General features: G+C 43.9%; 194 protein-coding genes, 1 pseudogene and 1 other annotated feature (1 of these 196 cut by a window edge). Of the genes and pseudogenes, 46 read left to right on the forward strand and 149 right to left on the reverse strand.

The genetic code is table 11. From position 1 onward, the window contains the following. The 9 genes and pseudogenes from C161_RS21780 to C161_RS21820 form a co-directional block, all read right to left on the reverse strand. Positions 1–366, reverse strand: a pseudogene (locus C161_RS21780) (DNA replication protein); the annotation flags it as partial. A gap of 4 nt (positions 367–370) precedes the next feature. After that, complete coding sequence (locus tag C161_RS21785; protein WP_036672748.1) at positions 371–1,393, reverse strand: replication protein; 1,023 nt, start codon at positions 1,391–1,393, stop codon at positions 371–373. Between the two features lie 27 nt (positions 1,394–1,420). Beyond that, positions 1,421–1,828: a hypothetical protein gene (locus C161_RS21790; protein WP_241230735.1), complete on the reverse strand. Its 408-nt coding sequence runs from the start codon at positions 1,826–1,828 to the stop codon at positions 1,421–1,423. A gap of 7 nt (positions 1,829–1,835) precedes the next feature. Beyond that, positions 1,836–2,996: a hypothetical protein gene (locus C161_RS21795; RefSeq protein WP_156946149.1), complete on the reverse strand. Its 1,161-nt coding sequence runs from the start codon at positions 2,994–2,996 to the stop codon at positions 1,836–1,838. 98 nt (positions 2,997–3,094) lie between these two features. Further along, on the reverse strand, positions 3,095–3,457 hold the full coding sequence (locus C161_RS21800) for a hypothetical protein (protein ID WP_051449869.1): 363 nt from the start codon (positions 3,455–3,457) through the stop codon (positions 3,095–3,097). A 118-nt stretch (positions 3,458–3,575) separates the two neighbouring features. Continuing rightward, positions 3,576–4,001, reverse strand: a complete 426-nt coding sequence (locus C161_RS21805; protein WP_036672751.1) for an ORF6C domain-containing protein — start codon at positions 3,999–4,001, stop codon at positions 3,576–3,578. Then, on the reverse strand, positions 3,985–5,121 hold the full coding sequence (locus C161_RS21810) for a ParB N-terminal domain-containing protein (protein WP_017687930.1): 1,137 nt from the start codon (positions 5,119–5,121) through the stop codon (positions 3,985–3,987). Before C161_RS21810 ends, C161_RS21805 begins: the two co-directional genes overlap by 17 nt. A gap of 22 nt (positions 5,122–5,143) precedes the next feature. Continuing rightward, positions 5,144–5,455, reverse strand: coding sequence for a hypothetical protein (locus C161_RS21815; RefSeq protein WP_051449870.1), 312 nt, complete (start codon positions 5,453–5,455; stop codon positions 5,144–5,146). Between the two features lie 11 nt (positions 5,456–5,466). Next, positions 5,467–5,700 carry a helix-turn-helix domain-containing protein gene (locus C161_RS21820; protein ID WP_017687928.1) on the reverse strand — a complete coding sequence of 78 codons (234 nt, stop codon included), beginning with the start codon at positions 5,698–5,700 and terminating at the stop codon, positions 5,467–5,469. Positions 5,701–5,902: 202 nt separating this feature from the next. On the opposite strand from C161_RS21820, the gene C161_RS32060 reads away from it, so the two are divergent. Beyond that, the gene (locus C161_RS32060) at positions 5,903–6,637 is read left to right on the forward strand and encodes a helix-turn-helix domain-containing protein (RefSeq protein ID WP_017687927.1); all 735 of its coding nucleotides are present in this window, start codon (positions 5,903–5,905) and stop codon (positions 6,635–6,637) included. 137 nt (positions 6,638–6,774) lie between these two features. Continuing rightward, positions 6,775–7,950, forward strand: a complete 1,176-nt coding sequence (locus tag C161_RS21830; RefSeq protein ID WP_036672752.1) for a site-specific integrase — start codon at positions 6,775–6,777, stop codon at positions 7,948–7,950. Positions 7,951–8,068: 118 nt separating this feature from the next. Here the strand turns inward: C161_RS21830 and glnA are convergent, their stop codons facing one another. From glnA to C161_RS21925, 19 genes are all read right to left on the reverse strand, one after another. Then, positions 8,069–9,397 (reverse strand): type I glutamate--ammonia ligase, encoded by a 1,329-nt coding sequence (glnA, locus tag C161_RS21835; protein WP_036613569.1) that lies wholly within the window; start codon positions 9,395–9,397, stop codon positions 8,069–8,071. A gap of 129 nt (positions 9,398–9,526) precedes the next feature. Beyond that, on the reverse strand, positions 9,527–9,940 hold the full coding sequence (locus C161_RS21840) for a MerR family transcriptional regulator (protein ID WP_017687924.1): 414 nt from the start codon (positions 9,938–9,940) through the stop codon (positions 9,527–9,529). A gap of 82 nt (positions 9,941–10,022) precedes the next feature. Then, positions 10,023–11,276, reverse strand: coding sequence for a methionine gamma-lyase family protein (locus C161_RS21845; protein WP_036672753.1), 1,254 nt, complete (start codon positions 11,274–11,276; stop codon positions 10,023–10,025). A gap of 83 nt (positions 11,277–11,359) precedes the next feature. Beyond that, positions 11,360–12,646, reverse strand: a complete 1,287-nt coding sequence (gene hflX, locus C161_RS21850; protein ID WP_036672754.1) for a GTPase HflX — start codon at positions 12,644–12,646, stop codon at positions 11,360–11,362. Positions 12,647–12,770: 124 nt separating this feature from the next. Then, entirely contained in the window at positions 12,771–13,742 is a 972-nt protein-coding gene (locus C161_RS21855; RefSeq protein WP_036672756.1) for an AAA family ATPase, read from the reverse strand. Positions 13,743–13,852: 110 nt separating this feature from the next. Continuing rightward, the gene (locus C161_RS21860; RefSeq protein WP_036672757.1) at positions 13,853–14,416 is read right to left on the reverse strand and encodes a DUF402 domain-containing protein; all 564 of its coding nucleotides are present in this window, start codon (positions 14,414–14,416) and stop codon (positions 13,853–13,855) included. 288 nt (positions 14,417–14,704) lie between these two features. Further along, entirely contained in the window at positions 14,705–17,371 is a 2,667-nt protein-coding gene (locus tag C161_RS21865; protein WP_036672758.1) for a PBP1A family penicillin-binding protein, read from the reverse strand. Positions 17,372–17,541: 170 nt separating this feature from the next. After that, the gene (hfq, locus tag C161_RS21870; protein ID WP_017687918.1) at positions 17,542–17,784 is read right to left on the reverse strand and encodes an RNA chaperone Hfq; all 243 of its coding nucleotides are present in this window, start codon (positions 17,782–17,784) and stop codon (positions 17,542–17,544) included. Positions 17,785–18,157: 373 nt separating this feature from the next. Then, on the reverse strand, positions 18,158–19,114 hold the full coding sequence (gene miaA, locus C161_RS21875) for a tRNA (adenosine(37)-N6)-dimethylallyltransferase MiaA (RefSeq protein ID WP_036672759.1): 957 nt from the start codon (positions 19,112–19,114) through the stop codon (positions 18,158–18,160). Next, a complete protein-coding gene (locus tag C161_RS21880) occupies positions 19,095–19,880 on the reverse strand; it encodes a class I SAM-dependent methyltransferase (protein ID WP_036672760.1) in 786 nt (261 codons plus the stop codon). Before C161_RS21880 ends, miaA begins: the two co-directional genes overlap by 20 nt. A gap of 17 nt (positions 19,881–19,897) precedes the next feature. Continuing rightward, entirely contained in the window at positions 19,898–22,126 is a 2,229-nt protein-coding gene (gene mutL, locus C161_RS21885; protein ID WP_036672761.1) for a DNA mismatch repair endonuclease MutL, read from the reverse strand. A gap of 21 nt (positions 22,127–22,147) precedes the next feature. Then, positions 22,148–24,949, reverse strand: coding sequence for a DNA mismatch repair protein MutS (gene mutS, locus C161_RS21890; protein ID WP_036672762.1), 2,802 nt, complete (start codon positions 24,947–24,949; stop codon positions 22,148–22,150). Between the two features lie 207 nt (positions 24,950–25,156). Next, complete coding sequence (locus tag C161_RS21895; RefSeq protein ID WP_235193888.1) at positions 25,157–26,407, reverse strand: putative amidoligase domain-containing protein; 1,251 nt, start codon at positions 26,405–26,407, stop codon at positions 25,157–25,159. A gap of 201 nt (positions 26,408–26,608) precedes the next feature. Next, positions 26,609–27,169 carry an outer spore coat protein CotE gene (locus tag C161_RS21900; protein WP_017687912.1) on the reverse strand — a complete coding sequence of 187 codons (561 nt, stop codon included), beginning with the start codon at positions 27,167–27,169 and terminating at the stop codon, positions 26,609–26,611. 75 nt (positions 27,170–27,244) lie between these two features. Next, a complete protein-coding gene (locus C161_RS21905) occupies positions 27,245–28,222 on the reverse strand; it encodes an aromatic acid exporter family protein (RefSeq protein ID WP_036613548.1) in 978 nt (325 codons plus the stop codon). Between the two features lie 349 nt (positions 28,223–28,571). Continuing rightward, positions 28,572–29,363, reverse strand: coding sequence for an ABC transporter permease (locus tag C161_RS21910; RefSeq protein WP_442789436.1), 792 nt, complete (start codon positions 29,361–29,363; stop codon positions 28,572–28,574). Between the two features lie 38 nt (positions 29,364–29,401). Next, positions 29,402–30,196, reverse strand: a complete 795-nt coding sequence (locus tag C161_RS21915) for an ABC transporter ATP-binding protein (RefSeq protein ID WP_036672763.1) — start codon at positions 30,194–30,196, stop codon at positions 29,402–29,404. A 29-nt stretch (positions 30,197–30,225) separates the two neighbouring features. Beyond that, positions 30,226–31,230: an ABC transporter substrate-binding protein gene (locus C161_RS21920; RefSeq protein ID WP_036672765.1), complete on the reverse strand. Its 1,005-nt coding sequence runs from the start codon at positions 31,228–31,230 to the stop codon at positions 30,226–30,228. 159 nt (positions 31,231–31,389) lie between these two features. Then, a complete protein-coding gene (locus C161_RS21925) occupies positions 31,390–32,904 on the reverse strand; it encodes a carboxypeptidase M32 (RefSeq protein WP_036672766.1) in 1,515 nt (504 codons plus the stop codon). Between the two features lie 349 nt (positions 32,905–33,253). On the opposite strand from C161_RS21925, the gene C161_RS21930 reads away from it, so the two are divergent. The 4 genes from C161_RS21930 (at position 33,254) to C161_RS21945 (ending at position 35,449) form a co-directional block, all read left to right on the forward strand. Continuing rightward, positions 33,254–33,829, forward strand: coding sequence for a beta-class carbonic anhydrase (locus C161_RS21930; protein WP_036672768.1), 576 nt, complete (start codon positions 33,254–33,256; stop codon positions 33,827–33,829). Between the two features lie 173 nt (positions 33,830–34,002). Continuing rightward, a complete protein-coding gene (locus C161_RS21935; RefSeq protein WP_036613540.1) occupies positions 34,003–34,569 on the forward strand; it encodes a PadR family transcriptional regulator in 567 nt (188 codons plus the stop codon). 98 nt (positions 34,570–34,667) lie between these two features. Beyond that, positions 34,668–35,165: a hypothetical protein gene (locus C161_RS21940; RefSeq protein WP_036613538.1), complete on the forward strand. Its 498-nt coding sequence runs from the start codon at positions 34,668–34,670 to the stop codon at positions 35,163–35,165. Positions 35,166–35,170: 5 nt separating this feature from the next. Then, positions 35,171–35,449 (forward strand): YxcD family protein, encoded by a 279-nt coding sequence (locus tag C161_RS21945; RefSeq protein WP_017687903.1) that lies wholly within the window; start codon positions 35,171–35,173, stop codon positions 35,447–35,449. Positions 35,450–35,603: 154 nt separating this feature from the next. Here C161_RS21945 and tyrS read toward each other — a convergent pair whose 3' ends face one another. The 8 genes from tyrS to C161_RS21985 form a co-directional block, all read right to left on the reverse strand. Continuing rightward, positions 35,604–36,866: a tyrosine--tRNA ligase gene (gene tyrS, locus C161_RS21950; protein ID WP_036672932.1), complete on the reverse strand. Its 1,263-nt coding sequence runs from the start codon at positions 36,864–36,866 to the stop codon at positions 35,604–35,606. Positions 36,867–36,986: 120 nt separating this feature from the next. Further along, positions 36,987–37,214: a binding site (T-box leader), on the reverse strand. A gap of 98 nt (positions 37,215–37,312) precedes the next feature. Next, entirely contained in the window at positions 37,313–37,762 is a 450-nt protein-coding gene (locus tag C161_RS21955; protein WP_036672769.1) for a DMP19 family protein, read from the reverse strand. A gap of 20 nt (positions 37,763–37,782) precedes the next feature. Next, entirely contained in the window at positions 37,783–38,226 is a 444-nt protein-coding gene (locus C161_RS21960; RefSeq protein WP_036672770.1) for an Imm63 family immunity protein, read from the reverse strand. 95 nt (positions 38,227–38,321) lie between these two features. Beyond that, positions 38,322–39,791, reverse strand: a complete 1,470-nt coding sequence (locus tag C161_RS21965) for a protein adenylyltransferase SelO (RefSeq protein WP_036672772.1) — start codon at positions 39,789–39,791, stop codon at positions 38,322–38,324. A 315-nt stretch (positions 39,792–40,106) separates the two neighbouring features. Then, positions 40,107–41,423 (reverse strand): nucleobase:cation symporter-2 family protein, encoded by a 1,317-nt coding sequence (locus C161_RS21970; protein ID WP_036613533.1) that lies wholly within the window; start codon positions 41,421–41,423, stop codon positions 40,107–40,109. A gap of 313 nt (positions 41,424–41,736) precedes the next feature. Continuing rightward, positions 41,737–42,516, reverse strand: coding sequence for an NRDE family protein (locus tag C161_RS21975; protein ID WP_036672773.1), 780 nt, complete (start codon positions 42,514–42,516; stop codon positions 41,737–41,739). 46 nt (positions 42,517–42,562) lie between these two features. Further along, on the reverse strand, positions 42,563–42,862 hold the full coding sequence (locus C161_RS21980; RefSeq protein ID WP_036672774.1) for a Dabb family protein: 300 nt from the start codon (positions 42,860–42,862) through the stop codon (positions 42,563–42,565). A 54-nt stretch (positions 42,863–42,916) separates the two neighbouring features. Next, positions 42,917–43,498 carry a TetR/AcrR family transcriptional regulator gene (locus C161_RS21985; RefSeq protein ID WP_036672775.1) on the reverse strand — a complete coding sequence of 194 codons (582 nt, stop codon included), beginning with the start codon at positions 43,496–43,498 and terminating at the stop codon, positions 42,917–42,919. A 223-nt stretch (positions 43,499–43,721) separates the two neighbouring features. Between C161_RS21985 and C161_RS21990 the strand changes: the two genes are divergently transcribed. The 3 genes from C161_RS21990 (at position 43,722) to C161_RS22000 (ending at position 46,849) form a co-directional block, all read left to right on the forward strand. Continuing rightward, complete coding sequence (locus tag C161_RS21990; RefSeq protein ID WP_036672776.1) at positions 43,722–44,837, forward strand: NADH:flavin oxidoreductase; 1,116 nt, start codon at positions 43,722–43,724, stop codon at positions 44,835–44,837. Positions 44,838–45,062: 225 nt separating this feature from the next. Beyond that, on the forward strand, positions 45,063–45,914 hold the full coding sequence (locus C161_RS21995) for an AraC family ligand binding domain-containing protein (protein WP_036672777.1): 852 nt from the start codon (positions 45,063–45,065) through the stop codon (positions 45,912–45,914). Continuing rightward, the gene (locus C161_RS22000; protein WP_036672779.1) at positions 45,911–46,849 is read left to right on the forward strand and encodes a DMT family transporter; all 939 of its coding nucleotides are present in this window, start codon (positions 45,911–45,913) and stop codon (positions 46,847–46,849) included. Before C161_RS21995 ends, C161_RS22000 begins: the two co-directional genes overlap by 4 nt. 70 nt (positions 46,850–46,919) lie before the next feature. On the opposite strand, the gene C161_RS22005 is transcribed toward C161_RS22000, so the two are convergent. Further along, positions 46,920–47,621 carry a pseudouridine synthase gene (locus C161_RS22005; protein WP_036672780.1) on the reverse strand — a complete coding sequence of 234 codons (702 nt, stop codon included), beginning with the start codon at positions 47,619–47,621 and terminating at the stop codon, positions 46,920–46,922. A gap of 204 nt (positions 47,622–47,825) precedes the next feature. Here C161_RS22005 and C161_RS22010 point away from each other — a divergent pair, with 204 nt between their 5' ends. The 5 genes from C161_RS22010 (at position 47,826) to C161_RS22030 (ending at position 53,468) form a co-directional block, all read left to right on the forward strand. Next, positions 47,826–48,458, forward strand: coding sequence for a DUF1963 domain-containing protein (locus tag C161_RS22010; RefSeq protein ID WP_036672782.1), 633 nt, complete (start codon positions 47,826–47,828; stop codon positions 48,456–48,458). Between the two features lie 343 nt (positions 48,459–48,801). Next, positions 48,802–50,010 (forward strand): MFS transporter, encoded by a 1,209-nt coding sequence (locus C161_RS22015; protein WP_036672784.1) that lies wholly within the window; start codon positions 48,802–48,804, stop codon positions 50,008–50,010. A gap of 89 nt (positions 50,011–50,099) precedes the next feature. Continuing rightward, entirely contained in the window at positions 50,100–51,338 is a 1,239-nt protein-coding gene (locus C161_RS22020) for an aspartate aminotransferase family protein (RefSeq protein ID WP_036672786.1), read from the forward strand. A 271-nt stretch (positions 51,339–51,609) separates the two neighbouring features. Continuing rightward, positions 51,610–52,659, forward strand: coding sequence for a zinc-dependent alcohol dehydrogenase (locus C161_RS22025; protein ID WP_036613515.1), 1,050 nt, complete (start codon positions 51,610–51,612; stop codon positions 52,657–52,659). A gap of 71 nt (positions 52,660–52,730) precedes the next feature. After that, entirely contained in the window at positions 52,731–53,468 is a 738-nt protein-coding gene (locus C161_RS22030; RefSeq protein WP_051449872.1) for an HAD family hydrolase, read from the forward strand. Positions 53,469–53,595: 127 nt separating this feature from the next. Here C161_RS22030 and C161_RS22035 read toward each other — a convergent pair whose 3' ends face one another. Continuing rightward, a complete protein-coding gene (locus tag C161_RS22035) occupies positions 53,596–53,778 on the reverse strand; it encodes a YjfB family protein (protein WP_017687885.1) in 183 nt (60 codons plus the stop codon). A 164-nt stretch (positions 53,779–53,942) separates the two neighbouring features. Between C161_RS22035 and C161_RS22040 the strand changes: the two genes are divergently transcribed. Continuing rightward, positions 53,943–55,049 carry a hypothetical protein gene (locus C161_RS22040; protein WP_036672787.1) on the forward strand — a complete coding sequence of 369 codons (1,107 nt, stop codon included), beginning with the start codon at positions 53,943–53,945 and terminating at the stop codon, positions 55,047–55,049. A 98-nt stretch (positions 55,050–55,147) separates the two neighbouring features. Here the strand turns inward: C161_RS22040 and C161_RS22045 are convergent, their stop codons facing one another. Next, on the reverse strand, positions 55,148–55,714 hold the full coding sequence (locus C161_RS22045; protein ID WP_235193900.1) for an HAD hydrolase family protein: 567 nt from the start codon (positions 55,712–55,714) through the stop codon (positions 55,148–55,150). Between C161_RS22045 and C161_RS22050 the strand changes: the two genes are divergently transcribed. Then, positions 55,681–56,304 carry an HAD family hydrolase gene (locus C161_RS22050; protein WP_268745232.1) on the forward strand — a complete coding sequence of 208 codons (624 nt, stop codon included), beginning with the start codon at positions 55,681–55,683 and terminating at the stop codon, positions 56,302–56,304. The two genes, C161_RS22045 and C161_RS22050, sit on opposite strands and share 34 nt — an antisense overlap. 128 nt (positions 56,305–56,432) lie before the next feature. Here the strand turns inward: C161_RS22050 and C161_RS22055 are convergent, their stop codons facing one another. The 9 genes from C161_RS22055 to C161_RS22095 all read right to left on the reverse strand — a co-directional run bounded on the left by C161_RS22055 (position 56,433) and on the right by C161_RS22095 (position 84,295). After that, the gene (locus C161_RS22055; RefSeq protein WP_017687882.1) at positions 56,433–56,615 is read right to left on the reverse strand and encodes a YjfB family protein; all 183 of its coding nucleotides are present in this window, start codon (positions 56,613–56,615) and stop codon (positions 56,433–56,435) included. Between the two features lie 110 nt (positions 56,616–56,725). Continuing rightward, complete coding sequence (locus C161_RS22060; RefSeq protein ID WP_235193890.1) at positions 56,726–57,157, reverse strand: hypothetical protein; 432 nt, start codon at positions 57,155–57,157, stop codon at positions 56,726–56,728. A gap of 412 nt (positions 57,158–57,569) precedes the next feature. Next, on the reverse strand, positions 57,570–67,391 hold the full coding sequence (locus C161_RS22065) for a non-ribosomal peptide synthetase (protein ID WP_051449873.1): 9,822 nt from the start codon (positions 67,389–67,391) through the stop codon (positions 57,570–57,572). 34 nt (positions 67,392–67,425) lie between these two features. After that, a complete protein-coding gene (locus C161_RS22070; RefSeq protein ID WP_036672789.1) occupies positions 67,426–79,314 on the reverse strand; it encodes a non-ribosomal peptide synthetase in 11,889 nt (3,962 codons plus the stop codon). Between the two features lie 272 nt (positions 79,315–79,586). Then, positions 79,587–80,792 (reverse strand): ACP S-malonyltransferase, encoded by a 1,206-nt coding sequence (fabD, locus tag C161_RS22075; protein WP_036672790.1) that lies wholly within the window; start codon positions 80,790–80,792, stop codon positions 79,587–79,589. A gap of 323 nt (positions 80,793–81,115) precedes the next feature. Next, positions 81,116–81,337 (reverse strand): hypothetical protein, encoded by a 222-nt coding sequence (locus tag C161_RS22080; protein WP_036672792.1) that lies wholly within the window; start codon positions 81,335–81,337, stop codon positions 81,116–81,118. Between the two features lie 18 nt (positions 81,338–81,355). Next, a complete protein-coding gene (locus C161_RS22085) occupies positions 81,356–82,621 on the reverse strand; it encodes a YncE family protein (RefSeq protein ID WP_036672794.1) in 1,266 nt (421 codons plus the stop codon). 179 nt (positions 82,622–82,800) lie between these two features. Then, the gene (locus C161_RS22090) at positions 82,801–83,658 is read right to left on the reverse strand and encodes a Cof-type HAD-IIB family hydrolase (RefSeq protein ID WP_036613500.1); all 858 of its coding nucleotides are present in this window, start codon (positions 83,656–83,658) and stop codon (positions 82,801–82,803) included. A 115-nt stretch (positions 83,659–83,773) separates the two neighbouring features. Beyond that, positions 83,774–84,295, reverse strand: coding sequence for a GNAT family N-acetyltransferase (locus tag C161_RS22095; protein WP_036672937.1), 522 nt, complete (start codon positions 84,293–84,295; stop codon positions 83,774–83,776). Positions 84,296–84,515: 220 nt separating this feature from the next. Between C161_RS22095 and C161_RS22100 the strand changes: the two genes are divergently transcribed. Further along, entirely contained in the window at positions 84,516–85,673 is a 1,158-nt protein-coding gene (locus C161_RS22100; protein WP_036672796.1) for a S8 family peptidase, read from the forward strand. Positions 85,674–85,794: 121 nt separating this feature from the next. On the opposite strand, the gene C161_RS22105 is transcribed toward C161_RS22100, so the two are convergent. From C161_RS22105 to C161_RS22140, 8 genes are all read right to left on the reverse strand, one after another. Further along, entirely contained in the window at positions 85,795–86,193 is a 399-nt protein-coding gene (locus C161_RS22105; RefSeq protein ID WP_036672797.1) for a RidA family protein, read from the reverse strand. 314 nt (positions 86,194–86,507) lie between these two features. Next, entirely contained in the window at positions 86,508–87,950 is a 1,443-nt protein-coding gene (locus tag C161_RS22110; RefSeq protein ID WP_036672799.1) for a 6-phospho-beta-glucosidase, read from the reverse strand. 34 nt (positions 87,951–87,984) lie between these two features. After that, entirely contained in the window at positions 87,985–89,898 is a 1,914-nt protein-coding gene (locus C161_RS22115) for a beta-glucoside-specific PTS transporter subunit IIABC (protein WP_036672802.1), read from the reverse strand. A 445-nt stretch (positions 89,899–90,343) separates the two neighbouring features. Then, positions 90,344–92,281, reverse strand: a complete 1,938-nt coding sequence (locus tag C161_RS22120; RefSeq protein WP_036672803.1) for a beta-glucoside-specific PTS transporter subunit IIABC — start codon at positions 92,279–92,281, stop codon at positions 90,344–90,346. Positions 92,282–92,448: 167 nt separating this feature from the next. Further along, positions 92,449–93,288 carry a BglG family transcription antiterminator LicT gene (licT, locus tag C161_RS22125; RefSeq protein WP_036613486.1) on the reverse strand — a complete coding sequence of 280 codons (840 nt, stop codon included), beginning with the start codon at positions 93,286–93,288 and terminating at the stop codon, positions 92,449–92,451. Between the two features lie 224 nt (positions 93,289–93,512). Beyond that, positions 93,513–93,818, reverse strand: a complete 306-nt coding sequence (locus tag C161_RS22130; protein ID WP_036613484.1) for a hypothetical protein — start codon at positions 93,816–93,818, stop codon at positions 93,513–93,515. 185 nt (positions 93,819–94,003) lie between these two features. Further along, entirely contained in the window at positions 94,004–94,780 is a 777-nt protein-coding gene (locus tag C161_RS22135; RefSeq protein ID WP_036672804.1) for a hypothetical protein, read from the reverse strand. 365 nt (positions 94,781–95,145) lie between these two features. Next, positions 95,146–95,484, reverse strand: a complete 339-nt coding sequence (locus C161_RS22140) for a hypothetical protein (RefSeq protein ID WP_036672806.1) — start codon at positions 95,482–95,484, stop codon at positions 95,146–95,148. 232 nt (positions 95,485–95,716) lie between these two features. On the opposite strand from C161_RS22140, the gene C161_RS22145 reads away from it, so the two are divergent. Beyond that, the gene (locus tag C161_RS22145; protein ID WP_036672807.1) at positions 95,717–96,778 is read left to right on the forward strand and encodes a hypothetical protein; all 1,062 of its coding nucleotides are present in this window, start codon (positions 95,717–95,719) and stop codon (positions 96,776–96,778) included. On the opposite strand, the gene C161_RS22150 is transcribed toward C161_RS22145, so the two are convergent. From C161_RS22150 to C161_RS22275, 26 genes are all read right to left on the reverse strand, one after another. Continuing rightward, positions 96,764–98,548 (reverse strand): ABC transporter ATP-binding protein, encoded by a 1,785-nt coding sequence (locus C161_RS22150; protein WP_235193901.1) that lies wholly within the window; start codon positions 98,546–98,548, stop codon positions 96,764–96,766. The genes C161_RS22145 and C161_RS22150 overlap by 15 nt on opposite strands. Positions 98,549–98,556: 8 nt before the next feature. After that, positions 98,557–100,245 carry an ABC transporter ATP-binding protein gene (locus C161_RS22155; protein WP_162163207.1) on the reverse strand — a complete coding sequence of 563 codons (1,689 nt, stop codon included), beginning with the start codon at positions 100,243–100,245 and terminating at the stop codon, positions 98,557–98,559. 119 nt (positions 100,246–100,364) lie between these two features. Beyond that, positions 100,365–101,558, reverse strand: a complete 1,194-nt coding sequence (locus C161_RS22160; protein WP_036672811.1) for an acyl-CoA dehydrogenase family protein — start codon at positions 101,556–101,558, stop codon at positions 100,365–100,367. Positions 101,559–101,603: 45 nt separating this feature from the next. Continuing rightward, positions 101,604–102,656: a nucleotidyltransferase domain-containing protein gene (locus C161_RS22165; RefSeq protein WP_235193891.1), complete on the reverse strand. Its 1,053-nt coding sequence runs from the start codon at positions 102,654–102,656 to the stop codon at positions 101,604–101,606. A gap of 130 nt (positions 102,657–102,786) precedes the next feature. Further along, positions 102,787–103,620 (reverse strand): class I SAM-dependent methyltransferase, encoded by an 834-nt coding sequence (locus tag C161_RS22170; protein WP_036672816.1) that lies wholly within the window; start codon positions 103,618–103,620, stop codon positions 102,787–102,789. Further along, positions 103,617–104,129 carry an NUDIX hydrolase gene (locus C161_RS22175; RefSeq protein WP_051449875.1) on the reverse strand — a complete coding sequence of 171 codons (513 nt, stop codon included), beginning with the start codon at positions 104,127–104,129 and terminating at the stop codon, positions 103,617–103,619. The genes C161_RS22170 and C161_RS22175 overlap by 4 nt, the downstream gene beginning before the upstream one ends. Next, on the reverse strand, positions 104,119–104,982 hold the full coding sequence (locus tag C161_RS22180; protein ID WP_235193892.1) for a hypothetical protein: 864 nt from the start codon (positions 104,980–104,982) through the stop codon (positions 104,119–104,121). The genes C161_RS22175 and C161_RS22180 overlap by 11 nt, the downstream gene beginning before the upstream one ends. Positions 104,983–105,034: 52 nt before the next feature. Continuing rightward, complete coding sequence (locus C161_RS22185) at positions 105,035–106,501, reverse strand: class I adenylate-forming enzyme family protein (protein ID WP_036672819.1); 1,467 nt, start codon at positions 106,499–106,501, stop codon at positions 105,035–105,037. Positions 106,502–106,529: 28 nt separating this feature from the next. Next, the gene (locus C161_RS22190; RefSeq protein WP_051449876.1) at positions 106,530–107,261 is read right to left on the reverse strand and encodes an SDR family oxidoreductase; all 732 of its coding nucleotides are present in this window, start codon (positions 107,259–107,261) and stop codon (positions 106,530–106,532) included. 13 nt (positions 107,262–107,274) lie between these two features. After that, positions 107,275–107,523: a phosphopantetheine-binding protein gene (locus C161_RS22195; protein WP_036672821.1), complete on the reverse strand. Its 249-nt coding sequence runs from the start codon at positions 107,521–107,523 to the stop codon at positions 107,275–107,277. A gap of 44 nt (positions 107,524–107,567) precedes the next feature. After that, positions 107,568–108,785, reverse strand: a complete 1,218-nt coding sequence (locus tag C161_RS22200) for a phenylacetate--CoA ligase family protein (RefSeq protein WP_036672822.1) — start codon at positions 108,783–108,785, stop codon at positions 107,568–107,570. 15 nt (positions 108,786–108,800) lie between these two features. Next, positions 108,801–109,934: an amino acid--tRNA ligase-related protein gene (locus C161_RS22205; protein WP_051449877.1), complete on the reverse strand. Its 1,134-nt coding sequence runs from the start codon at positions 109,932–109,934 to the stop codon at positions 108,801–108,803. 43 nt (positions 109,935–109,977) lie between these two features. Continuing rightward, a complete protein-coding gene (locus C161_RS22210; RefSeq protein ID WP_036672823.1) occupies positions 109,978–110,823 on the reverse strand; it encodes a phytanoyl-CoA dioxygenase family protein in 846 nt (281 codons plus the stop codon). Positions 110,824–110,853: 30 nt separating this feature from the next. Beyond that, positions 110,854–111,810 carry an aldo/keto reductase gene (locus C161_RS22215; protein WP_036672825.1) on the reverse strand — a complete coding sequence of 319 codons (957 nt, stop codon included), beginning with the start codon at positions 111,808–111,810 and terminating at the stop codon, positions 110,854–110,856. Positions 111,811–111,835: 25 nt separating this feature from the next. Beyond that, on the reverse strand, positions 111,836–112,915 hold the full coding sequence (locus tag C161_RS22220) for a phosphotransferase (RefSeq protein ID WP_036672826.1): 1,080 nt from the start codon (positions 112,913–112,915) through the stop codon (positions 111,836–111,838). A 32-nt stretch (positions 112,916–112,947) separates the two neighbouring features. Next, a complete protein-coding gene (locus C161_RS22225) occupies positions 112,948–113,709 on the reverse strand; it encodes a P-loop NTPase (protein WP_051449878.1) in 762 nt (253 codons plus the stop codon). A 29-nt stretch (positions 113,710–113,738) separates the two neighbouring features. Further along, complete coding sequence (locus C161_RS22230; protein ID WP_036672827.1) at positions 113,739–113,981, reverse strand: phosphopantetheine-binding protein; 243 nt, start codon at positions 113,979–113,981, stop codon at positions 113,739–113,741. Continuing rightward, entirely contained in the window at positions 113,971–115,230 is a 1,260-nt protein-coding gene (locus C161_RS22235) for a hypothetical protein (RefSeq protein WP_051449879.1), read from the reverse strand. The genes C161_RS22230 and C161_RS22235 overlap by 11 nt, the downstream gene beginning before the upstream one ends. A 5-nt stretch (positions 115,231–115,235) precedes the next feature. Continuing rightward, positions 115,236–116,726 (reverse strand): class I adenylate-forming enzyme family protein, encoded by a 1,491-nt coding sequence (locus C161_RS22240; protein ID WP_036672829.1) that lies wholly within the window; start codon positions 116,724–116,726, stop codon positions 115,236–115,238. A gap of 156 nt (positions 116,727–116,882) precedes the next feature. After that, positions 116,883–117,140: an acyl carrier protein gene (locus C161_RS22245; RefSeq protein ID WP_036672830.1), complete on the reverse strand. Its 258-nt coding sequence runs from the start codon at positions 117,138–117,140 to the stop codon at positions 116,883–116,885. Beyond that, on the reverse strand, positions 117,124–117,921 hold the full coding sequence (locus C161_RS31685; RefSeq protein WP_051449880.1) for a helix-turn-helix domain-containing protein: 798 nt from the start codon (positions 117,919–117,921) through the stop codon (positions 117,124–117,126). The genes C161_RS22245 and C161_RS31685 overlap by 17 nt, the downstream gene beginning before the upstream one ends. A gap of 251 nt (positions 117,922–118,172) precedes the next feature. Next, positions 118,173–119,120, reverse strand: a complete 948-nt coding sequence (locus tag C161_RS22255; RefSeq protein WP_036672831.1) for a C39 family peptidase — start codon at positions 119,118–119,120, stop codon at positions 118,173–118,175. 1,307 nt (positions 119,121–120,427) lie between these two features. Further along, on the reverse strand, positions 120,428–121,585 hold the full coding sequence (locus C161_RS22260; protein ID WP_156946150.1) for an acyltransferase: 1,158 nt from the start codon (positions 121,583–121,585) through the stop codon (positions 120,428–120,430). Positions 121,586–121,656: 71 nt separating this feature from the next. Next, positions 121,657–122,196, reverse strand: coding sequence for a GNAT family N-acetyltransferase (locus tag C161_RS22265; RefSeq protein ID WP_036672834.1), 540 nt, complete (start codon positions 122,194–122,196; stop codon positions 121,657–121,659). Beyond that, entirely contained in the window at positions 122,162–122,644 is a 483-nt protein-coding gene (locus tag C161_RS22270; protein WP_051449881.1) for a putative immunity protein, read from the reverse strand. Before C161_RS22270 ends, C161_RS22265 begins: the two co-directional genes overlap by 35 nt. 115 nt (positions 122,645–122,759) lie before the next feature. Beyond that, entirely contained in the window at positions 122,760–125,480 is a 2,721-nt protein-coding gene (locus C161_RS22275; RefSeq protein WP_036672836.1) for an alpha-L-rhamnosidase, read from the reverse strand. 134 nt (positions 125,481–125,614) lie between these two features. Between C161_RS22275 and C161_RS22280 the strand changes: the two genes are divergently transcribed. Further along, positions 125,615–126,484: an AraC family transcriptional regulator gene (locus tag C161_RS22280; RefSeq protein ID WP_051449882.1), complete on the forward strand. Its 870-nt coding sequence runs from the start codon at positions 125,615–125,617 to the stop codon at positions 126,482–126,484. Between the two features lie 24 nt (positions 126,485–126,508). Here C161_RS22280 and C161_RS22285 read toward each other — a convergent pair whose 3' ends face one another. From C161_RS22285 to licT (C161_RS22300), 4 genes are all read right to left on the reverse strand, one after another. Continuing rightward, positions 126,509–127,075 (reverse strand): 5' nucleotidase, NT5C type, encoded by a 567-nt coding sequence (locus tag C161_RS22285; protein WP_036613472.1) that lies wholly within the window; start codon positions 127,073–127,075, stop codon positions 126,509–126,511. A gap of 168 nt (positions 127,076–127,243) precedes the next feature. Continuing rightward, positions 127,244–128,707, reverse strand: coding sequence for a glycoside hydrolase family 1 protein (locus C161_RS22290; RefSeq protein ID WP_036672837.1), 1,464 nt, complete (start codon positions 128,705–128,707; stop codon positions 127,244–127,246). A 49-nt stretch (positions 128,708–128,756) separates the two neighbouring features. After that, complete coding sequence (locus tag C161_RS22295; protein WP_036672838.1) at positions 128,757–130,676, reverse strand: beta-glucoside-specific PTS transporter subunit IIABC; 1,920 nt, start codon at positions 130,674–130,676, stop codon at positions 128,757–128,759. 132 nt (positions 130,677–130,808) lie between these two features. Continuing rightward, positions 130,809–131,663: a BglG family transcription antiterminator LicT gene (gene licT / locus C161_RS22300; protein ID WP_036613466.1), complete on the reverse strand. Its 855-nt coding sequence runs from the start codon at positions 131,661–131,663 to the stop codon at positions 130,809–130,811. A gap of 277 nt (positions 131,664–131,940) precedes the next feature. Here licT (C161_RS22300) and C161_RS22305 point away from each other — a divergent pair, with 277 nt between their 5' ends. Beyond that, positions 131,941–132,963 (forward strand): hypothetical protein, encoded by a 1,023-nt coding sequence (locus C161_RS22305; RefSeq protein ID WP_036672839.1) that lies wholly within the window; start codon positions 131,941–131,943, stop codon positions 132,961–132,963. 170 nt (positions 132,964–133,133) lie between these two features. Here the strand turns inward: C161_RS22305 and C161_RS22310 are convergent, their stop codons facing one another. The 4 genes from C161_RS22310 to zwf form a co-directional block, all read right to left on the reverse strand. Beyond that, the gene (locus C161_RS22310) at positions 133,134–134,237 is read right to left on the reverse strand and encodes a metallophosphoesterase (protein ID WP_036672840.1); all 1,104 of its coding nucleotides are present in this window, start codon (positions 134,235–134,237) and stop codon (positions 133,134–133,136) included. A 246-nt stretch (positions 134,238–134,483) separates the two neighbouring features. Further along, a complete protein-coding gene (gndA, locus tag C161_RS22315; RefSeq protein WP_036672842.1) occupies positions 134,484–135,902 on the reverse strand; it encodes an NADP-dependent phosphogluconate dehydrogenase in 1,419 nt (472 codons plus the stop codon). Between the two features lie 68 nt (positions 135,903–135,970). Beyond that, a complete protein-coding gene (gene fsa / locus C161_RS22320) occupies positions 135,971–136,636 on the reverse strand; it encodes a fructose-6-phosphate aldolase (RefSeq protein WP_036613461.1) in 666 nt (221 codons plus the stop codon). A gap of 36 nt (positions 136,637–136,672) precedes the next feature. Next, positions 136,673–138,196 carry a glucose-6-phosphate dehydrogenase gene (gene zwf / locus C161_RS22325; protein WP_036613459.1) on the reverse strand — a complete coding sequence of 508 codons (1,524 nt, stop codon included), beginning with the start codon at positions 138,194–138,196 and terminating at the stop codon, positions 136,673–136,675. Between the two features lie 112 nt (positions 138,197–138,308). Here zwf and C161_RS22330 point away from each other — a divergent pair, with 112 nt between their 5' ends. Next, positions 138,309–139,193: a LysR family transcriptional regulator gene (locus C161_RS22330; RefSeq protein ID WP_036672843.1), complete on the forward strand. Its 885-nt coding sequence runs from the start codon at positions 138,309–138,311 to the stop codon at positions 139,191–139,193. A 95-nt stretch (positions 139,194–139,288) separates the two neighbouring features. On the opposite strand, the gene C161_RS22335 is transcribed toward C161_RS22330, so the two are convergent. From C161_RS22335 to C161_RS22365, 7 genes are all read right to left on the reverse strand, one after another. Continuing rightward, complete coding sequence (locus C161_RS22335) at positions 139,289–141,304, reverse strand: chemotaxis protein CheA (protein WP_036672845.1); 2,016 nt, start codon at positions 141,302–141,304, stop codon at positions 139,289–139,291. 14 nt (positions 141,305–141,318) lie between these two features. Continuing rightward, positions 141,319–141,744 carry a chemotaxis protein CheW gene (locus tag C161_RS22340; protein ID WP_017687852.1) on the reverse strand — a complete coding sequence of 142 codons (426 nt, stop codon included), beginning with the start codon at positions 141,742–141,744 and terminating at the stop codon, positions 141,319–141,321. 24 nt (positions 141,745–141,768) lie between these two features. After that, complete coding sequence (locus C161_RS22345) at positions 141,769–143,358, reverse strand: methyl-accepting chemotaxis protein (protein ID WP_036672846.1); 1,590 nt, start codon at positions 143,356–143,358, stop codon at positions 141,769–141,771. A gap of 548 nt (positions 143,359–143,906) precedes the next feature. After that, positions 143,907–144,587 (reverse strand): hypothetical protein, encoded by a 681-nt coding sequence (locus C161_RS22350; protein ID WP_036672848.1) that lies wholly within the window; start codon positions 144,585–144,587, stop codon positions 143,907–143,909. A 207-nt stretch (positions 144,588–144,794) separates the two neighbouring features. After that, on the reverse strand, positions 144,795–145,391 hold the full coding sequence (locus C161_RS22355; RefSeq protein WP_036672849.1) for a cupin domain-containing protein: 597 nt from the start codon (positions 145,389–145,391) through the stop codon (positions 144,795–144,797). A gap of 138 nt (positions 145,392–145,529) precedes the next feature. Further along, positions 145,530–146,486 (reverse strand): aldo/keto reductase, encoded by a 957-nt coding sequence (locus C161_RS22360; RefSeq protein WP_036672851.1) that lies wholly within the window; start codon positions 146,484–146,486, stop codon positions 145,530–145,532. A 135-nt stretch (positions 146,487–146,621) separates the two neighbouring features. Continuing rightward, a complete protein-coding gene (locus tag C161_RS22365) occupies positions 146,622–147,416 on the reverse strand; it encodes a helix-turn-helix transcriptional regulator (RefSeq protein WP_235193893.1) in 795 nt (264 codons plus the stop codon). A gap of 174 nt (positions 147,417–147,590) precedes the next feature. On the opposite strand from C161_RS22365, the gene C161_RS22370 reads away from it, so the two are divergent. Next, entirely contained in the window at positions 147,591–149,129 is a 1,539-nt protein-coding gene (locus tag C161_RS22370; protein WP_036672852.1) for a hypothetical protein, read from the forward strand. A 120-nt stretch (positions 149,130–149,249) separates the two neighbouring features. Here C161_RS22370 and C161_RS22375 read toward each other — a convergent pair whose 3' ends face one another. After that, positions 149,250–150,812: an FAD-dependent monooxygenase gene (locus C161_RS22375; protein WP_036672854.1), complete on the reverse strand. Its 1,563-nt coding sequence runs from the start codon at positions 150,810–150,812 to the stop codon at positions 149,250–149,252. A gap of 126 nt (positions 150,813–150,938) precedes the next feature. Here C161_RS22375 and C161_RS22380 point away from each other — a divergent pair, with 126 nt between their 5' ends. Then, positions 150,939–151,577, forward strand: coding sequence for a TetR/AcrR family transcriptional regulator (locus tag C161_RS22380; RefSeq protein ID WP_036672856.1), 639 nt, complete (start codon positions 150,939–150,941; stop codon positions 151,575–151,577). Between the two features lie 184 nt (positions 151,578–151,761). Here C161_RS22380 and C161_RS22385 read toward each other — a convergent pair whose 3' ends face one another. Both C161_RS22385 and C161_RS22390 read right to left on the reverse strand, forming a co-directional pair. Next, entirely contained in the window at positions 151,762–153,123 is a 1,362-nt protein-coding gene (locus C161_RS22385; RefSeq protein ID WP_235193894.1) for a glucoamylase family protein, read from the reverse strand. Between the two features lie 290 nt (positions 153,124–153,413). Next, on the reverse strand, positions 153,414–153,776 hold the full coding sequence (locus tag C161_RS22390; RefSeq protein ID WP_036672859.1) for a hypothetical protein: 363 nt from the start codon (positions 153,774–153,776) through the stop codon (positions 153,414–153,416). A 17-nt stretch (positions 153,777–153,793) separates the two neighbouring features. On the opposite strand from C161_RS22390, the gene C161_RS33105 reads away from it, so the two are divergent. After that, entirely contained in the window at positions 153,794–154,177 is a 384-nt protein-coding gene (locus C161_RS33105; RefSeq protein ID WP_235193895.1) for a hypothetical protein, read from the forward strand. A gap of 287 nt (positions 154,178–154,464) precedes the next feature. Here the strand turns inward: C161_RS33105 and C161_RS22395 are convergent, their stop codons facing one another. From C161_RS22395 to C161_RS33115, 3 genes are all read right to left on the reverse strand, one after another. Next, positions 154,465–155,610, reverse strand: a complete 1,146-nt coding sequence (locus C161_RS22395) for an ATP-binding protein (protein WP_162163208.1) — start codon at positions 155,608–155,610, stop codon at positions 154,465–154,467. A 742-nt stretch (positions 155,611–156,352) separates the two neighbouring features. Then, complete coding sequence (locus tag C161_RS33110) at positions 156,353–156,757, reverse strand: ankyrin repeat domain-containing protein (RefSeq protein WP_235193896.1); 405 nt, start codon at positions 156,755–156,757, stop codon at positions 156,353–156,355. 2 nt (positions 156,758–156,759) lie between these two features. Next, positions 156,760–157,140, reverse strand: coding sequence for an ankyrin repeat domain-containing protein (locus C161_RS33115; protein ID WP_051449886.1), 381 nt, complete (start codon positions 157,138–157,140; stop codon positions 156,760–156,762). A gap of 181 nt (positions 157,141–157,321) precedes the next feature. Here C161_RS33115 and C161_RS22405 point away from each other — a divergent pair, with 181 nt between their 5' ends. Continuing rightward, positions 157,322–160,813: an SIR2 family NAD-dependent protein deacylase gene (locus C161_RS22405; protein ID WP_036672863.1), complete on the forward strand. Its 3,492-nt coding sequence runs from the start codon at positions 157,322–157,324 to the stop codon at positions 160,811–160,813. Between the two features lie 64 nt (positions 160,814–160,877). Here C161_RS22405 and C161_RS22410 read toward each other — a convergent pair whose 3' ends face one another. Beyond that, entirely contained in the window at positions 160,878–161,147 is a 270-nt protein-coding gene (locus C161_RS22410; protein ID WP_036672865.1) for a DUF6809 family protein, read from the reverse strand. 128 nt (positions 161,148–161,275) lie between these two features. Here C161_RS22410 and C161_RS22415 point away from each other — a divergent pair, with 128 nt between their 5' ends. After that, positions 161,276–161,485, forward strand: coding sequence for a helix-turn-helix domain-containing protein (locus C161_RS22415; protein ID WP_036672867.1), 210 nt, complete (start codon positions 161,276–161,278; stop codon positions 161,483–161,485). Positions 161,486–161,566: 81 nt separating this feature from the next. After that, the gene (locus tag C161_RS22420; RefSeq protein ID WP_036672868.1) at positions 161,567–162,547 is read left to right on the forward strand and encodes a serine hydrolase domain-containing protein; all 981 of its coding nucleotides are present in this window, start codon (positions 161,567–161,569) and stop codon (positions 162,545–162,547) included. Between the two features lie 84 nt (positions 162,548–162,631). On the opposite strand, the gene C161_RS22425 is transcribed toward C161_RS22420, so the two are convergent. From C161_RS22425 to C161_RS22435, 3 genes are all read right to left on the reverse strand, one after another. Further along, positions 162,632–163,654, reverse strand: coding sequence for a serine hydrolase domain-containing protein (locus C161_RS22425; RefSeq protein WP_036672870.1), 1,023 nt, complete (start codon positions 163,652–163,654; stop codon positions 162,632–162,634). 230 nt (positions 163,655–163,884) lie between these two features. Continuing rightward, on the reverse strand, positions 163,885–164,613 hold the full coding sequence (locus tag C161_RS22430; RefSeq protein ID WP_036672872.1) for a DUF1361 domain-containing protein: 729 nt from the start codon (positions 164,611–164,613) through the stop codon (positions 163,885–163,887). Positions 164,614–164,642: 29 nt separating this feature from the next. Then, positions 164,643–165,113, reverse strand: coding sequence for a hypothetical protein (locus C161_RS22435; protein WP_156946151.1), 471 nt, complete (start codon positions 165,111–165,113; stop codon positions 164,643–164,645). Between the two features lie 427 nt (positions 165,114–165,540). Here C161_RS22435 and C161_RS22440 point away from each other — a divergent pair, with 427 nt between their 5' ends. Continuing rightward, positions 165,541–166,182: a spore coat protein gene (locus tag C161_RS22440; RefSeq protein ID WP_051447307.1), complete on the forward strand. Its 642-nt coding sequence runs from the start codon at positions 165,541–165,543 to the stop codon at positions 166,180–166,182. A gap of 241 nt (positions 166,183–166,423) precedes the next feature. Then, positions 166,424–167,377 carry a hypothetical protein gene (locus tag C161_RS22445; protein ID WP_036672875.1) on the forward strand — a complete coding sequence of 318 codons (954 nt, stop codon included), beginning with the start codon at positions 166,424–166,426 and terminating at the stop codon, positions 167,375–167,377. A 99-nt stretch (positions 167,378–167,476) separates the two neighbouring features. Here the strand turns inward: C161_RS22445 and C161_RS22450 are convergent, their stop codons facing one another. After that, positions 167,477–168,412: a sigma-70 family RNA polymerase sigma factor gene (locus tag C161_RS22450; RefSeq protein ID WP_036672877.1), complete on the reverse strand. Its 936-nt coding sequence runs from the start codon at positions 168,410–168,412 to the stop codon at positions 167,477–167,479. Between the two features lie 32 nt (positions 168,413–168,444). Further along, positions 168,445–168,891, reverse strand: a complete 447-nt coding sequence (locus C161_RS22455; protein ID WP_036672879.1) for a carboxymuconolactone decarboxylase family protein — start codon at positions 168,889–168,891, stop codon at positions 168,445–168,447. A gap of 408 nt (positions 168,892–169,299) precedes the next feature. Here C161_RS22455 and C161_RS22460 point away from each other — a divergent pair, with 408 nt between their 5' ends. Next, positions 169,300–170,346 carry an aromatic ring-hydroxylating oxygenase subunit alpha gene (locus tag C161_RS22460; protein ID WP_051449887.1) on the forward strand — a complete coding sequence of 349 codons (1,047 nt, stop codon included), beginning with the start codon at positions 169,300–169,302 and terminating at the stop codon, positions 170,344–170,346. Positions 170,347–170,851: 505 nt separating this feature from the next. On the opposite strand, the gene C161_RS22465 is transcribed toward C161_RS22460, so the two are convergent. Both C161_RS22465 and C161_RS22470 read right to left on the reverse strand, forming a co-directional pair. Continuing rightward, a complete protein-coding gene (locus tag C161_RS22465) occupies positions 170,852–171,661 on the reverse strand; it encodes a cupin domain-containing protein (protein WP_036672881.1) in 810 nt (269 codons plus the stop codon). Between the two features lie 153 nt (positions 171,662–171,814). Next, entirely contained in the window at positions 171,815–172,885 is a 1,071-nt protein-coding gene (locus C161_RS22470; RefSeq protein WP_235193897.1) for a leucine-rich repeat domain-containing protein, read from the reverse strand. 87 nt (positions 172,886–172,972) lie between these two features. On the opposite strand from C161_RS22470, the gene C161_RS32065 reads away from it, so the two are divergent. Beyond that, positions 172,973–173,290 carry a hypothetical protein gene (locus C161_RS32065; protein ID WP_076328451.1) on the forward strand — a complete coding sequence of 106 codons (318 nt, stop codon included), beginning with the start codon at positions 172,973–172,975 and terminating at the stop codon, positions 173,288–173,290. Between the two features lie 91 nt (positions 173,291–173,381). On the opposite strand, the gene C161_RS22480 is transcribed toward C161_RS32065, so the two are convergent. From C161_RS22480 to C161_RS22510, 7 genes are read right to left on the reverse strand one after another with little or no spacing between them, the layout of a single operon-like run. After that, on the reverse strand, positions 173,382–173,987 hold the full coding sequence (locus tag C161_RS22480) for an SMI1/KNR4 family protein (RefSeq protein ID WP_235193898.1): 606 nt from the start codon (positions 173,985–173,987) through the stop codon (positions 173,382–173,384). Positions 173,988–174,008: 21 nt separating this feature from the next. Continuing rightward, positions 174,009–174,431 (reverse strand): hypothetical protein, encoded by a 423-nt coding sequence (locus C161_RS22485; protein WP_036672886.1) that lies wholly within the window; start codon positions 174,429–174,431, stop codon positions 174,009–174,011. 32 nt (positions 174,432–174,463) lie between these two features. Next, complete coding sequence (locus C161_RS22490) at positions 174,464–175,765, reverse strand: hypothetical protein (protein ID WP_036672887.1); 1,302 nt, start codon at positions 175,763–175,765, stop codon at positions 174,464–174,466. Between the two features lie 21 nt (positions 175,766–175,786). Beyond that, a complete protein-coding gene (locus C161_RS22495) occupies positions 175,787–176,521 on the reverse strand; it encodes an SMI1/KNR4 family protein (protein ID WP_036672888.1) in 735 nt (244 codons plus the stop codon). Positions 176,522–176,566: 45 nt separating this feature from the next. Beyond that, the gene (locus tag C161_RS22500) at positions 176,567–177,127 is read right to left on the reverse strand and encodes a hypothetical protein (protein WP_036672889.1); all 561 of its coding nucleotides are present in this window, start codon (positions 177,125–177,127) and stop codon (positions 176,567–176,569) included. Continuing rightward, positions 177,124–177,774, reverse strand: coding sequence for a hypothetical protein (locus C161_RS22505; protein ID WP_036672890.1), 651 nt, complete (start codon positions 177,772–177,774; stop codon positions 177,124–177,126). Before C161_RS22505 ends, C161_RS22500 begins: the two co-directional genes overlap by 4 nt. Positions 177,775–177,813: 39 nt before the next feature. Next, positions 177,814–178,422 (reverse strand): hypothetical protein, encoded by a 609-nt coding sequence (locus C161_RS22510; RefSeq protein WP_036672892.1) that lies wholly within the window; start codon positions 178,420–178,422, stop codon positions 177,814–177,816. A gap of 279 nt (positions 178,423–178,701) precedes the next feature. Between C161_RS22510 and C161_RS22515 the strand changes: the two genes are divergently transcribed. Then, entirely contained in the window at positions 178,702–179,697 is a 996-nt protein-coding gene (locus tag C161_RS22515; RefSeq protein ID WP_036672893.1) for a multicopper oxidase domain-containing protein, read from the forward strand. A gap of 56 nt (positions 179,698–179,753) precedes the next feature. Then, positions 179,754–180,455 carry a Crp/Fnr family transcriptional regulator gene (locus C161_RS22520; RefSeq protein ID WP_036672895.1) on the forward strand — a complete coding sequence of 234 codons (702 nt, stop codon included), beginning with the start codon at positions 179,754–179,756 and terminating at the stop codon, positions 180,453–180,455. Positions 180,456–180,584: 129 nt separating this feature from the next. Here the strand turns inward: C161_RS22520 and C161_RS22525 are convergent, their stop codons facing one another. Continuing rightward, entirely contained in the window at positions 180,585–181,307 is a 723-nt protein-coding gene (locus tag C161_RS22525) for a ZIP family metal transporter (protein ID WP_036672896.1), read from the reverse strand. 177 nt (positions 181,308–181,484) lie between these two features. Here C161_RS22525 and C161_RS22530 point away from each other — a divergent pair, with 177 nt between their 5' ends. The 6 genes from C161_RS22530 (at position 181,485) to C161_RS22555 (ending at position 185,282) form a co-directional block, all read left to right on the forward strand. Further along, entirely contained in the window at positions 181,485–182,186 is a 702-nt protein-coding gene (locus tag C161_RS22530; protein WP_036613360.1) for a Crp/Fnr family transcriptional regulator, read from the forward strand. Between the two features lie 301 nt (positions 182,187–182,487). Next, positions 182,488–182,721 (forward strand): DUF2249 domain-containing protein, encoded by a 234-nt coding sequence (locus C161_RS22535; protein ID WP_036613358.1) that lies wholly within the window; start codon positions 182,488–182,490, stop codon positions 182,719–182,721. Positions 182,722–182,738: 17 nt separating this feature from the next. Next, positions 182,739–183,113: a hypothetical protein gene (locus C161_RS22540; protein ID WP_051449889.1), complete on the forward strand. Its 375-nt coding sequence runs from the start codon at positions 182,739–182,741 to the stop codon at positions 183,111–183,113. Continuing rightward, a complete protein-coding gene (locus C161_RS22545) occupies positions 183,100–183,705 on the forward strand; it encodes a DUF2249 domain-containing protein (protein WP_036672898.1) in 606 nt (201 codons plus the stop codon). Before C161_RS22540 ends, C161_RS22545 begins: the two co-directional genes overlap by 14 nt. Before the next feature lie 13 nt (positions 183,706–183,718). Beyond that, positions 183,719–184,951 carry a hypothetical protein gene (locus tag C161_RS22550; protein WP_036672899.1) on the forward strand — a complete coding sequence of 411 codons (1,233 nt, stop codon included), beginning with the start codon at positions 183,719–183,721 and terminating at the stop codon, positions 184,949–184,951. A gap of 31 nt (positions 184,952–184,982) precedes the next feature. Continuing rightward, positions 184,983–185,282 (forward strand): metal-sulfur cluster assembly factor, encoded by a 300-nt coding sequence (locus tag C161_RS22555; protein ID WP_036613395.1) that lies wholly within the window; start codon positions 184,983–184,985, stop codon positions 185,280–185,282. Between the two features lie 220 nt (positions 185,283–185,502). Here C161_RS22555 and C161_RS22560 read toward each other — a convergent pair whose 3' ends face one another. The 9 genes from C161_RS22560 to C161_RS22600 form a co-directional block, all read right to left on the reverse strand. Next, a complete protein-coding gene (locus C161_RS22560; RefSeq protein ID WP_036672900.1) occupies positions 185,503–185,844 on the reverse strand; it encodes a cupin domain-containing protein in 342 nt (113 codons plus the stop codon). 143 nt (positions 185,845–185,987) lie between these two features. After that, positions 185,988–187,946, reverse strand: coding sequence for an ABC transporter permease (locus C161_RS22565; protein ID WP_036672902.1), 1,959 nt, complete (start codon positions 187,944–187,946; stop codon positions 185,988–185,990). After that, complete coding sequence (locus tag C161_RS22570; RefSeq protein WP_036613332.1) at positions 187,921–188,691, reverse strand: ABC transporter ATP-binding protein; 771 nt, start codon at positions 188,689–188,691, stop codon at positions 187,921–187,923. The genes C161_RS22565 and C161_RS22570 overlap by 26 nt, the downstream gene beginning before the upstream one ends. A gap of 189 nt (positions 188,692–188,880) precedes the next feature. After that, positions 188,881–189,879, reverse strand: coding sequence for a sensor histidine kinase (locus tag C161_RS22575; protein WP_036672904.1), 999 nt, complete (start codon positions 189,877–189,879; stop codon positions 188,881–188,883). Then, positions 189,876–190,589: a response regulator transcription factor gene (locus C161_RS22580; RefSeq protein WP_036672906.1), complete on the reverse strand. Its 714-nt coding sequence runs from the start codon at positions 190,587–190,589 to the stop codon at positions 189,876–189,878. Before C161_RS22580 ends, C161_RS22575 begins: the two co-directional genes overlap by 4 nt. An 83-nt stretch (positions 190,590–190,672) precedes the next feature. Beyond that, positions 190,673–191,647: a sugar kinase gene (locus C161_RS22585; protein WP_036672973.1), complete on the reverse strand. Its 975-nt coding sequence runs from the start codon at positions 191,645–191,647 to the stop codon at positions 190,673–190,675. A gap of 62 nt (positions 191,648–191,709) precedes the next feature. Beyond that, on the reverse strand, positions 191,710–192,753 hold the full coding sequence (locus tag C161_RS22590; protein WP_036672907.1) for an SPFH domain-containing protein: 1,044 nt from the start codon (positions 192,751–192,753) through the stop codon (positions 191,710–191,712). Between the two features lie 454 nt (positions 192,754–193,207). Then, positions 193,208–197,572, reverse strand: a complete 4,365-nt coding sequence (locus C161_RS31700; protein WP_156946152.1) for a glycosyl hydrolase 53 family protein — start codon at positions 197,570–197,572, stop codon at positions 193,208–193,210. Positions 197,573–197,829: 257 nt separating this feature from the next. Continuing rightward, positions 197,830–198,546 (reverse strand): YceI family protein, encoded by a 717-nt coding sequence (locus tag C161_RS22600; protein WP_036672908.1) that lies wholly within the window; start codon positions 198,544–198,546, stop codon positions 197,830–197,832. Between the two features lie 192 nt (positions 198,547–198,738). Between C161_RS22600 and C161_RS22605 the strand changes: the two genes are divergently transcribed. Both C161_RS22605 and C161_RS22610 read left to right on the forward strand, forming a co-directional pair. Beyond that, the gene (locus C161_RS22605; RefSeq protein ID WP_036672909.1) at positions 198,739–199,425 is read left to right on the forward strand and encodes a response regulator transcription factor; all 687 of its coding nucleotides are present in this window, start codon (positions 198,739–198,741) and stop codon (positions 199,423–199,425) included. Continuing rightward, positions 199,410–200,876, forward strand: coding sequence for a sensor histidine kinase (locus tag C161_RS22610; RefSeq protein WP_036672910.1), 1,467 nt, complete (start codon positions 199,410–199,412; stop codon positions 200,874–200,876). The genes C161_RS22605 and C161_RS22610 overlap by 16 nt, the downstream gene beginning before the upstream one ends. Positions 200,877–200,971: 95 nt before the next feature. Here C161_RS22610 and C161_RS22615 read toward each other — a convergent pair whose 3' ends face one another. Then, positions 200,972–201,784, reverse strand: coding sequence for an AAA family ATPase (locus C161_RS22615; RefSeq protein WP_036672911.1), 813 nt, complete (start codon positions 201,782–201,784; stop codon positions 200,972–200,974). A 345-nt stretch (positions 201,785–202,129) separates the two neighbouring features. On the opposite strand from C161_RS22615, the gene C161_RS32070 reads away from it, so the two are divergent. Then, positions 202,130–202,282, forward strand: a complete 153-nt coding sequence (locus C161_RS32070; RefSeq protein ID WP_076209985.1) for a DUF1540 domain-containing protein — start codon at positions 202,130–202,132, stop codon at positions 202,280–202,282. 202 nt (positions 202,283–202,484) lie between these two features. Then, positions 202,485–203,942 (forward strand): 4-hydroxyphenylacetate 3-hydroxylase family protein, encoded by a 1,458-nt coding sequence (locus C161_RS22620; RefSeq protein ID WP_036672912.1) that lies wholly within the window; start codon positions 202,485–202,487, stop codon positions 203,940–203,942. A 21-nt stretch (positions 203,943–203,963) separates the two neighbouring features. Here the strand turns inward: C161_RS22620 and C161_RS22625 are convergent, their stop codons facing one another. The 3 genes from C161_RS22625 to C161_RS22635 are packed head-to-tail and all read right to left on the reverse strand — an operon-like array spanning position 203,964 to position 205,847. After that, on the reverse strand, positions 203,964–204,530 hold the full coding sequence (locus C161_RS22625) for a nitroreductase family protein (protein WP_036672913.1): 567 nt from the start codon (positions 204,528–204,530) through the stop codon (positions 203,964–203,966). 52 nt (positions 204,531–204,582) lie between these two features. After that, a complete protein-coding gene (locus C161_RS22630; protein ID WP_051449891.1) occupies positions 204,583–205,389 on the reverse strand; it encodes a hypothetical protein in 807 nt (268 codons plus the stop codon). 5 nt (positions 205,390–205,394) lie between these two features. After that, on the reverse strand, positions 205,395–205,847 hold the full coding sequence (locus C161_RS22635) for a flavodoxin (RefSeq protein ID WP_017687802.1): 453 nt from the start codon (positions 205,845–205,847) through the stop codon (positions 205,395–205,397). A 226-nt stretch (positions 205,848–206,073) separates the two neighbouring features. On the opposite strand from C161_RS22635, the gene C161_RS22640 reads away from it, so the two are divergent. From C161_RS22640 to C161_RS22650, 3 genes are all read left to right on the forward strand, one after another. Further along, positions 206,074–206,937, forward strand: a complete 864-nt coding sequence (locus C161_RS22640) for a class I SAM-dependent methyltransferase (protein WP_036613317.1) — start codon at positions 206,074–206,076, stop codon at positions 206,935–206,937. Between the two features lie 2 nt (positions 206,938–206,939). Continuing rightward, complete coding sequence (locus C161_RS22645) at positions 206,940–207,671, forward strand: RluA family pseudouridine synthase (protein ID WP_036672914.1); 732 nt, start codon at positions 206,940–206,942, stop codon at positions 207,669–207,671. A gap of 192 nt (positions 207,672–207,863) precedes the next feature. Next, positions 207,864–208,208 (forward strand): MGMT family protein, encoded by a 345-nt coding sequence (locus tag C161_RS22650; protein WP_036613313.1) that lies wholly within the window; start codon positions 207,864–207,866, stop codon positions 208,206–208,208. 105 nt (positions 208,209–208,313) lie between these two features. On the opposite strand, the gene C161_RS22655 is transcribed toward C161_RS22650, so the two are convergent. The 17 genes from C161_RS22655 to C161_RS22735 form a co-directional block, all read right to left on the reverse strand. Continuing rightward, complete coding sequence (locus C161_RS22655; RefSeq protein ID WP_036672916.1) at positions 208,314–209,825, reverse strand: DHA2 family efflux MFS transporter permease subunit; 1,512 nt, start codon at positions 209,823–209,825, stop codon at positions 208,314–208,316. Then, on the reverse strand, positions 209,822–210,268 hold the full coding sequence (locus C161_RS22660; protein WP_036613308.1) for a MarR family winged helix-turn-helix transcriptional regulator: 447 nt from the start codon (positions 210,266–210,268) through the stop codon (positions 209,822–209,824). Before C161_RS22660 ends, C161_RS22655 begins: the two co-directional genes overlap by 4 nt. 275 nt (positions 210,269–210,543) lie before the next feature. Continuing rightward, the gene (locus C161_RS22665; RefSeq protein ID WP_036613306.1) at positions 210,544–210,984 is read right to left on the reverse strand and encodes a MarR family winged helix-turn-helix transcriptional regulator; all 441 of its coding nucleotides are present in this window, start codon (positions 210,982–210,984) and stop codon (positions 210,544–210,546) included. Positions 210,985–211,212: 228 nt separating this feature from the next. Next, a complete protein-coding gene (gene gyrA / locus C161_RS22670) occupies positions 211,213–213,675 on the reverse strand; it encodes a DNA gyrase subunit A (protein WP_036672917.1) in 2,463 nt (820 codons plus the stop codon). A 12-nt stretch (positions 213,676–213,687) separates the two neighbouring features. Continuing rightward, the gene (gene parE / locus C161_RS22675; protein ID WP_036613300.1) at positions 213,688–215,667 is read right to left on the reverse strand and encodes a DNA topoisomerase IV subunit B; all 1,980 of its coding nucleotides are present in this window, start codon (positions 215,665–215,667) and stop codon (positions 213,688–213,690) included. Between the two features lie 76 nt (positions 215,668–215,743). Next, a complete protein-coding gene (locus C161_RS22680) occupies positions 215,744–216,733 on the reverse strand; it encodes an ABC transporter permease (RefSeq protein ID WP_036613298.1) in 990 nt (329 codons plus the stop codon). After that, positions 216,726–217,691: an ABC transporter ATP-binding protein gene (locus C161_RS22685; protein ID WP_036672918.1), complete on the reverse strand. Its 966-nt coding sequence runs from the start codon at positions 217,689–217,691 to the stop codon at positions 216,726–216,728. Before C161_RS22685 ends, C161_RS22680 begins: the two co-directional genes overlap by 8 nt. After that, positions 217,692–218,564, reverse strand: coding sequence for a GDSL-type esterase/lipase family protein (locus C161_RS22690; protein WP_305955651.1), 873 nt, complete (start codon positions 218,562–218,564; stop codon positions 217,692–217,694). A gap of 292 nt (positions 218,565–218,856) precedes the next feature. After that, complete coding sequence (locus tag C161_RS22695) at positions 218,857–219,672, reverse strand: CAP domain-containing protein (RefSeq protein WP_051449892.1); 816 nt, start codon at positions 219,670–219,672, stop codon at positions 218,857–218,859. Positions 219,673–219,988: 316 nt separating this feature from the next. Continuing rightward, positions 219,989–220,447: a GNAT family N-acetyltransferase gene (locus C161_RS22700; RefSeq protein WP_036613284.1), complete on the reverse strand. Its 459-nt coding sequence runs from the start codon at positions 220,445–220,447 to the stop codon at positions 219,989–219,991. Then, positions 220,437–221,624: a formate-dependent phosphoribosylglycinamide formyltransferase gene (gene purT / locus C161_RS22705; RefSeq protein WP_036672920.1), complete on the reverse strand. Its 1,188-nt coding sequence runs from the start codon at positions 221,622–221,624 to the stop codon at positions 220,437–220,439. Before purT ends, C161_RS22700 begins: the two co-directional genes overlap by 11 nt. Before the next feature lie 252 nt (positions 221,625–221,876). Further along, positions 221,877–222,899 carry an NAD(P)/FAD-dependent oxidoreductase gene (locus C161_RS22710; protein ID WP_036672921.1) on the reverse strand — a complete coding sequence of 341 codons (1,023 nt, stop codon included), beginning with the start codon at positions 222,897–222,899 and terminating at the stop codon, positions 221,877–221,879. Between the two features lie 62 nt (positions 222,900–222,961). Then, positions 222,962–223,951, reverse strand: a complete 990-nt coding sequence (locus tag C161_RS22715) for an ABC transporter substrate-binding protein (protein WP_036672922.1) — start codon at positions 223,949–223,951, stop codon at positions 222,962–222,964. Positions 223,952–224,082: 131 nt separating this feature from the next. Next, a complete protein-coding gene (locus C161_RS22720; RefSeq protein WP_235193899.1) occupies positions 224,083–225,669 on the reverse strand; it encodes an AraC family transcriptional regulator in 1,587 nt (528 codons plus the stop codon). A 264-nt stretch (positions 225,670–225,933) separates the two neighbouring features. Beyond that, positions 225,934–227,784, reverse strand: a complete 1,851-nt coding sequence (locus C161_RS22725) for an ABC transporter ATP-binding protein (protein WP_036672925.1) — start codon at positions 227,782–227,784, stop codon at positions 225,934–225,936. Next, positions 227,781–229,553 (reverse strand): ABC transporter ATP-binding protein, encoded by a 1,773-nt coding sequence (locus C161_RS22730; RefSeq protein WP_036613268.1) that lies wholly within the window; start codon positions 229,551–229,553, stop codon positions 227,781–227,783. The genes C161_RS22725 and C161_RS22730 overlap by 4 nt, the downstream gene beginning before the upstream one ends. Before the next feature lie 324 nt (positions 229,554–229,877). Then, positions 229,878–230,686, reverse strand: part of the annotated coding region (locus C161_RS22735) for a dynamin family protein (protein ID WP_036672926.1) (this coding region is incomplete at its 5' end). The annotated region continues 1,146 nt past the right edge of the window; 809 of its 1,955 annotated nt are in view.

Raw genomic sequence — 230,686 nt, forward strand, 5'->3', positions numbered from 1 at the left:
ATGGCTTTTGATTCTCTGACCAATCCCCTGCTGTCTCTCGTAGGCCTTTAATAAATTACATTTCCTGAGCCTAAACACTAACTCGTCCTGTTTATTAGGGTTAGGTTCTTCAACGCTCCTGTGACCCTTCTGGACGTTCTGACATCCTACTAGACCTGGGCACGTCTCGCATGCATCACATTGAGCCAAATGTTCGGATACATCCCTATACCGTCTTGGGCTTGTCAGGTCTCCGGAGCGATCAGGATAGACCTGTCTGAGTCGTTTGATTTCAGGATGGCTATCAATCTGCTGAATAGCTGCCTGCTGTCTTTCTGCAAACCTTGGGGGAATTAGTGCCTTGAGTTCCTCCTGAAAGCTGCCCATTTACTCACACTCCTTGCTTTGACCGTAAAGCAGCCAACATTTCTTTTAAATCATCCTCTGTCACAGTAGCTTCTGACGATTCTTCATCAGGCCGAGTATCCGACACAGGTACTACAACCTCATTTGAGTTTTGCCGTTTGGCATGTAGCGAATATACAACCGTGGCACAATAACTCAGGTTTCGTATCTGATCCCATTTGTTCTTTGGTTTAAAATTGTCAAACGATTGGTCAATACCATCGATAGCTGTTTGGAGCGGAATCCTCTCAGCTATGAACTGTTTAACCGCATCTTCATCGTTTAAGGTTATCTCCAGTCCCTTGCCTCTTCTCTGGAGATAACGAGCTGCCACTTGATTACGATATTCCGTTTGGGAAACCTCCCGATCAGAGTCAGCATCTGCTTCGGTATTAGGAACAGAATCCTTGTTTCCCATGTACGGTTCAAATATCGAATCGGGATCAGTTAAACAACAACCGACTTTAATACTGTCTTTAAACATGTCTTTAGAGGTGCCTTCATCCTTACTCCCGCAAGGGATTGGACTCTCTTCGACTTCCACTTTTCGTAACTCATTAGTTACACTTTTCGTAACTTCGGAGTTACACTTTTCGTAACTTTCGTCATGATCTTCACTTTCTGGAGTTACACTTTTCGTAACTTTTTTATTGCCTATATTTAAAGAGATAAGTTCTGAAAATTTCTCGCGATCCCACTCTTTCACAAGACTGACACGCCATTCATCATAGTTTTTGTTGAGAGAATAGACCTGTTTGCCATCCCAATAAATCACCTTACACTGTCCCAAGTAAGTGATCTCTTTTTTAGCGTCCTGTATGCGTACCCCACATAGTTCGAAATGCTTCAAGAGGGGAATAACAGCCTCTTTCTTCTGGCAGCCATAAGACAGCCTTAGAATCAGCTTGAGAATCTTTTGTTGCCTTTCTGTGAACTTCCGGCTGATTATCTCATCCCATATTTCATTAGCAATCCCGATGAATCCATTCTTTAACTGGGGACTTGCCACTCTCCTCACCCCGGAAAATTCTGATTACTATCTCTTTCCACTGGCTGGATTGTTGAATTCCGCCAGAAGAACCTTCAAGCTATATTTCAACGAATTGATAACCTGATCATTACTTTCCACTGCGTTATGCCAGCGAACCTTGTCTGCCTCAGCATCAGCTTCCTTAAGACGAATCTCAATGATTGCCAGCTCCGCACGCTGAGCTTTGTCTTTGCCAGCAGCAAGGTATGCTTCTGCATACTCACGCTTTCTCTGGGCGTAGATACGTTTATAGTCTCTCACTGCTTCAGCAGCTCTACGGCCCAAAATAACCTGTACCTCGGTCAAAAACTCGATCTTCCGAGCCAGTGTAGCCGGATAATCGTGACTGCACTGTTCTGCTAGGCTGTATAACTCACCTAATGTATATTGTTTTTGTAGAGACAATGCAGTCACTCCTTACTTATACATGCGCTCCAATATGGAGTAATCGTTCCCTAACCTCCGGCCAAAGGTAAGCCTGTCCACCTTCTCCGTTTCCATCCTTACAGAACCATTTTGAAATAGTGGGCTTCCCACCTGTAACATAGTCACGCAGTCCTGTAATCCATGATGCTTCAGTACTCGACATTGGTAAGTTGCGCGAGTATAACTTTACTGCTTGGGGAGGATCATACTTCCTTTCTCCAATACGCTGTCCCATAAAGTATGGATTCCCTTCTGTCTCTACTAATCCAAGACGTCCATTTTCTTTCTTGATAAACTCGAATTTACGAGACATCCAATTTATTTCATACAGATAGGCTAATACTCTATTGGCTAAATCTGCCCTGCCGAATCTTCCTGCCTGCTTAGCTGAAGATTTCCAATTTTTTAAATTTTCTTCACTTGGAACGAACCTGGATTTAGGATTGTGATGACCCGATTTTTTCGAAAGCTTCCTCATACAATTTTCAGGTTTTGTTAATAGATCAAACAGTTCGAATGCAGCCATGTTGGTGTAATGATCTTTGTTCATAATCACCCACCACATATTGTTGATGTTGTGATAGACAGTCCCTCTCATCAGCACCCCTTTACGGTCTCGGAAGTACTTAACTTCTCCATTGCTGATCCGCACACCATCTTTATCAAGCGCGTTATAGTCAGGAAGGTTGTCAGAATTCCAGTGTCTGCTAGATGAGTTTAGTTTGTGAAACACCTTGTCATGTGATGTTTTCAATTCAGGATCAGAGTCACACACATAACCTTCTTTTAACAAGAAGTTCTCGATATGATTTCGTTCAACCAAAAAACGCTTCTGGATCAAGTAAGGCATTTTTTTAAATTTGCCGAAGTCGTACCTTCCACCGCTAGAGTTTTCCACATTTATTTCTTGGTAGAACTCAATTCGTGCTCCGATGTTATACTTTTCAGCTACGAAGAGAAGGTCCCCCTTACCTCCTGCAAAGTGGTCCTTTGAAAGAATGGCATAGTCACGATCGATTCGTGGATCGGAACCAATAGCAAACCCTCTGCCTTTCATCATTTCCAGCATGCGCATAAAGAGGGGATGTGATATATCTTTATCTCCCCTAACAGCGATACTCGTTTCTCCTAAGGCATAATCCTTTTTATCTTCCACGGGAAACCCTCCTATTTTCATTATTAAATTTTCATGGTATACTTCCGTTAACTGTTTTCTTAAACGATCGTGTTGGTAGCACGATTAACTTCAAGGACTCATTTGATGCTGTTATTGCGGTAGACTCTTCTGCAATAGTAGTTACAAAAGAGTCCTTCTTCTTTTGGATCAGGAAATTTTTGTCCCGAGAACACTTCTCTATCGCAGTGTTTACACAAACCAATCACTGTCCCTTCAACCTTATAGCCTGATGGTTCTTTCCAGACTAGTCCTTCATATTCTGCGTTCTTATCGATTGAGCGTTCTAATTCCTCAAGATCGTTACGGAGCATCTTAATTTGTTGTTTGATGGGTTTGATGCTGCGTTCCATTGCTAATGCATCAATCGCAGTATCACATAAATCCCTAATCTGTCTTCGCAACACTCTGGTTTGCATTAAATTCTGAGCACGAATCATCATTTCTTTTTGGCAATGTTTCTCTGAATAATTTCATGTTGTAAAGGTTTGTGTGACCAGATACGTGCCAAGTCATCCAGAGTCATAAATTTGTATCCCATCGGTTTCAACTCCTGTCAGATCAGATGTAGTCTTCCGGACGAAATTCCTTAATGAAATCAACTGCGTCATCAAAGTCGATACGCCGTACATGGCTGTATTTCGCTACCTCAAACCGATCTTTCAATTTACTCCAGACCATCCTACGATAACGACCGACCAGGACCTTGAATTTCTCGTCAGACTCTTTATACCTGTCCTTTGTTAACGAGTTCGACTTCTTGCGGACAAGAGACTGGAGTTGGTAGCACTCTGCATCCGTCAGCGTTACACTATCTCGAACCTCCTGCACCATCATCTGAACCTCTCCGACCTTTTCAGCAACGTCATCTTGCATTTGTTTCATGCCATCCCATAATCCTCGGATAGCAACTCCCTGCGCCTCTGTAAGTTGCAACTGTCTTTCAACGATTGTCAGATAGTCAGGCTGATTAGGAATCAATGTCATGTCTGTCTACCACCTTTCTTGAATTAATTGCCGGACGAAGTTGGTCTATGAAGGATTGGAGCATATCAAGACCTTCTGATAGTCGTTTCTTCTCACTCGTACTTGCGCCGGATACTGCACCTAGCATGAACGATGTAATCCCAACCTTCTGGAGAAACTGCTTCACATGGATGCTGACCTGTATGGTGTTGCTATCAGCTTCGAAGCGAAGTTTCTTCATTTGAGCGGTCGCCTGTTGTTCATCGAAGTCATCTGACTGCTGGAGCTTTATAGTCTCCAATTCTTCTTTCGTCCGCTGATAACCGGCTTTCAGTTCTTCTACCTTCAGACGCTCAGCCTCAACATCGTCCTGAAGCTTGTCCTTCCAGTATTGATCACGCTCTTTGATCTTCTTAGCAGCTTCTTGAGATTTCTGTTCGAGTAGAACTTCTGTCTCTTCATCTCGGCGTTCTACTGCCGCCGCTACTGCTTCATCCACCTGATTGGCTGGGATCGCATCCTTGTATCGCCGTTGAAGTTCTTCTTTCTCTTGTTCAGCTTGAGCTGCCCGCGTTTCTGCTTCTCGGACTGCGGCTTCAAGACGTTCTTTTGTTTCCGTAAAAGCCTTATGTGTTGAAATGATTCCTGCGTCGAGTTGCTGAATGATTTCCGGAGTGGCGTTCTCCATGATAAATTTGGCTTTATCATACGTTTTACCAGAACCAAATCCTGCTTGTTCTGCAACGATATCTCGAACTTGTCCGGTCGGCTGCTCAGGAACATTTTCCTTGCCTCCTGCCATCCGTTCTTTGGCCTTAATTCGTTCGACTTCCTCAAGGCGTTTAGCCCATTCCACACGCTCCGAGAAGGTAAATTCTTTCCGGTGCTCGTTCTCTGAAATTTCTAACCGGAGTTGGTGCTCGTAATCTTCAATTTCCATAACCCTAACCATCACTTCTTTTCGACCAAGGTGTTGGTGAGCGCGTAATCGGCGTTCTCCAGCTACTAATTGAAAATCAGGAGTTATTAATATAGGATTGATAAGTCCGTTCCGTTCAATGTCTTGCGCCAGTTCTTCAATGCCACTAAAGTCCTTTCGAATGCGGTCATTAACCTTTATTTTTTCAATAGTAATTTGCAATTTTTTAATTCTCCTTTACAGATTAATTGTTATTCTTCCTTCTGGAGAATCCAACTGTTTGATTAGAGGAGTTTTCACTTATCCAATTGAAAACTAGATCTCTCGGGTACCTCGCTCGAATTAATTTGAATTTAGGAAAAGAAGGATTTTCCACAAGTTTATTTACTGCTGACGCTTCTACTTGAAATATATCCTTCAGATCGTTTTTAGTGAGTACAAGAGGATAGTCGTACTTGACTCTCCCCTCTTCGACTCCGATTTCATATGCTTTTTTCACAAGTTCTTGGACATACTTATCTACGTCAGGAATATGAATTGTCATGTTAGTTTCCATCTCGTTCCTCCTTAGCAGTTGGTCACCTTTTCCAGATACCCAGCTCTCATCATTAAATCCTCATAATTTAGATTTAAGGCAACCGAGAATTTTTTTAATGTATCGGGTTTGGGCATCCCCCGTTTACCTGTTTCGATTCTTGAAATCTGTGCGCAACTTACTCCCGATAATTCAGATAATTCGATCAAATTCAACCCTTTCTTTTTACGTTGTTTTTTTAGATATATCCCAAACATATTAGCCATTTTTTCACCACCTTTTTCCCTCTGGGTAAAACAATATCAGTATTTTTCATTTTGGTAAAATGCTATATTTCGCCAAATTCTGCATCTGGCTCATTGATTACGCTGTTTTTCATCAGATACCTTCTGTATTCTAGATTTCCTGTTTACCCCTAGGTAAAAAGATGGTATTATAATTACCAATAAGAAAAAAGGTGGAATCGTCGTGTCTAATGAACTTGGTACATTGATTAAGAATGCCCGCGATTTAAAAGGATTCACTTTGATAGACGTCTCAAAAAAATCAGGAATAAGTATTGCTCAACTCTCAAGAATCGAGACTGGAAAACGCGGCGCTCCAAAACCAGATACTTTGAAAAAGATATCACTAGCTCTAGATATATCTTTTAATGAATTGATGATTATGGCAGGTCACATAAATGAAGATGATAATGAACCCTTGAAAAGAATCGATCATTTTAACTTGAATTCTGATCTTGACGAGAAAATAAAGCATGTAGCAGCCATGCTTACTGACGAGAAAGGATTATTTTTCTCATATCTACAAGAAGATGCAATTGAGATTTTTAAAAATATTCAAATTAATGAGGAGTCCACAGCCTTTTTTGAAATATACGAAAGAGGAGTAAATGAATTTAAGGATGATCCTTTAACTCTAAATGAAATTACTGAAGGTTCTTTTAACTTAGTTTGTAATTTCGAGGTTTTGTCAGAAATCATACTTGAAAAGTTAAGTTATGAGGAAAAAGAAATTTTGTTAAAAGAGTTAACTTCAATAGCTAAAAAACATGAACTTTACAAAGAAGATGAAAATGACATTAAAGATTTAGAAGAATTTCTTAATCAACCTGAAATTAGTTTTAACGGAAAACCAATTTCTCAAGAACTCAAACAGCGTATTTTGGGATATGCCGAAGCATTGACTGACCAAGACAAATAACTTCATAACACTAAGATTAAAATCTTCTCACTTTTAGGTTTCATAGCCGTAAGGCTATTTCCTATATGTAAAAATAGAACGTATATTCTTATAAGGAGGGTTGGCAAAAAACAATCATTTCGAGGGGAGATTGTAAAATGGCATCTTACATCAAATATAAAACAAAGAAAAAAGGAACACTCTGGATGTTCAAGATTGATACAGGAGTTGACCCTAAAACAGGGAAGAGGATAAATACAACACGCAGAGGATTCAACTCTAAAACAGAAGCTAAATTGGCTGCAGAAGAATTAGAAATCCAAATTGAAAGCGGAAATCTCGCAAATCAAAGCAAGGACATATTGATTAAGGATTTTCTTATGGATTGGCTAGAGATTTACAAAAGGAATACTGTTAGAGAGAACACTTTCAAGCAACACAAATATGGAGTGGAAAAATACTTGGTACCAAACCTAGGCTTTATTAAGGTTTCGAAGCTCACAAACGCTCAATATCAAACTTTCGTTAACGGGCTAATCACACATCTCAGCAAACGTACAGTTGAAATTATCCATACTACAATGCAGAGTGCTATGTACAAAGCATTAGATCTTGAAATCATTAAGAAAAATCCTTGTTCTAAAATAATTATCCCGGATCCGAATTTAAATAAACTGAATACTTCAGACCCAGCTAACTTTCTTACTAAACAGGAAGTGTTTGTTTTTTTGTCAGCGGCATTAAAAGATAATCCTAAGTATTACTATTTTTTCAAAACTCTTATTGAAACTGGATTAAGAAAAGGCGAAGCACTTTCGCTTCAAAGAGATGATATAGACACGGTGGAAAGGCGAATTTCAATCAATAAAACAATTGTGTACAATCAGTTTGATATAGAAAAATTATTTGCGCCTCCCAAAACCGCGGCTTCAAAAAGATCCATTATGATAACTGAAAGTTTAGCTAAAGAATTAAACGAGCAAATCCTCATACAAAAGGAGTTCGAGAAACAAATTGGAATTACCGAGGAAACAAGCTTGAAATTGGTTTTTAATCGAGGTGATGGTCGCCCTTTTGCAAAATCAACGTTACAACGAGCGCTCAAAAGGATCTGTAAAAATGCTGGAATAGATAAAGATATCACTGTTCACGGACTCAGACACACACATGCTGTTATGATGTTAGAATCCGGGGCAAGTATGAAAGAAGTCCAGGAAAGATTAGGACACGCTTCTATTGAAGTCACGTCTGATATTTACGCACATATTACAGAAGTGATAGAAGTTAGAAGCATAGATAAATACTCTTCTTACATGGACTATCCAGAAGAATAGATTGATTTAATAGTCGCGGTCAAAACCGCGGTCATAACAAATATCCCACCGATATTTCTCTAAAAAGAGAAAAACCTTGGAACGCTGAAAATCCAGCACTACCAAGGTTTAGATATCCCTAGTACAACGTGATATATTGATCGCGTTCCCATTGGTGGACTTGTGTTCTATACATATCCCACTCAATTTCTTTCAGCTCATAGAAGTGAGCCAAGGCGTGGTCGCCGAGAGCGTCACAGATGACTTCGCTGCGGATCAATTCATTCAATGCTTCTTTCAGGTCAGCTGGCAAGCTTGGAATGCCTTCTTCCACACGCTCTTCTTCTGACATGATGTAGATGTTACGGTCAATTGGAGTTGGTAAGGAAAGCTCACGTTTGATTCCGTCCAGACCTGCTTTCAACAGAACAGACAAAGCCAGGTAAGGGTTAGCAGCCGGATCCGGGTTACGAACCTCAACACGTGTACTCAGACCACGGGAAGCTGGAATACGAATCATTGGGCTACGGTTACTAGCAGACCATGCTACATAACAAGGTGCTTCATAACCTGGTACAAGACGTTTGTATGAGTTCACAGTTGGGTTAGTAATTGCTGCAAACGCACGTGCGTGCTTCAGAGTTCCAGCCATGAAGTGACGAGCAGTTTTGCTCAGACCCAACTCGTCCGACTCATCAACAAATGCGTTCTCATTGCCTTTGAACAAGGATTGGTTACAGTGCATACCGGATCCGTTCATACCAAACAGTGGTTTCGGCATGAATGTAGCATGTAAACCATGCTGACGTGCAATCGTTTTAACAACGAGTTTGAACGTTTGGATCTGGTCAGCAGCTTTCAGAGCATCAGCATATTTGAAGTCGATCTCATGCTGACCTGGAGCTACCTCATGGTGGGAAGCTTCGATCTCAAAGCCCATTTCTTCAAGTGTGATAACGATGTCACGACGACAGTTTTCACCAAGATCTGTAGGCGCAAGGTCGAAATAACCACCTTGGTCATTCAGTTCGTTAGTCGGGTTTCCTTTTTCGTCCGTTTTGAACAAGAAGAACTCGGGTTCAGGACCAACGTTAAAGGAAGTGAATCCCATATCTTGGGCTTCCTTCAGGTTACGTTTCAAGATACCACGTGGATCTCCTGGGAACGGATTACCATCCGGAAGATATACGTCGCAAATCAGACGTGCAACACGGTTCTCTGCAACCCATGGGAAAATAAGCCAAGAATCTAGATCTGGATAGAGGTACATGTCGGACTCTTCAATACGTACATAACCTTCAATGGAAGATCCATCGAACATCATCTTGTTATCCAGAGCCTTAGTCAACTGACTCACAGGAATCTCAACGTTTTTGATAGCTCCAAGCAAATCAGTAAATTGCAATCGAATGAATCGTACGTTTTCTTCTTTCGAAATGCGGAGAATGTCTTCTTTTGTATAACTCACTATAACCTCTCCCTTTCTTATCTGCGTATTTGGCTTGCCTGTTATATTTGTACATTAGAAAGTTCCACGGGTCAAGGAGTCTCACACCAAAAGTACGTGTTTTCCCCTCACTCGCCAAGTTATGCGAATTTAATTTTTATTAAAGAATCGGGAAAGCTCTCCCTGAATGAGAGATACTTGTCCTGGTCTCTTACCTGATACAAGCTGCTGCTTCAGCAAGCGGTGCAACTGCGTATCGGACAGCTCTCTGCGTTTAACTTCAGTATCTGGCGTGATAACTGTAGCTTCCTCGGATTCTTTCGAAACAGGATTCATCACTTGTTTGATGCCCGCGATGTTAACTCCTTTTTCAATCAAAGCCTTGATCTCTAGCAATCTCTCTACGTCATTAAAAGAGAATAACCGTTGATTACCTGACGTTCTCGCAGGAACGATCAAGCTGTGCTGCTCATAGTAACGAATCTGACGTGCAGACAGATCCGTAAGTTTCATTACAATACCAATTGGGAATAAGGCCATATTTCTGCGGATTTCATCACCCATGTTCATCAACCTTCCAGTCATCTATTCTTCACCCTATTGTACATTTAGTTATTACCAAGTGTCAATGACGTGTTAGATAAACTCACAATAATTTACGATCTTTCATAGTCTGTAACGCCATCAAAACGCCATATTTGACATGAGAGTACGTTAATCCGCCTTGCATATACCCGATATACGGCTCCCGAATAGGCGCGTCGGCTGATAATTCCAGACTTCCACCCTGAATGAACGTACCTGCCGCCATAATGACAGGGTGCTCATAACCAGGCATATCCCACGGTTCAGGAACCACATGGCTATCCACAGCTGCTGCACGCTGAATCCCCTGCACGAAGGCGATCAGATGCTCGGCAGAGCTAAACTTAACAGCCTGGATCAGATCTGTGCGAGCTTCATTCCAGGCGGGTTTGGTTACAAATCCGGATTCAGCAAACATCGCAGCAGCAAACGTACTTCCTTTAATAGCTTGTCCTACAATTGTCGGTGCCATGTAAAGTCCTTGGTAGATGCCACGTGTTGTCCCCAGCATTGCTCCCACCTCTCCCCCAATTCCAGGGGCTGTTAGACGATAAGCTGCCAGCTGTACGTATTGTTCCTTCCCACATATGTATCCACCGGTTTCCGCAATGCCTCCACCAGGATTCTTGATCAGTGATCCGGCCATCAGATCAACTCCAACTTCTGTCGGTTCACGTTCCTCCGTGAATTCACCGTAACAATTATCTACGAATACGATGACATCCTCCTTAAGCGCTTTAACACGCGTAACCATGTCAGCAATCTCAGCAACACAGAAGGATGAGCGCCAGTCATAACCACGTGAACGTTGAATCCCAATGACTTTTGTAGCCGGTGTAATGCTTTTTTCAACTGCTGCCCAATCCACTCCACCTTCATTAGTTAAGGCCGTCTCACGGTAACCGATGCCAAAATCGCGTAATGAACCTGTACCATCACCGGGTTCGCCAATAACTTTATGCAATGTGTCGTAAGGCTTACCCGTGATGTACAATAATTCGTCACCTGGACGCAAAACTCCAAAGAGAGCTGTGCTAATCGTATGAGTACCTGAAGCAAAATGAGGACGTACCAACGCAGATTCCGCGCCGAAAACATCAGCATACACTTCATCAAGCACTTCACGCCCACGATCGTTATAGGCATAACCTGTTGAACCTGCAAAGTGAAAATCACTTACTTTTCGCTGTTGGAAAGCATTAATCACCTTCCATTGATTGTGATCTGTGATCCGATCAATCTGTTGCAGTTGTCCTTCAATCTGACGCTCCACTTGACGTTGAAGTTCAGATATTTCTAAATCAAAGCTTACCATCTTACTTCATTCCCCTTCATAGCACGAATCTGACGTCGAATATCCATTATCGTGTAACTTATCACATCAATATGTCATGAATATTACAATTCAATGAATTCTTCAAGCATATAACCAAATTTCTCATATTCACCTTTTTGCAATTCAACTTCATAAATTACATCATTCTCTTCAAAGCTGGTATCCACTACATCACCAATTTTATAGAGTACCGACGTAAGATCACCACGTTCTGCCGGAATACGGAAGCGCTTCGTATCACCTGTCAGCTCTGTCTGAATGAATTCACGGATTTTAAGCAGATCCTCCGAGTCTAATGCGCTTACTTTAATATGGCCTTTATCCAATGGAAGCATCTCAAGCTGCTCTGGTGTGCACGCATCTTTTTTGTTATACAGCACTAACTGCGGCTTGTCCCCTGAACCAAGTTCTTGCAAAATCGTATTAACCGTCCGCATCTGATCTTCACGCATAGCTGATGAGGCGTCCACAACATGCAGGATCAGGTCTGCTTCATTCACTTCCTCCAGCGTTGCACGGAATGCTGCAATCAGATCATGCGGTAGATTTTGAATAAATCCAACCGTGTCGGTAAGGACGATTTCTTTTCCACTTGGAAGTTCCATCGTACGTGATGTAGGATCCAATGTTGCGAATAGCTGATCTTGAATATACACATCTGCAGCCGTCAACTGCTTGAGCAAAGTTGATTTGCCAGCATTCGTATAACCAACAAGGGCCACCTGAACAATACCTGTCTTTTTACGGCGTTCACGATGCAACTTACGATGACGTGTCAATTCTTCCAGATGACGTTTCAGATCATCGATACGACCACGAATGTGACGGCGGTCTGTCTCCAGTTTGCTTTCACCTGGGCCTCTTGTTCCGATTCCGCCCCCGAGTCTGGACAGGTTCTTGCCATGACCCGACAACCGTGGCAGCAAATAGCTATGTTGAGCCAATTCCACTTGAATGATACCTTCTCTAGTGTTGGCCCGTTGTGCAAAGATGTCCAAAATCAATTGGGTACGGTCAATAATTTTGAGATCGAGGGTTTCTTCCAGATTACGAACCTGTGCGCCTGACAGTTCCTGATCAAATATAGCTGTAGTTGCTCCCAGTTCCTCTGCAATCGCACGGAGTTCTTCCACCTTACCTTTACCAATGAACCATTTGGTATCACGTTTTTCCCTGTTCTGAGAAAGTACACTTAGCACTTCCACTCCAGCTGTCTCGGCAAGTTTCACCAGTTCCTCTAAAGAGTACTCAGGGTTGATACCTGTACGTTTTACATCATCCGTAACAAGACTCACCAAGACGGCGCGATCTTTTTTGACCATATCTGTATCATGTGTACCATTTGTCATGTATATGTTCACTCCCTCTAATTACTAAATTAATCCGTTGATATACATTGCCACGAATATGCCATGGCATGCCTTAAGCCGAACCGGTTGACCCGGCCGGCTGATGTAAAAACTATATTATCGCTTACTTTCGCTCAAAGTTCAAATCCTCTGTACGGATTGTCATCAACTCCAGTTTTCCTGGACTGCCTTCCGAGTATTGTTCCAACAAACGAACCGCCTGATGCCTGATCGAACGCTCAATGGCATTACGAACGTATCTGGCGTTACTGAACGCATGCAGCGAATCATTTTTCTCCTGAAGCAAATGCTGCTTTAGCTTGAGTATGGTCTGTGGCATTAGAATATAATCACGCTCTTTGGCCATAATCTCAGAGATTTGAATCAACTGATCAATGCTATAGTCTGGAAACTCCACTTGAATGGGGAAGCGGGAAGGTAATCCGGGATTGGTCTGAAGAAAAAAATCAATCTCATCTGAATAACCAGCCAATATGAGAATAAACTGATTTTTGTTATCTTCCATTGATTTTACAAGCGTATCAATAGCTTCCTTTCCAAAATCCTTCTCTCCCCCACGGGCCAAACTGTAGGCTTCGTCAATGAACAATATCCCACCGATTGCCTTCTTAACCAGATCTCTTGTTTTCTGCGCCGTGTGACCGATATATTCTCCAACCAGATCTGCACGCTCTACTTCAATAAGATGACCTTTACTTAACACACCCATCTTCTGAAAGAGTTTGGCAACGATCCTCGCCACGGTGGTCTTACCGGTTCCCGGATTACCTTTGAAGATCATATGATACACGTGCGCACCACTAAGTAAGCCTGCTTCGGTACGCATCTGAGCAATCTGTAGGAAAGCATAGATCTCAAACACCAAGTCTTTGATATTTTCAAGTCCAACCAGTTGCTCCAATTCACCCTGTATCTCCTGGAAGTGCGCATGTTTGGTTATACTCTTGGCTGCCTGTACTGCCGCTGCTTCATCTTTGACCAACATCTGAGGTTCCTGGTTACGCAACACAATATTAATTTGTCTGGATGGTCTGCCTCCTGGTTGCTCTCCTGCAGCCATGACCCGTCCGTTCATTCGCCATCACCTCTATTTTATCGGGCTGAACTCTCCTGATTATTAATGTATTCTATCAGGTGCTCCAATATTAGAAGGATCATGAAGAATTCTACGGATAATTAGATGACTCAAATCTGAATGTTTTTTCGAAACTCTCCGTTCTCAAACAAACTCGGCCTATGCTTCAGTGATAACTGAAAGTATGGGAATACATGTGCATCAATGGCATGCAACAGTTCCTTTGCCGTCTTGTTAGCCAAGTCATAATCACCCGTTGTAATATGTTTTCGTGACAGTGCATCTTCAAGCTCATCTTCATCCAGCAAAAATACTTCCCCATCTTTCAATACAACGACATCCAGATACAGGTCATCAAACCAAGGAACACCCTGATCGGTTATCCCCTGACTACGGCATGTATCAATGTACCACTCTACAATCCGTTCCTGATCGTCAAACATCGCCGTAACAACAAAGTGCTCTCCCTTCGGATAGTATTGCAACCAGGAATAACCTTTATCTGCGATACAGAAGGTACTGCCTCCATAAGTTTTCCACAGAGGTTCTTTCAAATCCTGTATGGTGTACAACGTAATATAACCTGTGAAAATTTTGGATTGAACGAACCGGCATGTGAATTGTCGGTTCGTAATCCGGCGCCAGTTCGCGCGATCCCCGAATTTCCGTTTCATACGAACCCCTCTTTGCCGACTACAGGTCCGTGACCTGCTCTGATGTTATTGGTGAACAATGTAATAACGTCCGCCTGATGGATTCCAGCGCTCTGGGTCCGCCCTTGCACAACGTATTACGAATAGTTACAGCTTACCATATTTAAGGTTTACACTCAAAATCAAGCTTTGTCCCACCTATTCATCAAATCAGCTTCCATTACAGTTGGTTCTGTATAACACAAAAAACTGCTTCACCGGTTTCCCGGGAAGCAGTTTTTCAATGTAGCTATTTAGTGATTCATTCGCTTAGCCGCCGGTTCCAGCTTGGGAATCTGCAGGTGCATCTGTCCCTCCAGTATCCCCACTTGTTCCGCTGTCCGGAGTTACAACCTCGCCTGGCGTAGTTACGCCCCCATCATCGGAACCTTCACCATTTCCGCCAGGATCTGTTGTGCCCTGACCAGGTGGGGTGGTATTTCCTTCCCCAGGTTGACCGTTTCCGCCGTTATTACCACCGTTGCCATTGTTTCCGTTATTACCATTACCATTTCCGTTATTGCCATTTTCATTTCCATTACCGTTACCGTTATTACCGTTCGAGTTGCCATTATTCGGTGTACCATTGTCCGGATTCTCCGTACCCGGCTGCTCAGGATCTATCTCTGTTCCAGGGTCTAAACCAGGATCAGGTTCTTCCGGCGGCACTTCCTGCGCTTCAATCATCAAGGAGATGGTGTTGGAAGGATCCGTCTCAAGTCCTGATGCCAAGTCGTAAGCTGTCACATAGTACTCATAGGTTAGACCAGGCAACGCACTTAAATCTTGTGCATTGGTCGCTCCTATTGCATCAATGAGATGAGTGAACTGGGCTTCAGATGTTTCTTTCCGATAAATTCGATATTGAGTACTCGCGTCACCCGTTCCAGTCCAACTCAGGGAGACGGTTTGTGCATTTGGATCGTATGATCCACTCAGCCCACTAACGGACAGAGCCGGCTTTTCTGGTTCTTCTACTGGCGGAGGTGCCTGCCCTCCAGCTGGTGCTTTGAATTGCTTCACTGGAACGCCTTTTAAAGCATCTCCCATAACTTTGGCAAAGAAAGCTGCTGACAGCTTACTGCTGTTCTTAAGCATATGATTGGCATCCGGATTGTCATACCCCATCCAGACTGCGGCAGTCCATTCCGGTGTGTATCCAACAAACCATACATCACGGTTGGCACTGTTGCCAGAGATACCACTTTGAACAGTTCCTGTTTTACCCGCTACCGGACGATCCAGACGCGCTGAACGTCCCGTACCGTCATTAACAACGTTCTGCAGCATCTGTGTAAGCTGATACGCATTTTGCTCACTCATGACACGCGTTGTGTCCGAGTTATCATGTTTATAAGTGGTTTTGCCTGCGCTATCCTTGATTTCTTTAATCGCATAGGCTTGTCGGTATTCTCCGAGGTTGGCAAATGCACTATAGGCTTGCGCCATTTCCAGTGTATTTGTACCTTTACTTAGACCACCGAGGGCAATCGCCAGGTTTTTGTCTTCATCTGTCAGCTGTATACCTACACTCTTGGCAAAATTAATGCCTGTGTTAACGCCTATTTTATCAAGCAGCCAAACCGCAGGAATATTTTCCGATTTCGTAATGGCTTCCGTCATACTGATCGTTGAAGAATATCCATGCAAGTTACCAGGACAGTAGTTACCAAAACATTGCTTCGCATTACTCAGCGATGAGTTGGCACTGTAATTTCCTGATTCAAGCGCAGGTGCATAAGACACAATCGGTTTAAAAGCTGAACCTGGTTGTCTTCGACTCTGCGTTACACGGCTATAACCTTTAGTCTGATAATCCCGTCCTCCCAGGAGGGCAACGAGGCTACCATTCTCATGGTTCATGATAACCATGGAGCCTTGAACCTGTTGATCGTCTTTACTTGCCTCGAACAGATTATCATCTGTGAAGGCAGTTTCCATGGCTGTTTGAGCCTGAGCATCCATAGTTGTATAGATTTTGTACCCGCCGATATTCAGATCATCTTCCGTTTTACCTGTTACTCGTTCAGCTTCACGGAGCACATAATCTATAAAACCTTGATACTTCCTGTCTTTCTCTGGTCGCTTGTAGTTATAGTTAATCTCTTTTGCTTCGTCCATCTCCGCCTTGGTAATGTAGCCTTGTTCATACATCAGCTGCAATACCACACCTCGGCGTGCTTTTGAGTCGTTTGGATTGCTCACCGGATTATAGGCAGAAGGCCCTTTCGGCATAGCTGCCAATGTAGCAATTTGCCACAACTTCAACCTCTTGAGATCAGTAACTCCAAAGTAAAATTCAGATGCCGCTTTAATCCCGTAACGCTGATGACCGAAGAAAATCCGGTTCAGATACATCGTCAGGATTTCGTCTTTTGTGTACTTGCGCTCTAATGCCATGGCAATCGATACTTCCGTTGCTTTACGGAAGAACGTTTTGTCACGGGACAAGAACATGTTCTTGGCAAGCTGTTGGGTTAGTGTACTACCACCTTCCACCATGGAACGAGCCATGACATCTTTTACCGCTGCACGCCCAATGGACCAGATATCTACGCCTTGGTGATCGTAGAATCGCTTATCCTCCGTTGCAACAAAGGCTTGCTTTACCAGCTCAGGAATATCATCTTCTTTGACGGGTTCCAGCTTCTGAATGGATAGTTCCCCCATTAATTGGCCATTGCGATCATATACTTTTGAAGTTTCATTAATTGTGGTTTTGTCCTTATTGGCTTTGAGCAGATTTTCACCACTCACCATAATAAATAAATATCCGCCAAGTGCACAGAATATGGCGATTGCCATTGTGAAAAACAGTGTCCATCCAACGCGTTTACCCGTAATTTTTTTCTTTTTAGAGGTCTTTGGCTTCGCTTTTTTGGGTGACTTGTTATTGTTGTTGCGATTGTTAGACCTCGACAACGGATCGTTTGGCATGTTACCTCCTGACTCCCTTTCGGTTGCATAATTTCTAATCGTCTGTAGGCTCAGGCATATATTAAACAAATTTTGCCCGGAATGAAAAGAACAACCCTTTATTCAGGTTGCTCTGTTTCAATACCTATACTTGTAGACGAAATGGTTGGTGAAAAGGTTTCGTAATTTTTTTAAGCTTCGCCGCTGTTATCTTGCTGCATCAGCGATACGCTGCGTTGCGGCGTGAACGTGGAGATGGCATGCTTGTAGACCATTTGCTGGCGTCCGTCGCTGTCAATGACGATCGTAAAATTGTCAAATGCCTTGATCGTCCCGCGGATTTGGAAGCCGTTGGTCAGATAGACCGTAGCAGGAATATTTTCTTTCCGCAGTTGGTTCAAGAACGTATCTTGGATGTTGATGGACTTGTTCATTAGCCGTACCCCCATTGGTTCATTTGAATTCGTGTTCAAGTAATATTCAATATCGCTGAGTAGCTTTCGTGCTATTATATCATGAACAGTTTCATATAATCCACAAAAACCCCTTGTCTGCTATTTTACCCCCATTCTTAGTGAGGTGAACAAATAGAAGACTTATCCATTATACACCGCTTGTCTGTTTTGCAAAAGAGGGACAAAATCTTCATTTTAAAGCACATTTATTCGTTGTTTAGCGAATGCTTAATCTCTACCATCTGTTCTAGTGATAAATAAAAACCTCTACCCTTTTGATGACTAAAAGGTAGAGGTTTACATATCTTGATCTAATCGATGCCTGTCAGAAGAATACTAATAATCGCTCAAATCAATCAAATTTCCGTGTAATCAATTCACTTATCTGCTTGTATTTCCCTTCAAAATCCTGGGTATCCGTCATGTCCACCCATTCAATATCCTTCATATGGCGGAACCAGGAAAGCTGCCGTTTGGCAAACCGACGTGTATCCCTCTTCAACCACTCAACCGCAGCTTCCCAACTCACTTCCCCTTGCAGGAACGCTGCAATCTCCTTATATCCCAACCCTTGCATGGAAATATGACCTCTGGCCACTCCGCGTTCCAACAAGGATTTCACCTCATCTACCAGACCTTGTTCGATCATCAGATCAATCCGCTCTTCTACCCGGGCGTACAACTTCTGCCGATCCATTGTCAAACCAACAATAAGAAGGTCATAAGGCGATTCTTTCTTCTGTACTGCCAGCTGATCAGACCACTTCTCGCCTGTGAGGTGATGGATCTCAAGCGCACGTACAATTCGCCGCTGGTCATTCGGATGCAAACGATCCGCACTAACGGGGTCAACTTCCCTCAATCGATCATGAAGGGCCTGTGCTCCATTTAGCTCAGCATAGCTGAATTGTTCCTCTCTGAATGCTTCATCTGAACCGCTATCCGAGAATTGGAAGCCGTAACATACTGATTCCACATATAGACCGGTGCCACCTACGATAAAAGGCATTTTACCGCGTTCGTGAATTTCACTAATCAATCGTGTACAACTCTCCTGAAACTCGGCCACAGAATACGGATACTCCGGTTCATGGATATCAATGAGATGATGAGGTACACCCTTCATTTCTTCAGAGGTAATCTTGGCAGTTCCGATATCCATTTCACGATATACCTGCATCGAATCGCCTGAGATAATCTCACAATTGAAAGCTTGGGCAAGCTCGATGCTCATTCTTGTTTTGCCTACTGCTGTTGGTCCAACCAACACAAGCAGTTTAGGTTTTGGTTTAACTTCCACTTTCAACATTAATCACTCCGTACAGGGTTTTTGCATTCGCCCGATCAAGTATTTCAAATCCGAGCCTGTCAAACTCCGCGCTGCCGCGCTTTTCTTTCATGACTACCCGTTTACGGGCAACCCGTTTTGCTTCCATAATGCTCTGTTCATCCAGCGCATGAGCATTTGCATAATCTCGCAAGGGCTGTATAGCACTTGAATCCATCATCGGTTCACGGAACATGGGGTCAAAATATACGGTATCACAGCTTCGATCCGGCATGGAACGCAGCAACTCAAGATGATTTGCATGATGCAGCTCAATGCGCCGGAAAGCTTCATTTACCGCTGGCTTGATCGTCTCATATTGAGACATCCCCTCCACTAATAGTGTATATAGCGGAAGAGAGCTCTCACATGCAATCACCCGTCCACTTTTACCCACTGCAACTGAGAACACCAGTGCATCCGTGCCCAGTCCGGCTGTACAATCGATGATGGTATCCCCTTCATTCACCGCCCCCGCCTCCAGCAGTGGATCAGGTTCTCCTCGCAATATACGTTTGGCACGAACAAATCCCATGCTGGGGTGGAACTCCAGCAACGGTGAATCCTTCCGAAATAGACGCACTTTACCCTGGAGTACAACCAGAACCTCCTCCGCCTCATAGTGTTCAATCATCATGGGCAGAGACATTTTATTACGGCGCACGTAAGTACCCCCTGTTGTTTCAGCAAGGTTTCGGGCCCGCTCCACAAGTAAAGCCGCTTCCTTTTCACCGGTTGTAATATACATAGATTCCTCCTAAATAGCTACATAACACGTTTGAACAATTTTTCCAGATCATATGTTGAAAATGAAATCACAATTGGCCGCCCATGTGGACACGTATAGGGCTGACGACATGAACCCAGACGCTGAATCAGCACCTCTGCTTCCTGATCCGTCAGCTTTTGGTTCGCTTTGATGGATGCCTTACAGGAACACATAATGGATGCAGCTTCTCGCATCTTGGCTAAATCTATGCTGCGTTCACTAAGAACCCACTCGGACATTTCTTCGATAATGTCTTTCTCGTCCCCTTTGGGGAACCAGAACGGATGGGAGCGTACACGGAACGTCTGTCCACCGAAATGCTCCAAATATACACCCGCCTGTTCGAACCAGGCCAGCCTTGTTTTCAGCTTTTCCGTCTCCGAAGGTGTAAATTCGAGCGTAATAGGCAGCAGTAACTCTTGTGAGGCCTGGGCAGGGTTACCAAATTTCTCGTAATAGTACTCATAATTCACGCGTTCATGAGCAGCATGCTGATCAATCAAATATAAACCTTGGTCATTTTGCGCGATCAAATACGTACCATGATGCTGTCCGATCAGACTCAGCTCCGGAAATACAGGCATGGAAGCATCCGATTTAATGGCAGCAGCAAGTTTAGTGGCATCAGGCAGACCTGAAGTTTTCCACGTCCGTTCACCTCTGGCAATCGAAGACGGATTATACGATGAACGTGCTTCCCTAACCGGTGAATATACGGAATCGGAGCGATACGTAGCTGGTTTGCCTTCAGCCAGCGGTTTCTCTGTTGCTCCACGATCCCCACCATCTTGAGAAGAGAGGTCAGATTTGGGAACAGTTTCGGTAGAACTTGTACTTGAACTTGTACTTACATCCTTAGTGCCTTCTTGCACGTTAACGGATGTCTGCCCCCCGTCATGACTATCAATCTTCTGCAAAATATCCCCGTTCCAACTTTCTAACTGCACAGGGGGGTGTGTAATCTCAGGTGGAGCTTCTGGCAACGGCACTGAGTGACCCTGTTCAAATACTGGCTGTCCTGTGGTCACATCCGCCGGAGCATCCAAATCCAGATCATCATCTTCCGTAGTTAACTTCAGCGATGTACTAGCAGGTTTCCCGAGTGGACCTTGTTGTCCATATCCTTCTGCATCAGATGCATCTTTCAGCGGACCACGTGGAAAGAGGAATTGTTCCTGGATAAAGGAGCTATCGTCCCCACGTCGAATCTGCTGTTTTTTGACCTGTGGAATCAGTACCTCCTGCCGGAGTATACCCCGCAACGTCGTCTCTATGAATTCATACAGTTCTGGTTCCTTGCTGAAGCGAACCTCCAACTTGGCCGGATGCACGTTCACATCCACAAGAGAGGGGTGCATCTCCAACTGCACCACGACAAGTGGGAAGCGATTGATGGGCAGCAAGGTATGGTAGGCTTTGAGAATCGCCTGATTGAGACCGTAATTGCGAACAAATCTCCCATTAACAATCGTTGACATACCATTACGATTCGCTCGTGTCCATTCTGGCAGGCTGATCAGCCCGCTCACCCGGTAATCCAGACTTTCACCCTGGATGGGAAGCATCGCTTTCGCTGCACTTGTCCCATATATCGCTGCAACCACTTGCAGCAGATCGCCGTTGCCCAACGTCTGAAGCAACACATTCTCATTATGGCGCAGTCGGAACGAAATGTTTGGGTGAGACATCGCCATGCGGTATAGGACATCTGAAATATGTCCCAGTTCCGTCTGGATCGTTTTCATATATTTAAGTCTGGCTGGTGTATTGTAAAATAGTTCTCTCACTGCAAAATCTGTACCTTGGGGTGAGGTTGCATCTTCATGAGAGACAAGGTTCCCGCCTTCAATCACGATGCGGCGCCCCCGCCCGTCATTACCACTTGCCGATAATACCTCTACCTTGGACACGGCGGCAATACTCGCCAAGGCTTCGCCACGGAATCCAAGACTTGTGATCTGAAACAGATCTCGGCCATGGGCTATTTTGCTGGTCGCATGACGATAAAAGGCGGTTTCCATGTCCTCTGGCTCAATACCTGTACCATTGTCTTTGACACGAATACTGAGGAGTCCCCCCTCTTCCACCGTCACTTCTATCTTGGTGGCGCCTGCATCCACCGAGTTTTCGAGCAACTCTTTGACAACTGAAGCAGGCCGTTCGACCACTTCACCCGCCGCGATCTGGTTGGCAATATGTTCATCAAGCACATGTATCTTCGCCACAGGTTTTCCCCTCCCTTATACTCAGGATAATTGCTGTGCCTTCAATTTGAGATCATTCAATATCTGCATCGCCTGAAGAGGCGTCATATTCATGACATCGATATCTTTCATCGCACGGATGAATTCTCGCGCTGGTTTATCCACCGCAACTACATCCGGTTTCGTTGCCACATTCGGCTCATCATCTCCAAAGATGGACAGTTGAACCACATCCGAATGGTTTGCGCTGGACTGTCCTTTGCTGTTTGATTTCTTGGCATGTTGCTTCCCTGCCGAATCTTCAATAGAAGGTGTGTACTCTGCACTCTCCACAATCTCGTGTTCCCTGATCAATGGTGCTGAATCCGTGTGCTGGAATTCTCCCCCTTTTAATTTCAAGCCTGCTCCCTGCTTCTCGTTTCCAATATATTCACTGCCTACAGCTACTTGCGCGGCCGCATTTTCGAACCCATGCAATAGTCCATTCGCCCGCTCAATAATGCTATCAGGCAGACCTGCAAGGCGTGCACAATAGATACCATAACTGCTGCTGGCTGCCCCGGCAATCAATTTGCGCAGGAAATTAACTTTGTCACCACTCTCCTGTACCGCCATCGAGTAGTTGGCCAGCTTGTCCAGACTCTCCTCCAGATGAGCAAGCTCATGGAAATGAGTTGATACAAGGGCTTTACAGCCGATAATATCATGTACATATTCAATAACAGACTGAGCAATGGCCATACCTTCACTAGTTGACGTTCCCCGTCCCAATTCATCGATAATAATCAGACTGCGTGGTGTGGCTTTGTCCGTCATGACCTGAATGTCGGCCATCTCCACCATGAATGTGCTTTGTCCGCCAATGAGATCATCCGCGGCACCGATCCGTGTGAAAATGCGATCCATGATCGGCACTTCCGCCTGACCCGCAGGTACAAAACAACCCACTTGCGCCAAAATGGAGATTAAAGCGACCTGTCGCATATACGTACTCTTACCAGCCATATTTGGTCCAGTAATCAGCAGAATACGTGCCTCTTCCTTGGTCATTGCCGTGTGATTGGCAATAAATGCGCCATCTCGCATGACCGCCTCAACGACCGGATGGCGTCCTTCTTCCACAACCAGATCATAACCGTCGGTCAACGTAGGACGTACAAAGTTTCGCTCAGCACTGATCACCGCAAAAGATTGATACACATCAATTTCCGCTACCTGTTCAGCCAGCTTCTGCAGCCTTGCAATCTCTTTGTTCAGCCGCTCGCGCAGCTCTGCGAACAGTCCATACTCAATATCAACCATTTTGTCCTGAGCTTCGAGAATCAGCGTCTCTTTTTCCTTCAACTCCGGCGTAATGTAACGTTCTGCATTGGCAAGTGTCTGTTTACGTTCATAACGTCCTTCTGGCAACGCGGACAGATTGGACTTGGTGATCTCGATATAATAACCAAATACTTTGTTATATCCAATCTTCAGCGATCGAATGCCTGTCGCCTCACGCTCTCGCGCTTCCAGCTCCGCAATCCACTGTTTCCCGTTAACTGAAGCCTCACGCAATTCATCCAGACGTTCATGGTACCCTTCACGAATCAGACCTCCGTCCCTTACCGATACCGGTGGCTCGTCCACAATGGCTTGCCCGATAGCTTCACGCAGATCATTGCAATCATCCATCGTTTCGGCAATATGCTGCAATGTTGCGGAAGATGATCCTGCGCAATGCTGACGAAGTCCTGGAATTTTCTCCAGCGATGACTTGAGCGCATTCAGGTCACGACCATTCGCATTACCAAACGCAATCCGGCCTACCAAACGCTCCAGATCATAGATGTCTTTAAGTTCTGTCCGCAGGTCCTCACGCAATATAAACTGGTTGTACAACGTATCCACTGCTTCAAGACGCTCATTAATCTTCCCTTTTTGTAACAATGGCTTATCGACCCAGCGACGCAGCATTCTTGCACCCATGGACGTCTCGGTCCGATCAAGCAACCAGAGTAATGAACCTTTTTTGGAGCGTTCACGCACAGTTTCCACCAATTCCAGGTTCCGGCGGGTAAACGGGTCCAAGATCATGTAATGATCGGGCTCATACGTTGAGATTTGAGTTAACTGCCCCAGAGAACGTTTCTGTGTCTCACTCAGATAGGAGAAAAGACGTGCAATGCACGCTTGACGTTCAGGCTCTAATCTTGCCCATACAGCCTCGCCAAACTGCTGACGGACCAGATCTTCCTTATTCTTTGTCCACGACGTGTAAACCACAGGACGACCGATTGGAGACGCCTCGGCTTCTACCGTTTCAAGCAGCGCTGCATCCCCCACCAGCTCCGATGGTTCGTAGATGCCGATTTCATCCTTGAGCCATTCCTTGGAATAAGGTACGGATGTCACATACAACTCACCCGTTGACAGATCACAGGCCGCGAGCGCCAGCGTATTTTGATTACCTGTAAGACAGACCATGTAGTTGTTGGACTTGTCACCCAGCGTCTTTCCTTCCATCACCGTTCCGGGTGTAACCACACGTACAATTTCGCGTCGTACCATGCCTTTGGTTACACTTGCATCTTCCATCTGCTCGCAAATTGCAACTTTATATCCTTTTTCAATCAGACGCTGTATGTAATTGTCAGCCGAATGATAAGGTACACCGCACATCGGAATTTTGTCATCCGTGCCTCCGTTGCGTGCGGTCAGCGTGATCTCAAGTTCACGGGAAGCATTAATCGCATCCTCGAAGAACAATTCATAGAAGTCACCCAGTCTAAAAAATAAAAAAGCATCTTGTGCTTCGGCTTTCACTTGCAAATATTGTTGAATCATTGGCGTATACTGAGCCATGATGAATATCCTCCATCCTGTTCCTATAATGTCAGGAAGAAACGCATCCTGGAAGGACAATAAGACGGTCAGGCACTGTGTTTGCGCCTCCGCCTTATGTGTTGGCTAATCGCCACTTCCTTCAAGGGTTGCTGCTCCATATCTTCCGTAGTAGCTTATTACTCATAAAAGACTTGTTTCTTATTATATCAAAAAAACGCCCGTACTTCATGAACCTGCCCGAATATTCCAGAGTTTGCGAATATCACGGCTCTCATCCCAAGTTCTTCCCAGTTTTAATTGAAGGATTAACGGAGACGCATACCGTTCATAACGTGCATATCCATCCAACCTCTTCAGATCATCTACGAGTGCTGGGATGTGTTCCTTAATCACTTCGCGCTTTCCTTCATAAAATGCGGTATGAACCTCAGCTTTCGCCAACGGACGCTGCCGTAATTGAGTATACCCGCTCGCGATCAGACCTGCCAAGGCCACAACACCTTTTGCAACAAGGGGCGACACAAGAAAGCTGGGTAACGTACGATACTCAAACCCACCATAGGATTTCAGACGAAAATCACCAAGTGCTCCATAACGGGGTCGTCTTCCCGATCCACGGGGGTCTTGCAGAAATGCCAGTGGAAATGCCAGATAATTGTCCAGTGCACGAAGCAGTTCCCCGGTAAGATTCACCCCGCTAAAATGAATATGACCACCCAAAGGTAACCCCCGTTGTGGCATCCCTCCTGCCTGCCAGATGAGCGAGTGATCACTGATGCTGCGGGAAGCGGCTGCGAATGCCCTCATCAGATGAGCCAGCAGTTCTCGTGGTTCGGAGCTGGGAGCCGGTCGCAGTTCGGCAACCGGATATATGCGCCGTCCACCAATCGTCACGGAATCACAGCCTGCCATTCCTGTACGTTCAAGAAATCTGGAGGCGGGTACGATTTTGGATTCCGGCATCTGCACCAGAAGAAACTCCGGGTCCATGCCGAGTATTGGAATGGGTCTGTGACTCAGTTCCTCATCCAGCAGTTCCTGATGCTGCTTCCAGCTTTCCCTATAGGTAGCAGCAAGGTTGGTCACCCCTTTCCAGGGACACGGGTCGATCGAAATCACTGCACAGCCGCCATTCCCTGAGGATTCCATTCGAACAGCTCCATGATCCAGCCCTAGCGTATACAGCGTTTTGATCGCAAGTCGTTCTATGCGCTTGAACAAGGTTGAACTCGCTTCACGCTCCAACAGAGTTTCCTGTGCCCCTCCCATGCCACTAGTATCCTTGCGTTTGATCCGGATCGCCTGCAGACAGCTTATCTCTACGTCATAGCGTACACGCAAGCCTGGTTCACGTTTGCGCCGATCGTCCAGTGACAATACTTCAATGCCTGCCTGTTTCAACCGTTCTGCACGTTCTCCAGAAGTCATCCTTTCATATCGGCGCAGCGCTTCCTCCGCTTGTTCCATCACATTCATTACGTCCCCCCTCCCGGATCATGCAACTAAAATAAAAATAACCCCGCAATGCGGAGCCTTCCCGTGAAAGGTATTCCAGGCACATTGCGAGGCTCGTTACCACCCATTTTTTAATATTTAAGAAGAAAGAGGGCTTACGCCCTCTTCACCGCGCCTTCTGGCGCATATGATACCTTAGGTTATCAAATACAGGCGTCAAACTCACAGCTCATCGTCGAGCAGATCGGGATCGAGATCGTCATAATCTCCATCGGCACTGCCAAAGTCATAGTCCTTGTCTTCGTAGTCACCGCAACCATCTGTGCAGACCTTCACACAAACTTTGGTTTCGGCAACGAGTTCCACAGCGAATTCCCGTTCTACCCGGATAATTACACTGCTTCCACCTGCTGATACTGTGGCTTCCACACAGCTAGGTTCCTGCGTTGCATCCGCAGATACCTCCACTGTGGAAGTCCGGTGTTTCGGGTCCAGATAGGACAAAGGCACATGTTCTACATACGAGACCGTTTCTTTGGCTACATCCGTCTGAGAGTTCTTGTCGTAGGAATACCAAATGTTGATATCGTAAGTACCAATAACTTCAATTCCGTCACCCGCTGATACGGCTTCATATTGGTGGTTGATAATCCAAGCCCCCAAAATACTTGTCGGACCATTTGGCGGAGTCACGGTATGTGTTACGGTAGAGAACTTACGACCTTTGCCGCAGATCGCCTTCGTGATAATCTCTCTACATTGATGTTTATGACTCAATGACATCTTTAAACCTCCTCCATACAATCATTCACTACAAGTGTATGCAGGGCATTCGTCTAGGGTGACAACTATTTTCTATTATTCGTTTGTAGATTGGGACCGGTCCGAGATTGGGGACGGTGCTTTGTCCTTCTTCGCGACTTTCAGATACAGCGCGAGTTCGCGGCACAGCTGGAGAATTGCAGAACGAATCTCGAATTCTTCCCTTGTATCCGGCAGCTCCATACGTTTGAATTCTTCTTGCACATCTGCAAGAAGTTTTTCAGTTCGTCCCGTGTAGGATTCAGTGAGTACGTCCTGACTAAGCTGATCGAACAGCTCCGATACCATCTCCGCATGTGGCATCTTCTGATAGATCTGGGACACGAGATGCATCATGTGCTGGATGGAGTCCAACTGCGTTTTGCGCATATAGAAGTAGACGCTCCATTCCTCATTCGGATGAATCACCTGATTCTCCAGAGAACGTTTGGCAGCATCAATACCGCCAAGGATCGCTTTATCTGCTTCAATCAGCTCTCTCCCTGCCCATGCTTCATTGGGATTACGCAGCGTGGCCGCAAATTCCTTGAAAATCTTCGAGAAGAGTTCATCGATTCGTTTGCGAATGCGCAGCATCTGTGGATCTGCTGCCGGCATATAGGCCAGGTTAACCGCCATTGCGGAACCAAGACCAATTAACAACAAAGCAATTTGTACGAGGACGACATGCACGTCCATCTCCCCGCCGCCGAACACCCGAAACACCACAACAGAACCTGTAACAATGCCTTCTTTAAATCCTACCCGGACAATAGCCGGGAATGCGATCAATATGTATACCGCCAGCACCCAATAATGGAAGCCTAGAAAGTGAAAAAGTACACTTGCAAATAAAAGTCCAACTACGGAAGCAAAGAACCGCGCCGATATGGTGCGAATACTTCGTTTTCTCGTTACATCCACACCAAGAATGGCAAGCAATCCCGCTGATGTTGGTCCCGGCAAGCGACACCAGTCTGCAATCAATACAGCCATTAATGCGGCGATTGCAGTTTTAATTACCCTAAAACCCATTTAACATTCCATCTCCTCTAAGCAGCAAAAAAAATTCTTAGCCAGCTCGTCGCCTCATTCATTTATCATGACTAGTATGTCTCATCCAAAAGTAAACTAGACGACATCAACCGACATGCGCATGCATGCCGGTCACAGCAACACGCCCCGAATGAGGGACGCTGGCAAGTTAGATCGTTGCGACAGAACCTCAAGGCCCTCTTCTCCAATCATCGCATTCATTCCGGATCTGCGCGGAATAATCATACTAAATATGGTACTTGATTTTACGGTATCGGGCAACGTGACACCCCTTGTGAAATTGTATACATATCATACCCGGTCACATTACGAGTAAAACACTTCCGAATCACCTGCGGCCAGCCAGCATTTTGCGTTCTGCATAGACAACAAGTTGGTACATGGCTGTTGCAACTGCGGCAATAATTAACAGACTCGATAATACGAGTGTGAAGTTGAATACCTGAAATCCGTAGATAATGAGATAACCTAGCCCTTGTTTGGCGACCAGAAACTCACCCACAATTACACCCACCCAAGCCATGCCCACATTCACTTTCAAAGTGGATACAATCGCCGGAAAAGAAGCAGGTAATACAACTTTTGTAAAAATCTCGGAACGGTCTCCACCAAACGTACGAATGACTTTAATATAATTGGGATCCACTTCATTGAAGCTGTTATACACCACCAGTGTCGTGATAATGACCGTGATGGACAATGTGGTCATGACAATCGCTGTAAAACCCGCGCCGAACATCACAATAAAGATCGGGCCAAGTGCTACCTTTGGCATACTGTTGAACACAACCATATAGGGGTCCAACACTTTGGACAAAAAAGGAGACCACCAAATTAAAACCGCAAGCAAGGTTCCCACCAGTGTTCCCAGTAAAAAACCAACTGCCGTTTCCCCCACGGTTACCCCAACATGTGCCCACAACTCGCCACTAGCGATGTCCTTGCCAATCTGGGCAAAAACCTTACTCGGATAACTGAACAACAACACATCAATCCAGCGAAGTCTGCCTGCGACTTCCCATAGCAAAAACATACATACTAGCATAGATAACTGTACGGCAAGCACTTGATGTCGCCATCTGGCAACCTGCTGAATATGATTCCGATGCAGATGCCCCATCCATTCGTCACGCTTTTCCTGCTTCGGATTCATTGGATTCACGCGTCTTCCTCACCTCCCCCGGACTGATCCAGTTCACTCCACAACGCCTGAAACAACGCATTGAATCCTTCTTGCTCCCTGGCATGGAAGGGCTGAGCCTTCCGAATTTCATCGGGGATGATAAACTCACGACGGATGCGGCCGGGATTACGATCAAGCACAATGACGCGGTCACTGACCGCAATGGCTTCAGACAAATCATGGGTGACGAGAACAGAGGTTTTTCCAAACTGTTTTAACGTGTCCGAGACCAGATCCTCCAGTTGCAGCTTGGTTTGATAATCAAGTGCTGAGAATGGTTCATCCAACAATAAAATTCCCGGGTCGGTTGCCAACGTGCGCACCAGAGCCACTCGCTGTCTCATGCCCCCTGAAAGTTCTGATGGGTACTGATTCTCCGTTCCGGCCAACCCCATACTTACCAGCAGTTCCCGTACACGCTCACGGCTCCGTTCATCCAGTCTGCCTGTCAGTTCAAGACCGATCAAAGCATTATCCAGAATGGTCCGCCATGGAAACAGATAGTCCTGTTGAAGCATATAACCAATCTGTGCTGAGGGGCCTCCAACGAGTTTGCCTTTAACCTTAACCTCTCCTCGGGTGGGTGTGAGCAGCCCGGCGATGATCGACAACAATGTCGTTTTACCGCATCCACTCGGTCCAACCAGACTGACGAACTCTCCTTTTTGGATCTCCAGACTCAAGTCCTCAATCACCAAGGAAGCTTCCCGCTCGCTGACGTATACTTGAGAGATCCCCTCCAGTCGGATCACACTTTCGGATTCAGGCATTCTGCTCACTTCCTTTCCTGAATACCCCATTACTTTGATTTCGTAACTTCTTCCGCATAGGCATTATCCACAATGGCATTCAAATCCACGCGTTCTTTCAACTCTCCGGCGGCACTCATGACATCAAGCAGATTGTTCCACTCTTCCTCATCAATGATCGGATCCTTTGCATAGCTGCCCTGTTCCTTATAACGGTTCACACTACTTACCAAAATGGCTGGATCGATGTCTTTGAAAAAAGGAGAAATGACTTCAGCAATCTCTTCAGCCGTATGGGAATCCACCCATGCCTGCGCTTTGTGTAGACCATTCGTAAACTTCTGTACGATATCCTTATTGTCGTTAAGATAACTCTGTTTCGTCATGAAGACGGTGTAAGGCAGAAGACCACCTTCTGTGCCAAACGATGCAACAACCTTCCCCCGACCTTCTTGTTCAAAGATGGATGCCTGGGGTTCAAACAGTTGAACATAATCCCCCGTGCCTGAGGCGAAAGCAGACGCAATGTTGGCAAAGTCCACATTTTGAATCAGCTCCAGATCACTTTGAGGATCAATGCCATGTTTGTTCAGTGCGAACTCCCCTGCCATTTGCGGCATGCCGCCTTTGCGTTGACCGAGAAATGTGGAATCCCTCAGTTGTTCCCAATCGAAGCTACCTTCTGTGTTACGAGTGAACAGAAATGTACCATCCGTCTGGGTGAGCTGGGCAAAGTTAATGACCGGATCTTCCGCTCCCTGCTGATAGACGTATATGGACGTCTCCGCTCCTACCAGTGCGATATCCACCGAACCTGCGAGTAATGCCGCCATCGTTTTGTCACCACCAGCAGTCGTTTGAATATCCACCTCAAGTCCCTGCTCTTCAAAAAAACCTTGAGCCACAGCCACATACTCCGGTGCGTAAAATACCGAACGAGTCACTTCGCCAATCGTAATCTTGGCTTCATTCTCTTCCTTATTACAGCTGGTGAGCGCCACAATGATAATCAGCAGAATAACGATTCCCCGGACGAACCATGGCGTGTATTTCATGTTGTTTCCCTCCTTCACTGGTTTCAGCAGTTTCTCTCTATTATGGATATGCCGATGCCCAACAAAAGGTTAAGAACTTAAATGCAAAAAAGAGCCGGGCAATGATGCCCGACTCTTCAGCTCTTCGAAATGTTATTCAATATGTTATATATGGGATATCTACAGCTTGTAAATCTCGGCATATTTGGCTTCCAGATAATCAGCCAGATAATCCGGGTTCAATTCTTCACCCGTTACGGCAACAATCAATTCGGAAGGTGTGCGACTTCTACCATACTGGTAGATCTTGTCTGTAAGCCATTCCTTAATTGGAATCAGATTACCTTCGGCAATGAGGGTATCAAATTCCGGCATTTCCTTGCGCAATGTATGTAGAATTTGAGCTGCATACATATTACCCAGAGAATACGAAGCAAAGTAACCAAAGTCACCACCGGACCAGTGAACATCCTGAAGAACACCGTCTCCATCATTCGTTGGCATAATACCGAGATATTCCTTGTATTTTGCATTCCAGGTCTCCGGCAGATCTTTCACTTCCAGACCATCATTGAATAACATTTTCTCGATCTCATATCGGATAATAATATGCAGGTTATAGGTCAGTTCATCCGCTTCGATCCGAATGAGTGAACTCTCCACCCGGTTGATTGCACGATAGAAATCTTCCAGTTCAACCTCGCTCAGTTGCGGGAAATGCTGCTGCAAATCTTTGTAATAACGTGTCCAGAATGGCAGGCTGCGACCAATCATGTTTTCCCAAAGACGGGACTGGGACTCATGAATCCCCATGGACGTTCCTTCGGCAAGAAGGGTACCCGCCAGACTGTCATCAATATTTTGCTCGTACAGGGCATGTCCGCCCTCATGCAGTGAACTGAAGACTGCGCTTGCTACATCATCTTGCAGATAATGTGTTGTGATCCGCACATCACCCGGGTTAAGACCCGTTGCAAAAGGATGAACACTCTCGTCCAATCGTCCAGCTTCAAAGTCATAGCCCATTTGTTCCAGGATGAACAGACTGAATTTTTCCTGCTGTTTGGTGTCAAACAACTGATTCAGGAACTCTGTATTTGGCTTGTTTTCTGAAGCATTAATCTTCTCTTGCAAAGGCACCAAACGTGCTTTGAGGCGGGCGAACACAGCGTCCACTTTCTCAACCGTCAGATCCGGTTCATACATATCAAGCAGCGTATCATAACGTGTATCCTTCACACCCCAATAATCAATAAACTCCTGTTTGAGCTTAACGATATCTGTGAGATAAGGTGAGAATCCTGCAAAATCACTATTATGCTTGGCATCTTCCCATGCCGTTTCCGACTTGGCTGTTAGCACGGTATAAGCTTGTACTTTCTCAGGTGGTACGGATTGACTGCGATCATATTCTTTCTTGCAATCTTCAACCAGACGACGATCTATATCTTCGAGCTGTTCCAATACTGCTGGAGTCGTTAATGCATCCAGGTAAGTCTTCATGTCAGCCGAGGTTTGCAGCTTGAATGCTTCGGTGGACAACATACCCAGCGTCTCCGAACGAGTCGGAACGCCTTTTTTCGGCGCACCTGTGCGCAGATCCCAGTGAAGCAAACCAATGGCTTCATGATAGCTCTTAATTTTACGAGCCAGATTACGGAAGGATTGCAAATGTTCCTGTGTTTGTTTATCCATTGTTATCGTTCACCTCTTCAAAAAAAATGTTATACCCTATTGATGATACTTTTTGCATTGCGTATAATCAACTTTTAACAGATGAAAATTGCATTGTTCTCCTAAAGATACGTGTTCAAAAAGTCTGGTTTTCATTACCGAGAAGATAGAAATGGCGTTCAACTTCGATGCTGATGATGCCCTCAGGCATGATTCGTAATCAAAAGTGGACTTTTTGAACAACCTCTAAAGGGTTGGAGTAATGCCATCTGCTGACCGTGAAATACTATTAAAGCAAAGGCGTGTAGGACAAGCTGCATCATATGCAAGTGGCCGTGCTCGTCGTATTGGATAACAGGAGGCAATGGACATGAACAACATTCAAGAGATTTTGACTTACAACAAATCATTTGTCGAGACTAAAGAATACGAAAAGTATACGGCTGGCAAGTTTCCAACCAGAAAGATGGTTATCATCACTTGTATGGATACACGTCTGGTGGAATTGCTGCCCAAGGCCATGAACCTGAAAAACGGTGATGTGAAAATCATCAAAAACGCAGGCGCAATTATCTCTCAGCCTTTCGGAAGCGTAATGCGTAGTGTACTTGTCGCCATCTATGAACTGGGTGCAGATGAAGTCCTGGTAGTGGGGCATACCGAATGTGGTATGGCTTCCCTTCACGCTGAGACCATGATTGGACATATGGTTGAGCGTGGCGTATCGGAAGAAGTCATGACTACTCTGGAGAACTCTGGCATCCGTTTGCAAAAATGGTTGCGCGGGTTTGACAGCGTCGAAGAAGGGGTAAAACATACTGTGGAAGTGATCAAGAAGCATCCTTTACTTCCTCCCAATGTACCCGTCCACGGCATGGTTATCGATTCTGCCACAGGTGAGCTTGATCTTGTCGCTGAGGGGTATGGACAACAGGCATCTCTCTAAATGGTTTGGAGTGCGGACCTTATGGTTCGCACTTTTTTTGTCTAAATTAAGGCAGTTGTTCTGTCAGGTTGTCAAACCATACAGTTTCAGTGTACACTTTTTATGAAAGCGGTCAAAGAAAGTAAAAACGATTGTTCTCTCTGACCTAGCCCTAATATTAAGGAGACATGTGCATGAACATACTTTCCTACGGATTACTCGGGCTGCTTACCCGCGAGGAGTCATCGGGCTATGATCTGATGCTGAAAATCCAGCCTCATTGGCAGGCGAAACACAGCCAGATCTATCCACTCCTGTCCAAGATGGAAAACGATGAGTTATTGGCCTCCCGCTGGGTACAACAGTCTGACAAACCGGACAAGAAAATGTACGCAGTTACGGAAAAAGGCATTGAAAAGCTCTTGGAATGGATGATTACTCCTGTTACCGCACCGGTTACACGCGATGAATTTAATTTGCGTATTTTGTGTGTTGGCATAGCGGAAGACGGAAGCATGAGACGCATTCTTAACGAGCGTAAAAGCTGGTTTATGGAACGCATACGTTATTTCGAGGATCTGAAGTCACGTATACCTCAGGATAATCTTCGTGTAGGCAACCGAGATTTTGGAAGCTACATCCTGGTACAAAAAGGGTTAATGCACGCACAAACAGGCCTGGAATGGTGTCATTGGGTTACCCAATTGCTTGATGGCCAAGCTGCAATTCAAGACCCAAGTCCTAGCGTTTCAGAAATTTAATAAAATTTGAAACGTTCCTGCAAGTTGACCGTATTACATGAGTAAGGCCCATTTTTGGGCGATTCAAACAAATTAATCGGGGGGTTACGATCTTTACAATGAAGAAAAAATTCGGAGTTAAACATCTAATGATGGTATTTATGGCCTTTACATTATTGTTCGCAACAGTGGGAGTAACGAATCCGGATTCTGCGGATGCAAGACGTGGTGGCGGATTCAAATCCGGTACGAAAAGTTATAGCAATACACCTAAGAAATCCGACAGCAATGTAAGCAAATCGAATACGAATAACAACTCCAGCAATGGAGCAGCTACAACGAACCGTGGCGGATTCTTCGGCGGTGGCGGCGGATTCATGAAAGGCATGATGCTTGGTGGTCTTGCTGGTATGATGTTTGGCGGATTGTTCGGTGGCATGGGCGCTCTGGGTAACATCCTTGGATTGCTCGTGAACGTTGCAGCAATTATGTTGATTGTTATGCTGGCTATGGCACTCTTCAGAGCCATCTCCAATCGTCGCAAACCTGCAGCGGATGGTCGTTATGACCGTCGCAATGATCGTGATGATGACCGTAACAGAAACGGACGGTACTAGTCTCTATGGTTCTGAGCATGGATGAAATTGTGAATGCAATCTGTATTCATATGGCAGAACGTAAGGGTGTACGTCCAACCGATGTGAATGTAGAACTGAGTTGGGAAGAAGATACAGGTTATTCCGCTGAAGTTTGGATTCAAGGCCGTAGTCAATATCTGGTGGAGTCCAATATGATTGAAGCGATTCTTCGTTACCTGCACAGTGAATACAACATCCGGGCGTACCGTGAGAATGTACGACTTGATCTGGATGAAGAAATCACAGCGATCGTTAATCAATAAGATAGGTCACTCACTGGCCTGATATACGAAAGACCGCCTCCCCTCTGTCCTGACAGAGATGGAAGGCGGTCTTTTTATTTCTGTATTTGTAGCTCTATTTGTGTGTCTATTGTAGTCTCTATACGTCTCTGTGTTACGTTCTAATTCTTGGAAACTACGATTGAAGTTTAACCAGGCTGTAGTTCTTCTTACCTTTACGGATAATGATGAATTTACCGCCAATGGCATGCTCTGCCGACACTGTGAATTCAAGCTCTGTGATTTTCTCACCGTTCATGGAGATCGCGCCTTTAGTGACATCCTCACGCGCCTGGCGTTTGGATGGCTCCAACCCCAGATCTACGAGCCAGTCGACGATATTTTTCGCTTCGCCGTCCGTTTCGAATGTTGGCATTTCCTTGAAACCCTGCTCGATTTCATCTGCTGTCAGGGAACGGATATCACCACTGAACAGCGCCGCTGTAATACGTTTAGCCTGTTCGAGCATTTCTTCGCCGTGAACGAATTTTGTCATTTCTTCCGCGAGTGCTTTCTGTGCTTCACGTCTGTGCGGTTCTGTCTCTACCTTTTCAGCCAAAGCTTCGATTTGTTCTTTGCTGAGGAAAGTAAAGTATTTCAAGTATTTAATGACATCACGGTCATCTGTATTCGCCCAGAACTGGTAGAACTCAAATGGTGTTGTTTTGTTCGGGTCAAGCCAGATTGCGCCGCCAGCTGTTTTACCGAATTTCGTACCGTCTGATTTGAGCATGAGTGGAATGGTCAGACCGTAAGCCTTCGCTTCAGATCCTTCTTTTTTACGAATCAGATCGAGACCACTTGTGATGTTACCCCATTGATCCGAACCACCGATTTGAAGCTGTACATCTTCGTTCTGGAACAGGTGCAGGTAGTCGAGTGATTGAAGGATCTGGTAGGAAAACTCGGTGAACGAGATTCCGCCTTCCAGTCTGCTCGCAACCACATCCTTAGCCAACATTGTGTTAAGGTTAAAGTTTTTGCCGTAGTCACGCAAGAATTCAATCACATTGATTTTGTGTGTCCAATCGTAGTTGTTCACCATGCGAACCTGATTATCACCGTCTGTTACAAACAACTTCTTCATCTGCGCTGTCAGTGCATCCACATTCTCCTGCACTTGCTCCATCGTTTGCAAAGAACGCTCTGCCTGCCGACCACTTGGATCACCAATCGTTCCTGTAGCTCCACCTATCAAAATAACCGGACGGTGTCCTGCCAGTTGAAAACGTTTCAGCATCATGAATGGAATGAGATGTCCGATATGCATGCTGTCCCCCGTAGGGTCAACGCCGCAGTACAATGAGATTGATTTGGTTTCAGTCAACTCACGCAGTCCCTCTGCATCTGTCTGCTGGTTAATGGCGTCACGCCACTGTAGTTCATCAATAATATTCATCATGTGTATAACCCCTTTTCTATCCTCAAGATTCAGTCATGATCAACGTTAAATTACGAAATTACACGCTGGAACGGCTTTTTTGGACACAAAAAAATCGCCTCCTTGTCTTCATTAAGACACAGGGACGATTATTATAACCGTGGTACCACCCAAATTGCATGGACAACACGTGACCTCAACACGTTATCCATACCACTTTTGGCAATATATCGTTTGCCCATCCGCTTGGCATTACCCAAGTACTCCAGAGTGTAATTCGCAGCCCTTGTATGTATCAGGTTCCATCAACCCCTGACTTTCTGTAACAGGGACAAAGCCGCTACTGCGCTCTATCAACGTGATTCATGTATTCAATTTATAGCAAGTATAGCCGAACGTTTCAGTCATTGCAAGACCAAGTATTAATCTTCGAACAGAACAACGGATGCATAGTTGAAACCAGATTATATGATCATCATGTTCAATTTTCCGTGATAATAACCATAAGCTTTCTCCGCGATCTGATCCTCATTGTTCCAAAACTGCTGATCCAGCGCATCTAACTGCTGCTCTTGTTCCTTTGTCAGGAATTTAGGAATATCCCACAGTTCGGTAAGCCTTTCATCCTCTTTCAAGTGCTCAATGCAGCCGTATGCTGACGTTATAATCTCCACGACTTGAGTCGCATCAATGATATGTAATGCCCGCAACGCGTAACGGTATACCTCTTCCCCCCAATTGCAGAAAAACTGTATAAAACCGCCATTAAAGACATCCGCCTCTAACAGCCATAAAGCAGCAATGTCCTGCTCGTTCGAAGTCAGCGATGCCCAGCCCTGTTCAGATTCATTCTTTTTTTCGACAAATAACACAGCATAGTCATACCATACATCATTAATATCTTGATCGCTCATGTAACACACCTCACTTTTCTTTATGCCATGCCCTCTAACTCCTGACGTTTACCCGTCTGATGCCAATGTAAATAAGGATTACCGATCTGCTGGAAGGCTTCCAGGACACCCCTGTTCAGGTCCTTCATCACTTCATTTGTATAGTTCAAATGCGTCTCTTTATTATCCACGCCATGTCTTTCCAACAACCCTACATGCGTCGCGGTGAAAATAATATCTTCCAGCAACCAATAGATGACTTCATCCGGCTGTTTCACCCGTTTTTCTAATGAGACGAGACCACGTTCGTATATTCGAACGATATACGCATCTTCTCCACTCTCTACATAGGGCACCCCATCCCATTTAAAGCTCTCAAACAAGCGGTTAACATAGTTCTGCATCTGTTCCCTAGGGAAAGATGTACGCTCTAAAAGCTGTAAAAGGAAGTCTGCCAATTGTTGTTTGCTTAACATGTTGGACATGAATGCACCTGCCTCTATAAAGTAACGTCGATGACAGAATGAAAAATGAAAAAGCTGCCCAAGGCAGCCTCTTTATATTTATTCCTACTGTTCAATCAGGTCCCACAAAAAGTCTGATACGAAGTATTACATTGTGCAGGTAGTTCGGCATATTCAGCCTGTTCAGGTGAGTGTGCAAACGGATCTGAAAGAACTGCCAAAAGCTTCTCCATCACGCTAAGATCTCCATGATTCTCTGCTCGCTCAAGCGCTTCTTCAACCCGATGATTGCGAGGAATGACAGCTGGATTGTTTGTTCGCATCAACTGCCCAGAGACTTCCTTCTCCCCTTGCTGTCTGTCCAATCTTGCTTGCCACCGCTCATGCCATTCAGCAAATTCTGGCGTGCCAAACAAAGCTGTCCCTTCCAATGTATCAAAGGTCAATGCCAGGAACGTATTGGTGTAATCTGCACTATGCTTCTCCATAAGTTCAAGAAGCTCCTTGATCAACGCTTCATCTTCGGCCTCTTCATCCAACAAGCCCAGTTTGGCACGCATTCCCTTGAGCCAATGATGATGGTACAATTCAGAAAATTGTGCGATAGCATCCTGAGCGAGTTGCACGGCCTGTTCTTCATCTTCATGCAACAACGGCAGAAGCGTCTCGGCAAAACGAGCCAAATTCCACCCGGCAATATACGGTTGATTACCATAAGCATAGCGACCTTGTCTGTCAATGGAGCTAAATACGGTCGACGGATTGTAAGCATCCATAAAGGCGCATGGACCATAATCGATGGTCTCACCACTGATCGCCATGTTATCCGTGTTCATCACGCCATGAATGAAACCAACACGCTGCCATTGGGCTATGAGAGCCGCCTGCCGTTTAATCCCTTCCTGAAGGAACAAAAGATAGCGATTTTCGGCTTGGGCAACCTCAGGGAAATGTCGATTCAACGTGTAATCAGCCAACGCCCGAAGATCTTCAATAGACCCCCATCTTGCTGCGTACTGAAAGGTTGCTACTCGGATATGACTGGAAGCCACCCGGGTCAATACGGCACCTGGCCGCTCTGTTTCGCGGATAATGTTTTCTCCTGTTGATACCACAGCCAGACTGCGTGTCGTTGGGATACCCAGTGCATACATCGCTTCACTAATAATATACTCTCGCAACATGGGCCCTACAGCAGCACGTCCATCTCCTCCACGAGAGTACGGTGTTCTCCCTGAACCTTTCAGCTGGATATCCACTCGCTCGCCCTGTGGCGTAATCTGTTCACCTAGCAGCAAAGCACGCCCATCTCCAAGCATGTTAAAATTGCCAAATTGATGTCCTGCATAGGCCTGAGCCAAAGGCTCGGCTCCTTCCGGGATCGAATTACCTGCAAAAATTTGCGCTCCTTCATCACTGTCAAGAGACTCCACATCCAGTCCCAGGCTGGATGCAAGCAATCTATTGAAAATGATTAGCTTTGGTGATTCAACAGGCACTGCGCCCTGACTTGTAAAAAAGGGTTGCGGTAACTGCGCATAACTATTCTCCAAGTTCCACCCTTTGTTCAACGTTTCTTGTTGCATGGTGATCACAACTCCTTTTCTGCACCAGGGATATCCCTTGGTTATATTGTAGCCTTGTGAACCAATGCTCATTTATGTAGTCGCATGGAAATTCAATTCAAGAGGTTGTTGACTTAAACGAACATATTAAATGTTCTTGATGAAACTTTAGCATATTTGCATGCCTTTTGCATTCCTCATGAATCGTAAGCACCAAAAAATCCAAGAGGTTTCTTTGCCAAGTGGAATCATTGTCTTGCATTCCACTTCCCAGAAAACCATCTTGGATCCATTCCGCTTACTTACTCCTAGATGACACGTCTGTTATTACAAGGATTACGTATGTGCTTCCTGAGCCTGTACAGGCTGTACTGGCAAGCTCCCTTTTTTCAAAGCGAGGTTAAAGAAGACATTAAGCAGGATCGCTGACAGGCTTCCTGTGATAATACCATCGCTAACAATAATCCGAACACTTTGAGGAAGCTGGGCAAACAGATCGGGTACAGCAGTAACACCGAGCCCAAGTGAAACGGAGCAAGCCACGATCAATAGATTGGATTGTTTGCCAAAGTCGACGTTTTGCAGCATTTTGATCCCGGATGAGACAACCATTCCAAACAGGACAACAGTCGCTCCTCCGAGGACAGCACTTGGAATAATGGTTGCAAAAGCAGCTACCTTCGGAATGAGTCCCAGAAAGACCAGAATACCTCCGGCTGCAACAACAACATTGGTCGTTTTCACTTTGGAGAGCTGAACCAAACCGACATTCTGAGCAAATGTATTATATGGAAAAGCATTAAAGATGCCGCCCAGAACAAACGCGAGACCTTCTGCGCGATATCCCCGTGCCAGATCTTTTTCGTTGATCGGTTGATCACAGATTTTGCTCAAAGCCATAAATACACCTGTTGATTCGATGATAACCACCGTACCTACAATAATCATTGTAATAATGGGGCCGATTTCAAAGGTAGGCCATCCAAAGTAAAAGGGTTGAGGTAAATGGAACCAGGAGGCTTCCTGTACAGAGGCAAAATTCACTTTTCCCATAATGGCTGCGATGAGGGTCCCCACGATAATACCAAGGAGAACAGCCAGGGATTTAACAAACCCGCGAGCATATCGATTCAGGATTAGAATGAACAGTAATACACCAAATGAAAGCGCCAAATTGTCCAAACTTCCGAAATTCTCACTGTTTGCTCCACCCGCCATGTTTTTAATTCCCGTTGGAATCAGCGCAAGACCGATGATGGTTACCACTGTACCGATCACAACTGGTGGAAACAATTTGACAATTTTGCTAAAAAATACGGCAAAGATGACGATAAATAACCCTGCTGCGATGATCGACCCATAAATGGCGGGAATTCCGTACTGCGATCCAATTGCAATCATCGGTGTCACCGCTACAAAAGAACTTCCGAGCACCGCTGGCAACCCAATACCCAAGTACTTCCCTTTCCGAGCCTGAAGCCATGTTGCAATCCCACACGTTAACAGGTCAATGGATACCAGATACGCCAACTGCTCTGCAGTCAGATTTAGTGCTCTGCCCACAAGCAAAGGCACCAGAATTGCTCCCGCATACATCGCGAGTACGTGCTGAATTCCCAGTGAAAAAACTCTCATCTTTTTGGTTTCTTTCATCCCATGTTGCCCCCCTGAAATTAGAATCAACAGAACCGCTGCAAAATCATGTTATGTTGATTCACATTATATAAACTATTCAGGGAAGTTCCATGATTCATAACATAGAATTGTGATCAGAGATAAAGAACCCAACTAAAATTGGGCGTGTTACACAAAAGGTACTCTCAAACGGTTTATGTCGCGTTATATTAGTTAACGCGGAAAATTCAAACAATTCTTTACACTCAGAAGCAATGAAACATGAACTTTGGATTTAACTTCAGTGATTCATGTAAATGCATAATGTTTGAACATCATTTCTTTCATATTCTCAGCTTGTCGTGTTAAGAGGTTTGATGTTAAAACGTTGCTCCATTACCTCTCCGTTCTGGTGAACCCTCTCCGTAAAAAACACTTCTTCTCTGTTCATCAGAACAACGGATGAAGCTCTGGTCCCATAGTCGAATTTCTCACTTCTAACAAAGATGGGAGAAAGTAAACGTTCCCACTCCAATGGAACACCTGTATGAGGTAGATGCTCATCCACTGAAGGGTCTGCCATTTGCAGCAAACCTAATATTTGCTCTGTCAGGGTAGCTTCGTCCTCCCCTTGGATGATTTTCTCCAGCCCTTCTTTCCCACGTTTCACCTTGGGCCAATCTGTATTAATCAAGTGATTACTAATCCCGTATATTCCCGGTTTCAACTTCATCACAACATTACCCACATTAGAATAATAATAGAGGTCGTCAGGATCACCCACTAACAAATTGTAGCCAGGATAATCATTTTGACTTTGCTCCGCATGTTGCATATATTGCTCAGGTGTGGACGTCCCCTTTAAAAAATCAGCAACCAGATCTCCTCTTGAGCCCTTGGCATGTACCTCTTCATTTGGATCCCGATAATTCGTGATAGCAGCCAGACGCCCCTCTGTGGTTACGCCCATCCAGGTTCCCATTTTCGACAAATCCCGCCCAGCCAATATATGAGGATGATCTTCCCAATAGTGTGCTTGAGCCGTAGGTCTGTGATAGAATTCATCCCTATTTGATCCCAATATAAGCGGATACTTTGGATGCATGTTGTAAGCAAATAAAATTAAACACATGGGAATCTTCAACTCCTATATTGGTTAAACCTCTGATTTCGCGCCTTTAAATAGCATAGTCAACTACAATTACATCTTCCACCCAACCATCGAGGGAAGCTACAAATGCCTGATGAGCAGGATGTGGACCATAGGCGCGCAATGCCTCCTGATCTTCAAACGTCACTCTCAATCCAATCGTGTAACCTTGGATACGATCCGTTTCTTCCGTTGCATTGATCCCTGCGGTCAGCCCGACAATCCCCGGTATTTGTTCCTGTAACGCGAGCAATTGATCCACCCATTCCTGCTGTTTAGCTAGTGTGGTTTTATCGTTAAATTTAAAAACAACCAAATGTTCAAACATCTTGTTATTCCTCCCATATCCATCCGAATATTAATGCAATTTCGTTAAATAAAGTTAATTCAACAATTCCAATCCACCCATCATATAAGGGACCACTCTGTTGGCTAATTCAGCCGGAGATTCCTGCCCGCCTTCAATATTCCATCGATACGTCATTCCATAGATCGACCAACTTAGTGTGGTTGCCGTAATTTTCAGCGTTTTGGGATCTACTTCACCCGCTACTTTGCTCAATAATTCAAGAAGGAATTGCTCCAGTTGAGTCTTGATGTTCTCTTCAATAATTGGTGCAACTGTCTCATATTTTTTGATGCAACCATTACTTGAGACGTGATAATCACATAATGAAAATATAAGTTGCTGTATGGTTTCGGCTGATAACCGGGCATCCGGGTCCACTCTTTTCGTCACATATTCCATAAAAGCATCCGCTAAAAAGGCTTCAAGCAGTGCATATTTATCCTGAAAATGGGCGTAGAATGTAGCCCTGTTAATTGTGGCTTGTTCTGTAATGTTTTGAATCGTAATGCTGTTGAAATTTTTAATATTCAATTGGTTTAAAAACGCATCAAGAATTAATTGACGCGTGCGGATTACACGCGGATCATTCGAGTTTGGAGACAATACACCAGACATGTCCCAATCCTCCTTTGTACACAAAATATTTGGTTAGACTCCTTCATTATAGATAAGTGTTAATTGTTCAACAAGTGAAAGTAAGTGCAAAGACACCATACAATAATCCGTGTCTTTCGCTTAAGCAACAAAATGCTTCGATTGTTGGTTGAGCATGCCTATACACCTTGTTAAGATTGCACTTGTACCCGCTTGAAGGTGCATAATAATGGAGGTGCTTAGTTTGAGTAATCAACAACATAACGTTATTTCTACGGAGCTTCTGTTCCAACCATACACTGTTCAAAAGTTAACCCTATCCTCGCGCATCGTCATGTCCCCCATGGCTCGTGCCTTCTCCCCGGATGGTGTGCCAGGTCCCGATGTAGCTGCATATTATCGCCGACGTGCCGAGCATGGTGTTGGACTCATTATTACAGAGGGTGCAACTATTGAGCATCCGTCTGCATCAAGTGAGCCTAGGCTCCCTCATATGTATGGAGAAGCAGCTCTTCACGGCTGGGCTGAAGTAGTCAAACAAGTCCATGAAGCTGGCGGCAAGATTTTCCCGCAAATTCTGCACTTGGGTATTACCCGCCCTTCTGGATCTCAACCTCACCCAGAAGCTGAATCTCTTAGTCCATCGGGAGTTGATATGGAAGGTACTCAAGTAGGTGCGCCCATGACGGAGGCAGAGATCGCAACTGTGATTCAAGCTTATGCAGATGCAGCAGCCAATGCACAAAGAATTGGTTTTGACGGAATTGAGCTTCACGGTGCACACGGTTTTCTGATCGATCAATTTTTCTGGAAAACAACGAATAGGAGAACAGACCGCTATGGCGGTGACCTACAGAAACGAACTCAATTCGCGGTTGAAGTTGTAATGGCAGTTCGTGCTGCGGTAGGTCCTGATTTCCCTATCGCGATGCGGATTTCCCAATGGAAGATGAATGATTATCAAGCCAGACTGTTCGACACCCCCGAACAACTGGAACAATTCCTTCATTTGCTGGTTGACGCAGGTGTAGATATCTTCCACTGCTCGACACGACGCTTCTGGGAGCCCGAGTTTGAAGGATCTGAGCTTGGATTTGCAGGCTGGGTGCGAAAACTAAGTGGTCAAACCACCATTACCGTCGGTTCTGTGGGTATGCCAGATGAGCCTGAAGCAGGAGCAGATAAAGCAACACATCCAGGTATGAGCGAGCTTATGAAGCGATATGAACAACAGGAATTTGATCTGGTAGCTGTGGGACGTGCACTCCTTGGTGATCCAGCATGGGCTGCCAAAGTACGCGAAGGACGCCTATCCGAGATACAGGCTTTTACACCTGAAGCACTGGCTACGTTACACTAAGAACAATACCTTATTGTTCCAGAGATTTTTTCTCCCCTATATATAGGTTTGAACTCATGAATCAACTATACTTAGCAAAGGGCTCGCTTTCCCTCCGGGATTGCGGGTATTTTGTTTTTAGAGATATTTGTCCGACCAAACACTTCGAGCAATAGCAATATCGTTCAAGAAAATTCCTTCTTTGCAACCTATAATGACGTTAACATACCAGAAAGAAGGTGCATCATGACTCGGGAAGTCCGGACTGTCGTATTTGATACCGATCTGCAGCTAGAAGCTTATCAATTTGAAGGCATTATGCAGAAGTTTCCCAATCATTTTCATGACTATTACGTCATAGGATTCATTGAGCAAGGCAAGCGACACCTCGTCTGCAACAACGAAGAATACATTCTGAATAGTGGTGACATGATTGTTTTTAATCCACATGATCCGCACGCCTGCGAACAGGTCGATGGCAGAACCCTCGATTATCGCTGTATCAACGTCCAGCCTGAGGTTATGCGAGAGTATGTGAGAGAGATTACTGGACAAGCTTACTTGCCACGGTTCACATCCCCCGTTCTCTGTCAAAGTGAACTTGTGGGTTCCCTGCACGAGCTGCATCAGATGATTCTGGAAGAGCAATCGGATTTCTGCAAAGAAGAATTGTTACTCTTACTACTGGATCAATTGCTGCGAGATTATTCGGATGCTGAACCACCTGTTTCCACACAGGATGTGACCACAGAGATCAGACGCATATGTGATTACATAGAAGCTCATTACATGGAGAGCATCTCACTGAACGAGTTAGCCGATTTGACGGAGATGAGTAAATACCACCTGCTGCGTTTATTCACGCGCCAGAAAGGGATATCACCTTACCGTTATCTGGAGACGATTCGCATTAATCAAGCCAAACGTCTGCTGGAACAAGGTCTGCTGCCGATTGAAGTAGCTGCACAGACAGGATTCAGTGACCAGAGCCATTTCACGAATTTTTTCAAAAAACTGATTGGCCTGACACCCAAGCAATATAGACGTATCTTCAATCATGATTCCGAGTTGAAACGAACCACCACTAACATCATATGACAAGTCATCTTGGTCATCAAAACACTAAAGCCTCTACCGGACATCTACTCGCTTTGTTTACTATACTGATCTGGGGAACTACATTTGTCTCGACCAAAGTTCTGCTGATTGACTTTACTCCAGTGGAGATTCTATTTTTCCGTTTCCTGATCGGATATTTGGTACTATTATTGATTTATCCACGTTCACTGCGGATCGCCTCATTCAGAGAAGAATGGTTATTTATTGGAGCAGGACTATGTGGGGTGACGTTATATTTTCTTATTGAAAATATTGCTCTGGTGTACACAACAGCTTCCAACGTGGGTGTTATTGTCTCCATTGCCCCGTTCTTCACTGCCGTGCTCGCACACTTCTTCTTAGATGGCGAGAAGTTAACTCGCCGCTTCATTATCGGATTCGGGATTGCCTTGAGCGGCATAACACTCATCGCACTGAACGGCAGCTTCATTCTGCAACTGAATCCGATTGGTGATCTGCTTGCTTTCATAGCACCTGCGGTATGGGCGATCTACTCTGTGTTAATGCGGAAAATTGGCCAGCTTCGTTATCACACCATTGGCGCGACCCGCAAGGTATTCTTCTATGGCCTGATCTTCATGCTACCAGCTCTATTCCTGTTCGAATTCCATTGGGAACTCGGACGCTTCACGAACATGACCAATCTCTCCAATATTCTCTACCTCGGTCTGGGTGCCTCCGCGTTGTGTTTCGTGACCTGGAACCGGGCCGTAAATCTTCTCGGAGCTATCAAAACGAGTGTATATATCTATCTGGTGCCTGTCATTACTGTTGTGTCATCTGCATTGATTCTTCGGGAACAGATAACCTGGGTGATTGTACTCGGTGCGTTCTTAACCCTATTTGGCTCTTACATTTCAGAACGAACAGGACACAAGCTTAACAACAAAAACACTAATCCGCATAGGGGTTAGTGTTTGCTTCATTTTTCACTGATATAACTGGACATCGTGTGTGACCACCGTTGACATGAGCAGAAGTCATTCATTTTATCTCATTTAATTGAGACAGCAGAATCTCCAGTTCCTCTTGCTCCAGATGACGCCATTGTCCCCGCTCCAGTTGATCCAGCGTAATATTCATAATTCGCACGCGCTCCAGCTTGAGGACCCGATACCCCAAGGCTTTGCACATTCTGCGGATCTGCAGGTTGAGACCCTGTGTCAGAATAATACGAAATACATTGTCACTTTGCCTATACACTTCGCAGGGCTTGGTCACCACGTCCAGAATTTCAACGCCATCAGACATGGACTTTACGAATTCGTCAGTTATGGGTTTGTCTACAGTCACTACATATTCTTTATCATGATTATGCTCCGAACGCATCATCTTGTTCACAATGCCTCCGTCATTCGTGAGCAAAATCAACCCCTCAGATGCCTTATCCAGCCTGCCTATCGCAAATATGCGAGAAGGATAATTCATATATTGAATGATGTTCCCCTCCACATGTTCTGCTGCTGTGCAGACAATACCGATGGGTTTGTTCAAAGCAATGTAGACAGGTTCGCTGTCATTACGAGGAATCTGCTTGCCATCAATGAGTACCACATCGTGAGGTTCAACTTCCGCCCCTTTTTCACATACCCTGCCATTGATCGTTATGCGTCCGGCCGCAATTAAACGGTTCGTTTCCCTGCGGGAGCAGAATCCCGTTTCACTTATGTATTTGTTAATTAACATGTGTCACCACTTCTCATCTATAGTATTGCCACTGGTTCCTTGAATGCTGGTATGTTCATTCGCTTCATGCAATGAGTTAGTACCTTGTACTGATTTTCATTCCACATCATCTCATTTATACTGAAACGAAGCAATGAATTGTTATATAAAAACACATACAACGTTACATAGGAATGCCAAAATACACTCTGGAAGGAGTTTCTCATGTACAAAGTTACTCGATTTACAGTTGACCCCGATGATCCAAACCAAGACTCTGGCATGTGGATTGGTGGAGAAACTGCATACATTTCCGACTGGCCTCTCAACCCTGAGGGGCAACCTTTATTACATCTGTTCTCCATCAATTGCAATACACTTTCTCAGCAGGTCCATATCCCTTCTTTACCACAAGATAATTATATCTCGGTCTTCTCGACCTACTCCGCCTCCGAATATTTTCTGGATCAGGTAACCTATACGGGAGATGAACTGGAATGGAACGAGAATATTGTTGCCGGATGCACTTATGTCTCGGTATCTTCGCGTCCACTCACTTCCGTATGTCCCGTTCCACCCATTCCGTTAAGCGGCGTACGTTTAATTGAGATGGAGTTAGACGATCAGGAGTTCCCTGCATTTTCATTTTTCTCTCCCACTTTACCAAACGGTGTGAAAGGAATTGGCCATTTGCTAGAAGAACATCAACTGGTGTGTCAAATATATTCCGGAGATTTTCCTGAGCCTTATCGGGATATATTGGGTCTTCCCGATGCAAATGGTTATTTATTTTTGCGAAAGGGGCCCGCGTCTGCTCACGCACCATTCGATGGAATTTTCTTTGTACAGACTGCTTAAGAGCGATACGTGGAAGTCAGGTATCACCATATAAAACGGTTAATCAGAACGTTTCCCGTCTACCTAGACAGGGAACGTTTTTTTATATATGCACGTTTAACTATTCTCGATCAATACAGATGCCAAACCCTGTTAAAAGGTCATATGGATTGAATCATATCTACCCTTTCGACACGAAATCGTTTTAGAAAAAATTTAGTACGAGAAATATTTCTTTTCATCAAAATTTAACATTATTTTACAACAATAAGCATGTACATTTGGACAATTATGGTATAAGTTATATATTAAATAAACATTAATTACATAATATAAAATTTATATCCATCTAGGAGGCGGGCTTTTGAAAAGAATATTCGCTCTAAGCTGCGGTTTTTATCTGTTAATCGGCATAACCAGCGTTGTGCTCGGTGCACTTCTTCCTGTTTTATTGTCACATTATGAGCGCGGTTACAGTGATGGCGGATTTTTGTTATTTCTGCAGTTTCTTGGATTTCTTGTCGGTGTCATCGCAGCTCCTGCCCTGACAGCCCGTATCGGAAGAAAAGCGATGCTGACCCTAGCTCTGATCTGTATTGTAGCCGCCTATATAGTACTCGGTTTTCTGCCATCCTGGTCTGTAGTTCTTCTTCTCACAATTATCGTAGGTTTCGGTTCAGGTATCATCGAACCCTCTGTAGGTGCATTCACGATCGAATTCACTGAGAATCAAAAGGCGGTCGCCATGTCCAAGCTGGATGTCTTCTTTGCTCTTGGAGCACTTCTCATCCCGGCTGTCGCTGCTTTATTCATCTGGATAGATCTGTGGCATCTTACTTTTTATACGGTGGCCGTGTTGTCACTAGTTCTCATGCTGCTGTGGATTACTATGCCCCAGCCAGCCGCACTGTATCTGGAACAGGCTGGTGAGAATACAGTGGCACATGCAGCAGGTAAAGCCCGATATTCGAGAAAACATCTGGGTCTGCTGACAATCTTCGTCATCTTCTTTTTTATCTACATGGGATTGGAACTGGGATTGATGAACTTCCTGCCCTCCATTCTCGTAGAACGATTGCACCTTCAGGAATCTGTCGCATCGCTGAGTGTCTCCATCCTGTGGATTGCGATGATCATCGGTCGTCTTTTCTCCGGGAAAATAGCGGAAGCCGTCAACTATATGCCATTCCTGATCTGGAGCACGGTTGGCACGCTTTTGTTTACTGTCGCTATGGTATTTGTAACTGGACAGTGGGCAACGTATGTGCTGATCTTCGGAACCGGTCTGTTCATGTCAGGGCTGTTCTGTATCGCACTAGTCTACGCAAATGTTCTGATTCCCGGTATGACCGAGCGGACAACCAGTATCCTGATCGCATCGGGTGGTATTGGAGGTGCCATCTTGCAGTATGTGACTGGATGGAGTATGAGTACAGGGCCTGTCGTGAATACAATCTGGATTTTGGCCGGATTCTGTCTGATCTTGCTGCTCACATTGATGGTCTCTCATCTATGGACTGTAAAAAATAATGCAGTACGTACTGCTCTCGCACAACATAGCAAGGAAATGTAAACATCGTTTCTTAAGGGAGGTGATGCCCGCATCATCCGGATTGTTGAGCTTCGTTCGAGCTAGTACACCATTATATTGGAGGAAATCGTATGCAAACTTTAACCAACAACCGCTTCATAGCCGGAAAAGGGATTAAGTTGATTGACGATTCAGGTGTTGAATACCTGGATGGCGTGTCGGGCACGTTCAATCTGTCACTGGGCTATAATCACCCACATGTTGTCAGCAAAATTCAGGAACAAGTCGGCAATCTGACGCATATGTCTTCCTCCTTCACCGAACCGTACGTAAATGAAGTACTTGATCACTTAATCGAATATGCTCCAAACGACATTAATGCCGGATGGATGCGGGATATTACTGGTTCAACTGCCAACGAATGTGCAACCAAAATTGCACAGAAGTATACCGAATCAACAGACATCATCAGCCTGTATCTGTCCCATCATGGGCAGACCCAATTTGCCACCGGGATTTCGGGAAATGCCTTCCGGCGGAAACGGTTCCCCAATTCGGCTGTGGCTAACGCGGTGCATGTACCTGCCCCATACTGTTATCGCTGCCCATTCAAATCCTCAAATGGAGACTGTGGCTATCAATGTGTTGAAGCTATATCTGATGCGATAGAATATGCAAGTTCCGGCTCAGTCGCCTGCATGATTATCGAACCCATTCTCGGAAATGGCGGCAATATCATTCCTCCTCCCGGATATTTCAAACGTCTGCGTAAACTGTGTGATGAGTACAATATTATTCTTATTGCCGACGAAGTGCAGACAGGCATCGGTCGTACCGGAACCATGTTTGCCAGCGAACTGTTTGATATCCAGCCTGACATGATCACCCTTGCAAAAGGTCTTGGCGGGATCGGCGTACCTGTTGCTGCGGTATTAATGCAATCCCGGTTGAATGTGCTCGAAAAGCACGAACATTCCTTCACCTCAGGAAGTAATCTGATCTCCGTAACTGCTGCCAAATCCACCTTGGAAGTGGTATCCGAACCCGGGTTTCTGGATGCGGTGAAACGCAAAGGTGAAATTTTGGGTGAGTTGCTGCATGAATTGGCTATGAAATACCCAAGTATCGGTGAAGCTCGTGGTGTCGGGTTAATGTGGGGGTTGGAGATTGTAGGTGACGGTAATGAACCGGATACGCTCAAAACCAATGCCATTGTTGACCGTGCTTTTACAGATGAGCATCTGATCTTGAGAAGTTCAAGATATGGCTTCGGTAACGTTGTTAAGGTCCGGCCTTCCCTTACCACAACCGAAGACGAACTGGTTGAGATTGTAGAGCGGCTGGATTCGGTGCTTGCCAGCGTTAATTAAAACATTTCAATGCAACTGTTCGAAGTGGTCGTTTCGGTTACGAATCGTTCTTATGATCGCTGTTATCCACGGATTTTCTTGATTTCCCTTTCCCAAGGGAAAAATCCATTGATAGCGTATGCTTTCGAAGCAGCTTTCTGAAAACTTTGAGGCGAATGCTCCGCTTCTCCAGGATCAATTTCGTCCCTTCACTACTTTCGTATCTTGTCTGAAACTGTTTTCAAATGAATCGCTATATTTATATTTTTTATTATTATAAGGAGGTTATATCATGCTTGCATTGGTATACAAATCGGCTTGGGATGTGGCGCTTGAGGAACGGCCTGTCCCGGAAATTACAAGAGATAATCAGGTGTTGGTTCGTATTCGGGCGACAGGTGTATGTGGTACCGATCTCGGTATTGTCAGCGGCAAATATCATGCAGTTCCTTCTGTCATTCTCGGTCATGAGTCTGCCGGGGAAGTCATTGATGTTGGCTCTGCGGTAACGACATTACAAGCGGGCGACCGTGTTGTGATCGACCCTACCTACTATTGCGGACAGTGTGACATGTGCAGAACAGGCAGACAAAATCATTGCACACATAAGTCTGTTACCGAGACAGGTGTGAGTGCTGACGGAACATTTACAGATTATTATGTGACCGAGGATCGTTTTTTGTACAAATTGAAGGAGCATGTGAGCTATGAAGAAGCAACTTTGACGGAACCACTCAGCTGTATGCTGACGGGGATTAATCAGATTCATCTACTGCCGAATTTCAGAACAATCATCCTCGGTGCAGGCCCGATCGGCATTCTGTACAGCTACGCGCTCGCTTCCAAAGGGGTTACCGGCTGTCTGGTTGACATCTCCGAAGAACGCTTAGCCATTGCTGGTTCCATTGCACCTGATCGTTGGGAAGTTCATTCATCCTTCGAAAATGCCATAGAATTACTGTCACCCGCAACCCAGCAGGTCGATATGATTGTGGATACAACGGGCGTTGTGGGCACACAAGTACTTTCCCAGCTCGCCAGCGGCGGTTACCTGATGCTGGTTGGTCTGAGAGATGGAAACACATCCTTCAATCCCAAAGAAGTTGTGGACCGCAGTCTGAAAATTATTGGTTCCATCGATTCTCTGGGAACATTTGCAACCGCACATTATATGATTGAACAAGGGATTATTCCGGCAAAAAAAATCATCACCCACTCCTTCCCGTTGGAGGATTACGAAGAAGCATTCCGCACACTTGGCTGTGATATCCAGGGACGCACACTTCAAGCCTCTTCACATGCCATTAAAGTTGTGCTGCAATCCAGCGGTTCCAGTTTCTGAAGTGGAACGTTAACCATGAATGGATTACATTAGAGATATATGTATACACAATCCTGGAGGAGGAATACAACATGGCAGCGAACAAAGAATCTAACGGACTGGGAGCCCCCAATGATGACATCATTCAAGCGGTCATTTTTGACATGGATGGTGTACTGATTGACAGCGAACCGATTTATTTCGAGATTGAGCGCAGCTCTTTTACCCATTTTGGAGCAAGGGTGACTGATGAAGAACATCATAACTATGTAGGAGTTACGCTGGAATCCATGTGGCAACAAGTATTGGACAAGCATCAACTGACAGCTACGCTGGAAGAAATATTTGCTTATCATCAGCATAATGTGATGCAAACGATGCTCGCCCATTCGAATCTGACGGCAATGCCTTCCGTGGAACGCTGGTTAAGCTGGCTGCATGAGCAACATATACCCATAGCCGTTGCTTCTTCCTCTCCACGTGCACTGATTGATTTGATCATGGACAAAACCGGACTTGGACAATACTTTGAGGTGCGAATGACAGGTGAGGAAGTTACAAACGGCAAGCCGGCACCAGATATTTTCCTGACCACCGCTGAGATGATTGGTGCATCTCCTTCGAATTGTCTAGTGATCGAGGACTCGCGCAATGGTGTTCAGGCCGCCAAAAGTGCAGGCATGCGCTGCATAGGATATCGTAATCCGGGATCAGGCAACCAGGACTTGTCCAAAGCCGATCTTCAGATTTCCAGTTACGATGAGTTATGGACATTGAAGGATACACTGCCCTTTGAAGGCAGATTGCCAAGCTTGTCAAAGTTTCGCTGAGAAGATCGTAATTTCGGATTGTATTAGAAAAAAACAACCCATACGGCTTCAATTCATTCGAATTGGAGCTGTATGGGTTTTGCTTGCTGCAATGGGTGTTACATGTGGACACATGCTATAATTTCAACTAAACCGAAAGATCGAGACTTCCACCCAGATTGGGATGAGGAGCAGGCATTGACTTCAACATTTCCGCCATCTGCTGGCCTTGCTGCTGTGCCATGTCTTTTGTAATCGACATCACTTGCAAGCTTGCCGACTGCACTACTGAAGCTTGGCTCATCGCCATTGATAATGCTGCAATATCCATGTTCTGCACTTCTTTCGCTGTCTGATCACATAGATGTACTTATTATAAATCGGACAGTGATGAGAAAATGTTGAACAAAGCAGATCAAGCAAATAATTACCTGTTATGGCTGTTAGCTTAATGCTATAGTCTTAAGGTAAAAAAAATTAAAGGAGAGACTTGTAATGAAGGGTTTTAAGGAATTGATCTGTATTTTTATTAGTTTTAGTTTACTGTTCTTATTACTTCCGCCTTACACGTTAGCGGCTGGTAATCCCCTAACTGAGTCCTACCGTGATATTGAATACACTATATTTATTGATGGAAAGCTTGCGAGTTTCAACGATCAAGCATACCTAGCGGATAACGGTACCGTCTACATTCCTATCAAAATGTTCAAACAAATCGGTTCACTTATTGCTGTAGGAAATGGATTTGAAGTCAAAACCAAATTAAATAAAGAACAAGTAAGTAAGAAAGACACCATTTTGTACAAAGGAATAACCTACATATCATTCGAGAAGTTTCTAAAGGTTTCCGGTTACTCAGGCAGGAATGAAGATAATTTAATGGTAGCATTTATATGGGGAGACGAGGACGGAGCAACACGGACTAAGAAATTAATGAACGGAGTCCTTAGTGTTCCCAAAGCATATCGTTCCGTTTTTGGATCAAAAGTATACTCATATGCACTAGATCAACCTGGCTGGATCGTCAGCATGACCCAACTTTATCAACTCACGGAAGTAACTATACAATCAGCAAATGGAAAGACCGTCACAGAATACATATATAAGGACATTGGATTTTCGAATTTTTGTTATTATTTTGATTACGAATATTTCATACATATCGCTTTTAAGGGGGGCGAATATTGGGCTAACAAAAATAATTTACCTTCTTCAAATCCGCTTTATCATTTAGAAAAAATAAAAATTCTTTCCGTTGATATTAAAAAAAATAATGTAATTGTGAAAGCCAAAAGAGCTAGTGGGAAGTCGATTACGTTCAAGTTGCCTGTTACAGACGATCCAAATGAATTTATTAATGGGTTGTTCTATGACAGTGACCCTAAAAAAGATTACCCAGGCTGGTCTTCAAACATCTGGAAACTTATTAGTCAGCAAAAGATCAAATTAGGGATGACGTTTAATCAAGTGTTACTTTCTTGGGGGAGTCCAAATAGCACCAGTAACTCTACTAGTTCATTAGGTTCTATTGATATTTGGGTCTATGGAAATACCTACGTATCCTTCTACAATGGACAGATATATTCATGGTCCGATTACTAAAATTCGAGAGCAACTAGGTTGCTCTCTTTTTATTAGCTGTTCATTAGTGAATTAACTTACCCTTCAATCAATCCATACTTCACAAAACTATGATACAATCAATCTTCCTCTACTGTTCCAGTAATAACATCTGCAATGGCTTTCAGTCCAGGCTTTGCATTCCCCATGGCAATTCTGATATTACAAAATTCCAACATCTCGGCATCATTCATGCCATCACCGATGGCGCATGTATCTTCTTGGGACATGCCTAAATGCTTCAGCAGATCGGCGATCGCAATCGCTTTGTGAATGCCAGGGATCATTAGTTCACCACTTCCTTCACCAAAGATCGGCACAGTGCACTGAATGACTTCGAATTTTCCTTCAAACTCTTGCTTGATCCGCTCAAACGGGATGGCTGAGCTCTCCAAGAAACATACTTTGTTCACATCATCCTTATACAGGTCGGCCTCTCCATACGTTAATCCGGCAATAAACGGGTGCGATTTCAGCTCCTTCTTCTCTCTGGCTACAGGGTCATTCTCCACATCACCATAGATGCGGCGTTCCAAGTGAGGTTGAAGATTGCTACTCGCATACAGAGCCGAATTGGATTCAAGGTAGAAGTCAATGCCGTTTTTATTTCGAGATTGAGCGCAGCTCTTTTGCCCATTTTGGCGCAGTGGTGACTGATGAAGAACATCATGCCTATGTTGGAGTTACGCTGGAATCCATGTGGCAGCAAGTATTGGAAAAACATCAGCTGACAGCTACGCTGGAAGAAATATTTGCTTATCACCAGCATAATGTGATGCAAACGATGCTCGCCCATCCCAATTTGACGGCAATGCCTTCCGTGGAACGCTGGTTAAGCTGGCTGCATGAGCAACACATACCCATAGCTGTAGCTTCTTCCTCTCCACGTGCACTGATCGATTTGATCATGGACAAAACCGGACTTGGGCAATACTTTGAGGTGCGAATGACAGGTGAGGAAGTTACGAACGGCAAGCCAGCACCAGATATTTTCCTGACCACCGCTGAGATGATTGGTGCATCCCCTTCAAATTGTCTGGTGATCGAGGACTCGCGCAATGGTGTTCACGCCGCCAAAAGTGCAGGCATGCGCTGCATCGGATATCGTAATCCGGGATCAGGCAATCAGGACTTGTCCAAAGCCGATCTTCAGATTTCCAGTTACGATGAGTTATGGACATTGAAGGATACGCTGCCCTTTGAAGGCAGATTGCCAAGTTTGTCGAAGTTGTGCTGAGAAGATCATAATTTCGGAATGTATTTAGAAAAAAAACAACCCAAACGGCTTCAATTCATTCGAATTGGAGCTGTTTGGGTTTTGCTTGCTGCAATGGGTGTTACATGAGGACACATGCTGTATTTCAACTAAACCGAAAGATCGAGACTTCCACCCAGATTGGGATGAGGAGCAGGCACTGACTTCAACATTTCTGCCATCTGCTGGCCTTGCTGCTGTGCCATGTCTTTCGTAATCGACATCACTTGCAAGCTTGCCGACTGCACTACTGAAGCTTGGCTCATCGCCATTGATAATGCTGCAATATCCATGTTCTGCACTCCTTTCACTTTCTGATTACATAGATGTACTTATTATATATCGGTCAGAAGGGAGGAATTGTTAAAAGGTCGATCAAAATGTATACGGGAATCCATTCCATTCATTCATACCCTCCCTCAGCTTCAGGCAATTCCTTATAGGCTTCTTTCGTTTCAACGATCTGTTGAATGAACTTCCGCAGTTTCAACAGCTGATCTGCCTCGCTTGTGACATCACAATGTTGATCCGACCACGTAAGAGACTTCATTTCTCCATCTACAGTAATTTTCCAGTTATCTTCATTATAAGGTATTTTCGAACAGTTTGAACCGGTAAAGGCGACATCCTCCATCCCCATCACGTTCATCTCATACATCTTTTTATAGATGCTGCGCATCTCTTCTGTGGTTAAGGTAATATCTGCCGTGGCCGTTTCTTTATTAATGAGGTCCTTAACAACCTGATCCTCATAGCTGTTTATTTCATTTTTGGTCACTTCACCATACCCAAAACGAACCAGGAAATTAAAATCCCCAGGCATTTCTTGGGGCATAGAATTGGCGATAGGAGGCTGATTTGTTTTCCAACTGCAACCGCTGTTGATACACAATATTATGATGAAGATTGTACATAATCGTTTCATCTCCACACCCCTTAAGTATGTTCTCCATACCTCCCAGACGGGAATAACCTCATTTTGTTGCTCAGCCGGGGGCTTATCCAAACAAACAGAGCAATAAAAAGGGGCGTCCCATAAGTCATGAGAGCATGACTTATGGCACCCCTTATTAACGTTATTTTATTCTAATGAACCTGGCACACGCTATTCGCTCTGATTTGCACAGGTCTATGGTGTAACGAATCACAGAGACGTTATTTCGTCGATTGGGTCGATTTTTTTGGATCTGACACCCTGATATGATGAAATAACGTTACTGAGGTTCGTTAAAGTTTGCCGTTCACGTCTAATAACTGTTCGACGTACTCAACGCAAGTTCGTTTATTTTAACTTCCGGGTTACTTACTACCTGTTGAATCATGAAAATAAAGTGTTTTTGAATCTGTTCAACGGTAGATGGGTCATACACATTGGCATTGTACATCAATATGATCTTCATATTTTCATGAGGCTTGACGATCAAAGTAAAATCAAAACTATTATGTTCTGTACCCCCAACATTCATAATCTCAAGCGGTGTTTCACCTTTCTGACCCAGACTCTCCATTCGGTTCTCTACCGGGAAGTTCTGATACACAACAACATGATTAATCAGAGATTGTTTTTGCTTGGTCAGATTTTGAATATCATATAACGAATACGTATCATATGCATGTGACTCCACAGCTTGTGCCTGATTCCTTTTCATTAGAGATATAAATGACTCATCGACCTGAGCCTGGATCCGAACAGGAATCGCATTAATAAATAACCCAATCATACTTTCGATCCCAGGAATGACAGGCGGTCTGCCCGATACAACACTTCCGAAAACAACATCGATACTTTCATTGTATTGCTGCAACAATACACCCCAGGCCGTCTGTACTAACGTATGGAGAGTTACATGCTGCTGTTCTGCAATCTGTTTCATTTGCTCGATTAGTACATCATCCAAATAACAGCTTAGCGTTCTAGAATCCTGTCTTTCATGTTTCGGTTTGATTTTTTCTCCAGGCAGTTTCGTTTGCTCCTCATAACCATCCAGGTAATGACTCCAATAGGTTATTGCACCTTGATGATCTTGCTGTTCCAGCCATTCAATGAATTGACTATAAGGTGTTAATAGAGTCACTTGAGGCTTTCTATTCTCCCGAATCGCAAAGTAATTCTCGAATATTTCCTTGCTTACCAGAGACATACACCAACCGTCCATCAAAATATGGTGAAAACTCCATATGACGCGGTATTCCTCATGCTTTGTTCGTAAAACAGACATACGTATTAGCGAATCTCGTTGTAAGTCAAATCCTCTTGCCTTGTCCTGCTCGATATACTTGTCAACATACGTTTTACGTTGCAGCTCACTTGTGCCAGCTACAACTTCATAATTAAATTCAAATTTCTTCTCTTGATACACGATTTGAAGAGGGATATCCACGAAATCACTGTAAAAATTAGTTCTTAATATCGCATGCCTTTGCATTAATTGATCCAAACTTTGCGCAAAAGAGGTAACATCCAAATCTCCACGCATATCAAACATGATTTGTACAAAGTAAGCGCCCGAAATTGGATTCCGTTCACTTTCGTACAACATTTCCTTCTGTAATGGTGTAAGTGGGTACACATTTTCGATTCGACCGATGTGCCCAGTGTGTTCCACGATTTGATCCAATTGATCAATGGTTAATGACTTGCATGAAATATCACTTGGCGTCAGCTCGGTTTGTTCCTTCGTTACACAATGTTCAACGACTCTATTAAGACCTTCCTTATAGAGAAAAGCCAATTGCTCCATCGTTTCCCGGCGATATTGTTTTGAACTATAGTTGATGGACAGCGACAACCGACCCTCTGTAACAATGCCATTGATATTCAGCACAAATGGTCTCTTGTTGTTTTCACTTACAGATGGCCCGCTGGAATAATGCGAGAATTTAATACCATCTTGGCCCGAATCCTGATTCACCTGTCCCATATAGTTGAAACTAATTTCGGGATTTTTCTCTAACTTGAATTCTTCATCTCCATGTGACAAATACCTCGAAATCCCGTAACCAATGCCCTTGGTTGGGATCTGGCGCAGTCCTTCCTTGACGGTCTTAATCTTCCTTGATAAGTCAGCCCCGGACTCCATCGTAATCATAACGGGGTACATACTCGTAAACCATCCCACTGTACGCGTAATGTCCAGCTCTGGCAGGATGTCTTCTCTACCATGCCCTTCCAGATTTACGAGGATTTCTCCCATGCCTGTCCAATCATGAACAGCCATTCCCAATGCCGTTATCAATATATCATTAATTTCCGTATGGTACGCATGATGTGTCTGCTTTAATAATTGCTCGGTTTCCGCTGCTGTCCAATGAACGGTGATCGTTTCACTATCTTTGCCAATCGTCTCATCACAATCCATATCTTTAGGCAGCGGGCTTAGCTGGACCTGCTCCACACGACTCCAGTATGGATTCTCTTGCTTCATCGCCGGGCTGTCTGCAAACGTAGACAATTGTTCTGCCCATTGTTTAAACGAGGTCGTTTTTTGAGGAAGCCGAATTTCTTCACCTCTTAAGAACTGGTCTTGCCCTGTCTGAATATCTTCATATAAAATACGCCATGAAACCCCGTCTACCAACAAGTGATGGATGGCAATAAGCAGGTGATCCCCTTCAGCACATTGGAACAACCCAAGTTTGATCAAAGGTCCGTGAGACAGATCCATACCACTCTGAATTTCTTTTGCTTTATTTTCAATGAACGATGCAGGATCTGCTTCTGTTTTGAGGTCAACGATTTCAAGACTGTATAATCCATCTTCGTCTGCCCCTCGATTCCACGCTTCATATCCGCCCTCAGGCGCTTGTCTATAAAGGATGCGGAGAGCATCATGCTGTTTAACGATCTTATCCATGATGCTGTGAATAAAGCGGATATCAAACCCTTTTTCACGAAAGAACATCATTTCCTGATTGTAATGATGTACGTCCACCATATTTTGATCAAAGAACCAGCGCTGAACAGGTGTCAGCATCACTTGTCCCGTAACTTCCCCTTGGTCAGAAATAGTGCTCACGGATGTAACGTGTTCACTCAACTCCGCTACTGTCGGATAGGTGAAGAAATGCTTCATTTCCACTTTATACCCCGCTTGAAGCAGTCGTGAGGAAACTTGAATACATTTAATCGAATCGCCCCCGAGTTCAAAGAAATGATCTGATGTGCTAACCTTTTGAACACCAAGCACAGCTTCCCAGGCAGCGACGATCGCTTGTTCTACAGCGTTCTGCGGTGCCATATACTCGGTCCCTTTTTGCATATGTTCTTGTGGAGATGGCAATGCCTTACGGTCAACCTTCCCATTGGAAGTTAACGGTATAAGCTCTAATTGAACAAAATAAGACGGGATCATATAATCCGGAATTTCATGAGATAATGCCATTCTGATTTTCTTTGCTGTCAGTGAGCTGTCGCCTTTCCAGTACGCACACAACTGCTTCGAACCATCCTCATGCTCACGGGCAATAACGACCGCTTCCTGAATGGAGTCTATTTGCAAAAGCGCAGTTTCCACTTCGCCAAGCTCAATTCGGTAACCGCGAATTTTCACTTGATGATCGATTCGTCCCAGATATTCAATATTTCCATCCGCCAGCCATCTCGCGGCATCTCCTGTTCGATACATTTTCCCTTCAGTAATCCATGGATGATCAACAAATTTCTCTGCGGTTAAATCAGGCCGGTTCAGATAACCTCTGGCAAGGCCCTCACCTGCTACAACTAATTCTCCCTGGACACCGATCGGTTGAATGCGTTGATGTTTATCCAAAATATAGGTCTGCAACGTCGGGATTGGTTTTCCAATATTGCTCTTTCCAGCATGTATTTCAATGTCGGTTATTTCCTTATACGTTACATGAACCGTTGTTTCGGTTATCCCATACATATTAATTAACTGGATAAATGGATATTTCAGCTTCCATTTCTTCAATAACACGGGATTGAGGGCTTCTCCTCCAAAAATCACTTTTCTTAATTTCAGATCTGCTGCATGACCTGCCAGTTCTTCCTGAAGAAGATGATAGAAATACGTTGGCGTTTGATTCAATATCGTCACTTGCTCATCTTTTAGCAATTGTAGAAATTGTTCCGGACTTTTTGCCGTCATTTGAGGTACGATAACCAGTTTTCCGCCATAGAGCAATGCCCCGTACATTTCCCATACCGAAAAATCAAAACAAAAGGAATGGAATAATGTCCATGTATCTGATGCATTAAAATCAAACAAATTTTTACTGTTGAACAACAATCGCACCACATTTTTATGTTCAATACATGTCCCTTTTGGTTTACCTGTCGTTCCTGAGGTATAAATTACATATGCCAGGCCTGTTGGTGCAGCAGTCATTCCCAAATTGGAATGATCTTCATGATAGGACTCAAGTAGATCCAGGCAAACGACCTCTCCTGCAAAAGAGATGCGTTCTTGCAAATGACTTTGCATTAATAATACATGTACACCCGAATCCTCAAGCATGTAGTTTATACGATCCTCCGGATATTCAGGATCAATCGGCACGTATGCGCCACCCGCTTTCAAAATCGCTAGGATTCCTACAACCATGTCTAGCGAACGATCAGCGATGATCCCGATTAACTGATCATTTTGAATGCCTTTAGCCTTCAACGTTCTTGCCAATTGGTTGGCTTTCTCGTTCAGCGTTTGATAGGTTAAATGTCGATCATCATATACAACCGCAACGTTTCCGGGAGTTCTTACTGCTTGTTCCTCAAACAGTCCATGAATTGTCTTGTCCATTGGATATTCAGCCATAGAATCATTAAACTGTTCCAAAATTTGTGTTTTCTCCTGTGTTGTGGTCAAGTCAATGTCATGGATCGGAATATTCGGATTGTTGACCACTTGCTCCAACATCTGAATCAAGTGACCTTGAATGCGTTCTACGCTTGCCCGGTCATAGACATTAGCATTGTAATAGAACATACATTTCATGGATTGGCCTGGTTTGATAATCAGGTTAAAGTCATAATTTGTTTGTTCATCTGCTTCTACATTCGTAATCCGAAGAGCTGTCTCTTCCTCATCCCCAAACTGTTCCATAATGCCCTGTACAGGATAATTTTCGAATATCAGGATATGATCAATCAAATTTTGCTTTTGCGATGTTTCCGCTTGAATCTCGTATAACGGATACGTGTCATGTGGATGCGAAGCGACAGCTTGTTCCTGATTCCGCTTCATAACCGCTGCAAATGTCTCGTTACCTTGAGTCTGAACGCGTACAGGAATGGTATTGATGAATAAACCAATGATTCGCTCAACTCCAACAATCGCCGCAGGTCTGCCCGACACCACGCTTCCGAATACAACATCCTCACTGCCGTTATATATCTGTAGCAACATTCCCCAGGCTGTTTGCATAAACGTATTCAGCGTCACCTGATTCTGACTGGCCACTTGTGCGATTTGTCCGGTTAATTCCTGACTTAATGTACAAATCATATGCTCTGAATGATATTCATCACTCTTCGTAATCGAATGTTCTTTTGGCAAAGTGGTCTGCTCATCATAACCTTGCAGATAGTCACGCCAGTATTTCAGGGATTCTTCATGATCTTGGTTGTCCAGCCATTCAATATAGTGTTTGTATGGAATCGTACTCTTTGCCTCCAGTTTTCGTTGTTCCTGAATAGCAAAGTATCCATCAAACAACTCCTGGATTACAAGAGACAGGCACCAGCCATCCATCAAAATATGATGATAATTCCAAATGAAACGATAGGTTTGGTCATGCGTTTGCAAGATCGAAATACGCATTAACACATCCTGAGACAGGTCGAAACCTTTTATTTTATCTGCTCTTGTATATTCTGCCACGTATGCTTCACGATCTTTTTCATTCATCTCACGCAAATCTTCGTATGTTAGCCCATTCCGTTTATGACGGTATACCACTTGCAGAGGTCCATTATTCCATTTGCTATGAAAATTTGTTCTGAGAATCGAATTACGCTGCATCAACTGATCCAGACTCTTCGTAAATGCTTCCACGTCTAACGGACCATGAAGATCCAGCGTAGTTTGAAGGAAATACGCTTCAGACTTTGAATGAAGCAAATGATGAAAGAACATTCCATTTTGCATCGGTGACAAAGCATATATATCTTCGATTTCACCAATGTGTTCCGATTCTTGAACAAATCCTTCTAATTCTTCAATGGTAATTCCTTTTAACGTTAGATCACTTGGTGTACATTCCGGCTTCTCTTTTGTCACACAATGCATCACGATTTCTTGCAGATGATCTCTAAAATATGTTACCACTCGCTCCATCGTTTCTTTTTGATATTGGGTGCGACTATACCGAAGGGACAACGTCAATTTGCCTTCCACAATTAAGGCATTCATATCGATAAGAACATTTCTTCTGTGATTGTCGCTTGCTGTTGTTCCGCCTGGATAGGGAGAGATCTGCATCCCGCTATTCTGAAGATCCTGATCAAATTGACCCAAATAGTTAAAACTAATTTCAGGATTCAAGGTAAAGGGCGTTTCTTGCTGATGTGCACTTAAATATCGTAAAATACCATAACCAATCCCTTTTTTAGGGATTTGACGAATCATTTCTTTGTTTGTTTTGATGAAAAGAGACATATTTGAACTTGCTTCCATATCAAGTACAACCGGATACTGGCTCGTAAACCATCCGATCGTTCGTGTAATATCGAGATCCGGTAAAATTTGTTCTCTTCCATGTCCCTCCAGATTGACCAGCACTTTATCCATGCCCGTCCATTGGTGAATAGACATGCCTAATGCATGGAGCAGCAAATCGCTAATCTCCGTTTTATACGCACGATTCGCTTGTTTTAATAATTGTTCCGTTTCTGCCGCTGACCATTCCATCGTGATTTCTTCGCTGTCTTTTTCCAGTGCATGATCCGCTTTAAAATCTGTAGGTAACGGCTTATAGGTTGCTTGTTCAATTTCATTCCAATATGCAATCTCTTTCGTTATCGCATCACTGTTCACATACAACTGAAGCTGTTCTGCCCATAATTGGAATGAAGCCGTTTTTTGCGGTAGTTGAATCGATTCTCCATCACTTAATTGTTCATATCCTCTGGATAGGTCTTCAATCAAAATTCGCCATGAAACCCCGTCGATGACGAGGTGATGAATAACGATGAGTAAATGATCTCCGTCTGCACATTGAAATACGCCCAGCTTCATCAAAGGTCCACGTTCCAAAGTGAACGTGCTTTGCATTTCATTTGCCTTCTTCTCGATCTGTTGAGACGGATCTGCTAATGACTTGAAGTCCATCACTTCAAGTGTATATAAGGATTCCCTTGCCAACCCTTCATTCCACGCTTCATAACCCTGTTCTGTAAGGCGATATACTGTACGAAGTGCATCATGATGCTCACTCAATTTATCGAATACACGGCGAAGTGTGACTTCGTGAAAACCTTCTTTCCGATACAACATCACGGACTGATTATAATGATGGGCATCTACCTTGTATTGCTCAAAAAACCAATGCTGGATTGGAGTCAGCATCACTTTTCCAGTGATGATTCCCTGTTCTGACAGGGTACTTATGGGTTGAACATAGGGAATCAAGCTTGCTATGGTTGGATTTTTAAACAGATGATCCATCTGTACCTGGTAACCTGCTTGATATAATCTTGAAGAGACTTGAATGGATTTAATCGAATCTCCTCCAAGCTCGAAGAAATTATCCAAAATCCCAATGTTCTCTACCCCAAGTACCTCTTCCCAGATCGATACAAGTTGTTGTTCCACCATCGTTCGGGGTGCTTCGTACTCCATGCCCTTCAACATATATTCTTTGGGAGCAGGCAAAGCTTTGCGATCGACTTTCCCGTTAGACGTGAGCGGCATCTGATCCAGCTGTACAAAATAGGACGGAATCATGTAGTTTGGCAGTTGCTGGGACAGCGCCTCCCGCAGTTCCCCGATGGTGATTACGTCCTCCCCTACCAGGTACGCACATAATTGTTTGGTTCCTGTTTCATCTTCTCTGGCTATGACGATGGCCTCTTTTATCTGGGTACTATTTAGAAGAGCCGTCTCCACTTCACCAAGTTCAATCCGGTGTCCTCGAATTTTCTCTTGATGATCTACCCTTCCTATATACTCTATGTTCCCATCGGGCAGCCATCTTGCGAAGTCACCTGTCTTGTACATTTTCGCTCCCGAAAGAAATGGATCATCTACGAATTTCTCCGCCGTCAGATCTGGACGGTTCAAGTAACCTCTGGATAGCCCTGCTCCGGCTACACATAATTCTCCCTGAACTCCAATAGGCTGCAATTCATTCCGTTCTCCTAAAATGTAGACTCTATTGTTCGCAATAGGCTTCCCGATTGAGATATTTTGATCTGCCGACTTGATCACCAGAACTGTGGATACAACACTATTTTCGGTTGGACCGTATTCATTACACACTTCGATGCGTGGATTGATGCGCTGCAATTTGTGTATTAAGGCAGGAACAATCTTCTCTCCCGCAGCCACCACATTTTTCATGGATGCCCAATCTTCCGCGCTTACTCGTTCCAATAGGGTCATCAAGAAACTAGGTGGACTTTGGATGTGCGTGATTTGCTGTTTTTTGATCATCGTATTGATGTCTATAGCATCTTTACACTGTTGCTGGTTTAACAAATACACCGTCGAGCCAGATATCATCGGACCAAAGAAATGAGTAATAAATGAATCAAAAACGAAAGGATTCAGCATTAATATTCGATCATCTCCGGTCAATTGATAAAAATCCGATTTCCATTGCAGGGAATTCACAATGCTGGCATGTTCAATCATTACGCCTTTGGGATGACCTGTTGTTCCAGACGTGTAGATCATATATGCCAAATCACTGGAGATCGCTCCATCGTCCAAATTTAAATGATGATCATGGTGATTTATTTCAGAATCCAGAATGACACATGTCCCCGCATAATGTTCCGGCTTCTGTATATGACTTTGATGCAGCAACCAAGCCACTTTTGAATCCTCAAGGATATAGTGAATACGGTCTGCCGGATATTCCGGATCGATTGGGACATATGCCCCGCCAGCTTTTAGAATACCGAATAAACCTATGATCATCTCAAGTGAGCGCTCTGCCATAATGCCAACGAACTGACCCGCCTGCACCCCCTTAGCTTGAAGCAATCGGGCCAATTGGTTGGATTTTTGATTTAACTCTCTGTACGTTAACTGTCTATTCTCAAATACGACTGCCGGATGGTCCGGTGTTCGTTCCACCTGTTCTTCAAATAATTGATGCATCGTTTTGTTCTGTGGATACCCCACCCTTGTATCGTTAAAGTCATATAACAGCTTGTTTCGATAAAACTCTGATAACATATCAACTTGACTTAACTCCAGATCAGGTTGGTTTAGAACTACGGAAAACAATTGGTCAAGATGCTCTACAATTTGTACCATATAATCGCGATCATAACGATCATCATCATAAACTAATCTTAACTGAATGAAGTCGTTCTCGAGATCAAAGCGGAACATTGTCGCCGCTTTTACGTTATTTTCATCAAGGGCAGGATGAATTTCATTTAACGAAACCAAGGTATGAATTAGAGGTACATGGTTCGAATCATACTGAACATTTAAACGTTCAACCATTTTTCTGAAAGGGATTCGTTGATGCTGAACGGCTTCAGTTAAACTAGTCTTCACTTGATTAAATAAGGATTTGAATGACATCACATGATTGATATTATTTTTTAAGATAAGAACCTTATTCGAGAGCGATAGATCAGTGTTCTTTTCTTCCATCGTTGGTATACCAATAATCATCTTGGTTTCATTCGTGTATTTATATAACAGACACTGAACTCCCGTTAATAAGATCGTATAGATCGCCATAGGAGCATTTCGCGACATGGACTTGATTTTATATGAAACATCGGCTGACAAAGACTTATATATATCATTCTGGTGCTGCGTATCGTCTGGGTGTTTGGAGGTTGTCTTGCAATAAGGCAAATGAACAAGGTGATCATCATCTTCAAATCGGCTTGCCCAATACGATTCCTGTTTCTTAAAAATAGACATACGGCACCCCGATCACTTTTATTTTTAGGATAGCTTAGAAGAAATCTACTTCAATTAGATCAGCCAGCGTATCCCCATCTATTAATTCTTCAACCAATTGAATCTTGTTGATTTCAATATGAGGGTCGTTGGCAATGGTTGTTAATATGACCAACAGATTTTGTGACATCGCTTCAATCGTTGTTTTCTCAAATAAAATCGTACTGTATTCAAAGGCCACTTCTAACTTGTGTTGCAATTCGGTAACATACAACGTTAAATCGAATTTGGATACTCTCGTATTTGGAGCATAAGGCTTACAGGTTACTCCATCCATCTGAATCTCTGAAGCATCTGTATTCTGCAATACAAACATGGTGTCAAACAACGGATTCCGCCGAGCATCTTTGGTTATATTCACTTTCTCAATCAATTCTTCAAACGGATAATCCTGATTCTCATAAGCGTTCAACATATTTTCTTTCACTTCCAGCAGATACTCCGTGAATGTTTTATCCGCAGCAGGATTATTTCGAATAGCCAGTGTATTCACAAACATCCCCATGACCGGCTCCAGCTCAGCATGTGTCCTGCCTGCAATCGGTGCGCCTACAATGATATCTTCTTGTCCGCTGTATTTGGACAACAGAATGGTATAGGCGGCTAATAGAATCATATATAACGTTGTTCCTGTCCGTACTTCCATGTTCCTTAAGCCTGGAAGGATGTCTTCCTCCAAAACAATGTCCAATACATCTCCCGCATAGCTTAGGGTTTCAGGTCTTTCGTAGTCTGTTGGCAGATCCAATAGCGGGATACTTTCACCAAACACAGTAAGCCAATACTTCTCCTGCTTTTTCATCCGCTCACTATGAAGTTGCATTTGCTGCCATTCAGCATAGTCCTTATATTGAATTCGAAGAGGAGACAGCTCCTCTCCCTTATAGAACTGGCTAAGTTCAGTCATCAGAAGATGCACGGATAGTCCGTCTGCAATGATATGGTGGAGATCTACCAGCAATACATGACGCTCCTGCTGAAGTTCAATAAGTCCCACCCTCATAAGAGGTGCTTGCCCGAGATCAAATGTGCGAACAAACTGTTCAATTCGATCTTCTATCTCTTCTTCCGTTGACTCGATCAATTCAATTCCAAAGTTAACTTTAGGGTATACGATCTGTTTCGGTTCCCCGTGTATGACTTTGAATCCAGTCCGAAGCGATTCATGACGATGAATCAATTGTTGGAATGCTTCTTCCAATCTGATCCGATCAAGCGATCCTTCCAACATAAACATACCTGACATGTTGTACATGAGTTCCTTGCCAGCTTTGATGCTCATAATGTACATTCTCATTTGCGCTGAAGAAATAGGATAATATTCTTTTTCCTCCACTTGAGGAATGGACACTGATACTTCCTGTTCCATTTGTTCAATAGATTGAGCCATCTGTTCAATGGTCTGCCATTCAAAGACGTTTCTTACCGATATGTGGATATTCAGCTTTTGATTGATTTTGGCGGCCAGCTTGGTCGCACGTAAAGAGTTGCCTCCTACATCAAAAAAACTGTCTTTTACACTGATTTTTTTCACGGCAAGCACATCCTGCCAAATAGGCAGCAACTGTTTTTCCACCCCAGTTTGGGGTTCTATATATTCACTTCCCGTTTGTATGTTTTCTTCTGGACTCGGAAGCGATTTGCGATCGATTTTCCCGTTCGCTGTGAGAGGCATGTGATCCAATTGTATAAAGTAGGCTGGAACCATGTAATTCGGCAACACCTTAGAGAGGCTTTGTTTTAACTCTCCCACCGTCAGCGTGGAATCCGCTGTAAAGTATGCACATAATGATTTGTCCCCGTGATCATCCTCATGTGCAACGACGATAACTTCTTTCACACACTCTAGATCTAACAGTGCTGCTTCGACTTCTCCTACTTCGATCCGATATCCGCGAATTTTAATTTGGTGATCCATTCTTCCCAGATACTCGATATGGCCATCGGGAAGCCATCTCACCAAATCTCCCGTTTTGTACATTGTCGCTCCCTGGACAAACGGATCACGTACAAATTTTTCTGCTGTCAGCTCAGGTAAATTCAAGTATCCTCTACCTACCCCATCGCCAGAGATACATAATTCCCCTACGACGCCTACAGGCTGAACTTTTTCATGTTTGTTTAATACATATAGCCGGTTATTTCCTAATGTTCGTCCAATCGGTAGATGAGCTCGTTGATTCGCTGTATCCAAGTGTTCTGGAAGTACACGGTATGTCGCAACATCCACACAACATTCTGTTGGACCGTACACATTAATTATGGCTGGCGGCGTTATATGATTGAGAGCAAATAATGATGTGATTTCATTTACACTTTGCTGAGAAAGTGCTTCACCGCCAATGAGCATATATTTTAGCGATATGCCTTGAACGTTTTTTGCCTTCGAAAGCAATTTCAGGTGCGCAGGTGTTCCGTCCGTCAAATCAATTTGGTGGTGCTGATAACAATTCATTAAATCTTGTCCATCCAGTACCGTGTCCTTGTCTACAATAAACAAGGCATGTCCTGACAGTAGTGCGCCAAAAATCTGCTTCACAGATGCGTCGAAATAGTAAGGCGCAAGTAAAGCGACATGCAAACCGCTAAGCTGATCATCTATAACTTGACTGTACAACGCTTGAACCAAGTGATGAACCTGACGATGTTCGATCATTACACCTTTTGGCATGCCTGTTGTGCCTGAAGTGTAGATCATATAAGCCAACTGCTCGGAATTCCCTTCCGTTTCCAGATTCGACAGATTAGCTGCATAGGTTTCTTCATCGTCCAAATCAATCATTTTTCCATTAAACGATACCAACTGCTTCAAATGCTTTTGCGTGACTAACAACGTTGCCCCCGAATCATGTAGGATGTACCGGATACGCTCTTCAGGAGAATCCGGATCAATCGGTACATACGCCCCGCCTGCTTTTAGAATGCCAAAGATGCCAACGATCATCTCAATCGAACGATCTGTCAGAATACCTACAAATTGATCCTGCTGCACTCCCTCAGCTCTAAGCGTATATGCCAACTGATTCGCCCGTTCATTCAATTGACGATACGTCCATCGCTCATTTCCAAAACTAACAGCCAATTGATCAGGTGTCCGTTCCACCTGTGCTTCGAATAACTCCTGAATGGTCCGATCCCGGGAATATTCTATGTTGGTATCATTAAAGTCATATAAAAGAACGTCCTGCTCATGTTCAGACAGCATTTGAATATCGGACAAGGCAATATCAGGTTCGATCACAATGTCTCTGAGGATGTTGAACAGATGTGTTTTCATTCTGTCGATGGTATCCCGTTCAAACAGCTCCGTCTTGTAATTAAAGTGCATTTCCAGACACTCGTTATCATCCTCAACGATGAACATCAGATCATACAACGATACACCGACATTTAATTCTCTAACTTTAAAGCTGCAATCCTGTTCTTGCCGTTGATTCAACGCGGTATTTAAAAAGATATACATTGTATTAAAAAGTGCTGTCCCAGTGGTATCCCGATGTGTGTTTAATTTCTCTACAAGATTGTCAAAAAGATAGTCCTGGTTATCCAATGCATCCAGGGATTGTTTTTTAATTTCCTCGAGATAGGATCGAAACGACTTATTCCCCACCGGCTGTGATCGAATTGCTACCGTCTGGATAAAGACACCTATCATATTCTCAACATCCGGATGGTTTCTTCCTGATGTTGGTGTACCTACAATCATGTCTTCTTGATCCGTATATTGATGAAGCAGCACATTATACGCTGCCAATAACACCATAAACATCGTAGTTCCCGTTTGTTTCGCAAGCTTCTCCAGCGACTGCTTCAAGTGTGCGTCCAACACAAATGACAATCTAGAACCTGCCGAAGTCAAATGAGGTGTCCGAACAAAATCAGTAGGCAGATTAAGGTTCGGGAGTTCTCCTTTGAATTGATCTAGCCAATATTTTTCTTGCTGCTTATAAGACTCCCCCGCCAGAAATTCTTTCTGCCAAGCTGCAAAGTCTTTGTATTCAACCTCAATGTCCGACATGCTTCTTCCGTCATACGCATCAATCAATTCATTCGCAAGAATACCAACGGAATATCCGTCCGATATAATATGATGCATCTCAATGAGGATCTCTGCATGATCATCGTCTATACGAATGAATTCGGCACGTATTAACGGCGCTCTGGAGCAATCAAATGGTTTGGCAAACGTCTTAACATGTTGTTCGAATGAAGCAGAGCTTTCCTGAGATCGTTTCACTTCAAAATCAATCGTTGGCGCGATACGCTGGTAAAGCTCTCCATCCATCAGATGGAAACTGGTGCGAAAAGCTTCGTGACGGTGCACGATTTGTTCCAATGACGAAATCAATTTAGCTTCATCGATATTTCCTGTGACCGTAATATGGCCGCACATGTTCTGAAACACACTATTCGGCTCAAATTGATCCAGAAAGTAGATTCGCTGTTGTGCAGCTGACGTCTCATAGAACTCCTTCACGTCCAATGCCTTGATTGGAATGAATGTTTCCTCGTTCTCGCCTGTAATCAGACTGGCAAGCTCTTTCAGAAGTTGGTTTTGGAAGAATTGAACGATTGAAATTTTGTGTTGAAACTGCTCATGTACCTTGGATAGCATTACAGTCGCCTTGAGCGAGTTACCTCCGAGATCAAAAAAGTGATCATGTCTCCCCACTTGATCAAGGGATAATACGTCCTCCCAGATCAAAGCCAGCTTTTTCTCCACGTCATTGACTGGAGACTCGAATATGGCTGCATAATTAACGTGAGGAAGACGCTCCGTAACAAACCGATTATATATTTCCTGTAATTGGTCCTGTTGCTCGGATGAGAACAACGTCAAAGACGAGATTTCAGCCTCTGGATGACTCACCATTTTTTGCAGCAAACCCTTAAATCCTTCAGACCACAATTTCATCATCTCAGGTCCAATAAGCTTGGTATTATAATCAAAATCCAGGTACAATTCATGGCTAACATCCGTAATATTAAGAAATAAATCGTAAGAAATATGTTTGATCGGATACGACATGAATTCAGTCTTGATATTTTCAAATTGAAGATGATGAATCGTTCTGTCCATATTGAATAAAATCCGGGTATCCGGTGCAGTCATATGAGCAAGCTGTTCGGATACGAGGGTCAATGGAACATGCTGATGCTTCATGACTAGAGCCAGCGTTTCCTTGAGCTGAAGAACATGGTCTACAACGGATTGCTTCGTTAACAAGGCATGATGAACAGGTACAATGTTGACACAGTTGCCAATCAGCGCATTTTTTCGCATATGAGACTGACCCGCTGTAGGCACGCCGATGACAAGGTGAGACTGCCCTGTTAGTTGATGCAAATATAAATGAAACGCTGCAAACATCGTTACAAACAAACTGCTCTTATTATTTATACTTAACGTTCGCAAAGACTCTGTTAATTGATGATCCAACTTGATGGAATATCTTTCACCGTCATATCCCTTGGGCACATCATCGGAAGGTGCCGTTGGAAGTGTAATGTTGGGATAGGATAAGGAAAATTGTTCTTTCCAGAACTGGACTCCTTCGGTAAATGAGCCTTTTTCATGTTCAAGTCGTTGCCAGCTTAAATACTCACGGAATGGAGTGGCTTCAGGTAGTTGAACCGGAACTCCTCGGACCAGAGCAGAATAGGTATGTTCCAACTCTTGAATGAATACAGCAATCGACCAGCCATCTGCAACAATATGATGAAATGTCAGCACTATAAGGTATTGATCAGTTGCCTTTTTAAGCAAGGTGATTCTAAATAGAGGTTCCCCAGACTGTAAATCGAAGGCTTCATTTGCATCGGCAGATAACCAATTGGAAATTTCCCGTTCTTGATCCTCACCCGCATATGCCGAGAAATCTAACCATGTACATTGAAATTCCATTACGGATCTGATTTGTTGTGTTTCACGATCGGCATGAATGACTGTTCTCAGGGCCTCATGACGCTGTGCGATCTGATTCACGGCCTGATCCAGTGTGGAAGGCTTTATTCCACCTGACATTTTTAAAATAACACTCTGATTTAATGCAGCATTCGCATCTTCCCCATGTAATGAAGTTAACAATAATTGTTTTTGCTCTAAAGAGAGCGGATATTCCGAAACAGGCGATTCACCAGGGATAAACCCCCACTCGCGTAGTTCATGGATCGTCTCTTTCACGATTCTGATTATCGTATCCATGTCACCCATGGAATGCACAGTTGATATAAAACAGTTACGGCCTTCCCAAATATATAAACCTTTATAAATTAAATGGTAGAAGAATAATTCCATATCTCCAAATGATATAAATCGAAATAAAGATCCATAGTTCACCATTTGCATCGGTACATTCGCTGTTTTGAAAAACGCATTTAATTCTTTTACAAGATAATCTGTTTTTTCATTTAATTCCTTATATAAAGTTCCTGCTTCGGATTGAAGATACTGCAGTACCGTTAACATCACTCTCATCGTAAGAGGGTGTGTACAGAAGGTTCCACCGACAAACGTTTTTTTATCTGCATCGTAAGGGTAAGAATCATCACCAAAGTTCCAGGTTCCACCATCTACCGGATTCATAAATTCAGCTTTACCCGCGACTATACCAATAGGCAGCCCGCCACCGACCACTTTCCCATACGTAACCAAATCTGCTTGAACCCCAAACCAATCCTGTGCTCCACCCAGACCAATTCTAAATCCAGTGATGACTTCATCGAAAATAAGTGCAATGCCAAACTGTTTCGTGACCTCTCTAAGTTCCCGTAAGAATTGTGTTGGCTGCATATCAGGTCTTCGACTTTGCACCGGCTCTACAAGTACAGCAGCCAATTCATCACCCAGGTTCTGAATCATATCCAGGGATTGCGGATGGTTATAATTAAGAATAATCAAATCATCTATAGCGCTATTTACAATACCAGGAGCCATAGGCAGCGCAGACGATAAAGCATCCCCAGGATTCGCTACACCCAACACGCCATCATGTGTACCGTGGTAAGATCCTGAAAATAATACAACTTTGGAACGCCCCGTTGCTGCCCTCGCTAAACGAAGTGCAACCATAACAGCTTCTGTTCCTGAATTATAAAATGCGACACGCTCTACACCTGTCAACTCGGAAATTTTTGTTGCAACATCTCCTGCCAAATCTGACATAGGGCCCAATGGAGGCAATTGTTCCTGGAGGCTGTCTGCTATTACATTTTGAATAAAAGCTGGATTATGACCAAATAGATTTACACCAAATCCCATCGTCAGATCCAAATACTCATTCCCATCCAGATCCCATAACTTAGCTCCCTCTGCACGCGTTGAAATGATGGGATACACCATTTCCTTCCAATACGAGCGAAATCCAGATACATTGCGATTATTCGCATGAACCAAACGTGTTTGGCCTGTTTTTAATTTGGAGCCTTTGGTTCTTGCGGTATACTTTGTTACAAACTGTTCAACATACTGGTTCTGAAGCGGTGATAATCCGCTCTCTTCATGAATCTTCAACGATTGATACGGTATAAAAGGTTTAGCTTCCTTTGATTCCGAATTGGGTTGGATCTCTTTGGTTGGTTTGGTTTCATGATGTTTCATTTCCGGAAGCGGGGATTGAATTGTATTCACTTGCTCGCCTAAAAGCACATTCAAACTTTTTAATTGGGACTCCATGAGCTGAATGGCAGACATCACAATTTGTTCCGACACATTCCCTGATGATTTTGCCGTGTTTATATTGTTCACAGATGCCAGATTTCGTTGTTCAGTACGCTCCTGAACTGTTTGATTGTTTATATTTTCAGATACATCATGATGCTTTATATTCTCTGACACATATTTAACTAAGGAATCAATATTTGTAAGGGTTTCAAAAAACATTTCCATCGGGATATCCAAACGGAACAGCTCTGAGATCTCCTTCTGAATTTGCACAAGAATGATGGAATCCAATCCCATCTGGAGAAAATGAGCTTGATGATCCAACTCTTCCAACTTCAAACCAGATGCACGACTGATACTTGTTTTAATCTTTAATTCAATATCGTTTGTATTCATCTCCATTTGAACCTCATTCCTCTCTGATCTATGTCCCGCTGGTATCGTATGTTTGACTTCAATCCAACACCGCTTCTGCTCAAATGGATATAGAGGTAATGGAATTTTCCGAATGACTTCATGATTATAAAACCTTTCCCAATCAATCACTGCCCCCAGTGTAAATAACTGACCGAGTTCATTTAAAGCTTCTGCCTTTTCCTGAACATAGAGATGATCGCTAACAAGCGTTTTGTCTTTTTTGGCATAACCAAAATAAACATTTGGCAGTTTACCCTCTCCGCTTGCAATTCGTTTCAATTTTTCATGTAAATCTTGTGTACTCGTGACTACGATGGCAAGCCGATAATCCAGATTAGCCCTTCCCGTACTGGTTGTATAACAGATTTGTTGAATGGAAACATCCGTGTGATCGGTTAGATATTCATGATACGTTCTGACCAATTCATCCAGCGCCCGTTCCGTGGCAGCAGACAGAACAAATAGATTAGGCTCTTGGGACATTCTTTTATCTACGGTTGGGGAAGGAACATATTCTTCGAGAACCACATGTGCATTGGTACCACTGAAACCAAAAGAACTAACCCCGCATCGTAATGGACCCTCTTTTTCACCAAAAGCCATTAATTCCTGATTCACATAAAAAGGTGAAGCTTCAAACTTAAGCAGGGGATTAGGCTTGTCAAAGTGAACCAATGGCGGAATCTTTCTATGTTGAAACATAAGAATAGATTTAATTAATCCAGCGATCCCCGCCGCTTCAAAACCATGTCCAATGTTAGCTTTGGCAGATCCGATTGCACAAAATTGTTTCCGATCCGTATATTTCTCAAAAGCTTTACGCAATGCATTGAACTCAACCGGATCACCTAATTTTGTCCCTGTTCCATGTGCTTCAATAAAGTTAAGCGTATCAGGAGAAATGCCGGCTTCTTTCCATGCCTGTTCGATCACATTGGTCTGAGACTCCGGGTTAGGTGCTGTGATTCCTACCGTCTTGCCATCCTGATTAATCGCACTTCCCTTAATCACACCATGGATATGATCCCCGTCCTTAATCGCTTGCTGCATTGGCTTCAACATGACCGACCCAACACCTTCGCCAAATCCCGTGCCGTTGGCATCTTCGCTAAACGTTCTCGTCAATGCATCTGGAGATTCCATATCCAGTCCGATACTTATCGGTAATAATGCCGTTCGAATGCCTCCTGCGATTGCCATTTCACAGTCTCCAGCGAGCAATCCTTTACATGCCATGTGAACAGCAACAAGTGAGGAGGAACAAGCGGTATCAATCGTTAAGGCCGGGCCTTTTAAATTCATGAAATATGCAATTCTGCTCGCCAGTACAGATGGTAAATTTCCAATGATATAATTTTTGAGTTCTGCGGGGTAACTCGCCGTCACGAGCCGTTCGTAATCATACCCAACTTTGGAATACCCCACGTACACGCCCACATTTCTTCCATTGATTCCTTCCCCTGCATACCCAGCATCTTCAATCGTATGCCATGCCGTTTGCAAGAACATCCTTTGATTCGGGTCCATAAATTGTGCAGTTTTTGGGGTTATGCCAAAGAAAGAATAGTCGAATTGATCAATCTGATCCAAGTAACCACCCTTGATCCATTGAACTTCGCTCATTGCACTTCGCATGGATTGTATATAATCCGCTGCGTCTTTTATCCGACTTTCCGGGTAGTCCCGAATGTTATGCGTTCCATTTTCCAAAACACGCCAAAAATCGCTTGCATTTGATGCACCAGGGAGATTCAAAGACATACCGATAATAGCAATATCTTTGGATGGCGTATGATCCTCTTGAGTTTTGTTGACTTGAATGGTCTCGCTGTAGCCTCTAGCCAGATATGCTGCCAATTCAGTTATCGAGGGATAGGTAAAGAGGTCCGTAACAGCAAGCTCTTCTCCGTATTTTTGTTCTATACGTTCAGCGATTTGGGCCAGCTGTAATGAAGTTGCACCCATATCAAAATAGCTATCCTCAAGTTCAACCTTTTTCCCAACCAGCACTTCAGAAAATAGTGAAGTTAATTCACGTTCTATGACTCGAACCGAAACAGCAGCCTTTCCCTTTGCCTTGTCATTGTCATTCTTGATCCAGTCATGGATGAATGCAGATTCTGTTGAGAATTTGCCTGCTTCATACTGCTTGGCTAACTGATACCGCTGGATTTTCCCACTTGTTGTTTTGGGTAATTTCTTGATGGGCAGTACCTCTTTGACACTCCATCCCCCATGTTTATATAGATGTCTTTTGATTTCTTTAACAAGCGGCAGGAAGTGTTCGATCTTTTTTTTGTACACGACAAACACAATTATTTCTTCACTTTGACTATTCGAATCATACACACCACAAGCAGCAACTCTTCCGAGTTCAATATCATCTAATTGTATGGCGACACGTTCAATGTCATGGGGATATACATTTTTACCATTGATAAAGATAATGTCTTTTTCCCGCCCTGTTACAACCAGTTTTCCGTTCATGATAAAACCCAGATCTCCTGTATTCACCCATCCGTCGTGCGTTAATAACTTCTCCGTTGCTAGTGAATTATTATAATAACCTTGGGTGACGTTATCCCCCTTGATTTGAATTTTTCCAATAACCAAATCGGGAACACTGTTCATTTCCTCATCGCAAATTCTAACATGGCAATAATCAATTGCTTCGCCAACGGCAACAAATGATGCTACATGTTCAGCATGTTTCTCGACTTCGATGACACGCTCCCCCAAGTTCAGATGATCCCGGTGAACGTACACCGCAGTAAATTCTTCTTCTACCTTGGGAAAGGAGACGGCAACAGAGGCCTCTGCTAATCCATATACGGTAAACATGGCTGTTTTCTTTAAGTGATATGCTGACAATACATTTAGGAATTCATCACACACTTCGGGTAATATAGGTTCCGCCCCATTATAAATGACTCTGACAGATGACAGATCCCATCCCTCCGCTTTGTCTTCGCGAAAGAAATTCAGGAAGTATTTATAACCAAAGTTAGGAGAAGACAGTATGGTTGCTTTGTGTTCATTTACTTTTTTCATCCATAGAATCGGTTTGCGAATAAATAATTCCGTTGGGAGCAAGTACTGATGAATTCCTGCCACGAGGGGTACGAGATGAAATCCAATCAAACCCATATCATGGGTAAGGGGCATCCAGGAGAGAAAACTATCGTTTGAACTAATTTGTGTGCCATTAATAGCAGCACAAGTATTATAAATCAGGTTTCGATGGGTGAGCATCACGCCTTTGGGATCACCGGTTGATCCAGAAGAAAATTGAATAAATGCCAAGTCATCAGACTGAGGTTCAACTATATTATTAATAGATTCATAATGATATATGGTGTCTTGGATCAGATCCGTTCTGACTTCTAATTGATGATGGAAATCAAGCATGTCATGTTCCAAAACAAATCTCTTCATTTTATCCAGCACCTTCTCAGATGCAATCATGAAAGGGTTATTTAGCAAATTCCAAATACGGCATACTTTCAAGTTTTGTTCTTCATCTTCACCAATACTTACAGGGATAGGGATCATTCCACCGAGTATACAAGCCCAGAATGCGACTAAAAACCGTTTGTTTTCTTGAATCTGAAAAATAATCTCTTGTTTAGGTTTAATTCCGATGGCTTGTAGATAACCTAAATACCCTTGTGCCTCAGTAAATAATTGATGATAAGATATAAAAGTTTCACGTTTGTCCGCATCGATAAAACGAATACCGCGGTCCGTTATTTTACCTCTGTCGCGGATAATATCCACTAGTGTTTGAAACTGATTAGTATACATATCTCTCCTCCAAATGAATCATCTCTAACATGCTTATCTAATTATTTACACATATTTCAAGCAAAATTTTACCATAGAAATATATGTAAAATCAATCAGTTTATTGTTACTATATGGTAAAAAATAGAGATTGATTTGTGAGTTATTGACATATTTATTACCAAATATCTGAAACTTCAACAAGTTCAGATGCATTAAAAGACAAAAAGACTACCTTATAAAAAGGCAGTCTGTCGCTGTAATATAGATCTTGCAAAAGAACAGATCGGGTACTAGATTGCATCAATCAACGCGGTTCCATCCAATGGAATTTTTTTTGCAATAATAATGGAATGACATACCTGTAGAGCATCATTTATCTCTTCTTCACTAAGTTCACATTCATTGTTGTTTACTTGTTCCTTTGCCCGTTGTAATTGGTGAAATAATGGCTCAACCGTTTTGGCATATGATATCGAATCTGGGTTATAATTCCGTGAAATGAGTGCCGTTACTATTAGTTCTGATAACAACTTTTTAAGAATCGTTAACCGTTTATTTTTCCTTTCTTGTGTATTTGTAAGCATTAGTAAATCGGAAGGCTGACTTAGCGAGTACGGTACAATACGCTTCGTTATTTTACTCATAAGACTAACTAACACATGTTTAGAGCCCAACTCTACAACTTCAGTGACTCCCTGTTTAATCAAATAGTTCATCGACTCTAACCATCTTACAGGCATCGTCATCTGCATGGTTAAATAATCCACGACAGATCGATCAGACTCATAGGGTGCTGCTGTAACGTTGGAAATAACCGGGTATTTTGCATGGGCATATTGATATTGATCCAATTCAACTTTGAATTGTTCTGCTGCGGTTTGCATCATGGGAGAATGATAGGGACCACTTACATTGATATACGAATGTTTCGTTCTCAGGGCTTCTGTCCTTTTAATAATTTCTTGTATAGAGTGCCGATGTCCCGAAATGACAAACTGCTGGTCAGCGTTCACACAAGCCACACAGGCAGGACGTTCTTTTGTTGAAACTTCTTCGCATATGTTTTGAAGTGTATCTAAATGAATACCTGAAATGGCGGCCATGGTACCTTTCTGATCCGGGTCTGCATTGTGCATAATGATCCCTCGTTGTCTTACCAGTTTAATGGCATCATGAAATGATAGAACACCTGCGCAGACCAGAGCCGAATATTCTCCCAAACTATGCCCAGCCAAATAAGCGGGTTCCATCCCTATTTCTTGCATATACACCTGATTTGCTATGACACTAACAGTCAAAAGTGCAGGCTGAGCATTCATCGTCATTGTCAAATCAGCCATGCTACCTTCAAAACATAGCTTTCTCAAATCGAAAGAAATGGCATCACTAGCTTCTTCAAATAACTTCTTAGCCACATCAAAGTTATTCCAAAAGTCTCTCCCCATCCCAACCATCTGAGAACCTTGTCCAGGAAACAACAGAGCTACATTACTCATCCAGCATCCTCCATGTATCTACTTTATATTTCATGCACTTCGACAACCATAAACCAATAAATTCCTTGTTTGCAAATTTATAATAAACTTTCATTAGAAGTTATGCAATAACAAAGTCAAAAGGAGGGGCATCTATTTCTATGAACGGAAAAAAATTCGTCATTCTTTTTTGGCTCCCTGTTGGCCGCTATATTGGAACATTTAGTGCTGTTCTTTACTGGATCTTGTCTGTAGTCTGAGTACTATGCAAATAGACACCTCCATTGAGGAGATGCCTGTTTTGTTCTAATCTGATCATTCAAGACTCGCGATTCCCCTTATCCTCAGAGAAAAGGATTCCTCTTTATTTCAGATCCGATTTTTTCGCTCGCTTCGTTCTCTGTATCACTCAACATCTGATCTGAAGATCGCACAGTTGAATAATCGTCCTGTAATACAATTACATACATCCCCTTACCTGGAATCCTAACTTGGCATACAGAATTTTCTTTGTTCATGGTGATCAGCTGCTCCATTAAGTCTGATGCCGTTATAACTTCTTTCATCCAAATCCCCTCACCTTTCTACGGATTTACACCTACTGCGAACGGACGTGCCCCCACCGGAATAGTAGCAATCACCGTATTTGTTTCGCCATCGATCACAGAAATGGTATTGTCATCTTGATTGCTTATATAAACTCGATTAGTTAACGGATTGGCGCCCGCTCCGTTTGGATTATTCCCGACCGGAACAGTAGTAATCACGGTATTTGTTAATCCACTAATTACTGAAACATTATCCGTGTCTCGATTGGGTACGTAAATGGCGTTTGTGGAGGTATTAACCGCTACTTCAGCTGGCGTAACGCCGACCGGAATGGTATCAATGACGGTATTCGTCAATCCATCAATAACGGAAACCGTATTACTGGTTAAATTCGATACATAAATACGGTTGGTGGCTAGATTGACACCTACACGGAATGGATTGACCTGAACGGGGATTGTAGCAATCACCGTATTCGTTTCTCCATCGACCACAGACACCGTATCAGAATTAAAATTAGCTGCATAGATGCGATTGGTTAAGGAATTGACACCTACTCCAGTTAAAAAATTGAGCCCCGGAATAGTGATCGCATCAATCACCGTGTTAGTTAATCCATCAATGACGGTTATATCTTCAGTTGTGTCCAATGAATTAAAATTTGCCGTATAAATAGCATTGGTCGCTATATCGACCCCTACGTCACTTGGCTCGCTCCCAACCGGAACAGAAGCAATCACTGCGTTGGTTATACTATTAATGACGGAAATGGTATTACTGCTTCTGTTTGCAACATAAATACGACTCGTTAATGGATTGACATCAATCCCTGCAGGATTCGTCCCCACAGGAATGGTAGCAATCACCGTATTCGTAGCGCCATTAATGACGGAAACATCGTTACTATTAAAATTGGCTACATATATGCGGTTGACTGACGTATTATCCCCCTCTATTTCAAGTTCGGAAGAAACTAATCGATGTGCAGCAACAAGCTGGCCGGTTTCATTTTTGCCCCACACGGAAATCTCTGTCTGCTCTATAGCTACACCTTCAACTGTAAAGACAAATTCAAATGCATCAAGATTGGCAAAATAAGTTCTTGTCACTACCTGATCCGGATCAATTGAAATCTGCTCGCTGACATATAAAGTCCTCGTAGAGGTCAGATTATACCCTTGTATCAAAACAACGGATCCATCCAGAGAATTCCTGTTATCAATTTTAACGGTAACTTGTTGTGTTGGCCGTACATCACTGACGGCATTATTCTCGATAGGTCCGGTTGATAGAATGGCCATTTCGATTCTCTCCTTCACTTAGATGTTATGGTTTGATTAGAATCCTTTTGTAAAAATATAAATTGATCTGTTTAAACCAAAAAAAGACCCTGCAATAATATATGCAGGGTCTAAAATAAGGTTTGGGACAAAGGGTGTACATATTAACCGTTTTGATCTCTCTCACCTTGTCTTCTTTATCAAGTGATCAATCCATACTTCACAAAACTATGATACAATCCATCTTCCTCGACTGTTCCAGTAATATCATCTGCAATGGCTTTCAGACCTGGCTTTGCATTACCCATGGCAATTCCGATGTTACAAAATTCCAACATCTCAGCATCATTCATGCCATCACCGATGGCAAATGTATCTTCTTGGGACATGCCCAGATGCTTCAGCAGATCGGCGATCGCAATGGCTTTATGAATGCCAGGGATCATCAGTTCACCACTCCCTTCACCAAAGATCGGCACAGTGCACTGAATGACTTCGAATTTCCCTTCAAACTCTTGCTTGATCCGCTCAAACGGGATGGCTGAGCTCTCCAAGAAACATACTTTGTTCACATCATCCTTGTACAGGTCGGCCTCACCATACGTTAATCCGGCAATAAACGGGTGCGGCTTTAGCTCCTTCTTCTCTCTGGCTACAGGGTCATTCTCCACATCACCATAGATACGGCGTTCCAGGTGAGGTTGAAGATTGCTACTCGCATACAATGCCGAATTGGATTCAAGGTAGAAGTCAATGCCATTTTCATTAAAGAAATCGACCATATGTCGAACATCTTCCGCTGTTACCCTTTTGTGATATAACACGTCCTTGCCAAACTCCACATAACCCCCACCTGCACCAATCAGACCATCGAATCCGACATCCCAGATGGAATCATAAATTTCTGCTTTGGATCGGCCAGTACATAAATAGAGCAGATGTCCGTTCTCTCTGGCCTGTTTACAAGCCTTCTGTGCTGACAACGGAATGTTTCCATCATCGTCGACCAATGTGCCATCAATATCAATAAAAACAATTTTTCGCTTCGTTTCGTTCATCTGCCTAGCCCCCATCATGTATCTCGTATATGTCTATGTTGTTGTATACAAGAGTTATAGTATCATCAATCAATTTTTCCAAAATGTGGTCAGAATTTCGGTTCTGTTACAATGGTCACTTACATGCCAACTTGTCCATATGTACGGTTTGCCAGTCATCATCCTGCTCAGCAATAACCGTAAACCCTTGGCGTTTCCAAAAATCTACGGCTCCTGCCAAGAAGCGATGTGTATGCAAATACAGCGTCGTATAGTGCATATCCTTTACCACGTTCTCCAGTTCGTTCATCAACATCGAACCAATGCCAAACCTACGATACGCGGGATCTACATAACATTTTACTATTTCTGCAGCCGATCGAGCTGCATATCGACCTTCCACAGCTTCGATACGTCCATCATATGGTAATATCCCAATAGAACCGACGATCCCCGCATCCTCCATCATTGCAACAAGAAAGATCGAACCATCGGAGTCCAGATAATGTTCTCTGAACTGCTCGAAGTCTACAGGCAATTTCGTATGATCCATCATCGGAAACACTTCTCTGCGTACACGCATGGCAAAATCAATGGCATCATGAATCTGGTGTGACTGAACTGGTGTGACTGTCGGTATACTCTGAAGTTGTGTCAATAAAACCACATTCCTTATCCTCTGTATTAGGAGCTACCTCTCGGCCCTGCCTTAAATCTTGTTCATGCCAAAGCGGCTCTCTTCCTACCATCTTACCGAATTTATCCCTTCCTATCAATCTATCTACACTACTATCCAAATTGCAAGAGTGCCCGCGCAGTCTGATAGAGTTCGCATACGATAAGGCGTGTCACAAATCATATTGGAGGGATAAACGCTCATGTGGTTATGGTTAGGTGTTTTTGCTTTCATTTTGCTAGTAATCGGGTTCGTGTATCGTTATCTGGACCAACTTGCCGAGAGCAAGTTTCATCCTCACGCTCCCAAGCAGCTCTTCGTCAAATTTAAGGAAGGTACAACCGAGGATGAGATGCACACCCTTCACAAAAAAGGGAGATGTAAGGTCGCTGAGACCTATGAAGATTTAGGATGGTACCGTGTGGAATCCCGCAAAAAAATGCACAGAATTCTGAAACATTACAAAGATCATGAGCTTATTGAACATGCAGAGCCGAATTACCTCGTTGAGGCATCCTTCACTCCCAATGACCCTTTCTTTCCTTATCAGTATAACCTGTCCAAAATCAATGCACCCGCTGCATGGGATATTTCGCAGAGTAACAGCTCTGTCAAAATCGCCATTATCGATACCGGCGTACAGCTGAATCATCCAGAATTGGCCTCCAAGCTCCTCCCCGGTTATGATTATGTTGATTATGATAACATCCCTGAGGACGGGAACGGCCACGGCACCCATGTAGCCGGGATCGCTGCCTCCGTTACAAACAATGGAGTGGGTATCGCAGGCGCTGCACCACTCGCATCCATCGTTCCGCTCCGGGTGCTGGATAACAACGGGCAAGGAACGATAGGTAATGTCGGTAACGGGCTTGTCTTTGCTGCCAATAACGGTGTACAGGTTGTTAACCTGAGCCTTGGTGGGCCGATGGGAAATGCTTTCCTTCAAGCTGCCGTACAGTATGCTTGGAATCGAGGAGCTGTGATTATTGCTGCAGCCGGTAACGACAACACTTCATTCCCAATCGTACCCGCCTCGTATCCCAACGTGATTGCTGTCGCTTCAACCAATCCCTCCGATCTCAAATCCAATTTCTCCAACTATGGCTCTTGGGTGGATATGGCCGCACCGGGTGATACCATTCTATCCACATACCTGGGTGGTTCCTATGCCTACCTTAGCGGTACGTCCATGGCTGCCCCTCATGTGGCTGGAGTAGCTGCACTTCTTGCTGCACAAGGAAAAACAAATGCTCAGATTCGGGATGCGCTGTGTTTCGCTTCTGATCCGGTATCAGGCTCCGGGATCTACTGGACATATGGTCGACTGAATGCTTATCAGAGCTTGCAGGTGCCATAATACACCTACTATCGCTCATGATTGCACACATGGCATATCCTTTCCATTTTTACACAAATAAAAAAACGAAGGGGCATCTGTAAGTAAGATGCTCCTTCGTTTGGTTAAAAAGTATTCGATGTTACACTTTTGCTGCCCAAAGCTCTATTTCAATTTTAATCTCTGGGAGACCTAACGCCGTAATATATCCAATCGTCATTGCAGGATAATCCGTACTAAATAATTGTCCCCACTCGGCATATAAGAAATCCCAATCGATTTCCTCGGTTGCCCATACGTTCACTTTGATAATATGTGCAGCATCTAAGCGCTCAGATTCGAGCACTGTTTTAATATTATTAAATGTATTAGTGACTTGCTCATTCAGACTCTCTGGAAAGAGTCCATTATGATCTGCTCCAATTTGACCCGAAGTCACAAATAACTCTGCATTCCTCGGGATTCTTGTAATATGCGTGTACTGACCTACAGGAGCTGGCATATTTTCTGGATTTGTTCTAGTAATTTTGTCAATATTCATCTGGATTACCTCATCATTCTTAAGATTTTTCTGCGTTATTCCCTAGTTTTCCTCCGATTTTGGGCAGACTTCACCCTTGGAATAGATTCTAGAAAAAGACAGCAGTGGAGTATCCATATCCCGAAGATATAAACGCAAGTGATTTTTTCTTCATGAGTGGATGCTCCTCCCTTCTTAAGTGACAAGATTCTCTTAATTTTTCTATTATATCTGAAAGCCACATCATGGGTCAAATTCATCACCTCATAAACAAAGAGCAATCCCGTAATAACGAGACTGCTCTTTGTTTATTCTATAGCGTTGGACACCTTGTATCAGAAATATTGTGCGCCATTACTCGCAATGACATCTTGGTACCAGTGAAAACTCTTCTTTTTCACTCTGCGAAGTGTACCCGTACCATCATTATTTCGGTCTACATAGATATAGCCATAACGTTTCTTCATCTCTCCGGTACCCGCACTGACCAGGTCAATCGGTCCCCAGCTTGTGTAACCTATGAGCTCTACACCGTCTTGAATCGCTTCAGCCATCTCGGCAAAATGACTATTCAAATATTCGATGCGATAGTCATCTTCTACGGAGTCATTGTCTAACAACACATCGGTTGCTCCAAGTCCATTTTCTACGATAAACAAAGGTTTGCCATAGCGGTCATGCAGTTGATTAAGCGTAATTCGAAGCCCCTTAGGATCAATGGTCCACCCCCACTCGGAAGCTTGCAGATAAGGGTTCTTCACCGAACCAAATACATTGCCTTCTGTCGAATCTTTCAAAATCTCAGGGTCTGTACTGGTGCACCGGCTTGCATAATAGCTAAAACCGATATAATCGACCGTGTTCTGCATCAAGATATCTGCGTCTTCCGGTTGCATGTCAATCCGAATGTCATTTTCCCTGAAAAATCTTTTCGTATAACCTGGATATGCTCCCTTCGACTGCACGTCGATGAAGAAGAATGACTCGCGATCTTTCTCCATGGCTTTCCATACATCATCCGGATTAGAGCTGTATGGATACACCATTCCAGCGGCTAACATACATCCAATCTGTGCATCCGGAATGATCTCATGACAAGCCTTAACAGCAAGTGCACTCGCTACCAATTCATGATGTGCTGCCTGATACAGAACCTGATCTTTGTTTTCACCATCCTGAAGGACAATTCCCGCTCCAATATACGGAAGATGCAGCAACATGTTGATCTCGTTAAACGTCATCCAGTATTTCACTTTATTCTTATATCGATTGAATAGCGTCGTCGCATATTTCTCAAAGAAACCGATCATCTTGCGGTTCTTCCACCCGCCGTAAGTTTCGACCAGATGTACAGGTACATCGAAATGGCAGATCGTCACGACAGGTTCAATGTTGTATTTTAATAACTCATCAAAGACATCATCATAAAATTGCAAGCCTGCTTCGTTTGGCTCCGCTTCATCGCCATTAGGGAAAATCCGTGCCCAGGCTATGGAAAGCCTGAGGCACTTAAATCCCATTTCTGCAAATAACGCAATATCTTCCTTATATCGATGATAGAAGTCAATGGCTTCATGTGAAGGATAGAATTCCCCTGTTTTTGGTTCATATGAATCCAGATTACCCAGAGCAATATTCCATCGATTAGCACCAATCGGAATCAGATCTACCGTTGTTAAACCTTTGCCACCTTCCAGATAAGCACCTTCCAATTGATTCGCTGCGGTTGCTCCTCCCCAGAGAAAATTCTCCGGGAAGGCTGTAAACTTTTCATTCATTGAGGAGTTCCTCCTTAACTATCCTTAGTTTGAATTAGCTTAATACCGTGATCAATTTATCTTTCTCATGAACGGATGCATCTTTTGTTCCTACAACGTCCAGATAATTTGAAGTATTAGTGACAATGATCGGTGTAACCGTCTCATATCCTGCATCCTTAATCGCTTGCAGATCAAACTCAACAATCAGGTCACCTGCGTTAACACGGTCTCCATCTTTCACATGGGTTGTAAAATGTTGACCTTTCAGTTTGACCGTATCCTGTCCAATATGGATCAGCATCTCTACACCATCATCGCTTACAAGACCAATGGCGTGTTTGGTACGATATACGGTTTGAACAACACCTGTGATTGGAGATACCACTCTACCACTGGTTGGACGAATTGCAATCCCTTTACCCATGTGCTCTCCTGCAAACGTTACGTCATTAATTTCGTTCAGTGCAACAACTTCACCAGCCATTGGGCTGACGATTTCGTATCTGCTGTTCGGATTTGGATCAAGTACTGGTGCAGGTGCAGCTACTTTTTCCACCGGATCTTTGAATCCAACCACATACGTCAATACGAAACCAAGAACGAATGCAATCAATGAAGCAACTATAGCCATGTAGAACGCGAAGTCTAATCCTGTTTCTTTATTAATAAAAGTTGGATAACCGAATACGCCAAGTCCGCCAATCATGTATATCTTCGAACCTGCATAACCGAGAATACCGCCTCCGATCCCCCCAGCAATACAACTCATAATAAACGGTTTTTTCAATGGAAGCGTAACACCATAGATCGCAGGCTCTGTTACTCCAAATATACCGGAGATAAATGCTGGTACACTGAGTGTTTTTATTTTCGTATTTTTTGTTTTGAGTAATACGGCAAGTACAGCACCGATTTGAGCAAAAGAAGCAGCAAATGACATTGCGATAACCGGATCAGCGCCTGACGTACTAAGATTTAATAATGCAACCGGAACCAGTCCCCAGTGAAGTCCGAATAATACAAACACTTGCCATAGTCCACCGATAATCAATCCTGTAACAATAGGACTTAATTCATAAATATTAGTAGCTCCCGCGCCAATCAATTGTCCTGCCCATGTGGAGATTGGACCAATGACCAAAAAAGTCGCTGGAACAATTACAAGCAAGGTGAAAAAGGGAACAAGGAATGTGCTTACCACTTTCGGAATAACGTTCTTGAAGAATCTTTCTAATTTTACAGCTACAAATGTCGCTATAATGATTGGGATAACCGATGAAGCGTAGTCCATCAAGATAACCGGCATACCCAGGAACGTAATGTGGATAGGTGATTCAAACAATGTACCTGTAAACAAGGTGTACAGTGGATCTCCTGCCTTAAGACCGCCCAATGTCGGATAAACAAGAGATGCACCTATCGCCATACCCAGGAACGGTGAACCGCCAAACTTCTTGATCGCAGTGTAACCCAGGAAGATCGGGAAGAAGTAGAACAGACAGTCCCCCGTTGCTTTCAATAATTGATACGTTCCGGAATCCTGAGTTATCCAGCCAAAGGCTACAAACATCTCGTTAAAACCTTTGATCATACCTGTGGCAGCCAGCAAACCGAGTAGTGGTGTGAACACACCCGAGATCATGTCGATAAATCGGCTGAACAACCCTACTTTTTTGCCTGAGTTGTCCGTTTCCTCTTCCACTTGTCCTTCACTTGGGAAATTCCCTACTTTAACGACTGCTTTATATACATCCGGCACTTCGTTGCCGATAACAACTTGATATTGTCCACCACTTTGCATAACGGTAATAACACCTGGCAGATTTTTAAGTTCTTCTGTTTTGGCTACGCTTTCATTTTTCAGTTTAAACCGCAGTCTTGTTACGCAATGGAATACACTATTTACGTTCTCGCGACCACCTACACGTGCCAGAATGTCCTTAGCCAATTGATCGTAGTTGCTCATTGTAATTCTCCCTCTCTAAGTAGACTCCCCATGACTTTTGAAACAAATAAAACCTGAACCACTGAACATACACAACATACCGGATCGTCCGGAAATCAGTCGTGTTATTCAGCAATTCAGGTTTTGCCCTTAACGGTTGCAACCCTGTAAGGCTGTACACATTGGTATTTAATTATTTGGATAACGAAAGTAAGTTACATTCCATACCCTCTGAACTGAGGATGGTCGGCATTGCCTGATTGAACAGTTACAATCCGATTGATGTATGCGCTTACTTCTTGAACTCATCATAGTACATCTGAACTACGTTTGCAACACTTATTTTTATTAATTTCACAAATACATTTGAGTGACCGAAAATGAAAAAAAGAGACCACTTCGAAAACATCAAAGTGGTCTCTATAGAGCTAATGCTCAGATTAATAAAATACGCACTAAAGCAGAATTAACCAATAACCGTAACCAATTTATCCTTTTCTTGCACTTCACGACTTGTTGTAGCAACCACGTCCAAATAATCAGCCGTATTCGTTACAATAATCGGTGTTACGGTCTCATATCCCGCCTCAATAATGGCCTGCAGATCGAATTCAACGATCAGATCGCCAACACTCACACGATCCCCATCTTTCACATGTGCAGTGAAATGTTGACCTTTGAGCTGTACCGTATCCTGACCGATATGGATCAAAATCTCTACACCTTGATCATCTACAAGTCCAATTGCATGTTTGGTACGATAAATCGTCTGTACCACACCATTAATCGGGGATACAACTCTCCCACTGGTTGGGCGAATAGCAATCCCTTTACCCATATGTTCACCAGCAAATGTAGCATCATTAATTTCTTGCAAAGGAACTACCTCACCCGTCATCGGGCTAGCAATTTCGTAGCGATTGTTTGGATTAGGCTCAAGTGCAGCCTTCTCTTCTTTTACTGGCTCTGGAGCCTGTTTGGCAGCCTCTGGATTAGCAGGATCTTTGAATCCTACAAAATAAACGAGAACAAAGCCTAGTACAAAAGCAATAATAGTGGCAATCATGGCCATCCAGAATTCATAGTTGATTCCCTCTGTGGGACTAATCAGCGCTGGAACACCAAAGATTCCTGAAGCAAATACAAACATTTTGGAGCCAGCGAAGCCAATAATACCACCAGCGGTTGCAGAAGCAATACAACTCATAATAAATGGTTTTTTCAATGGCAAAGTAAGTCCATAAATAGCAGGCTCAGTTACACCAAAAATCCCGGACACAAAGGCAGGAACACCCAGTGATTTGAGTTTGGTATTTTTCGTTTTAAGCATAACGCCAAGAACAGCACCAATCTGAGCAAAGGAAGCAGCAAACATCATAGCCAGAATCGGATCTGCTTTCAGTGTGGACAGATTCAGCAGCATGATTGGTACGATACCCCAGTGTAACCCGAAGATAACCAATACTTGCCACAATCCACCAACAACAATACCAGTCACCAACGGACTCAAGTCATAGATACCCGATACCCCGGCACCAATCAGCTGACTTGCCCATGTCGCAATTGGACCAATCAAGAGGAATGTTACAGGGACAACAATCAGAATTGTAAAGAATGGCGTGAGGAACGTTCTCACAACAGATGGAATGATCTTTTTGAAGAATGCTTCTACCTTTGCTCCAAAATAAGCAGCAATAATAATCGGAATGACGGATGAGGAATAACTCATCAAGATAACGGGAATACCCAGGAACGTGATATGAATCGGTGATTCAAACAATGTGCCTGCAAACAGCGTATAGAGCGGTTCCCCACCACTAAGACCGGATAAGGTCGGATATACAAGTGATGCTCCGATGGCCATCCCGAGGAATGGAGATCCACCGAATTTTTTCATAGCTGTGTAACCCAGGAAGATCGGGAAGAAGTAGAATAGACAGTCACCTGCAGCATTCAACAATTGATATGTTCCTGAAGACGGGTCCAACCATTCGAGAGAAGTAAACATGGACAGGAAACCTTTGATCATCCCTGTTGCAGCTAGCAATCCGAGAATTGGTGTAAAGACACCTGAGATCAAGTCGATAAACTGACCCAAGAGACTCTCTTTTTTACCGGAAGATTCTGAATCATCACTTGAGACCGGTTCATCCGCATTCATATTACCCACCTGTAACAAGGCTTTATAAACATCAGACACTTCGTTACCCACAACTACCTGGTATTGCCCCCCGCTTTGCATTACCGTTATGATTCCAGGCAGATTTTTGAGTTCGTCTGTTTTGGCATTATTGTCATTTTTTAATTTGAAACGAAGTCTGGTCGCACAGTGCACCACGCTGTTAATGTTCTGTTTTCCACCAACGCCAGACAGAATGTCTTTGGCTAATTGCTCGTGTTTCATGAAGTCTTTTCTTCCTTTCTGGCTAGACACGGATTCAAAGCATATTGGAGAGAATAAAAAAACCTGAACATCTGAATGTATGGAACACCCGGTTAACGGTATGTTCAGTCATTCAAGCGTTCAGGTTTTGCCCTAGTGGTTGCAACCCTGCAAGCTGATCTATGGGATTATTCAGAAGTTGCATTCACAACTCTCTCAATATGAATCGTTAAGTACATCAATTCTTCGTCAGTTAGTTGATACGTGTAGTTGCTTTCAATGAATTTCTTGATTTTCTCCGAGCACTTGTGCGCTGCTGGATACTTTTTCTGAATCATCAGGAACAATTCATCATCGTTGTTGCTCTTGTAATGTTTTCCCTTCACCAAACGTTGGGCGAAAAACTTCAAATGCGTCACAAAGCGATAAAATGTCAGTGAGTTCTCATCAAAATCAATCTTGAAATGATACTTGATGATTGTCAAGATTTCCTGCATGACCTGCGTCATACTCTTGATGTTGGGCATTTCCTCGTTCAAAGCTGCATTGACAAAGTGAAGTGCCATAAAACCGGCTTCGTCCTCGGGCAAGATCACACCAAACTGATCACAGATCATATTGAGCGCTTCCATTCCGACTTCATATTCCTCTTTGTATAACTGCTTTGTCTCCCAGATTAAACCGTTGCGTATGGGCAGATTCTTGCGATACCGCTCAATGGCAAAGTGAATATGGTCTGTGAGATGTAAGTAAATGCTCTCATTTAATTTCTTGCCAAGTTTTAATTTGGCGTAAGCGATGATTTCCTCGGATACTTTCATGTATTCCAGAGGAATGCTTGAGATTAATGCCTTGAAGTTTTCCTGAATATCTTCATTCTGTAAAGTAAATATCTTGTCGATATGCTGCTCGGAAACCATATCACCCGCCCGCTTCTGATAAGCAATCCCCCGGCCAATGATAATAACTTCCTGCTCGTCATTCATTGCAACTACAGCATTATTGTTCAGCACCTTCTCGATTTTCACTTTATCACTCCAATATACAGAAAAAGACAAACCAATCCCTTTTCTCAAGGTATACGGCTTTGCCTGATTCAACAGTTACAACCCGATATGTTGTACGCGCTTCCCTCATATTATTACAAATTTCTACACAGTGCAACAAAAAGTTAATATCGAATTAGCATGACTCCTGATCTAGGTAAATATACTCACAGGAGTGAGCAAATCAAGAATTATTTTACAGGAATTCACGGTTTATTGTTTTTGTTGTCTTTCTCCAGGTCTGCTTCAATTTTTCGATTAATCATGTCCATTTCTTCTGAATCCAAACGATCGACTTGAGTGTATTCTTTATCCATTTCGTACTCCTGCGCCTCGCCTTTGTTCATTAGGCCCAGGTGATTCTTAATATCCCGGATATCTTCACGCATATGCATCGTCTGACGGTAATGATCTATCACAAGTGCGAAAACAATGCCCCCAGCCAAAATCGGACCGAATGGGATCAGATAACATAGAACAAGTCCTATGAGCAAAAATATAACAAAGTACATGATGTAGTGCCCCTCTCATATAAAGTAACTTATCTGCTAAGTTAGACGTTTCTCAGATTACAAATTAAAGCGTTCCTGGATTAACTGTGCCACTTCATCCGGGCTCTTGTTTCGCTCCAATCTTTCCGATGGGTCAATCTCAAGAAATGTGTGGCTCTAATTTAACCTAATAAAGTCGGAATTTTTCACTTGGATATTAGCTTCATCATTTCATCCAAAATAAACTTTTCTTCATACAAGCCATCTAATATCTGATCTCTGATTCTAAACAATAATTTCTGGTTTTTTGTTACGTTATATTTTAGAGTCCTATTTTTTATTATTTCAAATCTTCTTACTATGTTCTCATAGCTTTCTAAAACATGTTTACACTTCAGTCCATTTTCATGGATTAAGTAATTAATACGGCTCAACATTAGTTTCTTGTGCTCCAAGAATAAAAGAAAAGCTCTTTTGTCTATTAGTTTGTTTTCATCCTTTATAATTTTATCTACTGAAAATAATATTGCATTTTGACCAAATAGAGTTTTTTCTTTGAAAGAAACATCCAGTGCAATAACTGAATTGAGATAATTTTCAATCGACATTATAATTTGGGGAAGATTTAAAGTATATTCCTCCTCCTCTTTCTTACTTAGTAAGTGAATGTTCAGAAAAAAATGATTATTTACTTTGATTGCGTTATATCCTTGTACAATTTCTTCCAATGTACATTCAGTCTGTACATATTTCCCATCAGATAAATTGTCGCCGATCAAGAACTTCTTACTTCCAGAATTGAACCCGTAAATAAAAATCTCATTAAATGAGACCATTTTATTACCTAATTTTAATGAATCCACTATGAAATCTACTATCGAATCCCACTTACTTTCTATGACGAAACATTGATGAAATCCTACCATATACATTAAATGTGTTGATAATAGTATCTTGAATGGGTAATTCAATTTCCCCATCATTACGTCTCTCCCTGGACATTGTTGTTAAACCTTCAGCATTATTTTAACCGAGATTATCTACCCTAAAGTAAATACCTCGATTTCTTTCAGTCTGAAAGTAAGGAATTCCATAAATTATGAAACTCTATTTTTAATGAGAGATCCTATTCTACACCATATTTAACAAAAGGGGCCATGGCAGGACTCGTGTAAAATGAACGTTCTCACATAACAGTTCACACAAGGGGAATTCACCACCTCCACCACTAAAGCAAATTACATGTTATTGTAAGAGAACGGGTAAGCACTCCCGACCATTTGCATTGAATTGAGCGTGCCTTTCCACCGCAACCCTCTCTGGCAGAAATAGTCCAGATTACTAATTTTCATTTCCAATATATTCTACGAAATATTCTACGAAGCTTTTCAAATGTCCTTTTGGGCTTAGATAACTGTGTGATAGTCGCCTTACCGTTAATAATTTCTAATACTGCCTCTGCACCATTCATGAAAATCATTTGCGGGGGAATATTCATATTCTCATTAAGATCTCTGTACACATCCACAGCTGTTAATTGGTCATGCTCAACTCGTTCTATGATCTCTAACACACTCTCTCTGCCACAAAGCGTTAAGAGCAGTCCTATTTTTTCATCTTTGAGTAAGGCGTTTAACTCGTCGCATCTTTTTTCAGCAGGATCTGATTTGCTTTCTTCTGAGTCCATACAGTCTCACAGCATTGGACTTCGTATCCTTTGTCTACTAAACGGCTGATCGCTTAACATAACTATTTCTTGAAGATTGAGCTTGGAGAACATTAACAACCTTGAATCACCTCTAGTCATTTAAATATTTGAATTTTTAACAAATATATACTAAAATACAAATAACCAAGCAATAATCTCCCATAATTAAGGTATATGAGTAAAAATTTTTCTAGTGAAGGGAGCACCACTAATGAAAACATTGCCTCTTTGTGATCCTCTCATTTCAAACTATCCTCAACATGCTTTTTATCTATCCATTATTTCTGACCATAAGGAGTGCCAGCCTTGGATTTACTCGAATTATACGAATCTATTCCTATCGGATTGGAAAAATGACGAGATTTTTCTTGACTTCTATGTACAAACACCGGAACATCACTTTAATCCCTGGTTCAAAGACTCACAACGACTACACCGCGATCTTATCCTGGGGTCTATTCCCGATTTCATCTCGTTTATTAAGGATCAGATCGACTCCGGGCATTACGTGTGGACACACGTGGATGAATATTATATTCCTGATACGCCTTCGTTTCGCAATTATCGATTTGCACATGCGGTTATGATCTATGGATATGATGACACCGTACGGGAGTTTCAGCTTGCTGGATTCTTCAAGTACCGGAGTTATTCTCGAACAACCGTCTCTTATGATGATCTGAAGACGGCGTTCGAGCATTGTGATATCTATGATGATTATCTTAACTTCACACATCTGTTAAAGATTAACCCGGAGTACCACAACGGCAAAATTTATGAGTTTTCTCTCTCCTACTTTGCCGAATGTATGGAAAACTACTATACCTCTCATAATGAAACAGAAAACTTCAAGAGTTTTTATACGCCAACGCTTTATTCGGATCGCACCTTCGGTCTGGATATCTATAATAAACTAATCATGTTTTTTGAGATGATGCTTTCCAAGCAACGAACCATTGATAGACGTTTGTTGTATACACTGAAAGAACACAAAAAATTTATGAATCTCAAAATTAAATATATAGAACAGGAAGGCCACTATGTTTTTCCCGTAAAGTTTAAAGATAACTATATTCAAGTTGAACAAGAAACAACGATTATCCTCAACCAGTTTTTGAAATACGGCATGACCCAACGTGAGGAAAATATCATCAGCTTGATAGGCAGATTAGGTGCTCTGTACCATCTGGAGAAAGAATCCCTTGAGCTGTTATTAAATAATTTCAACAGTCGGGGTGTTCGTAGTGGCAAACCGATATTAAGCCAAAGCTGACGGCCCGCTTTGGTTCAAACTCTGGAGAAGGTCCGTTTGCTGTCCTTCTCCATTCAAGTCCTGAAGACTGATCATTTCCCGGTATAATCCCTCTCGATTCAACAGTTGATCATGTGTTCCTGATTCAACCATCTCCCCTTTATGCATGACAAAAATCAGATCCGCATTTTGAATGGTTGATAGACGATGAGCAATAACGATGGTTGTTTTTCCTTCACGGTAACGGTCAATGGCTTGCTGCAGGCGTCTTTCTGTTGTCAAGTCCAGCGCAGAGGTCGCTTCATCCAATATCAGGATGTCTCTGTTTTGAATCAAGGCTCTTGCGATGGCAAGACGCTGGCGCTGACCTCCAGACAAGGTGATCCCCCGATCACCAATAAAAGTATCATATCCCTCCGGCAGACTCACGATATATTCATCGATTTGTGCTGCCTCGCAAGCTAATCTCATCAAATTCGCAGACTGCTCATCTTCTGTTCCCATTAAAAGATTGTTTTGAATGGTATCCGGAAAAAGATAAGGTTCCTGAAATACAATGCCTATACGCTCTGTCCAGTCTGAACGGTACAATTGGTTGAGCGGCTTACCATTCACCAGTATACGACCTGCATCCGGATCGAAATAACGGATGAGGAGTTGGGCAATGGTTGACTTTCCGGAACCGCTGGTACCAACAATGGCAATTTTAATTCCCATAGGAATGTCGAAGGTCAGATTATTCAATATAACATTCCGCCCTGGCTCGTAGCTGAAGTCAACATGGTTAAAAGATAAACTTTGCAAAGGCAAAGGTACAGGAGTGTTGCCTTCATCCATTTGCTCCCCTTCCATCACATTAAGCAGTCTTTCCACGCTGGCACCGCCTGCGGACCAGTCCATGAATGAATTGAACAAATCCTGTAAGTATTGGATAAACTGGAACCCAAGCTGGAACAGGACAACGAACATGCCAATGGATAGTTCGCCTTGTAGGACCAGCAAACCTCCATATCCAAGAATGAGCACTCTTACCCCCCAATTCAGAGGTTCGCTGGTGATCATTTTGAGATTTACTTGTTTACCTTCATGCATCACTTTCTCGTAATACGTATTGTACAGCTTGTCATATCTCTCTTTCTCCCAGGCCAGTCTGTGATAAGCCAGCACTTCTCGGGTGGACGAGATCCCTTGCTCAATATGAACGAGCACACCGGATTTCGCCTTCTGAACATGGCTGGCTGCCTTCTTCAGTTTAACTGCGAAGACTCTGCCGAGAATCACGTATGCCGTACCCAGTATAAAGCAGGCAATCAGCATGACTGGACTGACCATCCCAATCATAACGGCGACAAACAGAACAACAAATAGCTGCTGAATACCGCGAGGAATCTGATTTCCGATCATATCGGCAACCTTGTCCAGATCCTGGGTAATGTAATGTACATATGTAGCTATGCGTTCTTTTTGCAATTGACGTATCGAGATTCTGTATACATAGGACATAAAGTCATCGGCCATACGGGATTGAATAACGGACTGATTTCGATGCATCATGTGCGGAGCATAAGTGAACAGCACGGCATAAAGAAGGAAAGCCAGCACAAAAAGACAGACTATCTCTGGCACAAGTTCATATTGGCCTTGTAATAAAATATTGTCAATGAGACGCTGCTGGAGGCCAATGATGCTCAGGAAGGACAAAGACTCCAGGGTCATCAGAATGACGGAGATGAGCAGCAATGAGGGACGCGACATGATATATTTTTTCAGAAAATGAATATGCTTTTTCATCGACAAGCTCACCCCTCCTCTCCCGAATTCAGCTGATAATAAGCTCCCTGTCTTCTCATCAATTCCTCATGGCTTCCCATTTCCCGGATTTGTCCATGTTCAAGCACAACAATCACATCATAATCCTTAATGGTAGATAACCGATGAGCAACGGCAATGGTTGTCCTGCCTAGCAGGAGACGTTCCAGTGCTTGCTGCACTTCTTGTTCACTCGCTGTATCAAGTGCGGACGTTGCCTCATCAAGCAATAGAATGGAAGGTTTCTTGATAAACATACGTGCAATGGATATACGCTGCTTCTGACCTCCGGACAAGTTAACGCCTCTTTCCCCGAGCAGCGTGTCATATCCATCCGGCTGAGCTGAGATGAAATCATGTGCATATGCGGCCTTGGCCGCCTGGATCATGTCTTCCTCTGTCGCGTCCGGATGACCAAAAAGAATGTTATTGCGAATGGTATCGCCAAAAAGATACGTTTCCTGGGACACATATCCTATACTTTCCCGCAATTGTGCAAATGAAAGTTTTCGTATAGGTACACTGTCCAATTGAATTTCGCCCTGCTGAGGATCATAAAAACGAACCAAAAGCTGAAGCAGGGTAGATTTTCCGTGTCCACTTGGACCTACGATGGCCACTCGTTGACCAGCCTTAATTATCAAATTAAAATCCGAGAGCACTTCCGGACCATTGTTGTAACGATATGTGACGTTTTCGAACCGAATCTCTCCGCTGATTTCCTTTAAGTAGACAGGTGTGGCCACTTCGACAACTTGGGGTTCTATTTGCATGAAGCGATGGATTTTGGCGGCTTGATGCATCAGAACTTTTTGTTCTGTAATGACCGTAATAACCAGGGTTACCGTTTGCATGACCTGAAAATAGTAAAGCAAATACGCAGACATCTCTCCTACACTCAACGCCTGTTCCTTGACCAAGTGAATGCCGTACAGAATGACTGCCACTCCACCGACGTAATAGGATAATCGGCGTATCGTGCCCCTCCAAAACGCCATCCATAACATGCGAACCCGTCCATCCAGAAAAGGCTGCAAGTGTCCCTTGAACCGTTTCCAATCCCAGTCCTCGGCTCCGTGGGCACGCATTTCGGTCAGAGCTGACACGCTCTCGTATACCTTTTGATTATAGGCTATGCGCTGTTCAGTATTCTGCTTGGCCAAGATGGTAGCCTTTCTTTCGATGGATGGTCCAACCAGATAATAGAGAAGCAGGCACGGCACCATGATCATTGTTAAAGGAATGCTAATAGCACACATCACTGTGACGGATACAATAGAGACTACAATGTTTTGGATCGTATGCGGAAGAAGAAACCGATAGAAGTCCTGCAGAATACTCACTTCCGTATTCATGAACGACAAGCTTTCACCAACAGGGCGTTGTTGGAAATAAGAATACCCCAGCTTCCTCATATGACTAAAAATATCGTATTGTAAATCTCGTGCCGCCTTCTCCTGAATGGACCTCTGCAATAGATTTTGCCATGCCATCAGACCAAACATCAGAAACATGCCGGCAACCAACAGAATAATGAGCCACCGGAATCGGATCACATCAGCGGATGGAACGATGATATCGATAAAATACTGAACGCCCTTGGGAATGGAAACCTGAATGAACGTGACTCCAATACCGCAACACACCAGCAGCCAAAACATGCCATAGTATTTTTGCACATAAGACAGGACCCATCGATAAGTTTGAAATAGTGAGTCTTGGGGAGGTACCGATCGTTTAGATTGTATTGCTGCTGAGACATTATCCTTCATATGTCACCCTCAAACTTTGCGCCCTTTCAAGGCAGCAACCTGTAATCTATTAAATTCAGCTTTCCATTTGCCAGTAACAGCCGATCATTGTGATACATCAGACTTGCAGAACGCAAATCCCGAAAAGCCCTTTCTAGGGGAAGCCGATCATTAGCGGTATAACCGTAGGATAGTCCTGCAATGTCTATCATTTGATCCGTTGCCTGAAAAAGAGTCTCTGATGCCAAAATTTTAAGATTATTGATGTGAATATTGAACCGTGGTGCTTCAAGAAGCTTCAAATTCCCCTGGTTGGAATGATCTTCGTACTGTTTGATCATCTCGCTCAGATATATGTTGACTGTGTCCAACTGCAGTCGAACCCTGGCAAGCCTTGCATAGAGCAACTCGGACTGCAAATTGAAGCGGGCACGATTTTGCGGATTACGGATGAGTTGTATTAACCCCTCGTATACTCCCTTAGCGGCTCCAAGCCAACAGGCAGACCATAAAATATGTCCCATGGGAATCATCGTCCGTACAGCTAACGGTTTGAAGTCTATTGCTGCACCGATCATCTGTTCTTTTCCAATTGAGCCACGAATGTGTATCCCCACACTGCCGGTCCCTCTCATCCCCATGACATGCCAATCGGAGATACTTTCGAGTTCCAGTTGATGTCGTTCGGCAAAAACCAGTTGGACATCACTGTCGGGACTTTCATCAGAAGGTTTCATTGTGATTAGAAACCAGTCGGCGTGCTCACCGCCGGTTACGACTGGAGCATCTCGGTCAATATAGAGCGAGCTTCCATTGGTAACCATCGGACTTTGGGACGAGAGCAAGTGCCCCCCTTTTCCCTTTTCAGTTGTGACTGAGGCGATTAAGGGCTGTTCCTTCTGCAGCCTGGACAGAAGATGATCCGAAAAATCATTCTGTTCTTGACGGATCAATACCTCCACCTGCTGTATGTGCATGGCCCATATCATTCCCGTAGATAAGCACCCGCTTGCCAAAAGTTCTGCCATATAGGATAAGGAACGGAGTGAAGGCCGTTCACCGCCTGACATGCTAGGGATTGATGCTGACATCAAGCTTGCAGACTTCAAGTCAGCTATATTTTCTTTTGGGAAGGACCCATCCCGGTCATGTTCACCGGCTCTTTCAGCAAAGCGCTTTGCCGCCATTCTTACCTCGGACAATGTGTCCGTGACTTCGGATACTTCATACGAATATCGCATATCAAAATCCCTTTCACTTAAATGGATTTGGTCAGAAATGCTTCATCATTTCCCTGGAACGATTGGATTGCTCTTCTGAAGTTTGAACGGTCGATTCGTATCAAATAATCGTTCCTCAAAGGAATTCTGCCAACGGATAGCAATATCTTCACTGTTGTACCGATACACCTGATGGAGGAATTCCCGTTCTTCCATATTCAGCTTGTCCAGGAATCTTTCCGGTCCGGCCTCGCCATACAGGGTCTGCGTATAATGCAGGGCATAGAATACTTCCTTTTGGAAATTCAAATCCTGAGCCCGGTGCAGAACCTTATCCCAATCCACATTCACTTGAGGGCTGTCCAGGAATCGGTGAATGTCCATGAATTTATAGAGCAGGATATCCTTGTACGCCATAACATCCAATTCACTTGTTGCTTCACGGGTAAGATGGATAAGCATAAATAACAGCAGATCTTCCCATTCCAAGGTGCGAACAGGATGTCCTGCAACATCAATAAGCTGGCTTCTCTCCAACATCTGCTGCACTGCCGTATCCGTTCGGCGGCTAGTCATGAGATCAAGTGAAAATTGCAAATCCAAAGCATGATATTCAAGAAACGGACTATTTTCTATATATTTGATCAAAGGAATGACTTCATGGGATACCATCGATCGGATCATAATTTCCCTGCGAGGCAACGGGGTAACCGAATTCGTTTTATAGTTGATCATCCCCTGCACGTATCCCATTTCCTTCATAACCGCTATCGCTTCATCGATCTGACTTGAATGTATAAGCATATCATTATCTTTGAAATCCCGGCTTCCCAGATCCCCATAGGCGACTTGGGAAAGTACGATGCCTTTAAGCAAACTGTATTGAATACCTCGTTTGTCCAGTTCATGGCAAATATCAAGGGTAAATCTGCACTGTTGTTCGCCTCGCATTTTTTGCATATGATACATTTGCTTGACTGAACTAACGAATTTGCCGTAGACTGCCTTCTCCGTGCCTTTCACCAAAAAGTAACGCTCGATATTCTGCCATGCGGTTCCCATCACACCATGGGTATGCAGCATGCCGAAAACTCGGCTCCAGTCCATGTGAGAGGCCATTAATTGACGAAAATCTTCAACCTCCGCATTCCGAAGAGTAGGTTTTGAACACAATAAAACCAATCTTTCTTCATCGGTTAGGGTAGAATCTGATAACATGGCAAATAGCTCCTTTCGCCTTGGAAGAGAATTACTTCTGCCCGACAATAAAAATATTGTTTCCACGCGATACAAGTTCTTCTACGTCAAGATACTGGGATTCAATCTCCAAAATGCTCTCGAACACAGCCGGATCAGACAAAATCTCGCTCAGGGTTTGGGTGTTACCCTCAATCTGTGTCTCCAGAAATCCGGGATAAATGAAGGCAGGGAAGCCTTTAAGATTTAATACCTTCAGCCCGCATTCAAGGTAATATTCTTGAAGCTGCTTGGGAGTAAACATATAAATATCGGGCATTTCGAGCGTGAAGCGCCCTTTGCCGCCCGTTAACTTCCGTGCCTCTTCAATTCTGCCCAGGGAAATATTAAAGTACAGGGCATGGTACAGATTCGGTGTAAACGATACCAAGTACCCCTTGGGCTTAAGCAACTTGACGACTTCATGCAGCATTTTAAGCGGCTCTTCCACAAATCCCAATACGTTATGAAAGTTAAAGCAGACATCCACGGATGCCGGCTGTACGCCTTCAATAACATGAAGGTCACCTTGCCGGATCGTCCATCTGTCCTGAAGATCATTCGCTTCGCGTTTGGCCATCGCTTGTCTCAGCATGTCTTCCGACAGATCATACGTATATCCGGTGCTCTCCGGATATTCTTGAAGGACTTTAAGCGACCAGCGGCCAGTCCCTCCACCCGCATCAAAAAACGTGAACCCGGCGGGTAATCGATCCAAGACCTCTTTTTTGAAAACTTTCCATAACAGCTGGTCGGAGAGCTGCCAATATGCCTGTTCCTCTACCAAGTCGTACTTGTCCGCTTTATTTTTGAAATACGCAATGGTGTCGTGTGTTGTTTTGCTCATCTTAAATCCCCCTTCTCCAATTGTTGAAATGGTTTATCATCTTCCGATTGCAGATACAACTGGATACCCACAGAATCAATCCAGCTGAAGGCTTCCAAATCCTGCTCTGCCATTTGCTTTAATTCTTTGACAGGTACCCAACGTCCGTCACGAGCCTGATCGCCGGACTGCAAGGCTATGCCTTCAGCTTCGCAGCGAAAATATACGCCCATCGAATCGATGGGTCCCTCCAGTGTCTGGTAGACAGCAAAAGGTTGAATGCCCTCCAGTAAACCTGTGTTTGTTCTTACCTGTAAATACGTATCCTTACCTGCAATGCGAGTCAGTTCAAGGCCTGTTTCTTCCCTGACCTCCCGTTTCAGTCCATCGATCATGGACTCGTACTCTTCGAGTTGCCCTCCGGGCAATTCCCATGCTTTGGGTTGATTGGGCTTGTCCCGAATCTGTAAATACAGTTGAAGCTCACCTTTCACCACTCTTTCGATCATAGCGCGTACGTTAACGTACATGTTGCCCCTCCCCAGGCAGGAATTCGTCCATCACGTCATCCAGCTTCAACTGCAGATTGAATTGGAGATGATAAGCCTTGTACTGCCTCGTAATTTTACGTGTGTACCCCAGCAATTGTTTAGCGATATCGCCGCCTAGGCCGCCGCTGGAGAATGAGAAGATATGAGTGAGATACTGTGTCTCAAAAATTCGTTCCTGCAGGGATTGCACAAACGGTTGTCTGCTGGCCGGCATAACAGTATTAACAGCATCCTTCCCCAGCAGAACAAACGCGCCGACCGTCCAGAATCCATGCTGTCCAATAAGACCGGATCGGGAGATATACGGGGTGGCATGTACCCTCAGTTCATCCTCGACAAACATTAGCAACGCAGTGTCATCGGTAATGACGGAGTACCCTGAATCCATTGCTTTCTGGGCAATCGTCGATTTACCGGCTCCGCTTGCTCCTAGAAAAATAATCGCTTTTCCGTCTTGACCTACAACGCATACCGAATGCAAGAGAAATGCGTTCATGTCCATCAATTTGGGAAAAAGAGAAATCCGTTGAGAAAATTCCCATGACCGATCTTCATATTCGTCATACCCCGTCCGCTGAACAAAATGCAGTCTGCTGTTCCAACCGGAATCCCAGTCGATGTTATAATTGAACTGAAGGCTGGAACGAATACTCACCCGGTCTTCGACCCAGATTACTTGGTCTAGTTCCGGGTTGTTAATCCAAGGACTTGTGTCCCAAGCTTCAATCCTGCAGTGATGATCAATCTTTTCTGGCTGATCATCTATCAAGACGTGTGAGTACCATTGTCTGGTCCGTTCCTCAAGCGCATGAAGACGAGATGCAAAATCCACCTGTACATGAAAGGGACCGTAACGATAAATATACAGAAGAGTTCCTCCTTCCTTAATCTCTTCGGATCTTTCCGGTAGCGGTTCTCGGAAGGGTTTGCACAATTTCCACCCTTTTAGGCACCTTGTAAGCGGATAACTTGGAACGGCAAAAACGCAAAATGTCCGTAGCTTCAACAAGTGTATTCGACTTGTGAGGAATGATGTAAGCCACCAGTGCTTCGCCGAGCCAGGGGTCGGCTTCTCCTTTGACAATGGCTTGCTCCAGCGGAAAGTTCTCCATGATCAGTCGCTCAATTTCCTCAGGATGCACTTGTTTTCCTCCTGTTTTGATCAACAGTTTGGTTCTTCCCAGTATCCACAGATTATTTTGTTCGTCCAAGTAACCGCGATCTCCTGTACGAAGCCATCCATTTTGCAGAACTTTATCCGTCTCTGCTGTATTGAGGTAATATCCTTTCATGATGCTGGGACTGTGAACCCATATATCACCCGGTTCATGAACACCTAAGCGATTCCCTTCTTCATCTCTTATGGAGATTTCAACCCCGCGTATGGCTTGTCCTACATTAGATGGTTCGTATACTTCCGAAATGATCCTGGTTGTAATCCGCGGACCAGCCTCCGTTTGGCCGTACGTTTGCACCATTTTCACATGGGAAGGCAGTTTCTTGCGAACAGATTCCAGTATGTTAGGCGTAACTTGTCCTCCCCCAAAGCAGATATAACGCAGATGGGGCAGCGCTTTATAATCGGATTTCAGCAGGCTCAACGCTTGCAGCATTGTTGGTACTGCAGTAACTACGGTAATGTCTTGCTCTTGCATCGTTTTCATGAATGAAGTGGGTAGAAACAGACCCGTCATAATGACCAATTCTCCACCCAGGTACAGGTGGCTCAAGAATTGGGAGGTATTGCAATAGCCGAAAGGCATAGGCAGCGTAATTAACACGGTATCTTTCTCCGTCAGTGACAGAGATTCGCAATGAGCCTTCACATTGGTAATTAGGTTATGGTGAGTGTGCTGCACAATTTTGGGATTCCCGGTGGTTCCCGACGTTTGCAGCATTAAGGCAACCTCCTCTGCAAGACGAGGCTTGTATATGGGCTTCGTCTCCTCATCCGGTGCCTGCCAATCTTCCTGGCTCAGGACTGACAGGTTCTGATTACTTAACTTGCATTTCATCTCGTGAGTAGTGATACAGAGAGCAGCGTCTACCGTGCGGCACGCCAGCCTGATTTCTGCCTCAGAACTGCCGGAATAGAGCGGCATGATTACCGCTCCCAGTAAGGTAACAGCGAAGTAAGCATGGATGTAGGCAGGAGAGTTGGGCAAGCAGATCACCACCGCTTCGCCTTCCCTAACACGTTCCTCAATCTTTAACTGCAAGGCTGCGGTTGTGGACAAAAGCTGCTTATACGTCCACTTCTCCTCGCCGAATGTTACGGCAATCCGATCCGGACTCCGCTCTGCCTGATGTAACAGTATTTCACCGATACACCGGGGTTCCATATCCTTCATCAATTCGCCTCCTTCGCGTACATTTTGTCTAACCTCTACTGTCCATTTGAAAGATTTGCCCGCTGACGTTGGCAACGTGTTCGGACAACAGGTAGAGAATAAAATTCGCTGTCTCCTCCGGTGTGGAAATGCGGGACAAAAGACTCTCTTCGAGTGCCTTTTGATATTTTCCGGCATGATGTCGGTTCAGATTGGTTCGCATAAATCCCGGACAGATTGCATTAACCGCAATGCCGAATGAACCCAACTCACGTGCCATTGATTTGGTCAAAGCATTAAGTCCCGCCTTGGAAGCTGCATAGTTGCTTTGCTGTGAGCTTCCTACAATACCGCGGTACGAGGACACGTGAATGATCTTGCCCCTGCCTCGAGCCTTCATCAGCTGGCTGACCTTCTGAGAGACGAGAAATGCGCCGTCCAGGTTAACCTGCATAACCTCACGCCATTGGGCATAACTCATCTCGTCAAAAGACGCATCATTGATAATTCCGGCATTAAATACTAGCCCATCCACCCATTCCAGCCCATCCATCAGTACTTGTAAGGATTCATCCAGAAGTTCTGTATTCGTGACATCCAGATGACCGACATGCAGACGATCCTGTATACCCATATGATTTTCGGTAATATGAATAGGGGTTTGGTTATAGGTGGCAGCGACAATCGCCCCTTCTTGCAGCATTTTTTCAAGAAGACACCCTCCAAGCGTTCCCGAACCCCCAACCAGAAGCAATCGAAGTCCTTGAAGAGAAATGTGCACGAATATTCATCCTTTACGCTGTCTTGGTATCAACGAAGGCCGTCAACACTTCAACATTCTCAAATAGTTGCGGTGTAAGTTCATCATCCTCAATCGTAATTTGAAACTCATCCTCAATCTTGATGATCAACTGAAGAATCATAATGGAGTCCAACTGCAGATCAGAAACCAGATTCTCTTTCCCCGAAAAAACATAGTTTTCCTCAATTCGATCCTCAAGCTCTTCTTTCACTAGCCTGCACACCGTTTCATAATGCGACATATACTCACCCTCAGATATAGAATGATTTGGCGATATTGCTGACATCATGTATTCGCCTGGCGATAAGGAATAAAATAATCGAACTTGGGTCCCTCCATACTCAGTCTGTCCTGATGAACAATCCTCAGGTCAACATCGTCAGGCAATTTGTCCTGAAGTTCTTGCTGCAAAAGGAACTCGGCTGCTTCCTGAAACCCCTTACCAGGTACAAGGTAAAACATAAATTGCCTTTCCTGCACTTGCATTACACGGAATTGTCGAACGGCATCCGGGAAATTCCGATTGACCTTAGTTACCACATAATGAAACAGAATCGGATTGGCGATCCAACCACCTAATCGAATATATTGGGTGGCCCGCCCACCGGTCACTTCGAGGACGGGAAATGGCGATCCGCAGTCACATTTCTGTTCAGACAGTCTGCCAATATCCCCCGTGTCATAACGGATCAAAGGCCAGATTCGATTGGTCAAGTCGGTAATCACCACATGTCCATAGCCGTCTTTGTCCGAATTCGCAATTTCCACATACAATTGATCGCTGGACAAGTGCAGATTGCCGCTGCTGCAGCTCATGCCAATACACCAAAATTCGCGGGAACCATAATGGTTGTAAACAATGGGACCGAAGGCCTCTTCAATAGTCTTACGCTGATAGTCAAATAACATCTCTCCGTTAATTTCGATATATTTAAACGGGAGTTTACTCCGATCCAGCTTTCGCTCCAACAGATGATTCGCGAATAGATAGAGTGCGGTAGATACGGACAGCATCCACTGCGGACGATACTTTAGCAAAGCTTCATAATAGTTGTCCAGTCGTTCCGCGGACAGATCAAGCATGGACAGATACATGACCTCATGGTAAATGGAGACGGGATCGGTTGAGAGATCATCTTCGTTGAAGGCATAGAACATGGCATAAGGATCTTTAGGTCCAATGCCTCCATTGGTGTTTCGAAGACCCCATAAGATGCGCGCTTTTTTCCATTTTTCTTCAACTGATTTATAACATTTGAGCGGTTGTCCCGTGGAACCACTGGTATATTCGGTGTAGAGTTTGGCTGAGGTGTCTGTAAGCAGCGATTCTTCTCTGCCGGTCAGTTCAGATTTCTCCAATATAGGTATCTGCTGAAACCTGGACTGGCTCCAGCCGGCATCGGTAACGCCTTGTAACCTTTGTTTGTAGAATGAAGAATGTGCTGTAGCATGTTCGATCAACCCTAGAAGCTTGTCCTGAAAATGATCCCACTTGGTTATCATAAATGATTTCCCACCTTACGGTTTCAAGGTAACATTGGTTCTCGGAAACTGAACGGCACTCCATATATATGGCATCTCCAGCAAACCATGAATCAATCGCTCCCAGCCGACGCCAAAGCCTGATGTTTCCCTGTAGTTTTCGAGCGTTCTGGACTGGAGGTAACATGCGTAATCTTCCTCAGGCAAGTTAAACACTTCTGCTTTTTCTTTCAATTGGTCAAGGGTACCCACACGCTGACCGCTACCTATCGTTTCCCGATATCCCGGCCAGATATAATCCGTATTGTTTGCAACACGTCTGTCCCGCCCCTTCATTTCGGCGTGGTAGAACGGTACTTCAAGCAAAGGAAACTCACTGATTGCCAAGAATCCGCCATAAATCTCGGTGAGTCGGACTTCTTCCCATGAACCGAAGTGTTCAAGTGTGAATTTGTTGTAGATTTCATCTTTTGTATCTTCATAAAGCGCAGCTAGAGCTTCTTCAAAGGTTAATTCAGTTATTTTTTGACTGCGACTGACTTCGTCAAGTTGATTCAGCCGATCCTGGGAAAGGAAAACACTCAGATCCGCTTCATTATGTTTAAGCAAATCCTGAATGACTCTAAACAACAATTGACGGATTATCTCCTTGTTAGCTGCTTGATCTACTGCGCCTTCGTATTCGATATGGTGAAACTCGGACAGATGGGATGCATCCACATTTTCCTTGCGGAATGAATTATACACTGAATATACGTGATCTACTTGGTGCTGGAGTACCGACAATTCCAGATAAATCTGTGAGGACTCTGATAAAAATGCCTTGTTCGGCAGGTCAAACCACTCCAAAGAAATAGGGCATACATCGGTTGTATAACTGATCGCCTCGCGACCATATACGGCACCTGGGGAGGAAATCATTCGTGTAGTCAAAGGCAGCAGTGTAAACAGCGCATTCATTTCTCCAAAAAACAGATTGCTTGACATATTAATTTGATGATTAATTCTGGCGATAGCACCCCAATACTTCTGTTCACTGAAGCTCGTGACCCGATTCTCTGCTTCTGCCAGTGTATACTGCCCTGCAAGTACATTATCCAGTGCGTCATATATGTTATTCCCACGATATCCCAACTTCTTGTCTTTCTTAGTATAATAAGGTCCTAACATAAGCTCATCTCTCCTCATATGGTTATTAATTTGGGTTAAACAATCAAATCTGGCCGGCGATATAATTTTGCCTTTCGTTCTTGCTTCTTACCTTGCGTAACAATTCCACTGAAGATAGGGGATGAGCTTCATCCCATTGGACTGAATTAATCATCAGTTGCTGAACCGTGGGGTGCATCTGATCCAGATATCCCATTTCCTTCATTTCGGGATAGGAAGTATGTCCTCCATACGCTTCCTCTTTACCTTGCACGCTGTAATGCAGCGTTCTCCTGTAGTCTTGAGACGTACATGCCCCGCGATGAAGTGTATGCGCATTCATAAATAGAACGGCTCCGGGTTGACATGTGATTTGAACCTCGTCAGGTAATGGGTTAGCTTCGTTATTCTTCACCTCCAATCTCTCCTGATCGGAAAGTGTACGCCGGTGCGAACCGGGAATCGCGATAAAACAAGAGTCTGGGTACAAGGGGATATTGAACTGCACATGATTGGGAATGCCTTCTGGATGATATAACTCGTTATCCCCGTAATCGCGGTGCCAACGCAATCGATAATTAACCTTCTCCGGTGACCACAGCGCATGGGCTCCCCAGAATCGCAATTCTTCGCCCAATATCTCTTGAAGGACATCCATCAGACGTTCATTCCCAAAAACGGCTCCGAAGGCGGGCTCGTACAAGTCCAATTTGAAAATATTATTTACACCCCAAGTGTCGTAATCCGGCTCTTGTTTCAGGGTGTAACGAGTCGCATACCTGTATGGTTCCTGCTTCACCTTGGTGATCAATCTTTCCATCGCAATCCTTAGCTGATTCACCTCATCCGATAGAAAGATTCCTGTAACGACAGCATAACCATCACTTAGAAAACATGATTTCAGACTCATTGCCAAGCAACTCCTTTCTTGCTCTTGTTGTTAAGGAACCGCGAACCACTCCTTGTCCATCCGTTCCTTCCAGCGCTCTTGGATGGCCTTATATTGATCGGGAGCAAGATTCCCTTTGCTTGCCAACGCATAATTATTCAGCCAACGCTCTGGCTTCGTCGTGCCTACCATGGCTGTGTGTACACCGGGAATTGACAGGGCAAACCTCAGTGCCAGTTCTGTCGTAAGCAAAGGATCATCTTGAAAGGAATATCCCAGCTTAAGCAAGCGCTCCTCATAGGTTACTTTTGCTGGCTTGACCATAGATTCTGGCGTCTTGCCCATTCTTTTCCACATAGCGAGCTGGCGCTCATAACGTTTCTTATGCTCCCCTGGATTAATCCAGGCGGCATTGGCAATCGGACGCTTCACAATGACGCCAAGTTGATGCTGCTGAGCTAAGGGAATGACTTCCTCTAAGGCGGTTTGATCGGCAATATTAACGGTCACCTGCAGCGTATCAAAACAGTGCATCTTGATCGCATACTTCGCTTGTTCCCCGTCCCCGCTGTAACCCAAATATCTCGCTTTTCCAGCGGCCTGAATCTTTTTCAGCGTCTGAATGACTTCACCACGTTGTAAAATCTCTTCAGAGCAGCCATGCAGCTGCAAAACATCGATATAATCTGTGCCCAGTCTCCTTAGGCTCCGGTCTACACTCAGCTCCAGCCAATCAGGGTCCCAGTCGTGAAACTTGTCCTCGTCCGAATGGCCACATTTGGTGAATAGATAGAATTCCGCACGCCTTCCCGAAACGGCCTGACCAATCAGTTCCTCGCTGTTCGGGTAACACTCTGCTGTATCGATGGCGTTAAGTCCATGATCTAGTGCAATATTCAACAGTTGGTTCACCGTTTCCTGACTGGTTTGTTCATAACCGATCTGGGAGCTGCCAAACCCCATGACGCATACATGCATATCCGTCTTCCCCAGCGTTCTCTTCTCCATGTCAAACCTCCTTCCTCTTGTTCGTTCAGTAATTTTCACTCAAATACGCTTGTGAGGCCTTCATGACATTCCGAATGTTGTCGATGTGCATACTCGTCAAGGTAACAGGCCAATCCCCTCGAATGAGACCGAGACTTGCCAGCCTGATGCAAGCTATGCCCATTAACAGAGGTAGTACCATGATTTCTTCGGTCAGCAGGGAATGATGTTTTTGATAGCCTTCAAGAAATTGATGGAACGTCTGAGGTTCTAATGCATGTACTGCTTTAAAACGCGAGCTGCCGTTTCGGTAGGTTATGCCGGAAAACGTAAGCAGCCCTTCAGCCAGATCCACAAGAGAATCGGTGAGGCATGCATTGTCAAAATCAATCAGCGCCGATACCGAACCGTCGCGTGAGAAAATGAAATTCATCGGATTCAAGTCTCCGTGCGCAATCGATGTCACCGCTTCTGTCCTGTCAGCGTGCTGAACAGACCACTCATCCACCATTTCCTTGCAAACCTGGACAAAATACTGCAAATTTTTCTGGTCCTCTTTGCTCATTTCATTGCGTTTCTGCATGTACTTTTTAAGCAAAAGTACAAGTACATCCTTTGTGGAAGCATAGGGAGATTGCTCCGGCAACTTCAGGGTCTGAAGTGGATATGCGGACGCTACCTTTGTACGAAACTCTCCCAATACCGCCCCGGCAGCGCGTATCTGCTGAGGCTGTGCATTGTACAGGTAACCGTTTGGTATGTACGATTGAAGGTACAATGTACTTTGATTGCCTGCATGTACAATCAGCTCCCTTGATGTAGTTAACTGAACGGCAGGGACCCAAACCGCTTGCAGAGCCAGCTCATGCTGGAGCTGAATTACGCTCACGGCGTGCTCAATGGACCGGATATACCAAGGAATTTCTTTCAAAAAGTAGAGGTTCCCCTCCCGATCTTGAACAAGGGCTTTTCTGGACGTCTCCGAAACCCGGTTTACCGGAACGACAGTACCATTCATATTGAGATAAGGGTACGTTGTGTATTCTATGATGCCGTACTGTTCTAACGCTTGCGATAGCATATCCTCCGGGATAAGTCCTCTGCACAGTTCTAACGGTTTTAGCAACGGCATTCTCCCCTTTGACCAAAGTAGGACCCCTAATGAACACTCCATGTGTTGAACTTTTGTGTGAGTAAAACAACTAATTGACGTCCAAGTCCAGCCATTCGCGCACTAACAGGATGTTCTGGATTCGCAAGTACAAATGGAATGCCTGCATTCCCCTTCGCGCTAATTTCAGGTATTATAGGAAATGTGTCAAGCACATGCAGACCATTCGGAGCAGCTAGCATAGCTTGGGTATCTCCCGAAAATATCACAGTGGAATGCCCGCAGCATTCACATTGGAACTGAGACATATTTTCGACGATACCAAGTAGCGGAACCTCCATCCGTCGTAACAAGTCAATCCCTTTCTGAGTATCTGCGAAGCTTACCGTCTGAGGCGTTGTAATCAGAAGACATCGACCTTTCAACAGACGAAGCAGCTGATGGTGAATCTCAGAAGTTCCTGGAGGCATATCGACGATTAATACATCCACATCCCAACGGGCTTTTATCAATAACTGCTCCAGCGCACCTTCCAAATATTTGCCTGAAAGAGATCTGCTGAGGTCGTTGTTTTCAATCAGTCCAGGGGAAGAGATGCGGATGCCTGCGTAGGTTCCCGGGTGGATTCCAAGTCCTTCCGCTACCATAGGCTCGTCTTCAACTCCGGATACCATGGTAGGTATACTTGGCCCTTCAAAATCTGCATCAAACAGTCCTACTCTTAACCCTGGTAATGAATATGCCAAATTTACGGCGAAAGTGGATTTTCCGACTCCGCCCTTTCCGCTATAGATGAAAAGTACGTCCATGGCATCCTCCCTCGCCCCTAATAGAAAAGCTAAGCATTTTGTTTCAAAGTATGGATCATGTTCACAATGTTGCTCATGGAAGCGAACGTATCATTAATCATGTACTCATCGGGAATGGTCATTTCAAACTTCTCTTCCAGTTCCAGCAGCAAATCGATTGCTTTCATGGAATCGAGACCCGCACTTTTCAGATCGTCCGTCATTTCCAGATCACGATGAATTTTCTGCTTTACCAGCGCAGCGACTTCATGTTCAATTTGTTCAATGCTCATGAATAGTCCTCCCTTCATACATTTCATTCAAATGCGTTCTTCGTGTCAGCGTAAGCTGTGATACATGCTTCACGTTACCCTCATCCACCACCATTTCAACGGGAATTTCCCTGCTCAGAAATCCCAATAAACTGGCCGTGATCCCATAAGCCCCAACATTCGGAATGTAGACCTGCTCTTCCAATTGTAAGGAAGGCATAATTGCTTTTTTGTTGAAAAAATCAAGGGGGGTGCACAGCGGTCCTACAATGTGAGCCGACTCCGGATGAGGGTCGGTCTTCTCTGTGACGGGCATGATGTCATACTGGACACGTGGAATGCGTCCAAGCCCCGCCATCCCGCCCAGATGGTGAATTCCGCTGTCCAGAATGATAAAACGGCTGCCCTTACTTTCCTTGATATCCACAACCGAGCTAACCAGAACACCGCATGCGGCCGAAAGATATCGTCCAGACTCATATGCTATAACAGGCTCTCCGGTTCTCCATCCCGGCATATGCTCATCGAGAGCAGTCTCCAGTTGGACCTTGATTTCACTGAAATCAGGGGGGTTGCCTGACACCGCATAGGGATGTCCAAATCCACCTCCTAAATCAACGAATTGGAGCGGTATTCCGGTCTCCTTGGATATTCTCGCGATTACCTGGATGGAAGAGAGAAAAGATTCAGCAAGCCTCTCTGCATTCGCAGTATTGGTGCCATTAAAAATATGAAAACCGGCAATACGAACTTCGTCGCATTCCTGCATTTCCTTCAGTTCTCGCAAAAGCTTCTGCTCATCCGTTCCAAACTGAGAGGGTGTGCCAGTCATGGCCAGTCCGGCATCAGCCAGGCCCTGATCGGGATTGATTCGCATAATGGCTTGAATCGGAGGTGTACCAGAAGACACTACAGACCTTAATCTTTCCAGCTCCTTCATCGATTCTACCGAGAACCATTGTACTCCCTGTGCAACAGCCACCTTCAACTCCGATTCGCTCTTCCCAGGACCGGTGTACAATACATCTCGGGGAAATCCTCCGGCTTCCAACACGGAATTCAGCTCGCCCAGCGATGAAACTTCAGCCCTGCACCCCAAATCTAACAACTGCTTAACGATTACAGGGTGAGGATTGGCCTTCAGAGAGTAATACAACATCGAAGGCTCGGGTAACGCATCTTTCAACCTGTGGCAGGATTGGCGAAGAATGTTCAAGTCGTATATATATAGCGGACTGCCGTATTTCGATCGCAACTCTCCATAGTCCAAACGCTTCACTCCTTTTCCAGGTCTCTTTTCAGCTTGTTTTTATCAATTTTACCGTTCGAAGTTAAAGGTAACTGGTCTGTGACATAGATTTGTGTTGGCATCTTGTAATCTTCCAGCCGCATTCGTAATTCGTCGAGGATGCTTTCCGCAGTCGATGTAGAACTCACTGCCAGAATAGGCACAGCGGCGTCTCCGGTCAGTACCAGCGCGGCTTGTTCGACGCCAACGATGTCGACTGCTGCCAGTTCGATCTCCGTAGGACTTATACGAAAGCCGTTTTGCTTGTACATATCATCCTTACGAGCGTAGAAATACAAGAAACCTTCATCGTCCATCCAGAAGTAATCCCCGGTATACAAGCTCCGCTCAGGAGAAGCCATATTTCGAAAAACGTGCTGTGTTCGCTGTGGATCATTCCAGTAGCCCATCATGACATGAGGACCTTGCACAACCAATTCGCCGACCTTATATGGTGGCAGTTGCAAGCCTCTCTCATCGATCACGGTGCAACTTGTACCCGGAAGAGATGTTCCGACAGAACCCGGTTTATCAGCGAGAAATTCCGGCTGGAGGATGGAGACCCGTTTACACTCCGTCAGTCCGTACATCAGATGCAGCCGGGCATTCGGGAAAAATGTATCTAATTCGTTTACATAAGCTTGGGGAAGTGCAGCTCCTGTATTAGTAATGAAACGAATCTCCGGTATTTGTGTCATCTGTCTGCGCATAAGTTTGATCAGTGCTTCTCCCATGCTAGGTACAATCGGTAACCCGGTAATACCCCATTCCCTAATTTTATGAATGAGCGCTGGACCCACATCAGATCGCTTACCCAAGGCTATCGTTGCATTTTGATTAAAAGCTAGAAAAACCTGATACATCCCGTAATCAAAAGACAACGGAAGAAAATTGCCGATTACGTCATCTGTTTCTATATTCAGGCAAGACTGAATGCTCTCCAGTACAAAAAGCATGCTGGAGTGGTGTGATACCACAGCCTTGGGCCGGCCTGTACTTCCCGATGTATACAACAGGCAGGCAACTTCATTACTAGAACTATCTTCGTTCTCCGGGTCATCTAACCTGCTTTGATCCATTGCATGTGCGGTCACGTCATTATCCGATATGACCTTGATCCCTATATACAAAGACATCGTCAACTTTTCAACAAAAGCATCGGTCGTTAGCAGATAGGAAGCTTGCGAATCTTTAACAATGTAGTCCAACTGATATCTCGTTGTACTCTCATGCAGGAGGATATAGGTTGCTCCAAGCCTTGAGGCAGCAAAAATGGATGAGACGAGAAATTTGCCATGAGGTAAAAGCAGTATGATTCGCTCGCCTGTATTTACGCCGCAGGATTGCAGATAAGATGATATACGATCCCTCTCCTGAGTTAGTTGACTATAAGTAAAATGGCCTTCGTCTGTGATCAAAGCTACTTTATGCGGATATCGTTGTTCTGAATGATCTAACAACTCACATAATCGTTTCAATTCAGACCCTCATTCCATGAATTTGCAGTGTTTATTTGCACAATCTCTGTGATACAATTATTCGCTATATTATGTCGTTAATATGTTGTTTGGTGAATAAAAGTTAATTATACAGCCTTGGACATAAGTCGCTGTTCATGTTTTTTTCTGTTATTTTTATGAAGAAGATACCATACCCGATATTCTCCACTCTATCTGTTCCACTGTAGCAAAACATTCATACAACAGGTCCTCGTCGTGGAAAATAATCTCAAACTCCTCTTCTAGTGCAACAATTAGAGAAATATACTTTATTGAGTTAAACCCGAGATTCTCTAATCGCTCATCCAGAGGAATGTCAAGGTGATATCCAAGTATATTGTGAATAATCTGAATGATTTTTGCTTCAATCACCGAGTTAGATACTTGTTCCATCACTGATTTCCTCCTCTCTCTTATTGCACAGATGTTTACGATATTCACTTGGAGAGCGCCCGTAGTATTTTTTATAGTAACCCGAGAACTGTGAACTAGAGATATAACCGACAGACTTTGTAATTTCATTGATCGTCAGATCGGTATGCTCCAGCAGTTCGCGTCCTTTTTGTACCCTAATTTTCTGAAGGGATTTAATGGGTGAACACCCGAACACTTTCTTGTATGTGTTACTTAAATAGACCGGATTACAGCTAATTCGTGCTGCCATGTCTTCAAGAGTAAGCGGCTCCGAATATTGACTTCGTATCATGCGATGAATAATAATTAATCGGTTGTCAATTTTACCTTTTAAATTATCGGTGCTCTGGTTCATCATCCGGTACATATTGAAAAATTCCGTGAATTCAAGGGATAGTTGTTTGCTGTACTCGGGTTTGTAAGTACTCTGTCCGAAAATCTCTACTACGCTTTTTACAAACAACTTGACTCCGTCGTCTTGTCTAGACAATACCATTGGAAAACCAAAGCGCAGTTTAGGCAAGCTTTCCAAGGTCAGAACGCTGATTACGACAGGTACTGACAATCGATTTAACAGGATAATATCGTTGCCCACGAACAAGTTCCTAGAAGAAATATAGTACAGGGTGTCACGATACCTCGTTTCGAAAGACTGTTCGGTAAACGCTACCAATATTCTATTTGGCTCCGTACATACTGTTTCAGAATAGCCGGGAGCCATTATCATTTTGGGCATCATACTGTACAAATTCCATGTCATCAAAAGTTGCCTCCCATTTGAAGAAATTGGAATGTTCTATTAAATTTTAGTTGATTTTATGACTATAATCAACAATATTATACATAAATGTGAAATTAGTCATAATCTGTAGAAATACACAATAAGATATCGAGGTATTGTTTATCACCAAAATAAAAAAAATTAAGATTCTCATTTGTGTAGGTAGACTCGAACATTTGAACTTAATAATAACTGGATAATTATGGAATTATTTGACAATTGAGTTTGTACTACTTCCAATGACTCGTTTCAATAAGAAGTCTTTCTAGCAATCTTTTCTCAAATTGGGATATACTTTTAATTTTCTCTATGGTAGTTCTTTTTACTATATCTGTATGAGTCTTATCACGGTAACTTCTATAGAGGTTGCCTCTCAAAATCAACCAAGCATTTGCTAATTCGTTAAACATAGAGGCATATGCAACTAAAATCCGACCTTGCTCATTGCCACTGATGAATTTGAGTGCTCTGGAGAAAAGAAATCTTCCATTTGCAACTTTGGTTAGTCTAACAAATATAGGACAATTAGTGACCTCGAATCCCTCGAATTCATTTTTCAAATCCAAGTTGTCGTTAATATCCTCACAAAACCAGTCTATTCGATCAAGGATACATTTTTCCTTCAGATGTTGGAAATGACAGGCTACGTCCATTGTCCAATCTGAATTATTCATTTCTTCATGAACAACAGAATACTTTAAATAACTTTGAACACATTGGTCAAAATCTTCTCTACCTATCTTTTGATAACTGTTAGAGAAGTTGCAGTCCATACATACGAATGAATTTTCTTGCGTGACAAAACCTAAAACGGTAAATGAATGGCCTGGTGCATTCCGCTGTAAATAATAAGGACGTTCCCATGGAATCCAATACATATTCCCATAAACAGTAACAGGAGAGCCATTACTAACTAATTCCTTTATCTCATCAGATGAGGCGCTCTCAATGTATGTGAGTTTGATTCCATGGAATTGTTCTAAATAAGTGAATCTTTTTTGTCTTTTCCCTAAAGAAAGTTTCTCTCCAATCCGCATCCCATTCATATTTTCATATTCAATTCCCCAAGAATCAAGAAACATCATTTCATGCGAACGTTTCATCCATCTTACAACCGAGCTTACTTCCGCTTCCAGACAGGTCATTTTTTCATCACCGCAAGGGATCACAGTTATCATAAAAGCTCTCCTTCATTTTCTAATTAAGAAATTCAATTATTCCAATGTTTAATATCTTATCCAGCTTTAAATCAAAGTTGAGAGGAGAACAAACTCCCAGAGTAAAAGTACTCCCGTCCGATTTTCAGTAATTATGACATTTCAATAGTTAGCTGCTGGTCTTCTTCTAACTATGATATGAGAGAAAGATAAGTTGACCTTGCAGTGTGAAAAAATAACGATTTTTACATTAGAGCATTTTGCATGAATCCAAAGACTCTTTCAATCAGCAAGGTATAGAATGGAATACTTCTAATCGTCTAGATCTTGTAAGCGGGAGTGATTTTAATCTAATTATGAAAAATAATTATTAAAAATCCTAATTTAGTAATATTTTTTCATAAATATACTAACTACAAGCAAGATTTTCAAGTTTATATTGGAACTGAAAAGGTGGCGGAGATAAAATGTATACAATATGTAAATGGAAGGTATACGTCGGCAAAACCAAGTATACTCACACTGGGGTACTTTCAGAAGGCTACACCGAGCGCAATAACTATCGATATTACGTTAAGGCAGGTATTAGAATGGCGATATAGAGGCTTGCTTCGTGTTCACTCAATCTCAATACTCTGCATGTACTTTTCCCACAACCTGAAACGAATGTATTCAGTTTTCCAGTTCTCAATTGGTTCACGAAAAAAACTATTTGGGGCATCAGCTTGAGGTTCTACGGGTTTCTGAAGATTTAATTTGTTTCGGAGGACCTTTGCGTCCAGAGTTCCAGTGATAGATCGTTTAGGAGGAAACTGAAGGTATTCAATTGCTACGGAAACGTTCAGTGAATACCGCTCCGTTCACCCGGAGCTTTGTTGAAAAGTCTCCTGAAAGGGACAAATCTCGTTTTGAAGGGCACAGCACGGATTCTTTACAAGAGTCCGCAAGCCCAATAATTTCATTTTCTCATAAGTTTTCTTCCATCAATATGCGCACTGTTCGATTCACTTTCCTAGGGAGCTCGACAACAAACCCACTTTATTCGAAGAGCTATCTGGGTGCTTTTCCTAACAAGTATTTATCATGAACAAACACTTGAATTCATCTACGTATGATTTTTCATTGACTCGTGAGACATGCGGATTGCTAGATAACTGTTCTTTGTCAACTTAATTAAAGTGTTTTTACTCATATCTCGCCCCTCTGTTCATTCCATATACACAAAGGCACCCATACACTGAACACATTCAAAAAGATGTGTTTAGTGTATGGGTACCAGATTGAGGGCTTGAAAACTCTTATCTTAAATTACATATGTTTATTTTAACTTAACGTCCAATCAGTACCCATCCCCACTTCATCCGGCGCAAACCCATCGCACAGATCCATGAGATCAGGAGCGCCACAATATAAGATAGTATGATGCCCACGCTGAAGTGCCGAGCCAGTTCATCTGTGAATTCACGTCTCCAGAAGAGCAGTACGAGTGGATGCATTAAAAACACACCGAACGCAACTGTACCCAAGGAGTCCAGAACACGCGTAGCTTTCCGAAACTCGGTATGTTTTCCTGTGCCGATTCGTTCACTAAAGATCAGTAGGAGCAGGCAGGCTGACAAGGTAAACAGATTACGGAACAGGAACAGCACGGTATAAGTAATAACCGGGTATGCAGCAAAAGCGGTTTTGATAAAAGCATTACCATATATAAAAATGGCACCTCCACCTAACAACGCAGCTATGAGCACATAACGGTGAGTATACAGTTTGTTCAATGCCCACTCAAAGTTCAACCCAACCCATGCGCCAAATCCAATCACGATCAGATAACTGGGTAACAAACTTCCTGTCCGTTCGAAGTGAAACTGCAAATGTAGAGCATAGAAGATCGCTTGGCCCGCAATAAAGAATAATGGCAAATACCGATTAAACAAACGGTGGCGTGTAAGGGACAGAAGCCATGGAAAAACGATATAGAATTGAAGAATAATCAAAAAAAAGTACAAGTGCGTATGAGCGGTTCCCATCACTAATTGTTTGGCAAATTGAACACCATGGGTCAAAGGTTCTTTGCCTGCAAGCAGCTGTTTAATGGCAAAGTAGATAAGGGACCACACCAAATAAGGTACAAATACATTAAATAAACGCTTTTTATAAAAAGCGAGCATCCAACCCTTCTCATTCACCTTGGAGCTGTAGTTGTAGAACAAGACCAGGGATGACAGGAACAGAAACGCTGGAACGGCAAATTGCAAAAACGTGTTCCAGAAGTAATACACATCATGATCTAATGTATGCTTGGGGTAATGCGCAACTGCTGTTGAAGTTGCATGAATAGCTACCACTGCCATGATGGCAAAAGCACGATAGAGATCCAGATACTCAATTCGCCGGGGCCGATTAACCGGTTGATTCATAAAGATAACCTCACTTGTGCCTGATATGGGATGATAGTTTCCGGCCGCAATCCAGATTCTATGCTTCATTTTAATCAGCACGCGAGGGTAATACAATCATAATCCATATTATTTTCGTTAAATTACATCATTATTCTGCATTATTCGACATTTTCTATCCAGAATCGTTCAACAACGTTGCCATTGGATTCTACATAGTCTACATCCTTGATGCCACCATTACGAAGGATAACCCTTCTGGAAGGCTCATTAATCGCATCGCATACGACCAATACTTTGGAGATTCCAAGCTCTTTCGTTTTCTCCAAAGACAGCCTGAGAATTTCGGAACCATAGCCACTTTGCCGCTCTCCTGGACGAATACCATATCCAATATGCCCTCCACTGTTGAACAATTTATCGTTAAGCTCATGCCTTATATTCACAGCACCCACGATTTGTTGACTCTCCGTGACCAGCCAGTATGTACTGTCTTTGACCCAGCCCTCCGGGATGTCAATCCCTTGTTCATTACGCTGCAAAAACGCCAACATCTCATCGAACGCATAAGGATCCTTGGAAATGACCCAAGGTACCATCAATTCTCCACTTCTGACCCAGTCTTCATAAAATGCCAAATATGCTTCCTTGTACGATAGTGATGGTTTAATTAATCTCACGTGTTCTTTCCCCATGATCATTACATCCTCCCAACAGATATTGATACTGCCACGTTCTCTCTTCCAGGACACGACGTTCTTGCTCTTCCATCAAACAGTCATAAAAGATAGCTTTCACTGCATACGTTGCGGCATGAACCGCATGGCCTTTCACATGGGCCGTTGCAGCTGCGTGTCCCGCCGCACGAGATGCAGCAGAGGCAGCGACATGATCGGCTTCCCGTGCAGCAGCATGAGCTGCAAAAGCCGCCTTTCGAGCATCAACCATGGTAATCTCTCCACGGATCCAACCTCTTCCTGCATCAATGGCATCACGTGCGCGTAGATCCTCCGTCTTCTTCTCAAATATATACAAGACACGTGCCGCACACTCCGCAGCCCAACAGGCCAATGTATGGTGATCCTGTTGCTTAGCCAAATCCTCTATTTCACTACGTAAAGGTGCATCTTTGAATGCAGGTTTTGCCATAATCATGCTCCTTTCATTGTTCAAATACTACAAATTCACTCTCAGACAAGTTCGAAAAAGGACCTGCGTGTGTGCAGATCCTCTTCAAGTGTACGTCTTCACGCTTATTCTATCATTATACGGACTCTGTCAATGCAGACTTTTGAACATCCCGATCCTTCTTCGCATTCGTGTCTTTGTACGTAAATTGGTAACTCCCAGATCCAAGTGTGACTTCAACATCGTCTCCAATACTGCGAATAACCTGAACTTCACTCACCTGATCCAACGGTTTCCCTTGTTCCAGAACGATTAGTGCACCTGCTCCAGGAAGACGTACCGTACCTCTCGTATTGGCGGGAATATGCACCCGAATCTCCATTTCACCCTCCGCCAGCCAGCGCCAGCTTGAAGCAACTTGACCATACATCGTCTCCAGACTCGCTTCCACCCAATCCAGTCCAGGTCCGGGTTGCGGCTCGATATGCACCATTCGGAATCCTGGCTGATGTTCATCGGACCGAATGCCAGCAACATAACAATACAACCATTCTCCAATCGCTCCGTACGCATAGTGGTTAAATGAGTTCATATCAGCACTCCAGAGACTTCCATCCTCTTTGATCCCATCCCAATGTTCCCAGACGGTCGTTGCGCCTTGAGTCACCTGATATAGCCAGGACGGATAATCCTCTTGAAAAAGTAATGTATATGCCAGGTCGTGAAGACCTGCATCACTCAATACCGGATTTAGATAAGGTGTGCCCACGAAACCTGTAGTAAGATGATTGCCCGCCTCTTTCACGAGTTTTGCCAATTGTCCAACAGCACGAGTTCGAGCAGTGGCGTCCAGCAGGTCAAATTGAAGCGCAAGAACATGCGCTGTTTGCGTTGGAACAGCAATTTTCCCAGCTGGAGTCACGAATTCATTTCTAAACGCATGAACAATGTTAGTGTGCAACTCCTTGAAATATTCAGCATCATCTGTTTTTCCAAGTACCTCAGCTGCTTTTTGAGTTAACGACACCGAATAGGCATAGAATGCTGTTGCCACATAATCCGTGTCCGTTGCGCCAACATAACTATCAGGCTTGGAGTCCAGTCCCAGCCAATCGCCAAAGTGGAATCCCGTGTTCCACAGGTACGGATTGTCACCCTGCACGTGAATGTATTCAACCCACCGCTTCATACTCTCATATTGTTCGTCCAATAACCTGACATCCCCATACATCTCATAGATGGTCCAAGGACAGATGACTGCAGCATCCCCCCAAGCGGCGGAGGAATGACTGGTGTCTCCCCACCCTTCTGAGGTGGAACTTCTCAGATCCGGAACAAAGAATGGAATACCGCCATCTTCTCCCTGATCCGCTTCCAGATCCCGCAGCCATTTGGTGAAGAAGGGAGCCGTATTCATCAGGTAGGAGGACGTGCGGACAAACATCTGTGCATCCCCGGTCCATCCGAGCCGTTCATCCCTCTGTGGACAGTCTGTCGGCACATCCAGGAAATTCCCCTTTTGCCCCCACAATATATTGTGATGCAGTTGGTTCACCAGTGGACTGGAGCACGAGAACTGACCTGTTTGCTCCAGATTTGAGTGCAGTACGATTCCGGTGAATTCATCCAGACAAACGTGTTCCGGGAAGCCAACCAGCTTCACATAGCGAAACCCTTGGAACGTAAAATGAGGCTCAAATGTTTCCACGCCATCCCCCTTGCACGTGTAGCGAATACACTGCTTGGCGGCACGAAGATTATCGGTGTAGAAGTTGCCTTGATGATCCAATATCTCAGCATGGTGCAGCTCAACCGTCTGACCCGCCTCACCTTGAATGCTGAATCTCACCCATCCCACCATATTCTGCCCCATATCTATTACACGATCTCCCTGTCGGGTTGTTAACAAAGCGATTGGCTGTAGCTGTTCTACTTGGGTGACGGGTACATTCTCCTGCGCAACTATGATATCTTTGGGATGCTCCAATACGTTCACGGGTGACCAATTCATCTGAGATGAATCCGACCAATCGGACTCCATTCGTGCATCATACGTCTCCCCCATATAGATGTCCGACATACGAATGGCACTTGGAGCAGCCGTCCAATCCCCGTTGGATAAAATACATTCCTCTGATCCATCTGCGTATTTCATATGCAATTCCAGCAGCAATGCGGAAGTCGAACCAAATATCTCCCGTTCTTTGTTCCAGCCGAGATACCCTCGGTACCAGCCATCACCCAGATAAGCGCCTAATATGTTCTGCCCATCCTGAAGTAGATGAGTTACATCATAGGTTTGATATTGTAATCGCTTACGATAAGAGGTCCAACCAGGTGTAAAATAATCTTCTCCTACTCTTGTGTTGTTCATATGCAACTCGTATAATCCAAGTGCTGTCACATATATTCTGGCAGAAGTAACAGGTTGTTTCACATTAAACTGCTTGCGCATACGCGGGCATGACGTATCTCCATCATCTGATGGTTGAGCTGTGATCCATTCTGCTTGCCACTTGTTATGACTATCCATAAGTCCCATCTCGAAATAAGCCGTTTCGGACCAGCCCGAATCACTTCCTGCATCATCCCATGCCTGAATTCGGTAGTAGTAACGCGTTTGCGGGGAAGGCTGAAACTGGTCTAACTCCACATGTATGGATTGATCCGTGCTTATTTTGCCAGAATCCCATTCAATCTCATCAAAATCTTCTGACAGGGACAGCTGGATCTGGTATGCGGATTGCATGCAGTTTCGACGATCAGACTGTAACTGCCAGCTTAATCTCGGTGATTTGACATCAAGGCCTATCGGGTTAATTCTATACTCACAGCGAAGGTGACTAACGTTGAACATTAGCAGATCGTCCTTTCCATCTTGGCTTCCCATTCGGGGTTACGATATAATTATATCGATCCTGCTGCTCTAAATACCCGGTAATCAGGACTATTTCATCCGGTGATTCAGCCATCTGTGCGAGGAGGTTGCTTGTGAATTCATCTGTACAACTCATGAAAAGTGAATACTTTCTGCATAATCATCTGCAACTTTTTGTCAATCGTTGCTCTGAAGATTTTGTGCTTCCTTTTCACGCACATGATTTTATTGAATATAGCTACGTTGCCGAAGGAAAGGGCTTTCATCATATCGGTGAAGATGTCATTCCGGTGACAAAGGGGATGCTGTTTGTCATTCCTGTCGGCGTTCCTCATGTCTTTCGTCCTGTCAGCACCAACGTAACCGAGCATCCGTTAATTATATATAATTGCTTATTTAATGCTGAATTGATCCACACGCTGACAGCAATCATTCAGGAAAAAGAAATCATTCAACATCTGATGGATCTGGAACAAAATCAGGTTCCTTATATATCCGTTGTGGATCACAACGATCGGATTGAAGAACTAATGGTGAAGCTATATCGTGAATCCTCTGTTCAGGGGATCGGTTCGTCTACCATGTTATACACCTTGGTAAGCCAGTTGGTATTGATGACCTACAGACAACTTTATCAAAAGGATTATGATGAAGAGCATCACTCCACCGGTTTTGATTACATCCTTCACTATATCAAGGAACACGTAAGCAATCGTATTCGAATGTCTGATCTGGTACATGTATCGGGCTGGAGTGAAAAGCAAATTGGGCGAATGTTTCTGAGACATACCGGACAGACCTTTAGCGGCCACCTTCAACACCTCCGTATACAAAAAAGCTGCGAACTTCTAAAGAGTTCACAGCACAAAGTCAGCCTGATTGCAGAGCTGGTTGGATATCGGGATATGGATTCATTCTATGCTGCATTCAAAAAAATAACAGGCGAAACACCTCTCGCCTATCGCAAAAAATCCAGAGCATAGCACTCTGGACAATAAGATTTACTTTCAGACACCAACAACTTGTAACACTTCATCTATGTATGCCTTGGCCTCTTTCCATGAAGACATCAACGGAAAGTTGTATCGCTCACGCTCCTGTATATTCCACGGATGTGGAATACAGATGACCTTTTTGCCGTCTTCATGCGCGGGGATCAGGTTATGTGCTCCATCATCAATGAGCAGATCGAAACCGAGCAAGTTTTTTCTTTTGCATGTAATAAACTGTTCTGCGGTTATAAAAGGCATATGTTGCTGAAGCCAGTTCCACTTCTCAACGACTGTTCTTGGTTCTGCTGCCGTCACAACAATAACATCATAAGCATCGTTCAGCTTTCGCATCTCATCTACAACATATTCGTCGTATAACTCCAATTCCTCGAACAGACCCGGCCGACCATAAAATACATCATGCGTGCTCTCTGGATGACGCAAATGGGATGTATCCCAATGAATCATATCCTCGTAGCGCAACGGATGGGTCGGGAAGTTGAGGTTGTTGTGATATATAGCCCGCTTGACCAGATGACATATCGTGTCATCCATATCTACAGCAATAATAGGCTTCTTCATGGTTATCCCTCCCCCAATACGAACACAGTATACCATCCAGAATGTTATGTAGTCATCTTTTTTACCTTGAAATGCCAATAACGTTGATGAGAATTCTACCTGATTATATTAAAAAGGCGCCCCGGCGCCGTAATACCAGCTACGCCCGGGGTGCCTATATAGATTAATCTATTCCAAGTTCTCGCCATTCGAGGAAATGACTTTTTGGTACCAGCCAAAGCTCTTTTTCTTATACCGATTCAGTGTGCCTTGTCCGTTGTCATCCTGATCCACGTAGATCACGCCATAACGCTTGGACATTTCCGAAGTGGATGCACTGATGATATCAATCGCTCCCCAGTTGGTATATCCCATCAGGTCCACTCCATCCATAACGGCTTCTTTCATTTGTGTAATATGTTTTCTCAGATAATCAATCCGGTAATCATCGTTGATGGAACCGTCTGCTTCAACCGTATCTTTGGCACCAAGGCCGTTCTCTACCACAAACAATGGCAGTTGATAACGGTCATACAGCTCTTTCAGTGCAACGCGCAGGCCGATCGGATCAAGCTGCCAGCCCCACTCTGTACGCTCCAGATTCGGGTTCTTAATTGTACTGTACAGGTTACCTCCAGTTACTCCATATTCCTCCGGGTTCACTGCGGACACCAAGGATGTGTAATAACTGAACGAGATGAAATCAACCGTGTGGTCACGCAGGATCTGCTCATCTCCCGGTTCCATGGCAATCGTAATCCCGTTCTCTGCCCAATACCGAGCCATAAACGTTGGATAACTACCACGAACTTGTACATCCGTATGCAGCAGGTTCAGCTGATTATCGATCTGAGCTTGCAGCACATCCTCTGGCTTCGATGTCGCCGGGTAATGAATCATACGCGCAAGCATACATCCGATCTGGAAGTTCGGGTTAATCTGACGTGCTTTCTCTGTCACCAGGCTGCTGGCTACAAATTGATGATGAAGTGCCTGATAAGAAGCCTGCATCGTGTTCTCAACCCGGTCTTCAATAATACCGCCACCTGTGAACGGTTCAATTATGGTTGTGTTAATCTCATTAAACGTCAACCAGTATTTGACTTTGTCCTTGTATCGGGTCATCACGGTTTCCGCATATCTTACAAAATGTCCAATCACTTCGCGGCCAGCCCAGCCATTATATTTCAGAACAAGTGCCATAGGCATCTCGTAATGCGAGAGGGTTACCAGTGGTTCGATATCGTATTTCCGGAGTTCATCGAACACTTCGTCATAGAAACGCAGTCCCTCTTCATTTGGCTCGGCATCATAACCATTTGGGAAAATACGCGGCCAGTTGATGGACAGACGGAATGTCTTGAAGCCCAGCTCTGCGAACAGCGCAATATCTTCTTTGAAACGATGGTAAAAATCAATCCCGTAACGCTTCGGATAACCTTCTGCACTGTGATGTGCCATTGCTTTCTCAACCGTTGCACTGGTAACATGCATCAGTTCTCTAAGGTTGGTGTAGTCCTTTTTCTCAAAATAAGGAACCATGTCGGCTGTCGACCATCCTTTGCCACCAGCATCGAATCCACCTTCGGCCTGGTTAGCGGCAATAGCGCCGCCCCATAGAAAACCTTCCGGAAACCCTTGTCGATTAATCATTCGTATCTCTCCTTCTTTAGTTGATATTGTTAGTCCTAAGACGGACAGTTTAAATCTCAGCTTTCAAGACGTCTTCACCCATCGTGATTTCGCCCAATTTCACAGGTAGAACCTGCTTGTAATCAGCCGTATTGGTAACAACCATAGCGGTTGTGATGTCGTATTCTTTTGTAATCTCGGTCAGTTCAAACGTGAGTAATTTGTCTCCAGCCTGTACACGTGCTCCTGTAGCAACATGTGCATCAAAATACTGTCCACGCAGCTTCACCGTGTTAATTCCAACATGAATCAGCAATTCCATTCCGTTATCACTGCGGACAACGATCGCATGTTTTGTTTTGAACACATTCATGATGGTACCTGTCACTGGAGATACCAATTCGCCCACCGTTGGAACAAATGCCACACCTTTACCCATCAATTCATCACCAAATGTTGGATCGTTGACTTCTTTGAGCGGGATGGATTTACCTGTCATGGGTGCAACAGCTACTGCATCACTCGTTGGTGTTGGATCACCCATGTCGTCTACATTTACGGTTGCAGCGTCATTGGAAGTTACTTTCGCTGGAGCTGTAGAAGCACCCGGTGAGAATTGAGCTAACGCCTCTGCGTCTCCCTCTTCTTCCTTGATACCAAATATCGTAGACATGATTGCACCCACAATAAAGGCCAAAATCATACCCCCAAAGGAATACCAGAAGGTTTGTCCGATCAGGGAAGGAAGTCCTGGCAGACCACCGTTACCCGCAAGTACATACGCTTTCGCGCCAAAAGCAAGGGCGAATCCGCCACCCACTGCACTACCAATCATCGCTGCGGCAAATGGTTTTTTATACTTCATGTTAACCCCGTACATAGCTGGCTCCGTTACACCCATGAGTGCGGTGAAACTCGTTGACAATGCCACGGTTTTGAGTTTTTTATCTTTTGCCCGGAAGAATACGCCGAGTGTTGCACCAGCCTGACCCATATTGGAGATAAAGGTTAATGGTAAGAATTTATCAAAGCCCAGTGTAGCGATATTACTCAGGATGATCGGCACAAGTGCATAGTGCATTCCTGTCATAATAATGAGCGCCATCGCGCCGCCAAGAACAATACCTGCAATCAATCCGCCTTCATTCAGCAGCCAGTTGATGCCGCCAGACAATCCACTACCTACAAATGTACCCAATGGGCCGATCGCAATCAGCGTTACCGGCACCATAACAAGTAAGGTAATCAGCGGCACAAGCAGCAGCTTGAGTGCAGCAGGGATAACGCGGTCAACCCATTTCTCAACATAGGACATCAACCATACTGCAAGAAGAATCGGGATAACCGATGAAGCATAACTTACTGCTGTAACCGGGATTCCCAAAAATCCAACCGATTCACCGCTAGATAACAATGCTGTCATGTCTGGATACATGAGTGCAGTACCTAGTGCAATCGCAACAAACGGGTTACTGCCGAATTTACGAGCAGCGCTAACTGCAATCAGTAAAGGCAGGTAGTGGAATACGCCGTCACCGATGGCTGAAAGAATACGATACGTATCCGTTCCGGCAGACATCCAACCTACGGACACGAATAGTGCAAGTAATCCCTTGAGCATACCTGCCGCAGTAATCGCTGGAAGCATCGGCGCAAAGACACCTGCAATTGTTTCGAAAATTTTCAGCACGACATTTTGTTTTTTATCCGACTTTGGTTCTTTATTTTCTGTAGTTTGCTGGATTGCCGGATTTTCCTTCACCATGGCATCGAACACTTTTGCCACATCATTACCGATAATGACTTGGAATTGGTCGCCGGAAATATTCGTTCCCATGACCTTATCCAGTTTCTTGAGTGAGCCGTTATCAACTTTCTCGTTGTCTTTCAGATCAAAGCGCAAACGTGTGACGCAGTGATAAACGGAGTTAATATTGTTTGTTCCCCCAACGGCTTTAATGATTTCCTGCGCCGTTTCCTGATGTTTCATGATGTTTTCCTCCTCATTTTTCCAATAAAAAATACCCGAACGAATCTAGCGCATATGGATGGCGCCATCTCATTCGGGTATTGCCTGATTGAACAGTAACAAGCCCATAGGATATCCAGTTGTAATTTGATTCTATTGCGTGGACTTTTCGTCCCGCTTGGTTTTCATCAAACGTTCCAGATGGAGCGTTAGATATAACTGCTCAGAGTGAGTCATGTCATACTGATAGTTCTTATGGATAAAAGTCTCGATCTTGCCAATACATTTGAATGTCTCCGGATAGTTTTTCCGAACCACTTCATATAAATACTCCTCAGCATCATCATGTGAAGAATGGGTAATGACACGCTGACAGAAATATTTCAAATGGGTGATGAAGCGGAAATAATTGACGCTATCTTCATCCAATTCGACGTTGAAGTGATATTTGATGATATTCATGATCTCCTGCAACAGCTGCATCAGATGGGTGACATCGTTCATGGAATCATTGACTTCCGCATTGATGAAATGCAAGGCAATATTACAGATTTCATCTTTGGGAAACTCAATATCCAGTCTTTCCTTCAGCAAGGTCAGTGCTTCTCTGGCCACATCGTACTCCGCCTTATAGAAGTGCTGAACTTCCCAAGAAAGTGGATTACGAGTAATCATTCCTTTTTCCAAGCGTTGAACAGCAAAGTGAATGTGATCAGACAGCGAGACATAGATCCCGTCACTGATGGTTTTGTTCAATTGCGTTCGTGCCAGTGTCACAATATCATCTGTTGCCTGCAGAATCTCAATCGGCACTTCAGCTACGATGGATTTGAATTTCTCATAAATCGATGCATCCTGAAGACGAAATACCTTCTCAATCCGCTCTTCATCAATCTCATCGCCTGCTTTGAACTTAAATCCGATTCCCCGGCCGAGGATCAGTAGTTCCTGATTTTTGTCATCCACGGTACTGACAATATTGTTATTAAATATCTGTTTAATAATCATTATGGACCCACCTGGTTTTTTTTGAGGAATAAAAAAGGGCAAAACCAAAACAGAAATAATAAAATCATTTCCATAGTGGTTTTGCCCGCATTACCGGTAACAAGCCTCGGATATAATTTATCATAACCTGAAAACGGTGTCAACCCAAAAATAATACCGCTCTATTCCACTTTTTTAGATCATATGAAACATTTACCTTTTATGTTATGTTATGTTGAAATGCGATATACCCTTTGATATCTAATAATATGACCCAAACTAATCAGGAGGATTCACTTTGAAAAAAATCACTTCATTTACCGCCGTCATTGCTGCCATCTCGCTATTGTTATCAGCGCCGCCCACCTTGGCCGCAAAATCCAATGAACTCTCGTTAATAGAGAATTACATGTCCGCTGACCAGCTGGATCGGAAGACACAACAACTTTTGAGTGATGAACTAGTTAAACTCGTGGGGAAACAGAACATTCAATTCATCAAAATAGACACATCATTTGATCCGTGGGTCATTAACGGAACTATAGATGGAACTGGATTTGCAGATTTCACACAAAGATACGATCCTGATACAAATCATGTCGCGTCCACCCTTATCATGTATGATACCGCTGATCTCAATAAAGTCATGGATAATGCGCTGCTCCTGAAGCTTGATGCCTTCTTAAAAACATTTGAGGATGAAGATATCTTCATTAAAAGTGGTTTTTGGCGTTTCAAAGCCAATGATCAGGACCATGGACATTTACTCCAAAACTACTGGGTCATCTTTGGACCAAGTCAACAACTTTACATCGATGTGGACAAAGATAATCAAATGTCGGCAATTCTGCAATATAAAACCGAAGATTCCTATGCCTGGATGACAAACATAGCACGAAATTCACTCAAAACACTTGGAATACCCTCAGTAAAAGCTTTTGATTACACCTTATTTACCGTAGAAGGAAAAGATATGTTATGGCAGTATAGGGATGACGACAATCTAAATTACGTACATATCGGCAGCAAGACCGGAAAGGTATGGAAAGTCACCAACGAATTAGGTATCAACTGGAAAAATGATGTTGATTTCAAAAAGTCTTTTGCCAAGCCCAAGCTCAGCAAAAACAAAGCACTATCTATCGCTGTACCTACAGTCAGATCTATATTTGGTATTGAGCTAAAAGGTTATTCCGTTCGTATCCAAGAGAACGAGTACACCTTCACGAAAAAAGGAGCCACAACGCTTATCGGTAAAATCAATACAAAAGGCGCATTTTATTCGTTTGAAGCCATTCCTTCAAAAGGGGTAAGAAACTAACTTACATAATAAGAAACAGGCGGCTTGAAGCGCCGATTTAAAATTGCATAAGAAATACTCCGCTTTATGACGACAGTAGATTTAATCTTGTCATCATAAAAGCGGAGCCGGTATCATCAATCTACGCTTGACGTGCTTATTAGGCAGCCCTTCTTTCGAAGGGCCTTTCATCATTGCTGGAACGTCACATTAATCTGTACAATCTCCGAACGACTGCTAGTACGAATTGGTGGTCCCCAGAAGCCAAATCCTGAGGTTACGATGGAGTGCATAGAGCCCTTTTGCAGATAACCCCAATCGTTCTCATAAATGGCCTGTGTGATGAACTGAGCCGGTGCAATCTGACCACGATGGGTGTGACCAGATACGACCAGATCTACATTATTCTGCTCCGCAATATCCAGATCATACGGCTGGTGATCCATCATAAGTACCGGTTGGTTCAAGTCAGTACCTTGCATTAACGTAGCTACTTCTGCCCGATCCTTCTCTGTTCGGTCTTTCCGACCAATGAGGGTGATCTTGTCATTCAGCACGATCTTGTCATCGTACAAAACTTGCATATTGCTCTTCTCCAGCGCAGCAATCAGATCTTCAATCGGACCATCGAACTTATCGTGATTCCCGAGTGAAGCATAGACGCCGTATGGAGCCTGAATGTCACTGATAATATCGGCAATTCCGCTATTGAGGTACATATCCAGATTGTCATCAATAATATCTCCAGGATACAGCACCAGATCCGGCTTCAGTGCATTAATTTCCTCCACCATGCGTTTGGCATGTGCAGGGCCAGATAGAAGTCCGAAGTGCATATCGGCAGCCATGACAATGTTGAGCTTGTCTACACCTTCTACTTTTTTATCAATCTGGATATTATATGTTCTCACTACAGGGCTGTAAGCGTTGAAAATTCCGTAACCCAATGTGGACACTAACAGCACCAGCGTAACAACTCCCGCCCATTTCTGTGTGTGATGTCTTGGAATACGGGTTAATCTCAGCAACCACATCGTGAGGTGGACGACGGGCAGGATCAACAATAACAACGAGAAGATTGCCAGCCAGTAAGAACCGATGATACCAAGGAACGAAATGCTTCCAAATACCCGTGCCAAAATGAAGGAAACGGCAAGGAATACAAGCGCTATAATATAAAACCATCGAAATCTGGCGGACACAACTGGTTTCATCCAACTCCAACCGCTCCAACCTATGTAGAACACTAATAAACCGTATACGACCAAAAACAATATACCCGCTAATACAAACATGCCCGGTCTAACCTCCACGTCAATAAGTTGTATTCTGAATTTTCATTACGGACACAGGTCCGTCTGAACAAGTATAACGTAGTTGAAGGGTCAGATCATCTGTTTGCCAAACCCAGATTCGTACATTTTATTACAATTTGATGATATTCAAATTCGAACCATTAACGAGAAAAAGCATTCCCGCTGCCGCCCTGAATAATTAAATTCAAGGACAACTGCAGGAATGCTATATTTTCGAAATTAAAATTACTCGTTAGTGTCCATCCACTGGAAGTGGAATGAACCTTCTTTGTCAACACGTTTGAATGTGTGAGCACCGAAGTAGTCACGTTGAGCTTGCAGCAAGTTTGCTGGCAAACGCTCTGTACGGTAGCTGTCGTAGTAAGACAGTGCGCTGGAGAATCCAGGTACTGGAATACCTTGTTTTACAGCAGCCGCTATAACTTCACGCCATGCACCTTGATAAGATTCAACGATGTTTTGGAAGTAAGGATCCAAGAGCAGGTTTTTGAGTTCTGCATCTTTGTCATATGCTTCTTTAATGTTTTGCAAGAACTGCGAACGGATGATGCAACCACCACGGAAGATCATGGCAATGTTACCGTATTTCAGATCCCAGCCGTATTCATCGGAAGCTGCACGCATTTGTGCAAATCCTTGTGCATAGGATACGATTTTACTTGCAAACAATGCTTTACGCACGTTCTCGATGAACGCTTTTTTGTCGCCGGAGAACGCTTCAGTCGCTGGTCCATTCAGGATTTTGCTAGCTGCTACACGCTCGTCCTTCATCGCAGAGAGGAAACGGGAGAATACGGATTCCGTAATCATGGACAATGGAACGCCGAGATCCAGCGCACTTTGGCTTGTCCATTTACCTGTTCCTTTTTGTCCAGCCGCGTCCAGAATAACGTCAACCATTGGTTTGCCTGTTTCTGGATCGTATTTGGAGAAAATATCTGCCGTAATTTCGATCAGGTAGCTATCCAGCTCCCCTTGATTCCACTCGGTGAAGATCTCATGCAACTCTTCAACGGAAACGTTCAATACGGATTTGAGCAAGTGATAAGCCTCACCAATCAACTGCATATCTCCGTACTCGATACCGTTATGCACCATTTTCACATAGTGTCCGGCACCGTCTGGTCCGATATATGTGCTGCAAGCGTCATCGCCAACTTTGGCAGAGATCGCTGTAAGGATCGGTTCTACCAACTGATAAGCACTTTCCTGACCGCCGGGCATGATTGCCGGGCCTTTCAGTGCGCCTTCTTCACCACCGGATACACCTGCTCCGATGAAGCGGAAACCTTTTTCTTCCAGTTCTTTACTGCGACGTTGTGTGTCAGGGAAGTAAGCATTACCTCCATCGATAATAATGTCGCCTTGATCCAGATGAGGAAGCAGTTGCTCGATCGTTGCATCTGTTGCTTTACCTGCTTGCACCATGATCAGAATTTTACGCGGAGACTCCAGGGATTCCACGAATTCTTCAATAGTGAACGCACCTGTCAGGTTTTTACCTTCTGCTTCTTTCAGAAGATCGTTCGTTTTCTCCGGGGAACGGTTAAATACCGATACCGAGAAACCTTTGCTTTCAATATTCAAAGCCAGGTTTTTACCCATTACTGCCAATCCAATAACACCAATCTGTTGTTTACTCATTATGTCCTCCCAATGCTCCATGATTTATATAGTTTTATTGTAAGTTGAAACGAATATATGTTCAGTGATTATTGTACTGTTTTTTTCCAGTCAGCTGCAAATTTGTCCATACCTTGATCTGTCAGTGGGTGTTTGGAGATTTGTTCAATGACGGAGAATGGAACAGTAGCAATATGCGCTCCCGCCATTGCTACACGTGTAACGTGATCGGGATGTCTTACAGAAGCCGCAATAATCTGTGCATCCAGGTTATGTGTACGGAACAATTCAGCAATTTTGGTAACCAATTGTACGCCATCCTCGGAGATATCATCAAGACGTCCCAGGAATGGGGATACATATGTCGCACCAGCACGAGCAGCCAGAAGCGCCTGGTTCACAGTGAAGATCAACGTTACGTTGGTTTTCACGCCTTTTTTGGTCAAGTAACGGCAAGCTTCAAGTCCTGCAAGTGTCATTGGCAATTTGATCGTGATGTTTTTGTCACTGTTGTTAATTTTGATCAATTCGTCTGCTTGTGCGATCATTTCTTCAGCAGTAAGGGCATCTGGTGTCACTTCCGCAGAAACGGACTCCACTTCAGGTACCAAACGCAAGATTTCTTCAATACGATCTTCGAATTTCACGCCCTCTTTGGCTACCAAAGATGGGTTTGTTGTTACGCCAGACAATACGCCGATTTTGTATGCTTTTTGGATATCTTCCACGTTAGCTGTATCGATAAAAAATTTCATGATTAAATTACCTCCAGATATATTTTTTATTTTGGTTTAGAGATTCGCATTAACCGCCAAGGGTATGCTATTTGTAACTACAGACTCCTGATCCGCCGGCTCATCAAACCACCAGTGGTGACCTTCTTCTTCAAGCATAACATCTGATTCAACCGGTCCATAGCTACCCGCAGGATACAGGTGAAGTGGTAACAAATTTTCCTGGAATGCATCCAGAATTGGCTGCACCCACGCCCATGACAATTCTACTTCATCCCAGTGGGCAAAGAAGGTTGGATCACCCAGCAAAGCATCACGAATCAGATTCTCGTAAGCTTCCGCGAGGTCACCTTTATCCGGAGAAAGATCGATGTGAACCGGTTTGAATTCACCTTTATTCTCAGGATCACTTGCATTAAGTTGCAATGTCATGCTCTGATCCGGACTCATCTCAATGACGAGCAGGTTTGGCTTGGAACCTTTGTTTTTCAGCACATTTGTCTGTCCTGAAGGTTCTTTGAATTCAATCACTATACGTGTTGATTTCTCCTTCATTCTTTTACCCGTGCGAATGTAAAACGGAACACCACGCCAGAAGAAATCATCAATTTGCAATTTGGCAGCAATGAATGTGTCATTCATCGTATTCTCGGCTACACCCGGTTCAGCAGTATAAGCATTTACCGGTTTACCTTGAATGTTGCCTTCTGCATACTGTCCACGGATGATGTTTGCGCCCACAGTTTGTTTTTGTAACGGCTGGATCGATTCCATAATGTGTTTTTTCTTCAATCCAACTTTTTCGGAAGTACTGTTGTATGGAAGCTGAATCGCCATCATCATGAGCAATTGCAACATATGATTCTGGAACATGTCTCGCACTGCACCAACATGATCATAATAGGATGCACGTTCTTCGACACCTACAGTCTCATTCGCCGTAATTTGCACATTGGAGATGTAACGGTTGTTCCATAACGCCTTCATGATTGGGTTACTCTGATGCAACGTCTCCAGACGCTGTACCATCGGTTTGCCCAAATAGTGGTCAATCCGATAAATCTCTTCCTCCGTGAACGATTCGCTTAATTTGCGATTAAGGTCTCTCGCAGACTGTAGATCGTGACCAAATGGCTTCTCGATAACGAGGCGTTTCCATCCCTCTGTGGAACCCAGTCCACTTTCTTGAATGTTCTCCGCAATCGGTTCGAAAAATTCCGGACCAACCGAGAGATAAAATAAGCGATTGGACGGAATGCCAAGCTCAGCTTCTCTTTGTTCAACTAATCCCAACAGCTTTATATAATCTTCCTTATGGCTTATATTCAATACACTGTAGCGGAAAGCTTTCACAAATGACTTCACAACTTCAGGATCAGCTTGGCGTCTGGAAAATTCATTTAATGATTTTTCCACTTGTGCCTGAAAGAATTCATCAGACCAATCTCTACGCCCCAGACCAATCAATGAGAAGGTTTCAGGAAGCTTCTGCTCAAGATATAAGTTATATAAGGCAGGATATATTTTTCTTTTGGCTAAATCGCCAGTTGCACCAAATAAAACAATGGTAGTTGGTTCCATCTTACCGTTCTCCTTCCAAGTAACTCTGGTTTCTTTGTTGTAGTTACACTATAATACGTTTTATAGCCATACAAGTAATTAATATATTTCACAGGAGCTATAGACCACATCTATGACTACAAATTACGAACTATATAAAGTCTTTTATTGGGCCGCCAAAACGGGAAGTTTGACACAGGCTGCGAAAGCACTGTATATCACTCAACCCAGCGTCAGTCATGCCATTAAGCAATTGGAAGAGAGCTTTGGTCTTACCTTGTTTTATCGAAATTCCAAGGGTGTAGCGTTGACACAGGAAGGTGCCAGTCTATACTCCTATATTGAACAATCCCAGATTCTGATCTCACTTGCGGAAGAAAAAATGGCCGCACTGAAGAATCTCGACAATGGTGAACTCCGGATTGGTGGCAGTGACTCCCTGTTCAAGCATTACATGCTGGCGTATCTAGAGGAATTCCACACCTTGTACCCTAACATCAAGCTACATCTGAGTCATGGAACCACGCCGGAAGTGATTACCTTTCTGAAAGAAGGCAAGATTGATCTTGGTGTTGTTCGGATGCCCATTGTTGATCCACAGCTAGAAGTCAGGGAAAGTATTCAGTTGAAGGACTGTTTTGTAGCCGGGGAACGTTATGCTCAGTTGAAGGGGAAAGTCATGACACTTGAGATGCTTCTGGAGCATCAACTGATTCTCTTCTCCCGAAACAGCCGGGTTCGGATGGCTATAACCGAGTTGTTTAACAGCTATAATTACACGTTGAAACCTGAGATTGAGGTCGGTAGTGTTGATCTGTTGATTGAGTTTGCGCGTCGAGGACTGGGGATTTCCTATGTTACACGTGAATTTATATCCAAAGAGCTGGAGGAAGGTTCTCTCTTCGAAATTCAGCTTGATGTCCCGCTCCCCCCTTCCCATGTGGGGATTATGACCAAACGCAATATGCCGATTTCTCTAGCTGCCAACCGGTTTATGGATCTCATTTTCAAATCCTGAGTGGTATAATGCCAAAAAGTACAACAAAGAGCCCCACCATCCAGTTATGGATAATGAGGCTCTTTGGCCTGCATAATATTTGTGTTATCTAACGATTAAAGACTCACCAGATAGGACGCGTCCAATATAAGGGCAACCTTACCATTACCGAGGATCGTTGCTCCAGATAGATGGTTCATCGCTCCCAGATACGTACCGAGTGTCTTAATAACAACTTCCTGATTCCCGATGATCTCATCTACTGCGTAAGCTGCAATTTTATCAACAGATCGCACGATCACCAATGGAATGGTTTTGGATTTACGGTCCGTTCGTGGATAGTTGAGCCTGTCGCACAGTCGGTGAAAAGGTACAATTCGTCCATGATTCAGGATCGCTTGTTGCCCCTGGATCATCTGAATATCTTCAGGTGAAATTCGAACAATCTCAGCAACATTATACATCGGCAAGATCAGCACACGGCCCGACACTCTGACTAACAGACCTTTAATAATCGCCAAAGTAAGGGGTAGACGAATCGTAAACGTGGTACCAACACCAACCTCTGTGTCAATATCAATGATACCGTTGAGGCGCCCGATCTGACTACGCACGATGTCCATTCCAACACCGCGCCCTGATACTTCACTGACAGAAGAAGCTGTGGAGAAACCGGGCTCAAATATGAGATGGACAGATTCCTGTGTTGTTAGACGTGCAGCCTGTTCCTCACTAATGATACCTTTGCCCAAGGCGGAAGCTTTAATCTTCTCACCATCGATACCTTTGCCATCATCCGAATAACGAATAACAACATGATTTTCTTCATGAAATGAAGTTAAGGTAATTCGTCCTTTGGACGGCTTGTCGAGCTCCGCTCGAACCTCTGCACTTTCAATGCCATGATCTGCACTGTTGCGGATGAGATGGATCAGCGGGTCACTTAGTTCTTCAATAATCATCCGGTCAAGCTCCGTCTCTCCACCTTGAATAACCAGTTCCAGGTCTTTACCCAGCTTCTGCGAAAGGTCACGAACCAATCTCGGGAAGCGACTGAATAGTTGATCAATGGGTAACATCCGTGTCTTCATTACACCTTCTTGAAGTTCCTTGATCACCCTGCCCATATGATCGGATACACCACTAATAGTCCGGATGAGTGTTGAAGACTCCTTACGCGCACCCGATCCACTCAGATCTGCAAGGGATGTCTGATCAATTAACAGTTCACCGACCAAATTCATCAAATGGTCCAGACGTTCAACACTCACACGAACTGTAGGTTGAGCAGCTTTCACTTTCTCATCCGGCCCAGTTGTATTCACGGTAGGAAAGCTTTGTTTCGTTTGCTCTGTTTCAGAGATTAATTCAAGTGGTGCAGAAGTCGCTGCAACCTCATTGGATTCCAGCAGATATGGATCAATCTCCAGCATATGAATATCCGAATCTGAAGACAGCTCTGCCTTAAGCTGCTGTGGGTCCTTCGACGTTGCTACGATGATGATGAACTGACCATAATGATCATCTTCATTCTGCGCGCCCGGTTGACTCTCCATGAGCGAAGTAGCGATAACCGTACCACAGATGTCCTCGATACGTTGTCGTAAAATATGATATCTGGCCGCTTTCATCATGCACTTCTGCTCCAGCACGATATGAATGGACAATAACTGCTTGCCTGACACTATAGCCACCTGTGCCACAATCGATTCTGCTGGTTGCAATTGAGGTACTTTAAGTTGCCCTACTACTGCCGGGGTCTGAATTAAATCCTTTATTTCTCGTACTACCGCTCGAAAGTCTGCATAGGCTTCCCCACGGATGTACTGATCACGAAGCACCTTCATGGCGTCCAAAGAGCGGAACAACGTATCAATTAGCTCCGAAGTCATCTCCGGTTTTTTCTCCCGGACCCATTCAAGAGCATACTCCACTTCATGCGTAAGGTCGCTTAATTCACGGAAATCCATAGTGGATGCCGATCCCTTGATGGTATGGGCTGCCCGAAACAGCGTCTGAACCAGTTCTACAGAAGGTGAAAGCTCCAATGCCAATAAAGACTGATCCATACGTTCCAGTTGATCATTCAGTTCTTCGATAAAGATGTCACGGTAGGCAGACAAATCCATCATTCGTGTATTCCTCCCTAACCGCCCAATATTTCGTCCAGTTTCAAAATGCCCACAAGCTTGTCTTCCTGTTGACCCACACCATGGAATAAACCTTCACGGTTACGACCATATCCGCCGGTTGGCGGATGTATTTCGGAATATGTGGTTACCTTGTTTACGCGATCCACGATCAAGCCAATATATTCTTCCTGATGTCGAACTACGATAATACGCGTCGCTCTGGTGTCCGGTTCATCCGGCATACCCAGCAGGTTCCGCAGACTCATCACACATACAACCTTGCCACGCAGATTAACTACCCCTTTGATCTCTGGGCGGCTGAATGGGATATCTGTAATGCTGAGCATTTTAATAATTTCGTGAATTTCTTCGATTCGAATGGCGCAAGTCTCTGCACCTACAGACAGTTCAATATATTGTTCCTTTTGAAGTGAAGACATCAATTCACCCTCAATTCAATTTTATTAATTTGTTTTGAAGGCAGCTGCCGAATTCGCCAGTTCTTCCGCCAGATTTGCCAGAGACTGGCATGTTGCCGCTGTCTCTTCAGACGCTGCTGCGGATTCCTCACTGGAAGCCGAGATGGATTCAACAGAGCTCATCACCTCTGCGGCTTGGGCTGCTTCTTCTTCACATGCAGCAGCAATTTCGTTTACTTTCTGTGAAGAGTTATTGACCATATCAATGATCTGATCAAACGCCTGTCCAGTCATGGAAGACTGCTCAACACTGGCTGCTACGGCTTGCACACTTTGTCTCGTATTTTCCTGCATTGCTTTGATGATGGCTGTAATTTCTTTGGTCGCCTCGCCACTTCGTTCGGCAAGCTTCCGGACTTCATCTGCTACTACGGCGAATCCTCGTCCTTGTTCTCCCGCCCGCGCAGCTTCAATTGCAGCATTCAGCGCGAGCAGATTGGTCTGCTCAGCGATATCGTCAATCACTTCAATGATGTCACCGATTTTACGAGAATCATCTTCAAGCTTGGTCATTTTTGTATTAACAGCTTGCATACCTTCCAATGAAGTCTGTACAACAATTCCACCTTCACGGGCAGTCTTCACCGTATCGTTGGACAGTTCAGCCGCTTCTTCCGCACTTGCAGCGACGGAGTTGATGGCTAGTGAAAGCTCCTTGAACAATTCGGAGATATTTCCTGCCTCACTGGATTGGCTCGTGCTGGTACTCGCAATTTCCTGTGTACTGGCTGAGATCTGTTCCGAAGAAGCAGCAACACTTTGGGAGTTCATCACGATATTGTTAATTAACTCTTTCAGATTATCAACCATCCGATTCAGTGCCGCGGCTAGTTGACCCACTTCATCTTTGCTGGAGATGTTTGATTTAAGGGTCAGATTTCCGTTGGCAACTTCCGTAGCTAGACCCAGCATAGCCATGAGTGGCTTCGCAATGGAGCGAGAGATAATATATCCAATGAGAATACTGAAGAGTACAGACAGAACCACAAGAATTATCGTTACTTTAAATGCTTGTGAATAGGCAGCCTGAGATTGTATATTCGCCTGTTCAGCCATACTTTCATTAAGGTCGATCAAATTGGTAAGGAGTTCTACAATCCTGTCTCCTTGTGGTTTAAGCTCAGATTTAAGGAAGGTATTAAAGGCACTTTGATCATCTGCAACAGCCAGATTAGTTGCTCGTTCAAACATTGTTAAATATCCTGGATATTCCGCATCAAAATTACGGAGTAACTCTATTTCTTCAGGGGTTGTTGCAAGCGGACGATAGATGGTCAGGCGATCATTCACACTCTGACGGATCGAAGCGATGTTCTCCGTGATCCGAGTTTTTTCGGTTTCAACGGTTTCGAAGCTCAAATCACGCACGTTCACACGCATTCTTTGATAATCAATCTGAGCAGAGGATAATTCTTTCACAGAGATTAGATTGTTGTTATACATCTCTTGCATTCGTTCATTCGTACTTCTCAATGTTACTACAGAGTAGACGCCAAGCGCCGCAAGGATTATCGACACAACTAAAAACGCTGAGATAATCTTTGTTGCTGTTTTCAAATTTCCAAACCACTTCATGTAATCTCCTCCTAGGCATCGTAGTGTCCAGTTATGTATATAACGCTTGGTAAACCCTTCTCTTGGTCGCGCTCCAGACAACTTACGATCTATTTCGACATAAATATATTAAAACTGAATAGGAGATTTTTATTTCTATAAATTTGCACTATTATGAATTTTTATTTCAGATATAAAGAATCTTCTTTTTAATATAAATTATACTTTTTACCTATTAAATTGTTTTTTTCATTTACATATATACGTATAATCAACATTCTGCATTGACTTACACATACATCTCCATACAAAATTTCATGTGACATGATCTTCTTTTATTTATACAAGAAGTTATATAGTTCTTACGTCTAACAAATATCATTTTCCACAAAAAAAATTATGTATTTTTTCTGTACACACTCAACATTTCAAGACCTAAGTCTAATAAATACATACTCATAGTGAGTCTATTTTCCCATAAAAAAAACCAAACCCGAATCAACAAAGTTTGGTTTTGAAGCGAAAAAATACACTTCAAATTAACATAAAACCCGTTTAAAACTAATTACTTATGTGTTATATAACTGCTCCAGTTCAATTAAGCGATCCTTAATCCTGTGCGGAATAATACCAAACAGATTATCCCACGTCATGAACATCTCCGGTTTTAGTAAATATTCTTCGAACTCCATGGTAGGTACAAACGCTTTGGTCTGCAGATAACGCTCCACCTGAGCATCGATCTGTTCATTCGTTTCAAAATAATCTTGAAACAACTCATTCACAAGTAGCCCATCACATCCAGCTTCGGCACCTGCTGCACTATACAGGTTTGGCAATAACTCAAATACAACCGGAAGTGGTGAGAAAGCATGTTTGCCAGGCTGTGAGTACAGACATACATGATGTCCAACCACATTGACCCGTTCCTTCAATAATCCACGCAGCACCTTCCCATGAAAGCTGGCTTCACAGTCTACTACCTCTCCGTCATGACCCACATAAACCCATACATGCTCCATTTCATACAAATGTCCAATCTCATAATCCCACCAGATTGCATATTCAATTACATATTGTACTACCTCGGTCGGAAACTTAATGTCCCTTCTGAACGATGGTGAAGGCCCAGATTGATGCAACACAGAAATGCCAACAAAATCAGGATAAAAGGGTTCGGCTCTGTCAAACATCAAAATAGGTGCATAACTCATTGCAGTTTCAAGCGTTTTCATTTCTGACATGTTCATTCATGAGTCCTCCGTTTTTGTTGGATGTTCATACTATACTAACAGAGAACGTAACCCACTGACTCAGGCATTTTGAATTTTTTTCTAATATAATACCAACCCCTCCATGGACTTCATACGATTATTACATCGACACATCAAAAAGCCTGCAACTGATATTCTCCAGTTACAGGCTGTGTACTTTGATAATGAATAAGGAATCTTGACTTAAGATTTCAGCTTATTGGATGGTGACACGGACGTCTTGGAAGGTGAGGTCGATTGATCAGAAACCTGTGTATCACACCCTATTGGAGGGCCCAGAATCGCATCATTTTTAATGGAACCAACAGCTCTCGCATATGCCTCTTCATCCAAACAGTACGCGCGGTGAGCCACCTCCGGCGGTGTAGCTGCCAAGAAATCCGCTCCAAATACAATATCGGGCGTTGGTTGATCAAAGATTGTTAAGACATATACATCATCTGTCTCAGCGACAAACCAGTGAAACCAGCCTTTCGGAAATACCACAACCTGACCTGGTTTCAGACGATATGTCAATCGTTCACGCGTAAACGGATTGAAGACTGACGCTGTAATTTCACCGGTGATGACCACAACCATCTCCGTGACATTGGTGTGCCAGTGTGGCTGCACAATGATTCCTTTGCTTAAGTACACGTTGAAGAACCCATTTGCAATGGTCGGCAGCTGTTCTCCAAACAACTGGGTTACATAGTTGCGTGAATCCCTCTGATAATTGACAACCGCATTGGAATCGGCTGCCAGCGGAACATTCGGGGCTTGCAAAATCGGATTCATCATACGATCATTTCTCCTCCTTGGGCATACATCTCATTGTTGTACTGTATGCCGGAGAATAGAAAGATAATACCGCTGACACATGTTATATATTGTTTTTAATCCTGAACTTTAGGTTTCTTAGAATCTTGTATAAACGAACTAGACTTGACCAGGGAATCTGCCTCCGGCTGCAATGCCTTGGGGTGATATGTGATCTATCTGGTTCATCTCATCATCCGTAAGCGAAACCTGTAGCGCCCCTAAGTTCTCGTGAACTCTTTCCAGATTGCGAGTCCCCGGGATCGGAACGATATGTTCTCCCTTTCCAAGCAACCAAGCCAGAGCAAGTTGAGAGACCGTACATTCTTTTTGCTTAGCCATCTCTTGGATCAATCCAACAACCTCCAGATTTTTCTGAAAGTTCTCACCTTGGAAACGCGGATAGTGACGACGATAATCATCTTCCGGCAGATCGTCTATAGAACGGATCTGACCTGTCAGGAAGCCCCGCCCCAAAGGACTGTATGGAACCAAGCCAATGTTCAATTCATGCAGGACAGGCATAATCTCATCCTCAAGCTCTCGACTCCATAATGAATATTCGGTCTGCAACGCTGTAATCGGATGAACAGCATGTGCACGCCGAATGATCTCTACTGGCGCTTCGGACAAACCAATATATCGAATCTTCCCCTGTTGAACCAGATCGGCAAGTGTGCCTACCGTCTCTTCAATGGGTGTATTCGGATCAGGACGATGTTGATAATACAGATCGATATAGTCCATTCCCAGGTTGTAGAGACTCGCATCTACTGATTTTTTGATGTAGGCTGGATCTCCCTTTGGGCCCTGCGTGTGTGTTATACCAAATTTGGTGGCAACGATTGCCTTGGATCTTCGACCTTGAAGCGCGCGTCCAAGCAATTTTTCATTCCCTCCAAATCGCTGTTTTTCATACGCTCCGTACAGATCCGCCGTATCAAACATGGTAACTCCTGCATCCAGCGCACCCTGAATGGTATGTACCGATTCGTCATTATCCGGCATCATCATCACACCCAGGCCGAGCGCAGATATTCGTAATTTATCATTTCCCAGTGTTCTTGTTTTGAGCATGAGGCTCCCTCTTTTCATCTTGAAATAGAAACGTTAACTAGATACGTATGAACTTGAGTTCATTCTATTTCACTTCCGAGACCCCAACCACACTCTGTTTATGCTAGTAAAGAAATTACCAGTTTGATTAACTTTCTATATGGCAACAGGAACGTAAATACAACAATGAATGCCTGATTGGCTGTTCAGATTATTCATGGAAAAGATATCGTATGCATGCACAACGCCATCTGCCCGATCCGTCGTTTCAAGCAGGACACGATTGACTTGTTTGAATTCAACTTGGTGCAGGTTCCAGATCGTTCGGAAGTCTACACTTTCTTCACTCAATTGTTTCACGATTCTGCTGAATTCGGGGTCACTCGGATACTTATCATAATACGTACGGAATACGGCTACCGAGTGCCGCGCGAATTCCTCCCAGTTGTGCATACGCTCCCTGAGCGCTGTATCCAGAAATAAAATCCGCATCATTAAACGCTCATTCACATTCATCGACGAGAAGTTGAAGAGGTTCGTGTCTGCAGCTTCATTCCAGGCAAGTACCTCAGAACGTTCATTGGTAATAAAGGAAGGATGAGTCAACTGGCCAATAATACTCTGCCACCCTGGCTCCAGTTGCGAATACGAAGCAAGGAATTCATGTTCCGTATTAGGGTCCCATAAGTCAAATAGATGACTCTTCTCTTCCAGGGTTAAACGGAGCGCATCCGCTATACTCTGCATCACTTCTCGTGAAGCCGCCAACTCCCTACCCTGTTCGAGCCACGTGTAATACGTCGCACTGACACCAGCCAATACCGCTACTTCTTCCCGCCGTAGACCGGGTGTTCTTCGCTGTCCATAAGATCCTGACAATCCAACCTGTTCCGGTTGAATGTGGCTTCTCCGTGATTTCAAGAACTCACCCAGTTTTTTGTTACGGCTCATACTTGTATCCATAGACATCGTTCCTTTTTATAAAAGTATTCAAGCCTATTCGGCTCTATCCCAAAATGGTAGTCTCTGAATGACTTTGATATAATTCATCTATTATTAGTTCTGCAGAATACTTGGTTTACAAGTAGCTTAGCATCGATTGGTGCAGAACGAAAGGAGCATAACATGATCCCCAATGTTGGAGATGTATACTGCGTATACGTCGAAAAATTACATCAATATACAGCCTGCCAGGTAACTGGATTGAAAGAAACAGAGGGTAAAACTTCTGACACGCTTGCCTCTGTCCTTCAGTTGGATTGGAATGGTGATCAACTGCCTAATGAAATGCATCTTCATCAGATGAAACCGCTGATCTGTAATTTCTATTTCTGGAATGACCGACTTGCCCATAGTTTCGTGAGTGCTAATGTTCCTTCACAGTATGTGCTTGCAGGCAACATCCCTCCTCTCTACACCGAGGAAACAAATACGTATGGCGGAGGCTGGCCGATCGGAGAAAGTCTCTATCTCCAGCGTGAATGGGAAGGTATCGATTCGATCCGAAGAGCGCAGTTCAAACAAGCTGCGGATGATGACGAAGAAGTGATGATTGGCGATCGTGTAATGCGGCGCAGTACGAGTACACTCCGCGATTTCAGCCCTACATCTTCTGAAGATGTAGCCGAACTCGCAAAGCTACCTTGTCTGACACATATTGAAATGGATGGATATACGGAATCAATCTTTCCATTTATAGAGGACAACCCGTTCATTAATGAACTTCATATCATACATCATGGTCAAACGATGCTCAATATCAGCAAGAGCCACCTGACCAGACTTATTGTGGATGTCAGTGGGTTGAAGGAGTTGATTTTGAACACAAAGATGAAAAGTCTGAATTTCACAGGAGAGTTGTCTCCTGATCTGCGTATCGCGGCTTATGAAGACGGTAAATGCATCACTCTCAATGTTCCATCGAGCATGCCACAGGTTACGGGTATCTCACGACTTGAAGGTCTGTATATCAGAGATATCACGGAACTCCATCTGGAGCCACTTGTGCAGTATTATCCTGAGCTTTCAGAGTTACGATTGTGGGGTAAACCCGGCAATGTATCCCATATAGAATCGATTCAGCATTTGGCAAATTTGCAGACCTTCACTACATATGACCTGTTCGGCTTCAATGGTGAAGAATTCCCTGATCCAGAGCAACTTCCAAAATTGGCTACGCTGTGGCTAACCAGCCTGCCTGCCGATGCAGCCAGATCGATCAAAACAAGATATAAAAAATCCGTTGCTGCCGGACTTGATATGGAAATCACCAAAGCACGCAAACCGGAATGGCTTGAAGAGAACCTGAACAATCCATTTCGGGATTGGGATGGACGGGACCACATCAAGGCGGCACACGCCAAAAAAGCAGCTCAATTGTACAAGCAGTGCTTGAAGGAAATCCGGCAATTAAGTCAAGATTTGAACAATCAGGAAGCTATACACAAACAGCTCGTCTCCATGGTTGAGAACTACACACAGGCCTTCAACAAGATGGATGCCAAGACCGGCTTTATTGAAACTGTTGAGCGGGAAGAGATTTATGTTGTTCTAACGGAGTTGCTGGAGCAATTACAGCAGCATTTGGAACTGCGTCAAGATGATTTGGTTAAGGTCAATCACGAGGATTTATATGAGGTATTTGATCGTTTGAGGGATTTTTAGTTTACTCAAAAAGGGTCCTGTTATGAAAATGGCAAGACCCTTTTTTGCATGAATAGAATTTCTTGCACTCTATTTTCAATAAGACGATGTGACTCGGGCAGAACCTTGGGTCGCTCGATCCTATGATAAGCCACACAAATTCAAGTAATTCAGGATCGATGCGGTATCATCAATGGAGGTGCGCAAGGCGATGTAACCGTCAGAACGAATCAATACAAGTTCTTTACTTGCGACATCGTAAATTCGATAGGCATTCCCTGCAGTGTCTATTATGCCTTCCGCCCCCTCCACCTTCGATGGAAGGATATAATGCAAATGGAGTGCATCGTTGGTGAAGTTCTTCAGAGAAGGATCGATGTAGTTTGCAAAAGCCAAAAGCGTCCAGTGTGGGCCGCGCAAGAGGTCAAAGACACTTCCTGCAAACCCGGTGCCTTGTAGTCCAGTAGCATTAGCAGCACGATCTCCAGGAAGTAAACGGGTAGCATTTGTTCGAGCAGACGGATGGGTAAGCGAACTTGAACGATAGGAAATGAGAAGCCCGCTCGTCAGATCGTCGGATATGGTGCTCAAGGATTGGGACAACCCTCCGCCTTCAGTCGCCGTTCCTATGACGCCTCCCATCTTCTTAGTGCTGTCTTTGAGCACGGCCTGAGCCACTGGGCGGCGCTCCTCATCGTAGGTGTCGAGTAAGGCGGTGTCTGCTCCGTGTATGACAGCCGCCAGCTTCCAGCCGAGGTTGTATGCGTCCTGTATTCCCGTATTCATGCCTTGACCACCGGCCGGCGAATGAACATGAGCAGCATCACCGGCAAGAAAGACCCGGTTGTTTCGGTAACATTCAACCATACGAACGTTGACCCGGTAGATGGACAACCAAGAAGCATCCGTAAGCCGAACACGTCCGGACCCGGCGCGACGGTCAAACATGGCTTGATACCCCTCTAACGACGGCTGCTCTGGTTCATCGATGTCTGCCGGAATTGTAGCCTGCAGTTGCCAAATATCGGATTTTGGCAGCGGTGTCACCCCGATCATCCCCTCCGAAGAAGTCCAGATATGGATATGGTCACGATCTAACCCTTCCAATCCTACATCGCCAAGATACCATCGCTCATGATCATGTGTTTCCCCAACCAACGGTAAGTGTATAAATTTGCGGATATTGCTTTTGCCCCCGTCAGCGCCGACTACATAACGAGCACGAATTTGCTCTTCTCCTTGTGCTGTATTCACCGTTATCGATACACCATCCACATCCTGAACAAGCCCTACAGCTTCCATGCCCAACTCAACTTGACCGCCAAGCATTGCATATCGGTCGCGCAACGCTTTTTCCACATCAAATTGAGCAATCCAGACCGGATCACGATAGGGTGTCTCAAGTTCGGCGCTCGCTGCAACGGTAATAGTCGGCTTGTCCACACTTCTGCCATCTGCGGTATAATAACGAACAGGCAAGTCCACAACACCTGTATCAACAATGTAGTGAACGGCCTCCAAATCATCGATGACTTCAAGCGAGCGAGGCTGGATTCCTTTGGCGCGAGATGCAACGTTATACACGGTGCTTCGTTCAATAATACGATGGTTGACGTTTCGACGGGCAAGGTCGCAGGCAAGTGTAAGCCCTGTGGGTCCGGCCCCGACGATGAGAACATCAACAACAGACGGTATGGTATTCATGGACAAAAACCTCCTTGAGCATTGATTTGATACGCTACATTTGTTACACTACACCGTACAGTGTAGTTTGTAAAGCAGGACTCTAATCAATTTCTTAAATATACATATAAGGGGGAAAACGTAAGAATGGATCATACGGAAAACAAGAAAATCCGCAAAGGCTCTTCAGACAAACGAGCTAAAATTATTGCGGCGGCACGAGATCTGTTTCTTTCAGACGGGTTTGATCGTTCCAGCGTCGATGCGGTCGCAACTAAAGCGGGAGTTTCCAAACGGACAGTTTATGATTATTATGGCGACAAACAGAACCTACTGCTTGCCGTTGTGGAAGAATCCAGTTCGGCGATTCTGGTCATGATTGAGCAAGGGATTTCAGACCACCTCTTGAAATTCGAAGATCTTGAGCAGGCGCTCATTTTATTTTGTGAGCAAATCGTAGCTTCTGCAAACGGTTCGGCAGATTACAAGGCTTTGATCCGTCTGGTTATGGTGGAAGCTGCCAACCTGCCAGACTCGTTTTTTGAAAGGCTGGATAACGCAACTGAAGAGGGGATTATCAGGAGGTTTACAGCGTTTGGACAAAACGGACTGCTCCATGTGATTGATCCTATAATGGCTGCAAAGCACTTCGCTGCATTAACGTTTTTATTGGTATTCAATCAACCGGGAAAAATCGGGACGTTAGAGGAGGACCAAACTAAACATATCATCACCGAAGGCGTACGCGTCTTTCTTTGCGCTTATGCCCCACAACGTAAGTCTTAAAATCGCCATTGTAAATGCCTTTTCTATTTCCGGATAAATTCCATAATCTAATCGATCTGCGACTTCATTATCAATGGTAAACGCAAAAACGGAACGAAGCATGCTGATACCCTGCTTCGTTCCGCCCATCTTTTAATCTTCGTCCCATTTCGTTAGTGATCTTGCTCTAATCTAAAGCAGCCCTTCATTGAATGGAAAACACTTCTTTTTTCAATAATTCTTCTGGCGTCTGCCCTATCACATCACTGTGAAAATAATCGCGGATAACGCCATCTTGAAGATAGTTGGCGATCGACACCATAATCATCCCTTGATCCAGTGCCAGATAAGCTTTTGCAAGTTCTCCCGTTTCAACATTGACTGAGTCATAGAACCCATATTTGCCAAACATTTTGAAGCTCTTTAGAGCTTTAATGTTCTTTCGAACTGCTTCAGGGGCATAATCCAGAGCAAGGAATGTTGCGTGTGCTGTTACCGTTGCTCCATCTTTGTAACCTGAGGTACCTAACGGTGTTGCTGCAAACTCACTGTAACCTGTCGGAGTGGCAGAAGGTGAGAAGCCCCATGCGGCATACCCTTTTTCTTTGGCATATTCGATTTGCAATTCGACATGACGCTGGTTGTTCAATCCCAAAGCTTGAGTACCCAGGTCTTTTTCCTTTATGACCATACCGGGCATAAGAGCTTCAAACATACTACCTCCCCAGCTTGGTACGAACTTTTTATCCTTGTATACATAACTTCCTTCAAACACATCCACTCCATCGTACTTAACGGATTTGCCTTGAGGAATCTGAGCTTGCCAATCCCATTCTTGAGGTAATGTGCGATACATCTTCCACCAATGATCTTGAGGAACATCACCTTTCCCAATAGCAATATAGCTGCCTACACGTGGTTCCGTATAAAACATCCCATAATGGTGGTCCGTCAGCGCGCCTTTAGCCACATCATAACCGCCGCGGAATTGGCCGACTTCAGGATCATATAGCGGAGTATAATTCATATTTGTAACCAACTTGCTTGTTCCCCCATGAAGTTCTTCATAGGCTTGCCCAACAACAATTAAACCAGCGGATAACCAGCCATTATCGACTTGGGAAATAAATTGCCCCCAATCTTTCTTCACCGAACCGTCATCCGTGTTATACCAGTTATAAAATAGGCCGTTCCACTTTTCTAACTTCTCGAGGGAATTTATAGTTGTTTGCAGGCGATGTACAGCTTCTTTCTTTGAAATAATGCCCAATTGTTGCGCTGAAACCGTACTCATCATATACATTGCGATGTTTGTGGGCGAGGTACGTTTAGCTTCTTCTATCCCGTTGTCAGTGTGCCGTACTTCATCGTAAGTCAAGCCAGTATTCTGATCCGTATAGTCCTCAAAAAACGTATAGGTTTTATATGCAATCGCTTTCAATTCTGCTCGAAATCCAATTAAATTGCTTGAGTCACCTGCTGAAGCCATCGGAGTTAAAGCTAGATTAGCTAACAGACAAAAAGTTAAAATGAAGCTGAATTGTTTTACTTTTTTCATGATTTTCATGATTTTCTCCCTTCAAATGGATTCGAAACGTTTCGTGTATATGTTATCATAAATTTCCCATTTCCGTAAACAATAAAATAGAACGCTTACAAATACTGATTATTATGCGGTTTATTAATAAATGTAAATTCGAAACGTTTCATTAAAGGGACTACATTAAGGCAACTCACGTGGAATTATATGACGATTTGATCGTTTGAGGGTCTTTTAGAGATTCTAAATTGAAGAGGTAAAAAGCCTGACTCCATAGGAATCAGGCTTAACCCTTCACGTATCCATTCTAAACCGTTCTAAGTTGCTACAACTGTTGTTCCGCAATACTCGCAGTCCGTTGATTGCTTAGGAAGTACTTTTGCCTTCGCCCCACATCCCGGGCAACTCACTGAAACAGGCCTTTGTGGCTCTTCAACTTTTTCTTCGACTTTCTCTTCAGTGTTTTCCTTATCTGAAAAATTGATCTCTGTATAGTTAATTGTATTATGACTGCTGTAACTCACGGTGTTGCTATTGTAACTTGAATAAGTATGTGGATTTGCATTTTCGCGATCAAGAGAACCTCCATAGTCTCCCCCATAAAAATTTCGTTCAGGGCCACGCTTTTTCTTAACACGTTTTTTCCTAAGCAATTTAATACCAAAAAACAACGATTGCATTACTCACAGCCCTCTCTATGATAGTCCCTTTTCAAGCTGCTTTTGCTGATCAAGCTTTGACTTCCACTACCCCTGTCTCACAAGATATTCTTATGCAGAGACAAGTGAAAGATGGAATCAGTATATTTGCAAGCAATCCATACCCCGGTTATTTTGATAGTGGAGTGTACACTCCATATATTTATATGACGGGGACAATTACAATAACTTTTCAAGCTAATGTTCTAGGCACCTACTACTTCCAACTCAGAAATGAGAATGGAACATTATATCCTGTAAGACATGAAGCCATTCAATATGGAAGTCAAACAGTAACAATTCGAGGGGCCTATGGTTATCAACAAATATATGCATCATCTCCGAATGGCCTCGGTAGTGGTTATTTCAATATTCATTATTAATCCTAACTAAATTATTTAGGATTCAGGAAGAAATGATTTCAGGCTGGCTCAGAGATAGCCTTACAGACACAATGCCAATAACCTACATCGGTCATGACTAAGCTCTCTCATGCTTTACTACCCTTATCTAAGACTCGAACAAAAGCAGCCGATCACGTTGATCAGCTGCTTTTTGGTGTTTTCATATGCTCAAGCTAGCCCAGGCTTCCCTGGATTTTTTCTCCTAGTCTCTCATAATAACCTTACTTCAATAGCGAGTACGATGCTCTACCAGAAGATACCACACATTATTCATTGCTCTTTAAAGTAATATCCAATATGTTCCGATACTCTATAAGCATTTGATTAAGTGCTTTCCCCGTATTCAGATGTTTTACTACTTGATTCTTGAGATACTGAGAACTTAACTCAAGCGCTGAATAATCTTCGCTTAGAGAGCAAAGCTTATTTTTAAAGTCACTTTCATTCCGCTGCACATGAACAATAAACTGATCCCTTTCGTGCTCATTTTTAAATAAAAGTATGACTTTAAAAAAACTTTTACGTGAAATCCCTTCTTTATCGTTATTCTCAATGTAAAAAAAATCGCTCAGTTTATGAGTCGTACTACCTTCAATGAAATATCCAAAGTCATAATCCTCTAAAAACTGAGCCCTACTCTTTTCAGGAATAACCGTTGGGTATCGACCACTATCAAGAACAACGATTTGTCCCCTAAATTGTTGAATACCTTGATATTGAATATCAAACTGTCGATACAAGGTTTCTGGGTCGTTCATCGCATAGGCGTAAAAATCAGGGTATTGCTCAAGTCCAGCATTTTCGTCCTCATAAAGCACAATTTTAAATTCAGGCTTATAGATGTTGGAGTAAATATAACCCTCTGAACATTCATCTAATACCCATTCTTCTTTGTGTTCAAGCCGCTTAATAATTTGTTCTAAAGGAGAGTTCATCAACATAAACCTTTTCTTCCAAAGATACTCAATATAGTTTATGTCTGCGACTTTATCTATATCAGTATTTGTATCCCCTATCCTTGTATAAATGTGACCCGAACGAACCTTTCTTCCGTAGCTTGAAAAATCCTCAATCAGGAAGTAAGGAGTAGTTGTGCTATTTTTTATAATAATAACATCTACTTCTTCTTGCATAATCATTAAAGATTGCATTTTAATACTAGGACGAATTCCAGCGGAAAATTTTTTGTGTTTTAAGAAATCTATCATTTGTTGCTGATTTCTCCGATTTTCATCATCTTTTACTCCCACAATTTCGAACGTTTGGTCTCTAATTCCAAAGATAATATAAGAATCTCGATCAACTAAGTTATTAGCCATACAAATTATATCGTGTAATAGGTTAGCTGCATTAAGGTGATACTTCTCTTTAAAATCCCAATATTCTCCTTCACGTTTAGTTTGAATTAACATTAGAATTTCTTCCCTTAAGTCAAGACTATTCATTTTATTTTCCTTTCAACTTTTTTATATGAGTGCAATGTTAAAGAAACTTTAGTATTCTTAAATTCGAAATAAACCAAATTTTTCAGATAGATTATCAATGTGACGTAGATCTTTAAGTGAGGTCCCCTTTTTCCCAAAAATTCCACCTTATTCGGTACTGCTGATTAATATAATAGATGAAAGCTCTCTTTTGGATCACACCCATCCTTTTGCTTGTTAGCCGCTCTGTCGGAAGGCTAAACCCTACACCTTTTTATGGAATCAGGAAGAAAAATAATTATTTCTCATGAATTTTATGGCTGTATAGTAGTCCGAGCTCTAAAACGATTGTCAAAATTAACTTTCTCAAACGCAAGCACCTTTTAGTTGGGATATTTTATTTTTCCCAAATGAGGAGATGAATACGCTTTTGAACTAACCTGCCCGTTAGCTTAATGAAACAGATTAATATTTTAATCGACATAGTACCATGTTCTTAACCTTTCCAGCAAATACTAAGTTCTTGCGTTAGGTCCGAAAAACCTCTTCTTGATACAGAAAAATCGTTATTCAAGCGAAGTTTTATATTTATGTGGCTTTTATCTCGCCATGGAAGTTCCATCATGATCCTATTTAGATATCTACCTAATCCGAAATGACACAATGTTCTTGTCCTTTTCGGCAAAGGAACCAAGTTCTTGTCCTCAGCTTGGGACAAGAACTTGGTTCCTTAATACAAAAAAGCCGCTATATTAGCGACTTTGAAAGGAACAATTTTTTTGTCCCTCGACATCATATCATGAAAGTCTTGAGGTTCAAGCCCCTTTAGATATTCAGCCATTACTTCATTTTTCTGACTCACTGCAATCGTATACGCCCGCTCTCCATCCTTCTCCTGTATAGTCACATCTGCTCCTTGGTCTACCAGATATCGAACCATCTTCATGTTATTAAGTCGTGCAGCTACCGTGAGAGGCGTGGCCTCGTACGGATATACCATATCCGGTTCATTGTAATTGACGTCCACTCCTTCATCTAGTAGATACTGGATTGTCTTCATATCGTGATCAGCTACAGCCTTGCGTAACGTTTTGCCTCCATAATTTCGAATATCCAACCCGAGTTCATTTAGCACGGTTATATTTTTTTGTTACCATAGTAGGATTCGTCATATGCACTAGATTTGACGCGATTAAGTCCATTTAACTTGACACCGTGCTGGTACAGGTATCGAACTATTTCTTCTCCACAATATCTACCTGCCTTCAGGATTGCCGGATTATTTTTGACATTCAGATTAACTCCATGCTCCACCAACAACTTAACCACTTCCGGTTGATTACAGTTTAAGGCAATGTCTAGTGGCGTTAATGCTATGTATTTACTGAGCGTAATCTCTTCTTCGAGATCCATGCCCTGTTTAATGAATTGTTCTACGGCACCGGTATCTCCCTCATATACTGCCCTGGCTTGATCAGGAAGCATTTCAAACGATCCTTGATTTCCGATTTTGAACAAAGGGTTTACCTCCTACTACTAATCAATTTTATATTTAGTTGAATATATGAATGGGATATAATATGAAATGGGTTTATTATTATAACCTTTCACTAATTTAAGAGAATTGTCGAATCCTCATATTAGAATTATAAATTTTCATTTAAATATTTTAAAAAATACATATTCTTAGGAGAATACTATGACCAAGGATGTTGAAAAATTCTTTAAAGAAAATCTAGATATGTATCCTCATCTCAAAAAAATAAGAGATAGATTGTGGTCAGATGATGGAAAAAGTAGGGTTACTGTAATGATTGGGGCTGGATTTAGTTTAAATGCTAAAAAGATTGAAGATTCTTTTAATGGCATGGCTCTCTGGGATGATATAAAAAACGAACTTACGAAAAGCTTGAGTCACAAAGGAATCCTTGACAATGTAGATGTATTAGATATTGGTCAAATGTATGTTAAAGAGTATGGTAGAACCCATCTAGATGAAGCTCTCAAAAATGCTATCCCCGATAACAATTACGAGCCTGATAAACTTCATTTTGATTTGTTAAGACTACCCTGGAGCGATATTTATACAACTAATTACGACACTCTTTTAGAACGCTCTAAGAGTCATGTTCATGAGAGAAATTATCAGACTATCTATGATGTAAGTGACATTCCAAATTCAGTTCAACCTCGTATTATTAAGCTACATGGTAGCTTCCCTGCAAATAGGCCTTTTATTTTCACGAAATCGGATTATAACAATTATCCTGTGAAATTTAGCCCATTTGTAAATATGGTTCAACAGTCAATTATGGAGACAACTTTTGTGTTAATTGGTTTTTCAGGAGATGATCCTAACTTTAGTAACTGGACATCGTGGGTATCGGATAATTTAGGGGAACACATGCCAAAGATATATATGCTAGGTTATAATCAAAAGCATCGAGAAGTTGAATTAGAGAAGAAAGGACTCACATTAATTGATTTTACAGAATTGTATTCGAAAGAATCAAACCCATTTAATCACATGTATACAGAGGTATTCAGTTTCCTTATGAACGAATCAAAAGAGAAAAAAAACGAATGGCCACATCGTGATTATAATGAAAGTATCGAAACCTTCATTTACAATCGTAAAACTTATCCTGGATGGGTATTACTACCAGATAGAATACGAAGATCACACGCTATCAATTTGCACATACTCAGCAATGATTATTTCAACAGTCTTGATAATAATATAAACAGAGAACAAATTAATTTAATAAATGAATTTCTCTGGTGTTTTGGCATATTTTCAATTCCACTTGATTTTAACAAACAACAAGTTCTCGAAAAAATTATAGAGGAGCTTCTACCTCTAGAAGATCCAAATATCAAGTTAAATGATATAGTTCTTGTTCTCCTTAGAGAAGCTAGACTTGATCTAGATGAAGACAAATTCAACAAATATTCTATTATCTTTAAGGATTGTAACTTGAATTCTGAAGAAAAACACTTCCTCCAATACGAAACGATTCTCTATTTATTATCTTTAAATAAAATTAGTGATGTATTAATTCAGCTAAACCATTGGTTGATAAATAATAATGATTATGAATGGAACATCAAAAAAGCCATCATTTATTCTAATATAGATCAGATGGAAGTTGCAGAAAATTTATTGGAGTTAAGTTTAGTAAAAATCAAGAAATTATTAACTATCGAAAATGAAAATTATAGATTACTATCTCTGGAAAGTGTAATACTTCATAATTTAGAGCGAATTACAAATCAACGTGGATACTACTCAAAGAGATTGCGTGAAATTAATTCTCATAACTGCAACTCGAACAGTGAACTCGAACAAACATGGCTATCTGTTACGGAATATGTCTATGACTTAGGTAATAAAGAGACCCCTGGCTTTGATCCCAGAACTAAAAAAACTAGTTCTAAATTAGGTGACTATATGCGTCAAGAAATCTTAGACTCATATGCCGCTTTAATTTTACAAGAGAAATTTGGACTTTACTTTATACGTGCTAGACTCGAGATTGCCCATAAGAACATTAGTGTAACTCTGCCAAACTTTTCACTAATAAAGCAAATATATTATGCAAAAAGAAAAAACATTGAAGATATTTTCACGAGGCAATTTGTTTACTACCTTCAATCTCCTCAATTAAAAATAATTGAGTCCATATTAAGTAATGCCATTTTAGAACCTTCTCCACTAGTCCCATTTGAACATGCGATTGAAATTTTATCACGTGTGTACTTTGCTTTCTCTCCGGAAAAACAAAATATTTTCGATCAAATGGTTCTTGAAATAATTGAAAACAAAAAAATATATATTCGAACTGAAATTCCTCTATTTGCAAAATTGTTCCAAAGAATAACTTTCTCTAAAACATATCAACAAAGAACAACTTTCTTTGAACAATTACTAATGGCAATGGATAATCAGTTCATTGAAAATAGCTCAAATAATTTCTTTGATCCGTTTCTTGAAATTTTATCACTTAATGATGTTGCACCGATAAAACTAGAAATAAAAGAAGAAATTAAATTAAATTTACTTGAAAACGTCAATAAAGAAAGCGCACTAATAAGATTAGTATTTCTTTATCAAACAAATAACCTGACAACAGAACAAGAACAGCTGTTAGCATTAAATATTAAATCCTTACAACCTAGTCGTTCTTTTGGTATTAGTAACTTCTTATTTCAAAGTACCTTTGAATTTATTGTTGACTCTATTAATCTCAAACAACAAACATCACCATTTCAGATTATTCAAAATTATATAATGAATAAAGAGATTCCTAAGATTAAAAACAACGGAGTGATAACTGACGGTTCAGCATTTGATAATTATTTTAGAGAATTCTGTCTAATTATTAGAGAAACTATAAAAAAATATAAAGAGATTCCAATAGAAATATACGCTGAGTGGTTAGATAAATTCCTGCACTGGTGGGATTCAGAAAAGGAATTTCTGCTAGAAGCAGATAATGAAAGTATCTGGTTATTTCGTTCACCAGATTATTTATTAAAATTAGTTCATTACCTCAGACACACTATTCTGAAAACAATTCCTTTAAATCATTTTGATAATAATTTTAAGGGGAAATTAAGTTCATTAATTAATGAAATATATCATAAGAAATTATATTGTTTTATTCACCTTCTTCCACAAGCAAAAAGGTTAAATTTAGATTTGGATTTGACAACAAATTATACTGATTTGATATGGGAATTTACCGATGATACAATCAAACATGCTATAAGTGCAATATCTAGCTATTTAGAGTTAATTGCAGAAAATCATATTGATGAAGAACCTGCTCCTCTAATAAATCAATTGTTTTCAATAGTAAAATATGGATCACATGATAACAAACTGGTAGCTTGCGATACTATTCATCTAACTATTAAATTACATCCAATAATCTTTTCAAAAGAAGATTGTGAATTTTTAATTAAATTTTCCAACAAATATTTCTATTCAATTATTGAGAACGCCGATTTAATAATGTCTCAAGATGAGTTCGCGCTCCTAGCAAGTATTTCAACATTGGTTACTCAATTAATCATAAACATGAATGACAATGTAGGTAACGAACTGGATCATTGGATAGAATTTATTAAAAATAATCCTTTACCTGAGATTCGAATTAACTCTGATTACTTTATTAAAACAAGTTGATCGCTAAAAGCCTACTCCATGAGAGTAGGCTTTTTTATAAGTATTGATTTCTACCTGGTTTAACCTACTCTTGTTGAAAAACTTCGTTTGTAACTAGCATCCCTATTTTAAATCCTTTCACAAATGCCTCACAAGAATTAGTGGAATTAATATTATCTATCATATCTAATAGTTCCTCGAACTGTTTAAATTCATTCTCCGAAAGTTTTTTCTGAAATTTTTCGATATTAGCTGTAATCTCCTTATTAATAGATCGATACTCCGGATTTTTAGGAACAATATTTTCTTCTGGTCTCAGATTACCATAATAAATTTCTTCTAATATACTTTTCATTTCTACCCCTCCCTAATAATCTTTTCAAAGTAAAACTCATTATTTAGCATGGTTTAATTTTATGCGAAAATTGCATAAAAATCAATATGCAGTTTCCGCATAGAGTAAGCTGATCAAGGGTGATATTTATGTATATAAGAATTCGTGATCTAAGAGAAGATAAAGATCTGACTCAACAACAAATGGCTAAGATGCTGAAAATTTCTCAAACAACATATTCTCGTTATGAAACTGGCGGTTTAGATATTCCAAGCTTTGTACTTATCAAGCTGTCAGAATTCCATAATGTGAGTGTAGACTATATACTGGGACAAACTAACAATCCCAAACGATGTTAAGTCTACATCCTTCAAATGCTTTAGAGCGATAAAGGGCTATCACAAAATCCTATAACAAATCAACCGCACAGAAAGGACACTATGAATCCTTCATCACTGTCATCCAAATTACAACAGATCGTTCCGCAACTGGATCTGCGAAGCTGCCTCGTCAGCGTACGCGGTGAGATTATGTACGAACACTACCGCAACCAAGAGGCTGCGACTGATATTGCAAAAATCAATTCATGTACCAAGAGTGTGCTATCCGCCCTCATCTGTATAGCGATGGATAAAGGCTTGTTGCCAGAGGCATCAACCCCAATTTCCACCTTTTTTCCACAGTTGACATCCGATCCTGACCCGCGCAAACCAGCGATCACGCTGGAACAACTGCTTACCATGACAGCCGGATTCAACTGGGACGAGTTCGGCGGGCAGAATTCATTCCCTCGCATGACCCGCACCGATCATTGGGTGGATTTTGCGTTGGAACAACGCTTAAGTCATGAACCGGGTACATACATGGAATACAATTCAGGAGTATCACAGATCCTATCCGCCATCCTGATGCAAAATGCAGGTATGGACGTAGCCGAGTTCGCAGAACGTTATCTTTTTGGCCCGCTGGGAATTAAGGATTATGAATGGGAAAGTGATCCTCAAGGTGTACATACCGGCGGATTCGGTCTTAAGATGTTACCCGTAGATCTGCTGAAATTTGGTCAGCTGTTTCTACAGCAAGGTATGTGGGAGGGTGAGTCTCTCATTTCAAGTGATCTCGTATCCCGTTCGACGCAGCCTTTCATTACAGTCACTCCACCGAATCACGGCAGTTATGCTTGGCATTGGTGGGTGGATGTCTATCCGAACGAAAGGTCTGACTCCGAAAATATTGCTGCTGAAGACGACAAACCCAATCTCCATTATTATTACGCGCGAGGATTTGGTGGTCAGTATGTATATAATGTCCCAGAGCTCGAACTTGTTACGGTGTTAACCAATGACAAACGAAAGAAAGAGAAACCTCCGCTGGATGTTTTCCCTCGATTAATCGCCCCTGAGCTATGGAAAATGTTATAACCGGAGGCAGTCCTATCTATCCTGTTCGACCAATGAACCCCCAACCTTGTGGCCATAACCTGACCATAGGTTGAGGGTTATTCGTCATGCCAAAGCTTCTTCGATAGCAATTGTTATTGGATACGGACCAGACTCTTGATTAGAGACCACAACCAGTTGTAGGTCATAGTCCGGATACACGGAAGACATGAACGACACCCCTGGATCAAACCCCATGACATGAATTTTGAAAATGTCTTCCTCTTTACGGTCAATCCAGATACCCTGCCCATAATACTCTTCATCCTCTTGATGAGCATGTGGAGTTAATAACTGCTGTGTCGCCTCTTCATTCAACAATTGGTGACCCAGCAAAGCATCCCAAAATCGAATCATATCCGGTGCCGTAACATAGGCTCCACCGTCCGATCCACCTTTGACAGGAATGGAGAACATATTAGTATTCCAAGAGCCATCTTCATGATCGATATACCCTAAAGCTGTGTTATGCGGGAGCTGATCTGTTACGAAATAACCGGATTCCTTCATGCCACACCTTTTGAAAATGTGCTCTTCCACATAATCTGTAAACGCCAGTCCTGAATGTTGTTCCACGACAAGCCCCAGCACAATAAAACCCGCATTATTATAATGAAAACGTTCACCCGGAGCAGACCTCATTGGCAGATGCTGAAACATGGGCAGAAAGTCACTTAAACGCCGCATCGCGTAGACGGGTCTGTCTTTCCATAATTCTGAAAAGTCATCCATCACTTCTTCATCGAAATAATCCGGAATGCCTGACGTGTGTGTTAACAACTGCTGAATGGTAACTCCTTCTTTCCATAGTGGAAACTCCACATCCAATACATCCGTAAGCTTAGAATCCGCAGACAACTTGCCCGCTTCAATTAGTTGGCATATACTCACTGCCGTGAAGATCTTACATCCAGATGCAATTCCAAAGCGTGTATCCAACTGATTGGCAAGCTCTTCACTGCGATTTGCATAACCACGTTTCATATTCAAAAGGGTTTTTCCGGCTTGCTGGAGTAATACAACACCCGAAAAATTCACGTGTTCCATGACTTCTTCTACTTTTGTTGTCAGCTCTACTGCATTCAACATTTTGTTGTTCACCTACTTGTCTATGTATTCATTACATTCTCATTCTTAATTCTTCGTCATATCCTGCATACCTGCCAAATTTTCATAAAAAGAAGGATTACTCCCTTATAAAAGGAAATAACCCTTCTTCAGACAACGTAAGATTAAGTTTGACAAAGCATGCTCAAATGCTGTTCAATCACTTGTTCCACTCGTTTTACCGTAAGTCTATCTCCTCAAAACAACATAGGTTAGCGTAACGCTTGCAGGTCCGATTCGGGACTTCCTGCACTCTTCTTCGTTTCACGGGGAGACCTCGTATTAATCAGATAATACAATGTGGCATAGATTGTAGTAATAAACGTGCCAAAAAACAGGCAAAACGCCAGAGACGGACGGCTTACACTTTCGTGCATCAGTTCAATTAGCGTCTCGCGATTCGTCAGTGCATCCCAGCTATTCAGTCGATATACACGTCCAAGCAAGACCCCATAACTTCCCAAAGCACTGCCAACCAGTACAAAGATCCAGGATGCCCAGCGTCCAATTCGGTGATAGATCACTTCCTGAAGCTGATACATCGACAGGAATCCAAGCAGAAGTCCAGTCCAGACAAACATTAATAGAACACTTAAGTCGTACCAATACGTGTAGTCCACCCCGTTCCCACCATAATACCGGGAACTTCTCGCTGTCAGATGAACCAGATCCGTAACAATGTAAGAAGAGTTCGGGAAAAATAACAACCACAGCAGACCACTTGCAACTGCAAGCCATGCGGCACCTTTCCATTTCACATCACTTAGAAGATAGGCTGCATAAGAGAACACAAAAGGAATCCAGCCCAAGAACAGATTCCAGATCAGGAAGCGGAAATAACGCTGATCCAGCCAATCTGCGGCTACGTAGTACAAGCCAAGCGTTACTATAGTAACCACACTAAGGAAAATAAATATGCGAATATAATTCAGTTTTCTCAATGATTCTGACCTCACTTGATAAAATTCAATTAGTTTCGAAAATATCGGATGATTTCTTCTTTATTCTTTTCCACACGCAAATTCAATCCTCGTTTATCCTTTAATCCATACTGCTGTAATTCATGACCTGGATCCAGCACTAATGGTTTAGTCGCCACATCAACCAACAAGTCCATCGTCAGTTGATAGGTTTCCCGTAACTTGTCCATCGGTAGAGAAGATTCATACCGTTTAATCAGCTCAATCAGACGTTCAGCATACACGAGACGAACCATACTGTCCGCACTCTTCAATTGTCTTGAAGCAAATGCTGTAATGGCCTTAATTATACTCGGTTCTGTCCGATGTTTGGCAATTAACGCAAGTTCATCCACCGCATCCCAATTCATGATAGACAGCTCGGAACTTAATTGTTGAATTCGCTCTCCTATCCATTGTTCCTCTAACTCTTGGGGTACGTCCCATCGCTTATAGTCGGCATACACGCCTTCTCGATGCATCTGTATAGCGCTCCCGTAATGTTTGACGAACAAATCCTTTGCTAAACCCCAATCGGTCTCTTCCATCTTAACCACCACCATGCCTATTCCTATTTGTGCTTATATTCCTAACATATTACATAAGTTCACTACTCTACAAGCATACTATAGAAGTTGAACTATACATTTGCACAAGAACGCAGAGGACAGAAACAAACTACAGAAGCGAAGCGTTCGCTAAAAGCTTTCTACAAGAAAGCTACTTCGGAAGCATAAGCTTATCACCGGATTTTCACCTTTGTAAAATTGAATTAAAAATCTGGGGATAACAGCGATCGGAAGGTTGTTCTGTCATCGGAGTGGCAAGTGTAAATATTCTTTCGTTCAGCTTATATAGAATCATACCATTTACCAAAGGAGAATCAAATTTACAATGAATCCAAATTCGATGCACCCTCAAAATTTAGTACAACCCACATTGAATGCTAATCCAAATGTCACCCCTAACATGAATCATGGCGGTCATGAGATGTTCGATGTACATGAGATTCTGTCCTCCACCATTAACGTCCTGGATCAATACATGATCTTTCGTACATTTGTGCAGAGCCAGGAACTGATTGGCATTCTCGACCGGCAGTACAATTTCATATTATCCCAGTACAATCTGACAGCAGAGTGTTTTGCATCCGGACAGAAGCCTCATCAAGAGACAGCTACCTATATGATCCCCAACATGGTACCACCGGTATATGGCCTTAAGCCATCAGCACCTAAAAAGCCAAACCAGAGCTTGGCCGATGTAAAGGATGCCGGGATTAGCGGTCATATGCTGGGACTGATCAAGTCACATGCGAGTCTGCTCGGCATGTCCTGTAGCGAGATCACAAATGGAACGGTTCGCCGAGTCATCGCTTCGCAGATCCAGCATTTTATTGAGATGGCCTATGAAATTTTCATGTTCCAGAATAAAAACGCCTATTATCAAGTACCTCAACTCACTCCAAGTGATACACAACAGATGCTTCAGGCATACATTCCAGCAACCGGAGCACCTCAGATGCCTATTAACAATAAACCACTTCATTAATTAGAAAATAAAGTCCGATTCCCCAGAACAGTCTCTTCAACCCATGCGGGTTTTAGGGGCTGTTCTTTGGTTATTTATAATCATTTCCTGCTTAAGACTCTTGATTTGGTTACCAAAAACTGGTTTAATCAAAGACAAACCCGTACATATTCAACTTACGGATCATACATATAAAATAGGGTGAAATGCCGTTATACGAGAATTCAAATGGCTTTTTCTTCATTAATGGGGAGGTATACAAATGAGATGGAAGCAACCTGCTAAACTTGGTTTACTGGCTATGGCTCTCGGCTGTACTGCCATTGGCACAACACTCACACCTTCAACAACACTAGCTGCACCTGTCCCCGCTTCCAAAGCGGTGTATCATCAGTTCCAAACCTATCGAACAGAAGCAGTGAAGTCCACAGAAAGTCTGGTTAAAGCGCGTAAATACCTGATGAATCATATCGATAAAGTCGGACCTTGGCAAGCCACACTAATGACGCTGCAACTGGAGAACATGCAAAACGTGAAATTGGCTAATATGGACTACCAAATGTATACGGAACAATTTCAACAGGCCATATCTCAAGCCCATGAACAACTTGGTTACGAACAGAAGCTTACATATAGTCGTCTGCTCAAAGAAATTAAAGATCCGACCGTGAAGAAGCTTCTGCAGGAAGCTTCAGATCTCGGGTTCAAACTGGAAACCAGTGAAGGCTTGTATTACCCCATCATCAATTATGAGATATATCAAAAGTTCAAACCTTTTGTTAAGGCTGATATTGCTGCATACATTAATATTATGGCTACCGAGTCCAACCAAATGACGACTTCAGATGGGGGCATTATCATCTCTTGGAACGAATTAATCCAGCGTGCATTGGAGAAAGAAGCCTTTTTGAACAACTTCCCGAATTCCAATCGCACATCAGCAGTGAAGCAAGGGTTATTTGTGGATTATCTGTTTTACGGAAGTGACAACACGCCTGCTTATGATTGGTACACGGATGAAGAAATTCGCACCATGGACCCTGTGGTGAAACAGGCTTACGAGAAAGCTTTGGCTTACCGGGAGCCCGATACGCAGAGTGTTCTTCTGGACACTATGGAAAAGATTTTACGGGTTCTCAATCAGAATAATGATGAGCTTACACCTGAAGTCAGAGCAATCATTGAACCTGTTCAACAACAATTTGTCCGTGAATAATCAGATGCTGAATCGCAAAATGTGAATGCCAAAAAAGCGGCAATCCTCGTGACAGAGGTTGTCGCTTTTAAGTTTATATATCAAGTCGTTACGTTTGGATCAAAGAGTTGAAGTGTCTATTGATGTAAGTTTGTTCGGATTGACAACGAGATACACGCCCTCAATCCGCTCTCCGGAAGCGTCCAACTCCAAACAGAGTACCTCGGACAACTGCCCTTCTTTCATCAACGCGAGTTGAAGTTCGCCATTGATCCACATCGGTACCCATTCCCTTTCACGCAATCGTGTAAGGACTCGACGTGAGGTCAGGAGTGCAAGCACACCTTTGTGCACATTCATTGTTCTCATAACCGTATGCACAACGCCACCGCCATCTGCTGTAAATACAGGCTGATCTGCCAGTAACTCCAGCATGGCAGAGACGTCATAACGAAGGAAAGCCGTTGTAAAACGGCTCAGCAATTCACCTTTGGCTATCATATCCGCATCACTCTGCTCGATCGGCGGAAGTCTTTCAGGCAGATTTCGTCTGGCGCGGCTAAAGATTTGACGACAGTTACTCTCCGTTTTGCCCAGCCAATCCGCTATTTCAGAATAATCATATCGGAACGCTTCACGAAGGACAAAAACAGCCCGTTCCATGGGCGATAGACGCTCCAACATGACCAGATAGGCGTAGGAGATCAGCTCTTTTTTCTCCATCGTTTCCTCTGGCATGTTCGCCTCTTCACTGTCACCGATCGGCTCTGGCAGCCACTCACCAACATAACTTTCCCGCTGATTACGAGCGGAATTTAGCAGATTCAAGCTTCGGTTCACAATCAATCTGGCGATGTAGGACTTGGGATTACGAATATCCTGAGCAGACGTACTCTGAATCCCCGCAAAACAATCCTGCACAATATCTTCAGCTTCTACCACACTGCCCAACATGCGGTAAGCTATTGAAAATGCATATTTTTTATAACGAATATACAACTCACCAACGTCCAGAGAAGACACTTCTGGCTCATTGGCATGGAAATTAGAATTCATAAGAAGCCTCCCCTGGCATGGTGCGTGTATTTTTAGTTAAAGCAACCCGGATACATCCCAGTTGTAATCGCAATCCGGTTCCAGTTATTAATCGTGTTAATGGCCAGAATCAGATCCACCAGTTCGGATTCACTGAAATGTTCACGGACCTTATCGTACAACGCAAGTGGTACACCATGTTCCGAGATTCGGGTCACCGCCTCAGCCAGCTCCAGCATAACACGTTCTTGATCCGTGAAGAAAGGCACTTCACGCCACACACTTAGCAAAAGAATATGATCCGCGTAATCTCCCAGTTTCATCAGATCTTTGGCATGCATATCGAGACAAAAAGCGCAGCCATTAATCTGGGACACTCGGATTTTTAACAGCTCATACAATACTTTATTTTCAAATTGCCCGGATATATATTGCTCCATTGCCATCATCGCTTTAAAAGCACCTGGACTCGCTACTCTGTAGTTCGTTCTTAAATTCATTTTTCATTCGCCTCCGTCATTTGGTTTACATACTGTAGACAAATGAAGGCTGGGATCTGTGACATTCTTTGCGAAAATCTTTTTATGCCCACAAGAATAGTTGCTCAACTAACGAATATTCACACTTAGATTCTGATGGCAGGACAACCTCCATGGAGTTAATAATCAGTAATGGAAAAACATACTGAAAGGTTGTTCTCTTTTCTACAATTAACATCTAACGTAAGAAAAATCCGCGTTTTTCCGTATTCATGTACGGTTTTTGCTGTAGCGTTTGTGATTTTAACCAAAAGCAGGTTGGATATATTGATATTTTGACCAAAAGAGTAGTAACATACGGCTAATGAAGTTAACTTTTCTGACATTAAAAAGAGAATCGTTTATCCATATCAGCAAGGAGTGTTTCCTATGATAACTTCCAACGCAAAACATACAATGACCTCCGAATTACCTAGAGGGTGTACGTTCACCGCTGAAGACTGGCATGTATTATCCCAATATTGGTACCCGGTAGCCCAAGCAACCGAAGTAACAGACAAACCCCTGTCTGCTCAATTACTCGATGTGAAGCTGGTTCTCTATCGCAGTAATGATCAGATTGTGGTAGCCAAGGATCTTTGTTTTCACCGCGGGGCCCCACTTAGTAAAGGCTGGGTAGAAAATGGCGAGATTGTCTGCCCTTATCATGGTTTCCGTTATAATTGTGAAGGAAAATGTACCGCAGTACCTGCGCACCCAAGCTCCAAGATCTCGCCTAAGCTCAAACTTATCGTGTACCCGACAGTCGAACGTTATGGCTTGATCTGGACCACTTTGGCGGGAACGGAAGAACAGATCCCCTCCTTCCCTGGATGGGATGATCCGGATTATATCAATATTCTGCCACCCAACTTTGACATTGCTGGTTCCTCTGGACGACAAATGGAGGGATTCCTGGATGTATCCCATTTTGCCTATGTGCATACCGAGACGTTTGGTGATCGAAACAACACCGAAGTCCCCCAATACAAAGTGAAACGCGAAGGTAATGAGTTACTGGCGGAGTATTGGAGTACTGTAAGTAACTATGGCAAAGGGCAAGATCTTGTTGCACCTGAAGGTTTCCAATGGCTGCGTGAGTTTCGAGTGTTCCCACCTTTTGCGGCTTCTCTTACGGTACATTTCCCAGGAGACGACAAGCTGAATATTCTGAATTGTGCTTCGCCAATCTCTGCCCGTTATACACGTTTATTCTGTCCAATCACACGCAACTTTGACAAAGACGCTCCGATTGAAGACACAATCAAGTTCAACTTGCAGGTATTTGAAGAAGACCGCGAGATGGTCGAGTCACAGAAACCGGAGGATCTGCCCCTTGATCTGCATGCCGAGGCCCATATTCCCGCAGACCGTACTTCGATTGCTTATCGTCAATTGTTAACGGAGCTTGGCTTGGGACGAAATTACACATCGTAAATTAAATCATATATAAGTTCAACTAATGAATATTTAATTGAACTTATGTAGGTGTTCTTCAATCTCAGGCAAGCTATCGATGATGGATGTCGCGCCTAAAAAGTCTTGAAGTACTATCCTGCGGTCTCTGGGGAATGGGTTGAAAATTTTCTTAGGAACTCAGGACATCTTATTTGGCCTCTAGGTCCTCATTTAAAATTGTAAGGAACCTCAGACTCGTTATTTCCCAAAATCCCCCGATAAAAACACTTCATACGGCTGTTTATTCTGATATAACGTGTCACAGATTCTTTAGATTTCTGGGCACGCTTCAAACCCTTGATTAAGACGCCTACGATTCGTTAGCACTCCATGCTCCGGACACGTTCAGGTATGCATCGGCTTTCAGCAGGTTTGAAGACAACTTTAATCAACAAAAGAAGCGTTCCTTTGCGGACGCTTCTTTTGTTATACCTAATTTAACTAAAATACTTATGTGTATTAGATAAACCTCGCCTCAGGAACGTCATCTTTCCTCTTGATTATTCGTATTCACAGGAAGCTCTCTATAATACGGACAGCCCGGCTCATGAATAATACGTGGATCAACCCAAGTGCCCCAGTACGGAAGACGGTTCACGTAAGGTTGCATGTTTGGTTGGTTGTTGGGCTGCATGTTTGGTTGTACATTGGGTTGTGTGTTGGGTTGCATGTTTGGCTGTACATTTGGTTGTACATTAGGCATTACGTAAGGCTGATGATTCACATTTGGAGCACTGTTAGAGACAGGAGCAGTTGAAGGCTGGCAATCTGCCGGCGGGCCAATAATCACTGTTTTTTGAATGGGAGCAAGTGCTTCTTGAACTTTTTTCTCATCCAGACAGTACGTATAAGCCAAAAGTTTTGCAGGTGTAAGACGTAAGGTGTCTGAGCCAAATATCGCTTCAGGAACCGGTGCATCAAAGATTGCGAGTAAGTGCGTGTGATCTGCAGTGGCCACTTCATAGTGCCACCAGCCTTGAGGAACGTTAGCCACCTGCCCCGGAGTAATCGGGAAATGAAGAAGCTCGTTGGTAAATGGATTAATGAGGGAAACAACTGCCGCACCGCTGATGCAGTATACCAACTCCGTTGCATTCTGATGCGTATGTGGTTCAACCACATTGCCCGTGTTGAGGAAAATATCCAGTAAAGAAGCATTGCCCAGTGTGTTTAACTGCTTGATGGAAAGAGCGTTAATATAGTTGTTCTCATCCTTCTTGAATAACGGGTTATTGCTCAAATCGTAAGTAAATTCGGTGGTTGGTAAAGTGTAATCCATGTATGAGGTTGCCAAAATAAAACGCCTGCCCTTCGCTCTCGGTTTAGGTCATAACCTATATGCCAGCTTATGCCCAGCGCCCAGATACGTGAGCCCATTTCCGCCAAGTTTTCCTCGCATAACAAATATCCCTGACTCGGACATCCCGAGAGCAGGGCTCATTGGCTATTAAAGTTCTGCTTCGTCGGAGATGTCATCACAACTAATCCCTAATGGAGTACTGTTCAAATTTACACTCTGAAGCCAACTCATTCGCTTGACCATCTCTGGCATTCCCTCGATCAAACCATCAGTTACACTCAAATAACGTAGTTTCTTTAATTTCTCCAGTTCAGGCGGAAGCTCACAAATACCCGAGTACCCTATATCCAGAGTTACGAGTTCGCTCAATTCACCAATCTCGGCTGGAATATGTTTCAGACCAAGATCCGACTTCTCCTTTGGCTTCCATCCGGTCGGAACATGATAAGAACTGCCGCAATAAATTCTAAGCTCTCGAAGTTGTTTCAATTTTCCAATGTCTTGGTGAATACCTTCCAAATCCGCCGTCATGATCTCCAATTCTTCCAATGATGTCAGTTCGAAAAGGGCTGGAGGAAGCGTATAAACATCCTGCTCAAAAATTGTCAAACGTTTCAAGTGCTTTAATTCCCGAATACGTTCCGGAATCTCTTTCAAGTAATGTGAACTAATATTCAGCACATCCGTCTGATGTCTAATCGCATCGTCCAGTAAGCAATGAATGTCTTGATGTCGATCTAATCTAAAAAATAACCCAGTGATTCGCTCCATTAGCTCAATTGCTTCTTCTTGTGTAATATGCATGCCATACATATTCTCATGAGCAACAGTGTAGAAGTAGTCACTTCCATCCTCGTTCAAAAAACAAAGATCATCTGGCATTGAGGGATAACACCAGTCATGAAAGCGGTTGGCTTCCTCCTTGAGGATCTGCCCTGATTCCGGCGTGCAACGATATATGTAATAAATCCCCTCTGAATACATGGCGCCACTTTTCATCATCATTTCTTCCATCGTACTGCTCTCAATCAAATACGGATCCAATCTCCGTAACACTGTAGTAACTCTTTCAGGTGTAGCTTCCTCAGCATACTTTCTATCAACCAGCACAAACCGGTCTGTCTTCTCGATCAATTCGTCAATCAACAGTTCATAGGCCGTTCCTCTTGGATCAGTGTGAAAAGCTACGGCTACCATATGTTCCCCCTCATTACTCATTATTCATCAATCTTCAATCTGCTGTATCATCTGAAACCACTGTGGCATAGGCTGATATCATCAATCCAGTCATTGGAGGCTTATTACATGGCATACGGCCCTGGTTCAGTTTCATCCCCGCAATCTGCGGGTTATCCTTACCCTTATTATCCGTCACCCCCACCGTATCCTTACCCTTATCCCTATCCATACCCGCCCATCGTTCCTGTTCCACTACCATATCCGATCGGTGGTCCTTGGTGGCATGGTGGATATCCCGGCGGTGGTTACCCCGGTGGACACCCTGGTCATTTCCCAGGAGGTGGCTATCCAGGCGGACCTCATGGAGGCGGGCCGGGTGGTCCAGGTGGACACGGAGGACCTCCAGGCGGAGGATTTCACGGACATCGTTTCTTCCAGTGGTAATCATTAAACTCATTCAAAGTACTTGTTCAGATAAAGGAGCTGCTTCGGCAGCTTCTTTATTATTGAAGGAATTGTCTAATCGTGCAGGATTTTAATAGGTGATCTCATCCATCATCTTCAGATTACGGTTCGACATGCTGAGGAGATCCGTGAAGGTAGGTGTAAGGTAATAAACAAAGTCCGGATCGTGCACGTACATAATAATCTGCCCATACGTGCCTTCCGCCGTTGGATCAAAATCGAGCATCAGATACAGTGAACCACCTGCAATTGTTGCAAAAGGAATCCATGGTTTATGGAAAAGGTATGATTTGATCTCCGGGTCCAGCTGGCTGATCTCTTCGGCAGAATAATACTCTTCAAGCTTCTCATCCACTTCACAGAAGTATTGTTTGGTCTCTCGAATCTCTTCCAATGACATCAGATAAAAGGGTGTACATCGGCCCGTCTCGGCATCACCCGGGTACAGTACATGCAACCCGTAGCCACTACCGTCTTTCCTTTGGTAAAAGGCACGAAAATCGCCAGGCAGCCGGACGCCATACTCCTTTTCGAATAGATCCAGACTTTCCTCGGATGCACCTTCCCGATGTTGATATTCTTCAAACAATTGCCGAATCTCTTGATCCTGTATTCTCTCATCTAACAAGTGATTCAACTCGTCCATTAGCACGTTTAATGATACATTCGGCTCCAATCTCACCACACCTCCCCTAACTCAGTTCTTCTCTTCTTGTAGATACTGATGATATTCCCAAAACGCTTCTTCCTCTCCGCCGCCTTCAATTAGAATCATGACTGCGTAAGATAACAAATTAAGCCATTGTTCCATCAATGTCACCTGTTCGTCGGAAATGAGGTTGTTGCTGCGAAGCATGCCTTCGGGTTCAACGGCCCAAGCACGGGCCATATGAGTAATTCCCCATAGACATGCCATGACTTCCCGATCCAGTGAAGGCCGTGCAAGTTCGGACGCCAGAACACGCAGTATCTCCATCAACTCATGAAAATTCTCCTTAATCAAATGTCCACGGAAAGGCCGCAGACTGCCAATAAAACCGTTCTCCATCTTGGGATGACTCAGATCATCATAAGAAAAGGAGTGACATTTTAATAACGTTACAGCCTCTTCACGTTCCATCCCTTCACCCCTTTGCAGGTTGTAATACGACCTTACCAGCGAAGAGGTTCTTCTCCACGCCACAACACATACCGCTCCAACTCACGAAGAGTGCCTGTACCGATCGCGTACTCGTCCATTTCTTTGGAACGAAGATCAAGCACATGCAGCATGCCACCATATGTACCAACTGCCAGCTTGGACTGCTCTGGTGATACAGCGAGAGAATAGATCGTACTACCCACAAAATGACGCCATACTTCCTTACCCTCGCCATTTACACAATATAGATAACCATATGCATCCCCAAGCACCATGCCCGCCTCTATTTCCACTGCTGCATACACTCGTGCATTCTCATCCATCACTGGCCAATCTTCCTTCGTTTCGTTGCCTGCGATTGATTCCAGCGGGACCAGTATCGTGACCCCGTTATAGAAATGACATGCGTTAAACCAGACGTTCTGGTTATTACTGGTGAATGCCGCATAATGAGGGTAGCTCGATTCTGGATAGAGAGAGTATGTCTTGTTCAGCTGGCGGTCCATCACCATATGATTGCTTCCTTGGCTGCCATAGGCAATCCATCTACCATCCCTTGATACAGCTGCATGTCCCATATCTATCTGTGTATCCTCTAGCTCATACTCTTCGATCTCTGCCAGATCGGGATGAAGCAAGGTCACCTGGGCTTGTGTGACGAGATATATCCCGTATCTTGAATGTATGAGTAGTGCTTTGCCTTCATCGATAGGTATAAGTCCTTCAAGTGTCCGTTCGGGATGCTCACAGTCCGCAAGTGATTCAATCCGAGGTAATGCCGACTGTATCCGGGCTTGAATATCTTCCCATTGATATGTCGCTATCTCCTGTCCTTCCAACTTGCGATCTGGCTGACGAATGATACGAATCCCATCCGGTCCTGCAAGCGCAAAGTCAAGTCCATCCGATGAGCAACCTGCAAAAGTATATGGAGAGATCAACTGCCATCCGTGCTGATCCATCGTATATATCTGACTATTCTCCGTGAAAATCCCCGTATTACATACAATCGTTTCCTCGTTCAGATAACCTACAACTTTGACCGCTTGCATGGAAGCCTGAAACGCCTCGTTCAATGGCCACGTCGCTGCGGGTAGCTCATGTCGAAGCACCTCCACATCACCATGGAGATTGGCCTGTCTCACCATATGGAATACTTCAGTACTCATTCCGCTTCTGGAGTCTCCCTCCAACTCGGATTCATCCGGTTGCTCTCCCTGCATACTTCTCCGGACAAATGCATTGACATCCCTTGCATAACGCTTGCCTTCATTGCGCCATTGTTCCGCAATGTCTTCCTTTAACCAACTCATAGGTGTCCCTCCACTCTGCCCCTATTCATATGCCGTACAATGATGTGCCTGCAAGAACATACTGATTTCGTTATCCGTCGCCTCCTCCGCACCATTCTTTTCTTCATAGAACAGGGCAACTTCTCTCCCAGCTGCATAGTTAAATCGTAAATATCCTCCCATCGACACCATGAACATCTTGCACATGTACTCATTCTCCAACACAGCATCCCACTTAAATTCTGTTTTGCATGTATCGGCGAGTTCCTTCATGGAGCTTCCCTGTTCCGTCCCTGAAAAATGGTAAAACGTATGTTTCCGCAGCTCATTCCACGGCTCAAAGTAAAGTGGCGTTATTGGTTTATCCTGATGGTAATACCCACAATAGATCCGGTCCAGCGTTTCGCCAAATTCAGTCTCCGAGCATGTCCATAAGGTGATATTTTCATCATGACGCGGTAGCCACAACAGCCCCTCAACTTCCGGATGAACAGCAAGGAAATCTCCATCTACAGAACTGCCGATGGAGATGCACTGCTCAAGTTGATGCTGACTTATAGGCGAATCATCCGTATGTATCCAAAAATCATATTCAACAAAAGGCTTCAACACTTCTGGGTCCGGTCTCTGCACATTCATCCACCCCGTATATGTACCTTCCCCGTAGTGCTCAATCCAGGTGCGGTATGATAAAGGTAGCGAGATGCCGTGCTGTTGTTCAAAGTGATCCAGTTCCTCTGTTGGAACCGGCTTAAGTACACGGGATACAATATACATTTGTCGACATCTCCCATCTCAGTTTGGTTCATTCGTTTTCAGGATCTAAGCCAGTTCTTCCTGTACAATTTCAGTCCATACTCCTTTACGATTCAGAATGCGAACGGCAAAGGCATCATATCCATCACGCTTGACCTGATCAAAATGCATGCGCTCTCCCGTAATCAGTTCATATGCCCCATTTTCATCTACATCTTCGCCAAACTCTTCATCCCAAGGCACATTGTAGTAAGCCGTCAACTCTACTTCAAATATGTCCTCACCTTCAACATCCAGGTAAGGACGAAGGGGTCTGTCATGTAGTGCGTCTTCCGAATAGGTCTCACATAACATAGCATCATAGCCGTGCTTGGCGGTATCAATGAGCAGATAGCGCTCACCCGTGACCGTATGCTCCGCATATACAAGAAGAGGTGTCGAATCATGCCAGGTAATCAGATCATCTTCAGTCAAGTCACCATAATAAAAAATATGGAATTTATCATGACCATCACTCATTTGAAGTTTGCCTTTCCACTCCACTTCATCGGACTTTATGTTCTCTTCCTTCCTAATTAATCCTTCCAGATAAGCAGGTCCGTGTTGTACACCATACTCATTCATCATCTCGCCTCCGATTTGTTCATTCGAATGGTAACCACTTTGTGTTCCTCATCCACCGTCAGTTTCACATCGATGTTCAGCTTGTCACGGAATAACGCCGTAATATTGATATACGGATCGCGGGCAGCTTCGCTACTACCGCCACTATTACGGCTCATTCCCTGATGAATGATGGATTCTACCAGCTGTTTATCTCCCTTGCCGGTGTTATTGTAGGTGTAGATCACCTGCCCATCCTGATCATACAGATTCAAAACCGTTGTGAAATCATTGGCGTTCTCATACTGTCTCTCGGTCTGTACATAGTTGTGATCTGTACGTTGATAGTTTACAGTACCAGCCAGATACGGATTGTCCCCGCCTGGCTTCACATCATACTCCTTATAGGCCAGATTAAACAGGTATTGGATATGATTCATATCAATTCGGTAATAAAACTGACGGTTATCTTCCTCTTTGTCCATCGCTGCAAAACTGTTAATCAGCGGCCAGGCCCCATAGGACTTCCCATTAACATCAACGGCCAGAGCATAGTCAGATAATACTGTCTCTTTTTGAAATACACCAAATGTCTGTAAAATAAAATAAGCCGGAATCATCAACATACCCAGAATGACTGCAAAAATAGTAAGTTTAACTCGTAGTTTCATTTCTTCTCTCCTTGCGGCTTTAACTCTTCAATTTCAGTCTCATCCAGTCTTGTGCTGAAGCTTCGACAGTGTACGCACAACTACATCCCTGTTCTTCGCATCCTTGATATAAGAAGGAATACTATGTGAAGCCGTTCGTATAGGCATATTTCCGTATTTTACACGCAGGTCTGCGGAGACATAAGCGATGAGATAATTCAGATGCTCCCGATTCACAGCCCATATTATTTTTCCTCTGAAATTATCCAGGAAGTATAATTCCAGCCCGAACACAGGATCTTTCCCTGCACAAATCTCGGAAAAACACCTTTGGTATGTCGGCTTGGCGTGTAATTCAACCTGATTCACAGAACTACAATGCGGACATTCCACATGCGTCGATCGGTGAGACGTCTTCTTCTCGTCTGTGACTTCCACGTTAAACCAACGTTCACATACAGCACAATTCCCCTTGGCTTTATATTGATATACTGGTTCTTCAAAAGCTTGAGCGTAACATTCGTAACACTTCCATCCCAGTTGACCATTCCGTTGATCAATCGAAGCGTGCCCACCGCATTTGGGACATTTCACATCAATCCGCTCTCCCCGTCGAAGGACCGAATAGAAACTATACTTATACGCACCTTCATCTTCGAAACGTTTCATCCTGTATCCACCTTTCTTCTAAAACTACGACATACACAGCGTCAAAATACTCAACATTTACCAATCCATCTCTCTAAAATTATATGAAACTCCGTTGCTCAGCACAACAATTGAAGACAGATTGTTGGAAATGCCTCTAATACGACATACCCAAGTGTGTGCCTCATCACACCCGTCTCCACCTCGATAACGTAATCTATAACTAAATAACTACTGAAATGAAAGAAAACCTGCTTTTTAGATTGTGAAAAACATCACTTGAGTAAAGGTTGTGCAACTATGTTCTCCTTACTGAATGTATACAAATGGTCACTCGTATTTGCTATATTCACAGCAACTCTCTCTCACTGTAGTTCAACCGACACGGTTAAACCTGTTCACCACGATGAAGTCTCCTCCTCCTCCTCTGCGATCAGTCAACCCCCGGTGGACCCGATCATTCGCAGAGAAGGTACTACGGTATATATTGAAATGACGGCCCAGGTTACAGATGTCGAAATCTCCAAAGGAGTGATATACAACGCTTGGACATTTAATGGTACCGTCCCCGGACCCGTCCTACGAGTGACCGAGGGAGATACCATGGTGTTCACGTTGAAAAATAAAGATTCCAGCCTGCCTCACTCCATGGATTTTCACGCTGTACATGCTGCTCCCAGCAGCAAATTTATTGATGTTATGCCAGGCAAGGAAGGTACGTTCACCTATCCAACCTCCTCACCCGGTGTATTCATGTATCACTGTGGAACTAAACCGGTTCTTGCCCATATCGCAAACGGGATGTACGGCATGATTATTGTTGATCCCAAAGCAGGATACCCTTCCGATCACTTGGTAGACCGTGAGTATACTCTTGTTCAGAGTGAATGGTATAAAGAGCATGATTATGAAGCTTTTTTGAACGGGGAACCGGATTATGTCGTATTTAACGGCAATGATTATGGATTAATAAAACATCCCCTGTTAGCCAAAGTAGGAGATACGGTGCGAATCTATGTCAGTAATGCAGGACCCAATGAAGTCTCATCCTTCCACGTTGTGGGTACCATTATGGACCGTGTGTATACCGATGGGAATCCACGCAACATCCAGTATGGAATACAGACGGTTATGCTTCCCGCAAGTGGTGGAGCTGTCGTAGAGTTCACCGTGACCGAAGAAGGTGATTATGCGATTGTAACCCATCAGTTCAACCATGTAGCCAAAGGAGCTGCCGCTGTTCTGCGTGTGACCAAGGATGGAACTGATCATGGTGGACCCGCGATGTCTCACTGAGACATGACAATAGATAATGGCTATACCTATCCTGAACCATTCGAGGTGATTAAACGATGATCTGTACACACGAAGCGAAGGATGCCTGTTTCTCCAAAGTATCTCTGTTCCAGCATCTTGATCCATCCGAAGCTGTCTTGTTGATCTCCCTTCTGCATACCCGCAAATATAACAAAGGCGAAGTTGTCGTCCAGGAGGGAGAACGCTCAGATACGCTTTATGTGGTTCATCAGGGAGGTGTGAAGTTATCCAAATACAATGAAAATGGCAAGGAACATATTATTCGGTTTCTGTTTCCCGGTGATTTCTTCGGACAAGATTCCCTGTTACACCAAAAACCACATGTCGCAAACGCCGAAGTTCTGGAGCCTTCGGCCATCTGCTCTATCAGCAAGCATGACTTTGACCAATTACTTGAACACGATCCGAAGCTTGCTTATCATTTCCTGCTTGCCATTACCAAGCTGCTCCGTGAAACAGATGAATGGAACAGCTCGCTAAGTGCGATGACAACGGAACAGAAGATTGCCAAGTTGCTTTTGTATTTCCATACCCGAAATCATGCAAAACATGAGATCCGCTTGCCTGTATTCAAAAAAGATATGGCTCTGTTACTCGGGATCACACCCGAAACACTTAGTCGTAAACTTGCCATGATGCAAACTCAGGGACTGCTTCAGGTTACAGGAAACTGCATCCTTATTCTGCAATTGGAGCAGCTTAGGGAAAAAATTGAATCGCCTGCCCGAAGCCAATGAACTGGGTAAGAAAGCTTGTGGATGCGAGGAAGCTGTTTTGGCAAAAAAGAGTATCCGATCAGAAACCACTCTGTTCGGATACTCTTTTTATATAAATTCAACCAATAGATCGGAAGCTTGTTCTGTCATCTACAGATCCAGCAACAGCGACACAAGCAATCCCATAGATGCAATCAAACCCACAATTGGCCCACCCTCTTCAAAGGCTTCCGGCATCATCGTCGAGCAGATCATGGCAATGATTCCGCCACCTGCAAATGCACCAATCGCTGCACCCATCTCCTCTGGAAGCTGCTCCAGAAACAGATATCCACCCAGTGCTGCAATCGCGGAGATCAATAGTACACTAAGCCACATTAATATGATTTTGCCACGACTGTATTTGCCCTGTAGTCCAACCGTACTGGACAGACCTTCAGGAATGTTGCTGACAAAGATCGATACTACCAGGACCACACTGACACCGTTACCGGCCAGTAAGCTGGCACCAAGCATGATGGATTCCGGGATAGCATCCATTACTGTTCCTGCAAAGATCCCAAGCCCGCTTTGGTTCGAGTCTCCCGAATTTGCCGAACGTTTACGCCCTGCCCCTCCCTTTGCAGAAACGAGCAGGTCAAACAAGGTATACACGACGGCACCCGCCGTAAATCCAATGGCTGTAGGTATTATTCCTCCATCATTCAGCGCATCTCCGAGAAGTTCAAAGGTCGCTGCACCAATTAATGTTCCTGTCCCAAAAGCCATGATCCAGCCAATAACTCGTTTGGGAATCTTTAGAAACAAGGCTGCGAGTGCGCCAATGACAACCGCTGAGGCAGAGATGCCGCCCCACATGAATGCAGTCCACATCCGGGCCGACCCCTCTCTTGTTCAATCATATTCTATCATTCCATTAACCCAGGTTGAGTAATCAAAAACAGTGATGTGGCTTTACGGTGATCTATATCACCTGATGTGTTCAAAAATCACGTTATGATGAAATGATGTCGTCGTTCAGAACTATGAACACAGAGAGGAGAGATTCTCATGAGTAGGGTAAACAAAGATACAACAACGGAGTTTCTACAACAGTTCCCCATCTTCCAGGACCTTAGCCCCGAGGAATTAAAGCAAGTCGAAGATATCGCCATTTCCAGAAGTATTCAGAAGAAATCGGTTATTTTCAGCGAAGGAAGCGAAAAAGAAGCTGTCTTTTTTATCCGTACCGGCATTGTAAAGGCTTATAAAACCGATGAGAACGGGCATGAACAGATTGTCTCTTTCCTCAAAACAGGAGATATGTTCCCACACACCGGCTTTTTTAATGCGCACCCTTACCCGGCCACCGCAGAAGCCATTACCCCTACCGAACTACTAGCCATACCTGTCCGACTTTTCGAACGATTAATGCTGAGCACACCTTCAATTGCGATCAAAATTATGCGTGTGCTCGGTGATAAAATAAGAGAATTACAGGATAAATTGCAGGTGCTCTCTGGTCAGGATGTACGCAATCGTGTACTTTCCTTCCTTCTTATGCTCGCAGATCAGCATGGACAAATGCATGGAGACCAGATTATCATCAACCTGCCCATGACACATCAGGAGTTTGCCAACTCCATTGGAACTACAAGGGAAACAGCGAATCGGCTTTTAAACCAGCTTACAAAAGAGAATTTGCTCGAAGTGGATCGCAGCCGGATCATCATTCATGATTTGCAAGCTTTGAAGGAACAAAGGGATACGTGACCACCCTGCACCCAGCTACACTGTTTTCTCCCACGCTATTACATTACACTGTGTGTGCACAAAGAGACCTTAACGACCTTAATCGATGTTAAGGTCTCTTTCGCATGCGCAATTAGCAATATACGTATCAGGATATTGTTATTTTTGGCTTGCCCATGGCACTTTTTCCATACAGGATTCTGACTCAAATAAGGCGAGACTATGACATTAAAAAATGTGTGAGCAGGCTCACACAGCCCCCTCCTCACGTTTTCTATAATCAAATTGCAACGCCACACTATCCCATTTGGAGGAATGACACATGAACACATACGCAGCAACCATTAATGCCACGGAGTATCCACCGCATTTGAAACATAAAGTTATTTTCGAAACGTTTGATCAGTTGCAACCACAGGAATCCATGTTGCTCATTAACGATCACGATCCTAAGCCCCTACGATTCCAGTTCCAGTCCACACATCCCGATGGCTTCAACTGGGAGTATATTGAGCAGGGTCCTACAACCTTCCAGGTCAAAATCAGCAAATTATAGATTGGAGCTGAACCGCTATGGCGCACGTTGAAATCATTGACGATACTACACTCCGCATCACGCTGCGGCTGGAAGACGCTACAACCATGGTTCAAATGGCACAGCGTGAGCAAGCGGAATATGCGCAAGAGATTATCACCATTTACGAAATAATGCCTGTGTTCGAATATACTCATTTCTGTTTTTACGCCTATGACAGTGCAAGACTTTTTGAGCGTGTGCTCGGCATCGACCCCAAAGCCTACCTGTCCTTCTCCCTCGATGCGCCGGAGTCATTCTTCTATGCGCTGTACGGTGGAATGGCCGCCCTGTATGAATCAGCGCTACAGTTGGTACAGCAGGCGGATGCAGCTAGTGCAGGATCGGATGTGAACGCACATGTCTCCATCTGATGTCCATATTGTTGAATTGGATGTGCGTCCTCATCTGAGTAAAAAGTTAGAGCCGTTTCAGCTGATCATGGACACGGTCAAAGGCCTTCAGCATGAAGACGTCTTTGTACTCCATGCTCCATTCAAACCAACGCCCCTGCTCGGTATTCTCAAGATGAAAGGATACTCCAGCACATCGGAACGAAAAGGTTCAGATCACTGGGTTACCACCTTTGTGCACAAAAAAAATAAAACCGATGCCAAAGCATTATCTGCAATAGTTTTATCTGGTTCGGAAGTCGATTCTGAGCCCGGTTCAGACGAAGAATCAGCTTCGTGCAAAGGCCATCCGGAGGAGCAAGCTGTTGCGATTGAAAACTTTGAATCTCTACAGGCGCCCAACGTTATACTGGACAATCGCGGATTGGAACCGCCACAACCCATGATGCGAACACTTGCCGCACTGGAACGTTGCAAACCTGGGGAAGTCGTACTGATTCATAATGACCGTGTGCCAGTCTTCTTGATTGAAGAGTTAAACAATCTCGGTTGCCCCTTCACGGTTGAGGATCAAGCCGATGGTACTGCCAAAGTGAGAATTGAAAAAGGGTAAGGAGGCAAAGGCCATGTCCAGGTTGCCGTTTCTTTTTATCATCACGGGCATCTTTGGATTTGTAATGTATCACGCATTCTCCCTGCTCTCGCTGACAGGCTGGCTTGGTGATGAACTCAGAGGACCTGAAGGCTGGTTTCATGCCCATCTGTTTGTACTCGGTTGGGCAACCATGTTGGCTATGGGCGCCGTTTATCAGTTGATACATGTTATTTTGCAATCCAATATCTACAGTCTGTTTCTTGGTTATTGTCATTATTTCTTGTTCAGTATCGGAATCGTGGGCATGTTATACGGCTTCATTCGTGCAGATGTCATCTGGATTGCCGGTTCTGCTACACTCGCGCTCTCGGGCATTCTGTTATTCGGGTGGAATATGGGCGTTACCCTCTTCCGTGCCTCACAGTGGAATCCGGTAACGGTCAGCGCAGCTTGTTCCTGTCTTTATCTGGTTCTTACCGGGCTGTCCGGTATGCTGATGGGTCTGAATTTTGCCTTTGGTGATTGGAATGGTCTGCATGAACGATTATTCGGTGCACATATCTGGATGGGAACACTAGGCTGGTTTGGCATGTTAATTACCGGCTTCAGTTACAAAATGCTTCCGATGTTCTACCTGTCCCACGATTATTCCATTCGACTGCAAAAAGTGGTCCTGGTTCTGTGGAATGCAGCTGTAGTTACAGGTGTTATCGCATTTCTGACAGGTATCAAGGGAGGATTGCTCTGGCTTGCGCTCTTACTTCTAACCGCCACCCTTCTCTTCTATGTGTATCACTTGGAGCAAATTCAGGAGAAACGGCACAAAAGTAACCCAGGTCCGGGCATTCGCTGGTCTGTGTATGTAAGCCGTGCGTTTGCTGTATATGCTGTTGCACTACTGATCTATTCCTCGCAAGGGACTGAGTTGCTGCTCCATCCACGTGTTGTTCTGCTGTCTGGATGGGTATATCTCGGGGGCTGGGTGTCTCTCACCATACTTGGTTATGCCTCCAAAATCGTGCCTTTTCTATGGTGGACCCACAAATATGGCAAGCAGGCAGGCAGACCCGGAACACCGCTGATGGCAGGTATGCTGAGTGAACGGTATGTCAATTGGGGTATGCTCGCCATGGTCGTTGGAAGCCTTTTGCTTATCAGTGGAATTCTGATTAATCTGGCTGAGGTCATGATGGTTGGAGGGACGATACTGTCTCTTGTCTCCATCATTTATATAACAAATATTGCTTTGGTATTCAGACGTTAACATTAATAAGGTGGACTGGAGAGTGAACATGATGGAACAAACCACGCATTTGCTGGAATGTCTCAAGGAAGTGTATGACCCTGAATTAGGTGTCAATATCGTTGACCTGGGTCTGGTGTATGAAGTAAGGGAAGAGCCTGAACGGGTACATGTACGGATGACGCTGACTACACCAGGTTGCCCGCTGCACGATACAATTGTCGGTGCGGTGAAATGGGTTTTGCAGGAAAATACAAATAAGACCGATATTGATGTTCAAGTCGTGTGGGAGCCACAATGGTCTCCACAGCTGATGTCGAATGAAGCCAAGGAAATGCTGGGATACTTCTAGGCAGAATGACGATAGACCGGATGAATGAACAAGTTGCTGGCGGAATACAAAGAAGCGTACTTAAATCTGATGTTCTCAGACCCAGGTATGCTTTTTGTTTTGCGATGGGAACCACACTTGGTCAAGGCATTCTTGAATAAAAAATAAATAAGGAAACTCCAGAATAGAGTTCCCCTTATATTGGTACCGATCAGTGAATCATTCTAACGATTCCTTGATGTTAGATGTCCTTTGCATAGGATGCTGCTGGCACTTTGTTTAACACCACGAACAAACGGACCTCCTGATCTCCTGTATTATGGAATGCAAACTCCACTTCACCGCCGCAATGAATTACATCCTCTTGTTTCACCTCTTGTTCTTTTCCATCCAGAATAAGTGTGCCTGTGCCTTCGACTACCAGCAAAATAACGTCTGTGCCCGGATGTTTATGAACGGGAAGCTGCTGACCTGGCAGAAAATGAAGTACAAAGGTCACTCCACCACCCTGTTGGAATAAAACTCGTTTCGTGAAACGGTCCTCACTGAATGTTTTGACTTCTTGCAATGACGTGATACTCATGATAATCGTCCTCCTCGATAATATAATCTGTGAATACATTCATCTTATCGCAAAAAAGCCCGCGTTTCCTTGATCTGAATCAAGAAATGCGGGCAATGAACAAATCATGGGTCGGTCCTCATGACCGTTTGTTTCTAAGATGGTTACACCATCATTTTGCGCAGAGAAGCGATATATCTCGAACGTATAATGATGAAATAAAACGTCTGTGCAAGTACAAAGGCACCAAATACAGTCAATACCGGCATCGTATAATTGGTAATACCGAATTCAGTCAGGAATGGCTTAACTACGACCAAAGTTTCAATGATGGCTACCCCGATCGGTAAAAAGAACAGAATAGCAATCTGAACGGTGGATGATCGTTTCATCTCCTGGAAACTGAGACCCATTTTCGAAAGAGAATGCACCATCTTTCCATCCGCTTCAAGATCGGTATGCAGTCTGAAATACAGAAAGCTTGCAGAAGAGATCGAGAAAATCAATCCGATAAATACGCCCAGAAAGGTAAAGAGTGCTGTACCCTGTCTGAATCTTTCAAAATTATCGTACCGCGTACTCAGATATCCAGACTGGTTATCCGTTGAAGCGTTGCTGCTTCGGATGGAATCCGCGGAGGATAGAAGCTGATCGCTAACCATGGCTTCCGAAGAGTGGCGATCAGGTACAGCATGACCCCATGCAGGGATCTGATACAGATATTTACCAGATATCATATTATCTTTGATCTGTTGGGCAATCTCTTCATACTTCTCATCCGGGAGGACAACTACACCTGTAGCATAGAGTAGGGTTCCAAACTGTGGATCGATATCTGTATCCGTAACCCTAACTTCCAGCGGACTAGCATTCAGAGTCAACGTCAACTTGTCTCCCTTCGCATAATTACGAAATCTGTTGCGCTTTATCTGATCCTGACCCTTCTCATTGCGGGTATCCACAAATACAGCGGACCCGGTATCCAATTGGAACATCTTTCTCCCTTGTGTCAGATTGTATTGGTTGTATTGACTAAGCGGCATAACCGAGACAGCACTCTGATCTGCATCAGACCAGAAATATTCAATATAGACTTGCTGATAATCCAAGCCTGCGGCTTCAAGTTTCGAATCAATAGCGCTCATATCCAATTGCTCTGTTGGTCTGAATACGTTGTATTGAATTGCAAAATCGTTGTTTGTAAACTGCTCCCGGTTCTCTTGATCCAGTGACAAAATTACAACCGCACTCATTGAAGCAATCGCAATCACCACGGTCACCATAAAGAGCATGCGGGCATTATCCTTCATTTTATAGCTCATCTCTGAGATCCACAACAGACGTGTACCATGCCATACGGTTTTACGATTACGCTTCAATAAACGGATGATAAGCACGGAAAGTTGTGAATAGAAGAAATACGTCCCGGCTATCCCTGTTACTGCTGCAAGCATGATTGTTCCGCCATTTAACCCGTTGCGGAGTACCACAAAACCTACTGTAAGTAATGCAAAACCCAGAAGTGAGAAGAACCATGAAGCTTTGGGCTCTTTTTTAGGTTTGTTGGTTCCCGTCAAAAGTTCTAACGTCCGTTTGTTTCCGATAAAAACCAATGTGAAAAGTGAAATGCAGAAAAATAATAACAGAAAGGCCCCGATCGTAATCAGAATCGCTTTCACGGGAAAATAAAAGGGCAGATCATCCATCCCGATAAAACGAGTGGTTAACATCAGGAACAGCTTGGACAACAACATACCTCCGCCGATACCGGCAATAATGGACAGGCATCCGATCAACATGTTCTCCAGAATGACCAATCTCCGAATCTGTGCGGGTTCTGCACCAAGTATGGTCAGAATGCCAAACTCTTTATTCCGTGATTTGAGAAAAGCACTGATGGAGTACATAACAAAGAAAAATGCAAACACATACACGATAATCGAAGCGATCTGCATCCCCGTAGCGGTTGTGTCACCCATTGGCAACTCTGTCACATATGGATGATAGATAAATACCGCATAAGCGAAGAATATCATGACCATAAACACACTACTTAGAAAAAAAGCAATATACGCTCGCCCATTCCGGCGAATATTGTTAAACGCGAACTGAGGAAAGCTCATGTGAATTCCCTCCCCAGAAGGATAAAGTATCAATGATCCGTTGGAAAAACGTCTGTCGATTATCTCCGCGGTGCACCTCGGCTGCCAGTTTTCCGTCCTTAATGAACACGATGCGGTTGCAATAACTTGCCGCAAGCGGGTCATGTGTGACCAACATAATAGTTGTTTTCTCCTGCTGGTTCATCTGTTCAAGTGACTCCATGACCGCTTGGGATGACGTAGAATCCAGGGCACCGGTGGGTTCATCCGCCAAAACAATCGAAGGCATATTGATCATGGATCTCGCAATGGCTGTTCGTTGCCGCTGTCCACCCGAAATTTCGTAGACTCGTTTATCCAGAATATGATCAATCCCGAGCTTCGCTGTAATGCGATGTAGTCTGCTCTCCATCTCCTTTAGTTTGACCTTGTCCAGTGTCAATGGAAGTACAATATTCTCAGCAACCGTCAGCGTGTCCAACAGATTGAAATCCTGAAAGACAAATCCGAGTTCCCGACGTCGGAACATGGCAAGTTCTTTCTTTTTCATATCAAACGGGTTCATTCCATTAATCAGCACCTTGCCCGAGCTGGGTTCATCAATGGTGGAGACCATGTTTAACAATGTGGTTTTGCCACTGCCCGACGGGCCCATAATACCCACAAATTCACCTTGTTTGATTGTCAGATGAATATCACTAAGGGCTTGAGTCTGCACTTTGCCCTGATATACTTTGTTCAGTCCTGATACCTGTAACATTTCCATGCGTAATTCCCTCCTAATCCGTCATTCTTTATACGTTAATTCTATTCTTATCCTAACTGACCTCCCGTAACGGTGCTATCGAATTACCTTAAACTTCCCTTACAACGCGTTTAAGGTTCTGTTCCCCTGCCTTCTCTATCACACTTCTGTGCATTAAAAAAAGCACCTCGCCCATGGGCAAAGCGCTCTTTACTTCGGATATTTCGAATGAATCCAGCTGAATCTGACCAACGTTCCCTCATTTGGCTCCGAAAACAACTCCACACGGTTATCCAGGCGGGCACTGATCTCACGAACCAGATATAATCCCATTCCAGTAGATTCGTGATATTGTCTGCCCCGTTCACCTGTAAAATAGGGATTGAATACGCGATGAATATCCTCGGACGAGATGCCGATTCCCTCATCCTGAATGTCCAGGATTGTACGCTCTTCCTGCTTATAGCCTGTAATGATCACTTTTTTGCCTGATTTGCTATCGGAATAGTTCACGGCATTGGTCAAAATCTGGGTGAACATGAACCGTAGCCACTTGGAATCACTGTATATCTGAAGGTCGCCCTCCATACGGATATCCGGCGTAATGCCTCTGCGAATAAACAAACGTCGGTTCTCTGCAATGCTACTCCGAAGCACCTCATGCAGAGACAACAGCTCCACACGAAAATCCCCTTCGAACTGTTCAAGCCTTGATGAATGCAAGACCATTTCAAGTCCTTTGCGCATTTTATCCAGCTCATCCTGAATACTTCCAGCCGTCTCATCGTCCACATCTTCCAAGGTCAGTTGGATAATGGACAACGGGGTCTTCATCTGATGAACCCAGCGATTCATGAATACCACCTGCTGTTCCTTGCTAGTACGTAACTGCCCCATCTCGTTCTGCCGATTACGCTCCAGTTCATGTAACAATTCCTGGATGGCTTCCGCCACGACCGAATTTCCAAGCGTTTGGAAAGGTTCGTTTACCAGTTTTCGTGGTTGTTCAAGCAGACGATAATACGCTCGCAGCTGGAAGTAACGTATGATCAGATAGACCAACAGCACAACAGTACTGATCAGCATGCCATAGAGAACAATCTTCATCGGACGGCCCTCACCAGAAAGCCAGTAGACACACGGAACCAGCAGCATCTGTAACACATAAAATCCAACTAACATCTGGTGGTCTTTCAGGAACAGTCTCATTTCCCTTTCCCCTGTGAGGACGAATCCAGATCCAACACACGATAACCCGCTCCGCGAACCGTCTCCAAAATCTCTTCTGCACCCAGCTCCTTCAACTTCCGGCGAACACGTGTAATATAGACATTCAACGTATTATCATCAATAAAATGCTGATCTTCCCACATCTGTTCTAACAATTTTTCTCGGCTGACAACCCGACCTGCCTTCGCCATTAGTGCTTCCACCAGTATCGCTTCCTTCTGTGTCAGCTCTGTTAAACGTTCCTCATACTCCAGTACGAATCGCTCAGGATAGAGGATCATGGGACCATTCTTCACTGTTACTTCCTGCTGAACAGCAGCGTAAGAACCATAGGCTCTGCGCAGCTGACTACGGACTTTGGCAAGAACGACTTCATATTGAAAAGGTTTTGTAATATAATCATCTGCTCCATGTTCCAACGCCATAATCTGATCCATACCACTATCACGAGCCGATATGAATAAAATGGGACATATGGAATGTGTGCGTATCTGCCTGCACCAGTAGTATCCATCATATTGAGGCAAATTCACATCCATCAGCACAAGGTCCGGATTCACTTCCACAAATTCATCCAGTACATGACGAAAATCATCTGTGATCTGTACCTGGAATCCATTTCGTGTCAGATAAGCCGCCAGTAATCCTGCTAACTTGGCATCATCTTCAACCAACAATATCGACTGCATCGTTAACCCTCTTTCCGTTTCCTGACGTCAGTGTATCACATCTAGTTACCCATTCTAGTCGGAAACGGCTTGAAAATAAAGGTTTAGACCACGAGACGCCCCCTCTTCTCTGCCAAACCAATGATAGCTTCCACTCCTGAATTAAACTCAAGAAAGTCCTGCTCGACCCCATCGCTGAAAATAACACCATCCTCTGGCATCTGGGATACAATGTGCAGTTGTTGCTTTGAATGGATCTGTCCAAACACGAGATTGGCCGCAGTCGTCCGGCTCGGGAACGGTTCACGTACTGAAAAATATAAATAAGGCGCATCCCAGTTAAAATGATTCAGATCTTGACTGCTTCCATGAATGGATGCCGATGCTGTAGCGACCTCTGCTTCGGAATTCATGTTCTGCCATGCCGCCGATCCAACAATTCCGGTGGCTCCGGCCAGCACACTTTTGAACCAACCTGTCGATCCCATGCCTGTGGATACAATAATACCACTAGAGGATTGTTGTTCTGTCGATGTACCCAAACGCACTTCATAACGAGCCGATACATGTGTCTTCCGACCAATGAACAGATCATTCACACCATATAGATACTGTCCATCATTGAGTTCCACTTTGGCGAGAGTGACTTCTTTCAAGGTTCGTTGCTTTCGAATGACATCAGGGACAATGAAGCTGAGATCCTCTACAGTAAAAGGTAATAATACCCCGTCCCACCGCATCGGATCCGGATTCACACCAATGAGCGGTTGCTCGGTCACATACTTGAGGGTATTGGCTACAAGCCCATCCTGTCCAACCACGACCACGATATCCTGCTCTCCAAAGATAAAATTGGGCACATGTTCCCGATCAATCGTCTGAACCCGTCCCAATTGACCCAGTTGCTGCTGTGCCTGCTGCACAGATAGCCGATAACGACGGTCTTCCTCCATATAATCACTGAAGTCTGCGCCCAGACGTTCAATATAGAACTGAGCTTGCTGCACCGTGTTATATCGAACCACCAGCTCTTCCAGTCGGGTCCGGCGTTTCACCAGAATCAGTTTATGTTCGCTCATTCGATCATCCGCCGTGGCCTGCTGACGTACTGATTTCCCTGCTTGCTCTCTTCTTCCTAGCCTCATCTCGCTCTACCTCCTTGATCTCTGCCCGGCACAGGAGACATTAATCCTTGCAACAGATCCGGCGAGATATTAAGCTGCCCAATCTTGCCTGCATTTTCAGCCAGTTCCTGGAACGCGAGTGCGATCAGCTTATCAGAATTCATGCCCATATTCGCCATTGCTTGCAGTACATTGGGCTGTACATTTTGCAATGAGTTCATCACGGCAGCAATCTCATACGCTTTGGCATCTGCCTCGGCATTGTGATTAGCAATAGTTAACTCAATCAGTTGCTGCTTACGTTCCTCCATCGCTGTATTAAACTGAAGCTGCTCCTGCTCCATCTCGTTTTGTTTCTGTTTCACCGAGCGTTCTGTCTGCAATTGGGTCTCACGAATTTGCTGTTTCTTCGTCTCTACGGCAATTTCGGTGTTCAGTTCGTTCTCTTTCACTCGTCTTTCCTGTTCAATCGATGCATTCCGACGTACATAGAGCGCTTCATCTGCCTGACGCAAAATCTCTTCCCGCGCCTGTGCTTCCAATGCACGCATCGTCTCTTTATTAGGCAGAATGGCCAGAATCGATAGACTCATCAACTCAACGCCCAATTTCTCCAACTCTTCACTTTGCACAACCTCGCGTTTCATGCTGCTTGCCAGCCGTTCACTGGATTGAATAGCTTCTTTCAGCGGCATTTGCTCCAGATGTTTCTTGGTTAGTACTTTCGCTGTGGTGATCACCCGTTGATCCAGCTTGCCGGGGTCGTCGGAGATATACCGATTTTTGCGCAAATTGTACGTGTAATTCAGGCTCTGGGTTATTTTCAGGTAATCCACAATTCGATAGCTTAGCTGCCCTTGCACAGTAACCGTCTGATAGTCCGCTGTAATCTCTTCGAACATGAACGGTACATCCACCGAGGATACGGGTAGAACCACTACCGATGTGGTCGGCTCATAATAATAGAAAGACAATCCTACACCTTGACGCTGTACCTCACCATTTTTCACTTTCATGACATATTCACTGGGTTGAAATTTCGCAAATCGGAATCCAAACATAGCTCATTCCCCATTTCTTTAATATTGTCGTTTTGATATTATCGAAATGATAACAAATGGATTCAATATTGTCAATACGACATTAACAAAATGTTTATATGCCTATTTAGAGAAAGCGGGTCCGTTCTATATAAGTTGAACTAAAGATTATTTACACTGACACTCCGATGACAGAATAACCTTCTAATCGCTGTTATCCCCAGATTTTTTCGATTCCCTTTTCTAAAGGGAAAATCCGGTGATAAAGGCGAACGCTTCGCTTTTTCAGTTTTTTCTGTCCTCTCCGTTATCGTGTAAATCAATAGTTAAACTTATATAATCTCTTTTCACAAAAAATAAAGAGACCGAATCCTATGATCCGATCTCTTTACCTGCTTTGTTATTTTCTATTCATGCGTGTTAATGATGCCATTAGGCACCTTTCGTAATCAAAAGCGGACTTTTCTAACTATCTCTAATACAGTTGTTCCATCATTCTGGCGACTGCAACAGCCCCTTGTGCACGGTTCGCTGTTTCTTTCGGAGCAAACGTGCCATCAGGCATGCCATTTAGCAGTCCAAGTTGTTGCATCGAGGCTACAGCTTCTTTGGCGTATGCTGAGATCTCGGTGTTGTCTACAAACATCATATTTCCTTGTACAGCATTGGTCGCATCCTGATCATGTTGCACAACCTTCAGTGCTCTGTTCAGCATAACGGCCATGTCTTCTCGCGAAATACGTTCATTGGCTCCGAAGCTTCCATCTGCCCGGCCTTGAATAATGTTCATTTCAATTCCAAGTCGTACTGAATTGGCATACCACTGCCCTTCCTTCACATCCGTTGGGACTGAAATAGATGGATCCGGCTGGTGTGTATCACCAATACCTTTAATAATCATTTGCAAAAATTGTGCTCTAGTCAGTTCACCTTGCGGGGCAAAACGAGTTGCGCTCATCCCCGTAATAATCCCTTTACCATATAGGTTCTGCACCTCTTGGAGAGCCCAAATGTGATTTTGCAGATCATTTAATGGTACTTCAACTTCTGCAATGACATAACTGCTGGATTCCAGCGGTTTGAACGTCATCGTTTTGGTCTTGTCATCGTACTTGGAATACGTAACAGGCTTCATTTCTCCACTTGTGGATATGGAATGTACAACCATAACTACATCATTTTTCTTAGGTTGTTCCACATTGGATAGAGCAACTTCAACCGCTCTGTTTGTCCATTGCAATGGCTTATTGTTCATTAACAAATTCACATCAACAATCGCATGATTACCGATCGCTGCTTTTTGCGATGTGGACAGTGTATCTGTCGATCCTTTTGCCACTACGATATCGAACGTTCCCTCAGTCTCCGCAATGGTTAGTGGGAGTGATCTCAGAGGAACACGAACGGTAGTCTGTCCTACAACTACATCTAGGGATTGCACTTCCTCGGAACGAACCCATGCTGCCAGCTGACTTGCAGCCAATTGGAATGTGACTGTCTTGGCTCTGTCAGGCACATCTGCAATCAGCTTCAACGTACGATTTCCTACATCCATCGATTGCAGTGCCTGAGTTAATTGGGATGCATCTGGACGAATGGAATACTTCTCATCCCCGGCTGTCGTTCCTTTTAACGTGATCGATCCCTTCTCCGGTGCAGTACCCGCTCCAACTGGTGGGGTTACAGATGGATTCCCTGTCGATGGTGCTGTTCCCGGGTTGGAAGGTTGTGAAGGTACACTTGGTTCTGATGGCTGGCCAGGGCCAGGTGTTACATCTTGACGTACAAGCTTACTCACAGCATCTTGTAACGCACGATCCGCATTGCTCACATCTTGCATTGAAGATTCAACATCCAGAATGAATGCCTTCGCTTCAGAAAGTGCCTTACTAAATACATTCCAGCTTGATGTCGTGTATTCGGTTTGTTTTAATTTCTCAGCGGCATCTACAGTAGCTTGCAGTGCAGTTTTGTCTGCCGGGAACGTACCGTATGCTTCAAATTCCATGAATCCTACCCATGTGGGACCTGTTTTAATCGTTACCCGAATGTAACGGCCCTCCGTGCCTTCTGGAAGTACATGGCTAGGTGCGGTCGATACAACAACATCACTTGTGGTGTCCACTACTTTCACAAAATTTTTGTTATCGTTGGACACTTCAATCGTATATTTGATACCACCACTCCACATGGACATCTCGATCTTGCGCAGGTTTGCGACTTGCCCCAAATCTACTTGCCACAAGCTGTCAATACTCTTATCGGTCCCCCATGAAGTGTTCGGATCGTTGTCAATTGCACCTTCAGGAGAGTTGGCTTGATTGCCTCCTGTCCCTGCACTACTTGAAGCCGTTGCCGTTTTTCCCGTTGTTAAAGCCTCCAGAGAGACCAGATTAGTAAAGGCTTGTTTCAACGTACTCAGTGCTGAATTCACCTCAGACTGGACAACAGCATTGTTATCTCGGACCTGAATCGCTGCCTGCAAAGACTGTTCCAATACAGACCAGCTCCGGCGTGTATAGGAAGATTTAGTCTGCTGATGCATTTGTTGAATGTACTGGTGCAGTTGTGTTTTGTCCACATTGGATAGACCTTGAATGGCATCATGCAAACGTTTAACCGCTGTATTCGCATCCGTCTGTGTTGCTCTTGGATCATTCACGACCTGCTCAGCGCCTTCCAGCGCTTTGGTCAATACCGCCCAAGTGGCCGCAGACCAGTCAGTCTGCTGATACGTACGCGCTTCCGCTATTTTAGCTCTGAGCTCGTCAAGCTGCGGGGCGATAACCTGCATCTGCTGCATCACACGTTCCAATGCTGTTGTCGCTGCATCTGTATCTGATTGAGTTACCCCACCCGGCGTGTATGCCTGTTGGTATACATCATTTGCTGCCGAGATCGCCGGAGCCAGAGTCACCCAGCTTTCCGGAGTAAAATCAGTCTGTACCAATGATTTGGCTCGTGTAAGTGCCGCATCAAGTTGCTGGCGGTCTGCGGGCAGAAGACTTAATCCACGTTTGTACACATCAAGTGACCATAACGCTCTGCCTTCATACGAATGCCCGCCGTTGGCCGGAAATTCATCATAGTCAAACATCGCTTGGTTCTCCCATGCATTACCTTCGGATGCAATCCAGCCTACACCCGCCGGAATCCACGCTGGCTCCCAGTAGAAGAAACCTGCGCCATGATTATCTGGCACGTTCGCAATCATGTCCATAATGCCGGCAATAGCATCATATTGACCTTGAACGGTTGCGGGGAAGTCTGCTCCCCCAACATGAAGCGCTTCATCTGATCCAATGATGTTACCGTGTGCATCCCCGTTTTTGTAGGAAAACGGATACGATGTCTCGGCAATAATCACGTCTTTTTTGAACTTGTCAGATACTTCATTCATGGTCTTCTGCACATCCGCAAATGTTCCATGCCAGAACGGATAATAGGAAAGTCCGATGATATCGTACTTCAGTTCGCGTTTCTCCAGCTCACTGAAATACCAGTCGAACGTATCCGCCTTGCCACCTTCAGCCAGATGGATCATGATTTGAACCTGATCTCCACCTTCTACTGCACGTACAGCATCAACTCCGCTTTTTAGCAATGCAACATTTTGCTCGAAATCCACGTCACTGCTCAAGCCGTTCAGAACACCACTGTTGATCTCATTACCGATCTGCACCATATCAGGCATGGCGCCCTCTGCTTTCATTTCTCTCACAACTTCATACGTATAGTCGTATACGGCCTTCTTCAACTCATCGGGCGAAAGACCTTCCCAAGCTTTAGGACGAAGCTGCTGGCCTGGGTGCGCCCACTCATCCGAGTAGTGGAAATCCAGCAGGATCTTCATACCTTTTTTCTTCACCCGCTCGGCCAAACGAATGACATCGTCCTTGTCGTTGTATCCCCCTGATTTCTGTGGATCATTCCACAGACGAAGACGTATGTAATTGACACCGCGATCCTTGAGAATATCGAGCAAATCACGCTCTGTACCGTTGCTGTCCACGTATTTTCCACCTTTGTCCTCAATGGCAGTCAACGTGGAAATATCAACACCTCTAACATAGTCTGCACGATATCCCTCAACGATCACCTTAGCTTTAAGCTGAGGTTCTGGAGGTGCACCATATACAACTCCTGTTACCGTAAATTCGCCTGCAGAGGCGTATTGCATAGGGTCGATATGATCCCAAGTCACAGGTACCATTCCCGATTTTTCATTCTGAAACTGTGCCTTTACCTCGTTGGGCAGAATTGGCGACCTTCTGGTCACCGTTCTCACTTCGATCTCATCATATCCTTTAATATTGGCTGGTTCAGTTCCTTCTGCTTCTCCCCACACTTTGAACTCCAATATTTCCGGCCAAACTCCCTCACCCTTGTAAAAGGAGATGTTCAGTCTGATGTATCGCACATCATTCTGCTGAAACGTCAGATCAGCGATCTGTTTGGGATCGGCATTTTCATTTAGATCAGCAACGTTGGTCCATGCCTGCTGGTCAGCAGACGTTTCTACCCTATATTTCACAACCGTGTTTTCTCTCCACGTTATTTCCGCTCCGGACAGATTGTAGTCTTCACCCAGATCAATCATTGCCCACTGTGGTTGTTCGGATGTAACTCCCGCCTTAGCAGTCCAATGCGTGTCACTTTTACCATCAACCAAGTGCTCCTTTTTACTCTCCCACTCCAAATATTCTGTGCTTACCGTAACCGCCTTGTTAAGTGCCACGTTCACTTTTGCATCTTCTGCAGCCGCTGGACGAACCATCAACCCCAGATCACAGAACAGCATTAGTAATACCAGACACCCGCTTATGTACCTCTTATTCACTCTTGATCTCCCCCTTTTTGTGTTTGATTGTGCATGGATCAATGAATGTTATGAATCCTCCTCATTGTAAGCGCTTAATAGTGATAGGCGACACGGCATAATCCAAAGGAAACAGCAGTTATTTTAACAATGTGATCCTGTGATAGTTACATTTGAGCTATATCGATCACGCTATTTTGCAAAAGAAAGCAAAAAATCTGTCCGTCCACCCTAAGGCAGAACAGAACAGATTCTCAGGTATATGATCATTGTTACACTTATTTAGTAAGTTTCAATTCAAGTTGTACCTGGATATCATTTTCAGTCGAGAGCACAACGGAGTGTGGATTTTCCATTCCGAAATCTTCGAACGTTACCATCGATGTTGCCGACAACAATACTGCATTATTCTCATAAGCAGCTTTTGCGTCAAAGGTTACTTCTTTTTCAATACCTTTAACCGTAATGGTACCATTCATTTTGATATCAACCGTTTGACCGACAGGCCATTCCGCAGGTACCCCTTCAAATGAAGTCGCTGTAAATGTAGCTTGTGGATATGTAGCAACATCGAAGAAATCGGCTTGCTTCACGTGACCATCACGCTGTCCATTCCCGGAATCAATTCCGTCCATCTCGATCTGTCCTTCTGCCTTCATCTGAGAAGCATCGTCTACATTAATTGTCCAATTCCCTGTTACCTGCTCGTCCACAAAGTTAACGGTCTCCTGCGATGTAGTTACAGAGAAATATACTTTGGAACCTTCGCTGATGCTCCAGTCTCCGTTCAGTTGCTCTGCTCCAGCAGTTTCATTGGCTACAACCGTTCCTGTGCTATCTACAGCTGTGGTGGAAGTCGCTGTGCTCGCAGGAAGCACCTGCTCAATCTCCACGTTGTTCCCCAAGTAACTGTTTGTGATATAGTAACCACCGCCACCGATTACGGCAACCGCCGCTACACCTGTAATAAGCCATGCTTTTGCTTTCTTGTTCATCTCTATGTTTCCTCCAGTACATGATTGTTTAGGTTGCTTCTTGGAGTGAATCATATCAATTGAATGTGTCAGGAAGAAGTCAAGATAAGACAAGTCACATATTTTTTTGAAATCCGTAATACAGGATTGGCTTTACGCTCTGGCTCATGTAAAATCAGTACAAGTTTACAAAGCGAAAGGAGAACGCTTTTCTTGAAATCCATACTTATCGTCGAGGATGAACAAGCTATTGCACGAGTATTGGCTGCTTATCTGAGAAAAGCAGAATTTGAAGTTCATCATGCAGCAGATGGACCGACTGCACTTACCCTTTTTGATACCGTAACGCCTTCCCTTGTATTACTTGATGTGATGCTGCCAGGAATGGACGGATGGGATCTGCTGCGGATTATTCGTGAAAAAAGTGCTTGTCCCGTGATCATGCTAACTGCACTGGATGACATTTCAGACCGTCTCAACGGACTAAATGCCGGTGCTGACGATTATATGAGCAAACCTTTTGTACCGGAAGAAGTGGTTGCCAGAGTTAATGCAGTGTTGCGCCGTAATCCACATTGGACCTCAGGTGGCAAAGAGAAGCGTTCTTTTGGAAATCTCGTCATTGATCTTGCTGCCAAGCAGGTGCTGCTGAACGGTGCAGAGGTTGCACTCACACCTCGTGACCTGTCGTTACTGTTCTTCCTGTCCGATTATCCGAATCGGACATTTACCAGAGATCATCTTATTGAACAGGTATGGGGGATGGACTATGATGGCAGTGACCGTGCTGTGGATCTATCGATTAAACGACTACGTCAAGCCCTCTCCCACTGGTCGCCAGAGACGGGAGAAATTCGGACGTTGCGAGGAATGGGGTATCAATTTTGGATCGCCAACTGAAACAGAAGAAACCCAAACGAACGATATCCATTCTGTCACACTGGACACTGCGATATTTTCTCATTTTGTGCATTGGTTTCACGATTATTGCGGCAGGGGCACTCTACTGGATTCGAACAACTTCCATTGAGAAAAGCCTCAAAACCGCAGAACTGCTTGGTCTGGAGATTGCCGATCGAGTGACCAGTGAGAATAATATGCTTCGAGTTCCACCCGATCTGGACAGACTGGTAACCAAGCGAGAGAAACTATTCAACACAGATAATTATTTTTGTGTCATGATCTTGGACAATAACAATCAATTGATCTTTTCCCAGCCTAAAATGGAGCAAAAAGATGTGCATTATCGACTGTCAGACGACTATCTTGAACCGCGAAACAACAAATATGCAGGTGTAACGGTCAACATATCCGAGGGCGATCAAACCTTGGGCAAAGTGTGGGTCATGCAGTCCAAACAATCCATTACATTTGGTCCAGAGACGATATGGCTCGTGGCTCTAATCCTCGGAGGACTAATCCTCTGTGGATGGTTTACAATCTATCTCCTGTCCAAAAAGTTATCCAGACCGATTCGTCAGGTCGCCTATGCCGCTGAACAGATTCGAGGTGGCAATTATGATGTGAGTCTTGACTTGAATACACGAGAACGTGAGATCAATGAACTTGTAAATTCATTTCGCGATATGGCCACTCGTCTCCAACAACTTGAAGAATGGCGTACACTTTCGCTGGCAGGGGTAAGTCATGAACTCAAGACACCGGTAACTTCCATCAAGGGGCTCGTTATGGCAGTACGTGACGATGTCGTGAGTCCACAGGAAGGTAAAGAATTTTTGGATATCGCTTTGAAGGAATCTGAACGCATGGAGCGAATGGTCGCAGATTTGCTTGACTATAACGCCATGGCTGCAGGAAGTGTTGCCGTTCGCAAGGAACGGACGGATCTGAAACTGTTGGTCGGTGAGATCATCTATCAGTGGAAGATTGCGTATGAGGACAAAATGCCAGAGGTTCAGCTGCACGCACCTCCAATTAACTTTTTTACCATGGGGGATGCTCTCCGCATTCAGCAGATCATTGTCAATTTGCTTAATAACGCACTTCATGCCACAGCTCCTGAACAGAAGGCTGTCTTCGATATTTATCTAAGTACAGAAGAACAGATGCTTTACGTTGATGTTAAGGACCACGGCACAGGCATCGCAGCCGAAGAACAACCAAAAATCTTCGAACGGTTCTATCGTGGAGAACTCAAAAAACGTCGTAACCGCGGTCTGGGTCTAGGATTAACATATAGCCGCCTACTCGCTCAGGAACAGGGCGGTGAACTGATACTTGTCTCCAGCAGCCCGGAAGGCAGCATGTTCAGATTAAGCCTGCCACGCTGGACTGCAACACAAGAAGCTATGAATACAGAAAAAGCATACGGAGCAGCCGTTAAAGTATAACGCACCTCGCTAACATGACAACTAGCCCAGAACTCCATTCAGGAGACTGGGCTAGTTCAACGTGTTCCTTGTTGCTCTAGCCAGAATGGAAGCAATCAACACTCTAATACACGTGGTCTGTATTCATCGTAAGCATCCGAGATCAGTTGCTTATGAAGTACACTACTGGCAATGATTGCTTTCCGCTTTGCTTTCAGAACGATCTGCTCTATATCCGCATAACTGCACCCGGTCAAGCGTTCACATATGTAATCTTCCAGCCGAGTCTCCTGTTCAAATGCCCCTACCAATTTGCTGATATACAATTTGCGACTCGAATCATCAGGCATACCGTAGGTCATCTTCGTATCAAACCGCCGCCAGATGGCGTGATCCAGTTGGGTTTCCAGATTCGTTGCAGCCACCAGAATGCTTTCCCCATCGAATTCGTCCAGACACTGCAACAATGTATTCACGACACGAGCCATCTCTTTCACTTCATCATTGCTCTCACGTGTCCGGCCTATGGCATCAAATTCATCCAGAAATAACACACAGGGATTCATTCGTGCATATTCGAATAACTTACGTACGTTACTCCCCGTCTCCCCAAGATGGCTATGAATGATCGCATCTAATCTCACAAGAACCAATGGCAGATCAAGGCGCTCCGCCAGATGTGATGCCGTTAATGTTTTTCCCGTACCGGGTGGCCCGAACATGACCATTTTGTTGGGGATTGATACATCATGCTCTCTGAACTTCTCTTTCATGCCCAGAATGGTGATAAATTCATTAATGATGCGTTCATTTTCAGCGGAAAATACAATATGCTGGGCTTTGCGTCTACACTCTTTCGGCGTGTAAAAAGCAGCCATATCGATCCCTTTCGCGCGGGGAATCCGGTTCATATGGTTTATTTTGCTCATGTATACACATGCTCCTTCATTTATAGTTTCGTGTAAATGTTTAGTTCAATTTATATAGAATCAATTAGACTATTAATCGTAATTATTACTATTAAATAATAACATACTACTGCCTTTTTGCAAATATAACCACAGCACGTCCACTATTTTGCCACAGAGGGGGGCATTTGGTTGCAAGCTTCAATAAAATTTGCTATTCTAAGTGTGCATCGTTGTGTATAACGCAAAAAAGCCCTCCGAATTTCGTGAGAGCAACAAAATTTTCCAGATTGACAAGCGGCAACTTGTTATATCCGGATTCTTTATACCAACGACTGTAATCCAATTAAAGTGAGGTTAACAATCATGGCAAAAGACGTATTGTGTGAAGTTAATTCCTGTCGTCACTGGGCTCAAGAGAACAAATGTAACGCTTCTTCGATCTACATTGTGAGTCACAGTAACAAAGAAGCAAGTCAGTCTGCTGAAACAGACTGTAAGACTTTTGAAGTAAAATAAGTAATTTCATGTGATTCACTTAAAGGAGCCCTTACCGGTTCCTTTTTTCTTTGTCTATTGTAACAAGAATGATAATTATTATCAAGCCCTATTCTGTAAAAATCCTTCTCACCTCTTCAATGCACGTTGGACAGATGACCTACGTACACTACGTAAGAAGTCAGTATGCCCATGAACGATTAGAACCAAGAGGTGAATAACAATGCCTGTTAAAAGTGGCACACAGTATCGCGAACGAATTGATGCACAGTCCGTCCCTTGCTGGTACAAAGGTAACCTTATTACTGGAAAACGCTCTGAACATGTAGCATTTGCTGGTTTAATGGAGACTCAGATGCACATGTATGATCTGCAATCGGATTCTAAATTTGCAGAAACGATGACGTATGCCTCGCCGGCAGACGGCAAACCTGTGGGCATATCCTTCCTGCCTCCAACCAGTGCCGACGACCTCCGTAAACGACGGGAAGGGATGAATATCTGGGCAAATGTGCATCACGGCTTTCTTGGTCGCTCACCCGATTACATGAATACAGCCATAATGTCCTTTTACACAGGTGCCGATCTCCTGAACGAACTATCTCCCCAATATGCAGAAAATCTCAAAAATTATTATGCGTACTGCCGTGATCATGATATCACACTATCCCATGCCTTCATTCAGCCATATGCCAGCAAAATCTCAGGGCAACTGGATGCTACTGAAGATGCTATTGCCGCAAAGGTCGTGGATCGCACCGAGGAAGGTCTCATTATTAGCGGAGCATTCATGATGGCTACACAAGCTGCCACTTCGGATGAGATTTTTGTCTATCCGTCACCTTCTCCCGCCCCATTTGATGACGAAAATCCATTTGCATTCTCTTTTGCTGTCCCCAATGATCTTCCGGGTATCAGTCTGGTATGCAGGGATACCTACGCGGCCGAATCTCACGCTAACTATCCGCTGAGCTCCAGGTATGAAGAAATGGACAATATCGTCATCTTTGACCGGGTGCTCGTTCCGCATGAACGGATATTTTTTGCAGGAAGTGAGGAAATGTCCTCGCGTCTCTTCAGTGGTAGCAACTTTCATATTCACGCTGGTCATCAGGTATTGTGTCGTTATATTGCCAAGACGGAATTTGTTCTCGGTACAATCCAGCTTCTCACGGATACGCTGGATCTGAATACGGAAGCACATGTTATAGAGAAAACTGCACGTGTGTTCGCAGGTCTTGAATCGTTAAAAGCCTTGGCTTTGGCCGCGGAGGAAGGTGCAATACCAGACGGAAGAGGATTTGTATTACCTGCACCCAAACCATTGATGGCAGCCAATCTCCTCTTTCCGAAACTTTATCCTGAGATGATTGAAATTCTGCAACTCTTGGGTTCGAGCGGGGTAATTATGATCCCTCAGGAAGAAGAGTTTCAATCCGATATCGCTCCTTCACTGAATATATATCTGAAAGGGAACGATATGGCTTCTCACGAACGCAACGCTCTGTTCCGCCTAATCTGGGAGCTTGGATCTGGTTCATTCGGGGGCAGACAGACCCAATTCGAACGATTCTTTTTTGGCAATGTCCTTACCGTATCCAATCGGTTGTTCTCCGTCTACAACAAAGATCAGACGAATCGTCAGCTCGTTCGTGATTTTCTATTCAACACCAGCAAATAAGAGAACTAATGAATCATTTTTTTAGACCAGATGGTCATATACCGTCATCAGTTCAGAGGCTGGTCTGCTTGCATCCATATCCCGCAATGCAGGCTGGTCTCCGTAACCGATATGGAATACCCCCAGCACCTTCTCTTCACTTGTCAAACCCATCAAATTCATAAACACAGGATGTTGTTGATAATCATTGATCTTCCAGACCGCATTCAATCCCTGTTCCGCAGCCAGAATACTAAAGCGTTTGCTCCAGGCTTTGGCCGGCAGAAGATCATCCTCACGGGCATTTCTAGGCGCCACGACAACCAGATGGGTAGGAATCGCTTCCGTGTATTGATATGTAGCCCAATCGCCGTAGCGATCAGCTAGGTTGGGTGGATAGCTCTGTCTGACCGCTTCCAGATAAAGCTGTCGTCCTTCGCCTGCAAACAACATAAACCTCCAAGGTTCTGAACTCATTACATATAATGAAGGATCAGCTTCATCAAGCAACTTTCGTATAACCGACTGGGGTACTGGCAACGGACTGAATTCGCAAGTTCCTGCACGTCTCTTGCTGCTCCTTATATCTTGACTTAGACCGGTAGACATGGCAACTTCCCCTCCTCTATCTGCATGATATATCGTTATCCTTCAACTGTCTTCACATTAACCATGTTTTCTTCGGTTCAATACCTTCCGTTCTCCAGCGATCTACCTCTTCATGGATGCGAGCTTTATCACGCGTCGTAAACTGTTCTGACTCCACCACTTCTGCTTGCGGCATGCTGTCACGTATCAAGCGAATGTAGTCCATGGAACGGATCAGAGACTGGCGTCCAGGGATGTACCTGATTTTGCGTCCTTCCAACAAGCAGTATATCTCGATCATACCCGGTAATTTTCCGAAGGCTTCCCAGCAGAATGCACTGACCATATGCTGAAACGCCTCAACTACGTTTGGATCATGGACAACCATATATTTCTGAATAAGCAGCGAATCCCAGCCTTCTGGTTGCCAGGCCGCCTGAAATATCATCGATAAATGCATGGATAATGCAGGTAACTCCGTTCTCCACTGTTCAAAAAGAATGGCTGGATGCTTCAAATCATCGTTCATTGCAATGGCGAGTGACAATTCATCCGTAATCTTGTTCTTCACATCCCAGTAATGGAGAACAGATTCGAAACCATCCGTCTTTCTGGGCCACCACTTCTCAAGTAAATACTGTACGGGTACCTCTTTGCGAACATCGGGGTCGAGACTGTAAAAAGCATTGACCGCATGGCTCACCGCATATTGTACACGGTGCCTCCATTGCAGTGGAAGACGCTGCTCAGACACTGGTTCAGGGCGGATGAATCGATGTGGGCTGCGCAGCATTTCTTCCAATCTGTAATCTTCAAGCAGACGTCCAGGAAGATCATTCCTTCCGACTGCCATCGCTGCCTGAACATTATGTCTTAACATGATCTTTAGGACACCTGTAATCCGGCAGCAGCGAAGCGTTTGCCAAAGTCACGGCATGTTTCTTTCTCCTGCTCAAGCGGACTATATTCAATTTTCAACATCTCTGGAGATACCTCCGCCCCACGCTCCTGCAGCTTGGCAGCCGCCAGATCAACTGCACCGCAGAACTGCTCATACGAGGTGTCACCACTACCAAACACCGCAGCTCTCTTACCACTCAGGTCAAGCTCATCCAGCTCCTCATAGAAATCAAGGAATTCATCTGGCAACTCCCCGTCTCCCCAGGTGTACACACCGATCATGAATCCGTCATAGTCCAATACATCAGATGCATTACAATCCGTTACGGATTTCAGGTCTGCCTCGTGGCCTCCCTGTGTAATTCCTTCCACAATCAGTTCTGCAATTTCTTCTGTATTTCCTGTCATGCTCGCATAAGCCACTAACAATTTAGCCATCTATTTTTCCCTCACTTTATTTGATCATGTTATATTCTCTCTATGAAGAAAGAATGAATTTTTGATTAACAAAATCATATGTGATAATGATTATCATTGTCAAATTAAATTTTTGGTTATCTTTGTTTTTCAGTATATGGCGCACTCCCGTCCCCCAACTGGCGTACAAGCCCTTTTTTGTTGTACAATAGTATCCAAATGACTTTTGAAGGATGGATAAATCATTATGTACGTAGCTAAGAATTGGAAGGACTATGAAGTAATCGATACAGGAGGCGGCGAGAAACTGGAGCGTTGGGGAGATGTGATTTTACGCAGACCCGATCCACAGATTATCTGGCCCCTTGAGCAAGAAACCAATGAATGGCGTCAGGTGCATGGTCACTATCATCGCAGCTCTTCCGGTGGCGGTAACTGGGATATGAAAAAGCCCATTCCCGAGCGTTGGACGATCGGATACGAAAACCTGAAATTCCACATTAAACCTACCAGCTTTAAGCACACTGGTCTGTTCCCTGAACAAGCCGCCAACTGGAGCTGGATGATGGATAAAATCTCCAATGCAGGACGCCCTATTTCTGTCTTGAACCTGTTTGCCTATACAGGCGGAGCAACGGTAGCTGCTGCTTATGCAGGCGCATCTGTTGTGCATGTGGATGCAGCTAAAGGCATGGTTCAATGGGCCAAGGAAAATGTTCAATTATCCGGACTGGCTGATCGCCCTGTTCGTTTTATTACAGATGATGTATTCAAATTTGTACAACGGGAACAACGTCGCGGAAATCGTTACGACGCCATTATTATGGACCCTCCTTCATATGGCCGTGGCCCTAATGGAGAGACATGGAAACTGGAAGAGAACCTATATCCTTTCCTGAAGTCATGTATGACGATCTTGTCGGATAATCCATTATTCATGCTGGTTAACTCCTACACTACGGGCATTTCCTCTACGGTTCTGCGCAACATGTTGACCATGACGATGTCTGCTCAGTACGGTGGTGAAATTACTGCAGGTGAAATTGGTCTGCCGATCACACGTAGTGGTCTTGATCTGCCTTGTGGTATTCTGGGCCGTTGGGAGTCTTAATCATGTCAGAACATCGGCATGATCACGATGCAATTCCGATTCTGTTCGAAGACAACCATCTGTTAGGCATTACGAAGCCGGTCAATGTACCTACACAGGAAGATTCATCAGGTGATCCGGATTTGCTTACATTGCTGAAGCAGGATCTGAAAGAACGATACAACAAACCTGGCAATGTTTATCTCGGGTTAGTACACCGACTTGATCGTCCTGTTGGAGGGGCAATGATTTTTGCCAAGACTTCTAAAGCAGCTTCGAGATTGTCCGAGACTGTGCGGGGACGTCATTTCCGTAAAATATATGCGGCTGTTGTACATGGCAAGTTGCCTGCACAGCAGGGAACGTTAAAACACACGCTCCTGAAAGATGCACGTACAAATACCGTTACTGTTGTACCTAAAGGTACGGCTGGCGGTAAGGATGCCGTTCTGGATTACCGTGTTATCGGCGAGACAGACCGTTACAGCCTCGTCCATATCGAACTGCACACCGGCAGATCTCATCAGATTCGAGTGCAAATGAAAGAAATCGGCTGCCCTCTGTACGGGGATCAGAAGTACGGCGCAAGCGTGAATAAACCCGGGCAACAGATTGCTCTATGGTCTGCGATTGCTGCTTTTCCTCATCCAGTTACTAAGGAAGAAGTTATTCTGCAATCTTTGCCTGCAAGAGAATTCCCCTGGGCAGAATGGCCAGACGCTGTGTACCAAAAAGCTTTTGGACAATCTCAATAAATACGTGTTCAAAAAGACTGGTTTTCAATACCGATAAGATGGGATCAAAAGCGTTTTATCGAACAACCTCTATAAGTGCACAGGATCAGGTTACATCTGTCCATACAACGTGTCGTTCAGATTCTGTATCTGAACGACACGTTTTCTTATATTTTCAGCTGTATACCTAAAATACAGAGAGGAGACATCATGATGACCCCGTTTACCAAACAAGTCGTTGCGATCATCGCGGCGATTCCCGAAGGTAAAGTGATGACTTACGGTCAGATTGCAGCCCATGCCGGGAGTCCAAGAGCCGCGAGACAAGTCGTACGTATTCTGCACTCGATGAGCCGCAAGGAACGTCTGCCCTGGCACCGTGTCGTCAATGCAAAAGGAGAAATCTCCATACCGGACGAACACTCGCGCATGATGCAGGAAACAGAACTGATTAGCGAAGGTGTGGAGTTTCAACTAAACGGAACCATTAATCTCAAACAGTTCGGTCATGAGCCCGATCCTGTATTTCTTATCGATCCAACGATCCAGCCCGAATAATAAAGTACTCTCCTCCTATCGCGCACACCAAAAAAAGAGAACTCAGGCAGTTAGGGTTACCCCTTCGACTGTTAGAGTTCTCTTTTTGGTTTTATCTGATATTCGTTATGCTGTAGCCGTCGCTTTTTCCTGTTCTACAGTAACAGGCTCAACAGCTGGTTTTGTTTTCCGAATAAAGAACGCCATGATCAAAGCAACCACAGTCATTCCGGTAGCCACAATGAATGCATAGTTAACACCGTAAATCGTTGCATCTGCAGTAGCAGCTAACATTGCGGTCTTATCATTTGGATTAACCTGACCCGCAGCCACTGCATCCGCCAGATGTGTTTTGAGCTTACTACTCATGATGGTAACCAGAATGGCTGTACCGATCGCCCCGGCAACTGTACGCAATGTATTGGACATCGCAGTACCATGCGCGTTCAGACGTTGAGGCAGTTGATTCAGACCTGCTGTCTGGATTGGCATCATCAGCATCGACATACCGAACATACGAGCCGTGTAGATAAACATCATGTAGCCGTAGGTAGTATCGATTGCCAGACGACTCAGTCCAAAAGTTGTAATTGCTGTAATGGCAAGACCCGCAACCGAAAGCCAGCGAGCGCCCACTTTATCAAATATGCGACCTGTAATTGGGGACATAATCCCCATCAATATCGCACCGGGCATCATCAGAAGTCCTGATTCAATCGGTGAGAATCCACGAATGTTTTGCAGGAAAATAGGAAGCAGGATCATACCTGCAAACATCGCCATTGTCACGAGCATGTTGATAATCGTTGTTAATGTATACATGTTGTATTTAAAAATACGGAACTCAAGGAGCGGATGATCTGTTGTCAGTTGACGAATAACGAACAGAATCAGGGATATCGCACCTACGACGAGACATCCAATGACAATTGCACTGCCCCATCCATCGGTACCCGCATCACTGAATCCGTAGAGCAAACTACCAAAACCAAGTGTAGATAAAATAACGCCTGGATAATCCAGTTTAGGTCTGGATTGACGTGTTACGTTTTTGACAAAAGCAATACCAATTGCTGTTGCAATAATAGAGAATGGCAAGATGATGTAGAACAACAATCTCCAGGAATAATGCTCAACCACATAACCTGAAAGTGTAGGCCCAATCGCAGGAGCCAGAATCATCGCAATCCCCATGGTTCCCATGGCCTGACCGCGTTTCTCGATTGGGAAGATGGTCAGGAATACAACGGTCATCAGAGGCATCAGGATACCTGCACCTGCCGCTTGAATGACACGACCTACCATCAGAATGGTGAAGGTTGGACTAAGACCACAGACTAATGTACCTATGGTAAAGAGAGTCATGGCTGTAATGAAAATTTGACGTGTTGAAAATTTGGCAATCAGATATGCCGTAATCGGAATCAGTACACCGTTCACAAGCATATAACCCGTAGTTAACCATTGGGCTTTGTTTGCATTGATCGCGAGGTCTTCCATGATTTTAGGAAGCGCTACGTTCATCAGGGTTTGGTTCAGGAATGCCACAAAGGCACCAATTAACAATGCCGCTACAATTGGGCCTTTCTTGATGTTGTCCATCGCTGAGGATGGAGCTGCAGCAGTAGTCGTACTCATATGTTGTTCATCTCTCTTCCTTCTAACTTTTCAATCATTTGACTATGAATTCTAAGTAGGTGCTCAAGGTCTTCCTTCGATATGTCCAGAATCGGTGATACTCTTTCCATCCACAAATGGTGCGTTTCCTGTTGGGCCTGTTCCCCTTTATCCGTAATCTGAAGTTTAACGGATCGGCGGTCAGCATCCGAACGTGTCCGAACGATATACTCGCCTTTGACCAGTCGCTCCACAACAGCACTCATGGAACTGCTGCCCATATGGCATAGCTCAGCCACTTCATTGATGCCAATGGAAGGACGCTCCCTCAGGATGGATAACACCATAAACTGGATCGAAGTCAGCTCGATCTCCTTGTTTTCATTCCAAAATGCTCGAAAAAGCATTTGATTCACTTGGCGGAACGAATTAATAATATAGAATACTTCATACGTATCAGTCATTGTTTCACCCTTTTACTTTTGGAATATAATATTTCGTACACGAAATATCAGGGGAACAATTATTTATTATAACAAAAATATTTACATAGTCAACTCTTTACATATGAATTCACAAAAATAATATTAGGACATACTAACTGTGTTACATCCATGCCTTTACCCAACTAACCTGGACACAGTGTGTAGCATATGTAATTTGTAAATAAAATAACCATAGGGCTCCTGCATGAAACGAGCAGGCACTCCTATGGTTATTCAGAAGAATCAGCATGGTATCATACCGAAGTAGATAAGGCAGGCTCTTTGGTCTTGGGTGTTGTCATTTTGCCTAACAGATATACCAGCAATTGTTGATTGTGCATCGAAATGTTACTGAGAACAGAGTTCATGAATTCATTACGGATGGTGATTCCCCGCTCTGTCTCCATTCTTCCTTTCTCTGATAGAGATACCCACACAATGCGTCGATCCTGATTATCCCGATTCCTGCGAATCAGATCATTCTTCTCCATTCGATCGAGCAGCATGGTTACAGCAGCTGGCGTAGTTGACAGATAAGGAATTAGATCCGAAGGTTTCATCTTCTGATGGTCTTCAAGTACCTCCAGAACAGCCAGCTGAGCCTCCGTTAATGAGGGTGCCAGCTCTTGATCCATATGCAATTTATAATCTTTGGTCAACCTGGACCAGCACTTGGCAAAATCGGAATTATACATCTTCCATCGCTCCTCTCTGCAACCGGTTATCACTTCACCTGCTTAAGTTTTCGCGCTCCAAAGCCGCATTCCTGCTGCCTTTTTTCAATTTCCTAGCGATCGACCGTAATCGACGAAGGTTGTTAAACTTCGCATGAATGCCCTCTTCTAATCCGCCTTTGAACAACAAAAAAAGACTCCTCGCATGACAGGATTAGCTGTTCTGCGAAAAGTCTCGTTTGTTTGTTTTTATGAAGATGATGGTGGTTGATTCTCATTGAAGTCCCTTAGAAATTCAACGATCTCGTCCTGTTTGTCCACATGAACGATCAGCTTGCCAATATGTTTGCGCTCTGTAATCGGAACACCTTCCGAAGAGATCGGGAACACTTGGCCTTCTTTGGTCATTACAGTGATCTTACGTTGCTCTTTGCAATAGAACGCTCCAACAATACGGCTACCATTCGGTTTCACACGTTTGCCTTCTTTGAACTCGAATGTGGCAAGCCCCTTGCCTCCACGACTCTGTATAGCGTAATCCAGAAGTAATGATCGTTTACCATATCCCAGATCGGACAACACGGCAACTTCACCTTCATCTCCTTCTACCCATAAAGCCGATACAACTTCATCTGTATCTCTTAACTGAATACCACGAACACCACCGGATACACGTCCCATTGGATTAACCTCATCCTCTCGGAAACGAATCGCCATGGCTTCTTTTGTAATCAACATAATATCTTGACCACCTGTACTTAAATGTACAGATAACACTTCATCGTCCTTGCCCACTTTACAAGCCGCAACTGCACCGGAACGCTTGGTAACGTAATCCTTCAGCTCCGTTCGTTTCACCTGTCCTCTTCGCGTAACGAAGACCAGACTGTGATTTGGCTCTTCAAAGGATTTCACAGCAAGCACACTTGCAATACGGTCATCTTTCGCAAGGGGAATGACATTCACAATGGCTGTGCCTGGATCTTTCCACTTGAATTCAGGTACCTGGTGAACAGGTAACAGGAAGTACTGACCTTTCCTCGTAAAGACAAGCAAGTTCTCAAGCGTATTTACTTCCAGAACCTGAGCGATATAATCGCCGTCTTTCACACCACTTCCGCTCCGTTCACCACCAGAACGTGTAAAGGACTGCATGCCTGTACGTTTCACATATCCCTCTTTGGATAACGTAACAAATACATCTTCCGCATTCACAAGTACTTCAAGATTAACCTTAAGTTCTTCCACTTCACCCTGGATCGCAGAACGACGGTCTATGCCGTATTTCTCACGAATCTCCATCAATTCCTTGCGGATGACTCCGATGAGCTTGCGGTCACTATCCAGAATGGATTGTAATTGTGCAATCTTTTTCATCAGTTCACCGAGTTCCTTCTCCAGAGAATTGATCTCCAGATTCGTCAAACGGTACAATTGCAACGTAAGGATGGAATCCGCTTGGCGTTCCGTGAATCCAAACATCCACATCAGGTTGTTTTGAGCATCTTGACGGTTCTTCGACGCTTTGATAGCCGCAATGACCTCGTCAAGGATGTTAAGTGCTTTTACCAAGCCCTCGAGCACATGCGCACGGTCTTGCGCCTTCTCCAGCTCAAACCGGGTACGGAAGGTTACAACCTCCCGCTGATGGGCAATGTAAGCCTCGAGGATCGATTTCAATCCTAATTGATGAGGTGCTTTATTCACAATCGCAACCATATTGAAATTATAGGTGACCTGCAGGTCGGTTTTCTTCAGCAAATAAGCCAAAATACCTTGTGCGTCCGCTTCTTTTTTCAACTCAACCACGATTCGCAGACCTTCACGTCCGCTCTCATCACGCACTTCGGCAATACCTTCAACCTTCTTCTCAAGTCGGATGTTCTCCATCGCTGTAACCAGACGAGATTTCACGACCTGATACGGAATTTCGGTAATAACGATCTGCTGTTTACCACCGCGCATGTTTTCAATCTCGGTTTTGGACCGGATATAGATCCGTCCCTTACCTGTGCGATAGGCATCCAGAATGCCGTCACCGCCCATAATCAATCCGCCTGTTGGAAAGTCAGGACCCTTCATAAACATCATGATTTCGTCCAGCTCAATCGACGGTTTCTCCATCACAGCGATCGAAGCATCAATGACTTCACGTAAATTGTGTGGAGGAATCTCCGTTGCAAATCCGGAGGAAATACCGCTGACACCATTAACCAGCAAGTTCGGATAACGGGATGGCAATACAACCGGTTCTTTGGCCGTATTATCAAAATTATCCTTAAACAGAACCGTCCGTTTCTCGATATCGCGAAGCATCTCCATCGCGATGGGCGACAAACGGGCCTCCGTATACCGCATCGCCGCTGCCGGGTCATCATCCTGTGATCCCCAGTTACCATGACCGTCCACGAGCATATGGCCCATTTTCCATGGCTGAGCCATCCGCACCATGCCCTCATAGATGGATGAGTCACCATGTGGATGATAATTACCCATTACGTCCCCAACGGTTTTGGCAGACTTGCGGTAAGTCTTGTCAGGCGTATTACCTGAATCGTACATGGCGTATAGAATACGCCGTTGTACTGGCTTCAACCCATCCCGGACATCCGGAATGGCTCGATCCTGAATAATATATTTGGAGTAGCGACCGAAACGGTCCCCAACGACCTCTTCGAGAAAGGCCGGCATAAATTGTTCTGATGGACTCATTCCAAGCACCTTCTATTCTTCGTACTCTGTAAAGTCGACGTTCTCTACGATCCAGCGTTTCCGCGGATCAACCTTATCACCCATGAGCGTAGATACACGACGTTCTGCTTTTGCTGCATCAACAATCTGTACCTTCAGCATCGCACGAGTTTCCGGATTCATTGTTGTCTCCCACAGTTGATCCGGATTCATCTCACCAAGACCTTTATAACGTTGAAGCTCAACATTATTACCGAATTCCTTCATATAATTGGCCAGTTCTTCATCCGTCCATGCATATCGAACACTCGCAAGCTTACCAGACTTACGAGTAAGTTTGTACAATGGCGGCTGAGCAATATATACTTTGCCTGCATCAATTAAAGGCTTCATATAACGATAAAAGAAGGTCAACAGCAGCACCTGAATATGTGCGCCGTCCGTATCCGCATCGGTCATAATGATAATTTTGGAATAATTGCTGTCTTCAACTGCAAATTCGGTTCCTATGCCCGCCCCGATCGCCGCTGTAATGGCGCGGTATTCTTCATTTTTGAGAATGTCGGCCAGCTTTGATTTTTCCGGATTGAGCGGTTTTCCCTTGAGCGGCAGAATAGCCTGAATCTTCGAGTCACGTCCCTGTTTGGCAGAACCACCTGCGGAATCCCCTTCGACAATAAATAACTCATTTCGGGTAAAATCCTTTGATTGCGCCGGCGTTAGTTTGCCGTTCAGGTTGGAACTTTCGCTACGTTTCTTGCCTGTGCGCATATCATCACGTGCTTTGCGGGCTGCTTCTCTGGCTCTGGAGGCTTGGACCGCTTTGCGAATTAACGTTTGCGCTACCTGCGGGTTTTCTTCCAGAAACCGTTGAATATTCTCGGACACGACCGAATCCACTGCACTTCGAGCGGAAGCGCTGCCGAGCTGATCCTTGGTCTGACCTACGAACTCAACCTCTGACATCTTGACACTGATGACGGCCATCATACCTTCACGCAAATCATTGCCTTCAAGGTTTTTATCTTTTTCCTTAATCATGCTGGTACGGCGCGCGTAGTCATTCATTACACGAGTATACGCAGCCCTGAATCCGGTCTCATGTGTACCGCCACCCCGAGTAGAGATCGAGTTCACGAACGAAGCCAGCGTTTCGGTATAACCCGCGTTATACTGGATTGCCACTTCGACTTCAATGTCATCCTTCTCCGCATAGAAGTGAATAACATCATGCAGCACATCTTTATTTTCGTTAAGAAAAGCAACAAACTGGCTTGCTCCACCTTCATACATGTATTCATCCTGATTGCCCGAACGTTCATCCTTGAGCACAATTCTCAGACCCGAATTCAGAAAAGCAATCTCCTGAAGACGTTCTGCCAATGTATCATAATTAAATTGAATACCGCTCTGGAACACCCGAATATCCGGTTTAAATGTAACTTTTGTACCTGTCCGATTGGTATTGCCCAACACTTCGAGACCGGAGACCGGTTCACCGACATGTTCAATCCCTTTTTTGTCCTTCCAATACTCGAATCGCTGACGATGAATCTTGCCATCACGGAAAATCTCGACTTCAAGCCACTCGGACAATGCGTTAGTAACTGACGCACCTACACCGTGCAAACCGCCTGATTTTTTGTATCCTGATCCACCGAACTTTCCGCCTGCGTGCAAAATCGTAAACACGACCTGGGGAGTAGGAATCCCTGTTTTATGTATACCTGTCGGAATTCCCCTTCCGTTATCCTGAACCGTAATAGAACCGTCCTTATGCAGCGTGATATCGATTTTGGAGCAGAATTTGGCGAGATGTTCGTCGACAGCGTTGTCGACAATTTCCCATACCAAATGATGTAAACCTGAAGTGCTGGTGCTACCGATGTACATCCCCGGCCGTTTCCGTACCGCTACCAACCCTTCAAGTACTTGAATGTCGTCCGCGTCGTAGCCTGAAGACCCCTGTCCTCCGCCTGTCGAACCTGCCGACATATCGATTTGCTCGACCATTCATGCTCCCCCTTCTTAACTTGCAACTAAAAAAATGCCTAAAATGCAAACAGATGTTTTCTTATCCTTGTCCATTTTAATTCAAGATATCCCGTTTCGTAAAGACAAGGAATGACACAATGAGTGAAGCAATGCCCCAAACACTAAGCACAATAAGGGAAAAACCTAAATTCATACCCTCGATTGGAGGTAACCCGCCAGACAAATAATTCGGAAGTTCGAGGTTAACCATGAACAAATACTTCGCGGTCTGCCAGGACGCTGCCATACTGGTCAAGATTGTTCCTGCAATCAAAGCGGCCATCATGATAACGATACTTGCAGCAGTACTGCGCACAAGCACAGATACCATAAATGCAAGCATAGCCACAATTACACTCACAAACCAGATCAGTCCTGCCTGCATTAGCATATACAGCCACTGGTCTACAGCATGCACTGCCGACATATCGACATCTGTTCCCACAACTTTGAATCCTGTGAAGATTGGCATGTTGAAGCCTTTATAACCAAAGACCGCACCCGATATGACATAACATATAATGTAGGCTGATACCACTATGATCGAAACAAACATAATCAGCGTAATTAATTTACTCAAAAGCACTTTCCAGCGTCTAACCGGACGCGTTAAAAGCATTTTAATCGTACCTGTCGTACGTTCACCAGAAACAAGATCTGAAGCAATAGCCATGATTAACAGTGGAATAAACAATCCAACCGCGTTGTTCATGAACTCCCGCGTAAAGGTGACACCGCCCGGTTCTTTGGGATTAATGTCATTCTCAAGATAATACTGCATCTGCTGGATATATACTGTTCTATATTTTTTGTACTCTTCAGGTACCCGATCGCTACCGAGCGAATTTTGATTGTCTGTGATGGCCTGTTGCAGTTCAAGACGCCAATCGCCGCCAAACTTGTCGCGATTATTCTCCGCAGATTTCATCTGGGCATACGTAAACATCGGTACGAGGACCGCAAGTACAATAAATATAATATAAAGCCGTTTTTTCTTCACCATCTTAATCGTTTCATTGCGGATCAGCGGCATGATATTACTCAATGGATTCACCTTCTGTCATTTTTAAGAATAGTTGTTCAAGCGTAGGCTGGATCCGCTGTACCCCTTCAACCTGTACACCAGCTTGAACCATCTGTTGCACCATATCAGGAATTCGATCTTCGTGCATCTCGGCAACCACAGCGTTGGGACCAAGGCCCGCAACAATGGTATCATCCATCACATCCGCAGGTCGACCTACCAGAGCAATGCCTGCATCCTGCAACATTTTTTTGCCTTGCTCCAGTGGTGAAACATGCCATATAGCCAACTTCGAATGATCTTCAATCAGTTCGCTTACACCTCCAACAGCAAGCACACGCCCAGCACTGATAATGGCTACTCTGTCACAGAGAAGCTGGATCTCACTTAACAAGTGACTGCTGACAAATACAGCCATACCTTCGCTGGCAAGTTGCTTAATAAAGACACGAAGTTCCTTAATGCCTTTTGGATCAAGACCATTTGTCGGTTCATCCAGAATAAGCAGACGCGGTCGCCCAAGCAGCGCTTGTGCAATACCGAGCCGTTGACGCATACCCAATGAGTACGTTCTGACTTTATCGTGAATCCGCTGATCCAGACGCACAATATCTACAACTTCCTGAATTCGTTCATTGTCCACACCTGGTTGCATGCGAGCGAAATGCTCCAGGTTCTCCCACCCTGTCAGATATGTATATACCTCCGGATTTTCAACAATGGAGCCTACATACTTCAAAGCACGCTCAGGGTCCCGATTCACATCATAACCACAAACTTTAATTTTTCCTTCTGTTGGTTTGATCAGATCGACCAGCATCCGTATCGTAGTTGTTTTGCCGGCACCGTTGGGACCGAGAAATCCGAAGATTTCACCAGGTTTTACGTCAAATGTAACGTCCTTAATGATCCATTTGCGTCCGATCCGCTTTTTCAGATTCTGTACGGATAGGACGGAATCATACAGTTGCTCTGCCATTTAATTTCCGCTCCCTTCTGCCGGTGTATCTGCCTGGAATTCCTGTGCAATCCGAACTGCAATTTGCTCATAACCTTGTCCGTTGGGATGGAAATGATCTGACGAGAGATACTCCCCCAGATGATTTTCAAACAAATCGAATGTAGGGACCAGTGTCATCTTGTCCTCATTGTTCAAAATAGCCAGTGCAGCATCGTTCCATGCAGCTACCACTGCATTACCTGGCTTCTCCAGTTCCTTCACATCGCCAAATGGATTGTACAACCCTATGTACGCAATCTGCGCATCGGGATTAATTTCTTTTACTTTCTTCAATATCTCTTGAAGGCGCTTCGACGTTTCCGGCAAAGCCGCTGCCAGCTGCTCTGCTGTTGGCGGATCTTCCCCCTGTAGAACTTGTCCTCCCTGGAACAAATCATTTGCGCCGATCGAGAGCAAGATAAAATTGGATTGTTGTAAGACGTAACGTACGCCTTGCTCATCGAGTTTTTCCAATAAAGCATCTGTTCTCAAACCGTTTACACCCAGATTATTAAGAACCTGAACGTCATATCCTTTATCTTTAAGCAGATTCCCTGCACGTCTCACAAAACCGAGTCCTTCATCATCGCCCGTGCCTCTTGCCAGAGAATCACCGATGACGGCCATCCGAATCTTGCCATCTTCCACGACAGCCGGTTCCCCCTCGATATCCTTAGATGGAGCAGTTGCCTCCTGGCCTGTAGTTAATGCGGAATCTCCCTCGGGGAAAATCACGTCTTTTATGGCGTAACCAAATCCAAATAACAACAACAAAGTTGCCAAGATGGATACTGTACTGACAGTTCTCCAGATCCATGGTGCTGAATCCAGGCTTTTTTTCTTTTTCATCATCACATCTCCACTCATGTACACCAGTCCGGGTGCTTTATAATTTATAATGACTTTACATTAAGGCGTGTCTGAAAATCCGCTTACTTCGGAGTTTTCAGACACGCCTTAATGATGCTATTCCTAAATAACATAAATGTTCTGTCGTTAATTTGCAAACTTTGGCGCTGCATTCGCAGAATTCATTTTTTATATGTCATTTTACGGAAAAAAGGTTATGCCATACACAGATTTGAACTGTGTACTGGCATAACCTTGTGGAAAAGAAAATCATACTTTCTTCATTATAAATCGATTACTTACCGATAAACTCTTGTGCCCAGTATCCGTTGTAGAAACCTACTCCGATATGCGTAAAGTTTTTGCTCAGAATATTGGCACGGTGACCTTCACTATTCATCCAAGCTGTAACAACTTCCTGTGGTGTTTTTTGTCCTTGGGCAATGTTCTCACCTGCATAGCTGTACGTTACTCCGAATTGTTTCATCATATCAAACGGAGAACCATACGTAGGTGACTGGTGATCAAAATAGTTATTGTTACTCATATCTTTTACTTTAGCAACAGCTACTTTGTCCAGAAGTGCATCTGAAGTCAGAGCGTTCAGACCTGCTTTAGCACGCTCAGCGTTCACAAGTTTTACAACTTGAGTAGCAAAGTCGGATTGTGTGCTTTCGCTACCATTATTACTTGTATTGTTACCTGTGTTACCTGTGTTACCCGTGTTTGAAGGATCTTTAGCCGGTGTAGTTTCCGGTTTTTCTTCTTGAACTGGTTGTGTTGGTTTAGTCGGTTGCTCAGGCTTAGTTGTAGGCTCAGCAGGTTTTGTTGTTGGTTGAGTTGGTTTTGTTGTCGGCTCAGCAGGTTTCGTCGTTTGATCAGGCTGCGTAGCAGGTTTCTCTACAATTTGCCCCTCGGATACGGTGTATCCATTTTGTTTGAGCCATTTCTCAATATAAGCTTTCAAGCTGTCTGTACTTGTAATTTTGTACGTTGTGATAGTCTTATATGTTGAATCTGCAGCAGACGCGGAAGCAGGAAGCATTACCCCTACGGCCAGTACGGCTGTCAGACTACTCGTTACGACAGTTTTCATCCATTTCTTTTTCAAATTCATTCATCTCCTTAAGATTAGTTATTACAACTTTGTAATTAATACTCTAGCAGTATATCAATTCGACAGGAGATTGTGAACCTATAAAATATGGAAAAGTAACTTTTTTGTCATTTTTTAGAGTGTTACAGATTTGTCTGAGGGCTTATCCTGTAAGGCTCTACTCCCGTTGACAAAATCATAAAAAAAAGACATTCGGACTAAAAATGCTAGTCGAATGTCGCTTCACCATCTATTTATCATTCACCACACAAGAATGTGCAGATCAGGATATCATGAGAATTTCCATGCAATAGAAGAAACTTTATTTGTACTATAGAAGAACTTTACTGAACCGATACCCTCTCTTCTGAAAACCAATGTGCTCATAAAAAGAGTACGTTGTTGAAGTCACTTCACGGTTTGCACCCGTGACAAACAGTTGTTTACCACCTTGCTGTCTGCCCCAATCTTCGGCACGAGCCATCAGACGACGGGCAATCCCACCACCACGATGTTCTTGACCTACAATCAGGGAAGTAATTTGTGCGGCAGGTTCTGGATAGGCATGACTTTGCACACATTGCAAGCCAATCACACCAATAATTTGTTCATCCACTTCGGCAACAAGCATGCATGCGTTTGGATTGGTTTCCAAACATTCAATACGTTCTTTCATGACATTGGTTGTTGTCGGATAGCTGACCTCTCGCATCAGTCCCGTTACCGCTTCAGCATCTCGTAGTTCACACTCTCGGATCATCAGTACAGGGGCCTCAACATTATTGGACATGATTTACCTCCACTTTCAGCATATTAGCGGCTTGCACCGCTGTTTTACGAGCTTCTTCCACATCTTGACCAGCACTTAAGGCTACAGCCATTCGGCGTCCTACTTTGGTCTCAGGTTTGCCAAATACACGAATCTGAGTACGAGGAAGAGCCAGAGCTTCTTCAATCCCGCCTACAGTAAAGTCAGATGTTTCATCATTAGCCTTCAGCGTTGCTGAAGCTCCCGGTGTCAACAGATGTACACCTGTGACCGGAAAACCAAGAATTGCACGTACATGCAGCGCAAACTCGGAACTGTCTTGCGTCACCATTGTAACCATACCTGTGTCATGTGGACGAGGAGATACCTCGCTGAACACAACACCATCCGGGGTCAGGAACAACTCCACTCCAAACAGTCCATACCCGCCAAGTTCATCCGTGACGGATTTGGCAATATGACAAGCTTGCTGCCATTGCTCAGGAGTCATTGCATGAGGCTGCCAGGATTCGACATAATCCCCATCCTTCTGAATATGACCAATCGGAGGACAAAATACGGTGCCTGATACAGACCTAACAGTAAGTAATGTAATCTCACTGTCAAATTGCACAAAGCTCTCCACAATAACACGAACGGATTTGCCACGAGCCCCCGAAAGAGCAATGTTCCAGCAATCCTCTACGTCGCCCGGTGTTCGGCATACACTCTGCCCTTTGCCGGAAGAACTCATTAATGGTTTAATGACACAAGGTGTGCCAAGCTCACGTACGGCTTCCTGAAGTTGTTCCAGGTTGTCCGCAAAAAGGTAATCAGCTGTCGGAAGTTTCAATTGTTCGGCTGCAAGCCGACGGATGCCTTCGCGATCCATCGTTAGACGTGCAGCTCGGGCAGTAGGTACTACACAAAATCCCTCTTCCTCAAGCTCCAGTAAAGCTTCTGTTGCAATAGCTTCAATCTCAGGTACGATGTAATGAGGTTTTTCTTTACGGATCAATTGTTTCAAAGCTTCGGCATCCAGCATGTCGATGCAGTAAGACCGGTGCGCGACCTGCATTGCAGGTGCGTTCTCATAACGATCAACAGCGATCGTCTCTACTCCCAGTCGTTGGGCCTCAATAACGACCTCTTTTCCCAATTCTCCACTGCCTAGTAGCAGCATTTTTTTGGCTTGAGCCGTAAAAGGAGCACCCCACATGTTCTTTCCAATCCTCCCAAAGAGAAATCTTCTATATCTGTCTCTCTATTTTCGGGGTTTTGGTTAAAGATTGCAAGAGTGCTCCCTATTTTTCTTGTGAATTTTACAAGATTTTTTGTGTTTTTTCGATCAAATTTTACAATTACTGCTCACAGATTCGATACTCCTTCCATTCCTCCCAAAATTAAGGAAATGTCAAAAGAGTAGATTTTAATATTCCAGTGAACATAAATTAGCAAACAAACCCCAAGTTTAGAACCTTGGGATTTGTTTGTTTTTTTCTCTGAAAATTTCATTATGGGAGGAGACGTACGCCATCATGGGAGCATCTGGAGTCAAGTATTTTTTCGCACTATTTACAGCTAAAATCGCATCGTTGAAGGCTCCGGCAATAAGTCTGACTTTGCTATCGTGAGTTGCACAATCCCCTGCAGCAAAAACACCCGGCAGACTCGTCTGTGCATGGTGACTCATTAGAACCATTCCATCGTCCATTTCTAAGCCACAACTGGCAAGATCACTTAAATTGCTTTTATATCCATGACTAACTACGACTTCATCCACATCTAACAATACATTTTCCTGACTCTCCATATGCGTAATTACAACCTGATGGATACGTTCACCATGATTATGAAGCCGTGTGATGCTATATGGTGTTCTGACATCCGTTACATTGTTCATCTCGCTAACATTGCGTTCCATTGCACGAAACTCATTTTTTCGGTGGACGACCACTACGCTCCGTGCAAGTTGAGCAAGTTCAATTGCCCAATCTACTGCACTGTTACCTCCTCCTGAAATGAGCACACGCTTCCCGGAAAAATGTTCTGGATTTTGCACGGTGTAATGAAGATTTTCATACTCACATTGAATCGGCTCCTGAAGCTCCAATTTCTGAATTTCTGCGATACCGCGGCCTACTGCGACAATAATTGTACGCGTATAGTGTATGTCGCCTTCAGCAGTATACAGAGCCAAAATCTCGTTGTCCAGTCGAGCGAACCGATCTACTTTGCAATTCAATTCAACCGTTGGATTAAAGGTATTCGCCTGCTGAACCAGATACTCAATCAACTTTGAACACTTCATTGGTGGCAGGCCACCCACATCCCAAATAGTTTTTTCAGAATAGGTATGCAGAAAACCACCAAGTTGGTCTTTGCCGTCAATGATCTTAACTCTCATATCACGCATCCCGGCATAAAAGGCCGCATATAATCCTGCCGGTCCGCCTCCGACGATGGTCAGATCATAGATATCTTCCTTATTCATTTTAAACACACCTTGTTAATTTAGTTATGAATTCGAGATACATGTAACTTTACCCGTTTGCTTTATTTGTTTTTTGCTTCAAAAGCAGCAACAATATCATCAATGACATATTCATCGGCAAGTGGAGACATTCCCAGATTGAACCATTCCTTGCCACCCACCATATAGACGTGGTCCTGCTTGACTGCTTTCAGATTTTTCCATAACGATGAAGATAACATATCTTCAAATTTCTTTTTAATTTCCGAATTTGTCTCATCATCCAGCTGAACGATCAGATGATCTGCGTCGTATTCAGGCAGTACTTCCAAGGATACGGACATGGCAGTTTGATCTTTCGGGAAATTAGGAAGTGGATTCATTTCCAATCGTTTATGGACAAAGTTTCCTCGGTCAAGGTTCTCCCCATGAAGTACGATTTCTTTTTCCATCACTCTAATGTAGAGAACAGTCTCCTCACCAATCAGCTTATCCAATTTGGAAGCAGCTACTTTCTCCTTATCCACCAAATCCTGAATCACCTTTTCTGCCTGTTCTTCTTTGTCCAGAATTTTGGCCATATCCCGCAGTTCATCGCGCCAATCATCACGCTGTGGCAAAAGTACGGTAGGTGCTATCAGAGTAAGCTGATCATAGTCCTTTTTGGACCACCAGTCAGGGGCGATAATCAAATCCGGAGCTGCCTCCATCAGGGCTTCAAAGTTAGGCGTTCTTCCTATTCCCATTTTCATCGTGTTTGTGAATGGCTCTTGCAAGTAAGAAGGAAAATCCTCATGGTAGTTCTGTACAGCGATGGGTACGATGCCAAGTGAATATAAAAATTCTGGATATACAACGGACAAACCAACTATTTTTTGTGGGTTCACCGGAATTTCAACTTCTCCCATTTCCGTGTTCACTTTTTTCACCTGACTGGCTTCTGTTGTTGAAGAATTGGCGGTACCCGCTTCTTGACCCTCGCTCGAGGATGCTTCGTTGCCTGCTGCACCGCAAGCCGAAATAATGAGCACCAACATCATGGTGCATAGTACCGTTAACCATCTGAATCTCATTCTTTATGTACCCCCTATATGGCATTTAGTTATGACAACGTCTAATTAATAATAATTATCATTATCATTTGATATAGGAGTAAGTATATTAAAATATGTTCAGGTATGATATTGACTATTCAGACTTTTTGCTATGGACGATCTTGCCATAACTTTAATATTTCATCCAACATAAGCTCATGGGTAAACGCAGTGTAGTCCAGCAGGACGCTCGACAAAAGCATATCCATTCTGCCATTCTGTACCGCTAACAATGCAAGCCATTCCTCAGACTTACGCACAGCAGACCATGTCTGCCTAGATTCCTCATCTTCACCCACAATCAATAATATTCTTTCCACGTTGAGAACAGATAACTCCTTAATGGTCATTGTGCCCCGTTCCCAATAAGTCTCAACTCCTTCGGGACCCTCCATTTGCATATCAACGTAAAAAACGGAAGCAATGCTCCTTGGGCCTAACATCTGCAACGCTTCACCATAAACTTTGAGTACAACTAATCTGTCTTTTCGTATGAAATCCTCAAGCTGATCCTTTATGGTCGTTGCCTTCTCTTCATATCTTTGAAGCCATACCTCTGCAATATCAGACCTGTCCAAAAAGCTTGCAACATATCTCAAATGTTCTCTCCAATCGCCTTTTTCCCACGGGAGGTCACACATAGGAGCAATGGAATGAAGCTGCCTCTGCAAATCCTCAGACTCCGTCCCAACAGTAATAATATAATCAGGTTTAACTAATCGAAGCTGTTCCAGCCAAGTGGTCTCACTCTCTGCGAGTGGCATAACTTTGTCCGTTTCATATTTACGTCTATAATAGTATGTCCATGGATGACTTGCCGGCGCGGCACAGGGAATGATCTGCAATGCAAGCAGTATACCAATGCTCACAGAATGAATTGCAGCAATTTTTTGTTTGCTATTACGTATAAACGCTGCTGGTGGAATGCCAGAGATTTGCTTGAATTTACGCCGGAAATACGTCTCATCCTGATAACCCACGTACGATGCCACATCCTTGAGTCGATAACTGTGATCATTTCTCATTAAGATCTGGGCTTGTTTAATTCGGTATAGCGTTAGATAGTCCACTGGACTATAACCATACCTTTTCTTGAATAAACGCATGAAATGTCGAGGGCTCATTCGTGCCACATTTGCTAGTTCCTCAATGGTTAATCTCTTCGAATAATTCTGCTCCATGTAACCTTTGACATGTTCAATTGGTGAAGCCAGGTCCGTCTTTTCGGTAAAGGCCACATCGTAAAACATGGTATACAACAGTTCCTGAAAACGAATCTGACCATAGTACCTTTGCAAACCATCCTTCTTCAACGTGTGGTGGTAAATCATCTGACAGATCACGCCAACAGCAACGGGTGAAGATGAGCTGACCTCGCCATTTACTTCATTACGTAAAAGTTGCTTCATCATATCCAGGGCTGTTCCACCCTCCTGCTCCAGTGCGTACATGACATCAAAACTCATGTGATACACGCCTCTTTCATCCAACGAATGCACATTTGCCTCAACCAGTTGCCCCGGGAAGCCTACATACAGTCCGCCCGCCTTCAATTCGATGAAACTGCCATCTATCTTTAACCACCCTTGCCCACTGGCTACAAATAATAACATGTATGTTTCAATGAAGTGTTTCCTCAGAAGCCACTCCGTCGCAGGATCACTCGTATAATTCACGTGAAGGAGTCTAAAATTCATATGATCCAGGTGATCCAAATGTTTTGAATTTATTTCGTTGTTGTCCATCTGCATTGATCTCCCTCCAGCCATGAACGATTGTATTGATTTCATTCTTCAAAAATATAACATACCACACTAACGAATAAAAAAAACACTCCGGCTATCCTCTAACCTGTCTTCAATGAATAAGATGCACTTATTATTGAAGGATCAGGCTAAAAAACACCAGAGTGTTATAAGTTCATATGTGTTCAGACGCTTAACGGGCGTCCGAAGGTTTCATCACAAAAATCTGTATTGAGCTTCAATTAAACCATTATACACGCCTTGTTTTTGGATCAGCTGCTCATGGTTGCCCTCTTCTTTAATTTCACCATGATCCAGGACGATAATGTTATCTGCATTCCGGATGGTTGAGAGACGGTGAGCGACCATAAAGGACGTTCTTCCCTGCAACAGCACCTTCAACGCTTCCTGGATTTTAAGCTCTGTCTCCGTATCAATACTGGCTGTAGCTTCATCCAGAATCAGTATGCGTGGATCAGCAAGCAACGCACGGGCAAAGGATAACAGTTGTCGCTGTCCCATGGATAATACGTTCCCGCGTTCCTCTACTTCGGTATCGTATCCGCCAGGCAGCTTCATGATGAACTCATGTGCATTGACTGCTTTGGCTGCATCCTCCACCTCTTCATTCGTTGCATCCAGTCGTCCAAATCGAATATTGTCACGAATCGTACCCGAGAAGATGAAGGTATCCTGTAATACAATGCTGATCTGGCTGCGTAAACTCTCTACTGTTACATCCCGCACATCCTGTCCGTCAATGGTGAGACGTCCGCCGGATATATCATAGAAACGACTGATCAGATTGATGATCGTACTTTTACCCGAGCCCGTATGACCAACAAGTGCAATCGATTGTCCCGCAGCCGCTGAGAAGCTGATTCCTTTCAGCGCCTGTCTGCCCTTCTCGTATTCGAACACCACATTTTCGAATGCGATATCTCCTTTAATAGAAGGAAGTGGCTTGGCACCTGGTTTATCCGCAATACTTGGTTTTTCATCCATGAATTCGAAGATACGCTCCGATGACGCCATTGCAACCAGCAACTGATTGTACATCTGTCCCAGACGGTTGATTGGGTCCCAGAAGTTGCCGACATAGTTGGCAAAGGCAACAAGTAATCCCACGGTTAACTGGTCATGTTGAATCAGGTAAGCACCAAACCAGAAAAGGATTAATGTACCGAATCCACCGGTAATCTCAATCAGCGGTCCAAAGCCCTGGTTCATCGCTGATGCTCTATCCCATGACTTTTTGCTAGACAGATTCATGTTGTCAAAGTATTTCATGTTCTCTTTTTCCTGTGTGTAAGCCTGAGTCACTCGAATCCCTTGAATGGATTCATTCAAGTGGGAGTTAATCCGAGAGTTCTTCATGCGCACATCCTGCCAAGCCCGACGGATCAGCACCCGCAGTTTGGTCGAGATGATAAACATGATTGGCACCGTAATGATCACGGCAAGACCCAGTTTCCAGTTAATCAACAGCAAGATCACAATGATCCCGAGCAACTGTACGCAGTCGATCATGACGTTAACTGCACCGTTCGTGAATAGATCCTGAAGGGAGTTAATATCATTCGTAACACGTACCAGTACGGAACCTGCCGGTCTTTTGTCAAAAAAGTTAAAGGACAGCTTCTGGATATGCTTGAACAGATCCGAGCGAAGGTCATAAATAACACGCTGTCCGATAATGTTTGTCAATTTGATCCGGTACGTATTGGCAGCCCACTGGATGAGATACAACACAAATATGGAGCCTGCGATAAGATAAAGCATGGTCATGCTTGGCAACCCCGTTGCCGGTGCGATGGCCCGGTCAATTGCCAGACTGATCAGAAAAGGTACGGACAATTTTGTAATGGTGCCCAAAATCATCATTAGAATAACGAGTGGTAACAGTTGTTTCGCATAAGGTTTCATGTATGCAAATAAACGTCCAAATTCTTTCCAGTTAAACGGTTTTTCAATAATTTCATCATCCTGATACACAAATCGTTCATTCAGTTTCTTCTCAGAGGCCACTTTTGCCTCGCGCCTGTCTGCTATCGTTTCGGCACTCATGAATTCACCTGCTCCCCAGCCTCCCGCTTACCGCGGGCAATATAATCTGCATATTGAATTTTATAAACATCCTGGTATGGTCCAGGCACTTCAATGAGTTCGGTATGTTTGCCACGTTGTACCACGCGACCTTCATCGAGCACCAGAATCTCATCTGCATGTCGTAGTGAAGATATCCGGTGTGCAATAATAAAAGTCGTTCTGCCGCGCATAACTTCCTGGAAACCGGACTGAATCTCGTGTTCCGTCTCCATGTCCACGGCGCTTGTTGCATCATCAAGTACCAGAATTTTCGGATTTTTCAGCAAAGCCCTTGCGATCGCAATCCGCTGTTTCTGTCCACCCGATAAACCCATACCGCGCTCACCAACCACCGTGTCATATCCGTCCGGGAACTCCATAATGAAGTCATGAGCCTTGGCCAGCTTGGCTGCACGGATAATCTCATCCATGGTGACGTTCTTAAGTCCGTAGGAAATATTATTGCGAATGCTGGATGAGAACAGGAATGTTTCCTGGAAAACAGAAGCGATCTGACTCCGCAAACTGCGAATACCTATATCTTTAATGTTTTTGCCATCCAGCTTGATCGTTCCCGAGTTGACGTTATAGGCACGCATCAGAAGCTGAATGATGGTCGATTTACCTGACCCTGTTCCCCCAAGGAAACCGATTACAGAACCGGGTGCAGCGTCAAAATTAATATCAGTTACTGCTGGCATTTTGTTGCCGTAGGCAAAGGTAACGGATTCAAATGTCACATGGCCGTTCACCTGGTCTGCCTCAACAATGACTGGATCTTGCGTTTCTTCCACGTCCACTGGCGTATTGAGCAGTTCGAGCACCCGTTCACCTGAAGCTTTGGATTGCGTATAGTTGTTGATATGGAACCCAAGGTTCCACATTGGACCGATTATGTACCAGATCAAACTGAAAAAGGCAACGAGTTCACCGAGTGTCAGCGTCTTCTGTATAACCATTCTTCCACCGATCACCAGCAACAGCACGATACTCACCGAAGCAAGAATCTCCATGATCGGAAAATAGCGACTCCACAATGTTGCGGCATGAATCTGATTTGTTTTGTAACGCTCATTACGTATGGAGAATTTCTCCACTTCATAAGGCTCACGTGCAAAGGATTTTACCGTACGTACGCCAGTAATATTCTCCTGTACCGCTGTTGTCAGTGAACTGAGCGCCAGCCGCATCTCCTGAAACGCAGGGTGAATTTTGGATTCGAATCTCAGCGCAACGAAGGCAAGTAATGGGATGCATATGAGCGTGAACAACGTAAGCTGCCAACTCATGGTCATCATCATGATTGCGCCAAATACGACCATGAAAACCATGTTAAGAATCTGGGCGAAACCAAATCCGATAAAGTTACGGATGGCTTCCAAATCTCCCGTGAGGCGGGACATCAGATCACCTGTCTTGGCCGTATCATAATAACGGAAGGATAAAAATTGAAGCTTTTCGTAACATGCATTACGAAGTCTGTACGCCAGGAAGTTACCCAAGCGTCCTCCAAAAAAGCCATGTAAAAACTGCATTCCCGCTTTCAAAATAACTACACCTAACACAGTCAAGGCAATTATGGGAACGTCTTCAAAAGTTCGCGGAACAATGATGTCATCAATCAGTATCCTCAGCATGTACGGATACACCAACCCAAGTGCGGTCGCTAAGGCGAGGAACAAGATTGATACAAATAAATACGTTCGCTTTTCCCAAAAAAAGGTTTGCAGTTGCCTAAGAACATCCATGTTTCTCCTCCTCTTATGTCGTTCAAAAATACTATGAACATTTATGAAGTTTATCACCGTACCCCATTCGCGGCAAAGCGAATAACAGACCATATTCTGCCTGCTTTCAGCTTATTGACGCATTAACGAAGGTAAATACCCACCTTTCAATCAAATGTTTGAATATTCTCTTTATTTCAGGTTGTTCGTACCAAAAAAAGGCTCCCTATATGCCTTTTCGGCAGGGGCCCTTTTGGGTTGATTTTCGCAACATTTTCAATGTGTTGCTGTATCATTCATTTTGTTTTACAAAGACTTCCAGAGAATACGCGTTATGCCGTGATTTTAACTGCGTTCAATCTGTTCCAGTTGGTTAGACAAGCTGGTCCATTGCTCCGCCGGAATTCCGCTCTCCAGTGTATCTTGAATTCCACTTACCGCCTCGTCCAGACGTTCTTCCAACTGACGGGATTGGTGTTGCAAGGATTGACAAATCTGGTTGTCATAAAACTGAATCAGTTTGTCTTGCGCAGCAGGAAGAACTTCAATGATCATCTGTTTGAGGACAGGATCAAGTGCCTCCTGTAATCGCTGACGTCCATCTCCTTCGAAGAACTGTTTCGGATTGCGGAAATAATTCAAATAGCTTTTCCATCCGGACGGTTCTTCCAGACGAACTTCTTCAAGCACAGGTGTACTCCAGCGTTCGTTCAGTGGCAGTGACACATCCACGCCCCCTGATAACTGCCTCACCTCATCTATACATTCCGTAACTTGCTTCATCAGCCAGGTCTGACCCGCCTGTTCAAGTCTGAGGGTGGTAGCAAGCAGTTCCTGCTCCAGTTCAATGGCAATCATACGTAACAGTTCACGTCCACAGGCTGCAAAAGCCATCTTCAGATTGCCCCGATCCTCCCGAAGTACGGATGGATGGAATGCTTCTGCCATGAATAAACCAAGGCGATAGGCAAGCCGCTGCCGCACATGGAAGAGTAATTCTGCTGTTTCCTGTGACAGTTCTTCCTTCATGGATCTTGCTGCAAGTTGCTGTATGCGCTGACGTGACTGTCCCTGAATAGTCCCTAGTTCATCCCGCCGCTGCTGCAATACTTCTTCGCCCTGAGCCGCATCCTCTGCACGATTCTTCAGCCGCT

This window comes from Paenibacillus sp. FSL R5-192, from assembly GCF_000517845.1.
In the GTDB taxonomy this organism is placed as follows: domain Bacteria; phylum Bacillota; class Bacilli; order Paenibacillales; family Paenibacillaceae; genus Paenibacillus; species Paenibacillus amylolyticus.

Coding starts and splice junctions, on each gene's coding strand:
- C161_RS22215 (WP_036672825.1), bottom strand. CDS start 111,810: ATGGAGAAGAGAACGCTGGGGAAGACGGATATGCATGTATGCGTCATG.
- C161_RS22485 (WP_036672886.1), bottom strand. CDS start 174,431: ATGGAACGTGAAGAGGCTGTAACGTTATTAAAATGTCACTCCTTTTCT.
- C161_RS22370 (WP_036672852.1), top strand. CDS start 147,591: ATGATCCCCAATGTTGGAGATGTATACTGCGTATACGTCGAAAAATTA.
- C161_RS22645 (WP_036672914.1), top strand. CDS start 206,940: ATGTCAGAACATCGGCATGATCACGATGCAATTCCGATTCTGTTCGAA.
- C161_RS21935 (WP_036613540.1), top strand. CDS start 34,003: ATGAACATACTTTCCTACGGATTACTCGGGCTGCTTACCCGCGAGGAG.
- C161_RS22070 (WP_036672789.1), bottom strand. CDS start 79,314: ATGTATACTAATCAGTTTCAAACACTAGTGGATATTATCCGCGACAGA.
- C161_RS21905 (WP_036613548.1), bottom strand. CDS start 28,222: ATGGGTTTTAGGGTAATTAAAACTGCAATCGCCGCATTAATGGCTGTA.
- fsa (WP_036613461.1), bottom strand. CDS start 136,636: ATGAAATTTTTTATCGATACAGCTAACGTGGAAGATATCCAAAAAGCA.
- C161_RS22105 (WP_036672797.1), bottom strand. CDS start 86,193: ATGAATATTGACAAAATTACTAGAACAAATCCAGAAAATATGCCAGCT.
- C161_RS32070 (WP_076209985.1), top strand. CDS start 202,130: ATGGCAAAAGACGTATTGTGTGAAGTTAATTCCTGTCGTCACTGGGCT.
- C161_RS22225 (WP_051449878.1), bottom strand. CDS start 113,709: ATGGACGTACTTTTCATCTATAGCGGAAAGGGCGGAGTCGGAAAATCC.
- C161_RS22625 (WP_036672913.1), bottom strand. CDS start 204,530: ATGTCTACCGGTCTAAGTCAAGATATAAGGAGCAGCAAGAGACGTGCA.
- licT (WP_036613466.1), bottom strand. CDS start 131,663: ATGATTATTAAACAGATATTTAATAACAATATTGTCAGTACCGTGGAT.
- C161_RS21975 (WP_036672773.1), bottom strand. CDS start 42,516: ATGTGTTTAATTTTATTTGCTTACAACATGCATCCAAAGTATCCGCTT.
- C161_RS22650 (WP_036613313.1), top strand. CDS start 207,864: ATGACCCCGTTTACCAAACAAGTCGTTGCGATCATCGCGGCGATTCCC.
- C161_RS22710 (WP_036672921.1), bottom strand. CDS start 222,899: ATGAATAAGGAAGATATCTATGATCTGACCATCGTCGGAGGCGGACCG.
- C161_RS22535 (WP_036613358.1), top strand. CDS start 182,488: ATGAACACATACGCAGCAACCATTAATGCCACGGAGTATCCACCGCAT.
- C161_RS22530 (WP_036613360.1), top strand. CDS start 181,485: ATGAGTAGGGTAAACAAAGATACAACAACGGAGTTTCTACAACAGTTC.
- C161_RS21985 (WP_036672775.1), bottom strand. CDS start 43,498: ATGTCTGGTGTATTGTCTCCAAACTCGAATGATCCGCGTGTAATCCGC.
- C161_RS22090 (WP_036613500.1), bottom strand. CDS start 83,658: ATGAACGAAACGAAGCGAAAAATTGTTTTTATTGATATTGATGGCACA.
- C161_RS22715 (WP_036672922.1), bottom strand. CDS start 223,951: ATGAGATTCAGATGGTTAACGGTACTATGCACCATGATGTTGGTGCTC.
- C161_RS22185 (WP_036672819.1), bottom strand. CDS start 106,501: ATGAAGGATATGGAACCCCGGTGTATCGGTGAAATACTGTTACATCAG.
- C161_RS22660 (WP_036613308.1), bottom strand. CDS start 210,268: ATGACTGATACGTATGAAGTATTCTATATTATTAATTCGTTCCGCCAA.
- C161_RS21960 (WP_036672770.1), bottom strand. CDS start 38,226: ATGTCCAACATGTTAAGCAAACAACAATTGGCAGACTTCCTTTTACAG.
- C161_RS22030 (WP_051449872.1), top strand. CDS start 52,731: ATGGCAGCGAACAAAGAATCTAACGGACTGGGAGCCCCCAATGATGAC.
- C161_RS22415 (WP_036672867.1), top strand. CDS start 161,276: ATGTATATAAGAATTCGTGATCTAAGAGAAGATAAAGATCTGACTCAA.
- miaA (WP_036672759.1), bottom strand. CDS start 19,114: ATGTTGAAAGTGGAAGTTAAACCAAAACCTAAACTGCTTGTGTTGGTT.
- C161_RS22510 (WP_036672892.1), bottom strand. CDS start 178,422: ATGAAACGTTTCGAAGATGAAGGTGCGTATAAGTATAGTTTCTATTCG.
- C161_RS21930 (WP_036672768.1), top strand. CDS start 33,254: ATGAACAACATTCAAGAGATTTTGACTTACAACAAATCATTTGTCGAG.
- C161_RS22560 (WP_036672900.1), bottom strand. CDS start 185,844: ATGAGTATCACGTCATTGCAAGAAGTCAAAACATTCAGTGAGGACCGT.
- C161_RS22450 (WP_036672877.1), bottom strand. CDS start 168,412: ATGAATTCTAATTTCCATGCCAATGAGCCAGAAGTGTCTTCTCTGGAC.
- C161_RS22635 (WP_017687802.1), bottom strand. CDS start 205,847: ATGGCTAAATTGTTAGTGGCTTATGCGAGCATGACAGGAAATACAGAA.
- C161_RS22720 (WP_235193899.1), bottom strand. CDS start 225,669: ATGAATTTTAGACTCCTTCACGTGAATTATACGAGTGATCCTGCGACG.
- C161_RS22130 (WP_036613484.1), bottom strand. CDS start 93,818: ATGTACTTTGTTATATTTTTGCTCATAGGACTTGTTCTATGTTATCTG.
- C161_RS21940 (WP_036613538.1), top strand. CDS start 34,668: ATGAAGAAAAAATTCGGAGTTAAACATCTAATGATGGTATTTATGGCC.
- C161_RS22355 (WP_036672849.1), bottom strand. CDS start 145,391: ATGATGAATCCGATTTTGCAAGCCCCGAATGTTCCGCTGGCAGCCGAT.
- C161_RS21995 (WP_036672777.1), top strand. CDS start 45,063: ATGACTCGGGAAGTCCGGACTGTCGTATTTGATACCGATCTGCAGCTA.
- C161_RS22385 (WP_235193894.1), bottom strand. CDS start 153,123: ATGAAAATCATGAAAAAAGTAAAACAATTCAGCTTCATTTTAACTTTT.
- C161_RS22255 (WP_036672831.1), bottom strand. CDS start 119,120: ATGATAACTGTGATCCCTTGCGGTGATGAAAAAATGACCTGTCTGGAA.
- C161_RS22515 (WP_036672893.1), top strand. CDS start 178,702: ATGTTCTCCTTACTGAATGTATACAAATGGTCACTCGTATTTGCTATA.
- C161_RS22205 (WP_051449877.1), bottom strand. CDS start 109,934: ATGTTAGGACCTTATTATACTAAGAAAGACAAGAAGTTGGGATATCGT.
- C161_RS22525 (WP_036672896.1), bottom strand. CDS start 181,307: ATGTGGACTGCATTCATGTGGGGCGGCATCTCTGCCTCAGCGGTTGTC.
- C161_RS22690 (WP_305955651.1), bottom strand. CDS start 218,564: ATGATGAAAAAGAAAAAAAGCCTGGATTCAGCACCATGGATCTGGAGA.
- C161_RS22285 (WP_036613472.1), bottom strand. CDS start 127,075: ATGAAGAAGCCTATTATTGCTGTAGATATGGATGACACGATATGTCAT.
- C161_RS21965 (WP_036672772.1), bottom strand. CDS start 39,791: ATGCAACAAGAAACGTTGAACAAAGGGTGGAACTTGGAGAATAGTTAT.
- hfq (WP_017687918.1), bottom strand. CDS start 17,784: ATGAACAAGTCCATCAACATCCAAGATACGTTCTTGAACCAACTGCGG.
- C161_RS22520 (WP_036672895.1), top strand. CDS start 179,754: ATGATCTGTACACACGAAGCGAAGGATGCCTGTTTCTCCAAAGTATCT.
- C161_RS22550 (WP_036672899.1), top strand. CDS start 183,719: ATGTCCAGGTTGCCGTTTCTTTTTATCATCACGGGCATCTTTGGATTT.
- C161_RS22000 (WP_036672779.1), top strand. CDS start 45,911: ATGACAAGTCATCTTGGTCATCAAAACACTAAAGCCTCTACCGGACAT.
- C161_RS22390 (WP_036672859.1), bottom strand. CDS start 153,776: ATGCAATCGTTGTTTTTTGGTATTAAATTGCTTAGGAAAAAACGTGTT.
- C161_RS22655 (WP_036672916.1), bottom strand. CDS start 209,825: ATGAGTACGACTACTGCTGCAGCTCCATCCTCAGCGATGGACAACATC.
- C161_RS21800 (WP_051449869.1), bottom strand. CDS start 3,457: ATGATGATTCGTGCTCAGAATTTAATGCAAACCAGAGTGTTGCGAAGA.
- zwf (WP_036613459.1), bottom strand. CDS start 138,196: ATGGAACCAACTACCATTGTTTTATTTGGTGCAACTGGCGATTTAGCC.
- C161_RS22505 (WP_036672890.1), bottom strand. CDS start 177,774: ATGAAACTACGAGTTAAACTTACTATTTTTGCAGTCATTCTGGGTATG.
- C161_RS21955 (WP_036672769.1), bottom strand. CDS start 37,762: ATGAGCGATCAAGATATTAATGATGTATGGTATGACTATGCTGTGTTA.
- C161_RS31685 (WP_051449880.1), bottom strand. CDS start 117,921: ATGACATGGAATTTGTACAGTATGATGCCCAAAATGATAATGGCTCCC.
- C161_RS22375 (WP_036672854.1), bottom strand. CDS start 150,812: ATGAATACCATACCGTCTGTTGTTGATGTTCTCATCGTCGGGGCCGGA.
- C161_RS22295 (WP_036672838.1), bottom strand. CDS start 130,676: ATGAAACATCAGGAAACGGCGCAGGAAATCATTAAAGCCGTTGGGGGA.
- hflX (WP_036672754.1), bottom strand. CDS start 12,646: ATGACAAATGGTACACATGATACAGATATGGTCAAAAAAGATCGCGCC.
- C161_RS22380 (WP_036672856.1), top strand. CDS start 150,939: ATGGATCATACGGAAAACAAGAAAATCCGCAAAGGCTCTTCAGACAAA.
- C161_RS22410 (WP_036672865.1), bottom strand. CDS start 161,147: ATGAAAAGTATATTAGAAGAAATTTATTATGGTAATCTGAGACCAGAA.
- purT (WP_036672920.1), bottom strand. CDS start 221,624: ATGTGGGGTGCTCCTTTTACGGCTCAAGCCAAAAAAATGCTGCTACTA.
- C161_RS22065 (WP_051449873.1), bottom strand. CDS start 67,391: ATGTCTATTTTTAAGAAACAGGAATCGTATTGGGCAAGCCGATTTGAA.
- C161_RS22350 (WP_036672848.1), bottom strand. CDS start 144,587: ATGAACATGTCAGAAATGAAAACGCTTGAAACTGCAATGAGTTATGCA.
- C161_RS32065 (WP_076328451.1), top strand. CDS start 172,973: ATGGCATACGGCCCTGGTTCAGTTTCATCCCCGCAATCTGCGGGTTAT.
- C161_RS22640 (WP_036613317.1), top strand. CDS start 206,074: ATGTACGTAGCTAAGAATTGGAAGGACTATGAAGTAATCGATACAGGA.
- C161_RS22175 (WP_051449875.1), bottom strand. CDS start 104,129: ATGTACGTTAACGTACGCGCTATGATCGAAAGAGTGGTGAAAGGTGAG.
- C161_RS22290 (WP_036672837.1), bottom strand. CDS start 128,707: ATGATTAATCGACAAGGGTTTCCGGAAGGTTTTCTATGGGGCGGCGCT.
- C161_RS21830 (WP_036672752.1), top strand. CDS start 6,775: ATGGCATCTTACATCAAATATAAAACAAAGAAAAAAGGAACACTCTGG.
- C161_RS22600 (WP_036672908.1), bottom strand. CDS start 198,546: ATGAACAAGAAAGCAAAAGCATGGCTTATTACAGGTGTAGCGGCGGTT.
- fabD (WP_036672790.1), bottom strand. CDS start 80,792: ATGAGTAATGTAGCTCTGTTGTTTCCTGGACAAGGTTCTCAGATGGTT.
- C161_RS22620 (WP_036672912.1), top strand. CDS start 202,485: ATGCCTGTTAAAAGTGGCACACAGTATCGCGAACGAATTGATGCACAG.
- C161_RS22170 (WP_036672816.1), bottom strand. CDS start 103,620: ATGAGCAAAACAACACACGACACCATTGCGTATTTCAAAAATAAAGCG.
- C161_RS22195 (WP_036672821.1), bottom strand. CDS start 107,523: ATGTCGCATTATGAAACGGTGTGCAGGCTAGTGAAAGAAGAGCTTGAG.
- C161_RS21945 (WP_017687903.1), top strand. CDS start 35,171: ATGGTTCTGAGCATGGATGAAATTGTGAATGCAATCTGTATTCATATG.
- C161_RS22260 (WP_156946150.1), bottom strand. CDS start 121,585: ATGAAGCATAGAATCTGGATTGCGGCCGGAAACTATCATCCCATATCA.
- C161_RS22630 (WP_051449891.1), bottom strand. CDS start 205,389: ATGTTAAGACATAATGTTCAGGCAGCGATGGCAGTCGGAAGGAATGAT.
- C161_RS22580 (WP_036672906.1), bottom strand. CDS start 190,589: ATGCAGTCGATATTGTTGGTTGAAGATGATGCCAAGTTAGCAGGATTA.
- C161_RS22265 (WP_036672834.1), bottom strand. CDS start 122,196: ATGATCATGGGGAAAGAACACGTGAGATTAATTAAACCATCACTATCG.
- C161_RS22405 (WP_036672863.1), top strand. CDS start 157,322: ATGACCAAGGATGTTGAAAAATTCTTTAAAGAAAATCTAGATATGTAT.
- C161_RS21915 (WP_036672763.1), bottom strand. CDS start 30,196: ATGCCTGAATCCGAAAGTGTGATCCGACTGGAGGGGATCTCTCAAGTA.
- C161_RS21880 (WP_036672760.1), bottom strand. CDS start 19,880: ATGTATATTACAACCGGTGAAAAGGAAGCGGCTTTACTTGTGGAGCGG.
- C161_RS22435 (WP_156946151.1), bottom strand. CDS start 165,113: ATGCATCGAGAAGGCGTGTATGCCGACTATAAGCGATGGGACGTACCC.
- C161_RS22360 (WP_036672851.1), bottom strand. CDS start 146,486: ATGCTCAAAACAAGAACACTGGGAAATGATAAATTACGAATATCTGCG.
- C161_RS22200 (WP_036672822.1), bottom strand. CDS start 108,785: ATGATAACCAAGTGGGATCATTTTCAGGACAAGCTTCTAGGGTTGATC.
- C161_RS22395 (WP_162163208.1), bottom strand. CDS start 155,610: ATGTTAATTCAAACTAAACGTGAAGGAGAATATTGGGATTTTAAAGAG.
- C161_RS22490 (WP_036672887.1), bottom strand. CDS start 175,765: ATGAGTTGGTTAAAGGAAGACATTGCGGAACAATGGCGCAATGAAGGC.
- C161_RS22575 (WP_036672904.1), bottom strand. CDS start 189,879: ATGAGACTGTTCCTGAAAGACCACCAGATGTTAGTTGGATTTTATGTG.
- C161_RS21895 (WP_235193888.1), bottom strand. CDS start 26,407: ATGAATGTGATGGAACAAGCGGAGGAAGCGCTGCGCCGATATGAAAGG.
- C161_RS21805 (WP_036672751.1), bottom strand. CDS start 4,001: ATGACATTGATTCCTAATCAGCCTGACTATCTGACAATCGTTGAAAGA.
- C161_RS21925 (WP_036672766.1), bottom strand. CDS start 32,904: ATGGATAAACAAACACAGGAACATTTGCAATCCTTCCGTAATCTGGCT.
- C161_RS22085 (WP_036672794.1), bottom strand. CDS start 82,621: ATGGCCATTCTATCAACCGGACCTATCGAGAATAATGCCGTCAGTGAT.
- C161_RS22020 (WP_036672786.1), top strand. CDS start 50,100: ATGCAAACTTTAACCAACAACCGCTTCATAGCCGGAAAAGGGATTAAG.
- C161_RS22590 (WP_036672907.1), bottom strand. CDS start 192,753: ATGTTTGGATTCCGATTTGCGAAATTTCAACCCAGTGAATATGTCATG.
- C161_RS22730 (WP_036613268.1), bottom strand. CDS start 229,553: ATGGATGTTCTTAGGCAACTGCAAACCTTTTTTTGGGAAAAGCGAACG.
- C161_RS22110 (WP_036672799.1), bottom strand. CDS start 87,950: ATGAATGAAAAGTTTACAGCCTTCCCGGAGAATTTTCTCTGGGGAGGA.
- C161_RS22210 (WP_036672823.1), bottom strand. CDS start 110,823: ATGAGTCTGAAATCATGTTTTCTAAGTGATGGTTATGCTGTCGTTACA.
- C161_RS22615 (WP_036672911.1), bottom strand. CDS start 201,784: ATGAGCAAAATAAACCATATGAACCGGATTCCCCGCGCGAAAGGGATC.
- C161_RS22700 (WP_036613284.1), bottom strand. CDS start 220,447: ATGTCCAATAATGTTGAGGCCCCTGTACTGATGATCCGAGAGTGTGAA.
- C161_RS22445 (WP_036672875.1), top strand. CDS start 166,424: ATGAGATGGAAGCAACCTGCTAAACTTGGTTTACTGGCTATGGCTCTC.
- C161_RS22425 (WP_036672870.1), bottom strand. CDS start 163,654: ATGTTGAATGCAGTAGAGCTGACAACAAAAGTAGAAGAAGTCATGGAA.
- C161_RS22665 (WP_036613306.1), bottom strand. CDS start 210,984: ATGTATAATTCCGATTTTGCCAAGTGCTGGTCCAGGTTGACCAAAGAT.
- C161_RS21970 (WP_036613533.1), bottom strand. CDS start 41,423: ATGAAAGAAACCAAAAAGATGAGAGTTTTTTCACTGGGAATTCAGCAC.
- C161_RS21865 (WP_036672758.1), bottom strand. CDS start 17,371: ATGCCAAACGATCCGTTGTCGAGGTCTAACAATCGCAACAACAATAAC.
- C161_RS22310 (WP_036672840.1), bottom strand. CDS start 134,237: ATGTTTGTATTAGCGGGTATATTGTTTTTGGTCGTATACGGTTTATTA.
- C161_RS22150 (WP_235193901.1), bottom strand. CDS start 98,548: ATGAAAAAGCATATTCATTTTCTGAAAAAATATATCATGTCGCGTCCC.
- C161_RS21855 (WP_036672756.1), bottom strand. CDS start 13,742: ATGAACGGACGGGTCATGGCTGCAGGAGAGCAACCAGGAGGCAGACCA.
- C161_RS22570 (WP_036613332.1), bottom strand. CDS start 188,691: ATGGAAATGTTACAGGTATCAGGACTGAACAAAGTATATCAGGGCAAA.
- C161_RS22725 (WP_036672925.1), bottom strand. CDS start 227,784: ATGAGTGCCGAAACGATAGCAGACAGGCGCGAGGCAAAAGTGGCCTCT.
- C161_RS22585 (WP_036672973.1), bottom strand. CDS start 191,647: ATGAGCGAACATAAACTGATTCTGGTGAAACGCCGGACCCGACTGGAA.
- tyrS (WP_036672932.1), bottom strand. CDS start 36,866: ATGAATATTATTGATGAACTACAGTGGCGTGACGCCATTAACCAGCAG.
- C161_RS22545 (WP_036672898.1), top strand. CDS start 183,100: ATGTCTCCATCTGATGTCCATATTGTTGAATTGGATGTGCGTCCTCAT.
- C161_RS21910 (WP_442789436.1), bottom strand. CDS start 29,363: ATGGGGCATCTGCATCGGAATCATATTCAGCAGGTTGCCAGATGGCGA.
- C161_RS21980 (WP_036672774.1), bottom strand. CDS start 42,862: ATGTTTGAACATTTGGTTGTTTTTAAATTTAACGATAAAACCACACTA.
- C161_RS22500 (WP_036672889.1), bottom strand. CDS start 177,127: ATGATGAATGAGTATGGTGTACAACACGGACCTGCTTATCTGGAAGGA.
- C161_RS22495 (WP_036672888.1), bottom strand. CDS start 176,521: ATGTATATTGTATCCCGTGTACTTAAGCCGGTTCCAACAGAGGAACTG.
- mutS (WP_036672762.1), bottom strand. CDS start 24,949: ATGGCTCAGTATACGCCAATGATTCAACAATATTTGCAAGTGAAAGCC.
- C161_RS21860 (WP_036672757.1), bottom strand. CDS start 14,416: ATGAAACGGAAATTCGGGGATCGCGCGAACTGGCGCCGGATTACGAAC.
- C161_RS21920 (WP_036672765.1), bottom strand. CDS start 31,230: ATGAAATACACGCCATGGTTCGTCCGGGGAATCGTTATTCTGCTGATT.
- C161_RS22345 (WP_036672846.1), bottom strand. CDS start 143,358: ATGAAGTGGTTTGGAAATTTGAAAACAGCAACAAAGATTATCTCAGCG.
- C161_RS22040 (WP_036672787.1), top strand. CDS start 53,943: ATGAAGGGTTTTAAGGAATTGATCTGTATTTTTATTAGTTTTAGTTTA.
- C161_RS22140 (WP_036672806.1), bottom strand. CDS start 95,484: ATGGACTCAGAAGAAAGCAAATCAGATCCTGCTGAAAAAAGATGCGAC.
- C161_RS22115 (WP_036672802.1), bottom strand. CDS start 89,898: ATGAGCAACTACGATCAATTGGCTAAGGACATTCTGGCACGTGTAGGT.
- C161_RS22035 (WP_017687885.1), bottom strand. CDS start 53,778: ATGGATATTGCAGCATTATCAATGGCGATGAGCCAAGCTTCAGTAGTG.
- C161_RS22055 (WP_017687882.1), bottom strand. CDS start 56,615: ATGGATATTGCAGCATTATCAATGGCGATGAGCCAAGCTTCAGTAGTG.
- C161_RS22565 (WP_036672902.1), bottom strand. CDS start 187,946: ATGAGCTTTCCTCAGTTCGCGTTTAACAATATTCGCCGGAATGGGCGA.
- C161_RS21815 (WP_051449870.1), bottom strand. CDS start 5,455: ATGGAAACTAACATGACAATTCATATTCCTGACGTAGATAAGTATGTC.
- C161_RS22160 (WP_036672811.1), bottom strand. CDS start 101,558: ATGCGATATTCGTATGAAGTATCCGAAGTCACGGACACATTGTCCGAG.
- C161_RS22555 (WP_036613395.1), top strand. CDS start 184,983: ATGGAACAAACCACGCATTTGCTGGAATGTCTCAAGGAAGTGTATGAC.
- C161_RS33105 (WP_235193895.1), top strand. CDS start 153,794: ATGATAGTCCCTTTTCAAGCTGCTTTTGCTGATCAAGCTTTGACTTCC.
- C161_RS22460 (WP_051449887.1), top strand. CDS start 169,300: ATGATAACTTCCAACGCAAAACATACAATGACCTCCGAATTACCTAGA.
- C161_RS22540 (WP_051449889.1), top strand. CDS start 182,739: ATGGCGCACGTTGAAATCATTGACGATACTACACTCCGCATCACGCTG.
- C161_RS22470 (WP_235193897.1), bottom strand. CDS start 172,885: ATGAGTAATGAGGGGGAACATATGGTAGCCGTAGCTTTTCACACTGAT.
- C161_RS22135 (WP_036672804.1), bottom strand. CDS start 94,780: ATGATGGGGAAATTGAATTACCCATTCAAGATACTATTATCAACACAT.
- C161_RS22440 (WP_051447307.1), top strand. CDS start 165,541: ATGCACCCTCAAAATTTAGTACAACCCACATTGAATGCTAATCCAAAT.
- C161_RS22145 (WP_036672807.1), top strand. CDS start 95,717: ATGAAAACATTGCCTCTTTGTGATCCTCTCATTTCAAACTATCCTCAA.
- C161_RS22335 (WP_036672845.1), bottom strand. CDS start 141,304: ATGATGGATTTGTCTGCCTACCGTGACATCTTTATCGAAGAACTGAAT.
- C161_RS21900 (WP_017687912.1), bottom strand. CDS start 27,169: ATGTCATTGAGTCATAAACATCAATGTAGAGAGATTATCACGAAGGCG.
- C161_RS21845 (WP_036672753.1), bottom strand. CDS start 11,276: ATGGTAAGCTTTGATTTAGAAATATCTGAACTTCAACGTCAAGTGGAG.
- C161_RS22340 (WP_017687852.1), bottom strand. CDS start 141,744: ATGTCTTCACTTCAAAAGGAACAATATATTGAACTGTCTGTAGGTGCA.
- C161_RS22420 (WP_036672868.1), top strand. CDS start 161,567: ATGAATCCTTCATCACTGTCATCCAAATTACAACAGATCGTTCCGCAA.
- C161_RS22245 (WP_036672830.1), bottom strand. CDS start 117,140: ATGGAACAAGTATCTAACTCGGTGATTGAAGCAAAAATCATTCAGATT.
- C161_RS22330 (WP_036672843.1), top strand. CDS start 138,309: ATGACTACAAATTACGAACTATATAAAGTCTTTTATTGGGCCGCCAAA.
- C161_RS22270 (WP_051449881.1), bottom strand. CDS start 122,644: ATGGCAAAACCTGCATTCAAAGATGCACCTTTACGTAGTGAAATAGAG.
- C161_RS22230 (WP_036672827.1), bottom strand. CDS start 113,981: ATGAGCATTGAACAAATTGAACATGAAGTCGCTGCGCTGGTAAAGCAG.
- C161_RS22275 (WP_036672836.1), bottom strand. CDS start 125,480: ATGTTCAACGTTAGTCACCTTCGCTGTGAGTATAGAATTAACCCGATA.
- C161_RS21840 (WP_017687924.1), bottom strand. CDS start 9,940: ATGGGTGATGAAATCCGCAGAAATATGGCCTTATTCCCAATTGGTATT.
- gyrA (WP_036672917.1), bottom strand. CDS start 213,675: ATGAGTCCATCAGAACAATTTATGCCGGCCTTTCTCGAAGAGGTCGTT.
- gndA (WP_036672842.1), bottom strand. CDS start 135,902: ATGAGTAAACAACAGATTGGTGTTATTGGATTGGCAGTAATGGGTAAA.
- C161_RS22025 (WP_036613515.1), top strand. CDS start 51,610: ATGCTTGCATTGGTATACAAATCGGCTTGGGATGTGGCGCTTGAGGAA.
- C161_RS22365 (WP_235193893.1), bottom strand. CDS start 147,416: ATGAGCCGTAACAAAAAACTGGGTGAGTTCTTGAAATCACGGAGAAGC.
- C161_RS22165 (WP_235193891.1), bottom strand. CDS start 102,656: ATGGCCTCTCACATGGACTGGAGCCGAGTTTTCGGCATGCTGCATACC.
- C161_RS22005 (WP_036672780.1), bottom strand. CDS start 47,621: ATGTTAATTAACAAATACATAAGTGAAACGGGATTCTGCTCCCGCAGG.
- C161_RS22120 (WP_036672803.1), bottom strand. CDS start 92,281: ATGAAACACGAGCAATTAGCCAAAGACATTCTGTCTGGCGTTGGTGGA.
- C161_RS21820 (WP_017687928.1), bottom strand. CDS start 5,700: ATGGCTAATATGTTTGGGATATATCTAAAAAAACAACGTAAAAAGAAA.
- C161_RS22685 (WP_036672918.1), bottom strand. CDS start 217,691: ATGGCAGAGCAACTGTATGATTCCGTCCTATCCGTACAGAATCTGAAA.
- parE (WP_036613300.1), bottom strand. CDS start 215,667: ATGGTCGAGCAAATCGATATGTCGGCAGGTTCGACAGGCGGAGGACAG.
- C161_RS22100 (WP_036672796.1), top strand. CDS start 84,516: ATGTGGTTATGGTTAGGTGTTTTTGCTTTCATTTTGCTAGTAATCGGG.
- C161_RS22010 (WP_036672782.1), top strand. CDS start 47,826: ATGTACAAAGTTACTCGATTTACAGTTGACCCCGATGATCCAAACCAA.
- C161_RS22455 (WP_036672879.1), bottom strand. CDS start 168,891: ATGAATTTAAGAACGAACTACAGAGTAGCGAGTCCAGGTGCTTTTAAA.
- C161_RS22060 (WP_235193890.1), bottom strand. CDS start 57,157: ATGCCCCAAGAAATGCCTGGGGATTTTAATTTCCTGGTTCGTTTTGGG.
- C161_RS22080 (WP_036672792.1), bottom strand. CDS start 81,337: ATGAAAGAAGTTATAACGGCATCAGACTTAATGGAGCAGCTGATCACC.